At 72.4% G+C, this 230,686-nt stretch carries 187 protein-coding genes and 4 pseudogenes (2 of these 191 cut by a window edge); 109 read left to right on the forward strand and 82 right to left on the reverse strand.

Annotated elements, in window-relative coordinates; all coding sequences use genetic code 11:
- Both AC4BDD_RS26720 and AC4BDD_RS26725 read left to right on the forward strand, forming a co-directional pair.
- Positions 1-5,944: the 3' portion of a type I polyketide synthase gene (locus AC4BDD_RS26720; RefSeq protein WP_490688008.1), read on the forward strand. The gene continues 4,829 nt to the left of window position 1, outside the view; only the last 5,944 of its 10,773 coding nucleotides appear in the window; the start codon falls outside the window, past its left edge; its stop codon occupies positions 5,942-5,944.
- 33 nt (positions 5,945-5,977) lie between these two features.
- A complete protein-coding gene (locus AC4BDD_RS26725; protein WP_490688009.1) occupies positions 5,978-17,593 on the forward strand; it encodes a type I polyketide synthase in 11,616 nt (3,871 codons plus the stop codon).
- 129 nt (positions 17,594-17,722) lie between these two features.
- Here the strand turns inward: AC4BDD_RS26725 and AC4BDD_RS26730 are convergent, their stop codons facing one another.
- Positions 17,723-18,736: an AraC family transcriptional regulator gene (locus AC4BDD_RS26730; protein ID WP_490688010.1), complete on the reverse strand. Its 1,014-nt coding sequence runs from the start codon at positions 18,734-18,736 to the stop codon at positions 17,723-17,725.
- 102 nt (positions 18,737-18,838) lie between these two features.
- Between AC4BDD_RS26730 and AC4BDD_RS26735 the strand changes: the two genes are divergently transcribed.
- Complete coding sequence (locus AC4BDD_RS26735) at positions 18,839-19,777, forward strand: NmrA family NAD(P)-binding protein (RefSeq protein WP_490688011.1); 939 nt, start codon at positions 18,839-18,841, stop codon at positions 19,775-19,777.
- A gap of 74 nt (positions 19,778-19,851) precedes the next feature.
- Here the strand turns inward: AC4BDD_RS26735 and kdpB are convergent, their stop codons facing one another.
- Together kdpB and AC4BDD_RS26745 are read right to left on the reverse strand one after the other, a co-directional pair.
- Positions 19,852-22,017, reverse strand: a complete 2,166-nt coding sequence (gene kdpB, locus AC4BDD_RS26740; protein WP_490688012.1) for a potassium-transporting ATPase subunit KdpB — start codon at positions 22,015-22,017, stop codon at positions 19,852-19,854.
- 546 nt (positions 22,018-22,563) lie between these two features.
- Positions 22,564-22,929: a hypothetical protein gene (locus AC4BDD_RS26745; RefSeq protein ID WP_490688013.1), complete on the reverse strand. Its 366-nt coding sequence runs from the start codon at positions 22,927-22,929 to the stop codon at positions 22,564-22,566.
- Positions 22,930-23,239: 310 nt separating this feature from the next.
- Between AC4BDD_RS26745 and AC4BDD_RS26750 the strand changes: the two genes are divergently transcribed.
- From AC4BDD_RS26750 to AC4BDD_RS26770, 5 genes are all read left to right on the forward strand, one after another.
- Entirely contained in the window at positions 23,240-24,091 is an 852-nt protein-coding gene (locus AC4BDD_RS26750) for a hypothetical protein (protein WP_490688014.1), read from the forward strand.
- 36 nt (positions 24,092-24,127) lie between these two features.
- Entirely contained in the window at positions 24,128-24,445 is a 318-nt protein-coding gene (locus AC4BDD_RS26755; RefSeq protein ID WP_490688015.1) for a hypothetical protein, read from the forward strand.
- 141 nt (positions 24,446-24,586) lie between these two features.
- On the forward strand, positions 24,587-27,007 hold the full coding sequence (locus AC4BDD_RS26760) for an NACHT domain-containing protein (RefSeq protein ID WP_490688016.1): 2,421 nt from the start codon (positions 24,587-24,589) through the stop codon (positions 27,005-27,007).
- Between the two features lie 143 nt (positions 27,008-27,150).
- Positions 27,151-27,804 carry an ATP-dependent Clp protease proteolytic subunit gene (locus AC4BDD_RS26765; RefSeq protein WP_490688017.1) on the forward strand — a complete coding sequence of 218 codons (654 nt, stop codon included), beginning with the start codon at positions 27,151-27,153 and terminating at the stop codon, positions 27,802-27,804.
- Between the two features lie 2 nt (positions 27,805-27,806).
- A complete protein-coding gene (locus AC4BDD_RS26770) occupies positions 27,807-28,415 on the forward strand; it encodes a ClpP family protease (protein WP_490688018.1) in 609 nt (202 codons plus the stop codon).
- Between the two features lie 132 nt (positions 28,416-28,547).
- Here the strand turns inward: AC4BDD_RS26770 and AC4BDD_RS26775 are convergent, their stop codons facing one another.
- Both AC4BDD_RS26775 and AC4BDD_RS26780 read right to left on the reverse strand, forming a co-directional pair.
- Positions 28,548-29,048: a helix-turn-helix domain-containing protein gene (locus AC4BDD_RS26775; protein WP_490688019.1), complete on the reverse strand. Its 501-nt coding sequence runs from the start codon at positions 29,046-29,048 to the stop codon at positions 28,548-28,550.
- A 168-nt stretch (positions 29,049-29,216) separates the two neighbouring features.
- On the reverse strand, positions 29,217-30,215 hold the full coding sequence (locus AC4BDD_RS26780) for an aldo/keto reductase family protein (protein WP_490688020.1): 999 nt from the start codon (positions 30,213-30,215) through the stop codon (positions 29,217-29,219).
- Positions 30,216-30,384: 169 nt separating this feature from the next.
- Between AC4BDD_RS26780 and AC4BDD_RS26785 the strand changes: the two genes are divergently transcribed.
- Positions 30,385-32,604 (forward strand): NADP-dependent isocitrate dehydrogenase, encoded by a 2,220-nt coding sequence (locus tag AC4BDD_RS26785; RefSeq protein WP_490688021.1) that lies wholly within the window; start codon positions 30,385-30,387, stop codon positions 32,602-32,604.
- A 109-nt stretch (positions 32,605-32,713) separates the two neighbouring features.
- On the opposite strand, the gene AC4BDD_RS26790 is transcribed toward AC4BDD_RS26785, so the two are convergent.
- The 16 genes from AC4BDD_RS26790 to AC4BDD_RS26865 all read right to left on the reverse strand — a co-directional run bounded on the left by AC4BDD_RS26790 (position 32,714) and on the right by AC4BDD_RS26865 (position 51,340).
- Positions 32,714-33,766, reverse strand: coding sequence for a hypothetical protein (locus AC4BDD_RS26790; protein WP_490688022.1), 1,053 nt, complete (start codon positions 33,764-33,766; stop codon positions 32,714-32,716).
- Between the two features lie 147 nt (positions 33,767-33,913).
- The gene (locus AC4BDD_RS26795) at positions 33,914-35,044 is read right to left on the reverse strand and encodes a 3-oxoacyl-ACP synthase III family protein (protein WP_490688023.1); all 1,131 of its coding nucleotides are present in this window, start codon (positions 35,042-35,044) and stop codon (positions 33,914-33,916) included.
- Between the two features lie 15 nt (positions 35,045-35,059).
- A complete protein-coding gene (locus tag AC4BDD_RS26800) occupies positions 35,060-37,381 on the reverse strand; it encodes a beta-ketoacyl synthase N-terminal-like domain-containing protein (RefSeq protein WP_490688024.1) in 2,322 nt (773 codons plus the stop codon).
- A 148-nt stretch (positions 37,382-37,529) separates the two neighbouring features.
- Positions 37,530-38,846 carry a beta-ketoacyl-[acyl-carrier-protein] synthase family protein gene (locus AC4BDD_RS26805; protein WP_490688025.1) on the reverse strand — a complete coding sequence of 439 codons (1,317 nt, stop codon included), beginning with the start codon at positions 38,844-38,846 and terminating at the stop codon, positions 37,530-37,532.
- Entirely contained in the window at positions 38,843-39,256 is a 414-nt protein-coding gene (locus tag AC4BDD_RS26810; RefSeq protein ID WP_490688026.1) for a 3-hydroxyacyl-ACP dehydratase FabZ family protein, read from the reverse strand. Before AC4BDD_RS26810 ends, AC4BDD_RS26805 begins: the two co-directional genes overlap by 4 nt.
- On the reverse strand, positions 39,253-40,524 hold the full coding sequence (locus tag AC4BDD_RS26815; protein ID WP_490688027.1) for a beta-ketoacyl-[acyl-carrier-protein] synthase family protein: 1,272 nt from the start codon (positions 40,522-40,524) through the stop codon (positions 39,253-39,255). Before AC4BDD_RS26815 ends, AC4BDD_RS26810 begins: the two co-directional genes overlap by 4 nt.
- Positions 40,521-40,973: a hotdog family protein gene (locus AC4BDD_RS26820; protein WP_490688028.1), complete on the reverse strand. Its 453-nt coding sequence runs from the start codon at positions 40,971-40,973 to the stop codon at positions 40,521-40,523. The genes AC4BDD_RS26815 and AC4BDD_RS26820 overlap by 4 nt, the downstream gene beginning before the upstream one ends.
- Before the next feature lie 33 nt (positions 40,974-41,006).
- Positions 41,007-41,774, reverse strand: coding sequence for a 3-oxoacyl-ACP reductase family protein (locus AC4BDD_RS26825; RefSeq protein ID WP_490691948.1), 768 nt, complete (start codon positions 41,772-41,774; stop codon positions 41,007-41,009).
- A gap of 33 nt (positions 41,775-41,807) precedes the next feature.
- A complete protein-coding gene (locus tag AC4BDD_RS26830; RefSeq protein WP_490688029.1) occupies positions 41,808-42,200 on the reverse strand; it encodes a holo-ACP synthase in 393 nt (130 codons plus the stop codon).
- Positions 42,190-42,600, reverse strand: a complete 411-nt coding sequence (locus AC4BDD_RS26835) for an acyl carrier protein (protein ID WP_490688030.1) — start codon at positions 42,598-42,600, stop codon at positions 42,190-42,192. The genes AC4BDD_RS26830 and AC4BDD_RS26835 overlap by 11 nt, the downstream gene beginning before the upstream one ends.
- Positions 42,601-42,710: 110 nt before the next feature.
- Complete coding sequence (locus tag AC4BDD_RS26840; protein WP_490688031.1) at positions 42,711-43,607, reverse strand: ACP S-malonyltransferase; 897 nt, start codon at positions 43,605-43,607, stop codon at positions 42,711-42,713.
- Between the two features lie 271 nt (positions 43,608-43,878).
- The gene (locus tag AC4BDD_RS26845) at positions 43,879-45,627 is read right to left on the reverse strand and encodes an AfsR/SARP family transcriptional regulator (RefSeq protein ID WP_490688032.1); all 1,749 of its coding nucleotides are present in this window, start codon (positions 45,625-45,627) and stop codon (positions 43,879-43,881) included.
- Positions 45,628-46,034: 407 nt separating this feature from the next.
- Positions 46,035-48,233 carry an MMPL family transporter gene (locus AC4BDD_RS26850; protein ID WP_490688033.1) on the reverse strand — a complete coding sequence of 733 codons (2,199 nt, stop codon included), beginning with the start codon at positions 48,231-48,233 and terminating at the stop codon, positions 46,035-46,037.
- A gap of 29 nt (positions 48,234-48,262) precedes the next feature.
- On the reverse strand, positions 48,263-49,441 hold the full coding sequence (locus AC4BDD_RS26855; protein ID WP_490688034.1) for an FAD-dependent oxidoreductase: 1,179 nt from the start codon (positions 49,439-49,441) through the stop codon (positions 48,263-48,265).
- Positions 49,438-49,908 (reverse strand): ester cyclase, encoded by a 471-nt coding sequence (locus AC4BDD_RS26860; RefSeq protein WP_490688035.1) that lies wholly within the window; start codon positions 49,906-49,908, stop codon positions 49,438-49,440. Before AC4BDD_RS26860 ends, AC4BDD_RS26855 begins: the two co-directional genes overlap by 4 nt.
- Before the next feature lie 25 nt (positions 49,909-49,933).
- On the reverse strand, positions 49,934-51,340 hold the full coding sequence (locus AC4BDD_RS26865; RefSeq protein WP_490691949.1) for an MFS transporter: 1,407 nt from the start codon (positions 51,338-51,340) through the stop codon (positions 49,934-49,936).
- A 335-nt stretch (positions 51,341-51,675) separates the two neighbouring features.
- Here AC4BDD_RS26865 and AC4BDD_RS26870 point away from each other — a divergent pair, with 335 nt between their 5' ends.
- A complete protein-coding gene (locus AC4BDD_RS26870) occupies positions 51,676-52,254 on the forward strand; it encodes a TetR/AcrR family transcriptional regulator (RefSeq protein ID WP_490688036.1) in 579 nt (192 codons plus the stop codon).
- A 197-nt stretch (positions 52,255-52,451) separates the two neighbouring features.
- Positions 52,452-53,381, forward strand: a complete 930-nt coding sequence (locus tag AC4BDD_RS26875) for an NADP-dependent oxidoreductase (RefSeq protein ID WP_490688037.1) — start codon at positions 52,452-52,454, stop codon at positions 53,379-53,381.
- Between the two features lie 27 nt (positions 53,382-53,408).
- Here AC4BDD_RS26875 and AC4BDD_RS26880 read toward each other — a convergent pair whose 3' ends face one another.
- The gene (locus AC4BDD_RS26880) at positions 53,409-56,009 is read right to left on the reverse strand and encodes a bifunctional serine/threonine-protein kinase/ABC transporter substrate-binding protein (RefSeq protein WP_490688038.1); all 2,601 of its coding nucleotides are present in this window, start codon (positions 56,007-56,009) and stop codon (positions 53,409-53,411) included.
- Between the two features lie 540 nt (positions 56,010-56,549).
- Here AC4BDD_RS26880 and AC4BDD_RS26885 point away from each other — a divergent pair.
- From AC4BDD_RS26885 to AC4BDD_RS26915, 7 genes are all read left to right on the forward strand, one after another.
- Positions 56,550-56,660, forward strand: coding sequence for a keywimysin-related RiPP (locus tag AC4BDD_RS26885; protein WP_490688039.1), 111 nt, complete (start codon positions 56,550-56,552; stop codon positions 56,658-56,660).
- A 27-nt stretch (positions 56,661-56,687) separates the two neighbouring features.
- The gene (locus tag AC4BDD_RS26890; RefSeq protein WP_490688040.1) at positions 56,688-58,544 is read left to right on the forward strand and encodes a lasso peptide isopeptide bond-forming cyclase; all 1,857 of its coding nucleotides are present in this window, start codon (positions 56,688-56,690) and stop codon (positions 58,542-58,544) included.
- A gap of 64 nt (positions 58,545-58,608) precedes the next feature.
- Complete coding sequence (locus AC4BDD_RS26895) at positions 58,609-58,863, forward strand: lasso peptide biosynthesis PqqD family chaperone (protein ID WP_490688041.1); 255 nt, start codon at positions 58,609-58,611, stop codon at positions 58,861-58,863.
- The gene (locus AC4BDD_RS26900) at positions 58,860-59,312 is read left to right on the forward strand and encodes a lasso peptide biosynthesis B2 protein (RefSeq protein WP_490688042.1); all 453 of its coding nucleotides are present in this window, start codon (positions 58,860-58,862) and stop codon (positions 59,310-59,312) included. Before AC4BDD_RS26895 ends, AC4BDD_RS26900 begins: the two co-directional genes overlap by 4 nt.
- Positions 59,313-59,419: 107 nt before the next feature.
- The gene (locus AC4BDD_RS26905; protein ID WP_490691950.1) at positions 59,420-61,267 is read left to right on the forward strand and encodes an ABC transporter ATP-binding protein; all 1,848 of its coding nucleotides are present in this window, start codon (positions 59,420-59,422) and stop codon (positions 61,265-61,267) included.
- Between the two features lie 9 nt (positions 61,268-61,276).
- Positions 61,277-62,539 carry a VWA domain-containing protein gene (locus AC4BDD_RS26910; RefSeq protein WP_490688043.1) on the forward strand — a complete coding sequence of 421 codons (1,263 nt, stop codon included), beginning with the start codon at positions 61,277-61,279 and terminating at the stop codon, positions 62,537-62,539.
- Positions 62,539-63,417 (forward strand): hypothetical protein, encoded by an 879-nt coding sequence (locus AC4BDD_RS26915; protein WP_490688044.1) that lies wholly within the window; start codon positions 62,539-62,541, stop codon positions 63,415-63,417. The genes AC4BDD_RS26910 and AC4BDD_RS26915 overlap by 1 nt, the downstream gene beginning before the upstream one ends.
- Before the next feature lie 60 nt (positions 63,418-63,477).
- Here AC4BDD_RS26915 and AC4BDD_RS26920 read toward each other — a convergent pair whose 3' ends face one another.
- Positions 63,478-64,731: an alpha/beta hydrolase family protein gene (locus tag AC4BDD_RS26920; protein ID WP_490688045.1), complete on the reverse strand. Its 1,254-nt coding sequence runs from the start codon at positions 64,729-64,731 to the stop codon at positions 63,478-63,480.
- 182 nt (positions 64,732-64,913) lie between these two features.
- Here AC4BDD_RS26920 and AC4BDD_RS26925 point away from each other — a divergent pair, with 182 nt between their 5' ends.
- Entirely contained in the window at positions 64,914-65,903 is a 990-nt protein-coding gene (locus tag AC4BDD_RS26925) for an ArsR family transcriptional regulator (protein ID WP_490688046.1), read from the forward strand.
- 64 nt (positions 65,904-65,967) lie between these two features.
- On the opposite strand, the gene AC4BDD_RS26930 is transcribed toward AC4BDD_RS26925, so the two are convergent.
- Positions 65,968-66,825, reverse strand: coding sequence for a class I SAM-dependent methyltransferase (locus AC4BDD_RS26930; RefSeq protein WP_490688047.1), 858 nt, complete (start codon positions 66,823-66,825; stop codon positions 65,968-65,970).
- Between the two features lie 80 nt (positions 66,826-66,905).
- On the opposite strand from AC4BDD_RS26930, the gene AC4BDD_RS26935 reads away from it, so the two are divergent.
- The 5 genes from AC4BDD_RS26935 to AC4BDD_RS26955 all read left to right on the forward strand — a co-directional run bounded on the left by AC4BDD_RS26935 (position 66,906) and on the right by AC4BDD_RS26955 (position 70,708).
- Positions 66,906-67,490 carry a helix-turn-helix domain-containing protein gene (locus AC4BDD_RS26935; protein WP_490688048.1) on the forward strand — a complete coding sequence of 195 codons (585 nt, stop codon included), beginning with the start codon at positions 66,906-66,908 and terminating at the stop codon, positions 67,488-67,490.
- 265 nt (positions 67,491-67,755) lie between these two features.
- A complete protein-coding gene (locus tag AC4BDD_RS26940; protein WP_490688049.1) occupies positions 67,756-68,286 on the forward strand; it encodes a hypothetical protein in 531 nt (176 codons plus the stop codon).
- A gap of 201 nt (positions 68,287-68,487) precedes the next feature.
- Positions 68,488-69,411 (forward strand): MurR/RpiR family transcriptional regulator, encoded by a 924-nt coding sequence (locus tag AC4BDD_RS26945; RefSeq protein ID WP_490691951.1) that lies wholly within the window; start codon positions 68,488-68,490, stop codon positions 69,409-69,411.
- A gap of 383 nt (positions 69,412-69,794) precedes the next feature.
- Positions 69,795-70,178, forward strand: coding sequence for a hypothetical protein (locus AC4BDD_RS26950; protein WP_490688050.1), 384 nt, complete (start codon positions 69,795-69,797; stop codon positions 70,176-70,178).
- A 122-nt stretch (positions 70,179-70,300) separates the two neighbouring features.
- Positions 70,301-70,708, forward strand: coding sequence for a molybdopterin-dependent oxidoreductase (locus AC4BDD_RS26955; protein WP_490688051.1), 408 nt, complete (start codon positions 70,301-70,303; stop codon positions 70,706-70,708).
- A gap of 5 nt (positions 70,709-70,713) precedes the next feature.
- Here AC4BDD_RS26955 and AC4BDD_RS26960 read toward each other — a convergent pair whose 3' ends face one another.
- A complete protein-coding gene (locus AC4BDD_RS26960) occupies positions 70,714-71,046 on the reverse strand; it encodes a hypothetical protein (protein ID WP_490688052.1) in 333 nt (110 codons plus the stop codon).
- Positions 71,043-72,689 carry an aa3-type cytochrome oxidase subunit I gene (ctaD, locus tag AC4BDD_RS26965; RefSeq protein ID WP_490688053.1) on the reverse strand — a complete coding sequence of 549 codons (1,647 nt, stop codon included), beginning with the start codon at positions 72,687-72,689 and terminating at the stop codon, positions 71,043-71,045. The genes AC4BDD_RS26960 and ctaD overlap by 4 nt, the downstream gene beginning before the upstream one ends.
- Before the next feature lie 95 nt (positions 72,690-72,784).
- Here ctaD and AC4BDD_RS26970 point away from each other — a divergent pair, with 95 nt between their 5' ends.
- Both AC4BDD_RS26970 and AC4BDD_RS26975 read left to right on the forward strand, forming a co-directional pair.
- Positions 72,785-73,420, forward strand: a complete 636-nt coding sequence (locus tag AC4BDD_RS26970) for an RNA polymerase sigma factor (RefSeq protein ID WP_490688054.1) — start codon at positions 72,785-72,787, stop codon at positions 73,418-73,420.
- Entirely contained in the window at positions 73,417-74,397 is a 981-nt protein-coding gene (locus AC4BDD_RS26975) for a CU044_5270 family protein (RefSeq protein ID WP_490688055.1), read from the forward strand. The genes AC4BDD_RS26970 and AC4BDD_RS26975 overlap by 4 nt, the downstream gene beginning before the upstream one ends.
- Before the next feature lie 33 nt (positions 74,398-74,430).
- On the opposite strand, the gene AC4BDD_RS26980 is transcribed toward AC4BDD_RS26975, so the two are convergent.
- The 3 genes from AC4BDD_RS26980 to AC4BDD_RS26990 form a co-directional block, all read right to left on the reverse strand.
- Positions 74,431-75,669 (reverse strand): MAB_1171c family putative transporter, encoded by a 1,239-nt coding sequence (locus AC4BDD_RS26980; RefSeq protein ID WP_490688056.1) that lies wholly within the window; start codon positions 75,667-75,669, stop codon positions 74,431-74,433.
- 2 nt (positions 75,670-75,671) lie between these two features.
- Positions 75,672-76,247, reverse strand: coding sequence for an ImmA/IrrE family metallo-endopeptidase (locus tag AC4BDD_RS26985; RefSeq protein WP_490688057.1), 576 nt, complete (start codon positions 76,245-76,247; stop codon positions 75,672-75,674).
- Between the two features lie 64 nt (positions 76,248-76,311).
- The gene (locus tag AC4BDD_RS26990) at positions 76,312-76,755 is read right to left on the reverse strand and encodes a helix-turn-helix domain-containing protein (RefSeq protein ID WP_490688058.1); all 444 of its coding nucleotides are present in this window, start codon (positions 76,753-76,755) and stop codon (positions 76,312-76,314) included.
- 225 nt (positions 76,756-76,980) lie between these two features.
- Between AC4BDD_RS26990 and AC4BDD_RS26995 the strand changes: the two genes are divergently transcribed.
- The 8 genes from AC4BDD_RS26995 to AC4BDD_RS27030 all read left to right on the forward strand — a co-directional run bounded on the left by AC4BDD_RS26995 (position 76,981) and on the right by AC4BDD_RS27030 (position 86,228).
- Complete coding sequence (locus tag AC4BDD_RS26995) at positions 76,981-78,117, forward strand: ParB/RepB/Spo0J family partition protein (RefSeq protein ID WP_490688059.1); 1,137 nt, start codon at positions 76,981-76,983, stop codon at positions 78,115-78,117.
- 19 nt (positions 78,118-78,136) lie between these two features.
- Positions 78,137-80,170: a PhoX family protein gene (locus AC4BDD_RS27000; protein WP_490688060.1), complete on the forward strand. Its 2,034-nt coding sequence runs from the start codon at positions 78,137-78,139 to the stop codon at positions 80,168-80,170.
- A 307-nt stretch (positions 80,171-80,477) separates the two neighbouring features.
- Entirely contained in the window at positions 80,478-81,095 is a 618-nt protein-coding gene (locus AC4BDD_RS27005; protein WP_490688061.1) for a class I SAM-dependent methyltransferase, read from the forward strand.
- A gap of 2 nt (positions 81,096-81,097) precedes the next feature.
- Positions 81,098-81,745, forward strand: coding sequence for a bifunctional 4-hydroxy-2-oxoglutarate aldolase/2-dehydro-3-deoxy-phosphogluconate aldolase (locus AC4BDD_RS27010; RefSeq protein WP_490688062.1), 648 nt, complete (start codon positions 81,098-81,100; stop codon positions 81,743-81,745).
- Between the two features lie 79 nt (positions 81,746-81,824).
- Positions 81,825-83,069, forward strand: a complete 1,245-nt coding sequence (locus AC4BDD_RS27015; RefSeq protein WP_490688063.1) for an aspartate aminotransferase family protein — start codon at positions 81,825-81,827, stop codon at positions 83,067-83,069.
- On the forward strand, positions 83,066-84,397 hold the full coding sequence (locus AC4BDD_RS27020; protein ID WP_490688064.1) for an aspartate aminotransferase family protein: 1,332 nt from the start codon (positions 83,066-83,068) through the stop codon (positions 84,395-84,397). Before AC4BDD_RS27015 ends, AC4BDD_RS27020 begins: the two co-directional genes overlap by 4 nt.
- Positions 84,394-85,218 (forward strand): inositol monophosphatase family protein, encoded by an 825-nt coding sequence (locus AC4BDD_RS27025; RefSeq protein ID WP_490688065.1) that lies wholly within the window; start codon positions 84,394-84,396, stop codon positions 85,216-85,218. The genes AC4BDD_RS27020 and AC4BDD_RS27025 overlap by 4 nt, the downstream gene beginning before the upstream one ends.
- Complete coding sequence (locus AC4BDD_RS27030) at positions 85,215-86,228, forward strand: Gfo/Idh/MocA family protein (protein WP_490688066.1); 1,014 nt, start codon at positions 85,215-85,217, stop codon at positions 86,226-86,228. Before AC4BDD_RS27025 ends, AC4BDD_RS27030 begins: the two co-directional genes overlap by 4 nt.
- A gap of 133 nt (positions 86,229-86,361) precedes the next feature.
- On the opposite strand, the gene AC4BDD_RS27035 is transcribed toward AC4BDD_RS27030, so the two are convergent.
- Positions 86,362-87,300: a hypothetical protein gene (locus AC4BDD_RS27035; protein WP_490688067.1), complete on the reverse strand. Its 939-nt coding sequence runs from the start codon at positions 87,298-87,300 to the stop codon at positions 86,362-86,364.
- Positions 87,301-87,336: 36 nt separating this feature from the next.
- Between AC4BDD_RS27035 and AC4BDD_RS27040 the strand changes: the two genes are divergently transcribed.
- The 22 genes and pseudogenes from AC4BDD_RS27040 to AC4BDD_RS27145 all read left to right on the forward strand — a co-directional run bounded on the left by AC4BDD_RS27040 (position 87,337) and on the right by AC4BDD_RS27145 (position 110,682).
- A complete protein-coding gene (locus AC4BDD_RS27040; RefSeq protein WP_490688068.1) occupies positions 87,337-87,975 on the forward strand; it encodes a gluconate 2-dehydrogenase subunit 3 family protein in 639 nt (212 codons plus the stop codon).
- Positions 87,968-89,668 carry a GMC oxidoreductase gene (locus AC4BDD_RS27045; protein ID WP_490688069.1) on the forward strand — a complete coding sequence of 567 codons (1,701 nt, stop codon included), beginning with the start codon at positions 87,968-87,970 and terminating at the stop codon, positions 89,666-89,668. The genes AC4BDD_RS27040 and AC4BDD_RS27045 overlap by 8 nt, the downstream gene beginning before the upstream one ends.
- Entirely contained in the window at positions 89,668-90,720 is a 1,053-nt protein-coding gene (locus tag AC4BDD_RS27050; RefSeq protein WP_490688070.1) for a hypothetical protein, read from the forward strand. Before AC4BDD_RS27045 ends, AC4BDD_RS27050 begins: the two co-directional genes overlap by 1 nt.
- 88 nt (positions 90,721-90,808) lie before the next feature.
- The gene (locus AC4BDD_RS27055) at positions 90,809-91,111 is read left to right on the forward strand and encodes an acyl carrier protein (protein WP_490688071.1); all 303 of its coding nucleotides are present in this window, start codon (positions 90,809-90,811) and stop codon (positions 91,109-91,111) included.
- A complete protein-coding gene (locus tag AC4BDD_RS27060; RefSeq protein ID WP_490688072.1) occupies positions 91,111-92,148 on the forward strand; it encodes a methyltransferase in 1,038 nt (345 codons plus the stop codon). Before AC4BDD_RS27055 ends, AC4BDD_RS27060 begins: the two co-directional genes overlap by 1 nt.
- A gap of 44 nt (positions 92,149-92,192) precedes the next feature.
- Positions 92,193-93,281 (forward strand): glycosyltransferase family 2 protein, encoded by a 1,089-nt coding sequence (locus AC4BDD_RS27065; protein WP_490688073.1) that lies wholly within the window; start codon positions 92,193-92,195, stop codon positions 93,279-93,281.
- Positions 93,278-93,838 carry an AAA family ATPase gene (locus tag AC4BDD_RS27070; protein ID WP_490688074.1) on the forward strand — a complete coding sequence of 187 codons (561 nt, stop codon included), beginning with the start codon at positions 93,278-93,280 and terminating at the stop codon, positions 93,836-93,838. Before AC4BDD_RS27065 ends, AC4BDD_RS27070 begins: the two co-directional genes overlap by 4 nt.
- Positions 93,835-94,653: a 4'-phosphopantetheinyl transferase family protein gene (locus AC4BDD_RS27075; RefSeq protein WP_490688075.1), complete on the forward strand. Its 819-nt coding sequence runs from the start codon at positions 93,835-93,837 to the stop codon at positions 94,651-94,653. Before AC4BDD_RS27070 ends, AC4BDD_RS27075 begins: the two co-directional genes overlap by 4 nt.
- A complete protein-coding gene (locus tag AC4BDD_RS27080; RefSeq protein WP_490688076.1) occupies positions 94,637-94,933 on the forward strand; it encodes an acyl carrier protein in 297 nt (98 codons plus the stop codon). Before AC4BDD_RS27075 ends, AC4BDD_RS27080 begins: the two co-directional genes overlap by 17 nt.
- The gene (locus AC4BDD_RS27085) at positions 94,930-96,123 is read left to right on the forward strand and encodes a beta-ketoacyl synthase N-terminal-like domain-containing protein (RefSeq protein ID WP_490688077.1); all 1,194 of its coding nucleotides are present in this window, start codon (positions 94,930-94,932) and stop codon (positions 96,121-96,123) included. The genes AC4BDD_RS27080 and AC4BDD_RS27085 overlap by 4 nt, the downstream gene beginning before the upstream one ends.
- Entirely contained in the window at positions 96,110-96,862 is a 753-nt protein-coding gene (locus tag AC4BDD_RS27090; protein ID WP_490688078.1) for a beta-ketoacyl synthase N-terminal-like domain-containing protein, read from the forward strand. Before AC4BDD_RS27085 ends, AC4BDD_RS27090 begins: the two co-directional genes overlap by 14 nt.
- Positions 96,859-98,301, forward strand: coding sequence for a class I adenylate-forming enzyme family protein (locus AC4BDD_RS27095; protein WP_490688079.1), 1,443 nt, complete (start codon positions 96,859-96,861; stop codon positions 98,299-98,301). Before AC4BDD_RS27090 ends, AC4BDD_RS27095 begins: the two co-directional genes overlap by 4 nt.
- Positions 98,298-99,260 carry an ACP S-malonyltransferase gene (locus AC4BDD_RS27100; protein ID WP_490688080.1) on the forward strand — a complete coding sequence of 321 codons (963 nt, stop codon included), beginning with the start codon at positions 98,298-98,300 and terminating at the stop codon, positions 99,258-99,260. Before AC4BDD_RS27095 ends, AC4BDD_RS27100 begins: the two co-directional genes overlap by 4 nt.
- Complete coding sequence (gene fabG / locus AC4BDD_RS27105; RefSeq protein WP_490688081.1) at positions 99,253-100,011, forward strand: 3-oxoacyl-ACP reductase FabG; 759 nt, start codon at positions 99,253-99,255, stop codon at positions 100,009-100,011. Before AC4BDD_RS27100 ends, fabG begins: the two co-directional genes overlap by 8 nt.
- An 82-nt stretch (positions 100,012-100,093) precedes the next feature.
- A complete protein-coding gene (gene pabB / locus AC4BDD_RS27110; protein ID WP_490688082.1) occupies positions 100,094-102,622 on the forward strand; it encodes an aminodeoxychorismate synthase component I in 2,529 nt (842 codons plus the stop codon).
- 30 nt (positions 102,623-102,652) lie between these two features.
- Positions 102,653-103,534, forward strand: coding sequence for a class I SAM-dependent methyltransferase (locus tag AC4BDD_RS27115; protein WP_490688083.1), 882 nt, complete (start codon positions 102,653-102,655; stop codon positions 103,532-103,534).
- A gap of 103 nt (positions 103,535-103,637) precedes the next feature.
- Complete coding sequence (locus tag AC4BDD_RS27120) at positions 103,638-104,219, forward strand: AAA family ATPase (protein ID WP_490688084.1); 582 nt, start codon at positions 103,638-103,640, stop codon at positions 104,217-104,219.
- Between the two features lie 136 nt (positions 104,220-104,355).
- Positions 104,356-105,243, forward strand: coding sequence for an aldo/keto reductase (locus AC4BDD_RS27125; RefSeq protein WP_490691952.1), 888 nt, complete (start codon positions 104,356-104,358; stop codon positions 105,241-105,243).
- Positions 105,244-105,305: 62 nt separating this feature from the next.
- Positions 105,306-107,120 (forward strand): ABC transporter ATP-binding protein, encoded by a 1,815-nt coding sequence (locus AC4BDD_RS27130; RefSeq protein WP_490688085.1) that lies wholly within the window; start codon positions 105,306-105,308, stop codon positions 107,118-107,120.
- Positions 107,117-108,895: an ABC transporter ATP-binding protein gene (locus AC4BDD_RS27135; protein WP_490688086.1), complete on the forward strand. Its 1,779-nt coding sequence runs from the start codon at positions 107,117-107,119 to the stop codon at positions 108,893-108,895. The genes AC4BDD_RS27130 and AC4BDD_RS27135 overlap by 4 nt, the downstream gene beginning before the upstream one ends.
- Before the next feature lie 30 nt (positions 108,896-108,925).
- Positions 108,926-109,886, forward strand: a pseudogene (locus AC4BDD_RS27140) (FAD-dependent oxidoreductase); the annotation flags it as partial.
- Positions 109,887-109,959: 73 nt separating this feature from the next.
- The gene (locus AC4BDD_RS27145; protein ID WP_490688087.1) at positions 109,960-110,682 is read left to right on the forward strand and encodes an excalibur calcium-binding domain-containing protein; all 723 of its coding nucleotides are present in this window, start codon (positions 109,960-109,962) and stop codon (positions 110,680-110,682) included.
- A 104-nt stretch (positions 110,683-110,786) separates the two neighbouring features.
- Here AC4BDD_RS27145 and AC4BDD_RS27150 read toward each other — a convergent pair whose 3' ends face one another.
- Together AC4BDD_RS27150 and AC4BDD_RS27155 are read right to left on the reverse strand one after the other, a co-directional pair.
- Positions 110,787-111,563 carry a CbtA family protein gene (locus tag AC4BDD_RS27150; protein ID WP_490688088.1) on the reverse strand — a complete coding sequence of 259 codons (777 nt, stop codon included), beginning with the start codon at positions 111,561-111,563 and terminating at the stop codon, positions 110,787-110,789.
- A gap of 15 nt (positions 111,564-111,578) precedes the next feature.
- Positions 111,579-111,806, reverse strand: a complete 228-nt coding sequence (locus AC4BDD_RS27155) for a CbtB domain-containing protein (protein ID WP_490688089.1) — start codon at positions 111,804-111,806, stop codon at positions 111,579-111,581.
- Between the two features lie 341 nt (positions 111,807-112,147).
- On the opposite strand from AC4BDD_RS27155, the gene AC4BDD_RS27160 reads away from it, so the two are divergent.
- A complete protein-coding gene (locus AC4BDD_RS27160; RefSeq protein ID WP_490688090.1) occupies positions 112,148-112,735 on the forward strand; it encodes a histidine phosphatase family protein in 588 nt (195 codons plus the stop codon).
- Positions 112,736-112,810: 75 nt separating this feature from the next.
- On the opposite strand, the gene AC4BDD_RS27165 is transcribed toward AC4BDD_RS27160, so the two are convergent.
- From AC4BDD_RS27165 to AC4BDD_RS27175, 3 genes are read right to left on the reverse strand one after another with little or no spacing between them, the layout of a single operon-like run.
- Complete coding sequence (locus tag AC4BDD_RS27165; protein WP_490688091.1) at positions 112,811-114,616, reverse strand: IucA/IucC family protein; 1,806 nt, start codon at positions 114,614-114,616, stop codon at positions 112,811-112,813.
- A gap of 42 nt (positions 114,617-114,658) precedes the next feature.
- Complete coding sequence (locus AC4BDD_RS27170; protein WP_490688092.1) at positions 114,659-116,080, reverse strand: lysine N(6)-hydroxylase/L-ornithine N(5)-oxygenase family protein; 1,422 nt, start codon at positions 116,078-116,080, stop codon at positions 114,659-114,661.
- On the reverse strand, positions 116,077-117,588 hold the full coding sequence (locus AC4BDD_RS27175; protein WP_490688093.1) for a pyridoxal phosphate-dependent decarboxylase family protein: 1,512 nt from the start codon (positions 117,586-117,588) through the stop codon (positions 116,077-116,079). The genes AC4BDD_RS27170 and AC4BDD_RS27175 overlap by 4 nt, the downstream gene beginning before the upstream one ends.
- 222 nt (positions 117,589-117,810) lie before the next feature.
- Here AC4BDD_RS27175 and AC4BDD_RS27180 point away from each other — a divergent pair, with 222 nt between their 5' ends.
- The 6 genes from AC4BDD_RS27180 (at position 117,811) to AC4BDD_RS27205 (ending at position 124,407) form a co-directional block, all read left to right on the forward strand.
- Positions 117,811-118,290 (forward strand): VOC family protein, encoded by a 480-nt coding sequence (locus AC4BDD_RS27180; protein WP_490688094.1) that lies wholly within the window; start codon positions 117,811-117,813, stop codon positions 118,288-118,290.
- A gap of 152 nt (positions 118,291-118,442) precedes the next feature.
- Positions 118,443-119,561: a CapA family protein gene (locus AC4BDD_RS27185; protein WP_490688095.1), complete on the forward strand. Its 1,119-nt coding sequence runs from the start codon at positions 118,443-118,445 to the stop codon at positions 119,559-119,561.
- A gap of 71 nt (positions 119,562-119,632) precedes the next feature.
- Complete coding sequence (locus AC4BDD_RS27190) at positions 119,633-120,601, forward strand: AAA family ATPase (protein WP_490688096.1); 969 nt, start codon at positions 119,633-119,635, stop codon at positions 120,599-120,601.
- The gene (locus AC4BDD_RS27195) at positions 120,598-122,013 is read left to right on the forward strand and encodes a vWA domain-containing protein (protein ID WP_490688097.1); all 1,416 of its coding nucleotides are present in this window, start codon (positions 120,598-120,600) and stop codon (positions 122,011-122,013) included. The genes AC4BDD_RS27190 and AC4BDD_RS27195 overlap by 4 nt, the downstream gene beginning before the upstream one ends.
- A gap of 157 nt (positions 122,014-122,170) precedes the next feature.
- Positions 122,171-123,253, forward strand: a complete 1,083-nt coding sequence (locus AC4BDD_RS27200; protein WP_490688098.1) for a S1 family peptidase — start codon at positions 122,171-122,173, stop codon at positions 123,251-123,253.
- Between the two features lie 200 nt (positions 123,254-123,453).
- Positions 123,454-124,407 carry a molybdopterin-dependent oxidoreductase gene (locus AC4BDD_RS27205; protein ID WP_490688099.1) on the forward strand — a complete coding sequence of 318 codons (954 nt, stop codon included), beginning with the start codon at positions 123,454-123,456 and terminating at the stop codon, positions 124,405-124,407.
- A 22-nt stretch (positions 124,408-124,429) separates the two neighbouring features.
- Here AC4BDD_RS27205 and AC4BDD_RS27210 read toward each other — a convergent pair whose 3' ends face one another.
- From AC4BDD_RS27210 to AC4BDD_RS27230, 5 genes are all read right to left on the reverse strand, one after another.
- A complete protein-coding gene (locus AC4BDD_RS27210) occupies positions 124,430-126,550 on the reverse strand; it encodes a DUF2264 domain-containing protein (RefSeq protein ID WP_490688100.1) in 2,121 nt (706 codons plus the stop codon).
- Positions 126,551-126,572: 22 nt separating this feature from the next.
- On the reverse strand, positions 126,573-126,797 hold the full coding sequence (locus tag AC4BDD_RS27215; RefSeq protein WP_490688101.1) for a hypothetical protein: 225 nt from the start codon (positions 126,795-126,797) through the stop codon (positions 126,573-126,575).
- Between the two features lie 52 nt (positions 126,798-126,849).
- The gene (locus tag AC4BDD_RS27220; RefSeq protein WP_490688102.1) at positions 126,850-128,946 is read right to left on the reverse strand and encodes a DUF6114 domain-containing protein; all 2,097 of its coding nucleotides are present in this window, start codon (positions 128,944-128,946) and stop codon (positions 126,850-126,852) included.
- Positions 128,947-128,951: 5 nt separating this feature from the next.
- Positions 128,952-129,680, reverse strand: a complete 729-nt coding sequence (locus tag AC4BDD_RS27225; protein WP_490688103.1) for a DUF6230 family protein — start codon at positions 129,678-129,680, stop codon at positions 128,952-128,954.
- A 140-nt stretch (positions 129,681-129,820) separates the two neighbouring features.
- Positions 129,821-130,447 (reverse strand): DUF6230 family protein, encoded by a 627-nt coding sequence (locus tag AC4BDD_RS27230; protein WP_490688104.1) that lies wholly within the window; start codon positions 130,445-130,447, stop codon positions 129,821-129,823.
- 374 nt (positions 130,448-130,821) lie between these two features.
- Here AC4BDD_RS27230 and AC4BDD_RS27235 point away from each other — a divergent pair, with 374 nt between their 5' ends.
- Together AC4BDD_RS27235 and AC4BDD_RS27240 are read left to right on the forward strand one after the other, a co-directional pair.
- Positions 130,822-131,871 carry a glycoside hydrolase family 113 gene (locus AC4BDD_RS27235; RefSeq protein WP_490688105.1) on the forward strand — a complete coding sequence of 350 codons (1,050 nt, stop codon included), beginning with the start codon at positions 130,822-130,824 and terminating at the stop codon, positions 131,869-131,871.
- Positions 131,872-132,073: 202 nt separating this feature from the next.
- Positions 132,074-134,878, forward strand: coding sequence for a SpoIIE family protein phosphatase (locus AC4BDD_RS27240; protein WP_490688106.1), 2,805 nt, complete (start codon positions 132,074-132,076; stop codon positions 134,876-134,878).
- Positions 134,879-134,911: 33 nt separating this feature from the next.
- Here AC4BDD_RS27240 and sigJ read toward each other — a convergent pair whose 3' ends face one another.
- From sigJ to AC4BDD_RS27255, 3 genes are all read right to left on the reverse strand, one after another.
- Complete coding sequence (gene sigJ, locus AC4BDD_RS27245; protein ID WP_490688107.1) at positions 134,912-135,820, reverse strand: RNA polymerase sigma factor SigJ; 909 nt, start codon at positions 135,818-135,820, stop codon at positions 134,912-134,914.
- A gap of 154 nt (positions 135,821-135,974) precedes the next feature.
- Complete coding sequence (locus tag AC4BDD_RS27250) at positions 135,975-136,649, reverse strand: endonuclease (RefSeq protein WP_490688108.1); 675 nt, start codon at positions 136,647-136,649, stop codon at positions 135,975-135,977.
- Between the two features lie 48 nt (positions 136,650-136,697).
- The gene (locus tag AC4BDD_RS27255) at positions 136,698-137,927 is read right to left on the reverse strand and encodes a CapA family protein (protein WP_490688109.1); all 1,230 of its coding nucleotides are present in this window, start codon (positions 137,925-137,927) and stop codon (positions 136,698-136,700) included.
- Positions 137,928-138,174: 247 nt separating this feature from the next.
- On the opposite strand from AC4BDD_RS27255, the gene AC4BDD_RS27260 reads away from it, so the two are divergent.
- A complete protein-coding gene (locus AC4BDD_RS27260) occupies positions 138,175-138,462 on the forward strand; it encodes a hypothetical protein (protein WP_490688110.1) in 288 nt (95 codons plus the stop codon).
- 51 nt (positions 138,463-138,513) lie between these two features.
- Here AC4BDD_RS27260 and AC4BDD_RS27265 read toward each other — a convergent pair whose 3' ends face one another.
- Positions 138,514-139,992: an ABC transporter substrate-binding protein gene (locus AC4BDD_RS27265; protein ID WP_490688111.1), complete on the reverse strand. Its 1,479-nt coding sequence runs from the start codon at positions 139,990-139,992 to the stop codon at positions 138,514-138,516.
- 6 nt (positions 139,993-139,998) lie between these two features.
- Positions 139,999-141,981: a hypothetical protein gene (locus AC4BDD_RS27270; RefSeq protein WP_490688112.1), complete on the reverse strand. Its 1,983-nt coding sequence runs from the start codon at positions 141,979-141,981 to the stop codon at positions 139,999-140,001.
- A gap of 246 nt (positions 141,982-142,227) precedes the next feature.
- Between AC4BDD_RS27270 and AC4BDD_RS27275 the strand changes: the two genes are divergently transcribed.
- The 7 genes from AC4BDD_RS27275 to AC4BDD_RS27305 all read left to right on the forward strand — a co-directional run bounded on the left by AC4BDD_RS27275 (position 142,228) and on the right by AC4BDD_RS27305 (position 149,704).
- Positions 142,228-144,246, forward strand: coding sequence for an NADPH-dependent 2,4-dienoyl-CoA reductase (locus tag AC4BDD_RS27275; protein ID WP_490688113.1), 2,019 nt, complete (start codon positions 142,228-142,230; stop codon positions 144,244-144,246).
- Between the two features lie 20 nt (positions 144,247-144,266).
- The gene (locus AC4BDD_RS27280; RefSeq protein WP_490688114.1) at positions 144,267-144,911 is read left to right on the forward strand and encodes a PadR family transcriptional regulator; all 645 of its coding nucleotides are present in this window, start codon (positions 144,267-144,269) and stop codon (positions 144,909-144,911) included.
- A 359-nt stretch (positions 144,912-145,270) separates the two neighbouring features.
- A complete protein-coding gene (locus AC4BDD_RS27285) occupies positions 145,271-146,809 on the forward strand; it encodes an ATP-binding protein (protein WP_490691953.1) in 1,539 nt (512 codons plus the stop codon).
- 4 nt (positions 146,810-146,813) lie between these two features.
- Complete coding sequence (locus AC4BDD_RS27290; RefSeq protein WP_490688115.1) at positions 146,814-147,227, forward strand: roadblock/LC7 domain-containing protein; 414 nt, start codon at positions 146,814-146,816, stop codon at positions 147,225-147,227.
- On the forward strand, positions 147,224-147,643 hold the full coding sequence (locus tag AC4BDD_RS27295; RefSeq protein ID WP_490688116.1) for a DUF742 domain-containing protein: 420 nt from the start codon (positions 147,224-147,226) through the stop codon (positions 147,641-147,643). Before AC4BDD_RS27290 ends, AC4BDD_RS27295 begins: the two co-directional genes overlap by 4 nt.
- On the forward strand, positions 147,624-148,268 hold the full coding sequence (locus tag AC4BDD_RS27300; protein ID WP_490688117.1) for a GTP-binding protein: 645 nt from the start codon (positions 147,624-147,626) through the stop codon (positions 148,266-148,268). The genes AC4BDD_RS27295 and AC4BDD_RS27300 overlap by 20 nt, the downstream gene beginning before the upstream one ends.
- Positions 148,265-149,704 carry a cytochrome P450 gene (locus AC4BDD_RS27305; protein WP_490688118.1) on the forward strand — a complete coding sequence of 480 codons (1,440 nt, stop codon included), beginning with the start codon at positions 148,265-148,267 and terminating at the stop codon, positions 149,702-149,704. Before AC4BDD_RS27300 ends, AC4BDD_RS27305 begins: the two co-directional genes overlap by 4 nt.
- 134 nt (positions 149,705-149,838) lie before the next feature.
- On the opposite strand, the gene AC4BDD_RS27310 is transcribed toward AC4BDD_RS27305, so the two are convergent.
- The 3 genes from AC4BDD_RS27310 to AC4BDD_RS27320 all read right to left on the reverse strand — a co-directional run bounded on the left by AC4BDD_RS27310 (position 149,839) and on the right by AC4BDD_RS27320 (position 152,433).
- Complete coding sequence (locus tag AC4BDD_RS27310) at positions 149,839-150,990, reverse strand: YncE family protein (RefSeq protein ID WP_490691954.1); 1,152 nt, start codon at positions 150,988-150,990, stop codon at positions 149,839-149,841.
- A 356-nt stretch (positions 150,991-151,346) separates the two neighbouring features.
- Positions 151,347-151,769, reverse strand: coding sequence for a hypothetical protein (locus AC4BDD_RS27315; protein WP_490688119.1), 423 nt, complete (start codon positions 151,767-151,769; stop codon positions 151,347-151,349).
- A gap of 358 nt (positions 151,770-152,127) precedes the next feature.
- Positions 152,128-152,433 (reverse strand): UBP-type zinc finger domain-containing protein, encoded by a 306-nt coding sequence (locus tag AC4BDD_RS27320; protein WP_490688120.1) that lies wholly within the window; start codon positions 152,431-152,433, stop codon positions 152,128-152,130.
- A gap of 144 nt (positions 152,434-152,577) precedes the next feature.
- On the opposite strand from AC4BDD_RS27320, the gene AC4BDD_RS27325 reads away from it, so the two are divergent.
- On the forward strand, positions 152,578-153,174 hold the full coding sequence (locus AC4BDD_RS27325; RefSeq protein WP_490688121.1) for a TetR/AcrR family transcriptional regulator: 597 nt from the start codon (positions 152,578-152,580) through the stop codon (positions 153,172-153,174).
- A gap of 134 nt (positions 153,175-153,308) precedes the next feature.
- Positions 153,309-154,478 carry an MFS transporter gene (locus AC4BDD_RS27330; RefSeq protein ID WP_490688122.1) on the forward strand — a complete coding sequence of 390 codons (1,170 nt, stop codon included), beginning with the start codon at positions 153,309-153,311 and terminating at the stop codon, positions 154,476-154,478.
- Here the strand turns inward: AC4BDD_RS27330 and AC4BDD_RS27335 are convergent.
- Positions 154,468-155,622, reverse strand: coding sequence for a methyltransferase (locus AC4BDD_RS27335; RefSeq protein ID WP_490688123.1), 1,155 nt, complete (start codon positions 155,620-155,622; stop codon positions 154,468-154,470). The genes AC4BDD_RS27330 and AC4BDD_RS27335 overlap by 11 nt on opposite strands.
- Before the next feature lie 187 nt (positions 155,623-155,809).
- Between AC4BDD_RS27335 and AC4BDD_RS27340 the strand changes: the two genes are divergently transcribed.
- Positions 155,810-156,583 (forward strand): polysaccharide deacetylase family protein, encoded by a 774-nt coding sequence (locus AC4BDD_RS27340; protein WP_490688124.1) that lies wholly within the window; start codon positions 155,810-155,812, stop codon positions 156,581-156,583.
- 102 nt (positions 156,584-156,685) lie between these two features.
- On the opposite strand, the gene AC4BDD_RS27345 is transcribed toward AC4BDD_RS27340, so the two are convergent.
- From AC4BDD_RS27345 to AC4BDD_RS27355, 3 genes are all read right to left on the reverse strand, one after another.
- The gene (locus AC4BDD_RS27345) at positions 156,686-157,216 is read right to left on the reverse strand and encodes a TerD family protein (protein ID WP_490688125.1); all 531 of its coding nucleotides are present in this window, start codon (positions 157,214-157,216) and stop codon (positions 156,686-156,688) included.
- Between the two features lie 194 nt (positions 157,217-157,410).
- Positions 157,411-158,268: a TIGR03943 family putative permease subunit gene (locus tag AC4BDD_RS27350; protein ID WP_490688126.1), complete on the reverse strand. Its 858-nt coding sequence runs from the start codon at positions 158,266-158,268 to the stop codon at positions 157,411-157,413.
- Entirely contained in the window at positions 158,265-159,218 is a 954-nt protein-coding gene (locus AC4BDD_RS27355; protein ID WP_490691955.1) for a permease, read from the reverse strand. The genes AC4BDD_RS27350 and AC4BDD_RS27355 overlap by 4 nt, the downstream gene beginning before the upstream one ends.
- Positions 159,219-159,506: 288 nt before the next feature.
- On the opposite strand from AC4BDD_RS27355, the gene polX reads away from it, so the two are divergent.
- On the forward strand, positions 159,507-161,246 hold the full coding sequence (gene polX, locus AC4BDD_RS27360) for a DNA polymerase/3'-5' exonuclease PolX (RefSeq protein WP_490688127.1): 1,740 nt from the start codon (positions 159,507-159,509) through the stop codon (positions 161,244-161,246).
- 23 nt (positions 161,247-161,269) lie between these two features.
- Here polX and AC4BDD_RS27365 read toward each other — a convergent pair whose 3' ends face one another.
- The 3 genes from AC4BDD_RS27365 to AC4BDD_RS27375 form a co-directional block, all read right to left on the reverse strand.
- Positions 161,270-163,612 (reverse strand): glycoside hydrolase family 65 protein, encoded by a 2,343-nt coding sequence (locus tag AC4BDD_RS27365; RefSeq protein ID WP_490688128.1) that lies wholly within the window; start codon positions 163,610-163,612, stop codon positions 161,270-161,272.
- Positions 163,609-164,367 (reverse strand): HAD family hydrolase, encoded by a 759-nt coding sequence (locus tag AC4BDD_RS27370; protein ID WP_490688129.1) that lies wholly within the window; start codon positions 164,365-164,367, stop codon positions 163,609-163,611. The genes AC4BDD_RS27365 and AC4BDD_RS27370 overlap by 4 nt, the downstream gene beginning before the upstream one ends.
- Before the next feature lie 94 nt (positions 164,368-164,461).
- Positions 164,462-165,427, reverse strand: coding sequence for a pseudouridine synthase (locus tag AC4BDD_RS27375; protein ID WP_490688130.1), 966 nt, complete (start codon positions 165,425-165,427; stop codon positions 164,462-164,464).
- Positions 165,428-165,542: 115 nt separating this feature from the next.
- On the opposite strand from AC4BDD_RS27375, the gene AC4BDD_RS27380 reads away from it, so the two are divergent.
- Positions 165,543-165,890 carry a carboxymuconolactone decarboxylase family protein gene (locus AC4BDD_RS27380; protein ID WP_490688131.1) on the forward strand — a complete coding sequence of 116 codons (348 nt, stop codon included), beginning with the start codon at positions 165,543-165,545 and terminating at the stop codon, positions 165,888-165,890.
- Between the two features lie 95 nt (positions 165,891-165,985).
- Here the strand turns inward: AC4BDD_RS27380 and AC4BDD_RS27385 are convergent, their stop codons facing one another.
- Positions 165,986-167,581, reverse strand: a complete 1,596-nt coding sequence (locus AC4BDD_RS27385) for a M4 family metallopeptidase (protein WP_490688132.1) — start codon at positions 167,579-167,581, stop codon at positions 165,986-165,988.
- 329 nt (positions 167,582-167,910) lie between these two features.
- On the opposite strand from AC4BDD_RS27385, the gene AC4BDD_RS27390 reads away from it, so the two are divergent.
- On the forward strand, positions 167,911-168,402 hold the full coding sequence (locus AC4BDD_RS27390; protein WP_490688133.1) for a MarR family winged helix-turn-helix transcriptional regulator: 492 nt from the start codon (positions 167,911-167,913) through the stop codon (positions 168,400-168,402).
- A gap of 92 nt (positions 168,403-168,494) precedes the next feature.
- Here the strand turns inward: AC4BDD_RS27390 and AC4BDD_RS27395 are convergent, their stop codons facing one another.
- Positions 168,495-168,989, reverse strand: coding sequence for an FBP domain-containing protein (locus AC4BDD_RS27395; RefSeq protein ID WP_490688134.1), 495 nt, complete (start codon positions 168,987-168,989; stop codon positions 168,495-168,497).
- Between the two features lie 138 nt (positions 168,990-169,127).
- Between AC4BDD_RS27395 and AC4BDD_RS27400 the strand changes: the two are divergent.
- Positions 169,128-170,096 (forward strand): annotated as a pseudogene (locus tag AC4BDD_RS27400) (fibronectin type III domain-containing protein); the annotation flags it as partial.
- Here the strand turns inward: AC4BDD_RS27400 and AC4BDD_RS27405 are convergent.
- From AC4BDD_RS27405 to AC4BDD_RS27420, 4 genes are all read right to left on the reverse strand, one after another.
- Entirely contained in the window at positions 170,096-171,421 is a 1,326-nt protein-coding gene (locus AC4BDD_RS27405) for a radical SAM protein (protein WP_490691956.1), read from the reverse strand. The pseudogene AC4BDD_RS27400 and the gene AC4BDD_RS27405 sit on opposite strands and share 1 nt — an antisense overlap.
- A 126-nt stretch (positions 171,422-171,547) precedes the next feature.
- Positions 171,548-172,531, reverse strand: a complete 984-nt coding sequence (gene ligD, locus AC4BDD_RS27410; protein ID WP_490688135.1) for a non-homologous end-joining DNA ligase — start codon at positions 172,529-172,531, stop codon at positions 171,548-171,550.
- A gap of 76 nt (positions 172,532-172,607) precedes the next feature.
- Positions 172,608-174,641, reverse strand: a complete 2,034-nt coding sequence (locus tag AC4BDD_RS27415) for an ATP-binding cassette domain-containing protein (protein ID WP_490688136.1) — start codon at positions 174,639-174,641, stop codon at positions 172,608-172,610.
- A gap of 161 nt (positions 174,642-174,802) precedes the next feature.
- A complete protein-coding gene (locus AC4BDD_RS27420) occupies positions 174,803-175,306 on the reverse strand; it encodes a MarR family winged helix-turn-helix transcriptional regulator (RefSeq protein ID WP_490688137.1) in 504 nt (167 codons plus the stop codon).
- A 118-nt stretch (positions 175,307-175,424) separates the two neighbouring features.
- Between AC4BDD_RS27420 and AC4BDD_RS27425 the strand changes: the two genes are divergently transcribed.
- Complete coding sequence (locus AC4BDD_RS27425; protein WP_490688138.1) at positions 175,425-176,489, forward strand: alkene reductase; 1,065 nt, start codon at positions 175,425-175,427, stop codon at positions 176,487-176,489.
- A gap of 110 nt (positions 176,490-176,599) precedes the next feature.
- On the opposite strand, the gene AC4BDD_RS27430 is transcribed toward AC4BDD_RS27425, so the two are convergent.
- From AC4BDD_RS27430 to AC4BDD_RS27440, 3 genes are read right to left on the reverse strand one after another with little or no spacing between them, the layout of a single operon-like run.
- Complete coding sequence (locus AC4BDD_RS27430) at positions 176,600-178,717, reverse strand: xanthine dehydrogenase family protein molybdopterin-binding subunit (RefSeq protein ID WP_490688139.1); 2,118 nt, start codon at positions 178,715-178,717, stop codon at positions 176,600-176,602.
- Positions 178,714-179,727 carry an FAD binding domain-containing protein gene (locus tag AC4BDD_RS27435; RefSeq protein WP_490688140.1) on the reverse strand — a complete coding sequence of 338 codons (1,014 nt, stop codon included), beginning with the start codon at positions 179,725-179,727 and terminating at the stop codon, positions 178,714-178,716. Before AC4BDD_RS27435 ends, AC4BDD_RS27430 begins: the two co-directional genes overlap by 4 nt.
- Entirely contained in the window at positions 179,724-180,293 is a 570-nt protein-coding gene (locus AC4BDD_RS27440; protein WP_490688141.1) for a (2Fe-2S)-binding protein, read from the reverse strand. Before AC4BDD_RS27440 ends, AC4BDD_RS27435 begins: the two co-directional genes overlap by 4 nt.
- Before the next feature lie 378 nt (positions 180,294-180,671).
- Between AC4BDD_RS27440 and AC4BDD_RS27445 the strand changes: the two genes are divergently transcribed.
- Positions 180,672-181,076 (forward strand): YidB family protein, encoded by a 405-nt coding sequence (locus AC4BDD_RS27445; RefSeq protein ID WP_490688142.1) that lies wholly within the window; start codon positions 180,672-180,674, stop codon positions 181,074-181,076.
- 7 nt (positions 181,077-181,083) lie between these two features.
- Here AC4BDD_RS27445 and AC4BDD_RS27450 read toward each other — a convergent pair whose 3' ends face one another.
- Positions 181,084-182,223 (reverse strand): trans-sulfuration enzyme family protein, encoded by a 1,140-nt coding sequence (locus AC4BDD_RS27450; RefSeq protein ID WP_490688143.1) that lies wholly within the window; start codon positions 182,221-182,223, stop codon positions 181,084-181,086.
- A gap of 60 nt (positions 182,224-182,283) precedes the next feature.
- Between AC4BDD_RS27450 and AC4BDD_RS27455 the strand changes: the two genes are divergently transcribed.
- Positions 182,284-182,757 carry an Lrp/AsnC family transcriptional regulator gene (locus tag AC4BDD_RS27455; protein WP_490688144.1) on the forward strand — a complete coding sequence of 158 codons (474 nt, stop codon included), beginning with the start codon at positions 182,284-182,286 and terminating at the stop codon, positions 182,755-182,757.
- 97 nt (positions 182,758-182,854) lie between these two features.
- Here the strand turns inward: AC4BDD_RS27455 and AC4BDD_RS27460 are convergent, their stop codons facing one another.
- Positions 182,855-183,604, reverse strand: a complete 750-nt coding sequence (locus AC4BDD_RS27460; RefSeq protein WP_490688145.1) for a VOC family protein — start codon at positions 183,602-183,604, stop codon at positions 182,855-182,857.
- 436 nt (positions 183,605-184,040) lie between these two features.
- Positions 184,041-184,847: a SigB/SigF/SigG family RNA polymerase sigma factor gene (locus AC4BDD_RS27465; RefSeq protein WP_490688146.1), complete on the reverse strand. Its 807-nt coding sequence runs from the start codon at positions 184,845-184,847 to the stop codon at positions 184,041-184,043.
- A 284-nt stretch (positions 184,848-185,131) separates the two neighbouring features.
- Between AC4BDD_RS27465 and AC4BDD_RS27470 the strand changes: the two genes are divergently transcribed.
- The gene (locus tag AC4BDD_RS27470; RefSeq protein WP_490688147.1) at positions 185,132-185,518 is read left to right on the forward strand and encodes a hypothetical protein; all 387 of its coding nucleotides are present in this window, start codon (positions 185,132-185,134) and stop codon (positions 185,516-185,518) included.
- A gap of 537 nt (positions 185,519-186,055) precedes the next feature.
- Here AC4BDD_RS27470 and AC4BDD_RS27475 read toward each other — a convergent pair.
- The 3 genes from AC4BDD_RS27475 to AC4BDD_RS27485 all read right to left on the reverse strand — a co-directional run bounded on the left by AC4BDD_RS27475 (position 186,056) and on the right by AC4BDD_RS27485 (position 188,084).
- On the reverse strand, positions 186,056-187,039 hold the full coding sequence (locus AC4BDD_RS27475) for an NAD-dependent epimerase/dehydratase family protein (RefSeq protein WP_490688148.1): 984 nt from the start codon (positions 187,037-187,039) through the stop codon (positions 186,056-186,058).
- A 113-nt stretch (positions 187,040-187,152) separates the two neighbouring features.
- Positions 187,153-187,602: a YchJ family protein gene (locus tag AC4BDD_RS27480; protein WP_490688149.1), complete on the reverse strand. Its 450-nt coding sequence runs from the start codon at positions 187,600-187,602 to the stop codon at positions 187,153-187,155.
- 71 nt (positions 187,603-187,673) lie between these two features.
- On the reverse strand, positions 187,674-188,084 hold the full coding sequence (locus AC4BDD_RS27485; protein WP_490688150.1) for an RNA-binding S4 domain-containing protein: 411 nt from the start codon (positions 188,082-188,084) through the stop codon (positions 187,674-187,676).
- A gap of 110 nt (positions 188,085-188,194) precedes the next feature.
- Here AC4BDD_RS27485 and AC4BDD_RS27490 point away from each other — a divergent pair, with 110 nt between their 5' ends.
- Together AC4BDD_RS27490 and AC4BDD_RS27495 are read left to right on the forward strand one after the other, a co-directional pair.
- Complete coding sequence (locus tag AC4BDD_RS27490; protein WP_490688151.1) at positions 188,195-188,929, forward strand: Mut7-C RNAse domain-containing protein; 735 nt, start codon at positions 188,195-188,197, stop codon at positions 188,927-188,929.
- A gap of 137 nt (positions 188,930-189,066) precedes the next feature.
- Positions 189,067-189,849 carry an eCIS core domain-containing protein gene (locus AC4BDD_RS27495; RefSeq protein WP_490688152.1) on the forward strand — a complete coding sequence of 261 codons (783 nt, stop codon included), beginning with the start codon at positions 189,067-189,069 and terminating at the stop codon, positions 189,847-189,849.
- 119 nt (positions 189,850-189,968) lie between these two features.
- Here the strand turns inward: AC4BDD_RS27495 and AC4BDD_RS27500 are convergent, their stop codons facing one another.
- Positions 189,969-191,372 carry a COG1470 family protein gene (locus AC4BDD_RS27500; protein ID WP_490688153.1) on the reverse strand — a complete coding sequence of 468 codons (1,404 nt, stop codon included), beginning with the start codon at positions 191,370-191,372 and terminating at the stop codon, positions 189,969-189,971.
- Between the two features lie 221 nt (positions 191,373-191,593).
- Here AC4BDD_RS27500 and AC4BDD_RS27505 point away from each other — a divergent pair, with 221 nt between their 5' ends.
- The 4 genes from AC4BDD_RS27505 (at position 191,594) to AC4BDD_RS27520 (ending at position 198,043) form a co-directional block, all read left to right on the forward strand.
- Positions 191,594-192,220, forward strand: coding sequence for a helix-turn-helix transcriptional regulator (locus tag AC4BDD_RS27505; RefSeq protein ID WP_490688154.1), 627 nt, complete (start codon positions 191,594-191,596; stop codon positions 192,218-192,220).
- A gap of 337 nt (positions 192,221-192,557) precedes the next feature.
- On the forward strand, positions 192,558-195,122 hold the full coding sequence (locus AC4BDD_RS27510; protein ID WP_490688155.1) for a VWA domain-containing protein: 2,565 nt from the start codon (positions 192,558-192,560) through the stop codon (positions 195,120-195,122).
- Positions 195,123-195,167: 45 nt separating this feature from the next.
- On the forward strand, positions 195,168-195,962 hold the full coding sequence (locus AC4BDD_RS27515) for a Pvc16 family protein (protein ID WP_490688156.1): 795 nt from the start codon (positions 195,168-195,170) through the stop codon (positions 195,960-195,962).
- Positions 195,959-198,043 carry an ATP-binding protein gene (locus AC4BDD_RS27520; RefSeq protein ID WP_490688157.1) on the forward strand — a complete coding sequence of 695 codons (2,085 nt, stop codon included), beginning with the start codon at positions 195,959-195,961 and terminating at the stop codon, positions 198,041-198,043. Before AC4BDD_RS27515 ends, AC4BDD_RS27520 begins: the two co-directional genes overlap by 4 nt.
- 25 nt (positions 198,044-198,068) lie before the next feature.
- On the opposite strand, the gene AC4BDD_RS27525 is transcribed toward AC4BDD_RS27520, so the two are convergent.
- On the reverse strand, positions 198,069-198,476 hold the full coding sequence (locus AC4BDD_RS27525; protein WP_490688158.1) for a hypothetical protein: 408 nt from the start codon (positions 198,474-198,476) through the stop codon (positions 198,069-198,071).
- Positions 198,477-198,502: 26 nt separating this feature from the next.
- Positions 198,503-201,976, reverse strand: a complete 3,474-nt coding sequence (locus tag AC4BDD_RS27530; protein WP_490688159.1) for a phage tail protein — start codon at positions 201,974-201,976, stop codon at positions 198,503-198,505.
- Positions 201,977-202,237: 261 nt separating this feature from the next.
- On the opposite strand from AC4BDD_RS27530, the gene AC4BDD_RS27535 reads away from it, so the two are divergent.
- From AC4BDD_RS27535 to AC4BDD_RS27590, 12 genes are all read left to right on the forward strand, one after another.
- The gene (locus tag AC4BDD_RS27535; RefSeq protein ID WP_490688160.1) at positions 202,238-203,809 is read left to right on the forward strand and encodes a phage tail sheath family protein; all 1,572 of its coding nucleotides are present in this window, start codon (positions 202,238-202,240) and stop codon (positions 203,807-203,809) included.
- Between the two features lie 64 nt (positions 203,810-203,873).
- Complete coding sequence (locus AC4BDD_RS27540; RefSeq protein ID WP_490688161.1) at positions 203,874-204,317, forward strand: phage tail protein; 444 nt, start codon at positions 203,874-203,876, stop codon at positions 204,315-204,317.
- Complete coding sequence (locus tag AC4BDD_RS27545) at positions 204,317-204,778, forward strand: hypothetical protein (RefSeq protein ID WP_490688162.1); 462 nt, start codon at positions 204,317-204,319, stop codon at positions 204,776-204,778. Before AC4BDD_RS27540 ends, AC4BDD_RS27545 begins: the two co-directional genes overlap by 1 nt.
- Positions 204,775-204,921 carry a DUF6760 family protein gene (locus tag AC4BDD_RS27550; protein WP_490688163.1) on the forward strand — a complete coding sequence of 49 codons (147 nt, stop codon included), beginning with the start codon at positions 204,775-204,777 and terminating at the stop codon, positions 204,919-204,921. The genes AC4BDD_RS27545 and AC4BDD_RS27550 overlap by 4 nt, the downstream gene beginning before the upstream one ends.
- A gap of 25 nt (positions 204,922-204,946) precedes the next feature.
- Positions 204,947-207,706, forward strand: coding sequence for a hypothetical protein (locus tag AC4BDD_RS27555; protein ID WP_490688164.1), 2,760 nt, complete (start codon positions 204,947-204,949; stop codon positions 207,704-207,706).
- A gap of 77 nt (positions 207,707-207,783) precedes the next feature.
- Entirely contained in the window at positions 207,784-208,215 is a 432-nt protein-coding gene (locus AC4BDD_RS27560; RefSeq protein ID WP_490688165.1) for a phage tail protein, read from the forward strand.
- Positions 208,216-208,219: 4 nt separating this feature from the next.
- Positions 208,220-209,089, forward strand: a complete 870-nt coding sequence (locus AC4BDD_RS27565) for a CIS tube protein (protein WP_490688166.1) — start codon at positions 208,220-208,222, stop codon at positions 209,087-209,089.
- 8 nt (positions 209,090-209,097) lie between these two features.
- Complete coding sequence (locus tag AC4BDD_RS27570) at positions 209,098-210,966, forward strand: VgrG-related protein (protein ID WP_490688167.1); 1,869 nt, start codon at positions 209,098-209,100, stop codon at positions 210,964-210,966.
- 18 nt (positions 210,967-210,984) lie between these two features.
- Positions 210,985-211,266, forward strand: a complete 282-nt coding sequence (locus tag AC4BDD_RS27575) for a PAAR domain-containing protein (protein WP_490688168.1) — start codon at positions 210,985-210,987, stop codon at positions 211,264-211,266.
- A gap of 2 nt (positions 211,267-211,268) precedes the next feature.
- Positions 211,269-211,676 (forward strand): GPW/gp25 family protein, encoded by a 408-nt coding sequence (locus AC4BDD_RS27580; RefSeq protein ID WP_490688169.1) that lies wholly within the window; start codon positions 211,269-211,271, stop codon positions 211,674-211,676.
- Entirely contained in the window at positions 211,673-213,658 is a 1,986-nt protein-coding gene (locus AC4BDD_RS27585; protein WP_490688170.1) for a putative baseplate assembly protein, read from the forward strand. The genes AC4BDD_RS27580 and AC4BDD_RS27585 overlap by 4 nt, the downstream gene beginning before the upstream one ends.
- Position 213,659: 1 nt before the next feature.
- Entirely contained in the window at positions 213,660-214,223 is a 564-nt protein-coding gene (locus AC4BDD_RS27590) for a phage tail protein (RefSeq protein ID WP_490688171.1), read from the forward strand.
- Positions 214,224-214,302: 79 nt separating this feature from the next.
- Here AC4BDD_RS27590 and AC4BDD_RS27595 read toward each other — a convergent pair whose 3' ends face one another.
- Positions 214,303-214,815 (reverse strand): hypothetical protein, encoded by a 513-nt coding sequence (locus AC4BDD_RS27595; RefSeq protein WP_490688172.1) that lies wholly within the window; start codon positions 214,813-214,815, stop codon positions 214,303-214,305.
- Between AC4BDD_RS27595 and AC4BDD_RS27600 the strand changes: the two genes are divergently transcribed.
- A complete protein-coding gene (locus AC4BDD_RS27600) occupies positions 214,796-215,800 on the forward strand; it encodes an NADase-type glycan-binding domain-containing protein (protein ID WP_490688173.1) in 1,005 nt (334 codons plus the stop codon). The two genes, AC4BDD_RS27595 and AC4BDD_RS27600, sit on opposite strands and share 20 nt — an antisense overlap.
- 194 nt (positions 215,801-215,994) lie before the next feature.
- On the opposite strand, the gene AC4BDD_RS27605 is transcribed toward AC4BDD_RS27600, so the two are convergent.
- Positions 215,995-216,825 (reverse strand): endonuclease I family protein, encoded by an 831-nt coding sequence (locus AC4BDD_RS27605; RefSeq protein ID WP_490688174.1) that lies wholly within the window; start codon positions 216,823-216,825, stop codon positions 215,995-215,997.
- A 185-nt stretch (positions 216,826-217,010) separates the two neighbouring features.
- Entirely contained in the window at positions 217,011-219,110 is a 2,100-nt protein-coding gene (locus AC4BDD_RS27610) for a SpoIIE family protein phosphatase (RefSeq protein WP_490688175.1), read from the reverse strand.
- A 558-nt stretch (positions 219,111-219,668) separates the two neighbouring features.
- Here AC4BDD_RS27610 and AC4BDD_RS27615 point away from each other — a divergent pair.
- From AC4BDD_RS27615 to AC4BDD_RS27630, 4 genes and pseudogenes are all read left to right on the forward strand, one after another.
- Positions 219,669-221,180, forward strand: coding sequence for a carboxylesterase/lipase family protein (locus tag AC4BDD_RS27615; protein ID WP_490688176.1), 1,512 nt, complete (start codon positions 219,669-219,671; stop codon positions 221,178-221,180).
- 88 nt (positions 221,181-221,268) lie between these two features.
- Positions 221,269-221,700, forward strand: a complete 432-nt coding sequence (locus tag AC4BDD_RS27620) for an SRPBCC family protein (protein WP_490688177.1) — start codon at positions 221,269-221,271, stop codon at positions 221,698-221,700.
- Between the two features lie 186 nt (positions 221,701-221,886).
- Positions 221,887-222,399 (forward strand): annotated as a pseudogene (locus AC4BDD_RS27625) (GNAT family N-acetyltransferase); the annotation flags it as partial.
- Between the two features lie 93 nt (positions 222,400-222,492).
- Positions 222,493-222,813, forward strand: a pseudogene (locus tag AC4BDD_RS27630) (gamma-glutamylcyclotransferase family protein); the annotation flags it as partial.
- A gap of 30 nt (positions 222,814-222,843) precedes the next feature.
- On the opposite strand, the gene AC4BDD_RS27635 reads toward AC4BDD_RS27630, so the two are convergent.
- Both AC4BDD_RS27635 and AC4BDD_RS27640 read right to left on the reverse strand, forming a co-directional pair.
- Positions 222,844-223,341 (reverse strand): Zn-ribbon domain-containing OB-fold protein, encoded by a 498-nt coding sequence (locus AC4BDD_RS27635; protein ID WP_490688178.1) that lies wholly within the window; start codon positions 223,339-223,341, stop codon positions 222,844-222,846.
- 137 nt (positions 223,342-223,478) lie between these two features.
- Complete coding sequence (locus AC4BDD_RS27640; protein WP_490688179.1) at positions 223,479-224,210, reverse strand: TetR family transcriptional regulator; 732 nt, start codon at positions 224,208-224,210, stop codon at positions 223,479-223,481.
- Positions 224,211-224,327: 117 nt separating this feature from the next.
- Between AC4BDD_RS27640 and AC4BDD_RS27645 the strand changes: the two genes are divergently transcribed.
- Entirely contained in the window at positions 224,328-225,482 is a 1,155-nt protein-coding gene (locus AC4BDD_RS27645) for an acyl-CoA dehydrogenase (RefSeq protein WP_490688180.1), read from the forward strand.
- A 93-nt stretch (positions 225,483-225,575) separates the two neighbouring features.
- Here the strand turns inward: AC4BDD_RS27645 and AC4BDD_RS27650 are convergent, their stop codons facing one another.
- From AC4BDD_RS27650 to AC4BDD_RS27665, 4 genes are all read right to left on the reverse strand, one after another.
- Positions 225,576-226,148, reverse strand: a complete 573-nt coding sequence (locus tag AC4BDD_RS27650; protein WP_490688181.1) for a dihydrofolate reductase family protein — start codon at positions 226,146-226,148, stop codon at positions 225,576-225,578.
- Between the two features lie 299 nt (positions 226,149-226,447).
- Entirely contained in the window at positions 226,448-226,969 is a 522-nt protein-coding gene (locus AC4BDD_RS27655; RefSeq protein ID WP_490688182.1) for a DUF4352 domain-containing protein, read from the reverse strand.
- A 382-nt stretch (positions 226,970-227,351) separates the two neighbouring features.
- Positions 227,352-227,822, reverse strand: a complete 471-nt coding sequence (locus AC4BDD_RS27660; RefSeq protein ID WP_490688183.1) for a hypothetical protein — start codon at positions 227,820-227,822, stop codon at positions 227,352-227,354.
- A gap of 142 nt (positions 227,823-227,964) precedes the next feature.
- Positions 227,965-229,290: a 6-phospho-beta-glucosidase gene (locus AC4BDD_RS27665; protein WP_490688184.1), complete on the reverse strand. Its 1,326-nt coding sequence runs from the start codon at positions 229,288-229,290 to the stop codon at positions 227,965-227,967.
- 384 nt (positions 229,291-229,674) lie between these two features.
- Between AC4BDD_RS27665 and AC4BDD_RS27670 the strand changes: the two genes are divergently transcribed.
- Positions 229,675-230,686: the 5' portion of an ABC transporter substrate-binding protein gene (locus AC4BDD_RS27670; RefSeq protein ID WP_490691957.1), read on the forward strand. It continues 365 nt past the right edge of the window; only the first 1,012 of its 1,377 coding nucleotides appear in the window; it begins with the start codon at positions 229,675-229,677; its stop codon lies beyond the right edge, outside the window.

The following is a 230,686-nucleotide window of genomic DNA, read 5'->3' on the forward strand; positions in this document are numbered from 1 at the left end:
GCTGTCGGAATCCGATGGCCTGGCCCTCCTCGACGCCGCCCGCGCGGCGGATGATGCCGTACTGGCTCCGGTGCACCTGAACACTTCCGTGCTGGCCGGTCAGGCGGCTCTCCCGTCAGTGCTGCGCTCCCTGGTTCGCACCTCGGCCCGGCGCATCGCCGAAGCCGGCCGCGCCCAGGACGGCGGGTTGAAGGAACGACTCCTGGCCACTCCCGGGCCCGACCGTGAGCGCGTACTGCTCGACCTCGTCCGTGGTCACGTGGCGGCTGTCCTCGGGCACGGCTCACCGGACGCGGTGCAGCCCCTGCGCGCGTTCAAGGAAGTCGGCTTCGACTCGCTGACCGCCGTCGAGCTGCGCAACAGGCTGATCGCGGACACCGGACTCCGGCTGCCGGCCACACTGGTCTTCGACCACCCCACGCCGACCGCGATCGCGGATCTGCTGCGGACCGAGCTGCTGGGCGACGCCCCGGAGGCGGCGGCACTCCTTCCGGCCGTCACGGCCTCGGCAACGGATGACGATCCGATCGCGATCATCGGCATGAGCTGCCGCTACCCGGGCGGTGTGACCTCGCCGGAGGATCTGTGGCAGCTGGTTGCCACCGGAGGCGACGGCGTCTCCGCCTTCCCCACCGACCGTGGCTGGGAGCTGGACGGGCTCTTCGACTCCGACCCGGGCCGCTCGGGCACCAGCTACGCCCAGGAGGGCGGATTCCTCTACGACGCGGCGGAGTTCGATGCCGGGTTCTTCGGGATCTCGCCGCGTGAGGCGCTGGCGATGGACCCGCAGCAGCGGCTGCTGCTGGAGACCTCCTGGGAGGCGCTGGAGCGCGCCGGTATCGACCCGCAGTCGCTGCGCGGCAGCCGCACCGGCGTGTTCACCGGCGTGATGTACCACGACTACGGCGCACGGGTGCGGGAGATCCCGGAGGGGCTGGAGGGCTACCTCGGCAACGGCAGCTCGGGCAGCGTCGCCACGGGCCGGATCTCGTACACGCTGGGCCTGGAAGGCCCCGCGGTCACCGTCGACACCGCCTGCTCCTCCTCGCTGGTCGCCCTCCACCTGGCGGCGCAGGCACTGCGCCAGGGTGAGTGCACGATGGCCTTCGCGGGCGGCGTGACGGTGATGTCGACCCCCGGCGTCTTCGTGGAGTTCAGCCGGCAGCGTGGTCTGGCCTCTGACGGCCGCTGCAAGTCCTTCGCGGGTGCGGCGGACGGCACCGGCTGGGGCGAAGGCGTCGGCATGCTGGTGCTGGAGCGGTTGTCGGATGCCGAGCGCAACGGTCATCGGGTGCTGGCCGTGGTGCGGGGTTCGGCGGTCAACCAGGATGGTGCGTCGAATGGTCTGACGGCGCCGAATGGTCCGTCGCAGCAGCGGGTGATCCGCCAGGCGCTGGCCAATGCCCGGCTCTCCGCCGATCAGGTGGACGTCGTCGAGGCGCACGGCACCGGCACCACCCTGGGCGACCCCATCGAAGCCCAGGCGCTCCAGGCCACCTACGGCAAGGACCGCTCTCCGGAGCGTCCGTTGTGGCTGGGTTCGGTGAAGTCGAACCTGGGTCACACCCAGGCGGCCGCCGGTGTGGCGGGTGTCATCAAGATGGTGATGGCGATGCGGCACGGTGTGCTGCCGCAGACCCTGCACGTCGATGAGCCGTCGCCGCACATCGACTGGTCGGCGGGCGCCGTCGAGCTGCTGACCGAGCAGACGGCCTGGCCGGAGACCGGCCAGCCGCGCCGAGCGGGCGTCTCGTCCTTCGGTATCAGCGGCACCAACGCGCACGTCATCCTCGAAGGCGTCCCGGCAACCGCCGACGCCGAACCGGTCGATGCGCCGAGCGCCGATGGTGCGGTGTCGTGGGTGGTGTCCGCGCGGAGTGCGGAGGCGTTGCGGGGGCAGGCGCGTCGTCTGGCGGCGTTCGTTGAGTCCCGGCCGGATGTGCGTCTGGCGGATGTCGGTTATTCGCTGGCGGTGTCGCGGGCTGGGTTGGAGCACCGGGCTGCGGTGGTGGCCTCGGATCGTGCGGAGTTCCGTGCGGCGCTTGAGGCGTTGGCCGCTGGTGATGTGGCGCCTGGTGTGGTCCAGGGCGCGGTCGGTGGCGGCAGGCTGGCCGTGTTGTTCACGGGTCAGGGTTCGCAGCGGGTCGGTATGGGCCGGGAGTTGTGTGAGCGGTTCCCGGTGTTCGCGGAGGCTTTTGACGCGGTCTGTGTGGAGCTGGATCGTCATCTGGAGCGGCCGCTGCGTGAGGTGATCTTCGTCGCTGACTCCGAGCTGATTGATCAGACGGGGTTCACCCAGCCGGCGCTGTTCGCGATCGAGGTGGCGCTGTTCCGTCTCACCGAGTCGTGGGGGATCCGCCCGGACTTCGTGGCTGGCCATTCGATTGGTGAGTTGTCGGCCGCGCATGTGGCGGGTGTGCTGTCGCTGGCGGACGCGGCGGCGCTGGTTGCTGCTCGTGCCCGTCTGATGCAGGCGTTGCCGCAGGGTGGGGCGATGGTGTCCATCGCTGCTCCCGAGGAGGATGTCCGGGCGGCGCTTGAGGGTGTTGCGGGTGTGTCGGTCGCGGCCGTCAACGGTCCGACCTCGGTGGTGATTTCCGGTGACGCTGACGCCGTGGCGCGTATCAGTGAGGGTTTCGCCGCTTCGGGTGTGAAGACCAAGCAGCTGCGTGTCAGCCACGCCTTCCACTCCTCGCACATGGACGGAATGTTGGAGGAGTTCGCGCAGGTCGCGAAGGGGCTGGAGTTCACCGCCCCGCGTATCCCGGTGGTCTCCAATGTGACGGGTGAGGTCGCGTCTGCTGAGGAGCTGTGCTCGGCGGAGTACTGGGTCCGTCACGTCCGTGACGCCGTCCGTTTCGCTGACGGGATCCGTGCGCTGGATGCCCAGGGCGTCACGCGCTTCCTGGAGCTTGGTCCGGACGGGACGCTCTCGGCGATGGCCCGGGAGTGCCTGTCCGAGGACACCGAGGCCGTGCTCGTCCCCGTCCTGCGTCGTGACCGTGCCGAGGAGCAGGCGCTGCTGACGGCGGTGTCCGCGCTCTTCGTCCGGGGTGGCGAGCTGGACTGGGAGGCGGTCTTCGCCGGTACCGGCGCGCGCCGGGTCGACCTGCCCACCTACGCCTTCCAGCACCAGCACTACTGGCTGGACGCCACGGCTCCGGCCGGTGACGTCACCTCGGCGGGCCTTGCCCCTGCCGATCACCCGCTGCTGGGTGCCGCTGTTGGGCTCGCGGAAGGTGACGGCTACCTGTTCACCGGACGGCTCAGCGTGGACACGCACCCGTGGCTCGCCGACCACGCCGTCTCAGGCGTCACCGTGGTCCCGGGCACAGCCATCCTCGAACTCGCCATGCGGGCCGGGGATCAGGTCGGGCGCGATCGTGTGGAGGAGCTGACGCTGGAGGCTCCTCTGGTGTTGCCGGAGCAGGGTGCGGTGCAGCTTCAGATCTCCGTGTCGGCGGCCGATGAGGGTGGCCGGTGTGGGTTCGTGTTCTACTCGCGCTTGGCTGAGTCGGGGGTTGAGGAGCCGTGGACGCGGCATGCCAGTGGGTCGTTGGTCGCTGGTGGTGCTGTGGGATCGTCGGTTGGTTTGGTGGAGTGGCCTCCGGTGGGTGCGGAGGCGGTGGACATTGCCGGCTTGTATGAGCGGTTCGCGGATGCGGGTCTGGCGTATGGGCCGTCGTTCCAGGGGCTGCGTTCGGTGTGGCGGCGTGGTGAGGAGACCTTCGCCGAGGTCGCGTTGCCGGATGTGGTGAGCTCCGAGGCCGACCGTTTCGGTCTGCACCCGGCCCTCCTCGACTCCGCCCTTCACGCCATGGCGGCGGCCGGAGACGCTGACCAGGCCGGTCAGGCTCATCTCCCGTTCTCCTGGAGCGGGGTGTCCCTCCACGCGACGGGCGCTTCCGTCCTGCGCGTAGCGCTGTCGCCCACCGGTACCGACGCGGTGTCGCTGACCGTTGCCGACGGCTCCGGACAGTCGGTCGCGTCGATCGAAGCACTGCTGGTCCGGCCGCTGTCCGCGGAACAACTCCGTGCGAGCCAGGGCACCCGTCAGGACTCCCTGTTCCGGGTGGAGTGGCAGTCGCTGTCGGTGGCTGAGGCTGCTGGTGCTGGTGCTGCTGGTTGGGCGGTGCTGGGTTCGGAGGCTTCTGGTCTGCCGGCGTCGTTGGGCGTGGGTGAGGTCGCCTCTGATCTTGGTGCGTTGGGTGCTGGTGGTGAGGTGCCGGGTGTGGTGTTGGTGCCGTGCCTGTCCGGTGGTTCCAGTGCCGCGGATGTGCGGAGTGTGACCGGTCGCGTTCTGGGGTTGGTGCAGGAGTGGCTGGGCGATGAGCGGTTTGCGTCTTCGCGTCTGGTGGTGCTGACGCGGGGTGCGGTTGCCGTGGACGAGGGCGAGGGCGTCGCCGACCTGGCGCACGCCGCCGTATGGGGTCTGGTGCGCTCCGCACAGACCGAGAACCCGGACCGGTTCGTCCTGGTCGACCTGGACGAGGACGAGACGTCGATGGCCGTCCTGCCGTCGGTTGTGGGCTCGGGCGAGTCGCAGGTGGCGGTGCGGGCTGGTGCGGTGCGTGTCCCGCGCCTTGCTCGCGCGACCGTCCCCGCGCCCTCGGATTCCCTTTGGGCTGTGGATGGCACGGTGCTGGTGACCGGTGGTACGGGTGCTCTGGGTGCGTTGGTGGCCCGGCACTTGGTGGCCGAGCACGGGGTCCGGCATCTGGTGCTGACCAGCCGCCGGGGCCTGGAGGCTCCGGGCGCGGCCGAGCTGCGCGATGAGCTGACGGAGCTCGGTGCTCAGGTGACGGTCGCCGCCTGCGATGCGGCTGATCGTGAGGCGCTGGCCGGTCTGCTGGGCGGCATCTCCGCCGAGCATCCGCTGACGGGCGTCGTCCACACCGCCGGTGTGCTGGATGACGGTGTGATCGAGTCGCTGTCGCCGGAGCGGTTGGAGACGGTACTGCGGCCGAAGGTCGACGCCGCGCTCAATCTCCATGAGCTGACCCGCGACCTCGACCTGACCGCCTTCGTCCTCTTCTCCTCGGCTGCGGGTGTGCTGGGCGCGTCCGGGCAGGGCAACTACGCCGCCGCCAACGCGTTCCTGGACGCTCTGGCGCAGCACCGCCGCGGCCTGGGCCTGGCGGGGCAGTCGCTCGCCTGGGGCCTGTGGGCCCACAACAGCGGCATGACCGGCGGCCTCTCTGAAGCGGACGTCTCGCGGATGACGCGTGCGGGTCTGCGTCCGCTGTCGGAGTCCGATGGCCTGGCGCTGCTGGACGCGGCAGGCGCGGCGGGCGATGCGGTCCTGGCCGCGCTGCATGTGAACGGTGCCGCGCTGGCAGGTCAGCCGGGTCTCCCCGCGGTGCTGCGCTCCCTGGTGCGGACGCCCGCACGGCGTGTCGCCGAGGCGGGGCGGGCTCAGGAGAGCGGGATGAAGGAGCAGCTTCTGGCCACTCCGGAGCCTGACCGTGAGCGTGTACTGCTCGACCTCGTCCGCACCCGGGCCGCCGCGGTACTCGGACACGCCAGCCAGGACGCGCTTCCGCCGCGTGCGGGCTTCCTGGACTCGGGCTTCGACTCGCTGACCGCCGTCGAGCTGCGCAACGTCCTGGGGGCCGACACGGGTCTGCGGCTGCCGTCGACGCTGCTGTTCGACTTCCCCACGCCCTTCGCGCTCGCGCAGCACCTCCGCGAGGAGCTCTTCCCGAGCGTCGGCGGGGCGGGGGAGAGCGACCCCGCGGAAGCCGAGCTGCGAGCGGTGCTGGCGTCCATTCCGATCAGCAGGTTCCGGCAGGCGGGTCTGCTGGACGTACTCCTTCAGCTGGCGCAGCCGGAATCCGAGAGCGATGAGACGCAGGAAGAAAGCGACGCGACGGACCTGGATCTCATCGACGAATTGAATGTGGAAAGCCTCGTGCAGCGGGCACTGGGCGATGCTCAGGCATAAAGAAAATCGAAAGTGCCGGTTGCGGAGGATAGTGTGAGCACTTCTACTGAGAAGATCGTCGAGGCGCTGCGTGCCTCTCTGAAGGAGAACGAGCGGCTGCGGCAGCAGAATCAGCAGCTCGCCAAGGTATCGACCGAACCGATTGCCATCGTCGGGATGAGCTGCCGCTACCCGGGCGGCATCGACTCCCCTGACGCCCTGTGGGAACTCCTTTCCACCGCAGGTGACGGGGTGACGGCATTCCCCACCGATCGCGGTTGGGACCTGGACGCACTGCGCAATCCCGACCCGGAGGCGAAGGGCGCGAGCCACACCCACGAGGGCGGTTTCCTCGACGGTGCGGCGAAGTTCGACGCTGAATTCTTCGGGATTTCGCCGCGTGAGGCGATCGCGATGGACCCGCAGCAGCGGCTGCTGCTGGAAACCTCCTGGGAGGCTTTCGAGCGGGCGGGGATCGATCCGCTCTCGCTGCACGGCAGCCAGGTCGGCGTATTCGCCGGACTCATGTACCACGACTACGCGGGGCTTGTGGAGCGGACGCCTGGCGGCGGTGACGGTTTTCTCGGTAATGGCAGCGCCGGCAGCATTCTCTCCGGCCGGGTGGCGTACTCCTTCGGCCTGGAGGGACCCGCGGTCACCGTCGACACGGCGTGCTCGTCGTCGCTGGTGACCCTCCACCTCGCCTGTCAGGCGCTGCGCCGTGGTGACTGCTCGATGGCGCTGGCCGGCGGTGTGACCGTGATGTCGACGCCGGGCGCCTTCGTGGAGTTCAGCCGGCAGGGCGGGCTGTCCGCCGACGGCCGCTGCAAGGCGTTCGCCGACGCCGCGGACGGCACCGGCTGGGCCGAGGGTGTGGGCATGCTGCTCGTGGAGCGGCTGTCGGACGCCCGACGCAACGGCCACCCCGTGCTGGCGGTCATCCGAGGCTCGGCCGTCAACCAGGACGGCGCCAGCAGTGGTCTGACGGCGCCGAACGGCCCGTCGCAGCAGCGTGTCATCCGCCAGGCCCTCAACAGTGCCGGCCTCACCGCTGACCAGGTGGACGCGGTCGAGGCGCATGGCACCGGCACGTCGCTCGGTGACCCCATCGAGGCCCAGGCGCTGCTGGCGACCTATGGGCAGAACCGCGCCGACGACCGTCCGCTGTGGCTGGGTTCGGTGAAGTCCAATCTGGGTCACACCCAGGCCGCGGCCGGTGTCGCCGGAATCATCAAGATGGTGATGGCGATGCGGCACGGTGTGCTGCCGCAGACCCTCCACGTGGACCAGCCGTCCACCAAGGTGGACTGGTCGGCGGGCGCGGTGCGCCTGCTCACCGAGCAGGTGGCCTGGCCGGAGACCGGCCAGCCCCGCCGGGCCGCCGTCTCCGGGTTCGGCGTCAGCGGCACCAACGCGCACGTCATCCTCGAAGGCGTCCCGGCAACCGCCGACACCGAACCGGCCGAGGCGCCGAGCGCCGATGGCGTGGTGTCGTGGATGGTGTCCGCGCGGAGTGCGGAGGCGTTGCGGGGGCAGGCGCGGCGTCTGGCCGCGTTCGTGGAGTCCCGTTCTGACGTGAGTGTGGCGGATGTCGGCTATTCGCTGGCGGTGTCGCGGGCGGCGTTGGAGCACCGGGCGGCGGTGGTGGCCTCCGACCGTGCGGAGTTCCGTGCGGCCCTGGAGGCGCTGGCTGCCGGCGAGACCCCGGCGGGCGTGGTCGAGGGCGTTGCGGGTTCCGGGAAGCTGGCCGTGTTGTTCACGGGGCAGGGTTCGCAGCGGGTCGGTATGGGCCGTGAGCTGTGTGAGCGGTTCCCGGTGTTCGCGGAGGCGTTTGACGCGGTCTGTGTGGAGCTGGATCGTCATCTGGAGCGGCCGCTGCGTGAGGTGATCTTCGCGTCTGATGCGGGGTTGCTTGATCAGACGGGGTTCACCCAGCCGGCGCTGTTCGCGATCGAGGTGGCGCTGTTCCGTCTCACCGAGTCGTGGGGGATCCGCCCGGACTTCGTGGCCGGGCACTCCATCGGTGAGTTGTCGGCCGCGCATGTGGCCGGTGTGCTCTCGCTGGCTGACGCGGCGACCCTGGTGTGTGCCCGCGCCCGTCTGATGCAGGCGTTGCCGCAGGGCGGCGCGATGGTCTCCATCGCCGCTCCGGAGGAGGACGTCCGCGCGGCGCTCGACGGAACCCCTGGTGTGTCGGTCGCGGCGGTCAACGGCCCCGCGTCCGTGGTGATCTCCGGCGACGCCGACGCCGTGGCGCGTATCAGCGAAGGCTTCGCCGCCCGTGGCGTGAAGACCAAGCAGCTCCACGTCAGCCACGCCTTCCACTCGCCGCACATGGACGCGATGCTCGCGGAGTTCCGACAGGTCGCGGCAGGCATGACCTTCGAGGCCCCGCGCATCCCGGTGGTCTCCAATGTGACGGGTGAGGTCGCGTCTGCTGAGGAGCTGTGCTCGGCGGAGTACTGGGTCCGTCACGTCCGTGACGCCGTCCGTTTCGCTGACGGGATCCGTGCGCTGGAGGCTAAGGGCGTCACCCGCTTCCTGGAGCTTGGTCCGGATGGGACGCTCTCGGCGATGGCCCGGGAGTGCCTGTCCGAGGACACCGAGGCCGTGCTCGTCCCCGTCCTGCGTCGTGACCGTGCCGAGGAGCAGACGCTGCTGACGGCGGTGTCCGCGCTCTTCGTCCAGGGTGGCGAGCTGGACTGGGAGGCGGTCTTCGCCGGTACCGGCGCTCGCCGGGTCGACCTGCCCACCTACGCCTTCCAGCACCAGCACTACTGGCCGAACCCGTCCGACATCCGCCCGGAGAACGTGTCCTCGGCCGGCCTGGGATCGGTGGACCACCCGCTGCTGGGCGCCGTCGTGGTGCTGGCCGGCACCGATGGGGCCGTGCTGACCGGACGGCTGTCCCTGGACGCACAGCCGTGGTTGGCCGACCACGCGATGGCGGGCTCGGTGTTGCTGCCCGGCTCCGCATTCGTGGAGCTGGCGGTGCGCGCCGGTGACGAGGTCGGTTGCGGCCAGGTCGAGGAGCTGACGGTCGAAGCGCCGCTCCTCCTGCCCGACCACCGCTCGGTGCAGGTGCAGTTGGCGGTCGGCGCCGCGGATGACGCCGGGCGGCGGCAGCTGGAGGTGTACTCCCGGCCGGCTCCGGAGACCGCCCAACCGGTGGTCGCCGACGCCTCCCACGAGGACGGCTGGACCCGGCACGCCAGCGGCGTGCTCGCACCGGCCGGCGCCGAACCGCGCGAGGACGAGGCCCCTCTGGCGGAGTGGCCGCCGCAGGACGCCACCGCGGTCGACCTCGATGGCGTCTACGACGGGCTGGCCGCTTCCGGGTACGACTACGGTCCCGCGTTCCAGGGTCTGCGAGGCGTCTGGCGGCGTGGCGACGAGGTCTTCGCCGAGGTCGCGCTGCCGGAGGTGGCCGAGGCCGATGCCCGAGCGTTCGGCCTGCACCCCGCACTGCTCGACGCCACCCTGCACGCGATCGGCCTCGGCGGGCTCCTGCAAGCCCCCTCCGGCGATCAGGGCCAGGCTTGGCTGCCGTTCTCCTGGCGCGGCGTGTCGCTGCACGCGGCGGGTGCCTCCGTGGTGCGGGCACGGCTGATGTCGAGCGGCCCCGAAGCCGTGGCACTGGAACTGGCCGACGGCACCGGCCGCCTGGTCAGCCGCGTCACCGAGCTGACCATGCGAGCGGTCGAGGTGGACAAGCTGCGCGACGGCCAGGCCGCCGTGCGCGACTCGCTCTTCCGCCTGGACTGGCAGTCGGTGTCGGTGTCGGTGGCTGGTGCTGGTGCTGCTGGTTGGGCGGTGCTGGGTTCGGGCGATGGTGTTTCTGGTCTGCCGGCGTCGTTGGGCGTGGGTGAGGTCGCCTCGGATCTTGGTGCGTTGGGTGCTGGTGGTGAGGTGCCGGGTGTGGTGTTGGTGCCGTGCCTGTCCGGTGGTTCCAGTGCCGCGGATGTGCGGAGTGTGACCGGTCGCGTTCTGGGGTTGGTGCAGGAGTGGCTGGGCGATGAGCGGTTTGCTTCCTCGCGTCTGGTGGTGCTGACGCGGGGGGCGGTTGCCGTGGACGAGGGTGAGGGTGTCGCGGATCTGGCGCACGCTGCCGTGTGGGGTCTGGTGCGTTCGGCGCAGTCGGAGAACCCGGACCGGTTCGTCTTGGTCGATATCGACGAGGACGAGGCTTCTGCGGCTGTCCTGCCGTCGGTTGTGGGCTCGGGCGAGTCGCAGGTGGCGGTGCGGGCTGGTGCGGTGCGTGTCCCGCGCCTTGCTCGCGCGACCGTCCCCGCGCCCTCGGATTCCCTTTGGGCTGTGGATGGCACGGTTCTGGTGACCGGTGGTACGGGTGCTCTGGGTGCGTTGGTGGCCCGGCACTTGGTGGTCGAGCACGGGGTGCGGCATCTGGTGCTGACCAGCCGCCGGGGCCTGGAGGCTCCGGGCGCGGCCGAGCTGCGCGATGAGCTGACGGGGCTCGGTGCTCAGGTGACGGTGGCTGCCTGTGATGCGGCTGATCGTGAGGCGCTGGCCGGTCTGCTGGGCGGCATCTCCGCCGAGCATCCGCTGACCGGAGTCGTCCACACCGCCGGTGTGCTTGACGATGGTGTGATCGAGTCGCTGTCGCCGGAGCGGTTGGAGACGGTGCTGCGGCCGAAGGTCGACGCCGCGCTGAACCTGCATGAGCTGACCCGCGACCTCGACCTGACCGCCTTCGTCCTCTTCTCCTCGGCCGCCGGGATCCTCGGCGCGCCCGGCCAGGGCAATTACGCCGCCGCCAACGCCTTCTTGGACGCGCTGGCGCAGCACCGCCGCGGCCTGGGCCTGGCGGGGCAGTCGCTCGCCTGGGGCCTGTGGGCCCAGAGCAGCGGTGTGACGGGTCAGATGACCGGCGCCGACGTCGATCGCATGACCCGCAACGGCGCCGAGGCACTCTCCAACGAGGAGGGGCTTGGGCTGTTCGACGCCGCCCATGGCGCGGAGAGCTCCGTGCTGGTGCCCATGCGGCTCGCCGTGGCGCGGCTGCGCGCCCAGCCCGGCCAGGTGCCGGCGCTGCTGCGTGGCCTGGTCGGCGCGCCGACCAGGCGTGTCGCCGAGGCGGGGAGCGCGGCCTCGCCGCAGCTCGCCGGGCTCTCCGGCGCCGAGCGGGAGCGGGCACTGCTGAACATGGTCCGCAACGATGTGGCGGCCGTGCTGGGGCACACGTCCTCCGGCGCCATCGCGGCCGAGCGTTCCTTCCGCGACCTCGGCTTCGACTCGCTCACCGCCGTCGAGCTGCGCAATCGACTCAACACGGCGACCGGGCTGCGCCTTCCGGCCACGCTGATCTTCGACTACCCGACCCCCGAGGTGCTCGCCCAGCACCTGAACGCCGAGCTGGCCGACACCGGCAGCGCCGGTGCGCCGGCCAAGGCGTCGGCATCGGTGGCCGCCGACGAGCCGATCGCCATCGTCGGCATGGCCTGCCGCTACCCGGCAGGCATCCAGAGCCCCGAGGACCTGTGGCGTCTGGTCGTGACGGGAGGGGACGGCATATCGCCCTTCCCCACCGACCGCGGTTGGGACCTCGAGACGCTCTACCACCCGGATCCGGAGCACACCGGCACCAGCTACGCACGCGACGGCGGCTTCCTGCACGACGCGGCCGACTTCGACGCCGGGTTCTTCGGGATCTCGCCGCGCGAGGCGATCGCGATGGACCCGCAGCAGCGGCTCCTCCTCGAAACCTCCTGGGAGGCGTTCGAGCGCGCGGGCATCGACCCGCTGTCCCTGCGCGGCGAACGGGTCGGGGTCTTCACCGGCGTGATGGGCCAGGACTACGCCGCCCGCTTCGCGCAGACCCCTGAATCCGTGGAAGGCCAGCTGAGCATCGGCAGCGCGGGCAGCGTCGTATCGGGCCGGATCTCCTACACCTTCGGGCTGGAAGGGCCCGCGGTGTCACTGGACACGGCCTGCTCGTCCTCGCTGGTCGCCCTTCACCTGGCGGCACAGGCACTGCGCCAGGGTGAGTGCACGATGGCGCTCGCCGGCGGTGTCACCGTGATGTCCACACCGGTGGGCTTCGTGGAGTTCAGCCGCCAGCGCGCCCTTTCCCCGGACGGTCGCTGCAAGGCGTTCGCAGGTGCCGCCGACGGCACCGGCTGGGCCGAAGGCGCGGGCATGCTGCTCGTGGAGCGGCTCTCCGACGCCCAGCGCAACGGCCACCCGGTGCTGGCGATCATCCGCGGCTCGGCGGTGAACCAGGACGGTGCGTCGAACGGTCTGACGGCGCCGAATGGTCCCTCGCAGCAGCGGGTGATCCAGCAGGCGCTGGCCGGCGCGCGGCTCTCCGCCGATGAGGTGGACGCGGTCGAGGCGCACGGCACCGGTACGGCGCTGGGCGACCCGATCGAGGCGCAGGCGCTGCTGGCGACCTATGGGCAGAACCGCCCCGAGGATCGCCCGCTGTGGCTGGGCTCGGTGAAGTCCAACATCGGCCACACCCAAGCGGCGGCCGGCGCGGCCGGGATCATCAAGATGGTGATGGCGATGCGGCACGGTGTGCTGCCGCAGACCCTGCACGTCGATGAGCCCACGCCGCATGTGGACTGGTCGGCGGGCGCGGTCGAATTGCTGACCGAGTCGGTGGAGTGGCCCGAGACGGGTCGGCCCCGCCGCGCCGCCGTGTCCTCCTTCGGTGTCAGTGGCACCAACGCGCACGTCATCCTGGAAGGCGTCCAGACTGCCGAGCGGTCCGAAAACGCGGCTGCTCCCACTGATGAAACCGCGGTCCTCGTGCCGTGGGTGTTGTCGGCGCGTAGTGCGGAGGCGTTGCGGGCGCAGGCTGGGCAGTTGGCGGCTTTCGTCGGGGAGCGGCCGGGGCTGGGTTCGGTGGATGTGGGCTATTCGCTGGTGACGTCGCGGTCGGTGTTCCGGCACCGTTCGGTGGTGCTCGCCGAGGACCGTGAGTCCGCCTTGTGTTCGCTGGTTGCGCTCGCTGAGGGCAGTGATGCCCCTGGTGTGGTCCGTGCCGAGGCGGATGCCTCCGGTGGTGCTGTCTTCGTCTTCCCTGGTGGGGGCTGGCAGTGGGCCGGTATGGCGGTGGAGTTGCTGGAGTCCTCGCCGGTGTTCGCCGCTCGTATGGCGGAGTGTGCGGCGGCGCTTGCTCCGTTCACGGACTGGTCGTTGCTGGACACGGTTCGGGATGAGTCGGGTGCGTGGCTGGATCGGGTGGATGTGGTCCAGCCGGTGATGTGGGCGATCATGGTGTCGCTGGCCGCGGTGTGGCAGTCCCATGGTGTGGAGCCTGCTGCGGTGGTGGGTCACTCGCAGGGTGAGATTGCCGCCGCGTGTGTGGCGGGTGCGCTGAGTCTGGAGGATGGTGCCCGGATCATCGCGCTGCGTGGCCGGCTGCTGACCGATCTGCCGGGCGACGGGGTGATGCTGTCGGTGGCGCTGCCGCTGGAGGAAGTCACCGAGCGTATTGCCGAGTTCGGTGACGCGGTGTCGGTGGCAGCGGTCAACGGCCCCGGCTCGGTGGTCGTCTCCGGAGACCGCGAGACGGTGCAGGCCCTGCAGAGTGAGTGGAAGGCCGCAGGCGCCCGGACAAGTTCGGTGCCGATGGGCTACGCCTCGCACTCGGCGCAGATGGAACAGGTCCAGGACCAGCTCCTCGCCGTTCTCGCGCCGGTTGAGCCGCGCAGTGGCCGTGTCCCGTTCTACTCCTCCGTCACCGGGACCCGGATCGACACCTCCGGTCTGGATGCCGGGTACTGGTATCGCAATCTGCGGCAGACGGTGGAGTTCGCCGACGCTGTCAGCACGCTCCTTGACGAGGGCCATGGTGCGTTCATCGAGGTCAGCGCGCATCCGGTGCTGCTGATGGGGGTACAGGAGACGGCGGAGACGGCCGACCGGCCGGTGGTGACCGTCGGTACCCTGCGGCGTGGTGAAGGCGGCCGGGAGCGGCTGCTGACCTCGCTGGCCCAGGCACACGCACGCGGAGTCGACGTCGACTGGACATCGCTGTTCAACCACAGCGAGGCCCGCCGGGTCGACCTGCCCACCTACCCCTTCCAGCGCCAGCGCTACTGGCTGGACGCCGTCAAGCACGGCGGCGACGTCACGTCAGCCGGTCTCGTCCCGGCCGAGCACCCCCTGCTGGGTGCCGCGATCGGGGTTGCCGAGACGGACACGTACGTGTTCACCGGTCGTCTGAGCCTCGACGCCCATCCGTGGCTCGGTGACCACACGGTGTCCGGCACCGTGCTGCTGCCGGGCACCGCCTTCGTGGACATGGCGGTGCGCGCGGGCGACGAGGTCGGCTGCGGGCGGGTCGAGGAGCTCACGCTGGAGGCGCCGTTGGTGCTGCCGGAGCGGGGCGGGGTCCAGGTGCAGATGGCCGTGGGCGCCCCCGACGCGTCGGGACGGCGCACGCTGACGGTGCACTCGCGCGTCGAGGGGCTCGACGGTGCGGAGTGGACACGCCACGCCAGCGGCCTGGTCGGCCCTGGCGCGCAGGAGGCCGAGTACGACCTGAAGGTCTGGCCTCCGCAGGGCGCCACCGAGGTGGAGCTCCACGGACACTACGACCGGTTGGAGGAGACCGGCCTCGGTTACGGCCCGGCGTTCCGCGGGCTCCGACGAGCCTGGCGCGGGGCGGCCGACGAGGTCTTCGCCGAGGTGGCCCTGGAGGGCGATGCCGGTCCGCGGGGTGACGACTTCGCTCTGCACCCGGCGCTGCTCGACGCGACCCTGCACGCGATCGGACTCGGCAAGCTCGTCGAGGAGACCGGCCGGGCCCGGCTGCCCTTCGTCTGGAGCGGTGTCCGTCTGTACGCCTCGGGAGCCTCCGCGCTGCGCGTGCGCATCGCCGCGCAGAGCGGGGACAGCGTCGAGCTGACCGCCGCCGACGAGCACGGCCGGCCGGTCGCCTCGGTCGACTCGCTGGTGCTGCGTCCGTTCAACCCCGGGCAGTTGGGCGCGGGTCAGCAGCAGTCACTCTTCGAGGTGACGTGGACGGCCGCCGAGCCGCGGACGTACACGGCAGCTGCCGGCCGATGGGCCCTGCTGGGCACTGAGGGGACGCAACTGGCCTCCGTGCTGGCGGCCTCCGGTGCCGGCGTCGACGCCTATCCGGACCTGGCCGCCTTCGGCGACGCCCACGCCTCGGGCACGGACGTGCCCGAGGTGGTGCTGGCGCCCTTCGCACTGTCGGACCCGTCGGCCCTGTCCGATGGGGGAGCCGCCGGCTTCGCCGAGGGGCTGGCCGGCACCGCACGCGATGCGGCCCACCGTGCGCTGGCGCTGGTGCAGGCGTGGCTCGCGGACGAACGGTTTGCCGCCTCGCGCCTCGTCCTGGTGACCCGCGGCGCTCTCGCGGCCGCCGACGGCGAGGACGTTCCGGGCCTGGCGCACGCGGTGGTGTGGGGCCTGGTGCGTTCCGCGCAGACGGAGAACCCGGACCGGCTGGTCCTGCTCGACGTGGACGGGTTGGAGGACCAGGACGCGGCCGGCCGAGCCGTGCGGGCCGCGGTGACCTCCGGCGAGCCGCAGGTCGCGGTGCGCCGAGGTACGACCCTGGTGCCCCGGCTGGTGCGGGCACGCCCCGCGCACACCGCCGACGGCACGGTGTCGGAGGCCCGGGAGACGGCACCCGACACCTCCGGTGCGGAAGCCGCCCTGCCGCGCGGGGTCTTCGGCCCGCAGGACACCGTCCTGGTCACCGGCGGCACCGGCACCCTCGGTCTGCTGGTGGCCCGCCACCTGGTCACCGAGTGCGGGGTCCGGCACCTGCTGCTGACCAGCCGCCGCGGACTCGCGGCCGAGGGAGCGGCCGAAGCCGCGGCCGGGCTCACCGCGCTGGGCGCGGAGGTCACGGTGGCGGCATGCGACGCCGCCGACCGCGAGGCGCTCGCCGCACTCCTGGCCGGCATCCCGGCCGATCGCCCGCTGGCGGGTGTGGTGCACTCCGCCGGTGTCCTGGACGACGGGGTCATCTCCGCGCTCACCCCCGAGCGCATGGACGGTGTGCTGCGACCCAAGGTGGACGCGGCGCTCAACCTCCACGAGTTCACCCGTGACCTGGGACTCTCGGCCTTCGTGCTGTTCTCCTCGGCGGCGGGCGTCCTCGGCGCGGCCGGCCAGGGCAACTACGCGGCGGCCAACGCCTTCCTGGACGCGCTCGCCCAGCACCGCCGGGCAAGCGGCCTGTCCGGGATCTCCCTGGCGTGGGGTGCGTGGGAAGAGACCAGCACCATGACCGGCGCGCTGGACGCGGTGGACGAGCAGCGCCACTCCCGCGCGGGCATGGCGCCCCTCACCTCCGACGAGGGCGTGGCGTTGTTCGGCCTGGGCCTGGCGGACCACCGCGCACTGCTGGTGCCCACGCGCCTGGACATCGCGGCGCTGAACGGCCAGTCCTGGCCCGCCGGGGTCCCCGCGCTGCTGCGGACCCTGGTGCGGACTCCGGTGCGCCGAGCGGTGGAGGTGGAGCGGGAGGAGCCCGTCGTGCTGCGGCAGCGCCTGGCCGCACTGCCCGCGGCCGAGTGGGACGAGGTCCTGCTGGAGACGGTCCGCGCTCAGGCGTCGGTCGTGCTCGGGCACCTGTCCGCCGAGGAGATGCGGAACGAGGTGACGTTCCTGGAGTCGGGCTTCAACTCGCTGACGGCACTGGAACTGCGCAACGCCCTCAACGCGGTCACCGGGCTGCGACTGCCGCCCACCGTGGTCTTCGACCAGTCCACGCCGGCCGCACTGGTGACGTATGTGCGGGCGCGTCTGGTGGAGGACGGCGTTCGTGACGCCTCCGCCGCCACGGCCGCCACCGCCCCGGCCGCTCCGGAGCCCGAAGCGAGCGGTCCGGCGCCGGTCACCATCTCCGCGCTGTACCGGAAGGCGGGCGAGCAGGGGAAGATCACCGAGGCGATGCAGTTCGGCATTCTCGCCTCCGCGATCAGCCCGTCCTTCTCCTCGCCGAGCGACGTGGAGAGTCTGCCGGTCCCCCTCCGGCTGGCTCGTGGTGACAGCCGTCCCGTGCTGATCTGCCTCCCGTCGTTCAGCGTGACCTCCGGTCCTCACGAGTACGCGCGGTTCGCGGCCGCCTTCCGCGGGCGGCGGGATGTCTACGTGGTCCCGGAGCCCGGGTTCGCCGCGGGGGAGAGCCTGCCGGAGTCGGTGGACGCGCTGGCGTGGGTGCAGGCCGAAGTAGCCCGCACCTGTGCCGCCGGCGAGCCGTTCGTCCTGGTCGGCCGCTCCGCGGGCGGCTGGATCGCGCACGCGGTCGCCACCAAGCTGGAGGAACTCGGGACGCCCGCGGCGGCGCTCGTGCTCGTCGACAGCTACGCGGCCAGCGGCGCGGTGGGGACCGAGCTGGCGGACGCGATGATGAGCGGCGTGCTGCTGCGCGACGGGACGCACTCGTCCATCACGGACCTGAGCGTCACGGCGAGCGGAGGGTACAACCGCATCTTCATGGAGTGGCAGGCGCGGTCGATCAGCACGCCGACCCTCTTCCTCCAGGCCGCCGACCCGTTCTCGGAGGAACTGCGCGAGGTGCCCGAGGAGATCTGGCGGGCCGAGTGGAACCTGCCGGCCACCGTCAGGCAGATCTCCGGGGACCACTTCACGATTCTCGAGGAGCACTCGGAGGCCACCGCGCAGGCCGTCGAGGAGTGGCTGGCGGACATGGAGTGACCCAAAAGGCGCCACCCCGCCCCCAGCGCGGGGTGGCGCCACGGACCGCAGGGGCTTGCGCCGCACGGTGCAAGCCCCTGCGGCCTTGCTGCCTTCTCCGCCGCCCTTCCCCGCCGCGTCTGCGTGCCGTCAGCCGCGGCGCGGCGGGACGCCCGCGGATGCGGCGGCGACCGGACGGGTGCGGTGGACGCTCGGGCTCACCCCGCGCACCCGCTTGAAGGCCGCGCTGAAGCCGAACGCGTCCGCGTAACCCACCCGGCGCGCCACCGAGGCCACCGTGGCGCCCGGTTCGGCGAGCAGGTCGGCCGCTCGCGCCATCCGCCACTCCGTCAGATAGGCCAGCGGAGACTCGCCGACCAACTCCTGGAAGCGTTTGGCCAGGGTGGTGCGGGAGACTCCCGCCCGGCGCGCCAGGGAGGCCAGGGTCCACGGCTCGGCCGGAGCTTCGTGCAGTGCGCGCAGCGCCGGGCCCACCACCTCGTCGCCCAAGGCCCGGTACCAGCCCGGCGAGTCCGCCTCGGGGCGGGCGAGCCAGTCCCGCAGGGTGCACACCAGCAGCCAGTCCAGCAGCCGGTCCAGCACGATCTGCCGGCCCGGGCCGCCCGCTCCGCCCGTGAGCAACTGGACCTCCAGATAGTCGCGCAGGGCCGCGCAGTCATGGTCGTCCGGCACCACCAGCACCGGCGGCAGCACCCGCAGCAACCGCTCCGGCACCGCGCCCCGTACGTGGTAGGCGCCCGCCAGCAGCACCGCCCGGCCGGTCGCGCCGACCGCGAGCTCACCGGCCATGTCCCGGCCCGCCGCCTCCCCGGGCCACACGTCCGTACACCGCACCTCGTGCGGTGTCGCCGTGCCCGAGGCGGCCGTCACCGGATCGTCGGTGAAGAGGAACGGCCGGGGACCGGTGACCACCGCCGCTTCCCCGGTACGGACCCGCCACGGGCCCCGGTGTCCGTCCGCGTCTTTGTTCCCGCCGCCCCCGGACCCGGGTCGTACGATCCACCCCTCCCCGTGCAGGGGAACGCACAGGGTCAGCGCGGCTCCGTCGGTGAACCGCAGAGCCCAGGGCGGCGACAGGACCGATCGGCCGAACACGGCACCGTCGGCGCGCACACCCCGCAGAAGATCGTCGAACGGGTCCATGAGGCCAGCCTAAACGGCCCCTTCGAAGGCCCGTACGAACGGACATGGGGGACGTACGGAGGCCCATGGCCCGGGGCGGCGTCAGGGAGTTGACTCGCTGACATGACAACACCCAGCAAGGACAGCCAGAGCAGCGAGACCGGCAGGACCAGTACGAGCAGCGGGGCAAGCGTGAGCGGCGGGGCGAGCGAGAGCGGCGGGGGGCGTCGGGGCGGTGGGGACATCCTGGTCCTCGGCGCCAGCGGGAAGACCGGCCGCCGGGTGGTGCGGAGGCTGCGCGCGCAGGGCGCGGCGGTACGGGCCGCCTCCCGCTCCAGCGACGTCCGCTTCGACTGGGACGTCCCCGACACCTGGGAGCAGGCGGTCGCCGGTGCCGCGGCGGTCTACCTCGTCGCCCCCGACGACGCCGCGGCGGTCGAGCGGTTCGTCCAATCGGCGGTGGAGGCGGGTGTCCGCCGCTTCGTGGCCCTGTCCGGCCGCGGAGTGGACGAGGTCGGGCCCGACTTCAGCCCCGGCATGGCGGCCGCCGACCGTGCGGTGCGCGGCTCCGGCGTCGAGTGGGCCGTCATCCGGCCCAACAACTTCAACCAGAACTTCAGCGAGGACCTCTGGCATCAGCCGCTGCGGGACGGGCTCCTGGCGCTGCCGATCGGGGACGTCCCGGAGCCGTTCATCGATGCGGAGGACGTGGCGGAGGTGGCGGCGACCCTGCTGACGGCCGACGGGGACCGGTATGCCGGGCAGGTGTACGAACTGTCCGGGCCGCGCGGGCTGTCCTTCCGCGAGGCGACCGAGACCATCGCGCGAGCCACCGGGCGGGAGATCACCTACCAGGAGCTGTCGCCGGAGGAGTACCACGCCCAACTGCTGGCCCAGGGCCTGCCGGAGGCGGTGGTGAAGACCATGGACGCGCTCTTCGCCCTGCACCGTGACGGTCACACCGTGGCGCCCACGGACGGCGTGCGCCGCGTCCTGGGGCGGGAGCCGGCCGATTTCCCGGCCTATGTGGCGCGGGCCGCGGCGGCGGGGGCGTGGAGCTGAGCCGCCGGAGCCGTTTACCGGGGCGGATGAGCCGCCGCCGGATCTGCCGGCGCCGGGTACGTCCCGGCCGCCCGCTAGCCGAGGCCCGGCACGGCGGAGACCAGCAGGTCGATGACCTTGATGCCGACGAACGGCAGGACGAGCCCGCCGAGCCCGTAGACGGCGAGGTTACGGCGGAGCAGGTCATGGGCGGAGGCGGGGGTGTAGCGCACGCCGCGCAGCGCGAGCGGGATCAACGCGATGATGATCAGCGCGTTGAAGATGATCGCCGAGGTGATCGCGGTGGTCGGGCTGTGCAGACCCATGATGTTCAGGGCCTCGAGCCCCGGATAGACGCTCGCGAACATCGCCGGGATGATCGCGAAATACTTCGCCACGTCATTGGTGATGGAGAAGGTCGTCAACGCGCCGCGGGTGATGAGGAGTTGCTTGCCGATCTCGACGATCTCGATGAGTTTCGTCGGGTTGGAGTCCAGGTCCACCATGTTCCCGGCCTCCTTGGCGGCCGAGGTGCCGGTGTTCATGGCGACGCCCACGTCCGCCTGGGCCAGCGCCGGGGCGTCGTTGGTGCCGTCACCGGTCATCGCGACCAGCTTGCCCCCCGCCTGCTCCCGTTTGATCAGGGCGAGTTTCTCCTCCGGGGTGGCTTCGGCCAGGTAGTCGTCGACCCCGGCCTCCTCGGCGATGGCGCGCGCGGTCAGCGGGTTGTCGCCGGTCACCATGACGGTGCGGATGCCCATCCGCCGCAGCTCCGCGAACCGCTCCCGGATGCCGTCCTTGACCACGTCCTTGAGGTGGATGACGCCCAGCACGCGCGGCCCGTACCGGTCCTCGACCGCGACCAGCAGCGGGGTGCCGCCGGAGGCGGCGATGGAGTCGGTGAACAGCCGCGCCTCGGCCGGGACCCGGCCGCCGCGCGCGGTGACCCAGTCGATGACCTGCGCGGCCGCGCCTTTGCGGATCGTGCAGGTCTCCCCGCGCGTCCACCGCAGGTCCACGCCGCTCATCCGGGTCTGGGCGCTGAACTCCACGAACCGCGCATGGCTCAGCTCGCCAGCCGCCGGCTCCCGCAACCCGTACTTCTCCTTGGCGAGGACCACCACGGAGCGGCCCTCGGGCGTCTCGTCGGCCAGCGAGGACAACTGGGCGGCGTCCGCCAGCTGGAGTTCGTCGATGCCGGGCAGCGGCACGAAGGCGGCGGCCTCGCGGTTGCCCAGGGTGATGGTTCCGGTCTTGTCCAACAGCAGGGTGTTGACGTCGCCCGCTGCCTCAACCGCCCGCCCCGACATCGCCAGGACGTTGCGCTGCACCAGCCGGTCCATCCCGGCGATGCCGATGGCCGACAGCAGCGCGCCGATGGTGGTCGGGATGAGGGTGACCAGGAGGGCGACGAGCACGGTGGTCGACTGCGGCGCGTCGGCGTAGCCGGCCATCGGCTGGATGGCGAGGACCACCAGCACGAAGACGATGGTGAGCGCGGCCAGCAGGATGTTCAGCGCGATCTCGTTCGGGGTCTTCTGCCGGGACGCGCCCTCGACCAGGGCGATCATCCGGTCCAGGAAGGAGTGTCCGGGCCGCGAGCTGACCCGGACCACGATGCGGTCCGACAGCACCGTCGTCCCGCCGGTGACCCCGGAGCGGTCGCCGCCCGCCTCCCTGATGACCGGGGCGGACTCCCCGGTGACGGCGGACTCGTCGACCGCCGCGATCCCGTCGACGACATCGCCGTCGGCCGGGATCAGCTCGCCCGCCTCGACCAGGACGAAGTCGAACAGCTGGAGCTCGGTGGCCGCGACGCTCTCGAGCACGGCCTCACCCGGTTCCATGTCCACATGCCAGTGGCGCAGCCGCCGCGCCACCGTGTCCGTACGCGCCTTGCGCAGCGACTCGGCCTGTGCCTTGCCGCGGCCCTCGGCCACGGCCTCGGCGAGGTTGGCGAAGATCACCGTCAGCCACAGCCAGACGCTGATCACCAGGGTGAAGACGGACGGGTCGAGCAGCGCCGAGGCGGTGGTGAGCACCGAGCCGCAGGCCACGACGAACAGCACCGGATTCCGGGCCAGGGCCCGCGGATGGAGCTTGCGCACCGCGTCCGGAAGGGACGTCAGCAGCTGGACCGGATCGATCAGGCCGCCGCCTCGGCGGTTGTTCCGGTGGCCACCGTGCCGCGTCCCGGGGGCACTTCCCGGTGCTCGGCCGGGGGGTGCCGTCGGTGCCTGCTGGGGGGCGGCGGGAAGCATCGGGGACGTCCTTCTCCTGAGACCGGCCGCACGGAGGACGGTCGGCGTGTTCGACATGGGAAGCGGCTGCGCCGTGTCGTCGCCGGGTCCCGGCGACGGCACGGCTGTCTTCGGCCGCGGTACGGGTGACGCCGGGCGCGCCCGCTGCTCCAGGCATGGCCGGACCTCGCCCGGACAGGGGGGCATGCCATGAGCCCGCGACCGTGAGCGGCACGGCCGAACCTAGTGCCCGCCGCCGCGGCGACCTGGCGGACCACCGGGGAATTGACGGCCCTCTGACGGGATTTACGGCTCCCTGACGGCGTCGCCCCCACGCTCCTTACGGCGTCCGGCCCGGAGGGACCGGAGGCGGGGGCGGAGGCGGGACCGGAGGCGGTGGGGGAGGCGGGACCGGAGGCGGTGGCCCTGGGGCCGGGGGAGGGGGCGGGCCGGCCGGCGGCAGACCAGGACCGAACCGCGGCCGGTCGCGGAATCCGGCGCGAGCGGCCAGGACGCCGGAGAGCGCGAGCACGGCCGCCGCGCCACCGGACACCAGGAGAAGGGTGCTCAGGTCGGGTACGGAGGTGTACGGCCCGACACGGCCCAGCGGGTCGACCAGGACGCGCTGACCGCCTCGGCCGGCGGGCCGGCGTCGGTCAGCGCCTTGCCCAGATCGCGGTCCAGGTCCTCGAACGACTTCTTGATGTCGCCCAGCGCCTTGGCCGCGGCGTCCGAGAACTTGTTGAGCTTCTTGATGCCGTACGACCATTCGTCGCCGAACTCGTCCATCCGGTCCGCCAGTCCGGACGCCCCCATGGCGGTGCCGTCCACGTCCTTCATCTCCCGGCCGGGCTTCCGCATCAGTTCCGAGATGTGCCTGATGTTGTCCTGGACGCGCTCCAGCATCTCCATGTCGATATAGAGATCGCTCACCCATCCCCCTGTGTCGCTCCTCGGCCACTGGTCGGGCGGCCGACGATCCAGCTCAAGATCACAGCGTGGTCGGAGCGCGTGCCGTGCGGGCCCGTGGTGGCGATCGCGCAGCGGGGTGTTAACGCCGGCTGCCCGGAAGGCGAAGCGATGTCCCGCTTGTGCTGACGTCCTGTTGACGCGGGCGGCCGAGGTACCGGGTACGGGGTACGGGCCGTCCGGGTGAGATGCCCTCGCGGGTCAGGTGTGCCGCCGCCGGGCACGGCCGCACGGCAGGCACAGTGCCGATATGCTCATCGTCCAGCTTGCGCTTGTGTCCCTGACCCAGAACAACCAGATCAGCCCCTCCCGGCTGAACCGCGTGGCCGCCGCGCTGCAGAAGCAGGCCACCCGTGACTTCGGACCCATCTGGCAGATCAACGCCACCGTGGACGCCTTCGACAGCCTGGAGGACGTGCCCGTCGGATACTGGCCGATGATGGTCGTCGATGACGTCCCCGACGCCGCCGGCTTCCACCTGGACGACAACGGCCAGCCGTTCTCCCTGATCGAGTTCAGCGACAGCTGGTCGCTGACCGCCAGCCACGAGATGCTCGAAATGCTGGGCGACCCCATGGGGAACACCGTGAGACCGGGCAAGTCCCCGCACCCCGACCAGGGCGTGGTCGAATTCCTCGTCGAGGTCGCCGACCCCTCGGAGGCCGCCGAGTTCGGCTACACCGTCAACGGACTGCTCGTCTCCGACTTCTTCACCCCGCGCTTCTACGACCCGGTCGCCGTCGACGGCGTCCGCTACAGCTTCGGCGGACACATCCAGGCCCCGCGGCAGATCCTGCGCGGCGGCTACATCAGCTGGCGGGATCCGGTCACCGAAGAGTGGTGGCAGCAGACCTGGTTCTCCGGCGACCAGCCGAAGTTCCGCAAGCTCGGACGTCTCACCGGCGCCTCGCTCCGCGCGGCCGTCGACGCCAAGACCAAGACGGTCAGCCGTATCGCCCGCGCCGCTCCGGAATCCGACCGCTTCTCCGCGGCCCGCGAGCTCAATGCCCTGGCGAAGGACTCCACCCGGGCCCGCGCCGAGGCGTGGCGGGGGCAGATCGACCGGCTCAGAAGCGGGAACCCCCTGCTCGACGCCTGGGAGGGCGGCGAGGAGGACAATGACTGATGACAGCCCTCCGCCAGCCGGACCGGGGAGGTCGCCATGGACGCCATGGACAGGGACCAGGATCGCGACACGGAACGCGGCAAGGACCGTGACGAGAACCGTGACGAGAAGCGCGGCAAGGACGAGGCCGCCGAGCGGGAGCGGGAGCGGAAGCGGAAGGCCGAGGCCGATGAGCTGCGCCGGCGTCTGGCCGAGCTCGCGGATCAGCCGCCGAGGAGCCTGAAGGAGGCCGTCCACCGGGCCGCGCGCAAGCGCGCGGAAGCGGAAGCGGAAGCCGAGGAAGGCCCTCCCGCGCCGGGCGAACCGGGATCCCCCGGCCCCGGTCCCGGCCGCTCACCGGACGACAACCCCTAGGAGTACAGGAGCACCGGAGGCCAGGCCCTGCCGCACGGGGCACCGGCACCATCGCCAGTCATCCGCCGCACCCGCCGCACACCCGTGACCGTCCCGTCAACTCGCTGGCTGTAGCCGCGAGTTCGCGGGACGATGGGGATTGTGGCGAGATATCCCGTGACGGTCCGCAGGACGGGACGTGTCGCGCTCGCCCTGCTGCTCGGCTCCACCGCAGCGGCCCTCGCCACCGCCTGGTGGCTGGATCTGGCCGGGAGCACGGCACTGCTCGGGCTCGTCGGCGGGGTGACCGGTCTGACCGGACTGTGGCTCGCCTGGTCCGCGTACCGCGACGACCGGGCCGAGTCCGCCACCGCGGCGGATCCGGCCGCGGTGGCCGACCTGATGGCGGTCGCCGTGCGCGGCCTGTGGGTCAGGGAGGTGGGGCGGCGGCAGCTCAACTCGCCGTATCCGCTGCCGGTCCGCTGGGCGCCCGCGGACCAGGAGCTGTTCGAGGACTGGCAGTCGCTGGCCCGGCTCGCCACCTCCGGCGCCGGCTGGCCGCTGCCGCCGGCCGATCGGGCCTGGGCCGGCGGGCCCGGGGAGCTGGGTGGAGCCGATGGCGGCCTGGGCCGCACGCTGGAGCAGGTGCCCACCGGCCGGCTGGTCGTGCTCGGTGCGCCGGGCGCCGGCAAGACGGTGCTGCTGGTGCGCCTGCTGCTGGATCTGCTCGCCCACCGGTCGCCCGGCGACCCGGTGCCGGTCCTGCTGCCGCTGGCCTCCTGGGACCCCACCCGGCAGAGCCTCGACGACTGGCTGGAATACCGGCTGACGCTCGACCACGGCGGCTTGGCCGAGCCCGGCCCGGAAGGCAGCCGCACCCGTGCGCGGGCACTGCTGGACGCCGGGCTGGTGCTGCCGATGCTGGACGGGCTGGACGAGATCCCGGAGAAGGTCCGCGGCCCGGCCGTGGCCCAGATCAACGACGCCCTCGCCCGGTGGCCGGGACAGCGGCTGGTGCTGGCCGCGCGCAGCGACGCCTACCGGTCGGCGGTGTGCCCGCCGGGCGGCGCCGAGGTGCGGCTCACCGGGGCCGCCGGGATCGAACTCCTCCCGCTGCCCGCGGAACTCGTCGTGACCTATCTCCAGGACTCGGCCGGCGGCATGGCCGGTGCCGACCGCTGGACCCCGGTCCGTGACGCGCTCAGCGCCGCCTCGCCGCCCGCCGCGGCGCGGGCGCTGACCACCCCGCTGATGGCCGCCCTCGCCCGCGCGGTCTACAACCCGCGGCCGGACGAACCCGCCGCCACCCCCACCCGGCGCCCCGCCGAACTCCTGGACCGGGAGGACTTCCCCTCCCGGGAGAGCATCGAGAGCCATATGCACAAAGGGCTCGTCGCGGCCGCCTACCGCGGCTCGGCCGCCACCCCGGCGGCCGCCCGCAAAAGGGCCCGGCGGGCCGAGCGCTGGCTGGTCTTCCTCGCCAGCGACCTGCAAGGACGCCGGCACGGCAGGACGGATCTCGCCTGGTGGGAGCTGGCCGGCGCGGTGCCCAGGGCGGTCACCGGGCTGGCGGTGGGGCTGGCGGCCGGGATCGTCGGCGCGATCGGGCTCACGCTCCCCATGGGGCTGGGCAGCGGGCTGGCCGCCGGAGCCCTGGCCGGGGCGGCCGCCCGGCCCTGGCTGCTGGTCGGGCGCGGTGGGGTCTCGCGCGCTCTGACCGGCGGACTCCTCGGCGCGCTGCCCGCCACCGTGGCCACCCAGGCGCTGTTCGGTTCGGGCACCCGGGTCGACGGGCCGGGGCCCTCGCTCGTCAACGCCGTAGCCGTCGGGGTCGCGGTCGCGGGCTTCAGCCGGTTCGGGGCCGGGCTGGCCGGCGGGCTGGTCGGCGGATGCACCGGCACCCTCGTCGGCAATCCGGCCGTCGGTGTTCTCGCGCCGCTGGTCAACGGGGTGGGCTTGGGCCTGGCCGCCGGGCTGGTGGCCGGGCTGGCGCCGTCCGACCTCCCCGCCCGCGGCCTGCGCTGGTCCCCGCTGGGGGTGGTGACCGGACTGGTGTCCGGGGTGGTGCTCGGGCTGGCGATGGGCATACGGCTGGATCCGGAGAGCGGCCTGCTGGTGGGCGCGGTCGGCGCCGTCACCGGCGCTCTGGCGGGCGGGCTGCGGTCCGCGACCACGGACCTGACGACAGCGGCCGGACCGCGCACGGTACTCGCCCGCGACCGCGCCTCCTTCCTGGTCGTCGCACTGGCGTGGGGGCTCGCGGTGGCGGTGAGCGCCGGATGCGCGGTGGGCCTGGAGTACGGGACGCCGCGCGGACTGGGGGTCGCCGTCGCCGACCTGGTCTCGGTGGGCCTGGCGGTCGGCTTCCTGCAGTCCTGCTGGGGCCAGTTCGTCGTGGCGCGCTGCTGGCTGGCGCTCACCCGGCGGTTGCCCTGGCGGCTGATGACCTTCCTCGCCGACGCCCACGAGAACCGCGACGTGCTGCGGCAGGCCGGTGCCGTCTACCAGTTCCGCCACGGCGAGCTGCAACGCCGGCTGGCCCAGCGCGAATCGGAGTCCGCCCGGCGGCAGACCGGGCAGTGAGCTGACCTGCCCGCGCGAGCGATTGGCCCACAGCGAATTAGCCGCAAGCCGATAACCCTGCCCCGGCGAGGCCGGCGGACCGAGAGTGGAGGCACCGCGGCGACACCGGCCGCGCACCACGCATCCCCCGACAAGGAGGACCGATGACACCTCTCGCCACCGGCTGGGACCCGGCCCGCGGCCCCCGAGCCGCCGACGGGGACACCCGCGCCACGCCGTTCGACGACCACCTGGCCGCCCAGCTCCTCACCCAGCGCATCGTCGTCCTCGGCACCCAGGTCGACGAGGTCTCCGCCAACCGGGTCTGCGCCCAGCTGCTCCTGCTGTCGGCCGAGGACCCGCGCACCGACATCAGCCTCTACATCAACAGCCCGGGCGGTTCGGTGACGGCGGGCCTGGCGATCTACGACACGATGCGGCTGATCCCGAACAACGTCTCCACCCTCGCCATGGGATTCGCCGCGAGCATGGGACAGTTCCTCGTCACCGTCGGCGCCAGGGGCAAGCGCTACGCCCTGCCCAACGCGCGGATCATGATGCACCAGCCGTCCGCGGGCATCGGCGGGACCGCCGCGGACATCGAGATCCAGGCCGAGAACCTCCAGTTCACCAAGGAGGCCATCGAGCGGATCACCGCGGAGCACACCGGCCAGTCCCCGGAGACCATCGCCCGCGACGGCGACCGGGACCGGTGGTTCACGGCCCAGCAGGCCCTGGAGTACGGCATGGTCGACCACGTCGTCGAATCGCTCGACGACGTCCGTCCGGCCGGCCCCAAGCGACGGATCGGACTGTGACCATGAGCCAGTACACCATCCCGACGGTCATCGAGCGCACCCCGCAGGGCGAGCGGGCCTACGACATCTACAGCCGACTGCTCTCCGAGCGGATCATCTTCCTCGGCACGGAGATCGACGACGGCGTGGCGAACGTCGTCATCGCCCAGCTGCTCCACCTGGAGTCCTCCAGCCCGGAGCGCGAGATCGCGATCTACATCAACTCGCCGGGCGGCTCCTTCACCTCGCTCATGGCGATCTACGACGCGATGACCTTCGTCTCCTCGCCCATCTCCACCTTCTGCGTCGGGCAGGCGGCCTCCACCGCGGCGGTGCTGCTGGCCGGGGGAGACCCCGGGCGGCGGTTCATCCTGGAGCACGCCCGGGTGCTGCTGGGGCAGCCGGCCAGCGGCGGCCGGCAGGGGACGGTGGCGGATCTCAGCGTCCAGGCCAAGGAGATCCTGCGGATCCGCTCCCAGGTCGAGGAGGTGCTGTCCCGGCACACGCACCACGACGTGGCGACCCTCCGCGCCGACATGGACCGCGACAAGATCTTCACCGCGCGGGAGGCGGTGGAGTACGGGATCGCCGACCAGGTCCTCAGCCGGCGCCTCGCGGCCGCCGCGGCCTGATCGGGCCCGGTATCCCCGGAGCCGTCCGGCGGCTCCGGGGGGCGGCCGTCACCACGAGGGGAGTGACGGCCACCGGTTTCAGGCCGGGGGAGTGACGGCCATCGGTCAGGCCGAGGGGTTGACGGTCACAGGTCAGGCCGCCAGCCGCACGTCGCCAAGACGCGAGGCCACCGGCACCCCGGAGGAGGGGCGGGCACTCAGCTCCGCGACGGAGCTCACCCGGATCTCGTCCTCGCCGGTCGCCACGGCGCACTCGGCACCGGTGCCGCGGCGCGGGGTGACCGGTCCGGCAACCCCGCCGGACCCGGCCTGCCGCGCCCGGGTGTAACCGGTGAGGTCGGCGTGGGCCAGGGCCAGAAGATCGGCCAGCCCGAGCCCCAGCGCGTGGGCGGCGGCCGCCAGCACCTCGGACGACGCCTCCTTGCGGCCGCGTTCCAGCTCCGAGAGGTAGGGCACCGAGATCCTGGCCGCGTCGGCCACGTCCTTGAGGGTGCGCTGCTGGCCGAGCCGCTCGCGGCGCAGCGCGCCGCCGACGACATGGCGCCACAGCGGCTCTCGGGAAGCGGAATCGGGCGCCGCGGGGGCCGGGCGCAGCGGGATGACGCGGGCGTGGTGGGGCGCGTGGCTGGTCACCCCCTCAGAGTAGGAGGGGCGGGTGCGGCAGAGGCGGAGAATCGTTCTGCCCTCGGCGAAGTCGCCTCCGACTCCGGCAGGCTGACCCGGGCTCAGGCCCGCGACTGATGGAGTGTCGGTCGCGGGCCGTGCGTCCCGATCGGCCTGGTGCTACGCGCCGGTCTCGTGCTACGCGCCGGCCTCGTGGCCCGCGGTCAGCCGCGGGTCGCGCTCCACCACCGGGTCCAGCACCTCGTCGATGGCCTTCAGCAGCTCCGCGTCGAGCCGCACGCCCGCCGCCGCGGCGTTCTCCGCCACCTGCCCGGGGCGCGACGCGCCGATGATCGCGGCGGACACGTCCGGGTTCTGCAGCACCCAGGCGACGGCCAGCTGGGCGAGCGAGAGGCCGGCCTCGTCCGCGAGCGGCCGCAGCCGCTGCACCCGCTCCAGCACCTCCTCGCGCAGCCAGTGGGCCACGAAGGCGGCGCCGCCCTTGTCGTCCGTGGCACGGGTCCCGGCCGGCAGCGGGGTGCCCGGCCGGTACTTCCCGGTGAGCACGCCCTGCGCGATCGGGGACCAGACGACCTGGCCCATGCCCAGCTCCCGGCAGGCGGGCACCACCTCGGCCTCGATGACCCGCCACAGCGCCGAGTACTGCGGCTGGTTCGAGATCAGCGGCACCCGCAGCTCCCGCGCCAGCTGGTGGGCGGCGCGCAGCTGCCCGGCCGTCCACTCGGACACCCCGATGTAGAGGGCCTTGCCGGAGCGGACCACCTGGGCGAACGCCTCCATGGTCTCTTCCAGTGGCGTGGCGTGGTCATAGCGGTGGGCCTGGTACAGGTCGACGTAGTCCGTCCGCAGCCGGCGCAGCGAGTTGTCGATCGATTCGAGGATGTGCTTCCGGCCCAGTCCTCGGTCGTTGCAGCCCGGGCCGGTCGGGAAGTAGACCTTGGTGAAGATCTCCAGCCCCTCGCGGCGCTCGCCTGCCAGGGCCCGCCCGAGCACGGCCTCGGCGCGCGTCTCGGCGTAGGCGTCCGCGGTGTCGAAGGTGGTGATCCCGGCGTCCAGGGCGGCCCGGATGCAGGCGGCGGCCGCCTCCTCCTCCACCTGGGAGCCGTGGGTGAGCCAGTTGCCGTACGCGATCTCGCTGATCGTCAGGCCGCTGCTGCCGAGTCGGCGGAATTCCATGAGCGAGTCCTCTCGAGTCCTCATCGCTGACGTGCACAGTGTGACGAGAGTGGCACAGCGCGTGGCGACCGTGCAGGTGGCGAGCGACCTGCGGGGCCCTTTCGAAAGGGACCCGCACACGAGATATCTTGATGTCGAGCAATGTTGCAGAAGTGGAGCGGAGCACCCGGTGACTGACTCGACCATCATCTACACACACACTGACGAGGCCCCGGCCCTGGCGACGCATTCGTTCTTGCCGGTGGTCCAGGCGTACGCGTCGACGGCCGGTGTCACTGTGGAGACCCGTGACATCTCGCTGGCCGGGCGGATCATCGCCGTCTTCCCCGAGTACCTGCGGGAGGACCAGCGGATCCCCGACGCCCTCGCCGAGCTCGGCGAGCTGGCCAAGACCCCCGGCGCGAACATCATCAAGCTGCCGAACATCTCGGCGTCGATCCCGCAGCTCAAGGCCGCGGTCGCCGAGCTGCAGGCCCAGGGCTACGCGCTGCCGGACTACCCGGACGACCCGAAGACCGACGAGGAGCGGGAGATCCGCGCCCGTTACGACAAGGTCAAGGGCAGCGCCGTGAACCCGGTGCTGCGTGAGGGCAACTCCGACCGCCGCGCCCCCGCGTCGGTCAAGAACTACGCCAAGGCGCACCCGCACCGCATGGGTGCCTGGACCGCCGACTCCAAGACCAACGTCGCCACCATGGGCGCCGACGACTTCCGCTCCACCGAGAAGTCCGCGGTCATCTCCGAGGCCGGCTCGCTGCGCATCGAGCTGTCCGGCGACGACGGCTCCACCACGGTGCTGCGCGAGTCGGTGCCGGTGCTCGCCGGCGAGGTCGTGGACGCCTCCGTGATGCGCGTCGCGGCGCTGCGTGAGTTCCTGGCCGCGCAGGTCGCGCGGGCCAAGGCCGAGGGCGTGCTGTTCTCGGTGCACCTGAAGGCCACCATGATGAAGGTCTCCGACCCGATCATCTTCGGCCACGTGGTGCGCGCCTTCTTCCCGAAGACCTTCGCCGCCTACGGCGAGGTGTTCGCCGCCGCCGGCCTCACCCCGAACGACGGCCTCGGCGGCATCCTCAAGGGCGTGGAGTCGCTGCCCGAGGGCGCCGACATCAAGGCCTCCTTCGACGCCGAGCTCGCCGAGGGCCCGGCCCTGGCGATGGTCGACTCCGACAAGGGCATCACCAACCTGCACGTCCCCAGCGACGTCATCGTCGACGCCTCCATGCCGGCCATGATCCGCACCTCCGGCCACATGTGGGGCCCGGACGGCCAGGAGGCCGACACCCTCGCCGTCCTCCCCGACAGCAGCTACTCCGGCGTCTACCAGGCCGTCATCGAGGACTGCCGGGCGCACGGCGCCTTCGACCCCTCCACCATGGGCTCGGTGCCGAACGTCGGCCTGATGGCGCAGAAGGCCGAGGAGTACGGCAGCCACGACAAGACCTTCGAGATCCCGGCCACGGGCACCGTGCGGGTCCTCGACGAGGCGGGCAACGCCGTGCTGGAGCAGGTCGTCAGCGCCGGTGACATCTTCCGGATGTGCCAGACCAAGGACGCTCCGATCAAGGACTGGGTCAAGCTGGCCGTCACCCGCGCCCGCGCCACCGGCGACCCGGCCGTCTTCTGGCTCGACGAGACCCGCGCGCACGACGCGCAGCTGATCGCCAAGGTCGAGGCGTACCTGTCGGAGCACGACACCGAGGGTCTGGAGATCCGGATCCTCGCCCCGGTCGAGGCGACCAAGTTCTCCCTGGAGCGCATCCGCCGCGGCGAGAACGCCATCTCGGTCACCGGCAACGTGCTGCGCGACTACCTGACCGACCTGTTCCCGATCCTGGAGCTGGGCACCAGCGCCAAGATGCTCTCCGTCGTCCCGCTGATGAACGGCGGTGGCCTCTTCGAGACCGGCGCCGGCGGCTCCGCGCCCAAGCACGTCCAGCAGCTGGTCAAGGAGAACTACCTGCGCTGGGACAGCCTCGGCGAGTTCCTCGCGCTGGCGGTCAGCTTCGAGCACCTCGCGCAGACCACCGGCAACGCGCGCGCCCAGGTGCTCGCCGACACCCTGGACCGCGCCACCGCGACCTTCCTCAACGAGGACAAGTCGCCCAGCCGCCGCCTCGGTGGCATCGACAACCGCGGCAGCCACTTCTACCTGTCCCTGTACTGGGCCCAGGAGCTGGCGAAGCAGACCGACGACGCGGAGCTCGCCAAGGCGTTCGCCCCGCTCGCCGAGACGCTCGCCGCCAACGAGCAGAAGATCGTCGAGGAGCTGATCGCGGTGCAGGGGCAGCCGGCCGAGATCGGCGGCTACTACCAGCCCGACGTGACCAAGGCCGCGGCCGTCATGCGCCCGTCGGCGACCTTCAACCAGGCTCTGGCCACCCTCGGCTGACCCGGCGGCGGAGCCATCCGCTGACGCGTTCCGTCCGGGATCCGCGCCCTCCGCGGCCCCTTCAAGGGGCCGCGGAGGGCGCGGCGTCGTTCCGGGGCGCGGGCGCCGGTCAGCGGGTGAGCCGGTTGTCGAACGCGCGGGCCCAGTCGACGAGCATCCTGTCCCAGCCCTCGGGGGAGTGGTCCATGAAGATCCACGACGAGGTGTCGAAGTGGATCCCGCCGGCCAGGCTCTCGATCCCGATGTCCTTCATCCGCCTCGCCAGGTGCGCCCCGATCTGCAGGCCGCGTACGCCCGGGATGTACTGCCGGCTGATCCAGCGCGACCAGAAGTACAGCTCCATGGTCGCGGCGAGCGAGGGTGCGGCCAGCAACTGGGCGGCGTCCGAGAGGGCGACCTGGTCCATCTGGGTCAGCAGTGCCTGGTAGGCGGCCGCCTGCTGAGCGCCGTTCCAGGCGAGCCACTGCGCGTCGGTGAACGACGCCATCCGCGCCAGCCGGTTGCTGAATGCCTGTTCGATCTTCTGGTTGTGGACCTCGACCTGCGCCAGGTTCTCGGTGAGGAACGTCAGCGGGTCCCCGCCTCCCATGCCCGGCGGCGGCCCTGCCGGCGGCGTCCCGGTCTGGCTCGACTTGGCCACCGCGGTGGACGTCGCCCCCTGCGCGGCCGCCACCAGCGGATTCTCGATCATCTCGACGACATCCTTGAGCGTCGGGCCGAGCCCGCCCAGGGCCGTCTGGAGCAGCGGCTGCGCGGCGCCCGCCGCGGCGACGTTCACCAGGGCCATGCCGACCTGGTCCTTGATCGCCTCGGCCTGCGCCTGATCGGTGTGCGCCTGGTTGAAGTTGGTCAGCGCGGTGCGGTAGCCCGTCGTCAGCGCGTAGATGCCCTGGCGGTAGGTGGACAGCCGCGATCCGAACCGCGCCCGCCACGCCAGATCCAGTTCGGTGGCGGACTGGCGCCGCTCCAGCACGGCCACCCGCTGCTCCAGCCCGCCCTGCTGGGCGGGCTTGTCCCGCTGGATGGACAGCAGACCCGCGACGGCCCGGTTCCCCGCCGTGTCCTGAAGTCGTTGTACGGCCCGCCGATCGGCCGGGGCCGCGCCCGGGCCATGCGCCGGAGGCGTGCGCGCCACGGGCGGGCGGTGGTGCGGAATTGTCATGATTTCAGTCTGATCGGGGGCGCGTGACGCGGACAATGTCCCCTCGTGCAGAGATGCCTGCGCGGTCGTACGCACCAGGATGCCGCTGGGGGCAACCGCGCCGCCTCGCCAGGCCGAGGCGGCGGGTCCCCGCGGCAGCGGGTGGGGTCACGCCGTACCGGGGGCCGGGGCCTCCCAGGTGAGGGTGAGACCGGCGTACAGATAGCGGCTGGCCTCGATGGCGAGCAGCAGCACCGTGTCCCCGGGCCGGATACGGCCCTGGGTCCAGCCCGCGTCCAGGGCCAGCGGCACGGCCGCGGAGCCGGTGGCGCCGACGTCCGTGAGGTTCTCCACGATCGACTTGCGCAGACCCGCGTGGTCCTCGGCGGACAGCCCAGCCTCCTCGAACTCCCGGCTGAAGTACTCGGCGTTGCCCTCCGGCAGCACACAGGCGTCGATCTGGCTCATCGACAGTCCGGACCGGTCCAGCATGTCCCGCAGACCGGTGACGAAGACCCGCGGGCCGAAGGCCGCCGTGCCGCTGATGTCCAGCCGGATGTCCATCAGCCGCTTGCGGCCGCGCTGGATGGCCAGCGGAGCGTCCGTGCCGCCCCCGACCACCTGCATCCCCGGCCGCCGCTTCCCGCCCAGGCACTGGGTGGCGAAGACCGGCCGCACCCCGGGCGCGTGGGCCGCTGACCCCTCCTCGCCGGCGTGCAGCACGGCCGCCCCGGCCCCGTCCCCGAAGGTGTACACCGTCAACCGGTCCCGCATCCGCACGCTCTGCGGATCGGTGCCCAGATAGACCGGGGCGAGCAGCGGCGAGATGGACTCCGCGCCGATCACCAGCGCGGTGCGGTACGTGCCGTCGCCGAGCAGCCGGCGGGCGATGTCCATGGCCTGCACCGCCCCCACGCAGCCCGCGCGGACCTCGATCACCGCGCAGCGCTCCAGCCCGAGCCGTTCCTGGACGTAGGTGCCCGCCGCCGGGAGGGGGTGCTCGGGGCTCGCGGTGGAGAGCACCAGCAGATCCACGTCCGCGGCCGTCAGCCCGGCGCGGTCCAGCGCCTGCCGGGCCGCCGCCGTGGCCATCTCCGCGGTACCGGTGCGGTGTTCGCCGGTCCGCGGGTCCACGATCCAGTGCCGGCGCTGGACTTCGATGCCCGCCAGCACATCCTCGGGCAGCGGACCGCACAACCGGCTCAGTTCGGCGTTGTCGATGGGGTCGCCGGGCAGCTCGGCGCCGGTGGCGAGAACCGAGACGTGCCGTGCGGCTGAGGACGGGGCCGTCGGTGACATGGAGGGCATGGAGGCTCACGCTTCCGTTCCGGGACGAAGGACAAGGCTGATGTGGGTGCCGCCGAGGGAGGAGCTGTTGATCAGGACCGGGCCCGCGGCCTGCCCCTCGCGCCACCCGGCGATCGCCAGTGCCGCGCTGAGCTGGGCCCCCGCTCCCACCGGCTCGCCCAGGGCGCGTTTGGGGGTCAGGACCGGCGCTTCGGTGCCCAGCCGGCGGATGGCCCGCGCCTCCGGCCGGTCCACCGCCTCGATGCCCGCGGCGTTGGCCCAGATCGCGGCCAGCCCGCCGGGCGGCAAGTCGGCGTCGGCCAGCGCGATCCGCATGGCCCGGTGCATCCCGTCCCCGCGCGGATCCCAGCGGCCGGCCCCGACGGCGTCGTACGCCGTGCCGTGGCCCGCGAGCCGGGCCAACACCCGGGCACCGCGCGCCCGCGCTGCCGACTCGCGCTCCAGCAGCAGCGCGATGCCGCCCTCGGCGAGGGTGTAGCGGTGGCCCGCGGGCCCGCCGGTCAGCGGCAGCCCCCGGTAGACGTCGGCCGCGGTGGCGGTCAGGTCGTCCACAGCGGGGCACAGCACCGCGTCCGCGGTGCCGGTGCGCAGCATGTCGTGGGCCACGCACAGCGCCGAGGCGCCCGCCGCGTGCGCCGCGGTGGTGGTGGACGTGGGCCCCTTGGCGCCGAGCACCATGGCGATCTGGCCGGCCGCCGCGTTGTAGACCGTGTTGGGGAAGATCGCCGGGTTGGCGGCGGTGGCGCCCTCCTCCAGCACCGGGCGGATGAAGTCCTCGGTGCTGCGCATCGGTCCCAGCCCGCTGCCGAGCACCACCCCGACCCGCTCGCCGGCGGCCAGCCCGGCCTGGTCGAGCGCGGCCCGGCAGGAGACGATGGCCAGCTGGCCCAGGCGGTCCACCCGGCGCCGCTCGGCGCGGCTGAGGTGCCGGTCCGGGTCGAAGTCGAGGCGGGCCAGGCGCAGGCCGTCCTCGGCGGTCCCCAGGACCGTCCCGCCGCGGTAGGTCTGCCACAGCTCCTCCAGGGAGCCGCCCGCCGCGGTGAGCACGCCCAACCCGGTGATCACCACGCCCTCGTCCCAGGGGGCGGGCAGCGCGGCGGCCCGCGCCCGGGGGCGACCGAAGGCGACGGTGGCGTTGGCTCCGGCGAAGGCGAAGTTGTTCGACAGCGCCACGTCCATGGCCAGCGGACGAGCCCGGCCCGGCACGGCGTCCAGGCCGCACTTGGGATCCACTGCGGTGAAACCGGCGGTGGGCGGGGCGAGTTGGCGCTCCAGCGCGGACACCGTCACGATCGCCTCCACCGCGCCCGCGGCGCCGAGCAGATGCCCGATCATCGACTTGACGCTGCTCAGCGCGGCCTTCTCGGCCGCCGCGCCCAGCGCGGCGCGCACCGCGTTGCTCTCCGCGGAGTCGTTCTTCGGGGTCCCGGTGCCGTGCCCGTTCACGTAACCCACCTCCTCGGGCGCGATTCCCGAGCCGCGCAGCGCGGCACGGATGGCGCGGGCGGCGCCCTCGCCGCGCGGATGCGGGGCGGTGGCGTGGTGGCCGTCGGCGGACAGCCCGTAGCCGAGCACCTCGGCGAGCACCGGGGCGCCGGCGGCCCGGGCGACGGACTCCTCGGCGATGACCAGCATGCCGCTGCCCTCGCCGAGCGACAGCCCGTCGCGGTCCCGGGAGTACGGGGCGGCGGGCCGCCGGGAGAGCGACTCCAGGCTGGAGAACCCGGCGAACGCGGTCTCGGTGAAGGCGTCGCTGCCGCCGACCAGCATCACGTCCGCGCGGCCCGCGCGGATCGCCTCCACCGCGTGGGCCAGGGCGTGTGCCCCCGAGGCGCAGGCGGTGTTCACCGACAGCACCGGTCCCTTGAGCCGGTACGCGCAGGCGAGGGTCTCGGCGATGGTGTGCGGTGAGACGAGAGTCAGCTGCCGGGCGTCGGGCCCGCGCAGCCGGCCGGCGCCGCGGCGCCGCAGCACCCGTTCCCCGCTGCGGGTGCCGCCGTTGCAGCTGCCGATGGCCACCCCCCAGCGCTCGGCCGGCACCTCGGACAGCCCGTGTGCGGCCATGGCCTCTTCGGCGGCGGCCAGCGCCAGGTCCACGGCGGGTTCCCGCTCGGCGGCGCCCAGATCGCCCAGGTAGTCGTAGTTCGGGTCGGGGAGCGTGGTGACCTCGCCGCCGATGTCGGTGGCGTAGCCGTCCATGGGCAACCCCCGCACCGGCCCGATGGCCACCCGGCCCTCGCGGACGCCCCGCCACAGGGCGTCGACGCCGACGCCCTGGGAGGTGACGGCGCCCATGGCCGTGACCACCACGCGTTTGGTCTCCTTCATGCGCGTTGTCCTTCCTCGGACGGTTCCATCGGCGGTTCCTTCGGCGGTTCCTGGGACGGTTTCTCGGACGGTTCCTTGGGCGGTACCTCGGGTGGCTCCTGCAAACGGATCGGCTCCGCCACGGACTTCCGGCACGGTCCGCCGGGCTTCACGAGGCCGCGCGCAGCGACAGGGCCACCGCCTGGCCCTCCAGACCCCGGGCGAGCGCCAGCGCGGTACGGGGGCGGGAGTCGCGCGGGGTGCCGGGGACCCAGTCCAGGTCACAGCCGGGGGCGGGCTCGTCGAGGTTCAGCGTCGCGGGGACGCTGCCGTGGTGCAGGGCCAGCGCCGCGGTCGCCGCGTTCAACGCCCCGGCGGCGCCGACCAGATGGCCGGTCTGCGGTTTGACGCTGCTGATCTGCGCGCTCTTGGCGCTGCCGCCCAGCGCGTCGTGGAGCGCGTGGGTCTCGCTGACGTCGCCGAGCGGGGTGGCGCAGCCATGCGCCGCGATGTAGTCGGTCTGCGGCCCGCGTCCGCTGTCCCGCAGGGCGTGCGTGATGGCACGGGCGAGGCCGCGGGCCCGCGGGTGCGGGCTGGGCGGCCGGACGCAGTCGGTCCCGCCGCCGAATCCGTCGATCTCGGCGTAGACGCGGGCCCCGCGGGCCAGGGCGCGCTCCCGGTCCTCCAGCACCAGCAGCGCCGCGCCCTCGCCGAAGACCGATCCGCTGTGCTCCCGGTCCCATGGGCGGAAGGCGGCCGGACCCAGGTCGTTGCGGCCGGTCAGCACGCCCAGACCGTCCATCTTCGACATCGTCCACCAGGAGGTGGGCTCGTCGTAGCCGCCCGCGACGGCCAGGTCGCACTCGCCCCGGCGGATGGCCCGCATGGCCCGTCCGATGGCCGTGGAGCCGGAGTCGGCGGTGCCCGCGAAGAAGTCGTTGGCGCCGCGGATGCCGTGCCGCTCGGAGATGTGGAACGCCGCCGCGGGTTGCAGCCCCTCCACGTAGAACAGCGGGGCGAGCACCGAGGAGGCGGTCCGTCCGAGACGGAGCAGGTCGGGCCGGCCGTCGGGGGTGCGGACCGGGGCGAGGCTGTCCGTCAGCTGGTCCATCCCCGGCATGTCCTTGCCGCTGCCCAGGAACAGGCCGGTGCGGTAGCCGAGTTCCTCGTCCGCGGCGAAGTCCGCCGCCAGGCCCGCGTCGGTGAGCGCGAGCTGGGCGGCCACCACCCCGAGCTGGTCTCCGCGGCACAGCATGCGCAGGGACCGGCGGCGGATGAAGCGGCCGGGGTCGAAGCCGTCGATCTGGGCACCGATCCGGGTGCGCAACGGCGAGGTGTCGTACCCGCGCAGCGGCCCGACGCCCACCCGTCCGGCGAGCAGGCCCTCCCAGGTGGCGGCGGCCCCCTCGCCGAGGGCGGTGAGCAGTCCGATGCCGGTGATCACCACCCGGCGGCGGCCGGTCGACGTGGATGCTTGGTCGCTCACGGTGCCTCCTGCGCGGTCATGGTGAGGGTGCGGGCCGTGGCGACCGTGCGCCGGCCGACCTGGGCCGTTGCCCGGAAGTCGGCGGACCGGTCGGTGCGGCCGGTGACGTGGACCGAGATCACCACCTGGTCCCCGGGGCCGACGAAGTGCCGGAAGCGCACCCCGCGTACCCGGCCGAGCCGCCAGGCCCAGGGGCCCTCCTCGCAGGCCGCCCCCGCCAGCGCGGCCATGCTCTCCAGCAGCAGCACGCCCGGCAGGATCGGCTGCCGCGGGAAGTGGGTGGTGAAGAACGGCAGGGTGCCGGGGACGTTGCGGACCGCCACGGCATGGCTGCCCCTGACCAGCTCCAGGACCCGGTCGAGGCCGGGAACCGCCACCGCGGCCGGGGCGGTCGTGAACAAGGCGGTCATGCGTCCTCCCGGTACGCGCCGATGACCAGGCCGGTGTTGCTGCCCCCGAAGGCGAAGGCGTTGACCAGGGCCGCCCGGACCTCCATCCGCCGCGCGCGGTGCGGCACGTAGTCCAGGTCCAGCCGCCGGTCGGGGGTGTCGAGGTTGACCGTGGGTGGCACCACACCGTCACGGATGGCGCCGATGGCGGCCAGGACGTTGAGCCCGGCACCGGCGGCCGTCAGATGACCGGCCATGGACTTCGTCGAGCTGATGGCCGGCCGCTTGGCGTCCCCGTCCCCGAACACCCTCTTGATCGCCACGGTTTCCGACAGGTCGTTCCCGGGCGTGCCGGTGCCGTGCGCGACGATGTAGTCGATGCCGCCGGTGCCGAGCCCGGACTCCTCGATGGCCGCGGTCATGGCCTGCGCCGCGCCGGAGCCGTCCGGCGGTGAGTCGGTGATCCGCCAGGCGTTCAGGGTGCTGCCGTAGCCGAGCACCTCGGCCAGGACGCGGGCACCACGGGAGCGGGCCGACTCCAGCTCCTCCAGGACGAAGGCCACCCCGCCCTCGCCCACCACGAAGCCCGAACGGTCCGCGTCGAAGGGGCGGGAGGCGGCTCGCGGGTCGTCGTTGTACGCGTCGGTCATGGCGCCCAGCAGGCTGAACCCCAGAATGTCGCACCAGGTGGTGAGCGAGTCATGGCCGCCGGCCAGCATCAGCCGGGCGTCGCCCTCCTGGACGCACCGGTACGCCTCGCCGATCGCCTGCCCGGAGCCGGAGCACGCCGTGCTGACACCGATCATCGGCCCCCGGGCGTCCAGCGCCTGGACCATCGCACTCAGCGGCAGATTCTGGCTGTCCTTGAGGACCTGCCCGGGGTTCTGCCGGATGAAGGTGTCCGGGCGGCCGCTCTCCTGCCGCAGCCGGCCGATGTCGACCAGCAGCCGCAGATCCGGCCGGCCCACGCTGGCCCCCATCGCCACGCCGCACTCCTCGGCGTCGTACACCCCGGGGCCGGCGTCCGCGTCCCGCAGCGCCTCCAGCGCGGCCGCCACTCCGAACTGCCCGGCCCGGCCCAGCCGTCCGGGCCCCAGCGGGGCGGGGATGGCGGCCCTGGCGTCGAAGCCGCGGACCTGCCCGGCGATGCGGACCGGGAATCCGGTGGCGTCGAAGGTGTCGAGCCGGCCGATTCCGGAGCGGCCGGCGCACAGGCCCTGCCAGGTCGACGGGGCGTCGTTGCCCAGCGGGGTCACGGCCCCCGCGCCGGTGATCACCACGCGCTTCATGCCGCCGCCCTCCCGCCGGTCAGCTGCGCCGCCATCCGGGCGGTGTCCGCCGGGTCCTCCAGTTGCTCGGCGTCGATCAGCGCGCACATGATGCCGGTCGCCCGGAGCGCCAGGGCGCCGTCGGCGGTGACGGTCCCCTCGATGACGGCGGCGTTCTCGTGGCGGGAGACCATGGTGACCTCCATGCGCAGCGTCTCCCCGGGCAGCACCGCGCGGTGCTCGGTCGCCTCCTCGACGGTCAGCAGCGCGGCCCGCTGCCGGTGGTCGGTGCTGAGCATGATCAGCCAGGTGCCGGCCTGGCACAGCGCCTCCAGCGCCAGCCCGAAGGGCAGCACCGGGCCGTGCGGGGTGGACTGCCAGACATCCTCCTGGCACGAGGTCACCTTGCGGGCCACCAGGGTGCGGTGGGGCTGCCAGGACTCGATGCGGTCGATCAGATGGAATCGCATGCTGCTCTCGCTCCTCTTCTTCCTCCTGGCTCGTCAGGGCCGGCCGATGCCCAGCTGGGCGCCGAGGCCGCCGTCGACGTGCACCAGCTCGCCGGTGACGTAGGAGGCCCCGGGCCCGGCGAGGAACGCCACCACCGAGGCGACCTGTTCGGGGGTGGCGAAGGCGCGCATGGGCACCTGCTGCCGCACCCCCCGGCCGCCGTCCTTGGCCAGCACCTCACCGACCAGCTCGGTGGGCACGATCCCGGCCAGCACCGCGTTGACCCGCACCCCGAAGCGGGCCAGCTCGATGGCCGTGCTCCGGGTGAAGGCGTTGAGGGCCCCCTTGGAGGCGGCGTAGTTGGACTGGCCGATCCAGCCGTGGGCGCCCATGACGGAGGAGACGTTGACGATCGCTCCGGCCCGCTGGGACATGAAGTCCCGCGCCACGGCGTTGGTGCAGTGGTACGCCCCGCCGAAGTTGACCCGCATCACGTCCGACCAGGTGTCCGCGGTCACGTCCCAGATGAGGCCGTTGCGGGTGATGCCGGCGTTGTTGATCAGGATGTGCAGGCCGCCCAGGGCCTCGCGGGCCGCGTCGACGAGCCCGCGGGCGGCCGTCGGGTCGGAGACGTCGGCACGCAGCGCGACCGCGCGGCCGCCCCCTTCCTCGATCTCCTTGACCACCGACAGCGCGCCCTGCTCGTCGGCCCGGTAGTTCACCGCGATGGCGGTGCCCTCCGCGGCCAGCGCCAGGGCGATGGCCCGGCCGATTCCGCGGGAGCCGCCGGTGACCAGGGCGGCGCGGTTGCCGAGTGACATGTCCTCCACCGGTTCTCTCTCCTCCACCGTCTCTCAGGGTGTGTCGGCGCTGACGAGCACCGCGTGGGCGATGGCGAGCCCCGCCGCATGCGACAGCGAGATGTCGGTCTGCCGGATCCGCTTGCGCCGCGCGGTGGCGGCCGCCCGGCCGTGCAGCCGCAGATAGGGCCGGCCACCGGTGCGGTTGAGGACCTCGACCTCGGTCCAGTCCGCGGTCGCCGCACCGCCGCCCAGCGCCTTGAAGACGGCCTCCTTGGCCGCGAAGCGGGCCGCCAGGTGTTCCCCGGTGCGGCGCGGTCGTCCGGCGCAGTACGCCAGCTCCCGCTCGGTGAACACCCGGGCGGCCAGCTCCGGCCGGCCGGCCAGCAGGCGCCGGACCCGCTCCACGGACACCAGGTCCGTGCCGACCAGGACCTCAGGCAGCACGGGCGGCGGCCGCGCGCTCGGTCAGCAGGTCGAGCAGGTTTTGCACGGTGAACAGGCCCAGCACCTGGTCGGCGGTGAGCGGCTCGGTGAGCTGACCGCGGTCGAACTGCGGCAGCACCTTCTCCAGGTGGGTCAGCCCGGTGTCGTTGACGACCTCGTTCTCGTCGCCGAACTCCTCGTCCGGGATGCCGCCCTGGAGCAGGTCGCCGATGTCATTGACGGTGATCTTGATCTGGGAGGCACGCTCGATGCGGAAGAGGATGTCCAGCAGGTCGATGGACTCGGCGCCCAGGTCGCCCAGCAGGGTGGCCTCGGGCAGCACCTCCGCCTCCTCGATGCCGAGGGCGTCGGCGATCGCGTCCTGGACGACGGGCAGCAGGCTGGTTGCGGTGTCGCTCATGGTGTCCTCTCAACGGACGTGGATGGACTGGAAAAAGAGACTCGAAGGGACTCGAAGGGACGCGAGGGGGTGCGAGGGGGTGTGAGGGACGCGCGCGGGGCGGCGAGGGCTCAGCCGGCGTGGTCGTGGTCGTCCAGCAGCGCGGTGACGCGCCGGGCGTCGTTGGTGCTGCGCACCGTCGCGTCGGGGACGACGTACCGGGCGAAACCGCTGAGCACCCGGCCCGGCCCGACCTCGGTGAAGGCGTCGCGGCCCGCGGCGTACGCGGTGCGCAGCACCTCCACCCAGCGGACCGGGGCGGCCAGCTGGCGCCGGAGCAGCCGGCGCGCCTCCTCGCCGTCGCGCACCCAGGTGCCCGTGACGGAGCTGAGTACGGGGATCCGCGGATCGGCGAAGGAGCACCGCCGCAAGCAGGCGGCGAACTCCTCCTCGATCGCCCGCATCAGCGAGCAGTGGAAGGGCGCGCTGACCTGGAGGGCCACCGTGCGCTCCGCGCCCGCCGCACGCGCCAGTCGGGCGGCCTCGGTGACCGCGGCCAGTTCCCCGGAGACCACCGTCTGCCGCTCGTCGTTGTAGTTGGCGACCTCGACCAGCCCGTGCCCCGCGGCGCGGCGGCACACCGTCTCCACCTGGGCCGCCGTCAGACCGATGATCGCCGTCATGCCGCCGGGGACCTGGCGGCCGACTTCCGCCATCAGCTGTCCCCGGCGGCACACCAGCCGCAGCGCGTCCTCGGGCGTCAGCACGTCGGCGGCGACCAGCGCGGTGAATTCCCCCAGGCTGTGCCCGGCCACGGCGCTGGGGGCGAAGCGGCCCTCGCCGCGCAGGACATCGAGGGTGGCCAGACTGGTGGCCACCACGGCCGGTTGCGTGACCTCGGTGCGGGCCAGGTCCTCGGCGGTGCCGGAGACACACAGCTCCCTCAGCGGCAGGCCGAGTATCCGGCCGGCCAGGTCCAGCACCTCACCGGCGGTGTCGGGATACTGCCGCATGAGGTGCCGCGCCATTCCGGGACGCTGGGAGCCCTGCCCGGGAAACATGGCGAGCCCGGAACCGGGAAGCCCGGTCCGCCCCGGTGCCGGTGCGGCAGCCGGAGCGGCAGTCGCCGTGATCGTGAACGTCATTTCTCTCCGCCCTCCTGGGAACCTGCGTTCCGCAGAGCCTTCCGTTCGCCAATTCAGTCTGCGGGAGGGGTCTGGGAGAGCTTCTTGAAAGCCTCTTGACGAGTTCTGACGGAAATGGAACACGGCGCGGTGGGGTGCGGCAAAGGGTGAAAGGTCAATCCCGCCCGGCGACGGCGTGCGAGCCGTCGAATCTTATCTCCCGGTTCTCGGTAATTCCCTTGGCGAACAACCGGTGTAATTCAGGAATCCGGTAGTGCGCCCGGCCGTGGAAGTCCCGCTTGGTGATCTGCACCAGATGTGCGTCCACCAGCAGCTCCACCGCGCCCTCGGCCTCCTCCGGCGGCAGTTCGGGCAGCACCTCCTCGGCCCGCACCACCCCGGTGGCGTCCATCGTGCCCAGCCGCCGGAACAGCAGCGAGGCGGCCGGGTCCAGACGGCGGTAGGTGGCGGCCAGCTCGTCCCGCAGGTCCAGGGAGCCGAAGGCCAGCTCGGCCAGCCTGCGTTCCTCGTCGGCGATCCGGGCCAGGATCTGGGCCAGCGTCCAGTACGGCCGGGCCAGCAGCCGGTTGGCCACCGCGCGCAGGGCCAGCGGCAGCCCGCCGCACAGCTCGGCCAGGTGCCGGGCCGCCTGCTCCTCGGCTCGCACCCGGTCCGCGCCGATCATCCGGCCCAGCAACTCCAGGGACTGCTCCGGGCCCATCTCCCGTACCTGGTACAGCCGGCCGCTGACCGGCCCGGTGACGCGGTAGCGGCTGGTGACCACCACGCCGCAGCCGGGGCCGTTGGGCAGCAGCGGCAGGACCTGCCGGTCGTCGGTGGCGTCGTCCAGCACCACCAGCACCCGGCGCCCCGAGAGCCGGTTGCGGTACAGCTCGGTCAGCTCGTCGAGGTCGTCCAGGTCGTCGGTGAGGCCCGTGGTGTCCGTCTCCAGTGCCCGCAGCAGCCGGGCGAGCACCGTCACCGGCCTCAGCGGCCGGTCGCTGCTGCCCCGCAGGTCCACGTAGAGCCGCCCGTCGGGGAAGTGCTTGCCGAGCCGGTGGGCGATGTGCGCGGCGAGCGCCGTCTTGCCGACCCCGGCTCCACCGACCAGCGTGATGACGGCCGGCAGTGGGCTGGTGCCGGTCAGCTCCCGGTGGAACCGCTCCACCTCCGGAGCCCGCCCGGCGAAGTCGGGCAGGTCCATGGGCAGCAGGTTGGGCCCGGAGGGCACCGGGTGCGCCGGCGGGCCGGCGTCGCAGCAGCCGTCCGAGGGGGGCCTGGCCGCCGGGTGCTCGGTGACCACCGGGTCCCCGCACAGCACCTGCTGGTGGACCCGCCGCAGCCGGGGGCCGGGGTCGGAGCCCAACTCCTCGGCGATGACCCGGCGGGCGTACTCGTACTGGCTGAGCGCCTCGGTCGACTGCCCGGTGTGGTAGAGCGCCCGGATCAGCTGCTCGTGCAGCAGCTCCGCCATCGGGTCCTTCACCAGGGCGTGCCCCAACTCGGCGATGACCGCCTTTCCGTGGCCGGCGCGGATTTCCGCGTCCGCCCACTCGGCCAGCGCCTCGTTCTTCAGTTGCTGGAGATTCCTGCGGAACCGCGCCGCCCAGTCGTTGTCGAGTCCGGCCAGCGGTTCGCCGCGCCATAACTCCAGGGCTTCCCCGAGGATCCGGCAGCGCTCCGGGTCGTCGGGGCCGATGGTGCGGGCCCGGGTGAGCAGCGTGCGGAAGCGGTGCAGGTCCACCTGGTCCGGCGAGATCGCCAGCCGGTAGCCGGCCGTGTCCCGCAGCAGCACGGTGGCCTGCGAGCCGCGCGCCCCCGCGGTGCCCAGGGCCCGGCGCAGCCGGGCGATGTAGGTGTACAGGACGTTGCGCACTCCGTCCGGCGGTGAGTCCGCCCAGACCCGGTTGATCAGCTCGTCCATGGAAATGGGCTGATCCGGCTCGATCAGCAGGGCCGCGAGGACGCTCCGCTGACGCGCCGGCCCGAGATCGACTTTCCGTTGTCCGGACCAGAGTTCCACTGGGCCAAGCAGTTGGAATTTGATCATTTCTCCCCCGTTGCTGTTGGCTACCTGTCCTGCGATGCCCGAGCCGGGCCAATGGTAGCCAAGTTAAGATGCAGGCACGTTAACATTGTTCGCCGTATAAGGGCGAGGGATGTCCGGTTGATTACCGGGCAGTCGGTAAGTTGCGTTCCGCATTCCGTATTCCGCATATTGCATCCCGGATATCGATCTCGCATGCGAAACGGGCCCCGTAAGTTCACCGACGAGTAATTGGTCGGCGAACTTACGGGGCCCGTGTGCCGAGCGGTGCGCGAGGGTGCCTCTCAGCTCCGTGTCCGCACCGGCGCGCCGGGCCGAGCGGCGGGCGGCCGCTCCTCGCGGTGGCCGTAGGTCTTCCAGAACCGGGCAAGGGGGCCCGGCGCCCACCAGTTGGCCCGGCCGAGCAGCCGCATCGCGGCCGGGACCAGCAGCGTGCGCACCACCACGGCGTCGATGGTGATCGCGATGAACAGACCCACCCCGATCATCTTGATGAAGGTGATGCCCGAGGTGGCGAACGCCCCCACCACGATGACGAGCAGCAGCGCGGCGCTGGTGATGATGGACCCGGTGCGCTGCAGACCGGTGGCGACCGCCTCGGCGTTGTCCCCGCCGCGGTCCCACTCCTCACGGACCCGGCTCAGCAGGAACACCTCGTAGTCCATCGACAGCCCGAACGCGATGGCGAACATCAGCACCGGCTGGTTGGCGTCGATGGTTCCGGTGGCGGTGAAACCGAGCCAGTCGGCGAAATGGCCGTACTGGAAGATCCACACGATCGCCCCGAACGACGCGCTCAGCGACAGCACGTTGGCGATGAGTGCCTTCAGCGGCAGCAGCAGCGAGCCGAAGGCGAGGAACAGCACCACGAACGTCACCAGTGCGATGAAACCGAACATCCACGGCAGCCGGTCACCCACCCCGTCCAGCTGGTCCGTCAACTGGGCCGAGCCACCGCCGACCAGCACCTCCGCGCCCCCCGGCCCCTCGGTGGCCCGCACCTCGCGCACCAGCTCGCGCGCCTCGGCCGAGAACTGGCCCAGGTCGTGCCGGACCAGGACGCGCGCCGTGCCGTCCCGCTGGGCGACGGTACGGGCGTCGGCCACGCCCTTCAGCCCGTCGAGCCTCTTGGTGTACTCCGCGAGGCCGCCGGGCGCGGCGCCGCTGACCGCGACCTCGATGGCGTCCGTGTCGCCGACCGGGAAGTCCCGGTCCAGCCGCTCACCGACGACCCGGCTCTCCGCGCCGGACGGCAGCGCCCGTTCGTCCACCGAGCCGAAGACCACGTTGCGGAACGGCAGTCCCAGCGTGACCAGTCCCAGCACGATGACGGCCAGCCAGACCGCCGGGCGGCGCATCACCCGGCGGGCCATGACGTACCAGCGTCCGGAAGCCGGGCCGGCGGAGGCCGCCGCTCCCGCCGTCCGCCGCCCCCCATTCCTCCGGTCGCCTTTCCGCCAGGGCCGGGGCACCCGGAGGGAGTTGATCCGATGCCCCAGCAGACTGAGCACGGCCGGCAGCACGGTGAGCGAACCGAGCATGGCGATCAGCACGGCCGCCAGTCCGCCCATGCCCATGGAGCGGAGGAACACCTGCGGGAACACCATCAGTCCGGCCAGCGAGACCCCGACCACCAGCCCGGAGAACGCCACGGTCCGGCCCGCGGTCGCCACCGTGCGCTCGATCGCGTCCGGCACCTCGCGCCCGCCGTCCAGCTCCTCGCGGAACCGGCTCACGATGAACAGCGAGTAGTCGATCGCCAGCCCCAGGCCCAGCATGGTGACGATGTTGACGGAGAACACCGACACATCGGTGAACAGGCTGAATCCGTGCAGCACGGTGAAGGACCCCAGCACCGCCAGGACGCCGATGAGCAGCGGCATGGCGGCCGCGACCACGGTGCCGAACACCACCAGCAGCGCGAGCAGCAGCAGCGGCATGGCCAGCGCCTCCGCCCGGCCTATGTCGCTGCCGACCTGTTCGCCCATCTCGGTCCCGGTGGCGGCGTATCCACCGAAGCGGACCGTGAGCCCCTCGGCCGCGATCTCGTCCTTGATGTCGGTGTACACCTCGCCGCGCGCGTCCTCGTCCTCGCCGGCCAGGGTCAGCATGGCGTACGTCTGGCCGCGGTCGGCCGAGACCAGGCTGGGCCGATCGCCGTCCCAGTAGGTGACCTTGCGCGTCACCTGGTCGGCGGGCAGGCCGCTGAGCGACTCCGTCACCTTCTTCCGGTACGCCGGATCGTCCACGGTCATCTCGTCGCTGGAGTACAGCACGATCAGATCCGCCGAACTCCGGCCGAAGGTGTCCTCAAGACGCTCCACGGCCTTCGCGGACTCGGCTCCGGTGTCCTGGAAACCGCCCGTGGTCAGCGCTCCGAAGACCCCGGTGCCCCAGACCACGGAGAAGACCGCGAAGATCCCGGCGGCGATGAGCACCGCCGCCCTGCGCCGGTGAGCGAGTCTGCCCAGCGCTGCGAACATGGTGAACCACTGCCTCTCTCGCGGGGGTGTCAGCCGGCGGTGGCCGCGGTGCGCCAGCGCGTGCCGTAGGAGACGTCCTTCCGGATGGCCTTGAACGCACCCCGGTCCCACCCGACGCTCATCACCAGCTGCCGCACCTGCACGGCCAGCGGGTTCGACCAGGAGCCGAGCTTGCCCAGGACGCTGGCGGCCTTCTGCATGGAGGCGGTGCGCGGGCGGCGCTCGGTCTGGTACGCGGCGAGGGCGGCGGGCACATCGGAGGTCCCGCGCAGGTGTCCGGCGAGCACCACGGCGTCCTCGATCGCCTGGCAGGCACCCTGGCCGACGTTGAAGGACATCGGGTGCGCCGCGTCGCCGAGCAGGGTGACCCTGCCCTCACCCCAGACCGGGTCCGGCGCCCGGTCGACCACATCGGTGCGGATCACCGTGGCGGGGTCGGTGGCCCGGATGATCTGCTGCACCGGGGCCATCCACCCCTGGTGCCGGCGGCCGATCTCCTCCAGCACCCCGGGACCGTCGCTGCCCCCCGCGGGGCCGTTCTCGACGCTCATCCAGTGCACCCGGCCGGGCGCGATGTCGTAGTACACGAAGCGGGTGCCCCGGCCGAAGATCGAGCAGAAGCTGCCGGGTTCGATCACCTCGGGCCCCAGCTCGGCGATGCCACGCCAGGCGACGCACCCGGTGTAGCGGGGCGGCGCGTCGCCCAGCAACTGCCGGCGCACCGCGGAGTTGACGCCGTCGGCGCCGATCAGCAGATCGGCCCGGTCGGTGCGGCCGTCGGCGAAGTGCGCGGTCACCCCCGAGGCGTCCTGCTCGAACCCGGTCAGCTCGGCCCCGGTACGGACCTCGGTCTCGCCCAGGGCGGACCGCAGGACGTCGTGCAGCGCGGAGCGGGCGATCGCCACGGTCGGCTGGCCGTACTCCGCGCCGAATCCGCCGACCGGCCAGGCGGCCAGCGACTTGCCCCGCCAGGTGCGGAACTCGCAGACCTTCTGCACCGGCGCGGTCTTGAGTATCCGCTCGTCCAGGCCGAGGTGTTCCAGGGCGAGCATGGCATTGGTCCACAGATGCAGTCCCGCGCCGCCCACCCGCAGCTCGGGAGAGCGCTCGTGGACGGTGGTGCGGATACCGGCGTGGTTGAGGGCGACGGCGGCGGCCATCCCGCCGATTCCTCCGCCGGCGATGATGGCGTGCTCAGGGGCGCTCATGTTGCTTGCTCCTTCGGTAACGGTGACGCTGGTGGCTCGGCGCGGACGGCGCCGGTGGGCGCGGTGGCGGCCCGGCGGCGGGGCTGCCGGTGCGCGCGGCGTTCGGTGATCAGCCCGTCCGCGAGCCGGAACGAGATCGTCTGGATGTTCTGCACCACGGCGGTGCCGGGACGGCCAAGAAGCCTGCGGACCGGTGTGCCCTCGAAGCGGACCCGCACCCGCACCGTGTCGCCCTGGGCCAGCAACTCCTCGATCGTGTAGCGGCTGGTCGAGTAGGAGCCCAGGACTTCGCTGATGCTGTGCCGGACGCCCGCCACCCCGGGCGGGGCCCCCGGGTAGGGATCGTGATCGACGACGTCGGGGTGGTACAGCTCGCCGAGCGCGGCCAGGTCCCCGCCGTTGAGCACTTCCTGGAACAGGCGCTCCACCACCCGGCGGTTGACGGCTTCCACTTCGGTCCGGTCCACGATGACCTCCCTGCGGGCGATGACGTCAGCTGACGGAAGGCGAGTCGGGGGGAGTGAGCCCCGCCCCGGCGGCCGCGGCCCGGTTCTCCGGCGCGTACCGCGGCGATGTGCCGGCCGCGGCCGGCCGCGGCGCCCTGGGTACGGCGACGGTGAGCAGGAAGGCCAGCGCCAGTACCGCGGCTCCGATCCACAGCGCCGGGACCAGCCCGTCGGTGAAGGACCGCGCCGACCCGTAGCCGCCCCGGGCGTCGAACACGGTGCCCATCACCGCCACGCCCAGCACGCCGCCCAGCTGACGCACCGCGTTGTTGATGCCCGAGGAGATCCCCTGCTCGACCGGCTTGACCGTGCTCATCAGCACATTGGCGACGGGGGAGAAGAACATGGCCATCCCGATGCCGATCAGCACCATCGGAATGATCAGCTCTGGGTAGTCGGTGCCCGGCCCGATGATCAGCGCGAGCCAGGTCAGGCCGGCCGTCTGGAGGGCCATGCCGAGCGCCACCACCGACCGGCCGCCGATCCGGTCGGAGAGGGTGCCCGCGATCGGCGCCACCACGATCGGCATCGCGGACAGCGGCAGCGTGCGCAAACCCGCCTCCAGCGCCGAGTAGTGCTGGACCATCTGCAGCAGCTGGGTGAGCAGGAACAGCGATCCGTACAGGCCCACGAACATCAGCAGGGTGGCCGAGTTGACCAGGGTGAAGGTCCGGTTGCGGAAGATCGGCAGCGGCAGCATCGGGGACGGAACCCGGCGCTCCCAGCCGAGGAAGACGGCCAGCAGCACCACCCCACCGCCGATCTCCAGCAGGGTGAGCGGGCTCGACCAGCCCTGCGAGTTGCCCTGGATCATGGCGATGACGAGCCCGAACAGCGCCGCGCTCACCAGCGCGGTGCCGACCACGTCGAGCCGCGCCTGAGGGATCCGGCTCTCGTCCAGCTTCCGCGCCGCGATCGGCATCAGCGCCACTCCGATGGGCACGTTCAGCCAGAAGATCCACGGCCAGGAGATGCTCTCCACCACCGCGCCGCCGATCAACGGGCCCACCGCGAGCGCCAGTCCGTTGGCCGCGCCCCACAGCCCGAAGGCCATGCCCCGGCGGTCCGGCGGGACGGCGGCGGTCAGCAGGGTGAGGGTGAGCGGTGCCAGCACGGCCGCGCCGACACCCTGCACCGCGCGTGCCGCGATGAGCGCCTCCGAGGAGGAGCTGAGCGCGCAGGCGGCCGATGCGGTGGTGAACACGCCCACGGCCAGGACGAAGAACCGGCGCCGTCCGTAGCGGTCACCCAGGGTGGCGCCCAGCAGAAGCAGCACGGCGAAGGTGAGGGTGTAGGCGTTGACCGTCCACTCCAGCTCCTCCACCCCGCCCCCGATGTCCTCCCGGATGGCCGGCAGCGCGGTGACCACGACCAGGCTGTCGAGCGAGGCCATGAATCCGGCCACGCTCGTGATGATCAAAGTCCAGACGAAACGGCGGCGACCATCGGTCTCCGATAAGGCGGTTCCGTGCCCGGGCACTCTTCCTCCCCTTGGGTTGCCTGGGTGTGATGTCGCACAGGCCAGCGGCGATGTGGGGGTGAGCTGGACATCCGCGGTCCGCGACGGGCGAACTCGCCCTGTGCCGAGAAGCGTTGTCGAAACGTTGACAGAATGGCTAGTGCTGCTAGCCCTAGCGAAACTAGCATCCCTGTCATCGCTTGAACAAGGAGATTCCTGGGGGAGGGACCCCGTCATACCGGCAGGCCCTGGGCCGTTAGTGTGAGGACATGTCCGTGAAGGCTCGGCGTGAGCGGGAGTACGCACAGCGCCATCAGCAGATCATCGACGCCGCACGCCACATCGCGCAGACCGACGGCTGGGCCGCGGTCACCACGCGTCGGCTGGCGGAGGAGATCGAATACAGCCAGCCCGTGCTCTACAGCCACTTCGACGGCAAGGAAGCCATCGTGGGGGCCGTCGCGCTCCAGGGCTTCGAGGAGTTGGCCGCCGATGTGCGCGCCGCCCGCCGGGCCGCGCGCGGCCCGGCCGCGGCCCTGCACGCGGTGGCGCGCGCCTACATGGACTTCGCCCGGGAGAAGCCCTCCCTGTACGAGGCGATGTTCGAGCTCTCCACCAACCTGCCGTTCGCCTCCCCGGGCAGCCCCAAGTCACTGATCGACACCTTCCGGCAGCTGATCGAGGTGGTCGCCGAGGCCGTCCCCGGCCAGGACCCCGAAACGTGCGCGGAGACGCTGTGGAGCGCGCTGCACGGACTGGTCAGCCTGGAGCAGAGCGGCAGGCTGCGGCCGCAACACACCTGGGACCGCGTCGAGTTGCTGCTCGACCGCTTCCTCCAGCAGGGCTGACCCGCGCCCGGGGAAGCTCCCGGGCATCCCGAGGCGCCCGGTGCCTCCGGCGCGCCTTCGCCTGCAAGGAAGCTTCAAGAAAACGGCCCACCCGGACTCGCCACACTGTCACCGGTCCGATCCGCACATCGGCAGGGGGAGGCAGCCATGCGGCGATGGGCGCGCGGCAAGGACGGCGGCGCGAGGGGAGCACGGCGGTGAAGGCGGTCTTCTACCGCCGTTTCGGCGGTGCCGACGTGCTGGAGTACGGCGAGCTTCCCGAGCCGGTGGTGGGACCGGACGGGGTGCTGGTGCGCACCCGCGCCGCCGCCGTCAACCCCATCGACTGGAAGGCCCGCGAGGGGCTGCTGGCGCCCATGGTCGACGCGGTCTTCCCCGTGGTGACCGGCTATGACGTCGCCGGGGTCGTCGAACGGGTCGGCCCGTCGGTCACCGATTTCCGCCCCGGCGACGAAGTCCTCGGCTACGTGTGGCAGGACGTCGTCTCCCGCGGCACCTTCGCCGAGCAGGTCGCCGCGCCCGCCCGCACCCTGGCCCACAAGCCCGCCGGGCTGAGCTGGGCCGAGGCCGCCGCGCTGCCGCTCGCCGGGCTCGCCGCGTACCAGGCGCTGGTCCACCGGCTGCGGATCACCGCCGGGGACACCGTCCTGATCCACGCCGCCGCCGGCGGGGTGGGCGTCTTCGCCGTCCAGCTCGCCCGTCGGCTCGGCGCACGGGTCATCGGCACCGCCGGCGAGCACCACCATGAATTCCTCCGCGGACTGGGCGCCGAACCGGTCACCTACCGCGGGGCGTTGGCCGAGCGGGTGCGCGAGCTCGCCCCCGCCGGAGTGGACGCCGTCCTGGACGCGGTGGGCAGACGCACCCTGCGCGCCTCGGCCGGACTCCTCAGCGACGGCGGCCGCCTGGTGTCGATCGCCGACCCGGCGGTCACGGAGCTCGGCGGGAGCTACCTCTTCGCCACCCCGGACCGGTCCGACCTGACCACCCTGGCCCGACTGGCGGGCGAGGGGCGGCTCAGGGTGGAGATCGCCCGAGTCTTCCCGCTGTGGGAGGCGGCCCAGGCTCAACACCTCATCCGGGAGGGCCACACCCGGGGCAAGATCGTGGTCGCGGTCGACCGATGAGGCGGCCGCTCGGCGTCAACGGCGGACTCACTCCTCGTACGGGCCGCTCCGCACGGCACGCCAGACGTCGTTCTCCACCCGGCGCACCGTGAAGGTCTTGTTGGTGGTGTCGCCGTATGCGTCGAAGGAGACCTTCCCGGTCACCCCGTCGAAGGAGACCTTCTCCTGGAGCGCCCCCACGACCTCGGCCCGGGCGTCCTTGGGCAGTTTGCCGTCGTGCGCCTCCACGACCGCCTTGACGGCCTGGATGATCGCCCAGGCGGAGTCGTAGGCATACCCGCCGGAGGGGCCGTAGCCCTCCTGGTAGCCGGCGGCCTGGTAGGCCTTCCGGTACGTACGGGCGGAGTCCAACTCCTCGACCGGGACGCCGACGGTCGTGCTCAGATCACCCTCGGCCTCCGGGCCGGCCAGCTCGATGAACTGGGCGTCGTAGAGGCCGTCCCCGCCGACCAGCGGCTTGTCGAAGCCGCCCTTCTTCAGCTCGCGGGCCAGCTGCCCGCCCTCGGGATACTCGCCCCCGAAGTAGACGAACTGGGCGCCGGTCGCCTTCACCTCGCGCGCCAGCGCGGAGAAGTCCTCGTCCCCCGGGTCGACATGGCCCCGCCCCACGATCGCACCGCCGAGCCGGCTGAACTCGCGCTCGAAGGTGCTGGTCAGTGTGGTGCCGTAGCTGCTCTTGTCGTCGATGACGAAGGCTTTGGTCTTGTCCAGCTCCTGGTACAGGTACCGGGCGGCGTACGGACCCTGGTAGGCGTCGGTGGAAACGGTGCGGAAGAAGGAGGCGGAGGGACGCTCGGCGGTGCCCTTGTCCCACTTGTCGCCCTTGGTCAGCACCGGGTTGGTGGTCGACGGGGAGACCTCGGCGAGGTGCGCGGCGTCGAACTCCTGCTGCGCGGCCTGGGCGACGCTGGAGTTCACCGGCCCGACGACCCCCAGGACATCGGAGTCGGCGACCAGCTTGGTGGCGTTCCGCTGCCCGGAGGCGGGCACGGCCTGGTCGTCGAGCGCCACCACCTTGAAGGTGACGCCCGGGACGGTGTGGTCCTTGTTGGCGGTCCGCACCGCCAGGTCGACGGAGTTCTTGATGCCCTGGCCGTAGGCGGACAGGTCCCCGGTGAGCGGTGCGCTGACCCCGAGGGCGACGGTGACGGTCTTCTCGCCGGGTGTCGTGGCCGGCCCCGGCGTGGCCGGACGTTCGCCCCGGTCCGCCGATCCGGAATCGCCGTCGCCGCCGCGCGTGTTCCACACGGCCGCCGCCACAAAGACCCCGGCCGCCGAGACAAGTGCCACCAGCGCGAGCAGCACCCGCCTGTTGACGGGCCGACGGCCGGACAGTCGAGGGCCGGGCGGGCCGGGAGAGTCGGACGCCGCCGGCCGTGCCACGGGGCGCGGTCCGTACGGCGGGGAATGCGGAGCGTACGACGGGGGAGGGGAGGGCAGGGCGCCGGCGACCGGGGTGGCGGGCGGCGTCGGCGGGGGCCCCGGTGCGTCGGTGTCCGGCACCGGTGTCGGTGCGTCGGCGTTCGGTGCTGGTGCTGGTGCTGGTGCTGGTGCTGGTGTGGGCGTCGGTGTCGGTGTCGAGAGCGGCGGCGCTGCCTCGGGCTCCGGTGCTGCCCCGCTCTGCGGCACTGTTTCGGCCTGCGGCACTGTTTCGGCTTGCGCGGCTGCTTCGGGCTCCGCCGCCGGCGGCGGTGTGGGCGGTGCGGATCCGGCGGCGGAGGGCGAGAGCGGCGCCGCCGACCGGGAGAGGGTGTGTGCCACGGCCTGCGGCAGCCAACCCCCGTCGGACAGCACCTCCGCGACCTGGCGTCCGTCCCCGATCCGGCGGGCGAATTCCTCCACCAGCACCGCCACCGTGGGCCGGCCGGCCGGGTCCTTGGCCAGACACCACCGCGCGAGCTCCGTCAGCGCGGGCGGCAGTCCGGCCAGATCCGGCTGCTCGTAGACGGTCCGGAACAGCACGCCATGGGTGGAGCCGACACCGAAGGGCCCGACACCGGTGGCGGCGAACACCAGCACCGCGCCCAGCGCGAAGACATCGCTGGCCGCCTGGACCGGCCTGCCGGTCAACTGCTCGGGAGACATGAAGCCGGGCGTGCCGACCATCATGCCGGGGCGGGTCAGCGCACTCGCCTCGGCCACCGCCGAGATACCGAAGTCGATCACTCGTGGTCCGTCGGCGGCCAGCAGCACGTTGGACGGCTTGAGGTCCCGGTGGATGACCCCGGCCGCGTGGATGGCCTCCAGCGCCTCCGCGAGCCCCGCTCCGAGGGCCAGCACCGGCGTGGGCGGCAGCGCTCCGTGCTCGGCGACCGCGGCGTCCAGCGACACCCCCTGCACATAGGCGGTGGCCAGCCAGGCGGGGGAGCCCTCCGGATCGGCGTCGACCACACCCGCGGTGAAGACGCCGTTCACCTGGCGGGCCGCCGCGACCTCGCGGGCGAACCGCCGCCGGAAGTCCTCGTCCTCGGCCAGCTCCGGGCGCACCACCTTCACCGCGACCGGCCGCCCGCCCCGGGAGCGCCCGAGGTAGACCCGCCCCATCCCTCCCGCGCCCAGCCGCGCGACGATCCGGTACGGACCCACCTGCTCGGGATCCTCCGCCGTCAGCGCCTTGAACACCCCCACCGGCACTCCCCCCTGAACCGCCCGCGGTTCATGACCGATTGAACGCCCACATGATTCCTCAACCCGAGTGGCCACCGCAGCGTTCCGGACGATGTGCGGCCGGCACTTCACGCGATCGTGGCAGGGGGCGGGTAGGGCGAGACAGGGGGCGCGCGGTGAAGAAGAAGCGCCGGGGGCGGAGCCCCCGCGGCGGAGCCGGGACCCTACCCCGCCGTGGTCGAGGCGCGGTCGCGGCCCGGCTGATCAAATCGTTTTTGCATATGCTACGCGGCCTCGATTCCGTTCTGGATTCATTCCTTTTCACTTCAGACGAAAGCGCGCAAGGCTCGGTTCGATGACCGACCGAATTCGCGTTATTCGCAAAATCATATTTTCCCTGAGGGTGTTGCATTGCCACCGGGAGATGCGGCTAGCTCTTCTCGTACGCCCCGCCCTCCTCGTCCCGGGCTCCCGATGAGCCCGGGCGTGGACGGACCCGTACCGGAATTCCGGTACAGGCCGGCCGGGGAGGCGGGCGCAACCTGAGCGGAGAGGGACGCCATGAAGAAGGCATACGAAGCACCGACGCTCGTCCAGCTGGGTTCGTTCCGGAAGCAGACAGGGCTCCTCGGCCGGAGCGGCAACGACCGTCTGATCCTGAGCAAGAACTGACGGCTGACGGCTCGTTGATTCGAAGCCATGGCTGAATTGCACGAGAGTGCAGGTCCGGGCCCCGGCGACGCGCACTTCGCGGTCTTTCCCGACCGTGCGGGCGCGGCCGCCGTGGCCCGCTCCTTCTCCCGCCCCGGAACGCGAGTCCTGGCCCACGCCTCCGGCCGGCCCTGGCTGGTCGGCCACTGGGACGACCAGGAGGTCGTCACCGCGCGCACCGGCTCCGCGGCCCTCGCCGTCATCGGCTGCTGCCCGGTGGACGCCGCCGAACTCAGGCGCCGCGCCGCCCGGCTGCGGGACCTCGCCGAACTCGACGAACTCGCCCGCACCCTGCCCGGAAGCTTCCACCTCGTGGCCGAGCTCGACGGCCGGCTCCGCGTGCAGGGCACCGCCTCCGGTCTCCGGCTCGTCTTCCACGCCACCCTGGACGGCATCGAGGTGGCCGCCACCAGCGCCGATGTGCTCGCCGCCGCGCTCGGCGCCGACCCCGACCCCGAACAACTGGCGATCCGGCTGCTGTGGCCGGTCCCGCACCCGCTGTACGAAGCACCGATGTGGCGCGGGATCTCCGCCGTGCCACCGGAGGAGGCACTGATCATCGCGGCGGACGGGCGCACCACCCGCCGCTCGCGCTGGTGGACCCCGCCGGAGCCGACGCGGCCGCTCGCCGATGGCGCGTCCCGGGTACGGCAGGCGCTCATCGACTCCGTGGACGCGCGCACCCGCCAGGGCGGCGTGGTCAGTTGCGACCTGTCCGGAGGGCTGGACTCCACCTCCATCTGCTTCCTGGCCGCGCGGTCGCCGGCCCACGTGGTGGCCAGCACCTGGCCCGGCCGCGATCCGGCCGACACCGATCTGCAGTGGGCGCAGCGGGCCGTCAGCTTCCTGCCGGACGTCGAGCACGTCGTGTGGGACGCCGACGCCTCACCGCTGGTCTACACCGACCTGCTCGACATCGACGACCTGCTGGACGAGCCGACCATCGGCGTCATGGACCGGGCCCGCGCCCTGCACCATCTGCCGGGCCTGGCCAAGCACGGCAGCCGACTGCACCTGACCGGCATCGGCGGCGACCACGTCGCCTGGTGCTCCGAGGCGTACTACCACCGACTGCTGCGCACCCGCCCGCTGCTCGCGCTCCGGCAGCTGCGCGGCTTCCGGGCCCTGTGGCAGTGGCCGCTGGCCGGCACGGCACGGGCGCTGGCCGACTCCCGGCCGTACCGCGGGTGGCTCGCGGACGCCGCCCGCCACCTGCGGGATCCGCTGCCCTCCTCGGTCAGCATCGGACTCGGCTGGGGCATGGCCCCGCGCCTGTTCACCTGGGTGACCCCGGACGCGGAGCGGACCGCCCGGCGCGTGCTGCGGGAAGCGGCCGAACAGGCGGCGCCGCTGCACCCGGACCGCGGACTCCACTCCGACCTGGAGCAGATCCGGTCCTGCACGCGCACCATCCGGCAGTGGGACCGGATGGCCGCCCGGGCAGGGGTGCCCATGGCGTCGCCGTTCTTCGACGACCGGGTGATCGAGGCGTGCCTGGCGGTCCGGCCCAGCGAGCGCGTCACCCCCTGGGCGTACAAACCGCTGCTGGGCGCCGCCATGCGAGGCATCGTCCCCGACGTGTGCCTGGAGCGCACCAACAAGGCCCAGGCATCGATGGACGCCTCGAACGGGCTGCGCGAGCACCGCGGCGACCTCATGGCGCTGTGGGAGGACTCGCGGCTGGAGCAGCTGGGACTGGTCGACGGCGACGCCCTGCGCCGGCTGGCCCTGCGGCCCTCCACCCCCGGGCTGCGCGACGCGATCCTCTACTCGACCATCGCCTGCGAGGTCTGGCTGCGGAGCCTGAACCGAGCCGCCGGGACGGAGGCCATCACCGCCTCCTGACCCGCGCGCCGCGCGCGCTCAAGCACCTCACCCACCCGAGCACGGCAGAAAGGCTCACTCCACCATGGCACTGCGGTTCGGCGCCGACATCTCCACCACCGAGACCGACTACGGGACGGTGCTCCTCGACGAGCGCAACGGGGCGTACTGGGAGCTCAACCCCTCCGGCACGCTGGTGGTCCGGACGCTGCTGGAGGGCGGTGACGAAGCGGCCGCCGCCGAGGCGCTCGTCGCGGAGTTCGACATCGACCGCGCCCAGGCCGACCAGGACGTGGCGACCCTGGTCCGCCAGCTGCGCGCGGCGGGGCTGGCCGCATGACGACTCCCAGCGCGCTGGACCGCCCCACCGGCGTACCGCTCTCCCGGCGGCTGGCCGCCCGTCTCGTCCTGCTGCCCGCGGTCGCCCTGTCCCTGCTGCCGCCGCGGCGCATCCGCGCGGTGCTCGGCCTGGCCCGCCGCGGGGCCGTACCCGCCACCGCCGCACAGGCCAAGGCGGCACGGGACGCCATGTGCGCGGTGAGCCTGCGCTGCGCCGGACCGCAGGGCTGCCTGCCCCGCTCGCTGGGGGCCGCGCTGCTGTGCCGGCTGGGCGGGAGCTGGCCCACCTGGTGCACCGGGGTGCGCAAGGTGCCCCCGTTCACCGCGCACGCGTGGATCGAAGTGGACGGCCGCCCGGTCGGCGAAGGGACGCCGGACGACTACTTCACCCGGCTGATGGTCGTCGCCCCGGCGACCGACCGGGCCCCGGCGAGCCGGACGGCCCGATGACGGAACCCTCCGGACCCACCAGGGAGACCCCGGAGACAGGCACAGCCGGGGAGCGGCAGCCGGCACCACCGAGCGGCGACCGGTCCACCCGGGCCGCCGTCGCCACCATGTTCCGGCTGACCGAGGGCCACCGGACGTCCGTCGCCGCCGCGACCGTGCTCACTCTGGTGGGCTCCGTGCTCGGGCTGGCCCAGCCGCTCGTCGCCCAGCACATCGTCGACGCCGGCAGCCAGGGCCGGGCCTTCTGGCCGCTGCTGCTGCTCCTGGCCGCGCTCTTCGTCACCGAGGCGGTGACCGGCGCGGTCGGCCGCTTCCTGCTGGAACGCATGGGGGAGGGCGTGGTGCGCGGACTGCGCCACGGCCTGGTGGCCCGGCTGCTCCGGCTGGAGATGCGCGCGTACGACCAGCACCGCGGCGGTGATCTGATCTCCCGGGTCACCGCCGACACCACCCTGCTGCGCGAGGTGGTGTCCCAGGCACTGGTGGACCTGGTCACCGGAGCGCTGGCCGCGATCGGCGCGATCGCCCTGATGCTGTGGATCGATCCGCTGCTGCTCCTCATGATCACCCTGACCGTCGCCGCCGCCGCGGCGATCGTGGCCTCCCTGCTCAGCGGCATCCGGGCGGCCTCGGAGCGCATGCAGAACGCCGTCGGCGCGATCGCCGCCGATCTGGAACGCGCCCTGGGAGCCCTGCCGATGGTCCGGGTGCACCGGGCCGAGGAGCGGGAGGCCCGGCGCATCGGCGAGTGCGTCGATTCGGCGTACGGCGCGGGCGTCCGCACCGCGAAACTCGCCTCGGTGATGAGCCCGGCGGTCGAACTCGCCGTCCAGGGCTCCTTTCTGATCGTCCTGGTCATCGGTGGCCTGCGGGTCAACGGGCAGGCCCACTCGCTCGGCGACCTGGTGGCCTTCCTGCTGTACGCCTCGTATCTGGTGCTGCCGCTGTCCTCGGTGTTCCGGGCGGCCGGCCTGATCCAGCGCGGCATGGGTGCCTACCAGCGGATCGAGCAGGTGCTGGACCTCCCCGTGGAGCCCGAGGGACCTGCGGCGGCGGCCTTGCCGGTGCCCCCGCCCCGCCGTGCGCCGCGGACCGCCAGCGGGCAGGGCACCGGCGCGGGGCAGCCGGCCGCTACCGCCGAGACGGCCGCCCCCGGCCCCGCGCCCGTCCCCGCGCCCGTCCCCGGCCCCGCCCTCGCCCTGCGGGACGTCCGCTTCGGCTACGACCCGGCCCGCCCGGTGCTGCGCGGCGTCTCCTTCACCGTCCCGCACCGCCGGCAGGTCGCCTTGGTCGGCCGGTCAGGGGCGGGCAAGAGCACGATCTTCGCCCTGGTGGCCAGGTTCTACGAACCGGAAGCGGGCGCCGTGCTCTTCGACGGGCGGCCGGCGAGCGAGCTGAGCCGCGGCGAGTGCCGGGCCCGCATCGCCGTCGTCGACCAGAACACCCATGTCGTCCACGGCACGCTGCGGGACAACATCACCTACGCCCTGCCCGGCGCCACCGAGGCCGAGGTCCGGCGGGTCGTCGAACTCACCCAGCTCGACGAGGTGGTGGAGCGGCTGCCGGGCGGCCTGGCCACCGTGCTCGGCGAGCGCGGCAGCACCCTCTCCGGCGGCGAGCGGCAGCGGGTCGCGCTCGCCAGGGCCCTGCTCGCCCGGCCGTCCCTGCTCCTGCTCGACGAGCCCACCTCCCACCTCGACGCCATCAACGAGGCCGCGCTGACCTCGGTGATGAAGGGAGTGGCGGAGGAGTGCGCCGTGCTGGTGATCGCCCACCGGCTGTCCACCGTGCGGCACGCGGACACCATCGTCGTGCTGGACGGCGGCCGGACCGTCGCCTCCGGCCACCACGAGGAGCTGCTCACCACCAGCCCCGTCTACCGCCGCCTGGCGGCCGGGCAGATGCTGCGCCCGGCCGGTGCACCGGCTTTGGACGCGCCCGGTGATGCTCCGTAGGATGCGCCGGTGATCACAAAGAGAGGCCTGGTGACAGGTGCGTTCGGGCTGCTCGCGGCCCTGGCGGGCGGCTTGCTGACGCCGTTCGCGGCCGCCGCCGACGAACCGGCCAAGGAAGCCCCCAAAGTCGAGCTGGTACTGGACGTCAGCGGGTCCATGAGAGCCCGCGACATCGATGGAACCTCCCGCATGGCCGTGGCCAAGCAGGCGTTCAACGAGGTGCTGGACGCCGTGCCGGACGAAGTCCAGCTCGGCATACGCACCCTCGGCGCCACCTACCCGGGCAAGGACCGGGAGGTCGGCTGCCGAGACAGCCGGCAGCTGTACCCGGTGGGCCCGGTGGACCGCACCGAGGCCAAGACCGCCGTCGCGACCCTGCGCCCCACCGGCTGGACGCCGATCGGCCTGGCGCTGCGCGGCGCGCACAAGGACCTCGAGGGCGGTGACGCGACCCGCCGGATCGTGCTCATCACCGACGGCGAGGACTCCTGCGGGCAGCCCGACCCGTGCGACGTGGCCCGCGAACTGGCCGCCGATGGCACCCACCTGGTCATCGACACGCTCGGCCTCACGCTCGACCGCAAGGTCCGCGACCAGCTGAGCTGCATCGCCGAGGCGACCGGCGGCACCTACACCGCGGTCCAGCACACCGACCAACTCTCCACCCGCATCAAGCAGCTGGTGCGCCGCTCCGCCGAAGCCCCGGTGGAGACCCCGGCCGGCGTCGAGGGCGCTGCCGAGTGCACCGCCGCCCCATCGCTCGGCGCCGGCCTCTACACCGACCGGGAGCGCTTCGGCGAGCGGCGCTGGTACCAGGTGCGGGTCAAGCCCGGCCAGGAGCTGCGGGCCTCGGCGAGCATCGGCGCCGACCGCGCCGTCGACCCCAACTACGGCGTCCTGCTGCGCGCGGTGGACCAGCACGGCCGCGAGCTGGTGCGCGGCGAGGAATCCGGCAGTGGACGGACGGACGTCCTCTCGGCCGGCCTGCGCTACCCGATCGCGGAGCGCGAGGACGACGACGAGGCACGGACGATCTGTCTGGAGCTGACCCACTCCTTCTCCGCTCCGGCGTCGGTCAAGCGCGACCCCGGCCTCCCCGTCGAGCTGGCCATCGACATCGTCGACACCGACGAACGGCCCATCGACGCGGCCGCCTTCGGCCTCGGCCGCGGCTGGCTGCTGCTGGGCCTGCTCATCGGCACCGGCCTGATCGCCGGTCTGCTGTGGGGTTGGCTGGCCCGCTGGCGTATCACCATCTGGAGGACGAACTGATGCGTGCCCTTCGTACGGCCGGCGCCGTGGTCACGCTCTGCGCCGCCCTCTTCGCCGCTGCCCCCGCCGCACAGGCGGCGCCGGACCCGACCAGCAGCCCCACCGCGGGCGACGGTGACAGCGGGCCCACCGAGGCGGGCACCGGATTCCGCACCGCCACCGAGATCGAGCAGGGCCAGGTGGCCACCGCGTCGGCATCCACGGGCGACTACCTCTACTGGGTGTTCCCCGCGGCAGCCGGTCAGGTGCCCACCGTCGAGGCGACCGTCCAACTGCCGGACGCGGCCGGCCGGCACGGCCGCAGCACCTGGCAGCTCGACGTCTACGACGGGCTGCGGCGGCACCAGGCGTGCACCACCGGCCGGCAGACCCGGACGGCCGGACAGCAGGACAAGACCGTCTCCGTGAGCTGTACCCTGCGCGGGGTGCGGCCCTGGGCCGAGACCTGGGCCAACGACCCGCTGCCGGGCGCGTACTACGTGCGGCTGACGGTCGTGGACCTGCCCGAGGCGGACCTCGGCCAGCCGATCCGCGTCGAGATCGAGGCGTCCTCGCGTGACGCGGGCGGCAAGTACGCCGAGGGCGGCGAGGTCGCCCCGCTCAACCCCGCGGTGCGGGCGGGCACGGCGGCCACCCCGGGCGCCGAGCCCGGCCCGGCCCCGTCGGGCTCCACCGGCGACGACGGGGACGACGCCGGCGACCGTGCCACGCGGGCCACCGCGGTCGGCGAGCCGGACGACGGCTGGGACGCGGGTTGGTGGTCCGACCGCTGGGTGTGGACGATGGCCGGCGGTGTCCTGGGGGCACTGGCCGGAGTGGGCGGCTATGTGCTGACCCGCCGCCCGCACCTCACCAGGCGCCCGCCGACCGGCGCCTGACCGAAGGGGTGTCCGGTACGGGTCACGGCGAGCCGCCGTGACCCGTACCGCGCCCACCGATCAGCACGGCGCCAGGTGCCGTGCGAAGAATTCGCGCACCCAGCCGCGCACCGCGGGCACCGACCGGGCCGGGGAGACAGCGCCGACCAGGCTGTTCCGCCCGTCGGCGGTCATGAGTCCGGCGGCCTGCAACTGGGGCGCCAGCACGGCGTAGTCGGTGAACACCCCGTGCGTGGCCTCGTCCAGCTGCCGCCGCCAGGTGCGTCCCCGCGGGTGGGCGAGCATGGCCGACCAGGAGCGCTCCAACTCCGCCCTGCCGGTGAAGCCGTCGGTCCCCACCAGCAGCAGCGGCCGGTCCACCCCGTCCCGGGCGACCGGGAACAACCGCCCCTGCTGACCGGGAGCCTCCGGTGGGTAGTCCAGATAGCCCTCCAGATTGACGGCCGCGTCGATGCGGCGGTCCTCGTACATCGTCTCGGCCGCGGTCGTCCCGCCGGCCGAGTGACCGTAGATCCCCACCCGCCGCAGATCCAGCGCCCGGCCCAGATGGCGCGGCAGCGCCCGTCCGGTCGCGTCCGGATTCCGTCCGGCCGCCAGCTCCTCCAACTGATCCAGGACGAACCGGACGTCCGCGATCCGCGTGTGGATCAGGGTGCGGAACAGCGGCGGATCCAGCCGGGGCTCGCCCCGCAGCGAGGTGTCCCGGACCTTCTTCCGGTAGCCCGTCTCGCTGGGGAAGTCGACCTCACTCGCGTCGCCGGGGTGGTCGATGGTCACCACCACGCAGCCGTGGCTCGCCAGCTCCTCGGCGAGCCCGGTGCCCAGCGTGCGCGGGTCGCCACCGCCCGGGCTGTACAGCAGCACCGGCCGCCGTGCGGGCCGCGCCGGCGCGTCGGTGTGCGCGTGGGTCCGCGTCGCCGCCCAGTCCACGCCGGTCTGCGGCAACTCCTTGTGCAGTTGCGCGGCGTCGATGTACGGGAACAGCTCCGCGGCCCCCGCGGTCATCTGCCGCGCCACCGGATAACCGTGGACGGTGGCGGCCGGGTAGAACACCGTGACCATCACCTCCCGGACCGGGATCCGCGGCACCCACGGGTCGCGCCGGGCGCGGTCGGCCAGATACAGCGTGGTGACCCCGATCGGGTGCGGGCCGGTAGGCGCCGGCAGCCGCAGCGTGGACGCGCCCGTGGACCGCGCCCGCGCGACCGGCGCGCCGCCGGTGAGCAGCAGCGCGGCGGCCAGTGCCGCCGACCTGGTGACGGTCCGCCGGTCCACGCCGGTCCGCCCGCCGTCGCCCAATTCCCTGCCCAGCATGGCTCTCCCCTTGTGCCTGTGCGGCTTTCATGCGCCGCTGTGACGTCAGTCCTTGCGACCGTGTACGGCGGCCCCTGGCTGACTGACGGGGCCGTGGCACGCATGCTGACGTGTCGCCGGCGCGGCAGGCGATCATTGAGGCCCTGCCCGAAACGATGGCGCGGCGGCGCCTGGGAGAGCTCATGATCCGAATACACTTCACGGCCGCCGACTTCGCCCGGGTTCGCTTCTCGTCACGGCCGGCCCCGCTGCAGGAGCTGAACACGGTCCTGCTGAAAATGTGCACCCCCGACGACGAGTTGCTCTTCGGCCGCTGGAGACGACGGCTGCTCCGCTCCCTGCCGGCCGCCGTCGAACCGCTGGGCGAGCTGGTCCCCGGGCAGCGGGCGCCCAGCTTCCTCGACGTGTTCAGCGACAACCTCCAAGACGGTCTGGACACCGTCCGCGCCACCCGGCCGGAGGCGGTCCGCTCCGAGCTCGAGCGCGTGTACGGCGGGCTCGCCATGCCGGTCCCGCCGTGGATCCGTGACCTGCACCGGGGGGACGCCGATGCCTGGCGCACCCTCCGCCGCGCCCAGCACGCCGCCTTCGAGACGGTGCTGCGTCCGGTCTGGCCGGTGGTGCAGGACCTGCATCACCGGGAGTTCACCCGGCACGCCCTCGCCGCGGCCGAGCACGGCATCGGCGCCGCGCTCACCGCACTGGCCTCCGGCAGCCGACTGCGGGGGGAGATCTGGGAGTTCCACGGGCCCGGGGAGCGGGACGTCATGCTGGACGGCCGCGGCCTGGTGCTGCTGCCCACCTTCCACTGGACCGGCCATCCGCTCATCGCCGACCTGCCCGGCCGGCCCGTGACGGTGACCTATCCGGCCGGTCCAGGGTTGCCGCTCTCGGCGGCCGGGGCGGACGGCCTGGACGACGCGCTGGCCGGGGTGCTCGGCCGGACCCGCTGGGAGATGCTGGTCCTGCTGGCGGAGGAGCACACCACCGGCGGGCTGGCCCGGCGGCTGGGGGTCAGCGGTGCCACCGCTTCCGCCCAGGCCGCCGCGCTGCGCGGCGCAGGGCTGATCACCACGGTCCGCGCCGGACGGGCGGTGCTGCACCGGCGGACCGCCCTGGGCAGCCTGCTGGTCCAGCGCCGCACGCTCGGCCGGCCGGACGGCCAGGGGTGACTCGCCGATCCTGCCGGGCTGCCGGCGCCTGATCCGGCTTGATCGACGAGGACACCTCCGGGAGCTAGACCGTCTCCGGCCGACGGCCGAAGTGCACCGTCTTCGCGGTCAGCAGGAACACATCCGTCCGCCGGTCGACGCCCGCCGGGTCGGCCGGGTCGAGCAGCCGGTCCAGGGTCGCCAGATCCTCGTCGTCCAGGAGCCCATCGAGCACCGCGCGGTGCCGCTCCAGCGTCCGGCGCACCGATTGACGCGGCTTCTCGGCCAGCGGTGCGGGATGGTCCACCAGGAAGGTCCTGCTGCGCACCTCGGTGAGCCCGGCGGCCCGCAGCATGCCGGGCCAGTCCTCCACGACGGCCACCGAGCCGGGCAACTCGGCCCGCATCCTGCTGAACCGCTCCGCCATCGCGGCGTCCAGCCGGGCCTGGAGCCCGGGGCGCCCGAAGCCGAGGTCGCGCGGGAGCCAGCGGGGCGGCAGCCCGCCCTCGACGATGGCCAGCACGCCGCCGGGCTCCAGCAGCCCGGCCAGCCGGCCCAATGCCTGCTGCTGGTCGCCTACATGGTGCACCACCTGCCCGGACCACACCAGGTCCGCGCGGCCCAGCCCGCTCAGCCCCTCCGGGAACTCGGCGAACCGGGTCCGCAACCGCACGCCGAGCCGCTCGGCCCGCTGCTCCGCGCGGGCCAGCAGCTCCGGTGCTCCGTCCACCGCGGTGACCTCGGCCTCAGGGAAGACCGCCGCCATCCGGCAGGCCGCGACCCCCGGGCCGCTGCCGACGTCCAGGATCCGCCGCGGGTTCAGCCCGCCCAGCTCCTCGAGGGCTTGGCGCACATAGGGGCTGTGCGTCTCGCCCTCCAGCTCCAGCATGTCGGCCATCGCGGCCCAGTCGAAGTCGTTCATCGCACCTGCTTTCCGTCCCATGGTTGAACACCTCTTGGCGCCGACCCTGCGCCCGGGTGGACAGCCTTGACAAATGTTGTTGCTGTTTCTGCAATAGAGGAGTGAACGACGTTCTCGCCGAGGTCGGACCTCGGCTCAGGCGCATCCGCCAGCAGCGCAACTGCACCCTCGCCGCACTGTCGGAGATCACCGGGATCTCGGTCAGCACCCTGTCCCGGCTGGAGTCCGGGCAGCGCAAGCCCAGCCTGGAGCTGCTGCTGCCGATCGCGCACGCCCACCAGGTGCCGCTGGACGAGCTGGTCGGCGCGCCGCCGGTCGGTGACCCGCGGGTGCGGTTGAAGCCGGTCAGGCGCGGGGACTCGACGGTGGTGCCGCTGACCCAGCAGCCCGGCGGGCTACAGGCGTTCAAGATGGTCATCGGCGCCACCCGCAGCACACCCGAACCCCGCACCCACGAGGGCTACGAGTGGCTGTACGTGCTCGGCGGAGAGCTGCGGCTGGTGCTCGCCGACCACGACCTCGTGCTCGGCGTCGGGGAGGCCGCCGAGTTCGACACCCGGCTGCCGCACTGGTTCGGCAGCACCGGAAAGGCGCCGGTGGAGGTCCTCAGCCTCTTCGGCCCGCAGGGCGAACGCATGCACATCCGCGCCAAACCCCGCGCCGCCCAGCGCGTCCCCGGCACCTAGACCATGCTCCACGTCCTGGTCCACACCGTGGATCTCATCCCGGCAAACCCCGCAGGTGGTGCAGTTCCGGCATCTGGCTTGTTCCTCTCTGGCAAGGCTTCTGCCGCATTCCTACGGTTGGGCCTCGTACCGCAGGAATGACACACCAGGGGAGGAACGCACCATGAGAGCAAGAGCCAGAGCCAGGTCCCTGGCAGCGGCGGCCGCGAGCGCAGCGGTCGCCGCTTTGTTTTGCGCTGTTCCGTCCTCCGCCCAGGCAGCGGAGTTGAACACCTTCCGGGTGGGACTCCAACTGGCCGACAGTGGAGGCACCTCGCAGTTCGGGGCGGAGCAGTTCACCAAGAATGTGAAGTTCGGCAACAGTTCGTCCAACTGGGCCGGGGACGCCAACGGCAAGGACCCGGACGCTGTCCTCATCGACCTCAACACCACGCCCGGGGATCCGCTGAACGCGGTGGACTTCCGCATCGGGGCCCAGGCCATGGACGGCAGCGGCCACTACGGCCCGGTGCAGTACACGCCGTGGGCCAGTGAGGGCGGCGGCGACTCGGGGATGATCACCGACGACAACGGCTACGACCCCGACAAGTACCGGCTCTTCGTGGACAGCCGTCGGTGGCCGTCGGCGGCGTCCCTGGTGGACTTCCGGCTCTCGGTCACGGCGGTGGACAACAACCGGGCCGGGGTACCCGCGGTCACGCCGTGGGCCAGCCAGGGTGGGGGCAGGAGTGGGCTGGCCCTGGATGACAACAGCTACGACTTCGACGGCATCATCCTCGGGCTCGAAGTGAGTTAGGGCGCTGAGCGGTCGGCCGGGCGGGGGATTGGCACCCGCCCGGCCGCACCCCCGCGTCCGGGCGGCCTGCCCGGGCTGGGCGGAGCCGGAGCGCGCGGCCTTTTCGCCGCGCGACCGGTGGCCACGACCGGCTTCGGTGACAGTGGGTAACCGGACGGTGTGAGCTATGTTGATCGGGTGGCACGAGAAGCAGGCACACCGGTGCCATCAGGGCAGCGGGCACGCGCGCAGGCGTCCGCGATCACACCGGGCAGGCGGTCCTCGGGAGCGGAGCCGCTCCCCGCTGACAAGGTGCGCGCCTTGTTCGGCGGACACCGGCTGTCTCCCGCCCAGCGGCGTATCGCGCAGTACATCACCGATCACCTCACCGAGGCCGCGTTCCTGTCGATCACGGACCTCGCCGAGCGCGTGGGCGTCAGCCAGCCGTCGGTGACGCGCTTCGCGTCCTCTCTCGGCTTCAGCGGATACCCGGCCCTGAGGGAGGCGCTGCAGCCCATCGCGCTGAGCGCCGTCGCCGGCGCGCAGGGCACCCGGGAGGAGATCCGCCGCAACGAGCTCCAGGCGGCGGTCGACGCGGAGATCGCGAACCTGGAGAGCCTGCGCCGGGTGTTCGCCGACACCGACCAGGTCCTCGACATCGGCCGCGAACTCGCCAGATCGGTGCCGCTGACCATCCTGGGCCTGAGGATCTCCGTCTCCCTGGCGGAGTACTTCGCTTACGCGGCGAAGCGGATCCATCCGGACGTGCGCCTGGTGTCCCGCGGGGGCAGCGTGGCCTATGACGCGCTGCTCCAGTCGCGCGAGGCGGGCGGGACCTGGGTGCTGGCCTTCGCGATGCCGCGGCACTCCAACGAGCTGCTGGCGGCGATGCGGGCCGCCCGGCGCACCGGGCTCCGCGTGGCGCTGATCACCGACCTGACGCTCGGGCCGCTGGTGGAGGAGGCCGACGTGGCGCTGACCGCGGGCACCGGATCGCGGCTGGTCTTCGACTCGTACGCGGCGCCGGGGGTGCTCTCGGCGGCCATCCTCCAGGCCATGGCCGACGCCGACCCGGAGCGCACCCAGCTCCGGCTGGAGAAGTACGAACAGGCCGCGGAGCAGCACGACTTCTTCATCGAGGACTGACCACCCGGCGTGGCCGGGAACGCCCGGCCTCGCCCGCCCCGCGGCAGCACACCGGCCGCCGGGCCGCACGGGCTTTCACACTCTCTCCCTGTATGAAATTTTTCATACCCTTGCTTACTTCGCAGTATATATATTTACTGCTCGTGGCACCCGGGTCCGCAAAGGGCTGGAGCCGGTACAGCGCTCGCGACGGCGAGTCCCCGGGGCCATGTGAGCGAACACCGAAGGACGACTTTCCCTCCTCGTCGTCCCGACGGTGTTCCCTCCGGGTAGTCCGCTCCCCTCGGATGCCCCCCGGCGGCCCTGGTCAACCCCTGGGCCGGGGCCGCCGGCCACCCACCTGATCCCCACGGTCAGACCCCTCGGTTCCGGAAGCGACGACGATGTCCCAGACCTACTCACCGATCAGCGCGGACTGGCCCTGTCAGGTCAAGCCACCGGGTAGCCGCGACTGGGAACGTACGGCCGCCCGGTGGCTCCGGGATCTGCTGCCGGCCCGCTACGCGGGCTACACACCGCTCCTCCGGCACCCCGTCCTCCTCGCCCGGCATGCGCAGATCCACCTCCAGCACGAGATCCGCGCCGTGCGGGTCGCACTGCGGACCTGCCGCGTGGAACTGCCCTCCCTGGGGATCTCCGAGACGATCATCGAATCCACCATCAAGCTCTACGCCACCGAGCTGGAGCAGCTCAACCGCCTGGCCTGCGGGGTGCGGCTGATCACCGAAGCGCTCCTGCGGGAGAGCGGCGCGCAGCGCAGGCGGTGACACCGGACCGGGCCGCTCGCCCGGAGAGCGCCCTCGCGCGGCGCGGCGCACCATGGACGCATGGACCCGCGCGTCGCCGAGGTCAGCGCCCGACCCCGCGGTCGCTGCCGGCCGTCACCACCATGAACGGCTCGCCGCTGCCCCCGCAGCACGGCCATCCGCTGCGACTGGTGGTCCCCGGCTGGTACGGCATGGCGCACGTGAAATGGCTGCGCCGGATCACCCTCACCGCCACGCCGTTCACCGGATTCCAGCAGCGGTGGCCTACCGCTACCGGCGGTCCGCCGACGAACCGGGCGAACCGGTGTCGGACCTGGTCCGACGCCGAACTGGCCGCGCCGGACGCCCGCCACCGCTGGGCCTGGCAGCGGTGGCGGGCGGAGTGGACGGCTGTCCCGGGCCCCCACCTGCTGTGCGCCCGGGCCACCGACGCGGCGGGCCACATCCAGCCCGTCGTGCAGCCCTGGAACCGCGGCGGCTTCGGCAACAACCTCATCCGCCGCGTCCCGGTGCTGTGCACGGAGTCCTGAGCCCGCTATCGCACCATGAACGCGACAGCCGTCGGCAGCGCGGCCGAACCGAGCAGACAGGCCGCCACCAGCCGCCGCCGCAGTGCCCGGTACACACCCTCGTACTCGGCGCGGAGTTCGCCGCTGCGCTCCGCCACCGACTCCAGGAACGCCTTCGAGGTGACCAGCTGATCGTCGGCATAGCGGCCCTCCACCTCGGCGCGCTGCGACTCGGTCAGCCACGGCAGCCGTGCGCAGAACGCGCGCGCCCGCACCCGGGCCTTCTCCTTCTCCGCCTCCCACAGCAGAAAGCCCTCGATCTCGTTGATCGCCTCGGCCGCCCGCATGTCGGCGCTCATGTCAGCGCGCCCTTCTCGGTGCCCGGCTCGGCGGCGGGCAGTGCGATCTCCGGGTGGTGCAGGTCGAACGCCGGGGATTCGGAGCGGATGCGGGGCAGGGTGAGGAAGTTGTGCCGCGGCGGCGGGCAGGAGGTCGCCCACTCCAGCGAGCGGCCGTAACCCCACGGGTCGTCGACCTCGACCTTCCTTCCGTACTTCGCCGTCTTCCACACGTTGTAGAAGAACGGCAGGATCGACAGGCCCAGCAGGAAGGAGCTGATCGTCGACACCGTGTTCAGTGTGGTGAATCCCTCCGCGGCGAGATAGTCCGGCACCCGCCGGAGCATCCCCTGCGTCCCCAGCCAGTGCTGGACGAGGAAGGTGCCGTGGAAGCCGATGAACAGCGTCCAGAAGGTGATCTTGCCCAGCCGCTCGTCCAGCATCTTGCCGGTGAACTTCGGCCACCAGAAGTGGAATCCGGAGAACATCGCGAACACCACCGTCCCGAACAGGACGTAATGGAAATGAGCCACCACGAAATACGAGTCGGACACATGGAAATCGACCGGTGGTGACGCCAGCATGACGCCGGTCAGTCCACCGAAGGTGAAGGTGATCAGGAAGCCGACGGCCCACAGCATGGGTGTCTCGAAGCTGAGCGAGCCCTTCCACATGGTGCCCAGCCAGTTGAAGAACTTCACACCGGTGGGAACCGCGATCAGGAAGGTCATGAAGGAGAAGAACGGCAGCAGCACACCACCGGTGACGTACATGTGGTGCGCCCACACCGTCACCGACAGACCCGCGATCGCGATGGTCGCGGCGATCAGGCTGCCGTAACCGAACATCGGCTTGCGCGAGAAGACCGGCACGACCTCGGAGATGATGCCGAAGAACGGCAGCGCGATGATGTACACCTCAGGGTGGCCGAAGAACCAGAACAGGTGCTGCCACAGCAGCGCGCCACCGTTGGACGCGTCGAAGACATGCGCGCCGAACTTGCGGTCCGCCTCCAGCGCGAACAGCGCCGCGGCCAGCACCGGGAAGGCCAGCAGCACCAGCACACCGGTCAGCAGCACGTTCCAGGTGAAGATCGGCATCCGGAACATCGTCATGCCCGGGGCACGCATGCAGATGATGGTGGTGATGAAGTTGACCGAGCCCAGGATCGTACCGAAACCGGAGAACGCCAGACCCATGATCCACATGTCCGCGCCCACACCCGGGGAGCGGACCGCGTCCGACAGCGGGGAGTAGGCGAACCAGCCGAAGTCGGCCGCGCCCTGCGGGGTGATGAACCCGGCCACCGCGATCAGCGAACCGAACAGGTAGAGCCAGTAGGCGAACATGTTCAGCCGCGGGAAGGCCACATCCGGCGCACCGATCTGCAGCGGCATGATCCAGTTCGCGAAGCCCGCGAACAGCGGCGTGGCGAACATCAGCAGCATGATCGTGCCATGCATCGTGAACGCCTGGTTGAACTGCTCGTTCGACATCATCTGCGTGCCGGGACGCGCCAGCTCGGCGCGCATGAACAGCGCCAGCAGACCACCGATGCAGAAGAACGCGAACGAGGTGACCAGATACAGCGTACCGATGGTCTTGTGGTCAGTGGTCGTCAGCCACTTCACCACGGCGGATCGGCGGGGATACGTAACCTTCATACCCGGTAGGTGTCCGGCGGCCCCGCGGGTGTCACGCCGGAAGAATCACAGGGGTGGGGTGTGAGGATCGGCGGAATGCCGGACACCAAGCGGTCATGAGCACGGACGAGGCGTTCGCCGACGCCTATCGAGCGCACTACTGGGCGGTCAGCCGCTACGTGGCGCGCCGACTGGACGGTCAGGCGCATGAGGTGGAAGAGGTGGTCGCGGAGGTCTTCTCGGTGGCCTGGCGGCGCCGGGCCGAACTCCCCGAGCCGCAGCTCCCCTGGCTGTACGGCGTGGCGCGGAACTGCCTGGCCAACACCGTACGCGGGCACGGCCGCTACCGCCGCCTGCTGCGGAAGCTCGGCCACCACCAGGCCGCCCACGGCACGCATATCGTCCGCAGCCCCGACACCGACCGCCCCGGCTCCTGGGTGCACGAGGCGCTGGCCCGGCTCTCGCCGGCGGACCGGGAAGTCCTGCGCCTGACCAGCTGGGAGGAGTTGAACATCGCGGAGCTCGCCGTGGCACTGAGATGCAGCTCCAGCGCGGCGGCCATGCGGCTGCACCGTGCCCGCCGGCGCCTGCGCACCCAGATCGACGGCATGCGGATGACGTCGGCCACCACGGCCGGTGAGCCGGCCGGCGCGGACGGCGGCGGTGGCGACCCCGGTGGCCGGCCCGGCGACGCCCGGGCCACGGCCGGCACCGATACCACCCCGACGAACCAGACGGGATCGCGGCGATGACCGATGAACTGGAACTGCTGCGGCAGGCCAACCCCGTGCGGCAGGACGAAGCGCCCTGGCGCGACGGCCCGCTGGACAGCCGGGCGGAGCGGCAGCTCAACCGGCTGCTGCACGGCTCGGCGCGCCGCGGTCGGCGGCGGCTGGTCATGACCGCGGTCACCGCGGCTGTCGTCGCCGTCGCCACCCTCACCTTCACCCTCTCCGGGACCGGCACCACACCCGCCCTCGCCGCGCCGGCCCCGCTCACCCCGCGCGACGGCTCCCGCGGCGTGCCGCTCGGCGAGATCGCCCGGCGGGCGAAGGTCGTGGCCGACGACAGCCATGCCGCGCTTCGCCGGGGCAGCCATCTGCAGGAATGGGCGCTGAGCATGGAAGCCGGGCCCGGCGGTGCGCCGCCCGTCACCGTGCCCGAGGAGCACATCACCCGCTGGAAGCCCGACGGCAGCGGCTCCGAGCTGGTGGTGGCGACCGATCCGCGCCACCCGGGCCGCCCGGTCATCGACGACTCCGGCGGCACGCCGCGCAGGGTCCACGACGGGAAGGTCCTGCACCGCCAGTCCTACCCGCCGGGTACCCGTCTGCCCGACGCACTCAGGCCACCACACGACCCGGCCGCGCTCCGCGACTACCTGACCGATCTGTACATCCCCGGCGCGACCACGACGCCCGAGCTGCTGGACGCCGTCTCCTCGCTGCTGCGGGAATGGACACCCGGCCCCCGGGAGACCGCCGCCCTCGCCGCGCTGCTGGCCGACGCCCGCGGCCTGCGGCCGGTCGGCGCGATCACCGACCGGCTGGGCCGGCCCGGGCAGGCATACGTCTACGACGGCGGCGGCACAGCCGACGCCCGTTACATGCTCATCCTCGATCCGGACAGCGGCCGCATCCTGGGCATCGAGGTGACCTTCACCAAGGACGTCGGCGACTACCAGGTCAAGGCCGGCGACGTCATGTCCTATGTGGCGTGGATGCCCTGAGCGCCCGCACTGCGAAGGCCCGCCGGCATCGGGTCAACCGGCAGGGGCGCGCGCCGGTGCGGCACGCGCCCCTGCCGTCTCCATGGCATTCATGGCCTTCATACGGCGCACCCGCACGAACGCGTCGGCCACCTCGGTCAACCGGGCGATCTCCTTGGCGATGTCGTCATGCGCGGAGTGGTCGAAGGAGGTCGGCGCGGCGGCGGGCTCGTACGCCTTGGCCCCGCGGTTGCCCAGCGCGGCATGGAGCAGCAGCGCCTCGCCGAGCGGGGAGTGCGGGTCGGCGGCCAGCCTCAGCGCGTCGGCCTGCCGGCGGACCATGGCGGCATCGGCGTATGGGCGCAGGGCCAGTTGGCCGTCACGGATCTCTATGGCGGTGCGGTACAGCCGGTACGCGAGGTCGCGCGGCGGAAGGAGAGCGGAGAGCCGGGAGCGCGGAGGGGCCAACGCGATGGTGGGCACCGCGGTGCACAGGGCCACCCACAGCGGCCGCAGCCGCCGGTGGGCGCGGTACTGCGCACACCACTGCCGGACGGCGGAGAGCCGGATGCCCCAGGCGGGCAGCGTCCAGCCGATGATCTGGAAGAGTGACCCGGTGTCCCCGGTGAGCCAGCTGATGCGGTGCAGCACGTCGACGTTCATGTCGAGTCCGAGGCCGATGAGCGCCGCGAAGCGGCAGCCGCAGTAGACGAGCACCAGCGCGGCCCCCGCGCTCATGATGCGCATGCCGCGCCGCAGCCATGGGCGGTGGGCCAGCCGCGCGAACCGCAGCGACAGCCGTAGCACCTCGAGCTGACCGGCCGCGCAGACGCTGATGTAGAGCGCCATGTAGAGGGCGTAGTGCGGCTTGGTCAGATGCATGGTGATGGCCGTCAGCGGGCTGTCGTACCGCCCCAGCGGCCCCAGCAGGAAGAACAGCGTGATCAGCACGGCGAGCGCGGCGCCGAACACCACGACCCGGCGGCGCGCCTCCGGCCCGGCCCGCTCCCGCGGGCGCGACCAGTGGACCAGCGCCACCTGCTGCGCCGCGGTGAGCACGACGACCGCGCTCTGGGTGATGACGGTGGTGATGCTCGGGTAGCGCAGCGCCTCCGACACCACCGAGCGCACCGGGTCGAGGTCGATCAGGAAGCTGAGACTCGAGCAGAGGAAATAGACGCACAGCGCGATGGGCGCGGGATCCCCGCCACTGCGCCGGGCGGTCGGGAGCTTGTAGAAGAACGCCGCCAGCGCGCTGATGGCGCACGTCCAGGACGTGATGGTGAACAGCATGGTCAGACCGGGCCGGAGCCGGGGCGGCCGAGGGAGTGCTCGATCCGCGAGAGGGTGCCGGCGGCGTCGGACGGCGCCTGCCACAGCGGCTCGAAGAAGCGGCGCGAGGCGGCCATCAGCAACAGTGAGGCCATCGTCTCGGCCTCCTGCTCCTCTTGGTCACCGTAGGCCGAGCGTCCCAGCTGCTGGCGGACCATCGCGGGATCCAGGGATGGGAAGAGATGGTGCAGACCGAGCTCCTGTCGACGCGCTTCGGGACTGTGGTGGCCGCAGACGATGTGGGCGAGTTCATGGGCGATGATGTGATGCTGGTGCGGCAGGGAGGTGCGGCTCTCGTAGGCGATGAAGTCCGCGACGTCCGTGGCGATCCACACGCCGTACAGACTGCCCTCGCGCAACTCCATCGGGGCCAGGACGATCGGGCGGCCGCGGCTGGCGCTGAGCCGCTGCGCGAGCAGCGGGATGGTGAAGTCCGCGGGCAGCGCCAAGTCTTCGAGGAGCTGGTGGCAGGCGCGACGGAGGCGTTTGAGCTGTCGTCCTGAAGCGTGGCCGTGGCGTTGGGGGGTGGCATCGTGCATGGTCGCGGTTCCTTAGGCGTCCCGGTGCCGTGCGGAAGCTGGTGCGGCCGAGCCGTGGGGGCGCCTACGGCTCGAATTCCTGGGGCTCACGGGGCAGCCCCTCCAACTCCCGCACGCGCTCGATCACTTCGCGAATGGAATCCAGACTCTCCGGTGACAGTCCGGCCGCCCGCAGCGCGACGGAGTGCACCCGCCCGTCCCGCAGCGCGGTCAGCAGCCTGAGCTGGGCGTTGACTTCCTCGGTCACCTGGTCGTCGAAGAAATAGGCCGGTGGCACGCCGAAGAGCTTCGCGAGCGCCTCCACATGGCGGAGCGTGGGGTTGTCCCGCTGCCCCCTGCGCAGCAGCCATATGTAACTGCCGGATATCGGCACTCCCGAGGCGGTCAGGACGCGCGCCGCCTCCTCGCTGTTGTACGGCTCGCCGCGCCCTGCCGGACGCACCGTCTCGAAGAGGTGATTCAGCTTGTCGGCGAGCGAGGATCCCGCCGGGGTGCTGGAGCTGTTCACTGTCCCGCCTCCCTTTCAAACACTCACTCTAATGCGGGGGCGGACGCGATGGGGATCATCGAGTGGACTGGACCACGTGTTGACACCGGAGAGCGCCCAACCTAGCGTCCTGTTCCGGTGAGCCTTCAACTCACGTTGGATTGACCGTCCTTGTCGTTCCATTGTCAGTCGGGTGTCCCGGCCCGCTGAGATAGGGGGAATGGTGTGGCAGCGTTGGGTCGTGTCTTGACGTCCACCCTCGCGGACGGCATCCGCGGGCAGGGGATCGAGGAGAGCGGTCAGGACCACGGGAGCGCCGGGGAGCACGCCCGCGGCACGGCGCACCGTGCGTCGGGGGCCGGCCATGAGGAGTCCCTGGAAGGGCAGCTGCCCACCCTGGTGCCGATCGCCGCGCTGCGCCCTTCCGACTCACCCAGGGCGGCGGGGGAGGACCCCCAGCACGTGCACGCGCTGGCGGAGCTGGACGTCCCGCTGCCGCCGATCGTCGTGCATCGCTCGACGATGCGGGTCATCGACGGCATGCACCGCCTGCGCGTGGCCCAGATCCGGGGGGAGGAGCACGTCCAGGTCGTCTTCTACGACGGCAGCGACCAGGACGCCTTCGTCCTCGCCGTACGGCTGAACACCACCCATGGGCTGCCGCTCTCCCGCGCCGACCGGGCGCGGGCGGCGGCCCGGATGATCCAGACCCATCCGCAGTGGTCGGACCGGCTGATCGCCTCCGCGGCAGGCATCGCGACCAAGACCGTCCGCGCCTTACGCGAGCGTTCAACTGAGCATGATGCTCAGTTGAACGGAGATCCGTGGCCGAACGGCCGGCAGTCCGGTGATGCCCGGGCGAGCGAGTCGCAGGCGAACGGCAAGAGGGTCGGCCGGGACGGTAGGGCGCGGCCGCTCAGCGCGGCCGAAGGACGCCGCCGAGCCAGTGAGCTGATGGCCCAGCGTCCCGACGCCTCGCTGCGGGAGATCTCCGAGGCGGCCGGCATCGCGCTGGCCACGACCAGGGACGTCCGCGAGCGCATCCGGCTCGGCCAGGATCCCGTCCCGCCCAAGCTGCGGGCGGCCGAGCAGAAGAAGGAGCGCCGTGTCGCCCCGCGCATCGAGCCGCCGCGGATCCCGGCGGATGCCGTGGCCGCCCTGGAAGTCCTGCGCAGGGACCCTTCGTTGCGCTTCACCGAGGTGGGGCGACGGCTGATGTTCCTGCTGAGCATCCACTCGATCAGCGCCCAGGAGTGGCAGTGGCTGGTCAAGGGGGTGCCGTCGCACTGCTCCCGCACCGTGGCCCAGGTGGCGCGGCAGTGCGCCCAGCAGTGGCTGGACTTCGCCGACCAGGTGGAGGCCCGTGGGCGGCTGGCGGGCTGATCGAGAGTTCGGAGGCAGAGTGCACGGCAAGGTGAACAGGTCCGCGGCGACATGCCGGTTCAAATGCGGTGACGCGTGCGCCGGACACGCGCCGAACCTCTCACGGGGCGTCTCCTTCGGCGATGTGCTGCGCCAGTTGGCCTCCCGCCGCGAGGCGCTGAAGGCCGGCGCCGTCACCGCCGCGGCGACGGGCCTGGCGCTGGCCGGGAGCGGCACGGCAGCGGCGGACGGCCCGCCCGCGGAGCCGGCCCCCGCCCCGGGCACGGACTTCACCCCGGTCCCGGTGGACCACTCCGACCGCGTCGTGGTGCCCGAGGGGTATGAGTACGCGGTGCTCATACGCTGGGGCGACCCCGTCCTGGGGGACGCCCCGCCGTTCGACTTCGACGGGCAGACGGCCTGGGCCCAGGCCCGCCAGTTCGGCGTCAACAACGACTACTGCGCGCTGCTGCCGCTGCGTGGCCATGGCCGCTGGCTGATGGTCAGCAACCACGAGTACGCCAACGAACCGCTGATGTTCCCGCACTGGAACACGGACGCGCCGACCGAGGAGCAGGTGCGCACCTCCTGGCAGGCACACGGCCTCTCCGTCGTGCTGCTGGAGCGCCCGCACGGTGAACGTCGCCCCCGGGTCCGCACCCGCTCCCGCTGGAATCGTCGCATCAGCCTGACCACCCCCTTCGAGCTGCGCGGACCGGCAGCGGGCTCGCCCTACCTGCGTACCGGCGCCGACCCGGAGGGCAGGCGAGTGCGGGGCACCATGGCCAACTGCTCAGGAGGTGTGACCCCCTGGGGCACCGTGCTCTCCGGCGAGGAGAACGTCCACGTCCCCTTCGCCCACGCGGACCGGGCACCCACCCAGCAGGCGCGCACGGCGCTCGCGCGGTACGGCTTCGCGCCGGGGCCGTCGCTGCGCAAATGGGAGTGGTACGACCGGCGGTTCGACCTGGGGCGCGAACCCAACGAGGCGAATCGATTCGGCTGGATCGTCGAGATCGACCCTCACGACCCGCGGGCAACGCCTGTCAAACACACCGCGCTGGGGCGCTTCAAGCACGAAGGGGCGAACATCGTCGTGGCCCCCGACGGCCGTGTGGTGGCCTACATGGGCGACGACGAACGGTTCGAGTACCTTTACAAATTCGTCTCCGATGAGCGGATGCGGGAGGGAGACACCGCAGCGGCCCGGGAGCACAACAAGGCCCTGCTGGACTCCGGCACGCTCTACGTCGCCCGCTTCACCGGGGACAGCCCGGCGGAAGAGATCGACGGATCCGGAAGGCTCCCCCAGGACGGGGAGTTCGACGGCACCGGCCGCTGGCTGCCGCTCGCCCACAACGGACGCAGCTTCGTGCCCGGGATGACCGCCGACGAGGTCTACATCTTCACCCGTCAGGCCGCGGACCGGGCCGGCGCCACGGCCATGGACCGCCCCGAGGACGTCCAGCCGCACCCGCACACCGGACGCGTCTACGCCGCGCTCACCAACAACGACTACCGGGGAGCAGCCGGCGCCCCGGCGCCCGACGAGGCCAACCCGCGCCGCGACAACCGGGACGGCCATGTCCTGGAGCTGGAGGAGAAGGGCCGCGACGCCACGGCCGAGCGCTTCGACTGGCGGCTGCTGCTCGTCTGCGGTGACCCCGCGTCCCCCGACACCTACTACGCCGGATACGACAAGGGGCGGGTCAGCGCGATCTCCTGTCCCGACAACATCGCCTTCGACCGGCACGGCAATCTGTGGCTGACGACGGACAACAGCGGCCGGATGGGCAATGACGGGCTGTACGTCCTGGCCACCGAAGGGCCCGAGCGCGGCCGGGTGAAGCGCTTCATGACCATCCCCGTCGGTGCCGAGGCATGCGGGCCCGTGGTCGAGGACGACCTCGTCCTGCTGTCGGTGCAGCACCCGGGTGAGGTGGCGGGCGCCGACGCCCAGCACCCGGCCTCGCACTGGCCGGACGGCGGCGACAGTCAGCCCCGCGCGGCCGTGGTGGCCGTATGGCGGGCCGATGGCGGGGCGATCGGAGCATCGCCCCGCGCCGGCGACTGAACCCCCATTGCTTCCGGCCGGGCGCACAGGAATCCGAACGTCCGCATTTTCAGGGTGCATTCGACTGCTCTTCCCCGGGGATTAGCGCCCACATATAGTTTTTGGTGCGCAGTAACGGGTTCGGTCATCAGGCGAATCTGAGAACACTCGCCCCGGACGTAGGCAGGTGGCATTGCGAGAGTCCGTCAATTTCTCCCCGGCAGCGGATTTCTACGACAAGACCCGAGGTGGTGAAGAACGCGGTCGCCGTATCGCTCCGGCCATTGCCGAGCGTACGAATACCGAAGACATTCTGCTGGACGCGGGGATGGGCACCGGAGTGGTCGCCTATGCCCTAGAGGAAATGGGCCGCTCGGTGATCGGCATCGATCTGTCCCACGCGATGCTCACCAAGGCCGTGTCCCGTATCGGACCGGCCGCGGCCAACGCCTCGATCACCCGGCTCCCCTTCGGGAACGAGACCTTCAGCCAGGTCTACAGCGTGTGGGTACTCCACGTCGTGGGCGACCAGCGCGCGGGGCTGGCCGAAGTGGCCCGGGTCCTCAAGCCCGGTGGGCGCTATGTGGTCGTCCCCGGGATGATCCTCTTCGACGACCAGCCGGTCAGCCGCATCATGGAGGAGATCCAGCGGCGCACGGCCGAGGCCGACGACCGGGCCGAGAAGATCGTCCCGCTGGCCGCATCGGTGGGCCTGAAGGCCGTGGAGGTGGGCGAGCTGGAGGCGGCCACCCACCGGCACACCCCCGAGCAGATAGCCCAGGGTCTCGAACAGCGCATGCTCTTCCACCTCTGGGCCGCGGACGACGCCGTCTTCGAGGAGAAGGTCGCCCCCCTGGTGCGGGAGCTACGGGCGCTGCCCGACCCGGAGTCACCAGTGGTCCGGCACACCCGCCGTCAAATCATCGTCTTCGAGAAGCAGGGGTGAGCATGGCCGCGCGCAATTCGCTCGATCTGGCAGCCGAGCTCGCCGACAGCGCCCTGATCGCGATGATCACCGAGCCCGATTCCCCGGAGGTGCCCGCCGTCACCCGGGAACTGGGAGCGGCGGGCATCCGGGCCGTGGAGATCACCCTCACCTCACCCACCGCGCTGGACACCCTCCGGCGCAGCGTCGCCACCGGTGCCGCCCTGGTGGGGGCGGGGACGGTGCGCGATCGGGACACCGCCCGCCGCGCCGTGGAGGCGGGCGCCCACTACCTGCTCACCCCCGGCGTACTCCCCGAGGTGCTGGACGAAGCCGGACGTCTCGGCGTGCCCGTGGTCTGTGGGGCCTTCACCACCACCGAGGTGATGGAGGCATGGCGGCTGGGCGCCGCGCTGGTCAAGCTCTTCCCGGCCCGGCTCGGCGGCCCCGCGTACACCGCGTCGCTCTGTATGGCCTTCCCCGACATACCGATCGTGCCCACCGGCGGCATCACCACCGAGGATCTGCCGGACTACTTCCGCGCCGGCGCCCGGGCCGCGGCACTGGGACGCCCCCTGATCGGCGACGCCCTGCACGGCGGGGATCTGGCCGAGGTGCGACCCCGCGCCGCCGAACTGCTGCGCACCGTCAAGGCGGTGCGCTCCGGCTGAGGACGCCGGCCGGAGCCGCCCGCGCCGGGCGCCCGGCAGCAGCCTCTCTCCCCGACCAGACTTTCCGAGAGGAATACCCGTGTCCTTGGAGCGATCGTTCCAGCTTGCCCGAAAATCCGAAGAAATCGACGCGCTGGCCGCCAAGAGGAAGAACGTCATCGCCTCCGACCAGATGATCGAGGGCGAGTATCCGATATTCGTCGACCGGACCAGCGGTGCTTACTTCTGGGACGTCGATGGAAATCGCTACCTCGATTTCTTCCTCGCCTATGGCACCGTCATCCTGGGCCACACCGACCAGGACGTCGATGACAGCGTGATCGCGGAGATCCGGAAGGGGTTCGCCACCGGTCTGAGCAAGCCGGTGCAGACCGAACTCGTCGCCGAACTCCTGGAGCTGATTCCCGGCGCCGAGATGGCGATGCTCATGAAGACCGGATCGGACGCGACCGGCGCCGCGGTGCGCCTCGCGCGCTCCTTCACCGGTCGCGACCGGGTCGTCAGGTTCGGGTACAACGGCTGGCACGACTGGTGTGCCCAGTGGGACCACGGCGTCCCCAAGGCCACCCGCGAACTCATCGACACCTTCGCGTACAACGACCTCGACTCGCTCCGCGCCCACTTCGAGCGACACCCCGGCGAGATCGCCTGCGTGGTGATGATGCCCTTCGTCACCGAGGCGCCGGCGCCCGGATTCCTGGAGGGCGTCCGCGAGCTGACCCGCGAGCACGGGGCCCTGCTGGTCCTCGACGAGATGCGCTCCGGCTTCCGCATGGCCCTGGGCGGTGCCCAGGAGTACTTCGGCATCACCGCCGACCTGGCCACCTTCAGCAAGGCGTTCGCCAACGGCTATGCGATCTCCGCGCTGACCGGCCGGGCCGATGTGCTGCGCCGGCTGGACCACGTCCACATCTCCTCGACGTTCTACGCCAACTCCGACGCCATGGCCGCGGCGCTGGCGACACTGCGCAAGCTCCGTTCGGGTCCGTACCTGGAGCGGGTCTGGACGCTGGGCCGCAGGCTCCAGGACGGTCTGCGCGAGCTCACCGAGAAGTACCAGGCGCCCGTCGAGGTCGTCGGCTACCCGCCCATGCCGTTCCTCGACTTCCGGCTGCCCACCGAGGACGAGAACCAGGCCGCGAAGCGGAGCTTCTACACCGAGACCATCCGCGCCGGGGTCTTCTTCCACCCCAACCACCACTGGTTCGTGAGCGCGGCCACCACCGAGGCGGACATCGACACCGCCATCGAGGCGGCACGCGGCGGCTTCCAGGCCCTGGCCCGCGACGGCTTCACCGAGGTGATCAGGGAGGGAGCACGGTGAGCGGCGCCGACACCTGGGGGCTGCACAACCCCCGCACGGCGACCCAGGAACACTGGGAGGCCGAGCAGGAAGTGATCGGACCGGGCCTGCAGGCCGTGATGCTCTGGTCCCGGCTGTGCGTGGAGAGCGCGGACGGCGCGACCCTGGTCGACATCGACGGCAACCGCGTCATCGACTTCCAGGGCGCCGGCGGCGTCAACTCCATCGGCCACGCCGAGCCGCGGTACGTCGCCGCCATGGCGGAACAGCTCGCGGTGTCCACCGCGGGCGCCTTCGGCTCTGCCGCCCGCCTGGAGATGACGCGCAGGCTCAAGGAGTTCCTGCCGCCCGAGCTCGACACCATCCAGCTCTACAGCGGAGGCACCGAGGCGGTCGAAGCGGCGCTCAGGCTCGCCAAGTCGGTGACCGGCAAGCACGAGTTCCTCTCCTTCTGGGGCGGCTTCCACGGCAAGACGATGGGCAGCCTGGCGCTGACCGCCGGGGCCAGGTCGGGACTCGGCCCCCTGCCTCCCGGTTACTTCTCGGCCCCGTACGCCAACTGCTACCGCTGCCCCTTCAAGCTGACATCGCCAGAGTGCGGCTTCGCCTGCGTCGACCATGCGCGCGACGTCATCAAGGAGAACAGCACCGGGGCGCTGGCGGCCATCGTCGTCGAGCCCGTGCAGGGCCGCTCCGGCAATGTCGTGCCGCCGCCCGGATATCTCACGGCGCTGAAGTCCGTGGCCGAGGAGTTCGACGCGCTGCTGATCGCGGACGAGATGATGACGGGCTTCGGTAGGACCGGGGAGGCGTTCGCCTACCAGCACGAGGACTTCACCCCCGACGTGCTGACCGTCGGCAAGGGCATGGGCGGCGGCTACCCCGTCACCGGGGTGATCGCCTCGGCCGAGACCATGGACGCCGCCCCCTTCTCCGATCCGAGCGCCAGTTCCTCCAGTTTCGGCGCCTTTCCCATGGCCTGCCGCGCGGTGGCCGTCACCACCGGGATCCTCACCTCGGACAAGCTCGTCGAGCACACCGCCGACCTCGGCGAGCGGCTGCTGGACCAGCTGCGCGGGCTGGTGGAGGAGGCTCCGCTGGTCGGGGACGTCCGCGGCCTCGGACTGGCCATCGGCATCGAGCTGGTGACGGACAAGGAGACCAAGCAGCCGGCCCCCAAGGACCTGGTCCGGCACGTCTATCTCACCCTGCTCGAGGCCGGAGTCCTGGTCATGCTCGGTGGCAACTGCCTGCGGCTGTATCCGCCGCTCAACGCCGACCCCGAGCAGACCATGACCGCGGCGCGGATCATCCGCGAGACCCTCACCGGGCTGCGGGGCATGCCATGAGCGGCGCGCCGACGGTGGCCGCGCCGCACCACTACCGCCAGGTGGCCGTGGAGGCGGTGGGCCGTGCCGCGCGGGAGCTGCTCCGCCGCCGCGCGGCTCCGGCCGGAGTGCGCACCAAAACCGACGGCAGCCTGGTCGGCGAGGCCGACACGGCGGCTGAGGAAGCCGTACTCGACGTCCTGCGGACCCTCACCCCGGAGTGCGGGGTTCTCTCGGAGGAAGCGGGCTCCCTCCCGGGTGCCGGCGAGGCCGCGTGGATCGTCGACCCGCTCGACGGCACGACCAACTACGTCCGGGGTCTGCCCGATTACGCGGTCGCCCTGGCCCTGGCCGTGCGCGGGCGTCCCGCGCTGTCCGTGGTGCACTTCCCGGAGACCGGCACCACCTTCACCGCGGTAGCGGGCGAAGGCGCCTACCGGGACGGTGTGCGGCTGCGCCTCGGCGCCCGACCGCCGGGCCGTCCGCTGGTGGGCACCGGTTTTGGAACCGAAGGGGTCGTGCGGGAGGAGCAGTGCTCGGTCGCCGACCGGCTGCTGCGGGGCGGCTTCGAGATCCGGGAGCCCGGATCGGCCTCGACCGGGCTGTGCCGGGTCGCCTGCGGCGCCTATGACGGCTATCTCGAATTCGGCATCGGCCCCTGGGACGCCGCCCCCGGTGCCCTGCTGGTCGCCGAGGCCGGCGGAGTGGTCACCGGCTGGGGCGGCGGGCCGTTCGACGTGAGTGAGGGGCACCTGGTCGCGGCGGCGCCGGCGCTCCACGAGAGCTTGGTGACGGCCGGCGGCCCCCGTCCGCCCGCCGTCGGACAGAAGGAGACGGCATGAAGGTGGCGATCGTGGGGTTCGGCACCGCGGGCGGGGCCCGGCTGAGCGGATACCGATCGGTGCCGGGCGCCGAGGTGGTCGCGATCGTCGACCCCTCGCCCGAGCGCGCGGCACTCGCGGCCTCCCGCCTGCCCGGCGGCCGGGTGGTCGACTCCCTGGACGAGCTGCTGTCCCAGGACGGCATCGAGGTCGACGTGGTCGACGTCTGCTCACCGCCCGCGTTCCACGTACCGCTCGCCCAGCGGGCCCTGGCCGCGGGCTGCCATGTGATCTGCGAGAAGCCGGTGGCGGTCCGTCTGTCCGACGCGCACACCCTGATCCGCGCCGCCGAGCGGAGCGGGCGGCTGCTGTACCCGTCGCACAACTACGCCACCTCGCCGATGATGCGGCTGCTGGAGGGCGCGGTGGCCGATGGCATCGGGCGCCTGGAGTCGGCCCGGTTCCAGATCCTGCGCGACCGGCACGCCCGTGGCGTGGACGGATTCCGGCCCGACTGGCGCCGCTCACAGCAGCTCGCGGGTGGCGGGATACTCCTCGACCACGGCACCCACTGCGTTTACATGGCGCTGCGGCTGTTCGGCGGGCTTCCGGAGAAGATCTCCTGCCGGGTGGAGCGTCCGGCGCAGGGCCAGGACGCGGTCGACGAGGTGGCGCTGGTCCGGATGGACTTCGGCACCGCGGACTGCGAGATCGAGCTGAGCTGGTGCGCGGACCGGCGGGCGAACCACTACTCGGTCACCGGCTCGGAGGGCTTTCTCCGCATAGACGACGACACGGTGAGGGCCGAGGGCCCCGGCGGCGCCTGGACCCGGAGCCTGCCCTCACCGAGCCGCGACCAGACCCACCTGGCCTGGTTCGCCCCGATGTTCGAGGACTTCCGCGAGACCCTGGCGCGCCCTGAGCGCTGGCAGGTGCCCGCGCAGGAGATCGCCGGGACCGCCCGGGTCATCGAGACGGCCTACCGCTCGGCGCAGGCCGACGGCGCGCCGCTGGCGCTGGTCGAGTCCTAGAGGGCGTCCCCCCCAAGCCCTGTCGGCCGGCTCCGGGGCGGGCATGGGCAGCTCCGTCCCGCCCTGCACGGACCGGATGCGGCGGGGCCGCGGCGCACTGTGCCGCCGCGGCCCCGCGCCGTGCCGGAAGTGGTCAGGCGGCCCCGGCCGCCGGGTGGCCGAGTGCCCGGGAGAGCAGAGGGCCCTCCTCGACCAGGTTGTCGTACGTCGTGGCGCGTTCATGGGAGGCGAAGTAGTGGCAGATCACCCGGTCGCCGATCTCGGGCAGCCATTCCAGGCGTCCGGAGCGGTACGGCTCGCCGAGCCCCACCGCCCGGCCCTCACCCAGCCGCCCGCCGAGCAGCGAGTAGGACATCTGCGTCACATAGCGAGGGGCGAAGCGGATCTCCGGCGGCAGCCGGGTGAGCATCTCCTCCAGGTAGTCCGCGTCGAAGAAGGCCGCCACGTCGGCGCAGGCGAACCCGCAGCACATGTACGGGACGTACGGCACCCCGGGGAGCTGGTCGGCTATCCAGTGCACGCCCTGCGGCTCCCAGCCCTCCTCGGGCGAGTACAGGAAGGCGGCGCGTTCGGCGGACGGCGCTGCGGCCCAGCGCACCAGCGCCTCCGGCCGGGAGAGGAAGACCACGTCGCTGTCCATGCTCACCACCGACCGCGCCTCGCTGAGCAGGAAGTAGTCGACGAGCTGGAGGATGCGGACGTTCCCCCGCCGCACGGCGGCGAGCTGGGGATGCCCGGCGAGCAGTGGCTCGATGCGCTCGTCCGCCTCCCGGCGTCCGATGATCCGCAACTGCGGCACATGGCGCAGCAGCCGGTCCCGGTCCCGGGCGGTGAGCGTGCCGTCGTCATGGACCACCGGGACGACCTCGGGCCAGTTGCGGGCCAGCGACTTGGCCGCGAAGAGATACAGCGGCACATGGTCGGAGGAGACGAGGGTGTGCACCTCGGTCTCACCGCCGCCGGTGAACGAGGCCGGGGGAGCGGACAGCAGCTGCCGGGTGAGCGCGTAGGCCGCGCGGGGACCCTCGCCGTGCCGGCCGGCTGTGGAGACGACGTCCTGGAGCTGACTCATGAGGCTCTCCTTGGAGACACGAAGAAACGAGGAGATGTGGCGACAGAGTATGACAAATCCCCTGGAGAAAAGGGTGAGTTGGCGCCGGAGTTGCTCTTCCTCACCCCGCACGAGGCGGCGGTGGTGCGGGAAGCCACCGCGCGGCTGATCCCGGGACCTGCCGACGACCTCGCCGAGGCAACCCCCGGCGCCCGCGAGGCGGATGTGGTCACGTACATCGACCGACTGCTCGGCGCGTTCACCGCCGACCCTCCGCTGATCTACCCCGCGCCCGCCGCGGACGGCGGGTTCCTGCCGCTGTCGGCCGCCCAGCGCGCGGGTTGGCGGCGACGGACCGAGGCCCTGCGATCGGCCTACCGCCAGGGTGCCGCGCTGTTGGACCGGCTGGCCCGGGGCGATTTCGCCGCAGCACCGGTGGCGGTGCGCGACGCCGCGCTGCGCGACCCCGAGGCGGAGTCCTTCCGTGGACTGCTCTTCGACCACGCCATCCAGGGCCTGTACGCCGACCCCGCCTACCGCGGCGCGGACCGTCCGGCGGCGGGTCCCGGCGGGCCGGTCGCCATCGAACCGCCCGCCTCGGCCCGGTCGGTGGCCGCCGACAGCCCCACGGCCGCGCTCGCCGAGCACTTCGAGGAGGCCGTGCGCCGGCTGGTGGCGGGGGTGTCGGATGAGTGACCGGGCCGTGGTGGTCGGCAGCGGACCCGGCGGTTCGGTCGCCGCGATGGTGCTGGCCGAGGCCGGATGGGACGTCACCGTCCTGGAGCGCGGGCCCAACCACTTCGCCGACCTCGCCGAAGCGGCCCCGCGCCACTCCTTCTCTCCCGACGAGATCAAGGGACCGATACGGCGCTTCGAGTTCCCCGACACGCTGGCCGAACCCCGCAGCTACCACGACCGAGCCTTCCCCGGCCCGGACCACATCGGATTCGTCAACGCCCTGCCCTCGGCGGTCGGCGGCGGCACGGTGCACTGGGACGCCAAGACGCCGCGCTACTGGGACCTGGACTTCGCCCGGCACACGCTGCTGGGCCCGGTCCCGGGCGCCGACATAGCCGACTGGCCTTTCCGCTACGAGGAGTTGGCGCCGTACTACGACGAGGCCGAGGCCCTGCTCGGCGTCCAGGGCGATATCGCCGCGCTCCCCGCCGACCTCACGTTGCGCCACGCGCCACGCACCACCGGTTTCCCGATGCCGCCCGGACCCCCGCAAGGCTCCTCGCTGCGGGTCGCCGACGCCGCCCGGAGCCTGGGCCTGCGGCCCTACCCCATGCCGATGGCGGCCAACTCGCGGCCGTACGACGGCAGGCCGGTGTGCACCGACTGCGGGATGTGCTGCGGATACGGCTGCCCCAACCTCTCCCGCGGCGGTGCGCTCACCCCACTGCGGCGCGCGGTCCTGGCGGGGGCCGAGGTCAAAGCGGAGTGCGTCGCCGTCCGGGTGCTGCGCGGCGGCCGCCGCGCACACGCCGTGGAGTACCTCGACTGCACCGGTCCGGAACCGTCGGCGGCCACCATTCCGGCCGATGCCGTGGTGCTCGCGGGCTCCGCCGTGGAGACCTGCCGGCTCGCCCTGCTGTCCGAACTGCCGGATCCCGCCGGGCTCGTCGGCCGCCATCTGATGTTCCACTGGTACTCCGTCGCCTTCGGCCTCTTCCTGCGCGAACGGGTGCGCAGCCCGCGCGGCCGCAACATCACCCATGCCCTCGACGACTTCGCCGACCCCGACTTCCCCGGCGCACGGGACGCGGCGCGCGAGCGCGGACTGGGCCACTTCCGCGGGGGAGTGGTGGAGCTGGGCTCCACCCCGCTCGGCCGGATCGAGGAGGCGATGGTCTACCGGCGGCTGCTGCCCAAGCTCACCGGGGCCCCGTTCGGCCGCGACTTCAAACGCCTGCTGCGGGAGAGCCCGCTGCGGGAGCGGCTGCTGGGCGTCCAGATGCACGGCGAGGACCTGCCCCAGCGGGCGAACGCCATCGGCCTGGACCCTGCACTGCGGGACTGGCTGGGCGTGCCCGTCCCGCGGATCTGCTACGCCCCGCACCGCCATGAACTGGCCGCGCAGTCCTTCTACCTGCCCAGGCTCGCCCAGCTGCTGCGGGCCGCCGGCGCGGACGCGGTCGCCGCGGTCCCCGAGACCCGCTCCATCGCCTTCCCCGGCGAACCCTCCGCCGTGCCGGGCAACTTCCACACCCTGGGCGGGATGCGGATGGGAGACGACCCGCGCACCAGCGTCACCGACGGCGGTGGCCGGATCCACCAGATGGACAACGTCTTCGTCGCCGACGGCAGCCTCTTCCCGACCGCGGGCGGGCACAACCCGACCCTCACGATCATGGCCACCGTGCTCCGCAACACAAGGAGACTGTGATGAGCGAACTGACCGCGGGCGCCGCGACGCGCCCGTACACCTTCGACCCCGCGACCGCGCTGGGCTGGCAGAACATCGGGCTGGACGGCCTCGGCTGCTTCCTGCGCTCGGTGGAGGCCGTCCTGCTCCGCAAGGGCTACGACGCCACCCAGGTGGCCAGGGGCCTGGCGCTCCCCCTGGACCTGGTGCGGCGCGGCCAGTGGTACGGGCCGATCAGCGACTACCCGGCCTGCAGGATGCGCTGGGCGCACCGGGAGGCCGGCGCCGACGCCTGGCCGGACATCCGGAAGCGGATCGCCGGCGGCGAGGCCGTCGTCCTGATGTACGACGGCTTCCACTGGCCAGGCGACGAGTTCGAGGGCACCCGCCACTACCACCACCACATGGTTCTGGCCCACGCGCTGGACGGTGACGGCCTGCACACCCTCGACACCGACGCCCCGGCGGACCAGGGCTACGCCCGCCGGCTGCCGGTCACCGACGCGGTGATCGCCGCCTGCAACCGCTACGCGGTCTTCGAGCACGTCGCCCCGCCGCCCGAGCGGACCGCACACGACCTCGCGCACGAGGTCGTGCCCGCCTCCATCGCGCCGCTGGCCGAGGACATCGCCGAACTCCGCGCCTTCCACCGGGAGGTGTGGTCCGGCGCCCGGCTGCCCCTGCTGCTGGCCAAGGGCATGGACGTGGTGGTGCTCGGAGACGTGCAGCCTCAGCTCTTCCTGCTCGGACACGCGCTGACGGGCAGCGGGGACCCACGGGTCCAGGAGGTGGCCGACGCCCTGCTGGCCGCCGCCCGGCGAGCCCAGAAGCTCGGACTGCTGCTGATCGGACTCCACCGCTACCGCGCCGAGGGGGTCTACGACGTCGCCCACGAGGAAGTGCGGGTGCTCGCCGACCAGTTGGAGAAGCTGCTCGCGGTGCTGTGCGCCTTCGCCGGGGTCGGGCGTCCGGACGCGACGGGCGACGGCAGCCGGTTCCTGCGGCGGCTGAAGGGCGAGACGCAGTGGTGCTTCGGCGAGGGAAAGCCGCTGCCCGATATGGCTTTCGAGTAATCCGACGGACGTTGACATGCGTTTAGGGACGGCTATAGCGTCCTATTCAGAATCAGATTCTCCAGTGCTCAGGTTAGGAGATGGTCGCGTGGCTCACGTGGACGGGACAACCGCCGGGCAGGAAAGCGTAAACGCCGTACTGGAAGAATTCCGCCGGGTATTGGAAACGCAATGCGACGTGCCCGCAGAGCAGGCGCGCGCCGTCACCTGCGCGGATCCCATGGCCGATCTCGACATGGACTCCATCACCCTGGCCTACGTCTTCACGTATTTCGAGCGCAAGCACGATCTGACGTTTGAGAACGATGACATAGACCCGCTGCGCTACACCACGGTCGGCGAACTCGTCGACGTCATAGCGCGGCGCGTCGACCAGGCGGCGGGACGCTGATGCAGCCGGCCGGACCCGGCCTCGGGCGGCCGCGGGAGGCGGCGGCCGCTCCCGACGACCGGCTGCTGATGGACACCTTCACCTCCCAGTACCACCTGCCCGCCCTCGCCGTGGCCGACCGCCTCGGGGTCTTCCCGCTGGTGGAGGAGACCCCCCGCGGCGCCGAGGACATCGCGCGCGCCCTGGGGACCGACCCGGACAACACCCTCGTCCTGCTCTCCCTGGTCACCGCGCTCGGCTACCTCACCGTGCACGGGGACCGGTACCACCTCACCCCCGCCGCCCGGGCGTTCCTGCTCCCGGACACCCCCCGGTACTGGGGTCCCATGTTCGGTCTGGGCTGGGACGAGAAGTGCGCCGCGGTGCGTCTGGCCGTCCGGGAGGGCAGGGCGTACGGCTACCGGGAGCGCGGTCTGTGGGAGACCCACACCCGCTCCGCCCGCCAGGCCGACCTGTTCACCGCGGCGATGCACGCGCACTCCGCGGGCGCGGCCGCCGCGCTCGCCGCGCAACTGGACCTGAGCCGGGCCGCGACGCTGCTGGACGTCGCCGGCGGGGCCGGCACCTTCGCGGCCGCGCTGGCCCGGCACCATCCGCACCTCAAGGCGACGGTGCTGGACCTGCCCGCCGTCGAGACCGTGGCCCGCCGCACCCTCGCGGAGGCCGGCGTCGCCGACCGGGTGACGCTGCACCTGCGGGACATGTTCGCCGAGCCCTGGCCCGGCGGTCAGGACCGGGTGCTGCTCGCCGACACGCTCTGCGACTGGGACGACGACGCCGGCCAGGACATGCTCACCCGGGCCCGCGAGGCCCTGAGCGCGGACGGCCGGCTGCTCATCCACCAGATGCTGCTGGACGACTCCCGCACCCGGTCCGTGACGGCGGCGGGGTACGCACTGGCCCTGGCCACGACATCCGGCGGCCGGCTGCGCACCCTCGACGAGCTCGCGCGGCTGCTGGAGCGGGCGGGCTTCACCGCCTGGCGCACCACCCCCGTTTACGGCCACTACTCGCTCATCACCGCCTGGCGTGACTGACGTCGGCCGTCGCTGCTGGACACCCGACCGGAGGAAGACGAATCATGGGCACCGCACCCCGGGTCACCGCGATCATCACCAGCCGTGAGCGCTTCTCCTACGCGGAGGAGTCGCTGGCGAGCTTCTTCGCACACACCACCCTGCCCTGCCAGCTGGTCTACGTCGACGTGAACTCCCCGCGGGCCCGCTGGGAGCGGCTGAAGGCCATCGCGGACGAGCGAGGAATCACCGCCGTGCGCGTCAACAAATACGTGTCACCGAACTGCGCGCGCAACATCGGTCTGCGGTACGCCGAGGGGGAGTACGTCGTATTCCTCGACAACGACGTGGAGTACACCGAAAACTGGCTCGAGCCGTTGGTGAAATGTGCCGACGAGGAGAAGGCGGCCATGGTGGGTCCGCTCTACCTCCACGGTCCGCTGCATGAACAGACCGTTCACATGGCCGGCGGCGACATGGAATTCTCGGGGGCATGGGGTCAGCGGGAATTCGTCCAGACGCAGCGGCACTTCATGAAGCACATCAGCGAGGTGCCGAAGGAGGAGATGCGCCGGCAGCAGTGCGACATCATCGAATTCCACTGCGCCCTGGTGCGCCGGGACATCATCGAGCGGGTCGGCGGGATGGACGAGGGACTGCTCACCACCCGCGAGCATCTCGACTTCAGCCAGCGGGTCCTGGACGCGGGCGGCACGGTCTGGTTCGAGCCCGAGTCCGTGATCACCTACCGGATGCCGCCGCCCTTCGCCCTCACCGACCTGCCCTACTTCATGCTGCGGTGGAGCGACGAGTGGACCAAGGACACCCTGCGGCACTTCGCGTACAAGTACGGCATCAAGCCGTCGTACGTCGAGCGGGTGGCCAAGAACCGCAAGGGCCGCCAGTACCTCCTCTTCGAGCAGGTCCGGCCGTTCCTCACCAGTGTGCTCGGTGAGTCGGGAGCCCGGATGGCCAAGAAGGTCTTCAAGGCCGTGGAGCCCGTCGGGAACCGCCTGGTGGTCGAACTCGCCGCCCTGCGCGAACCCGAGCTGAAGTGGGAGGCCCACCGGCCGGTCTCGGCAGCCCGCCCCTCGGCCGCCATCCCCTCCACGACCGTCCCGGCCGCCACGACCCCGGCCACCACGACGCCATGAGCCTTCCAGAGCCGCACGACGAGTCGCCCCGCCTGTTCGTCGTCACCGGAATCTGCGCCAGCGGGAAGTCCACCGTCTCCCGGCTGCTCGGCGAGCGCTTCGCCCGCTCGGTCGTCATCGAAGGAGACGCGCTGCGCCGGATGGTCGTCCGGGGCCGCGCCGAGATGGGGCCGGAGCCGGCGCTGGAGGCCGTGCTGCAGTTCGAGCTGCGCCTGCGGCACCTGGCCTTCCTCGCCGACTCCTACGTCCACGCGGGCTTCACCGTCGTCGCCGAGGACAACATCATCGGCCCCTACCTGGAACGGTTCGTGACGATGCTCAGCACCCGGCCCGTCCACATGGTCGCCCTGGTGCCATCCGCGGGGGTGACCGCCCGGCGGGACGCCGAGCGGCACAAACACGCCTACGGGGACGACGGCTGGACCGCGCAGAGCCTGGACGCGGTGTTCCGCCGCGAGACCGACAAGCTCGGCCTGTGGCTGGACACTTCCGACCAGCTCCCGCACGAGACGGTCGAGGAGATCCTGCGCCGCGCCGACGAAAGCGTGCTGCCATGAGCGGCCGGCGAGTGGTCCGCTTCTGCGGCGGCCCCCAGGACTTCCGGGACCTGGCCCGGCCCGGCTCCCCGCCGGCCGGCTCGGCCCTGGAGGTCTGGCAGGCCGCCGTCACCCCCGAGACGGCCGGGCACTGCGCGAGCCTGCTCTCCGATGCCGAGCGTGCCCGGGCCGCCCGGCTCCGCACGGCGGCCGGCGAGCGGTTCACCGTCGGCCGCGGCCTGCTGCGCTCACTGCTCGCCGGACGCCTGCGCACCGACCCCCGATCCGTCCCGTTGCGGGCCCGCTGTCCCACCTGCGGGGCGCCGGACCACGGTCCGGTGCGGCTCGTGGGCGCGGGCGTGGACTGGCGGCTGTCGCTGTCGCACAGCCGCGGGCTGTGCGCGGCGGCGGTCGGGTACGGCGGCACACCCGTCGGTGTGGACGTCGAATACGCCGGCCGGCACACCGAACTGCCGGCTCTGGAGGCCCGCATCTTCGCGACCGCGCGGCGGCTGCCCGCTCAGCTACCCGCCGAGCACCGCCGGGCCGCGGTCCTGACGGCATGGACCTGCGCCGAGGCGTATGCCAAGGCGTCCGGCACCGGACTGGGCGTGGCCCTGGGGCGGATCGGCGCCCGGCTCGGGGCGGACGGGCGGCTGCGTGCCGGGGCCGCCGGCCCGTCGGGCTGGTATGTGCGGCCGTATCCCGCCGCCCTGCCGGGATACGCCGCAGCGGTCGCCTCCCCGTCGCTCACCCGGCGGCGGGCGCGGCCGGCGCGGCGGGGCAGGACAGGGGAAAGCCGATGGGAGGGGAGCAGCAGTGCAGCACACGCATGACCGGCGGCCCGAAGCCGCCGCACCGTTCGAGGAACTGGTCCGCAGTCGCCTCGCGCGGCGCGTCGGCGAGGAGCTGGCCCGCGCGATCCCGGCCGAGGAGAAGTTCTACGACCTCGGAATCGACTCCCTCGACATCGTGACCACCCTCGCGGTGCTGGAGCGCGAGTGCGGCGTGGAGCGCATCGCCGACGGCGAGTTGTGGGACATCGCGGACTCCGTCCGAGCCCTCGCCGGCTATCTGGCCGAGCACGCCACGAGCACCCCGGGGGAGATCCGATGACGGCCCCGAACACCCCGGCCTCCGCGGCCTCCTCCCCAGTCGACGTCACCGGGCTCGGCGTGCTGTCCGTCGGCGGCGAGGGCACCGGAGCACTGTGGCGCGTGTGTGCCCAGGGTGGCGGCGAGTTCCGGCGGATCGACCACTTCGACGTCTCCCGCACCGGAGCCCAGACCGCGGGCTTCGTCCCCACCGAGGACGGCGCCCCCGCCCCCGGCTCCGACGAGCGGCTGCCGTATCTGCTGCACAGTGCGGTGGCCCAGGCCCTCGCCGACGCCGACGCGCGCACCGGCCGTGGCGCGGCCCTCACCGCGCTGGTCATCGGCACCACCGACAGCGCCAGCTGCCCCACCGCGGACGCCTGGCGGGCCTGGGCCGAGGGCCGGGCGTCCGACTGCCGCGCCCGGTGGGCGCCGCCGGGCGGGGGCGCGGTCCGCTTCGAAGGCCCGGTGCTGCCGGTGAGCAACGCCAGCGCCGCGGGCGCCGCGGCCCTGGGAGTGGGAGCCGACCTGATCCGCGGTGGGGTCGTCGAGCGGGCGGTGGTCTGCGGCGTCGACACCGTCACCGAGACCGCCTTCCAGGGGCTGGCCTCGCTGCGCACCCTCAGCCCCGCGGGCTGCCGCCCGTTCACCACCCGCAGGTCCGGCATCCGCATATCGGAGTGCGCCGCGGCCCTGGTGCTGGACGGCGCGGCGCGGCCCGGCACCGCCCATGCGCGGCTGCGTGGCTGGGGCAGCAGCAACGAGGCCGACCAGGCGGCCCGCCCGGACTCCGAAGGGGTCGCCAAGGCCGTGTCCCGGGCGCTGGGCGACGCCGGCGCGCGGCCCGAGGAGATCGGATACGTCAACGCACACGCCGCGGGGACGCGCCACGGCGACGTGGCCGAACTCGCGGCGCTGGAGACCGTCCTCAGGGACCGGCTCCGCCAGGTGCCCGTCGTCAGCTCGAAGGCCGCGCTCGGTCACTGCCAGGGCGCCGCCGGAACCGTGGAGGCGATCATGACCGTACTCACGCTCGCCCGGGGGGACGTGCTCCCCACGCTGGGCCTTCAGGAACCGGACCCGCGCTGGTCGCATCTGAACTTCGCGCTGGACGGAGCGGATCCTCAGCCCCGGCCCGAGGCCGGCCTGACCATCTCCTGCGGTCTCGGCGGCTCCAACGTCGCGGTGGTGTTCGGCCGTGCCGCCGCGTGACGCGGCCGGGGTGGCCGGCCTCGCCGTGCGCGGCGGCCCGCAGGAGGTGCCCCGGATCCCGGACGACCTCGCCGACCTCCCCGGGCTGCCGCTGGCCGTGCAGGACACCCTCTGCCCCGAGCTCGTCAAGGCCGCAGAGGAAGCGCTGGCCGACGCGGGCATCGGCCGCGCGGACGCCGCACGCCTGGGCTGTGTGACCGCCTCCGACCACGCCACTGCCGCAACGGCCCAGTACATCGGGGCCGTGCTGGACGGCGCCGGCCCCCGCTGGCTCGCCCCGCACTGCTTCCTGCACTACTCGCCGCACTCCCTGACCGGACGGCTCTGCATCGACCTCGGCCTGGACGGCACGGCCATCACCCTCACCGGCGCCGCGAGCGGCGTGGACGCCCTGGGCTACGCCGCGATGATGGTGGACTCCGGGCGTTGCCCCGGCGTTCTGGTGGCGGCCGTGCACTGGCCCACGCCCGAGCCCGCCGCGGACGACCGGGCGACCCCGCTCACCGTCGCCGCCGCGGTGGTCACCGCAGGGGGCGCCCGGGTGCGGCTGACCGGATGGCGGCCCGGCGGCGGCCACCCCGCCGTCCGCCTCGGCGGCGACCGGCCCACCGCCGCACCGGCCGACACCACCGCGCCCCTCGCCGGGCTGGCCGCCTGGTACCAGACGGGCGCCGCCGGGCCGTGGGACCTGGTGGCGGCCGGCTCCCGGCTCACCGCGACCCGGGGAGCCGACCGATGACCGCCGCCGTGGTGGCCGAGCGACTGGCGCGCTGGGCCGCGCAGCGCCCGTCCGCGCCCGCCGTGGTGCACGAGAGCGGCACCCTGACCTACGCCCGGCTGGCCGCCCTCGTCGCCGGAGCGCGCCGGTACTACCGGTCGCTGGGGCACGGGCCGGCGGACCGCCTGGGACTGCTGGTCGGCAATGACCCGCAGAGCGTCATCGCCCTGCTCGCACTGGCCGCCACCGGTGCCGAGGTGGTGGTGTACGACCACCGCGGCACCGGCCATGAGCGTGCGGGTGTCGACCGGCTGGCCGGCACCACCGCCGTGCTCGAGCCGCTCTCGTTGGACCAGGCGCGGACGGCCGCGGACGCCGGCGGCCAGGGTGGCGGTGGCGCGGACGCCGGCGGTCCGGGCGGCGGGCCCCACGCCGTCTCGCTCGGCCTGGTCACCTCCGGCACCGGCGGGCTGCCCAAGGTGGTGCGCAAGGACTGGGCGGTCACCTTCGCCAACTCCGGGGCCTTCGCCCGCGCCGCCCGCCTCACCGCTGACGACCGCATTCTGTGCACCACGCCGCTGCACCACGCCTTCGCCTTCGGGGCCGCGCTGCTGCCCGCCCTCGACACCGGAGCGGCCCTCGTCCTGGCTCCGCACCCCCCGGCCCCCTCCGCGCTGGCAGCCGCCCTCACCGACAGCGGTGCCACCGTCGTGCAGTCCGTGCCCTTCGTCTACCGCTCGTTGCTGGCCTGCGGAGCGCCGCTGTCCACGGGCGGGCCGCGGGTGTGCGTGTCGGCGGGCGAACCGCTGGACCGGGAGACGGCGGACGCCTGGCGGCAGGCCACCGGCCGCAACCTCCGCGACCAGTACGGCGCCACCGAACTGGGCCAGATCGCCTTCGCCGACGACCGGCCCGACGGAGACCTCCGGCTCGTCGACGGAGTCCGCGCCCGGGTGCTGGGCGAGCACGGCGCCCTGCTGGACCACCCCGGAGCCGAGGGCGAGCTGTGCTTCCGGCTCCCGGGGCCACCCGTGGCTTACTGGGGGCTGCCCGAGCTGACCGCGTCCTCCGAGGTGCGGGGCTGGTTCCGCACCGGCGACATCGGCCGACTGCCCGGTGACGGCACCGTGGTCGTACACGGCCGGGCCGGGCGGCGCATCACCGTGGCCGGGCGCAAGGTCGACCCTGCCGAGGTCGAGCAGGCCGTCAACTCCGCTCCCGGAGTGCTGGAATGCATGGTCAGTGCCCCGCCCGCGGGGACCCCCGGAGCGGGCGAGAGCTTCGTCGCCTTCGTCGCGGCCCGGCCCGGCGTCACCGAGATCGAGCTGCGCCGCCACCTCGCCCGGCTGCTCTCCCCGTACAAGGTCCCCACCCGCTTCCACCTCATCGGGCGGCTGCCGCGCACCGGCTCGGGCAAGGTGCACGCGGCCCGGCTGTGGCAGGAGGTGGCGCGGCCATGACCCCGCCCACGGTCCTCGCGGACCGCTATGCCCTGGTGTTCCCCGGCGCCGGATCCCACCTCCCGGGCATGGCCCACCGGCTCCACCGCGACCACCCCGCGGCTCGGGAAGTCCTGGCGCGGGCCGACGCGGCCACCGGCCTCCCGCTGACCGAGCTGTGCGTCAACGGCACCCCCGCCGACCTGCGGGCCCCCGAGATCTCCCACCCGGCCGTCGTCACCACCGCACTCGCCTGCGCCGCGGCACTGCGCGAGCACCTCGGGCCGCTCTGGCGGCCACCCGCCGTCGTCGGCGGGCACAGCCTCGGCCACTTCGCCGCCCTGGTGGAGGCCGGCGCGCTCGACCTGGAGGACGGGCTGCGGATCGTGGCCCGGCGGGCCCGGCTGATGGGCGAACAAGCCCGCGTCCGACCGGCATTGATGGCCTCCGTCGTCGGCCTGGACGAGGAGGAGATCGCCCGCTGGTGCGCCGACTGCCCCGAGAGCCTGGGCCGGGCGGTCATCGGCTGCTACAACGGGCCGCACCACCTGGTCGTCTCCGGCGACGCCAAGGCCGTGCGCTGGGTCACCGACCGGGCCGAGGGCCGCGAGGGCGTGCGGGTCAGCAGCGTGGCCACCGGCGTCGCCTCGCACTCCCCGCTGATGCGCCCGGTCCAGGAGGAACTCCGCGCCGACCTGGCCGGCGTGGAGCTGGCCCCGCCCGCCATGCCGGTCCTGATCAACAGCACCGGCGGGCCGGCCGAGGACACCGGCGCGCTCCGCGCGGACCTGCTGTGCCAGCTCCAGGTCCCGGTCCGCTGGCACCAGGCGATGCGTACGGTGGCCGATCTCGGCATCACCCAGCTGCTGGACACCGGCCCCGGGCAGGTCATGGCCAAAGCCGCCCGCCAGCACCCCGAACTCACCGCCGTGGCGCTCAACTTCATGCAGCCGCTCAGGGATGTGATCGCCGGTGGCTGAGCGCCGATACGCCTCCGGTGCGACGCTGGACGCACCGCCGCCCGTCCCGCGGCGGGCCGCCCTGGTCACCGGAGGCAGCCGAGGCATCGGGCTGGCCACCGCGCGCGCCCTGGCCGAGCGGGGACACCAGGTGGTCGTCGGCTCCCGCACCGGGCACGAGCCCGAGGGCCTGACCGGGGTGCGCTGCGATGTGGCCGATTCCGGTCAGGTCGAGGCGGCCTTCGCCCGCGCCGAGGACCTCTACGGACCCCTGCAGATCGTGGTGTCCAACGTCGGCGTGCGCGACGACGGGCTGCTGATGCGCATGGACGACGACGCCTTCCGCCGCAACCTCGACACCAACCTCACCGGAGCCTGGCGGGTGGTGCGCCGCGCCGCCGCGGGCATGGTGAGCACCGGATGGGGGCGGCTGGTGCTGGTCTCCTCCGTCGCCGCGGTCCTGGGCACCGCCGGACAGGCCAACTACGCCGCCGCCAAGGCCGGCCTGGTGGGGCTGGCCAGATCCGCGGCCCGCGAGCTGGGCCCGTACGGCATCACGGTCAACGTCGTGCTGCCCGGCTTCGTCGACACCGACCTCACCAGCGACCTGCCGCCCGTGCGCCGCGAACGCATCCTGGCCGGCGCGCCGCTGAGACGCGCGGCCGCGCCCCGCGAGATCGCCGACGTCATCGCCTTCCTCACGGACGACCGCGCCGGCTATGTCACCGGCGCGGTCATCCCGGTCGACGGAGGGCTCGCCATGGGTCATTGACGCACCGCGGATGCGCTCGGCGCACCGTGGTCCGATGTGCGGCGGACGGCCGCGGCAGCGCCACTGCGATTAAGGAGCCCCCATGCACACCCTCCTCGTCGACAACCACGACTCCTACACCTACAACCTCCACCAGCTCATCGCCCAGGTGAACGGCGTCGAGCCGACGGTGCTGCGCAACGACGACGACCGGCTGCGCGACGTGGACCTCGGCGGCTTCGACAACGTGGTGGTGTCACCCGGCCCCGGCCATCCGGGACACGGCAGAGACCTCGGCCATGCCGCCCGGTTGCTCGCCGCACCCCGACTGCCCACCCTCGGCGTGTGCCTGGGCCACCAGGGCATCGCGCTGGCGGCGGGCGCCACGGTGGCGCGGGCGCCCCGGCCCCGGCACGGTCATCTCACCCAGATCGAGCACACCGGCAAGGACCTCTTCCACGGCCTTCCCCAGCACTTCACCGGGGTGCGCTACCACTCGCTGTGCGTCCGCGCCCCGCTCCCGGAGGAGCTGGAGGCCACCGCATGGGCCGAGGACGGCGTCATCATGGGGCTGCGCCACCGCCACCTCCCGCTGTGGGGCGTGCAGTTCCACCCCGAGTCGATATGCACCGAATACGGGACCGAGCTGCTGGCCAACTTCGCCCGTCTCACCCGGGAGCACCTGGCCACCCGGCCGCAGCTGCGCCCCGCCCGGCGGCAGTCGCACCGGGAGCCGGCCCGGGCTCGCCGGGAGTCCCCAGGGCGCGGCCGGTACCGGCTGCACACCCGGAGGCTGTCCGTCGCCGTGGACACCGAGGCGGCCTTCGCCGAGCTGTACGCCGGTCAGGACCACGCCTTCTGGCTGGACAGCTCCCGGGCCGAACCGGGCCTGTCCCGCTTCTCCTTCCTCGGCGACGCCCGTGGCCCGCTGGCCGAGGTGGTCCGCTACCGTGCCGGTGCGGGCGAGGTCGAGGTCACCGCCGCGGACGGCCAGACCACCAGGGTCGGCGGCGGCGTCTTCGACTACCTGGAGCGGGAGCTGGCGCGGCGCCGTCTCCCCGACACCGGGCTGCCGTTCGACTTCACCTGCGGCTACGTCGGCTACTTCGGCTACGAACTCCGCGCGGATCTGGGCTCGCCCACCCGCCACACCCCGGCCGAGGACGACGCCGTGTGGATCTTCGCCGACCGGATGGTGGCCGTCGACCACGAGACGGGCACCACCCATCTGCTGTCCCTGTCCGGACCCGGCTGCGACCCGGCCCGGGCCGAGCGCTGGCTCGACAACACCGAGGCCGCGCTCTCCGCGCTGCCCCGGCGACCCCGGCCGAACACCCCGGCGCCGGCCCGCGCCCCGGCTCCCCACAGGGCGCCGACCGCTCCCGTCACATCCACCGCCGTCACATCCACCCCCGCCGCGCAGACCCCGGCCGCCCCCGCCCCCGCGGTGTCCGCCGTCCTCGCGGTGGTGGATGCGGCCCGCGGCGAAGAGCGCTACCTGAAGGACATCTCGGCCTGCCACCGCAAGCTCCACGAAGGGGAGAGCTACGAGATCTGCCTGACCAACTCCCTGGACGTCACGGCCGGCACCGACGCCCTCGACGTCCACCTCGCCCTGCGGCACGCCAACCCCGCCCCGTACGCGGCCCTGCTGCGCCTCGGCGGAGTCGACGTGGTCTGCTCCTCCCCGGAGCGCTTCCTGCGCATCACCGCGGACGGCACGGTGGAGACCAAGCCGATCAAGGGCACGGCGCCGCGTGGCCGCACCCCCGAGGAGGACGTCGGGCTGCGCCGCGAACTCGCCGCCAACCCCAAGACCCGGGCCGAGAACCTCATGATCGTCGATCTGCTCCGCAACGACCTCGGCCGGGTCTGCGAGATCGGCAGCGTGCACGTTCCCCGGCTGATGCACGTCGAGTCCTACGCCACCGTCCACCAGCTGGTCTCCACGATCCGCGGCAGGCTGGCGCCGGGCACCGGCGCCGTCGACTGCGTGCGCGCCTGCTTCCCCGGCGGCTCCATGACGGGCGCCCCCAAGCTCCGCACCATGGAGATCATCGACGAGTTGGAGACCGAGGCACGCGGCGTCTACTCGGGCTCTCTCGGCTATCTGGGCCTGGGCGGCGGCGCCGACCTCAACATCGTCATCCGCACCGCCGTCCGCACCGGCGAGCGATGGCGGGTGGGGGCCGGGGGAGCCATCGTGCTCGGCTCCGATCCGCGGGAGGAGTACGAGGAGATGCTGCTCAAGGCCGCCGCCCCCGTCCGAGCCCTGCACCCCGCGTACGACGCGCTCCACTCGCGCCGTACGGATTCACCCCACCCCGGCGCCCACCGCCTCGGCCCCCGACACCCCGGCGCCGCCGGATCCGCCGCGCATCGCCCCGCCACCCACCGCCGCTCGCCCGGGACCACGGGCGTCCGACCCTCGCCAGAAGGAGAACCAGCCATGATCGCGTCACGACTGCTCGACGTGCTCGCCTGCCCGGTGTGCAGGACCGGGCTCGTCGTGGACCCCACCGGCGCGTCGCTGGTTTGCGGCGCGGCGGACTGCGCCCGGGTCTATCCGGTGCGGGATGACATACCGGTGCTGACCGTCCCGGAGTCCGCCGTCCCGAGCAACTCCCAGTAACCCTCCGCAAGGTGAAGGAAAGGACCGCCGATGGCAGCGAACCGATCCAGGCTGAAGTCCCTGAAGTCGACGCAGTACACCTCCTCCGCCCGCCGGGAGAGCGGGGCCGAACGCCTGCGGGCGCTGGGCTACCGCGGCGGTCTGCGGGCGCTCGACCTCGCCGACCGGCTGCTGGGCCGCGAGCGGGATCTGGTCCCGCCCCGGCGCCACCGCCGCTTCATCGGCAACGGCGACTTCCTCAAGGTCGGCCGGGCGATCACCGACTACATGGTGGACGAGCTCGGGCTGCAGCCGTCCCATGACGTCCTCGACGTCGGCTCCGGCGTGGGCCGGATAGCCGTCCCGCTCACCTCGGTGCTCACCGAGGGCAGCTACCTCGGCTTCGACATCGTCGACCACGCCATCGACTGGTGCCGCTCGAACATCACACCCCGCTACCCCAACTTCCGCTTCGAGCACGCCGACATCCAGCAGGACATCTACAACCCGCAGGGCCGGTTCACCGCCGCCGACTTCCGCTTCCCGGCCGAGGACGCCGGCTTCGACATCGCCGCCCTGGTGGGGGTCGTCTGCCTGCTGCTCCCCGATGAGCTGGAGAACTACGTGGCTGAATCAGCTCGCGTGTTGCGACCGGGCGGCAAGTGCTTCGCGACGGTCTACCTCATGGACGATACGGTCGCCGAGCGGGCCCGTCAGGGGCGGACCGCGTTCGCCTTCACCCACGACCGCGGCGACCACTTCGTCATTTCCGAGCAGGAGCCGACCTATGCCATCGCCTACCGGCTGGACCACATCGAGTCCGTCTGCGAGCGGCACGGACTGCGGCTGGACCGCGCCCCGCAGCTGGGCTCCTGGAGCACCTCGCCGGAGCGCCCCGCGTCCATGGACATCGTCGTGTTCGAACGCTCCTAGCACTCCGAGGGGGCCGAGGGCAGCGCTCCGCGGTGCCCTCGGCCGGCCGCGGACGTCGCCCCGCCTGTCCTGACCTCCATCGCAGAAAGGCACAGCCAGTTCCATGACCGCGAGCACCACCGAGCACTCAGCGCCGCACACGCCGTGGGACGGCGGAGGCGTCGTGCTGATCACCGGCATCCAGGCGGCCGGCAAGTCCACCGTGGCCCAGGCGCTCGCCGAGCGCCTGACACACTCCGTCCACCTCCGCGGCGACCTGTTCCGCCGGATGATCGTCCAGGGCCAGGTCGACATGACGCCCGACGCGGGGGAAGAGGCCCTCACCCAGCTGCGGTTGCGCTACCGGCTCACCGCCGCCTGCGCCGATCTCTACGCCGCCGAGGGCTTCACCGTCATCGCCCAGGACATCGTCCTCGGCACCTACCTCACCGACCTCACCGCGTACGTCCGGACCCGCCCGCTCGCGGTGGTCGTCCTCGACCCGGAGCCGGAGGCGGTCGAGGCGCGGGAAGCCGCCCGTGCCAAGACCGCCTACGGCCCCGACTGGACGGTGCGGGACCTGCAGAAGGAACTGCGGGCCAACACCCCGCGCCTCGGCCTGTGGCTGGACACCACGGAGCTGACCGTGGACCAGACGGTGGACGAGATCCTCGCCCGGGCCTGGTCCGAGGGCGCCATCGGCTGAACCGGGTCGGGCCCTGCCTGCCGGGGCCCGGCCGACGACCCCGCACCGTCCCTCCCAGTGGAAGGAAACCGCCTTGTCACGCACCACCCCGCTCGGTTCGCACGGCCCGCAGGTCGGGGCGGTCGGCCTCGGTTGCATGGGCATGTCCTGGGCCTACGACCCGTCGGGACGCGACGAGGACACCTCCGTCCAGGTCATCCGGGACGCCCTCGCCCTCGGCGCCGACCTGATCGACACCGCCGACGTGTACGGCCCGTACACCAACGAGGAGCTGGTCGGCCGGGCCCTGGCCGGACGCCGGGACCGCGCGACACTGGCGACCAAGGTGGGCTTCGTCGTCGGCGAGGACCGCTGGCACCGCAACGGCCGGCCGGAGCACATCCGGTCGGCCATCGACGCCAGCCTGCGCCGCCTGGGCACCGACCATGTCGACCTCTACCAGCTGCACCGGGTCGACCCCGAGGTCCCGCTGGAGGAGACCTGGGGGGCGATGGCCGAGGTGGTCCGGGCCGGCAAGGCCCGGATGCTGGGCCTCTCCGACGTCACCGCGGATCAGGTGCGGCTTGCCCACCGGGTCCATCCGGTGACCGCGGTGCAGGGCGAGCTGTCCCTGTGGACCCGCGACGCGCTCGCCGAGCTGCTGCCCTCCACCGAGCGGCAGGGCATCGCCTTCCTCGCCTACTGCCCCCTGGGCAGGGGCTTTCTGACCGGCCGCTTCCGGAAGCCGGACGATGTGCCCGCCGACGACTGGCGGCGCGGCAACCCGCGCTTCCAGGACGAGGCGATCTCGGCCAACCTCCCGATGGTCGACCGGATCCGCCAGGTCGCCGAGCGGAACGGCGCCTCGGCCGCTCAGGTGGCGCTGGCCTGGGTGAGGACGCGCGGCCGGTACGTCATACCGATACCGGGGACCAAAAACCCGCACTATCTCGCGGAGAACATCGCGGCGGCCGGGCTGCGGCTGTCCGCCGAGGACCTGAGCCTCCTCGACGGTCTGCCCGCCCCGGTGGGAGCGCGCCAGTAACGCCGGCGCCCCCGCACACCGCAACCGACTCCGCCCTTCCAAGGCCGTCCGAGAGGAGCTCCGTGGCGTCTGGAGCCGCCAAACCGTCCCTGCGGCCAGGGCTGCGCGTCCTGGGCGGTGCCGTCCGGGAGGAGCCGTGGATCTTCGCCGCCGCGCTGCTGGCGAGCCTGGTGTACGGCGTCGCCCCAGTGGCGACGTCCTGGACGCTCGGCTGGCTGACGGAGCAGATCGTGCTGCCCGCCTTCGAGGACGACCGCACCGGTGTGGCCGCGCTCACCGGGGCGGGCGCCGCCATCTTCGGCGTGGCCATGCTGCGCGTCGTCGGGGTCATCGGCCGGCGGGTGGCCGCGGGCACCATGCAGCTGCGGCTCCAGGCGACCTACCGCCGCCGGGTCGCCCACCGCTATCTGCGGCTGCCGATGTCCTGGCACCGGCGGCACTCGGCCGGCCGGCTGCTGTCCAACATCAACGCCGATGTGGAGGCGGCCTGGGCACCGATCGTGCCCTTGCCGACGGCGGTCGGTGTCTTCGTCATGCTGCTCACCGCGATGGTCGCCATGCTCACCGTCGACCTGCTGCTGGCCCTGGTGAGCCTGGCCGTGTTCCCCGCCGTCGGCCTGCTCAACGTCTTCTACCAGCGCCGCCTGTCGCCGCTGGCCGCACACGCCCAGGGGCTGCGGTCCGAGGTCAGCGAGGTCGCACACGAGAGCTTCGAAGGTGCCACCGTCGTCAAGACCCTCGGGCTGGAGGCCACCGAGACCGAGCGCTTCGCGGCGGCCGCCCGCCGGTTGCGCGACGCGAACATCGCGGTCGGCCGCAGCCGCGGCATGTTCGACCCGCTGCTGGACGCGCTGCCCAACCTCGGCATCCTCATCGTGCTCGCGGTCGGCACCGCGCGGCTGTCGGCGGGCGCCCTGACGGTGGGCGAAGTGGTGCAGGTGGCCTACCTGTTCACCATGATCGCGTTCCCGGTGCGTGCCTTCGGCTCGCTCATCGCCGAGCTGCCGCGCAGCGCCGTCGGCTGGCAACGGGTCCGCGCGGTGCTGGAGGCCAGGGACGAACTCCCGCACGGCGACCTCACCTTGCCCGGCGACGGCCCGATCGGCCTGGAGCTGCGGGAGGCGAGCTTCGGATACACCGACGGTGCCGACGTCCTGCACCGGATCAGCCTGACGACCGCCCCCGGACGCACCGTCGCCGTGGTGGGCCCCACCGGATCCGGCAAGTCCACCCTCACCACGCTGCTGGTGCGGCTCGCCGATCCCCGGACCGGCGAGGTGTGGCTGGACGGCGTGGACGTCCGGCGGCTGCGGCGCGGCGAAGTCGCCACCGCGGCCGCGTTCGTGCCGCAGCACACGCTGCTCTTCGACGACTCGGTGCGCGGCAACGTCACCCTGGGCCTGGACGTTTCCGACGCACGGGTCTGGGAGGCGCTGGAGCTGGCCCAGGTCGCCGACACCGTCCGGGCGCTCCCGGATGGTCTGGGCACCCGGGTCGGGGAGCGCGGCGCCACCCTGTCCGGCGGGCAGCGCCAGCGTGTCGCGCTCGCCCGCGCGCTGGTGCGCCGTCCCCGCCTGCTGGTGCTGGACGACGCCACCTCCAGCGTGGACCCCAGAGTGGAGGCCCGGATCCTGCTCGGCCTGCGGGAGGCGCGGTGGCCCTCAACGGTCTTCGTCGTCGCCTATCGGCAGGCCACCATCGCCCTCGCGGACGAGGTCGTGTACCTGGAGCGGGGGCGGCTGCTGGACCGTGGCACACACCATCAGCTGCTGGAGCGGTGCGCCGGATACCGGGAGCTGGTCAAGGCGTACGAGCGGGACACCGGCGCCGTGACATCCGGCGGCCCGGACGGGACCATGGAGGAGCACAGCGCATGAGCCCGATCCTCACCGAACGCAGGTCCGCGGTCGCCACCCTGCGCCGGGCCGTGCAGGTCTCGCCGGAGCTGCGGCAGGGGCTCGGCGGCGTCGCGGTGCTGGCGCTGCTGGCCGCGGCGGGCCGGGTGGTGGTGCCGATCGCGGTCCAGCTGACCATCGACCGGGGGCTGCAGTCCGAGGAGGGCCCGCGGACCGGCTTCGTGCTGGTGATCGCGGCGGTGTGCTCGGTCGCCGTGCTGGTCACCACCTGGGTCACCTACCTGCTCAACCACCGCCTCTACCGCAATGTCGAGGCGGGGCTGGCGACCTTGCGCACCAAGGCGTTCCGGCGGGTGCACGACCTGTCCGCGGCCTCCCTCGACGGGGAGCGGCGCGGCGGACTGGTGGCTCGGGTGACCGGTGATGTCGACCAGTTCAGCACCTTCCTGCAGTTCGGCGGCTCGCTGGTGATCAATGTCGGACAGCTGGTGGTCGGCAGCGCCATCATGTTCGCGTACGCCTGGGTGCTGGCCCTGATGGTGTGGGTGGTCTTCCTCCCGCTGCTGATCGTCCTGCCGGTCCTCCAGCGGCGGTTGTCCGAGTCCTACGGGCGGGTGCGCGACCGTACCGGCGACATGATGGCGGTGACCGGTGAGGCTGTCGTGGGTGCCGCCGTGATCCATGCGAACGACGCCGGCAAGCTGATGGGCCGGCGTATCGACACCGCGGTCGAGCGGCACCGCACGGCGCAGAGCCGGGCGCTGCGGCTGGTGGCGGTGACCCTGTCCAGCGGTGAGATGGCGGCGGCGCTGGCGATCGGCGGAGTCGTCGTACTCGGGGTGCTGCTGGGCGTGGACGGACATCTGACCGCCGGTGAGCTGGTGGCCTTCCTCTTCCTGGTGACCCTCTTCATCGGGCCGATGCAGATGACCACCGAAGTGCTCAACGAACTGCAGAGCGCGCTGGCCGGCTGGCGCCGGGTGCTGTCCCTGGTGGACACCCCGGTGGAAGTCGGCGACCCGGGCGAGCGGGGTGTGGAGCTGGCGAAGGGACCGGTCGCCGCGCGGTTCGAGAAGGTGAGCTACGCCTACCCGGGCGGCCCGCCGGTGCTGCACGAGTTGTCGGCGCGGATCGAGCCGTGCAGCCGGGTGGCGGTCGTCGGCGAGACCGGATCGGGCAAGTCGACCTTCGTCAAACTGCTGGCGCGGCTCGCCGATCCCACGGCGGGCACCGTGTTCCTCAACGAGGTGCCGCTGGACTCGGTGCGCTTCTCCTCGCTGCGCCGCCGGGTGGTGATGGTGCCTCAGGACGGCTTCCTGTTCGACACCACGGTCGCCGAGAACATCCGCTACGGGTGTCCGGACGCCTCGGAGGAAGACGTGCGGCGCGCCCTGCGCGATCTGGGGCTGGAGAGCTGGCCGGACACCCTCTCCGCCGGTCTCGACACGCCGGTGGGCCAGCGCGGCGAGGCCCTGTCGGCGGGGGAGCGCCAGCTGGTCGCTCTCGCCCGCGCCTATCTGGCCGACCCGGATCTGCTCGTCCTGGACGAGGCGACCTCGGCGGTGGATCCCTCGACGGAGGTCCGGCTGCAGAAGGCGCTGGAGGGCGCGACGCGGGGCAGGACATCGGTCTCGGTGGCGCACCGGCTGGCCACGGCACAGAACGCCGACACCGTGCTGGTCTTCGACGCCGGCCGGATCGTCCAGCAGGGCACCCATGAGGAGCTGATGGCCCGGCCCGGCGTGTACGCCGAAGCCTACGCGGCCTGGCTGTCCGCCACCGGCTCGCTGCGCTGACCCGGACAGACCGGGCGGCGGCCTCTTCCGACTTGCAACATCGTCGCCACCAAGGCCGAGACGGCGAGCGCGCACACCGTCGCGCACTTCGTCGAGGCCTTCTGGCACAACGTCTGGGCGCGCGGCCACGACGGAGAACCCGACCGCGTCCTGAACGCTCCGACCAACGAAGCCTGGATCGACCCCTGGCTGGCGCACCTGCACGCGCTCGGCGTGCGCCTGATCACCGGCTCGCCGCTGCGCGAACTGCGGTACGAGGACGGGCGGATCACCGGCGCGGTGATCGAGGACGCGGCGACCGGCGCCCGCCGCACCGTCACCGCCGACCACTATCTGAGCGCGCTGCCGGTCGAACACCCCCGCAACACCTGGGGACGGGCACTGCGCGACGCCGATCCGCAGCTGGCCCGCTGCGACGCGCTGCAGACGGACTGGATGACGGGCATACAGTTCTACCTGCGCACACCCCTCCCCGTGGTGCACGGCCATGTCGACTACATCGACTCGCCCTGGTCGATCACCTCCATCAGCCAGGCGCAGATGTGGCCTGGCCGGGACTTCGTGGGAAACCTGGGCGCAGATGAAGGAGGCCCTCAACAACCCCGGACGGACCGTGCTCCGCGACGAGCTGGTGCACTCATGGTTCATGGATCCGGCCGTGGACGGCCTCGGCGGCCCGCACCCCACCAACGACGAGCAGTTGCTGATCCACCCCGTCGGCACCCTGCACCAGCGCCCCGGCACCCGCACCACCGTCCCGAACCTCTTCCTGGCGGGCGACTACGTCCGCAACGACATGGACCTGGCCACCATGGAAGGCGCCAACGAGACAGCCCGCTCGGCGGTCAACGCGGTTCTGGAGGCCGACGGCTCCGGCGCGACGCGGTGTGAGATCCAGACCCTCTTCCAGCCGCCGGAGCTGGCGCCGCTGAAGGCCCACGACGAGGTGCGTCTCCGTCTCGGCCTGCCCAACCTCTTCGACGTCGGCTAGTCCGTGATGCGCTGGTTTGCCGTGCCCCATGATCCACGGGCGTCGCCGGGCCGGGTGACGCACACTGGACGGAGTGCGCGACCCGCTCCGCGAGGTGATGTCGATGAGCCGCACCCGCCGCGCGGCCTGCGGTGTGCTTCTGGCAGGGACAGTCGTCGCGGCAGGCGTGAGCGGCTGTGGCTCTTCCGGCGGTGAGAAGCCGGAGAAGACCGGCCCGACGGTCACCAGAACGCAGACCGTCACGCCCCGGACCACGACGAAGGAGCCGACGCCGTCCCGTACGCCCTCCCCGACACCATCGAGGACGACGCCACCTCCCACCGCTGACGCCGCGTCCACCGTCGAGGCCTACTTCGACGCCATCAACGCGCACGACTACCGCCGTGCGTGGGAGCTGGGCGGCAAGAACCTCGGTGGCTCCTACGCATCGTTCCAGGCGGGGTTCGCCGAGACGGTGCGTGACACCGTCCACATCGCGGGCGTCCAAGGGAGCGTGGTGACGGTCACCCTCGACGCCCTGCAGACGGACGGCACAGTGCGGACGTTCGCGGGGAACTACACCGTCAGGGGCGGGGCGATCGTCGGCGCCGACATACGCGAGGTGACCAGCCCGACCCCGGAGTCCCCGGAGCCGACGGCCCCCGAGGAGACCAGCACGTCCTACCCGCCGGGGCCGCCGCCCGGAATTCCGGACGTCGACTGTTCGGATCTGCCGGGCCCTGTCGTGGTCGGGCCTTCTGATCCGCACGACCTGGATCGCGACGGGGACGGCATAGGCTGCGAGGCCAACGAATGACCCGGACCGCCGGTCGCAGAGCGGAGGCACCCGCCGGGCGCGGCCCGACGGGTGCCTCATCGTGTGCGGGGAGCGGTGACATCGTCACCGCGCGCACGTCGTGGTCAGCGGGCGGCTGAGGCCGCCGGCTGACGGGTGGTGTCGTCCGCGGACTTGGCCGGTGCGCTCGCCGACGTGATGACCCGCTCGGCCAGGTAGCCGAAGAGCACGCCGAAGGTCGCCCAGAGCAGGGCCTGGACGCCGACCGAGGCCATCCGGAACCGCCACAGCAGGGTGGCGGAGAAGTCCCGGGGGGTCTCGTTGATCGCCGGCAGGAACGCCATGGCCAGGCCCACCGCCACCGCGAAGGCGGCGCCGGCGGCGACCGAGGCGTTCCAGTTTCCCCAGCGCGGGGCAAGCCGCCGACCCAGGATGACCGCTCCGATGCCCAGCAGCACCGTCAGCGCGATCATCAGGAAGTACAGCGTCGTGCGCTGGTCGAGGGTGTCCGGGTCGCTGGAGGCGGGGGGGTTCGCCGGGTATTTCAGGAACGGCACCAGACAGACGGTGACGAAAGCGAATCCGGCGACCAGCGCCGCGGTGGCGCGAGGGCCGAACCGGCCGATGCGCCCGAGCGCGAAGCACAGCGCCAGTGCGGCGATACCGCCCAGGGCCGTGCCGAAGACCAGCATTCCGGTGGCCAGTCCGGCCGTCGACTGCAGCGACCGGCTGACCAGTTCACCCCCGCCACCATGCTCGTGGGAGTGGGACTCCTCATAGGCGATGGCCGAGTCGATATGCGGTTCGCCGATGAGGTACGCGAGCCCGAAGGCGAGCAGCCCGGCGGCGAGGCCGGCGAGCATGCCGCGCACCAGGAGGGCTCGTACGGAGACGGAGTTCATGAGCGGGCCCCCGGCTCAGTGGCAGGGGAAGCCGAGCAGATGCCGGCCGTCGTGCACCCACTCGTGCACGGACTCGCCGGAGAACACGGCGAGGGAACCCTGCTCCGCGCCGACGAAGTACAGCAGGACAAGCATCAGAAGGCCGCCGAACACGGCCCAGGGCAGGATCTCCCTGATCGGCAGCGTCGGCACGGCGGGGGAAGCGACCTGGCTGGGGTTGGGGGCAACGGCGGACTGCGCCATGGCGAGACCTCCTCGGGAACACGCGTCCCGTCATCAGTGGAGCACGCGACGACGGTGCCGGGTCTGACTCACCCGCGGCCCCTCTCGCGAGGGACCGCTCGGCTCACAGTGGCGCGACCGTCCCGGATTTGCACCGGCTTCCGGACACACCGTCGTCCTATCGCACCAGACGGTACAGCCACCGGGCCGGGCAGCCAATACCAGCCACTGGCCAAAATTAAGTCAAGCCTTACTAGAGAGTCTAGATAGCATCATCGCGCCCCACCAGCGTCTTCACGCCTCACGGGAGCCTTGGGCAGATTCCGCGGAATCCGGAGAAGGGACGAACCATCACCGTTCGGTTGACTCTGCTCGCGCCCGCGTCCACCGCCGCTCTGAGGGAGGCGCGGGTCGACGACGACCTCCCCCTGGACGAGCAGGGGCTGCGGCAGGCGCGCGCGGCCGCCCCCCTTCTCCCCGGATACGACCGGCTGCTGCACACCCCCTCCCAGCGGTGCCGCCAGACCGCTGAAGCCCTCCGCCCCGACCCCGGCCTGCCCCTCGAAGCCGATCCGGGCCTGCGCGCTTGCGACATGGGAGCCTGGCGCGGCCGCACGCTGGCCGACATCGCCGCGACGGAACCCGAGGCGCTCGCCGCCTGGACCACCGATCCGGCGGCCGCTCCCCACGGCGGCGAATCCGTCCTCGCCCTCTGCGCCAGGGTCGCGGCCTGGCTCGACCAACTGGCCACCGGTGCCGGCCGGGTGCTGGCGGTCGCCGACCCGACCGTGATCCGTGGAGCCGTGCTGCACGCCCTCTCCGCGCCGCCGCACGCCTTCTGGCGCATCGACGTGACCCCGGTGTCCGCCACCCGGCTCGTGGGACGGGCCGGCCGGTGGAACCTGCGACTGGAGAGTGGCCCCGGCCCTGGCCCCAGTGCCGGAGCCTGACGCCGTCGCCCGCCCGCCGGCCCCTCCCGCCCGTCCCGTCCGACCCCTCCCTCGCGTTCGTCCCATCCGGCCGGATCACGGGCGGCGGGCCGGTGGGATCGGGTTGGCGATGTCGACGTACACCGACTGCGCTTCCAGCGGGCCGGTCAGCTCGTCCATGCGGCGCACCCGGGTCAGCAGGTTGGCCTTGCAGCGGAGCGTGGGCGCGTGGCGCAGCAGGGACGCGGGCCTGAGCCGGTCGCCGTGCTCGGCGGCGAGTCCGCCGAGCATCGAGTCGGCGCGGCGCAGCAGGGCCTGCTCGTCCGCCAGGCCCTCGGAGCCCAGCGCGCCGACGACGCCGAGCAGGTTGTTGATGCCGACGTAGTAGGTCAGGCGTTCGTCGATGACCTCATCGGCGACGTAGGTGCCCAGGTCGCGGCCGACATCCGGGATCCAGCGGTGGAGGGCGCCGCTGCGCGCGGGCGAGAAGTAGTAGCCCTGGTTGTCCCGGTAGCGGCCGCCGATCGGCCAGCCCTCCTCGTCCAGCACCACCAGGGTGTTCTGCTGGTGGGCTTCCAGGCCCAGCCCGTAGTCGGCGTACAGCCACAGCACCGGGGCGATGACGGTGTCGAGGTAGCGGGCGAACCACTCCTCGGCCACGGCCGCCACCGGCTCTCCGGCCCGCTCGGCCAGTTGGTGCACGATCGTCGCCAGCTGCGAGTGGCCGTCCGGGCGCTCCGGGCGTACGGCCACCAGTCCGGCCACACACAGGGCGCGCTCGTTCCCGGGAAAGGGGTTGTCGCGGATGACGACATCGAGGCCGGTCGGTCCGGAGTCGGGCGCCTCCACGGCCAGCCACGCCGGATCGCGGACGATGTCGAATCCGGGGTGGGCGGCGCGCAGCGCGTCACCGAGCCCGGCGGCCAGCAGCCGGTGGACCGCGAGGCCGCGCTCCAGCTCCACCCGCATGTGCTCGCGGCGGGAGTTGGTGATGCGCAGCCCGAGGGAGAACTTGAGCATCACGGGTGCGTCGGCCCGGTAGACGGTGCGCACCGACGAGGTCGGCGACCACGCTGGTCCGGCCGGGCCCAGGTCGTGCAGCAGCCCGGCCTCCAGCAGCGCGCGCACCGCGGGGCGACTGCGCACATCGCGGGCTTGCCAGGGGTGGGCGGGCACCAGCACGCTGCCGGGCGGTGCCGTCGACTCCCCGGCCAGTTCGGCCATCAGCTCCTGCGCCGTGCGGTCGAGAGCGGAGTCGGCGCGTACCACCTGGGGATCGGCGGCGAACCAGTGCAGCGGGAAGGCGCCGCGCAGCTCGGGGGAGAACGCCGCGGCTTCCGCGTCGCTGAGGCCCTCGCGGCTCTTCGGCGTCGGGTGCAGCGGATGGCCGCAGATCAGCGCCTGTTCGGCGGCGAGGAAGGGGGTGCTGTCCACCGGGTCCGGCCGGCTCGCGGCGCGGGCGCGGAGGAATCCGGCGACGCGCCGGGTGGAGTCGGCGACGCCACCGGTCAGCTCGGCGACCGCCTCCGGGTCCGCGGCCGCCGTCTCGATCGCGAACAGGGCGGCGAGCGCGGTTGCCGCGACGGGCGCGCCGGTGACCGCGATACGGGCCGGGCCGAAGCGGTGCCAGCCCACAGCCGACCAGTGGCGCACCGGCACCTCGACGACCGTGCCGGAGGCGGCCAGCGGCAATCGCAGGACAACGTCGGCCGGTTCGGGCACGCCGGTCTCGCGTACCCAGCAGCGCAGCAGCTGCTCGGTGGCGGCCGCGTCGGCCAGCGCCTCGGCGCTCGCCGCGCCACCGGCACCCGGTGGTACGGCCGGCGCGGCGCCGGGCGCCGCCGGGTCAGAGTTCGCCGAACGCGGCGGGCCGGGCAGCTGCCGGTGCGGTGTCGAGCTCATGGGATCCCTTCCTCTACAGGCCTTCTTCTGCGGGGGTTTCCGCTACGGGCGGCCGGGGCACGTCGCCGGAGCCGACTGGCGGTTGGGCGAGGGAACGTGGGCCGTGACCACAGGGCCGCGGCCCTCCGCCCGGCCCGTCAGGCCGAACGCGGTGAACGCGGTGCGCCGCGGCAGCCGGTAGGCGTCGCCGCCGGTGACGGCGTTGAGGATGACCGCCGACCGCCACGCGGCGAGCCCGAGGTCCGGGGCGCCGACCCCATGGGTGTGCCGCTCCGCGTTCTGCACGAACACCGAGCCGCCGACCGCGCGGTCGAGCACCAGCCGGTGGTCCGGATCGATCTCCGGGCGGCCCGACGCGTCCCGGGCGAGATGCGGAAGCAGCGGCGCGATCAGCCCGTCGACGGGGCGCTCGGCGTAACCCGTGGCGAGGACCACCGCGTCCGTCACCAGCACCGCCGAGCGCTGCTGCTGGGGGTGTTCGACCGCCAGCTCGATCCGGCCGCCGGCCCCGCGCGCGGCGGAGCGCACGGCCACGCCGGGGGTGAGGGTGGCGTCCGGCCAGCCACCCTCCAGGGACCGCCGGTACAGCTCGTCGTGGATCGCGCCGAGGATCTCCCCGCTGACCCCCTTGTACAGCTGCCACTGGCTCGGCAGGAGGCGGTCGCGAACCGGCTCGGACAGGCCGTGGAAGTACCGGGCGTAGTCGGGCGTGAACTGCTCCAGGCCCAGCTTGCTGTACTCCATGGGGGCGAAGGACGGGGTGCGCGCCAGCCAGGTGAGGCCCTCGCGGCCCATCGGACGCTGCCGCAGCAGGTCGAGGAAGACCTCGGCGCCGGACTGACCGGAGCCGACCACGGTGACGTGCCCCGCCGCGAGCAACTTCCGGCGATGACCGAGGTATTCACCGGAGTGCCACACCGGCGTGGAGGGGTCCTCGGCGAGCGGGCGCAGCGGCTCGGGGACGTGCGGGGCGGTGCCGATCCCGAGCACCAGATGGCGGGCGAACAGGCGGCTGACGCCCTCCGCGCCGCCGTCCGCGTCCAGGCGGGTGAAGGCCACCTCGAACGCCGCGCGCTCCGCGTCCCACCGGATGGTGTCCGCCTGGTGGCCGAAGCGGCAGCTGGGCAGCTGCTCACTGACCCAGCGGCAGTACGCGTCGAACTCCGTGCGGTGGATGTGGAACCGCTCGGCGAAGTAGAAGGGGAACAGCCGCTCGCGGGCCCTGAGGTGGTTGAGGAAGGACCAGCGGCTGGTCGGATCGACCAGGCTCACCAGATCGGCCAGAAAAGGCACTTGGACGGTGCTTCCCTCGATCAGCAGCCCCGGATGCCAGTGGAAGGCCGTGTGCTGTTCGAGGAAGGCGGCGCGCAGCCCCGGAACACCGTCGGCGAGCGCGGCGAGCGAGAGGTTGAACGGGCCGATGCCCACACCGAGCAGGTCGAGGGGGGTGCGTTCGGCGTTCATGGGGAGTCTCCGGGGTCGGGGTCGGGGTCGGGGTCGGACGCGGACCGGGCCGCCGCCTGGGCCGCCGCGCTGTCGGCGACCAGACCGAGCAGCTCTTGGAGGTCGGTGGCGCGGGTGCGGGGGTTGAGCAGGGTGGCCTTGAGCCAGAGGCGGCCGCGGCCGCCGGTGTCCTCGGCGACGGCACGACCGAGCACGGCCCGGCCCTCGACGAGCAGTTGCCGCCGTACGGCGGCGACGAGCGCGTCCCCGTCGCGCCCGGAGAGCCGATCGGCCGCCACGGGGCGGAACAGCACGGTGCTGATGCCGATCCCCCCGGGGCGGCGACGCAGCGCGGGGTGCGCGTCGACGGCTCGCGCGCATTCCTCGGCGGCCTCGACGCATCCCTCGACCAGGGCGCCGAGGCCCTCCCGGCCGAGCGCGCGCAGGGTGACCGCGATCTTCAGCGCGTCGGGCCGCCGGGAGGTGCGGACCGACCGGCCCAGCAGATCGGGCAGCCCCGCCTCCATGTCGTCGTCCGCGTTCAGGTACGCGGTGCGGCAGGCGAGATGGCTCAGCGTGCCCGCGTCGGCGAGGGCGAGGACGCCGGCGGCCACCGGCTGCCACCCCAGCTTGTGCAGGTCGAAGGCGACGGTCACGGCGCGCTCGATGCCCGCCAGGCGGGGTGCCAGGCGCCGGCTGAACAGCAGCGGACCGCCGTACGCGGCGTCGATGTGCAACTCGGCGCCATGGGCGGCCGCGAGCTGGGCCAGCCGCGGCAGCGGGTCGATCAGCCCCTCGTCGGTGGTGCCGGCGGTGGCCACCAGCAGCAGCGGCATGTCCCGGTGCGCGGCCAGCGCGCGGTCCACGGCGGCCGGTGACAGCCGCCCGGCACGGCAGGCGACGGTGACCGGAGCGGGCAGGCCGAGCATCCAGGCGGCCCGGTGCACACTGTGGTGCGCGTTGGCCCCGCACACCACCTGCACGCTCCGGGCGCCGGCGGCACGCGCCCGCTCGCGGGCGAGCAGCAGCGCCACCAGATTGGACTCGGTGGCGCCACTGGTGACCAGCGCGTCCGGGGCGGGCTCGGTCGGATAGACCAGTGCGGCCAGCGCGGCGCCGACCTCCCGCTCGACCACCGAGGCGGCGGGCGCCTGGTCCCAGGAGTCCATCGACGGGTTGAGCACCGAGGCGGCGAGATCGGCGGCCACCGCGACGGCGAGCGGCGGGCACTGCAGATGGCCGGCACAGTGCGGATGGGCGGGATCGACGGCCCCCAGGGCCACGGCGCCGACGACCGCACGCAGCGCCTGGGCCGGTCCGGTGCCGCGCTCCGGCAGCACCGGCAGGCAGGCGGCCCGCACCGCGTCGGCGACGGGCCCGGGCCCGCCCCGGGGCAGTGGTCCGCCCCGCCCGGCGGCGGCCTCGCTGAGCACGTCCCCCACGACACCGCTGAAGTCCCGCCACGCTGATGGGCCATCAGGCCCGCCGGCGAGGAGCTGACCGGGCGGATCGACGGAAGACGTCGGCATGAGGAAGCCCTTCGGGATCGATGGCGGGCTGAAGAAGCCAGTCACCCCGCATAACGCGCCCGACCGGGACATGGAACGGCCGCCGCGCCGCCGCGTCCGGCGAAGCCGTGCCCCCTGGACCGATGCGTTTGCCTCGCCGGACCGGTCGGTATAGATGCACACGCTTGACAGCCGGACGGCCGGCTCACCTGTCGGCCGACGCCCAGCCGCAGGGAGAAAGCGATGACCACCGACGGATTCACCACATGCCTGTGGTTCGACGGCCAGGCGGAAGAGGCCGCGGACCACTATGTCTCGATCTTCAAGGACTCCCGGCTCGGCAGGGTGAGCCGCTACACCGAGGCGGGGCCCGGGCCCGTCGGGGACGTGCTGGCCGTCGAGTTCGAGGCCAACGGACAGAGGTTCATGGCGCTGAACGGCGGGCCTGAGTTCACCTTCAACGAGGCGGTCTCGTTCCAGATCTTCTGCGACGACCAGGAAGAGCTGGACTACTACTGGAGGCGGCTGTCGGACGGCGGCCAGGAGATCGCCTGCGGCTGGCTGAAGGACAAGTACGGAGTGTGCTGGCAGGTCATCCCCGCGCCGCTCCTGGACATGATCAGCGATCCGGACCCGGAGAAGGCGACGCGGACCACCCGGGCGATGCTCTCGATGACCAAGCTCGACTTCGCCGCACTCCGCAAGGCCCATGCCGGGGAGTAGCGCCGACCTGCGGCGTTGGGGCCGGCCGGCGGCCCCGGGCGGCCGCGCCGCTGCCCCGCCCGCGGCGGCCGTGCCGCGCTGCCCCGCCACCCCCGGCGACTGTGCCGCGCCTCTGGTGGGAATTTCCCCGTCCGCGGTTCTAGCCTGGGGGAGTGCGCGGTGATCTGCTCACGTTGTCCCTCTGCGGCGATGTGATGCTCGGCCGCGGCGTCGACCAGATCCTTCCGCATCCCGGCGACCCCGCGCTGCGGGAGATGTACATCCCAGACGCCCGCGCCTATGTCGAGCTGGCGGAAGAGGCGAACGGCCCGATTCCCCGTCCGGCCGACTTCAGCTGGCCGTGGGGCGACGCCCTGCGCGTGCTCGACGATGCCGCACCCGACGCCTGGGTGATCAATCTGGAGACCAGCATCACGCGTGACGGCTCCTTCATGCCGGGCAAGGGCGTCCACTACCGCATGAATCCCGCCAATGTGCCGTGCTTGACCGCCGGCCGCCCCGACGTCTGCGTCCTGGCGAACAACCACGTCCTGGACTTCGGCCACGGCGGACTCCGGGAGACCCTCGACACCCTGGCGGACGCGCGGCTGCGCACCGCCGGGGCGGGCCGGGACGCGGAGGCGGCACGCCGCCCGGCGATCGTCCCCGTCGACGGCGGGCCGCGGGTGCTGGTGCTGTCCGTGGGGGTGCCGACCAGTGGCATCCCGCTGGACTGGGCCGCGGGCTCGGACCACGGCGGGGTCGACCTCGTGGACCGGCCGACGGCCGGGGCCGCGGCCGGGCTCATCGAGCGGGTGCGGCAGTCGAGGCGGCCCGGCGACGTGGTGGTGGTCTCCGTCCACTGGGGCGCCAACTGGGGCTACGGCGTCTCCCGTGACGAGATCCGCTTCGCACACGCGCTCATCGACGGCGGCGTGGACGTGGTGCACGGGCACTCCTCGCACCACCCGCGTCCTGCGGAGGTGTACGGCGAGCGGCTGATCCTCTACGGCTGCGGCGACTTCATCGATGACTACGAGGGCATCCGCGGTTACGAGCAGTACCGGGACGACCTGCGCCCGCTGTACCTCGTCTCGCTTGAGCCGGACACCGGCATCCTCCGCGACCTGCGGATCGTCCCGTTCCAGGCCCGCCGGATGCGGCTGTGCCCCGCCTCGGCGGAGGACAGCGGGTGGCTGCGGGCGGTCCTGGACCGGGTCAGCCGCGGCTTCGGCACGCGCGTCGGCTCCGAGCCGGACGGCACGCTCACCCTCCGGCGCCCCGAAGAGTGACCGGCCGGGACCTGGCGCCCGGTGGCTGGCAGGATACGGGCACGGTGCCGTGGCGAGGGGGAGTTGACGACATGAACGACGACGCGAACGACGACGTGAACGACGGCATGGGGGACGGCATGGCGGGCGGGGGCGGGCGCGCGCCCGGGGCAGCGGACGCGGACGGGTCCGGGATCCGCCCCACCGGCTTCTTCCGCTCCGTGGACGAGGTCTCCGCGCAGCTGGCCGAGGCGGGCTACCTGGCCTCGACCGCGGTCGCCACCACCGTCTTCCTGGCCGACCGGCTTGGCAAGCCGCTGCTGGTGGAAGGCCCGGCCGGTGTCGGCAAGACCGAGCTGGCCAAGGCGGTGGCACGGGTCGGCGGCGCTCGGCTGGTCAGGCTGCAGTGCTACGAGGGCATCGACGAGTCCCGCGCGCTGTACGAGTGGAACCACGCCAAGCAGCTGCTGCGCATCACCGCCGGCCGGGACGAGAGCTGGGACGAGACCCGGACCGACGTCTTCAGCGAGGAGTTCCTGCTCGCCCGCCCGCTGCTCACCGCGATCCGCGGTGCCGAGCCCACCGTGCTGCTGATCGACGAGATGGACAAGGCCGACGTCGAGGTGGAGGGCCTGCTGCTGGAGGTGCTGAGCGACTTCCAGGTCACCGTCCCCGAACTCGGCACCGTCACCGCGACCCGCCGCCCCTTCGTCGTCCTCACCTCCAACGCGACCCGCGAGCTGTCCGAGGCCCTGCGCCGCCGCTGCCTCTTCCTGCACATCGACTTCCCCGACCCGGAGCTCGAACAGCGGATCGTCCGGCTCAAGGTGCCCGGCCTGGACGAGGTGCTCGCCGACTCGCTGGTCGAGGTGGTCGGCGCGCTGCGCGGAATGGAGCTGCGCAAGGCGCCGTCGGTGGCCGAGACCATCGACTGGGCCCGCACCCTGCTCGCTCTTGGCGCCGACACCCTTCAGGAGAGCGTCGTCCGCGACAGCCTCGGGGTGATCCTCAAGCACCAGGACGACGTCCTCAAGGCCACCCAGAAGCTGACCCTGGCATGACCGGACCGGGGAACTCCGCCATCGGTGCGCCCGCCGGCTCCGAGCCGGTGCGCGCCCTCCCCGGGCGGCTGACCGGATTCGTCCAGGCGCTCCGCGGCCATGGCATACGCGTCGGGCCCGGCGAGACCGTCGACGCGGCGGCGGTCCTGGACGTCCTCGGCCTCGCCGACCGGGAGCGGATCCGCGAAGGACTCGCCGCGACCCTGCTGCGCGGCGAGGGCCAGCGCGCGGTGTTCGACTCGACCTTCGACCTGTTCTTCCCGCTCGGCGTCGGCCCGCGTGAAGGTGCCCGCTCCACCGGTGAGACGGACCTCGCCGACCTGCGTGACCGCCTGGCCGCCGCGCTGGCCGCCGGCGACCAGACAGCGCTGGCCCAGCTCGCCGGGGAGGCGGTGGACACGCTCGGCCGGTACGGCTCGGGCTCCGGCACCGGTTCGGACGGCTGGTCCGCGCACCAGACCCTGGACCGGCTGCGGCCGCAGACCCTGCTCGCCCGCGTGCGCGACGCCCGGCGCGAGGGACGGGCCCCCGACTTCACCGACCGGCTCGACGAGGACGAGATCCGGCGCATGATCGAGGCCTTCCGCCGACAGGTGGCGACCGAGGCCCGGCGCCGGGCCGCCGAACTGCGCGGCACCGAGGAGATCGCCCGGCGCGGCGTCGCCCCCAGCGCCGACCAGGTCGACTTCCTGATCGCCGGCCGGGACCAACTCGCCGAGCTGCGCCGGGCGGTCCAGCCGCTGGCCCGCAAGCTCGCCACCCGGCTCGCCGCGCGCCGCCGGCAGGCCGCCCGCGGCCAGATCGATCTGCGGCGTACGCTGCGGCGCTCGCTGTCCACCGGCGGCGTGCCGCTGCGCCCGGTCCTGCGCCGCCGCCGTCCCGCCCGTCCGGAGATCGTGCTGCTGTGCGATGTGTCCGGCTCGGTGGCCGGCTTCGCGAACTTCACCATGCTGCTGGTCCAGGCGATGCGCGACCAGTTCAGCAAGGTGCGGGTCTTCGCCTTCGTCAACCGCACCGACGAGGTGACCGGGCTGGTCACCGCGGGATCGGCCGACCCCGGCACGCTGGGCCGGCGCATCCTTGACGAGGCCACGGTCACCGGATGGCACGGCAGCAGTGACTACGGCGCTGCCCTGGCGGAGTTCGCCGACCGCCACCTCGACGCCGTCTCCCCGCGCACTTGCGTCCTCATCCTCGGTGACGCCCGGACCAACGGCTACGACCCCAACCTGCCCGCCCTGCGGCGCATCACCGAGCGCGCCCGCCGGGTCTACTGGCTCAACCCCGAGCCGACCGCCCAGTGGCCGACCGGCGACTCGGCCGCCCTGGCCTATGCCGGTGTCGTCGAGATGCACCCGTGCCGCAACGCGCGGCGGCTCGGCGAGCTCGTCGCCCGGCTCCTGCCGGTCTGAATCGACTGATCAGTGCTGACTTCGGCTTATACGATGTGTCGGCGTGCGTTTCCGGTTTGTGCGGGTTACGTATGGTCTGTGACTCGGGCGTGTACCGGGTCCGGAGACCGGAACAACCCCACTGCCGGGCCCATCGCCCACTGGAGGTATTGAGTTGTTGAAGCGCACGAGCGGACCGAGGCGCCGTACGGCGATCGCGGGTGCCGGCGTGGTGGCTCTGACCGCCGCCACGCTCGCCCTGCAGAGCGCCGACGCCGCCCCCGGCCCCGCCTTCGACCCCGAGCCGATTTCAGCCATTCAGGCCAGACAGCTGGCCACCGCCATCGGTTCCGACATGGGTCCGGACACGGCCGGCTCCTACTACGACGCCGACAGCCGCACGCTGGTCGTCAACGTGCTGAACGAGACCACCGCCGCGAAGGTCCGCGCGGCCGGCGCCCAGGCCCGGATCGTCGAGCACTCCCGCGCCTCACTCGACGAGGCCCGCGCCACCCTGCGGAGGCAGGCCGCCATCCCCGGGACCTCCTGGGCGACCGACCCGCGGCTCAACAAGGTGGTCGTCACCGCTGACAGCACCGTCAAGAACCGGGACCTGGAGCGGTTGGAGAGGGTCGTCTCCAGGCTCGGCGACCGCGCCGCCGCCATCAGGCGGTCACCGGGCAGGCTCCAGCCGCTGATCACCGGCGGTGACGCGATCTGGGGCGACGGCGTCCGCTGTTCGCTCGGCTTCAACGTCATCAAGGGCGGCGAGCCCTACTTCCTGACCGCCGGACACTGCACCAACGAGGTCGCGAGCTGGTCGGCCACACAGGGCGGCCCGCAGGTCGCGCGGACCGAGACCAGCCGCTTCCCCGGCGACGACTACGGCATCGCGGCCTACACCACCGACACCCCGCACCCCAGCTCGGTGAACCTCTACAACGGCACCACGCAGCCCATCACCCAGGCGGGCGACGCGCTCGTCGGCCAGCACGTGCGGCGCAGCGGCAGCACCACCCGGGTGCACGAGGGCGACGTCATCGCACTGGACGCGACCGCCAACTACGAGCAGGGCACGGTCGAGGGCCTGATCCAGACCACCGTCTGCGCCGAGCCCGGCGACAGCGGCGGCTCGCTCTTCGTGGACGACACGGCGCTGGGACTGACCTCCGGCGGCAGCGGCGACTGCGCCACCGGCGGCGAGACCTTCTACCAGCCGGTGACCGAGGCACTGGAAGCCACCGGATCGCGGATCGGCTGACCCGCGGCACCACCAGGCGGCCGGCCCGGAGGGGACTCCCGGCCGGCCGCGCCGCACGCGTGTTCACCCATCGATCAACTGTCGCGACACGGCAGCCCGATGGACGTACGGTGGGAACCACGTGGCCATCGGGGGTGGCTGCGCCGCACGTCCGCAGCCGTGCGGCGCCGTAGCGCCCTCACCAGCATGCGAGGACGCACATGGATCAGTTGTCGGCGGACTTCCTCACCCCGGTCGGGCGGGTCTTCACCAGGACGCACTTCGGCACGATGCTGGACGTGGACGCCTCGGCCTGGTCGCTGCGGATAGAAGGGCTCGTCGAACACCCCCTCCGGTTCACCCTGGAGGAGCTGAAGGACCTGCCGGCCACCCGGCTCACCGCCTTCCACGAGTGCTTCGGCAGCCCCCTGCGACCGAATGTCCCGGTGCGTGCGGTGGCCAACCTTCAGTGGCTCGGGGTCCGGCTGGCGGACCTCCTGGAGCGGGCGGTGCCACAGCAGGGCGCGCGGCACGTCTGGCTGGAGGGCCTGGACCGCGGCAGCTTCCACGGCTCAGAGGAGGTCACCTACCTCAAGGACCTGCCGCTGGAGACCGCCCGCCACGATCTGCTGGTCGCCTACGAGATGAACGGCAAGCCGCTGGAGAGCCGGCACGGATTCCCGGTGCGCGCCGTGGTTCCCCGGATGTTCGGCACCAACTCCGTCAAGTGGCTCAGCCGCGTCATCGTCTCCGACGCCCGGCCCGAGCACCTCTTCACCACCCGGTTCTACAACCGGGTCGAGCCGGACAGTGGCGAACTGCGCCCGGTGCGGCAGGTCGACGTCAACAGCGTGCTCATCAGCCCCCGGGACAAGGAGGAACTCCAGTCGGGGCAGGTCGAGATCAGCGGCTGGGCGTGGAGCGCCACCGAGGTCGTCGGCGTCGACATCTCCGTGGACGACGGCCCCTGGGAGGCGGCGCTCCTCGCCGAGCGCGGCGAGGAGCCGACCTGGCAGCGGTTCTCCCTGACCGCGGCGCTGAGCCCCGGGCCGCACCGGATCAGGTGCCGCGCCCGGGACCGCGCGGGCCGTGAGCAGCCGGAGCCGGGTGCCCGCAACTCCCGCCAGGAGATACGCGTCCTGGTCCGCGGCGCTGACGGTGGAGGGTCGGACTGAGGCGAGGTTCTCGGCAGGTGCCTCAGCAGGTGCTTCGGCAGGTGTCCTCAGCGGTCCGCTCGCCCGGGCGGCCGGGGGCGACCACCGGGGCCTCTCCCGGAGTCAGCCGGGCATAGTGCACCGGCCCGGGCAGCCGGCGACCGCCGAGCGTGGCGGCCTGAGAGCTCTGCCCGCCCAGCGCCACCAGCACCCAGGTGCCGTCCGGGAAGCGCGCGGTGACGGTCGTTCCGGCGGTCTCGCAGAGCACTTCGGGCGAGTCCGGTCCTGATCCGGTGGCGCGCTCCAGGCCGACCAGGCAGACGTACAGGGTCCGCTCCGCCGTGCGCCCGGCGGTGGCGTACGGGACGGCCGACAGCTGGGCGAAGGCGCTGGTGCCCTCGGCCGCCGCGACAGCCACCGCGTCATGGCCGTGCAGCGAGACGAAGGTGCTGGTCAGCCCGGAGCCGGTGACGGCCGCCGCCCACCGCTCGCCGCCGCGGTGCCGTGGGGCGCACGCGTCCGCGACCTGCCAGCCGCTGTCGTACAGCGACAGCCCGGCGGGGGCGTCCACCAGATGTGCGCGCAGCTCCCACGGTCCCCACACCACGCTCGCCGTCTCGATCCTCGCGGGTGGCCCCGCCCGGCCGGTTCGGCCTGCCCGGCCCGGCCAGACCGGGCGGTGCCAGGACGCCGCGTGCCGGTCGACGACCCGGATCCGGTGGATGCGGGTCCGCGCGGACAGCCCGTGGACCGGGTCCAGCAGCCCGACATGGTTGTCCGCGTGGAGCCACCGCGGCCGGTCTTCCGCGGCCGGCGGTGCGGCGGCCGGGCCTTGCGCGGCAGGGGATTCCGGGGCCGGGGGCAGACAGGGGCCGGTCACCGTGGAGTAGGCGAGACGGGCGTAGTGCGGGTCCGCGGTGGCGCGGCCCGGCGCCTGGTTGTCGCTGCCGTGGTTGACCAGCCGCACGATGCCGTCGCCACCGGTCGTGGTGACCAGGAAGCCGGGGACCGGCATCGCCCGGGTCCGGTCCGGGCCTTCTGCCGGCAGTGGTTCCTCCACCGCCGTCCAGCACGGATGGTCCGGCGGCAGCAGCAGCCCGGCGAACGCCTTGGCCAGCCAGTACGGCGAGCCCGGACCCGAATAGTCCTGCACCATCGCGGGGACGGGCCGCCGGTACCAGCCGAGGGTCGGGATGCCGTGAGCGTCGCGGAAGCCGCGGTCCACGAAGTGCCGCAGCGCCCCGCTGGCCAGCCGGCGGGTGAGGCCGGGCGTCAGCGGCGTGGCGTCGGCCAGCGCCCCGATCCAGGGTGCCGCCGCCGCGGCGAACCGGTAGACCAGGGAGCGGCCTTGGTGCACGGGGGCGCCGTCGGAGCCGAAGAAGAGGGCGTAGTCCTCCAGGAACCGCCGCAGCCGCTTCGCGAACACCGGCAGCCGCGCGGCTCCCCGCGCACCGGCCATCCGGGCCCACAGCACGGGGTAGTAGTGCATCGCCCAGCCGCCGTAGTGGTCGAAGTTGTCCCCGCTCCGGGCGTCACCTCCGTCGCGGTACCACCCGTCGGCCACGTGGAAGTCCTCGATCCGGGCCAGATCCGCCTCCATCCGGCCACGGTCGTGCGGGGCACCGGCACCCGCCAGGAACTCCCCGACCACCACCCGGAACAGATGCCAGTTGTTGTCCGGGATCGCCAGCCCCCAGACGCCCTGGAACCAGCCCACAACCCGCTCCCGGACCCCCGGGCCGAGCCGGTCCCACAGCCATGGCCGGGTCAGATGCAGCCCCAGGGCGAGCGAGCAGGCCTCGACCAGGGTCTGCCGGCACGCTCCGGTGATGGCCGGCCATGCCTCGGGGTGGCTCGGGTCGGTGCCCGCGGCGATCCCGTCGGCGTAACGGCCGAGCAGCCCTTCCGGAGCCCGGCCGCCGGATCCGGCCATCCGGTAGGCCAGCAGCAGGAAGGTGCGGGCGAAACCCTCGAGTTGATCGGAGTCGGGCCCCGAGCAGGACGCCCGGCCCGGCAGCACGATCCGGGCACCGGCCGGGGAGGCGAAACGACGCGCGTCGGTCAGCAGCCGGTCGGCGATGGCCAGCCAGTGCTCCCTGCCGTAGCCGGTGAAGGGCGAGAGCGCCCGGTTCTCCGGCGGCGATTCCGGTTCGGAGGGGAACATGGCCGGCCACCTCGGGGGGACGTCAGCACTGCTGGTTGGCGAACAGCTCCAGATGCCCGCAGCCGGGACAGCGGTAGGCGTCGATCTGCCACCGGGGCCGCCCCATCCGCTTGGCGCCGCCGAGTATGCCCCGCTCAAGCGGACCGCGTATCCACCGGGCGTAACCGCGGGAGTGTTCGCCGGCATCCTCCACGAAGCCCGTCTCCAGGCCCGTCGTCTGACACTGTGTACACCGCAATTCGTTCACCGGTCGGAGTCTAGGGGGCGTCCGCCGCGGGCGTTCGACCAGACCGCCCCGGTCACCGTGAGGCGGTCTGCAGCAGCCCGGGGACGGTCAACCGGTCGGCGCTCAGCAGGTGGTTGTGCGCGGTGACATCGGTCATGAAGATCGGAATGGGCAGGGTCAGCCCAGGCGGCAGCGGCGGCGGCGTCCGCGGTGTGAAGGTTACGGGCAGCAGCCCGAGCAGTCTGCCGCTCAGCAGCTTGCTGAGGATCACCACCGGGGTGCCGGTCGCCGTCACCGTGCCGCCGGGGCTGCCCTCGGTGGACAGGTTTCCCTGACAAGGTGGCCAGGGGTTCCCGAAGTCGGTCAGCCCCAGGTGCGGGAGGCCGATCCCCAGGATGGAGACGGAGAGTCCGAGCGGTCCTGCGATGGGAGGCCGGGGCGGCGCCTGCCCCCACCCGGCCGGGGCGCCGTGGAGATCGGGGCAGTGCGGGGCGAGCAGCGGCGCGTCCTGCCGGAGGCTGTGAATGTCCACCCGGAAGGCGGTGAACGCCAGAACCCGCTCCGGGCCTGACGCCGTGTCCACCTCGGTGATGCCCCGGTAGGTGAGCCCGGTGAGCAGGAGCAGCGGCGTACGCACCACCGAGGGCTGGACGGCGGTACGGGCACCGAAGCGGCGGGCGCCGAGCGACACTTCGAGCGAGATCTCCGGCAGGCACCACGGTGAGGGCCGGGTGCCGACCCCGGCGCGGATGCGCAGCGGAAGCAGCGAGGCCAGTCGGTCCATCCCGCCGTCGCGGGGGAGCGGCGGCAGCGAGACCGTCAGCTGGGCGGGCAGACGGTCCGGATCCTCCTTCGGCGACGACTTCTCCTCCGGCCCCGGGTGCCGGTCGCCGTGGTGGGGTGCGTGGCCGGCCCGGAGGGCGGAGAGCAAACCTGTCGACCGGGCCTCGTACGGACGCGAATCGGACGGATGCCGATCGGACGGATGCCGATCGGACGGATGCGGCTCGGACGGACGCGGCTCGGCGGAGCGCCGCCCGGAGGAGCGGGGGTGCGGGATCGTCGGATCCGGGGAGCGCCGCTCGGCGGAGTGCCGCTCGCCGGTACCGATCAGGCCGCTGACCGCGCCGAGCAGCCGCTCCACGACCGGCGCGTCGGCCCGTTCGTCCGCATCCCGCCCATGGTCCGGCGAGGACCTCGGCGCCGCGGGGGCGGGGGTGGAGGAGAGACCGGGGGATGCGTGGCGTGGACGGCCGACGGGGTGTCCGGGCGCCCGGCCTGTCTCCCCGTGATGCCCGGCATGCCGCTCGCGCCTGCCCTCCGAGTGGCCGCCCGGGCGGTGCGGCGGGCTGCCGGGGGTCGCCCCCGCCGCGGTCAGCACCGCGTCGAGCAGCGAGCAGACCGTGGGCTTCGAGGCGTTCCGCCCCCGCTCCTCCGCCGCGTATCGAGGGCGGTCGGGCCGCGGTGTGTGCGAGCGGGCGGTGGCGGACGGGGGTGGCTGGAGCCCGGTGGCGAGCAGCGCCCCGACCGGCAGGATCCCGAACGCGAGCAAGGGGTTTCGCGCGGTGGGCCCGGAGCCGGAGCGCCCCGACGCGGCCGCTGCCCCGGTGCGTCCTGAACCCGTCTCAGCCCCGGCAGTGGTGCCGCTCTCCGTCCCGGGCCCTGGACCTTCTCCTGGCCCCACGCCCGTTCCCGCTTCCGTGCCCGGGCCCGCTCCCATGCCCGCACCCGCGTCCGGATCCGGGTCCGTCCCCGCGTCCGGCTCCCCGGGAGGGCCCCAACTCCCCTTGCGGTTACGGCCGGGGCGGCGGGGGCCGGGCGGCCGCTCCGGGACCCAGCTGACCGCCATGGAGCCGCCGAGGACGCCCAGCAGGAAACCGACCAGAAATCCGCCGAGGTTGGACAGGACCAGCGACGCCACCGCGAAGACCAGAGTGGCGATGCCCGCGAAGACCCGGTAGCGCGGGGCCAGCCAGAGGGTGAGCCCGAGGACCACCATGAACAGGCCCATCAGCACCCCGGATACGCCGGCGACGCCCTCATGGATCAGCAGATCCAGCGGTGCCAACGGGATGGAGAGGATCTCCACGCCTGCCAGCACTGTCCAGACACCGGCCCAGAACGGGCGGCTGCGGCGCCAGTCCCGGAACGCCCGCCGCGCGGTTCCCACCGACCCTAGAAGCATGGGTCGTCCCCCCTGTTCACCGTCAGGTGCAGGTCGGGCAGGCGGAAGGTGGCCGCGCTCACCGACCGGGTGTGCTGCTTCAGGTCATCGATCCGGATGGTGTCGGCCTGCTGCGCGAACGCGCCTTCCGGGCCGGAGAGCCCGGGGACCTGGTCCACCGTGGAGGCGTCCCGGCCGATCTCGATGTTGTGGAACTGGGCGTGGCCGCTGAGTTCATGGGAATCGGCCACCAAGCGGTCCGCGTGCGCGGGCTGGTCACCGGTGCCCGAACTGAGCCGCAGCGTCACTTTGCCGAACAACGGGACGTCCTGGACCACTGATTGGCACAGATTGCTCAGGTCGGCGGATCTGATGCCGGTCAATGCTTCCGGATAAGACGCGTTCTTTCCCCGGTCGAGTGCGCCGTACTGCTCGAAGCCCTCACCGCTGAGGGTGTCCGCCCCGATCTGGAAGCTGTTCCCGGAAACCGTGAACGAATTGGCGGAAACACCGAATGACGAGGCCAGCGCACCGGTGGCCATCGCCGCGAACACCATTCCCGACAGGGCCAGGGTCGGCACCATGACGAGGACAAGACGCAGCCATCGAGTGTGGCCCGAGGGGCGGTCCCGGTCCGGGGCACTGGTCATGTGTCTCTCTTCCTCCTCGGCGGACGGACGGATGCCGCGTGCTTCCTCGCCCAGGGGAATCAGGCGGAGCGCGGATATCGCGTCGGGCACGCGGGCGCACTCCTGCCAACGCCCCGGCCCATGACTGGTAACTGGCCGGGGTGGGGGCCGCCGCATTCGGCGGTGACATTCGACCCGTTCGGGGTAAGGCCCGGCGGTGGTGCCAGGGGTGTTATCGGCTGCCGATGGGCTCAGTAACAGGGACGGTCACCGCGTTTGACGGTCAAATGCAGCCCATTGAGCCGGAATACCGAGGCGGTCACACCGGTGGCCTTCTGACGCAGATGGTCGATGCGCACGGATGTGGCCTGTTCTCCGAGCGATCCCGCCGGGGCATCGGAGAGTCCGCTGATGGTGGAGGCGTCCTTGCCGATGACGATGTCCTGGAATGTGGCGTCGCCGGAAATGTCATCGGTGTGCACCACGAGCTCGTCGGCATGCGCGGGGTGGTCGCCACCGCCGGCCAGGATCCGCAGCGTCACCTTTCCGACCACCGGCATGTCGAGGACCGCCGATTGGCACAGGTTCTTCAGATCGGCGGATTCGACGCGGGTGACGGCCGCCGGCCGGGAACCCTCACCGGTGCCGTCCACCGCGACGTACTGGGCGAACTTCTTGCCCTTGAGAGTGTCGGCGGAGATCTTCACCGTCTGTCCCGACAACAACATGGCCTCACGGGACACCGCGAAGGAGCCCGGGACGACGCCGCTGACCACCGCCGTGATCAGCACCGTGGAGAGCAGGGTGACCGGCACGGACACCAGGGCGAGACGGGCCCAGTCGGTGCGACCGGCGCGGCGAGAGGGGCGGGCTGCCACGGGCTCACCTCATCTCCATCGGGTGGCGTCGCGTCGGGAAGCGTCGCATCGGGCGGCGTCGCCTGCCGACGCCATGGCCACACCCGACGGAGCGGGAGCGATGGCCTGGCTCCATGGGAACGCGGTGCGGGTGAAGCGGCAACCGGACCCCTTCAGGGCCGAACGGGTGATGGGCCACCCCGCACTACGCGGCCTCGGCCACCGACTACCAGCTCTTCGCGCGGAACTCCCCCGCCCGGCTGGGGCGTTGTCCACTTCGCCGGGACGCGGCTTCCACTATCCGGCACCGCTCCCCGACGGGACACTCCAAGCCGGTGCCGCCCCTCGCCCGGGAGCGGCACCGGTCGGACCACCTATCCGGAAGGCCCCGCCCGATGAAATCCCTGAGGAGGGCGACCGCGGTGCTGACCGCGGCACTCGCCGTGCTCACCGGCTGCTCGGCCGGCGGCGACGATGCGCCCGCGCCGCGCCCCAGCACCCCGGCCGGCAGCGGACCGGAGGAGCGATTACGCGGCATGACCCTGCCCGCCTGGGACACCGGCGACTACGACCGGCCCGAGGCACGCCGCTACCTGCGGCAGATCGCGGACACCGGTGCCCGCTGGGTGGTCTTCACCCCCACCTGGTACCAGGACGGGCCGCGGCGGTCGGCGATCCACACCACCGAGGAGACGGTGAGCGACCGCGGCGTGCGCCGCGTCATCAGCCTGGCACACGCCACCGGCCTGAAGGTGATGCTCAAACCCCATGTGGACCTGGTGGACGGCAGTGACCGGGCCGGGATCCGGCCCGCCGACCGGGACGCCTGGTTCACCGCGTACGAGCGTTTCATCACCCACTACGCCGAGCTGGCCGAGGAGACCGGCGTGGAGCAGTTCGCCGTGGGCACCGAGCTGGCCGGCACCAGCACCGACCGCCGGCGCTGGTCCCAGGTGATCTCCGCGGTCCGGGACGCCTACCGCGGGCCGCTGACCTACGCCGCCAACTACGACGAGTACTCCCAGATCACCTTCTGGCGCTCCCTCGACCTGATCGGCATCGACGCCTACTGGCCCCTGACGGAGCGGGCCACCACCGACCCCGAGCGGCTGGCCGCCGGCTGGCGGAAGATCGTCGCCGAGCTCGCGGCCTTCGCCGACCGCGAGCACCGCCGGATCCTGTTCACCGAGGCCGGCTACGTCAGCCAGCGGGGCGCGACCACCGCGCCGTACTCCTGGACGGTGAGCGAGCGCGCCGGGGCGGACGAGCAGGCGGCCGCCTACCAGGCCCTGCTGACGGCCTTCGACGGCCGGGAATGGTGGGCGGGGGTGTGCTGGTGGATGTGGGACGACTGGCCGGACAGCGGCGAGACCGCGCCACGGCTGGCCTACACGCCGCACGGCAAACACGCCGAGAAGGTGCTGCGCCGCTGGTGGCGGGGGTGACCACCGGGCCGGGCGGCTCCGGACACCCTCTGAGGCTGTGACCGGCGGCGATGACGGCGCCCGCCGGGCCCGCGACGGCCTGACCGCGTCACCCGGAAGGGCGCCCGGCGAACGGCGGCGAACGCGGGCGCATGGTGACCGGAGCCAAGACATGAATACCGGGCGATGGTCATCCCCCGCCGCCCGGTGTTAGAAATGGCGTGTGGTCGAGGGTCCCGGCCGGTTCCGTGGCGTATCGGTTCGGTCACTGGTCGGCAGGCGCCCGCGGAGCGTTGCCGGACAGGTCTTCGTCCTGCAAGTGGTCGTCGTGGTGCTGCTGGTCACCGGTGCGGTGCTGGCGCTCGTCCTGCAGTCCCGCCACGACAGCGAGACAGAGGCCCGCAAGCGCTCGGTCGCGGTCGCCGAAACGTTCGCTCACTCACCCGGCCTCCAGGACGTCCTGGCCCGGCCCGACCCCTCCAAGACGCTCCAGCCGCTCACCGAGGCGGCCCGCAAGGACGCCGGCGTCGACTTCATCGTGGTGATGGACACCAAGGGGATCCGCTACACCCATCCGCAGCCCGACCGCATCGGCAAACGGTTCGTCGGCACCATCGAGCCGTCGCTGGCCGGCCGCGTCCACACCGAGAGCGTCAACGGCCCGCTCGGCAAGGAAGTGCAGGCGATCGTCCCGGTCACCGACCGCGACGGAGACGTGGTCGCCCTGGTGTCCGCGGGCATGAAAGTCAAGAACGTCACCAACGTCGTCAACCACCAGCTGCCGATCATCTTCGGCACCGGGGCGGTCGCCCTCGCCCTGGCCACCGCCGGGGCCGCGCTGGGAGCCCGCCGCCTGAAGCGGCAGACGCACGGCCTCGGCCCCGCCGAGATGACCCGGATGTACGAGCATCACGACGCGGTGCTGCACGCCGTCCGCGAGGGCGTGCTGATCGTCGGCGACGACGGCCGGCTGCTGCTCGCCAACGACGAGGCCAGGCGGCTGCTGGACCTGCCGGCGGACGCCGAGGGCCGCGGCGTCACCGACCTGCCGGGCCTGGACCCCGGCATGGCCGAGCTGGTCGCCTCCGCCCGGGTGGCCAGCGACGAGCTGCTGCTGGCGGGGGACCGGCTGCTGGTCGTCAACCAGCGGCTCACGGACTTCCACGGCGGCCCCCTGGGCACCGTGACCACCATCCGGGACTCCACCGAGCTGCGCGCCCTGACCGGCCGGATGGAAGTGATCAGCAAACGCCTCCGGCTGCTCTACGACGCCGGGGTGGGCATCGGCACCAGCCTCGACGTGGTGCGCACCGCCCAGGAGCTGGCCACGGTGGCGGTGCCCCGCTTCGCCGACTTCGTCACCGTCGATCTGGCCGAGCCGGTGCTGGGCGGTGAGGAGCCGACCGGCGCGAGTGCGTCCATGCGGCGCAGCGCGGTCAGCGGCATCCGGGAGGACCACCCGCTCTACCCGCTGGGCAGCCTGATCGACTTCGTGCCCTCCACCCCGCAGGCGCGCGGATTCGGCAGCGGCCGCTCCGAACTGGTGACCGACCTCGCCGACGCCCCCGGCTGGCAGGCCCAGGACCCCGAGCGCACCCAGGACATCGTCGCCTACGGCATCCACTCGCTCATCACCGCCCCGCTGCGGGCCCGCGGCGTCGTCCTCGGCATGGCCAATTTCTGGCGGTCCCAGAAGCCCGAACCGTTCGACGAGGAGGACCTGTCGCTCGCCGAGGAGCTGGTCGCCCGCGCCGCGGTCAGCATCGACAACGCCCGCCGCTACACCCGCGAACGCACCGTGGCGGTCACCCTCCAGCGCAGCCTGCTGCCCCGCGCCCTGCCCGAGCAGAGCGCCCTGGACGTCGCCCACCGCTACCTGCCCGCCCAGTCCGGGGTCAGCGGCGACTGGTTCGACGTGATCCTGCTGTCCGGCAGCCGGGTCGCGCTGGTCGTCGGGGACGTCGTCGGCCACGGGCTGCACGCCGCCGCCACGATGGGCCGGCTGCGCACGGCGGTGCACAACTTCTCCACCCTCGACCTGGCGCCGGACGAGCTCCTCGGTCACCTGGACGAGCTGGTCAACCGCATCGACGTGGACGAGCCGGACACCGCCGTCGACATGCCAGGGCCCGGCCCCGCCGGGACCGCCGGCGCGGGCGGCGCCGGGATCACCGGAGCCACCTGCCTGTACGCGATCTACGACCCGGTGTCCCGGCGTTGCGTGATGGCCCGTGCCGGGCATCCGCCGCCCGCCGTGGTGCACGCCGACGGCCGGGTGGAGTTCCCCGACCTGCCGGCCGGCCCGCCGCTCGGCGTGGGCGGTATGCCGTTCGAGACCGCCGAGCTGGAGCTGGCCGAGGGCAGCCGGCTGGTCCTGTACACCGACGGGCTGATCGAGGACCGCACCCGGGACCTGGACGAGGGCATGGAGCTGCTCCGGCAGGCGCTGGCGCACCCCGACCGCTCGCTGGAGGAGAGCTGCCAGGCGGTCCTGAAGGAACTGCTCCCGGCCCGTCCCAAGGACGACGTGGCCCTGCTCATCGCCCGCACCCGGACGCTGGGCAGCGACCGGGTCGCCGACTGGGACGTGCCCTTCGACCCGGCCGCCGTGGCCGGGATGCGGGCCGCGGTCATGGAGAAGCTGGACGAGTGGGAGTTGTCCGAGCTGGCCTTCGAGACCGAGCTGATGCTCAGCGAGCTGATCACCAACGCCATCCGGTACGGCTCCGCGCCGATCCGGGTGCGCCTGCTGCGCGACCGCACCCTGATCTGCGAGGTCTCCGACGGCAGCAACACCTCGCCGCATCTGCGGTACGCGGCCATGACCGACGAGGGCGGCCGAGGACTGTTCCTGGTGGCGCAGATCGCCGACCGGTGGGGCACCCGGTACACCTCCGCGGGCAAGGTCATCTGGGCGGAGCAGCCGCTGCCCGCCTCCGCCGCGCCGAACGGCCCCCACCCCAACGGCTCGCACCCGAACGGCTCGCACCGGGACGACCGGGACCCGGGCCTTGCCCCGGGGGGCTGACACCAGACGGGCCCGGCCTTCCCGGTGCGCCGGTCACTCCTGGAGGAAGGACACGTCGAGCCCGCGCAGCCGCGTGGGGTCGGCGAGGATGTGCATCTCGGTGATCCGGTCGTCCACGATCGTGAAGCTCGACACCGAGAACAGGTCCTTGCCCGGCATCGCGACCAGGCCCGGGGCGCCGTTGACCAGCACCGGCCTGGCGTACTTGGCGAACTGCGCGAAGGTGAGCGCCTGCTCGGCCACCACCCGCGCGCCGCGCACCACCCGCGAGGCCATCATGGCCACCGGGGCCGGGCCGCCATCGGCGTGCAGCACGACATCCGGGTCGAGCACCGCGACCAGCGCCTCGAAGTCCCCGCCGCGAGCGGCTGCGAGGAAGGCGTCCACGACCTTCCGCTTCCGGCCCAGGTCGGGCTCGGGTTCGGGAGCCGGCGTGGCCCCCTGCACCCGGCGGCGCGCCCGGCTGGCGAGCTGGCGGGCGGCGGCCGGGCTGCGGCCGACGATGGTGGCGATCTCGCCGAACGGCACCGCGAACATGTCGTGCAGCACGAAGGCGAGCCGCTCGGCGGGGTCGAGGGTCTCCAGGACGACCAGGAGCGCGATGCCGACCGAGTCGGCCAGCAGCACCTCCTGCTCGGGGTCGAGCCCGTCGGGGCTGCTGATCACCGGGTCGGGCAGCTGCACGCCGTGGAAATCCTCGTGCAGGTCCTCCCGCCGCGAGGTGCGTGACCGCAGCATGTCCAGGCACACCCGGCCGACGACGGTGGTCAGCCAGCCGCCGAGGTTCTCGACCTCGCTGGTGTCCGAGCGGCTGAGCTTGAGCCAGGTCTCCTGGACGGCGTCCTCCGCCTCGGACAGCGAGCCCAGCATGCGGTAGGCCACCGCCCTCAGATGGGCGCGATGGGCCTCGAACCGCTCCGCCAGCCATTGCCCTTCGTTCACCGGTCACATCCTCGCGTCGCGCTCTAGCCAATGACGAACTGAGTCCATTGAGTCAGACACTTGACTAGCAGACATGCCGGTGGAGCCGATCACCGACCCCGGGGCGCGTCGTCGGCGATGGGCCGGGGGCGTCGTCGGGCGGCGCGGCGCCGGGTCAGTTCTCGGCGGCGCCTGTCACCTCGTCAGCGAGGCCGCGGTCGAGCGCCACCCGCACCAGCGCCGCGGCCAGGACCGGCAGGTCGTGCGCGTCGGTCAGCCGGGCCAGCGCCCCGGAGGTGGTCGGCAGGCCGATCCGGTCCGCGCCCTTGAGCGCCTTGCCGTCGATGTACGGGGCCATCTCGGGCCATACGCCCTGCACCTCGCGGAGGAAGATGTCGGCGCCCGTGGGCCCCAGCCCCGGCACCTCCTGGAGCAGCCGGCGGGCCGCGCCGGTGTCGCCGTCCGCCCGCTCGCGCAGCCGCCGCAGGTCCCCGCGGTAGGTGTCGAGCAGGAACTCGGCGCCGTCCCCGAGCTGGGTCGAGGTGCGCTCGTCGTAACGCCGGTAGTGGCCCCGGCCCAGCGCGTCCACCCGCTGCTGCCAGCTCGCCTCCGCCATCCGCCGGGCGGAGCGCAGCCCGTCGTCGAACAGCGCCCGGGCTGCGTCCACCGCGGTGGCGGCACGGATCCGGGCGCTCAGCAGCAGCGTGAGGACCAGGAGCTGGTAGAGCGGCTGCGGGGTGTCCTTGAGCTTGATCCCCGCCTCGTCGGCATAGGTCCGGCCGCACCGGTCGAGCAGGGCGCGCAGCGTCCGCTGGTGGCGCGTGCCCGTCGAGCGCTTGCCGCTGGTCATGGGCGGGGACCTTCCGTGGGTGCGGGGCGCGGTCGTCGACGGGGGCGGTCAGCGGCCCATGGTGAGGCCGTCCTGCTTGCCGCCCCGGCTGAGGACGGTCTCCCGGATCTGTTTCAGCGCGTCGGCGTAGCGCCTGTTGCCGGGGTCGTCCGCCAGCGCGCGGGGGAGGTTGACCGCCTCGATGGGGTCGTTGGCGACCAGGTGCGGGATGAACTCCGCCTTCGACACCCTCCAGGGCCCGCCCTCCTCGGTGGGCGGCGCGAAGGTGAAGCGGGGAGCGGAACTCATCTGGCCCCGCGGGTCCTTCATGACCCCGGCGATGTGGTCGCCCATGCCGTAGACGACCCAGGTGCCGTTCACCTTCTCGTAGGCCTGCGGCACGTGGACATGGGTGCCGATGATGAGGTCGATGTCGCGGCGGCCGCCGGTGGCCGAGGCGGTGAGTTCCCGGGCGAGCGAGAGCTGCTGGCCGTCCGGTTCCTCCTGCCACTCGGTGCCCCAGTGCATGCTGACCACGACGACATCGGCCCCGGCGCGGCGCGCGGCGCGGGCGTCCTGGACGATCCGTGCCCGGTCGATGAGGTTGACCAGCCAGGGCTTGCCCTTGGGCACGGGGATTCCGTTGGTGCCGTAGGTGTACGCCAGGTGGGCGACGGTGGCGGACCCGGCCTTGAGGAGGGTACGGGTGCGGCCCTCCGCCGCGGAGCGGGCGGATCCGGCATGTGCGAGACCGGCTCGCCGCATCGCCTCGAGCGTGCGGGTCACCCCGTCCGCCCCGTCGTCCAGGGTGTGGTTGGAGGCAGTGGAGCAGGAGTCGTAGCCGAGGTCCTTGGCGGCCTGGGCGACCTGCGGAGGGCTCTTGAAGGCCGGATAGCCGCTGAACGGCCCCCGCTTCCGGCCGTAGATCGTCTCCATGTGGCAGATCGCCAGGTCGGCCTCCGAGACCAGCGGGCGGTCGGCGGCGAGCATCGGGCCGAAGTCGTGCCCGCGCCCGCCGGCGTCGGCCTGCGCCTGGCGGATCACCGAGGCGTGGATCAGCAGGTCACCGGTGGCCAGCAGGGTGAATCCGTCGCGGGACCCGGTGCGCGCCAGGGCCGCCGCCCCGGAGGGGTTCCCCTGGCTCCGCCCGCCGCCGGACGTGCCGCCGGAGCAGGCGGTGGCCAGGGCGAGGGTCGCGGCGATCAGCAGTGCCGCCGGGGCGGGTGCGCGCAGGCGCACGGAGCGGGTGCGGGGGCGCGCCTGGGGCGGGCGTATGTGGGGGCGTGCGTGAGGGGACATCGTTCGGTCCACAGGGGGAGGGGAAGGGGGAATCGATCAGACGGTCATATGTATGCGCGGAAGGGAAGGCGCCACAGCGCGACGACGCCGGATGTCACCGGAACGGCGGACGGCGGGCCACCCGTCCGGCGCTGCCGGGTGGCACCGCCACCGTCGGCCGTGGGCGCGCCCGGCCCACCCGACTTAGGCTGGTCACGGGCCCACCACCGGCCCAGGCTCGTCAGCAGCGTCATCGAGGAGGTGCGCCATGCCACTGAGCCACCACTTCCATGTCGATCACCACGGCCACTCGATCACCGTGACGGTGCGCGGCGGCCGGACGCACGAGATCGAGGTGCTGGTCGACGGCAAGGAGACGGCCCTGGAGCGGATGCCTGGCAAGGGCACCAGCGTGGTGGAGAGCGAGCTGCCCGACGAGCCGCCCACCCCGTTCAGGATCTTCGTTCATCAGCCACGTCTGGGTTCCAGCATTCCCCGGTGCGTATTGGAGATCGATTCCCTGGAGCTGCCGATGCCGGAGCGCGCCGTCGTCTGACGCCGCCGCACCGCCGGAAGCCCGGTCATCAGCCCGGTCATCGGGTCCGGGTCAGGTGCGAGGCGGCTCGCCCCGGGCCGCTGAGACCTCGACGAACTCCGCCCGGCCCTGCCGGTTCAGGCTCAGGATGGGCACCGCCTTGTTGCGTGGATTGCCGTTGTTCTGGAAGGAGATGAATCCGCTCGCCCCCGGCACCCGCTGGTCGCCGTCCATCTGATGGAACATCCGCGCCACCGCCTCACCGGTCACCGAACCCTCCCAGCGCGCGGCCATCCGGATGCTCTGGGTCGCGGCGAGCACGGCGTCATGGGCCATGATGGCCTGGCCGTCGTCCCGCGCGTCGTTGGGGAACCAGCGGTCCAGGGTGCCGTGTTCGAGGAAGTGCCGTGCCGAGGGAGCGGACACGTTGTTGGGCGCGCTCGTCCACATGTCGGGGTGGGCGAGCCCGGTGTAGAGCACCCGTACCCCGGTGCGGGCGGCGTGGGCGAGCTCCTTCGCGGTGAGATTGGTGGTGTCGTCGCCAGCGATCACGGTGAAGTGCTGCTCCGGGCAGGTGCGGCTGGCGATCGCGTCGAGGAAGTGCGTCAGGTGCTGTCCGCGGCCCGCGAAGTAGACGACCTGCGGTTTCTTCTGGCAGAGCTGCCCGGGGATGAAACGCAGCTCGTTCTCCCAGGCGCTGGGCACCGAGGAGTCGAAGGTCATCCGCTCCGACACCAGCCGGTGGCGGCCTTTCCCGTCGGGGAAGACCCGGACGAAGGCGTCGCCGAGCGTTCTGGCGTAGAGATTGCGCTCGGCGACGTCCTGGACGACGGCCGCGGTGCGGATCTTCTCCCGCTTCAGGTAGGCGGCGGCCGCGTACGCCTCGTCGACATTGGTCGGCGACACCCGCACGAAGCCGTCGATGTCGTGGATGTTGGTGGCCGTCATGGTGCTGGCGACCATGGCGAGGCCGTGGTCCGAGAGCCGGTGCAGCGCGGCCAGCGTGCGGTCGGTACTGGGCCCGAGGCCGACCACGGCGACCAGATGGTCCCCGGAGTCCTTCCGGCGGATCAGCTCCTGGACGGTGTGCTCCCACTGCCCGGCGCTGCTACCGGTGTTGGCCAGCAGCAGGCGGATCTTGGGAGTGCCCGACAGATCCCCCTGGTTGTGCCGGTACTGCGCCAGATAGGCGCCCTCCAGCTCGTGCCGCACCGATTCCGCGGAGTTGCTGTCGTCATCGGTGAGGGTGAAGGAGGTCATGTAGGCGACGCTGACGTACGGCTGCTCGTCGGCGTTCTCGGCCACCCGGTCGTTCTCCGCCTTGATCTTCTTGACCACGGCGTCGAGGTGGTCGGCGAAGCGGTACGAGCCGTCGGTGACCCCCACGCACTCCTTGGTCGCCCCCCGCTTCACCACACCGTCGGCGCACCGGGCCCGGGCGTCCTCGATCCGGTCGCAGGCCAGCGGCAGGACGACCGCGATCACGGCGACGACCACGGCGGCTATCACCGCTCTGCGCACGATGTGCAGCGGCCATTCGAGTCGGGGCATCGCCGCTCATCCCTCGCTGGTGGACGTCAGCGGATGGCGCCAGTGGCGGTAGCGTTCCGCCTCGTTGAACAGAGCCACGATGTCGCTCCTCCGTATGCGTGAGAGCTGGTTGAAGCCGTCGGCGATCATGTCGTTCAGGCGCATCCCCGGGTCGGCGAGCGGATCGCTCCACACCCAGCGGGCCAGGACCAGCTCCCGGATCACCGCGTCGGCGCCGAGTGCCGCGCCCGGCTGCTGGTCCGGTACGAGCCGGGCGAGGAGTTCCAGCGGGCTGCCGTCGCGGGGCAGCGCGTTGGGGGCCGCCGTGATCGTGTTGAACTCGCTGATCCACTGGATGGCCGGCACCGCCGGGAAGCGCCGCACCAGATGGTCGGTGACCGCGTCGACCTGGGCGCAGGCCAGCCGGTGGTACATCTCCTGGACCGGGCGCCGTTCGGACCGGAAGTGCTCGGCGAGCAGTTCATGGACCGCGTGCCAGTCGCCGGGCCGGTCCGCCAGCCGCCACAGCAGCAGCCGGCGCAGCCAGGGGTGCAGGGTCGGCAGCACGGTTCCGGGGCCGAGCAGCAGCCAGCGGGCGCGGATCTCGCCGAACAGCGTGTCGCCCCGGCTGAGGAGCCGGGTGCCGATGGACAGGTCGCAGGCCGCGGCGCATTCGGCCAGGGTGTCCCGCCGGGCCCCGTCGAACCCCTGGAGCAGATGATCGAGCGCGGTGTCGGCGAGGGTGCGGGCGTCCTCCCCGTCGCGCAGCGTCCGGTCCGGCAGAGTGCGCAGCCAGCGGTCCTGGTCCGGGCCGTCCCCGGGTGGCACGCCGGGCTGCCGCAGCACGTCCAGCACCTGCCGCACCGCCCGCGGCAGCCCGCCGGTCAGCCGGTGCACGAAGGGCGCCAGACGGGTGAAGGGCGCGAGATCGGGGTGGCGGTGCAGCTCCAGCTCGATCCGCACCCGTACCTCGTCCAGGGTCAGGTCGCGCAGCCGCAGCGGATACCACCAGGTGTCGTCGCTGTCCCGGCCGGGCCGGTGCTCGCGCCAGTCGGTGAGGGAGGCCCGGTCCGGACCGCGCAGCATCCACGGCCACTGGTCGCCGGTGGCCGGGCCCCAGCGGGGCAGCCAGCGGTTGGCGCTCGCGGCCACCGTCAGCGGATCGCAGAGGGTGCCGGCGACCACCGCGTCGTCGTGGCGGGCGCGGATCAGCAGGTCGAGGAAGCGGCGGCCGTGCGCGGAGTGGGAGTTGTCCAGCAGCAGCAGGTAGGAGCGGGGCATGAAGGAGCGGGCCGCGTTCTGCCGCAGGTCCTCCAGGAAGGCGGAGAACAGCACCCGGTCCAGCCGCTCCTGGTCCGCCTCGTCCCCCTCGTGCCGCCACAGGTTCAGCTCCACCAGGGCGTCCCAGCGGTCCTGGCTGCGGATGAGGGGATGGTCGCCGTACCAGTCGGCACTCCCAGTGAATTTGCGACCGGGAAGTCGCCGTCGGCCGTGGCGGAGGGCGTCCCTCAGGAGGGCGAGCGCCGCCGTCGAGGCTCCCTCCGGTGCCCCCACCGCGCCGCCGGCCACCTCGAAGAAGGCGGCGAGGTAGTCACCGTGGCGGGCCTCGGTCCGCTCCTGGAAGTGGTCCAGCTCCCGGCGGATGCTCCGCCGCCCCTCGGCGAGGCTGGTCATCCGCAGCTCGTGGTCCGAGGCGAGCAGCCCGAGGGTCAGCCGGGGGAAGGAGGAGCGCCGGTAGCGGGGCAGCTTCCGCTCCAGCTGCCGGGCGAGCAGGGCCAGGGCATAGCGCGGCGGCAGCGACTCGCCCCCGAAATTCACGTACGCGAATGGATGCTCGGCGCCGAACTGCTCCATCAGCGCGCTGTGTGCCTCGCTGGCGCCGCTGCCGCGCGGCCCCAGCAGCATGATCACCGGACGCTCCGCGCCGGGAGGCAGGCCGAGGCACTGGCCGGCGAGCGTGATGATCCCGTTGCGGCCTCGCAGGCCCATGCCCATCGCTGACTCCGACACGCCCCGTCCCCCCGTGTGTGCCTCGGCGACCCGGCCGGCCCAGGAGCGCCCGGCCGGTTATCGGTGAAGGCAGAATGCCCGACCCGCGCCGACCCTGCACGCCGATTCCCGCTGATTTTCCGGGAGTTGGGTCCAGTGGCCGGATGTTCCGGGCGGCGCCTCGTCCCGTCCTTTTGCAACTTGTTGCATAAACCGCTCCGGGGGTCTACAACTGGACGGACGACACCGCCCGAGGAGGCGCCTGCCATGAGCCCGTACCCGCACCTGCTGAGCCCGCTCGACCTGGGATTCACCACGCTGCCCAACCGGGTGCTCATGGGCTCGATGCATGTCGGGCTCGAAGAGGCCGAGCACGGCTTCGAGCGCATGGCCGCGTTCTACGCCGAGCGGGCCCGGGGCGGCGTCGGCCTCATCGTCACCGGCGGCATCGCCCCCAACGAGGCGGGCCGGCCGTGGGAGCTCGGCGCCAAGCTGACCACCGAGGCGGAGGCGGCGGAGCACACCGCGGTGACCGAGGCGGTGCACCGCGAGGGCGGCCGCATCTGCCTGCAGATCCTGCACTTCGGCCGGTACGCCTACCACCCGGGGCTGGTGGCCCCCAGCGCGATCAAGGCGCCCATCAGCCCCTACGAGCCGCACGCACTCACCGACGACGAGGTCGAGGCGACCATCGAGGACTTCGTCAGGACCGCCGAGCTGGCCCGGCTCGCGGGCTACGACGGCGTCGAGATCATGGGCTCCGAGGGCTATCTGATCAACGAGTTCATCGCCGCCGGGACCAACCACCGCACCGACCGCTGGGGCGGCTCCTACGAGAACCGCACCCGCTTCCCGCTGGAGATCGTCCGGCGTATCCGCGAGCGCGTCGGCCCCGACTTCATCCTCATCTACCGGCTGTCCATGCTCGACCTGGTGCCGGGCGGCTCCTCGCTGGAGGAGGTGATCACGCTGGCCAAGGGGATCGAGGCGGCCGGCGCCACGATCATCAACACCGGCATCGGCTGGCACGAGGCCCGCATCCCCACCATCGCGACCTCGGTGCCGCGCGGCGCGTTCACCTGGGTGACGAAGAAGCTGATGGGCGCGGTCACCATCCCGCTGGTGACCACCAACCGCATCAACACCCCCGAACTGGCCGAGCAGCTGCTCGCCGACGGCTATGCCGACATGGTCTCCATGGCGCGCCCGATGCTCGCCGACCCCGAGTTCGTGGCCAAGGCCCGCGCGGGCCGCGCCGAGACCATCAACACCTGCATCGGCTGCAACCAGGCCTGCCTGGACCACACCTTCAGCGGCCGGATCACCTCCTGCCTGGTCAACCCGCGCGCCTGCCACGAGACCGAGCTGGTGCTCTCCCCGACCCGGCGCGCCAAGCACATCGCGGTGGTCGGGGCCGGACCCGCGGGCCTGGCCTGCGCGGTCTCGGCGGCCGAGCGCGGCCACACGGTGACCCTCTTCGAGGCCGCGGGGGAGATCGGCGGACAGCTGAACATCGCCCGCCGGATCCCGGGCAAGGAGGAGTTCGACGAGACCCTGCGCTACTACCGCACCCAGCTCGACCTGCGCGGCGTAGAGGTCCGTCTGAACACCCACGTCACCGCGGAGCAGCTCTCCGGCGGCTACGACGAGATCGTCATCGCCACCGGAGTCACCCCCCGGACCCCGCAGATCCCCGGCGCCGACCACCCCAGCGTGCTCAGCTACCTCGACGTGCTGCGCGACGGCGCGGCGGTCGGCGAGCGGGTGGCGATCATCGGCGCGGGCGGCATCGGCTTCGACGTCGCGGAGTACCTCACCGACAGCGGCGAGGGAGCCGGTCCGGACGCCGGGACCTTCCTCGCCCAGTGGGGCGTCGACACCGAGTACCGCGCCCCGGGCGGGCTGCGGGAGCCCGTCCGGCCCCGGCCGCCCCGCTCGGTGCACCTGCTCCAGCGCAAGACCAGCAAGGTCGGCGCCGGGCTCGGCAAGACCACCGGCTGGATCCACCGCACCGAGCTGCGGCACCGCGGCGTCACCATGGTCGCCGGCGCACGGTACGACCGGATCGACGACGCGGGGCTGCACCTGACCGTCGACGGCGCCGCCACGGTGCTGCCGGTCGACACCGTGGTGCTGTGCACCGGCCAGGAGCCGCGGCGCGACCTGTACGAGGAGCTGCGCGCCGCCGGCCGCACCGTCCACCTCATCGGCGGCGCCGACGTCGCCGCCGAACTCGACGCCAAGCGGGCCATCCGTCAGGGCACCGAACTGGCCGCGGCCCTGTGACCACTGCCTAGGATGCGGACATGTCCCTGCCGCACGCCATCCTCACCGCCCTGCTCGAAAAGCCGTCGTCGGGGCTGGAGCTGACCCGTCGATTCGACAAGTCGATCGGCTACTTCTGGCCCGCCTCGCACCAGCAGATCTACCGCGAGCTGGGCAAGCTGGAAGAGGCGGGGCTGATCCGCGCGCTGCCGTCCGCGCAGCCCACCCGGGGACAGAAGAAGGAGTACGAGGTGCTGCCGGCCGGGCGCGAGGAGCTGGTCGCCTGGGCGGCGGCCGGGCAGGACCCGAGGCCGCTGCGCGACCCGCTGCTGGTGCGCCTGCGCGCCGCGGCGGTGGTCGGCACCGAGGGCCTGGAAGCCGAGCTGGAACGTCACCTCGCGCTGCACCGGCAGCAGTTGGCCGAGTACCAGGACATCCAGCGGCGGCACTTCCCGCCGGAGCGGAACACCGAGGAGGACCGGCTGCGCCACCTGGTGCTGCGGGCCGGCATCGGGCTGGAGTCGTTCCGGACCGCCTGGCTGGCCGAGGCGCTCACCGAGTTGCGCGAGCTGACCGCCGGCACGCCGGCAACGCCCCCCGGGTCCACCGGACCCGCCGAAGCCACCGGACCCGCCGAAGCCACCGGGCCCTCCGAAGCCATCGGGAAGGCCGCCGCCCCGGAATGACCGGCCGGTCGCGCCGGGGATCACCTCCGAGCCGCCCGGCCGCGCGAGCCTCCTCGCGCGGCCGGGCGGCTGCCGTTTTTACCCGACTACGGGCCCAGGTGCTCCGGGAGCGGAAGCATGGCCGCCTCTGTCCGCATCACGGCTTCTGAGGGCGAATTCCCGATGTGAAATTCGCACTTGAGTACATGCCGGTGAGATATGCGCTCGAGCCGCAATATGCCACGGACCTAGCTAAGCTCCGTGTTGCGCAGCGCGCTGTGACGACTACGGCCCGTGCCCGTGTTCGAGGACGCCACCTTGGTGCCCGACACGCCCTCGCAGGCCGCCCTTCCCTTCCCTGAGTGCATTTGAGGATGTCGATGGTTCGTGTCGGTACGCCTCCCGAAGGCCGCAGGTCCTCCACCAACCCCCTGTGGTCGCTCCCCGCTGTCCTGGCCGCCGTCTGCGCGGGCGCGGCCGTGGCGCTGGCCCCCGCCGAGGCCCGCGCCCCCGTCGCGGGAAGCTGTCTCGTGGCGGTGGTGGCGGTGGCCGTCCTCACCGGGGAGTTGATACGCCGCGGCCGGACCATCGCCCGACTCCAGGAGCGGCAGGCCGAGCAGGAGGCGCTGCTGCGGCGCCGACTCGCCGACCAGCAGGCGGAGATGGTGCGGCTGGCCAAGGACGTCCTGCCCACCGCGGTGACCCGGCTGCAGCAGGGCATCAGCGTGGACGACGTACTGGAAGCCATCGTCTGCGACGCCCCGGTCGAGCCCGACTTCGCGGCCGCCCACCGCGTCCTGCTGCGCGCCGTGCTGGACACCGTGGAGGCCGAGGAGGCGCTGCGGGACTCCGCCCAGCGGGCCTTCGTCAACATCGCCCGCCGGGTCCAGGCCATCGTCCACCAACAGGCTTATGACCTGCGGGAGATGGAGGACAAGCACGGCGCCGACCACATCGTCTTCAACGACCTGCTCCACATCGACCACGGCAACGCGCTGATCGGACGCCTGGCGGACAGTATCGCCGTGCTCAGCGGCGCCCGGCCGGGCCGCCAGTGGCGGCGGACCGTGCCGCTGTTCAACGTGCTCCGGGGCGCCATGTCCAGGATCCTCGACTACCGCCGGGTCGACCTGCACTCGGTCGCGGAGATCGCCATCGTCGGGCCCGGTGTCGAACCGGTCATCCACGCCGTCGCCGAGCTGCTCGACAACGCCACCCGCTACTCGCCACCGCAGACCCGCGTACACCTGACCGCCAGCGAGGTGCAGTCCGGAGTCGCGATCGAGATCGAGGACGCCGGCGTCGGCCTGACCGACGAGGCCGCGCGGCGCGCCGAGCGGGTGCTCTCCGGAGTCGACGGCGGGCTGGACCTGGACGACCTCGGTGAATCGCCCCGGCTCGGCCTGGCCGTCGTCGCGCGGCTCGCCCGGGCCCATGACTTCAAGGTCACGCTGCGCCGGTCCGCCTACGGCGGGGTCCGCGCCGTCCTGATCGTCGGCTCGGACATCACCGCCCCGACCCCCGCCCCGGGCGGACGGATCGCCGAAGCCGCGGTCCTGCCACCGCCCAAGCCCAAGTTGCGGCCGCAGATCAACCTGCCCGGCCGGCCCGCCGCGGAACCCGCGGCCTCCCCGGGCACCGGCGGCGGAACCGGCGGCCTGCCGCAGCGCCGTCGCCGCCCCGGGGCCGGCCTGCGCAGCCGGTACGCCGCCGGGGCCGCACGACCCAGGCCCACCGCCCCCGACCCCGGTGCCTACAGCCCGATGACGGTCGGTGACGGGCCCCGCGTGCCCCACGACGACCAGCCCGTACAGCCCGGAATGTGGCTGACCGGCTTCTATCGAGGACTCAACGGGGAGACGCCGTCCGCCGGCCGGGAAGGCCCGGACACCGACGATTCGTCAGGGAAGGACGAGTAAGTACGTGACACAGCAGCGGCTCAACATGGACTGGATGCTCAAGGCTCTGGCGGCGGGCGTCCCGGAGACCCGGCACGTCCTGGTGCTGTCCTCGGACGGTCTGTGCATGTCCTACTACGGCGTGGACGACGACCCCGACGCCGCCGACCGGCTCGCCGCGGCCTGCGCCGGGCTGCAGAGCCTGTCCTCCGCGGTCGCCGCGGAGTTCCCCGAGGGCGACGGGCAGATGCGGCTGGTCGTGATCGAGGCCGACGGCGGCTTCTTCTACCTGATGGCGGCCGGTGCCGGGGCCTACCTGGCGGTGCTCGCCGACAGCGGCGTGGACGCCGGACTGATGGGCCACAGCATGCGGGACCTCGTCGCCCGCATCGGCGGACATCTCACCAGCCCCCCACGGGCAGACGGGCAGGTCACATGAGCGGCGGACCACACAGCACGTCACCCCACGGCCCCCAGGAGGCACCGGAAGCCGGCACGGCGGGCCGGAAACCGGGCAAAGACCCGGAAGGCGGCCCCGAGCGGCTCTTCGTCGTCACCCCCGGCGGCGCCGCCGCGCAGCGATCCGACCTGGACCTGGTCACCCTGATCGTGGCCCGGCGCGGGCCGGAAGCGGACAGCCGGCCGGAGCACGCCGCGATCCTGCAGATGTGCCACTACCCGCTGTCCGTGGCGGAGATATCCGCGTACATCCATCTGCCCGTCAGCTCGGTGACGGTGGTCCTCGCGGAGCTGCTGGGCAGCGGCCACATCGAGGCCCGCGCACCGCTCCCCGCCGCCACACTGCCCGACATCGACGTCCTGGAGGCGGTGATGCATGGACTTCAAAACCTCTGAGGCCCTCGCCGGAAACCCTGTGCGGTTCAGCGGGCCACGCAGCGAGGACATCCTGCCCGCCTCGGTCGCCTCCGCGGTCAAGGTGGTGATCGTCGGGGGCTTCGGCGTCGGCAAGACCACGCTGGTCGGGTCGGTGAGCGAGATCCGGCCGCTGACCACCGAGGAGACGATGACCCAGGCTGCGGTGGGCATCGACGACATCGCCGGGGTGGAACGGAAGACCTCCACCACCGTGGCCATGGACTTCGGCCGGATCCGCCTCAACGACGAGCTGGTGCTCTACCTGTTCGGCACCCCCGGCCAGGAGCGCTTCTGGTTCCTGTGGAACGGGCTGTTCGAAGGCGCGCTGGGGGCCGTGGTCCTGGTCGACACCCGGCGGCTGGAGGTCAGTTTCGACGTGATCGGCCGGCTGGAGGACCGGGAAGTGCCCTTCGTCGTCGCCGTCAACGCCTTCCCGGACGCCCCCGTGCACCCCCCGGAGGAGCTGCGTGCGGCACTGGACATCGACGACGCCGTGCCCGTGATCGACTGCGACGCCCGCGACCGGGCCTCCAGCCGCGACGCGCTGATGACCCTCATGCGCTACCTCCACTCCCTTGCCACCGCGACCCCGGAGCACCCGTGACCACCCCACCCTTCGACTCCGTCCGCACCGCGCCGTCCCCCGCCCCGCCCCCCGGGTGCCCCGCCCACGCGGGAACCGGCCCGGGCGGCGTGGTCCGCCTCTTCGGACCTGGTTACGAGTCCGACCCGCTGCGGGTCTTCGAGCAACTCCGCGCCGAGCACGGCGCGGTGGCGCCCGTCTCGCTCATCGGGGACCTGCCCGGCTGGCTGGTGCTCGGGTACCGAGAGATCCTCGAAGTCGTCCGCACCCCCAGCCGCTTCTCCCACGACTCCCGCCACTGGAACCAGTTGAAGGAGGGCAAGGTCCCGGCGGACTCGCCGCTGCTGCCGGTGATCGGCTGGAATCCGGACCGGATGACCGCCGACGGCGACGAGCACCGCCGGCAGCGCGACGCGGTCACCGAGAGCATGGACCGCTTCGACCGGCGCGGCGTCCGGCGCCATGTGACCCGCATCGCCAACAGCCTCATCGACGAGTTCTCCGCCACCGGGCAGGCCGAGCTGGTGAGCCGGTTCGCCCAGCAGCTGCCCATGCTGGTGCTGACCCGGCTGCTGGGCATGCCCGAGGAGTACGGTCCGAGCCTGGTCGAGGCCGCCACCGAGCTGGTGAAGGGGACCGACAAGGCCATCGCCTCCAGCGCGTTCATCAGGGAGAAGCTCGCGGAGCTGCTGGCGACCAAGCACCGGGCCCCGGCACGCGACCTGGCGTCCTGGCTGATCGAGCACCCGGCCCGGCTCGGCGACGAGGAGATCGTGAACCTCCTGTGGCTGGTGCTGCTCGCCGCGAACGAGAACACCACCAGCCTGCTGGCCAGCACCCTGCGCATGGTGCTCACCGACCCCCGGTTCCGGGCCTCCCTCAACGGCGGGCAGATGACGCTGGCCGAGGCCGTGGAGCAGGTGCTGTGGGACGACCCGCCGACCATCGTGATCCCGGCCCGGTGGGCCGTCCACGACACCGAGCTGGCGGGGAAGTCCCTGCGGGCGGGGGACATGCTGCTGCTCGGCGTCGCCGCGGGGAACATCGATCCGGCGGTCCGGCCCGACCTCGCCGTGCCCATGCACGGCAACCGCTCGCACCTGGCGTTCGGCGGCGGCCCGCACGAGTGCCCCGGGCGGGAGATCGCGCGAGCCATCGCCGACACCGCCATCGACACCCTGCTGGTGCGGCTGCCCGACCTCCATCTCGCCGTCGACGAACGGGACCTGGGCTGGCGCGCCACGACATGGACCCGCTACCTGGTCGCGCTGCCCGTGGAGTTCGGGCCGCGCCCGCCGCTCGGCGTGGCGGGGCTGGAACCCGCCAACCCGGCCCCGCGGCGGCCTCTGCCCCAGCCGGTGCTGACCTCCGCCACGCCCGCGCCGCCCGTCCCCGAGCCGACCAGGCCCCGCCGGACCTGGCGGAGCGCGGTCAGGCGCTGGTTCCGCCGGGGCTGAGCAGGCCAGGCGCGGACGGCGGTGACGCGGCCCGGGCGCGGCGGCCGGACCGGCCGGCCCGCCCGGGCTGGCGCGTCCGGGAGTCGGGGCTCAGCGGCCCGGTGGCCGGGGCCGGCGGGGACGGCCCGGGCGGTTCAGCGGAAGATCCCGGTATGCCCCAGTGAGTACCGCCCCGGCTGCGGATAGACGGCCAGACCGTGCGGGCCCTCGCCGACCGGGATACGGGCCTTCAACCGCCCGCTGCGGGTGTCGATGGCGTACACCTCGGAGTGGTAGCGGCCGGACAGCCACAGCACCTTGCCGTCGGCGGAGACCCCACCCATGTCCGGGCTGCCACCGCCGGGGATCCGCCAGCGGTGGACGAGCTTGCCGGTCGCGAACGACAGCACCGAGACGCTGCCCTCGCCCCGGTTGGAGATGTACAGGTACTTCGAGTCGCGGCTGACGTAGAGGCCGTGCGTCCCCTTGCCGGTGGGCAGCAGCCGCGGCCGGGTGAAGCTGTCGCCGTCGAGCACCCACAGGCCGTCCGCCATCATGTCGGCGACGTACCAGGTCCGGCCGTCCGGCGAGATCTTGACGTCCTGCGGCATGGCCCCGCGCATCGGCAGCTTCTGCTGCGCCACCACCTTCATCCGGGCGGTGTCGACCTTCAGCAGCTCCCCGGAGAACTCGCAGCTCACGATGGCGTACCGGCCGTCGGGCGAGAAATCCGCGTGATTGACCCCGTAACAGGACACCGGCACACGCTTGACCACCCGCATGGTGTGCGCGTCGCGGAAGACCAGCTCCCGGTCCATGGAGGCCATCACCACCGCGTGCTTGCCGTCCGGGGTGAAGTAGAGGTTGTAGGGGTCGTGGACGTCCACCGTGCGTCCGGCGCGCCCGGTCGCCGGATCGATGGGCGTGAGGGTGTTGCCGAGATCGTTGTTGACCCAGAGCGTCTTGAGGTCCCAGGACGGCACGACGTGCTGCGGCTGGCGGCCGACACGGATCGTCTCCACCACCTTGTAGCTCGCCGGATCGATGACGGACACCGTGTCGGACCCGGTGTTGGGCACGTAGACCCGGGGTGGGAAATCCTTGACCACCGGCGACAGCTTGCCCGGCCGGTCCGCCGCGTACAGGTCCCGGGGGTTCAGCGGCGGTGGCATGCCCGGCAGGAGGTCGACGCCGGCGGGCTCCCCGGTCGCCCGCCCGGCCCGCCTGGGCTCCGTCTCCCTCGGCTCCGGCCGCGCGGCCGACCGCCCCTCGGAGGAGGAGCAGCCGGCCAGCACGGCGCAGCCCATCAGCAGCGCCGGCAGCGTACGGCGCCGACCGCGCGAGGGCTGGCGCGAAGGCGCCCGGCGGGGGCGCGCGGAGCCGATGGCCACCAAGACCTCCAGGAGATGTTCGTCCCGCTCGTCCGGGTCGTTCGCCCAGGACGCGGAGACGCAACCCCTGCACGCCGCCGGGTCGACGACCCTCGGTCGCCCACGCTGCCACCCGTATCGCCGGTCCGCTCGCTGGGCGACCCGATCGGCCCAGCCGCCCTGCTGCGTCGGGGTGGGCGAGGGCGGGTCCTCCGGGCCCGTGCCGGACCGGCCGCGCTCGCAACGGGGCGCCCGGGCTCGCACGAGTGGCCGGACCGGACGCGGTTGGGGGTCTAGTTCAGCAGCCCTGGAGCCGGAGCCTCCACGTTCGCGAGCTGCATGTCGGGCATCGCCTTGTCCATCGCGCTGGACGCCAGGCTGTTCAGCCGCGGCACGTTGGAGAGCGGGTCCCCGTTCCCGCCGTTCTGGCCGCCTGGAAGCACGCCCTGCGGAAGCTGCTGCGCGGCGGCGGGAAGCTGCTGGGCAGTGGGAAGCCCCTGCTGGCCGGCACCGGGAATGCCCTGCCCCGTCGGAAGCACCTGTTGAACTCCCCCGCTCGGCTGCTGGTGCCCCTGGTCCAGCACTCCGGCGATGGGGCCGATGACGCCTTCGCCGTCGACGCCCGCGCCCAGTGCGGAAGCGGAGCCTGAGCCGGCGACGACCGCGGCGGCACCAAGTGCGAAGACGCCGAGGGTCTTGATCGTTCCGTGCTTCATATGAATTCTGTCCTTGATACGGGGTACTTGAGCGGCTCCTGAAAAATAGCGGCGATTTCGCGGCCCCCGCAAACATCCCGCAGGTCGGGTATTTCCATCACCGGTCGTTCCGGTGCTTTTCGAATATCTGGAACCGGGTGGGGGCATGGCTCGCCTTCTTGTGATCTCCGCTGGTCAGCGGTGGTGTCACGAGAGTCAATGGCCAAAGGGTGTCGGGATGTGATTCGTCATTCTCCGGCCCGCCGCCGTCAGCATTCACCGCATGATGTTCACTGCAAGGACTGAATGCGAATTTCATCGCATCAGTCGGGTCGTCGGCGGGCCCGCGGTGCCGTGTGCCGGGGCCGGGCCGCGCAGGTCAGGATCGGCGCGGCGGTGGCGCGCCCTCGACCTGGAAGAGCAGCTCGTCCTCGTAGCACCACCACCAGTCCTCGCCCGGCTCGTAGGAGCGGATGACCGGGTGTCCGGTCGCCTGCTGGTGGGCGGTGGCGTGCTTGTTCTTGGACGAGTCGCAGCAGCCGATGTTGCCGCAGGTCTGGCACTCCCGCAGATGGACCCAGCTCTCGCCGAGCGCGACACACGCCGCGCAACTGTCCGCGCTGCTCGGGGTCACCGGCCGCACCTGGTCGAGGTGAGCGCAGGTCGGTCCGCCGTCGGCTGCCATCACTGCCTCCTCCCTGTCCACCCTGGCACGCCCGCCGCGCCTGTCAAACGCAGGTCGCGGAGCGCGGAGCCGGCCGGGGAGGGGGCGGGTGGGGGAGGGGGAGCCGTATTGCATCGAGCGTTCCAAAACGGCTACGGTGTGGCCATGGCCCGACCGAGGATGTTCGACGAGGAACGGGCCCTGGACGCGGCGATGCACGCCTTCTGGGCGAACGGCTACGAGGCCACCACCACCCAGGACCTGTGCGACGCCACAGGACTGGGCCGCAGCAGTATCTACAACACTTATCGCAGCAAGCACGACCTGTTCACGCGGGCGCTCGCCCGCTACATCGACACCATGAACGCCTCCCAGTTCGAGCTCCTGGAGGACCAGGAGCGATCGGCCGTGGAGCGGATCCGCGCGCTGTTCGCCCTGATCATCGACGGCGAGTTCGCCAGACGGCGGGGAGGGCGCGGTCTCGGCTGCCTGACGGTCAACACGACCGTGGAGCTGGCCGGGCGCGACCCGCAGGCCGCCGCCATGCTCGAGCGCGACCTGGAACGCCGGCTGGCCGCGCTGCGCGCGGTGCTGGAGAGCGGCCAGCGCGCGGGTGACATCACCGCCGCTCGGGACCCGGGCGCGCTCGCCCGCTTCGTCAACGCGGTGATCGGCGGAATGCGGGTCGCCGGGCAGGGTGGTGCGGACCGGGCCGACCTGGAGGCCATCGCCGCCACGGCGATGGACGCGCTGACCTGCTGAATCGCTGACCCGCTGACACTGCGGCGCCCCGGTGTGCCGTGCCAATGGCGTGCTGTGCCATCCGGGTGGCTTTCGCGTGCCCAAGTTATGTACTGATCTATCCAAAACTGATGACCGACAGGAGCAGCCGTTCCATGCCACGTGCCGTGTATGTGTTCGCCTTGGGGGTCTTCTCCATGGTGACCAGCGAGTTCCTCGTAGCCGGGCTGATGCCGCAGATGGCCGAGGGGCTGGATGCCTCCATCTCACAGATCGGCTATCTGATCACCGCGTTCGGCCTGGCCATGGCTCTGGGCGGGCCGGTTCTCACCATCGCCCTGCTGAAGGTCGATCAGAAGACGGCGCTCATGGTGGCCTTCGCCATCTCGCTGGCCGGAAACGTGCTGGCCGCCACCGCCACGGACTACCCGGCCATGATGGTGGCGCGTGTCATCACCGGGGTCGCCGCGCAGGCCTTCTTCGGACTCGCCATATCGATGTGCGTCCAGCTGACCGCGCCCGAGGTGCGCGGCCGGGCCATCGCGGCGGTCCTGAACGGACTGATGCTGGGCACCCTGCTGGGGCTGCCGCTGTCCACCCTGATCGGGGAACACCTGGGCTGGCGGGCCGCCTTCTGGATCGTCTCCGCGCTGACGGTGCTCGCCGGAGTGTGCACGCTCGCCGGAGTCCCGCGACCGGCGCGCACCGAGCAGACCGGCGATTTCCGGGCCGAGCTGGGGGTGTTCCGCAACCGCCGGCTCTGGCTCACGCTCTCCACCAGCACCTGCGTCATCGGCGCCACCTTCGCGGCCTTCAGCTACCTGAACCCGATCCTCACCGAGGTCACCGGCTTCGCCACCGGCACCGTCCCGCTGCTGCTCATCGGCTACGGCGCCGCCAGTGTGGTGGGGAACCACGTCGTGGGCCGGCTCGCCGACCGGCACGCCGTGCCCGTACTGCTCTGCGGCCTGCTCCTGAACATGGCGTTCCTGATCGCCTTCGCCCTGCTGGCGGACCTCGCCGTCCCCGCGGTGGTCTCGATGATGGGCATCGGCCTGGTCGGCGTCACCCTGAACCCGGCCATGGTCACCCGGGTGCAGCGCGCCGGCAACGCCGGCCCGCTGGTCAACACCGTCCACTCCTCCTTCATCACCCTCGGCGTCATCATCGGCTCCTCGGCCGGCGGGCTCGCCATCGACCTCTACGGACTGCGGGCGCCGCTGTGGCTCGGGGCCGCGCTGGCCGTGCTCGGGGTGGCCACTCTGGTCCCCGACCTGATGCGCCGGCGGGCCGTCCCGGCGGCCCGGCCCCCGGTCAGCGTCTGACGGCGCGGAGGATGACGAACTTCGGGTCGCTGGCGACGACTTCGCAGGTGCCGAAGATCCGGCGCAGGGTCTGGTGGTACCCCAGGTGCCGGTTGCCGATGACCCACAGCTCGCCGCCGGGCCGCAGGGCCGTCCGCGAATGGGTGAACATCCGGCGCGCGGTGGCGTCGGTGGTCGCCTGATGGGAATGGAAGGGCGGGTTGTTGAGCACCAGGTCGACCGACCCGGCCGGTACGCCGGACAGCCCGTCCGCCACCCGGAATTCCGCGGACCGCTCCGGCCCGGCGTTCATCCGGAAGGTGGCCTCGGCCGAGGCCACCGCGGAGAAGGACTCGTCGACGAAGGTCACCTCCGCCGCCGGGTTCGCCAGCGCCGCGGCCAGGCCGACCACGCCGTTTCCGCACCCCAGGTCGACGATGTGCTCGGGCCCGTGGTGGCGCGGCAGGTTCCGCAGGAAGAGCCGGGTGCCGATGTCGAGGCGCTCGGCGCTGAAGATCCCGGCGTGGTTGGTCACGGTCAGGCCGGAGACCGGACCGGCATCGGCGGGCAGCTCGTACCGGCGCGGCCAGGGGCTGGCCACCTGCCGAAGGGCGGGGTCGGGTGAGCAGAAGATGAGCCGGGCCTTCTTCACCGCCAGCGACGTCCGGGTCGGCCCGAGGATCCGCTCGAACAGCTTCAGCGTCGAGGTGTGGATCTCCTTCACCATGCCGGTGCCGACGACCACGGTGCCCGCGTGCACCAGCGGCGCCAGGCGGCACAGCTGGTCCTCCAGGAGCGCCAGGCTCTTGGGGACGCGGACCAGCAGCACGTCGATCCGCTCCGGCGGGGCGTCCAGCACCGTCAGCAGCCGCACCGCGTCCTGGCCGATTCCGTTGCGCCGCAGATTCGCCCGGGTCGCCTGCTGACCCAGGTACGAATCGGTGATCTGCGCCGGGTGGTGGCCGGCGAGCGAGGTGGCCAGCGCGCCCCAGCGGTCGCCCAGCACTACCACGGTGCCCGACAGGTCGACCGGCCCCGCGTCGATCCCCGCCAGATGCCGCAGCAGGTACTCATCGGCGGCGTCCCAGGCGCGCAGCCTGTCGCGGGGGTCCTCGGGGAAGCGCATGAGGTCGTAGGCGCCCCATGACGTCGTCAAACGGTTCATCGTGCCCTCAGGCTAGCCGAGCCCCGGGGCCCCACCGCCCTGCCCTGGGCGAGTGCCGTAGGCCACTCCTGCCGCCGGCGAGACAACCCCTACGTCCGGAACGCCGTCCTCCTGGTGAGCCATGGGCGGTGGACGGCAGCCCATGGCGCGTCACGCGCTTGTCGTTCAGGCCTGAGAAGAGGGATGCATGCTGAGGAAGAAGCCGGCGGTCCGACGGGGGGCGGCCGCCCTGCTGGCGGCGGTGTCCCTGGCCCTCACCGCGAGCGGCTGCTCGTCGTCGATGGACACCACCTCGCCGAAGTCCGCCAGGGCCCAGAAGGGGTCCCAGGCGGACGGGAAGTTCGGCCCGGTGGACTGCCGGAAGGCCAAGTGCGTCGCCCTGACCTTCGACGGCGGGCCGGGCGAGGACACCCCTCACCTGCTCGACATCCTCAAGGAGAAGAAGGTGCACGCGACCTTCTTCCTGCTCGGCAAGAACCATGTGCTGCGCCACCCGGACGTGGTGCGCCGCATCGCCGACGAGGGGCATGAGGTCGCCAACCACACCTGGACCCACCCCCGGCTGACCGACAAGAACGCCAGCGAGATCCGCCAGGAGCTGGGCCGCACCCAGGACGCGATCGCGAAGATCACCGGCCGCAAGCCGATCCTGATGCGCCCGCCGCAGGGCCGCACCGACGACGAGGTCGCCAAGGTCAGCCGGGAGCTCGGGCTGGCCCAGGTGCTGTGGAGCGTCACCGCCAAGGACTACTCCACCACCGACTCGGAGCTCATCAAGAGCCGGGTGTTCGACCAGGTCGACACCGACGGCATCATCCTGCTGCACGACATATACAAGGGCACCGTGCCCGCCGTCCCGGACATCATCGACGAGCTGAAGAAGCGCGGCTACACCTTCGTCACCGTCCCGCAGCTGCTGGCGCCGGGCGTGCCGGAACCGGGGAAGGTCTACCGGCCGTGACCCTTCGGCCCTGACCCGCGCGGCCCGAGGCCGGCCTCGACCCGCGAGGCCCGGGCCCGGCCCTGATCCACGAGAGTCAGGGTCGGGCCCGGGCCGTACTGGTCAGGGGCGGGCGCTTCCCATCTCGTCGGCGAACGAGGCGGGATCGGTGTCGAATCCCCGCACCGCCGGGCGGAACAGCCACTCGCCCGTCTCGTCCCGGCTGAACTCCGCCACGGTGGCCGCCAGGGCGTCCGGTACCCCGGAGAAGTCGTCCGCCATCAGCTCGGCATAGCCCTCACGGATCCGCACGCCGGTGCCCGCGATGTCGCGGAAGGTCCTGCACCCGCCGCGCTGCTGGATGGCGACGCCGACCACGACGCGCGCGTACGTGGTGGACAGCCGCTCCAGCTCCAGCGTCATGACCTCGTCGGCGCCGAAGCCCTGACCGGTCTTGCTGTCCCGGTGGAGGATGATGGTGCCGTCCGGCGACCGGCTGTCGAAGTGCACCAGGTACACGGGCGGCCCGTACGGATCCGAGACCGAGTAGGTCGCGGCGATGAGGTCGAGATCATGGTCCGGTTCGCCGGCAGGACTGGGGTCCCAACTGAGCGCCACCTCGACCTTCTCGGGTCCCTTGTTGAAGCTGCTCACCAGGCTTCCCCCTCCTGCACGTCATACCGATGGGACAATGTGTGCGAGCGGGCAATTGTAGTGCGCGCGGGGCGGGTTGCCGCATCGGCCCGGGTTCCGGGGCCCCGGCGCGGCGCGGGGCGCCCCGGTTACGACCCGGAGCGCCCCGGCACGATGCGTGGGTCCCTGGCAGCCGTGGCCGGCCGGACGGAGGGTCAGCCGGCGCCGTCCTGGTAGGGGTTGGCCGGTTCCGGGATGCTCCGCAGGTCGCGGACGTCGAGCGCGGCCTTGGCCGATTCCGTACCGGGCTTGCCCTGGGGGTGCCAGGTGCCGGTGACGGCCACCCACGATCCGGCGCGCGGCGGCTCCCCGCCGTGCATCCTGACCTTGAGTGCCTGGGCATCCGCCGCGCAGCAGCCCACCAGCAGCCGGGTCAGATACCAGGTGTGCCGGTCCTCACCGCGGCTGACGAAGCCGGTCAGCCGCACGGTGCGGCCCTTGAGGCTGCGGTCGGTGTCCCAGACCGCCCGGGTGGAGAAGTCCCGAAGGCTCAGGGGCACCGGGGAGCCGGCCGGCAGCGGATCGAACCGCGCCTGCTCCTCCACAGTGACGGCCCGCTGCCGCTCGGCGGTGTACGAGGCGAGCGCCGGCGGGGCCGCGAACATCAGGCCGACGACGGGCAGGAAGAGCAGCCAGGCGATGCGCGGCCCCTTCCCATGGTCGTGTCCGTGACTGTGCCCGTGCCCGTGGTCGAGTCCGGAGTCGTGGCCGTGTCCGGGGGCGTGATCGTGTGCGTGCCCGCCGCCACCGGCCTGGTCTGGGCCGGCCGCGGGGTCTGGGCCGGCCGCGGGGTCCGGGCCGGCCGCGGGGTCCGCCTCGCGCCGGTACGGGAAGGGGAAGCCGTCGCGCCAGGCCCCGACCAGGCCGAGCGCGATCAGCAGAAAGCCGCTGATGATCAGGGGAAGCCGCAGGCCCTCCTTCACGTACCGCAGGTAGTCGTCGCTGAACAGGGAGATGCGCAGGACCGCGGCGCCCGCCATGTCCAGGAGCAGGATCTGCATCTGGCGCTTCACAGGACCCACCATCCGATCAGGACACTGCACACGATGGCCATGAGCGCGGTCACGGCGGAGAAGCGGACGGCGAAGGCCGGACCGAAGGTGCCCGACTGCAGGGCGATCAGCTTGAGGTCGACCATCGGTCCCATGACCATGAAGACGAGCCGCGCCGTGGGCGAGAACCCGGTCAGCGAGGCGGCGACGAAGGCGTCCGCCTCGGAGCAGACCGCGAGCACGATGGCCAGCCCGCCGAGGAAGAGGACGGACAGCCAGGGCGATCCGGAGAAGGCGTCCAGCACGGTGCGCGGCACGGCGACGTTGAAGGTCGCCGCGGCGATCGCGCCGAGCACCAGGAAGCCGCCGGCGTGCAGGAAGTCGTGCTGGAAGCCCAGCCGGAACTCCTCCCAGCGGCTGTCTCCCGGCTGGTGGCCGTGCGACCTGGCCGGCAGCCGCAGCCACTCCTCGCGGCCGAAGGCGATCCACAGCCAGCCCATCGCCGCCGAGACGGCGAGCGAGGTGATCAGCCGGGCCACCACCATCTCGGGCGCGCCGGGGAAGGCCACCGCGGTCGCGGTCAGCACGATGGGGTTGACCGCGGGCGCCGAGAGCAGGAAGGTCAGCGCCACGGCGGGCGGCACCCCGCGCCGCATCAGGCTTCCGGCCACCGGGACCGAGGCGCATTCGCACCCCGGCAGCACGACGCCCGCCGCGCTGGCCACCGGGACCGCCAGGGCGGGCTTCCTGGGCAGTGCCTTGGCGAAGGCCTCGGCTGGGACGAAGGCGTTGATGGCCGCCGAGAGGATTGTGCCCAGCAGCAGGAAGGGCAGGGCCTGGAGCGCGATCGCGACGCAGACCGTCCGCCACGCCTGGAGGGCGGGGGAGTCCAGCCACCGTCCGGCCCCCAGCACCACGGCCGCCGCGAGGGCGAGGAGCACCATGGCCGCCTGGCCGGCCCGGGCCGCCATCGTTCCGCCGACTGCTTCGGCCGCCGGCGACGGCGGGCGGTCCACCGGCCGCCGGCCGCTTCCGGCGACCAGGCTTCTCGCGCCGCCGTAACTCTGCTCTGTTCTGGGCATGGTGCCGCTCCGTGGGGGGTCGCCGACATGGCCGCGCTAACGATAATCATTTCGCCCCGCCCGGCATAGCCCCGGGAATGCCCTCGCCCCGCGCTGTCCGGAAACCCCCTACCAGTGGTGATCCGCCGGGCCCCGGCGGGAGGTGTCGTTCGCCCCGAGCGGGGCACTCCGGGGAGCATGGCCCGGCCCAATGACGATGTCGCCTCGATGCTCCAGGAGTACGCCGACCTCATCGCGATCACCGGCGGTGACGCCTTCAAGGCACGCGCCTACGAGAAGGCCGCCCGAGCCATCGGCGGCTACCACGCGGATGTGTCGAAACTCGACGCCAAAGGGCTGCGGGAGATCCCCAACGTCGGCCGGTCGATCGCCGACAAGGTCATCGAATACCTGCGCACCGGACGGGTCTCCACCATCGAGTCGACCCGGGCCGCGGTCCCCGCCGGCGTCCGGCAGCTGATGGCCATCCCCACCCTCGGGCCGAAGAAGGCCATGACCCTCTACCAGGAGCTGGGCGTCTCCTCGGTGGACGGGCTGCTCGACGCGGTCCACACCGAACGCCTGCGCGACCTGCGCGGTTTCGGCGAGAAGACCGAGGAGAACATCCTGCACGGCATCGCGCTGATGCAGAAGGCGGGCGGCCGCATCCTGCTCAGCGCCGCGATGGACGTCGCCGACCAGGTCGTCGCCGACCTCTCCCAGGTACCCGGCTGCGTCCGGTGCGCCTACGCCGGGTCGCTGCGCCGCATGAGCGAGACCATCGGCGACGTCGACATCCTGGTGGCCGCGGACCGCTCGGCCCCCTTCATGACCGCCTTCAGCGAGCTGCCGTACACCGCCGACGTCATCGCGCACGGCGAGAAGAAGACCTCGATCCGCACCACCAAGGGCCTCCAGGTCGACCTGCGGGTGCTGCCGCCGGACGCCTGGGGCGCCGGTCTGCAGTACTTCACGGGGAGCAAGGCCCACAACATCCGCACCCGGGAGATCGCGGTGCGCCACAAGCTGAAGCTCTCCGAGTACGGCCTCTTCCACGCCAAGAGCGGAAAGAAGATCACCTCCGAGACCGAGGAGGAGATCTACGCCCGGCTCGGCCTGCCCTGGATCCCGCCACCGCTGCGCGAGGACCGCGGGGAGATCGCCGCCGGGCTCCGCGACGAGCTGCCCGATCTGCTCACCGAGGACGACATGCGCGGCGACCTGCACAGCCACACCGACCTGACCGACGGCCTCGCCTCGCTGGAGGACATGGTCGCCGCCGCGGCCGCCCGCGGCTACGCGTACTACGCCGTCACCGACCATGCCCCGGACCTCGTCATGCAGCGGATGACGGACGAGAAGATCCTGGCCCAGCGGGAGCACCTGCGCGAGCTCGACCGCTCCCGGCGCGGGATGCGGCTGCTGCACGGCACCGAGCTCAACATCGGCCCGGAGGGCGAGGTGGACTGGCCCGGCGACTTCCTCGCCGGCTTCGACGTGTGCGTGGCCTCCGTCCACTCGCACTTCAAGCAGAGCCGCGAGGCGCTGACCCGGCGGCTCATCCGCGCCTGCGAGAACCCCTACGTCGCGATCATCGGCCATCCGACGACCCGGCGGATCGGCAAGCGGCCGGGAATCGACGCCGACTTCGACGCGGTCTTCGAAGCCTGCGCCAGGACCGGCACCGCCCTGGAGATCAACGGGCACCCGGAGCGCCTGGACCTGTGCGACGAGGACATCCTGCGCGCCAAGCGGTACGGCGTGAAGTTCGCCGTGAACACCGACGCCCATGCCACCACCCATATGGCGCACATGCGGTACGGGGTGGGCACCGCCCAGCGCGGCTGGCTGACCAAGGACGACGTCATCAACGCCTGGCCCTGGCAGCGCCTGCACCGCTTCCTGCGCGAGGGCCGGGAGCGGTCCGCCGGCCGCTGACCCCTCCGATGCGCGGGGGAGGATCAGCGGTGGCGGGGGCGGCGGCTCGGTGGCTGCTGCGGCTCGGCCAGCACGGGCGGTTCCGGCACCGGCCGCGACTGCGACCCGCCGCTGGTGAGCCGCAGCGACTGCCCGTAGTGGAGGATCTCCAGCGGGGAGCCGTCCACCAGGGTGTAGGTCGCCACCTTGTCGGTGATGTCCACCCGCAGCCGGCGGCCCATCATCTGCACGGTGAACGCCAGCCCGGTGAGCTTCTCGGGGAGCTTGGGGGCGAACTGCAGCGTGCCGTCGAGGTGCCGCATACCGCCGAAGCCCGCGACCAGCCCCAGCCAGGTGCCCGCGAGGGAGGCGATGTGCAGCCCGTCGCGGGTGTTGTTCTCCAGGTCCTTCAGATCCATCAGCGCCGTCTCCCCGACATAGTCGTAAGCCAGCCGCAGATGGCCGACCTCGGCCGCGATCACCGCCTGGCAGCAGGCCGACAGCGAGGAGTCCCGGACCGTCAGCGCCTCGTAGTACGCGAAGTTCCGCGCCTTCTGCTCCGGCTCGAAGGCGTCCGGGCGCATGCACATCGCCAGCACCAGATCCGCCTGCTTGACCACCTGCCTGCGGTACAGGTCGAAGTAGGGGAAGTGCAGCATCAGGGGGTACTGATCCGGCCGGGTGTTCGCGAAGTCCCACACCTGGTGGCTGGTGAAGCCGCGCGACTGCTCATGCACCCCCAGCACCGGGTCGAAGTGGATGCTCATCGCCTCGGCCGCGTCCCGCCAGGCCGCCGCCTCCTCGTCGTCGACGCCCAGCGCCGAGGACTGCTCGGGATAGCGCTCGGCCAGGTCGGCGGCGTCCCGCAGGTTCGCCTGGGCCATCAGGTTGGTGTAGACGTTGTCGTCCGCGAGCGCGCTGTACTCGTCCGGGCCGGTCACTCCGTCGATGTGGAAGCGCCCGTGATGGTCGTGGTGGCCCAGTGAGCGCCACAGCCGGGCCGTCTCCACCAGCAGCTCCACCCCGGTGTCCCGGGCGAAGTCCTCGTCGCCGGTACAGGAGACGTAGCGCACCACCGCACTGGCGATGGCGGCGTTCACATGGAACGCGGCGGTCCCCGCCGGCCAGTAGCCGGAGCACTCGGCCCCGTCGATGGTGCGCCACGGGAAGGCGGCACCCCGGTGCCCGAGCTGACCGGCGCGCTCCCGGGCGGCCGGCAGGGTGGCCTGCCGCCAGCGCAGCGCCTCGGCCACCGACTCCGGCGAGGTGTACGTCAGCAGCGGCAGCACGAACAGCTCGGTGTCCCAGAACGAGTGCCCGTCGTACCCCGAGCCGGTCAGCCCCTTCGCCGGGATGGCCCGCTCCTCGCTGCGCGCACCCGCCTGGAGGACGTGGAACAGCGCGAAGCGGACCGCCTGCTGGATCTCCGCGTCTCCGTCCACCTCCACATCGGCCCGGTTCCAGAAGTCGGCGAGATAGCCGCGCTGCTGTTCCAGCAACCCCTGCCAGCCGGTGCTGCGGGCCCCGGCGATCGCCGCGTCCACCTGATCGCGGACCGCGGGCAGCGACCGCTGACCGGACCAGCCGTAGGCCACCAGCTTCTCCAGCCGCAGCGCCTGACCGGGCGCCAGCACGGTGGTGACGGTGAGCCGGCCCAGGTCGTCGCTGCTCTCGCTGTGGGTGCGCACCGCGCCTGGCGCGGTCGCCTCGTGGTCGGCGGCGGTCGCGATCCGCAGCCCGCTGCGCCGGGTGCGGTGCACCAGCCGCAGCCGGGTGCCCTCGGCGGCGTGGTCCTCCGGCTCCAGCGGCGACTCCAGGGCGGCGGCGACCCGCGGATCACCGCCGGTCCGCGGCAACTGCTCGTTGGCGACCAGCTCGGACTGGATCACCACCCGCACCTCGGAGTCCACCGCCTCCACCTCGTAGGCGATCCCGGCCACCGCCCGCTGGGTGAAGGAGACCAGCCGGGTGGAGCGCACCCGCACCGTGTTCCCCGCGGGCGAGGTCCACTCGCAGGTGCGGCGCAGCACCCCGGCGCGCATGTCCAGGGTCCGCTCGTGGTGGTGGAGCTTGCCGTAGCGCAGATCGAACGGTTCGTCGTTGACCAGCAGCCGGATGACCTTGCCGTTGCTGACGTCGATCATGGTCTGGCCCGACTCGGGGTAGCCGTAGCCGGCCTCGGCGTACGGCAGCGGGCGCAGCTCGTGCACTCCGTTGAGGTAGGAGCCGGGCAGCCCGTGCGGCTCGCCCTCGTCCAGATTGCCGCGCCACCCGACGTGGCCGTTGGAGAGCGCGAACAGCGACTCGCTCTGCGGCAGCACGTCGAGGTGCAGCTCGGTCTCCCGCAGGCACCAGGGTTCGACGGCGTACGCGTCGTGGGTGATCACCGGTCGTCCTCCAGCAGCTCGGCGAGGTCGGTGACGACGACGTCGGCGCCGTGCCGGCGCAAGGCCTCGGCCTGCCCGACCCGGTCGACCCCGATCACCCGGCCGAAGCGGCCGGCCCGCCCGGCGTCCATCCCGGCCAGCGCGTCCTCGAAGACGGCCGCCTCGGCGGGGCGCACGCCCAGTTCGTGGGCCGCCGCGAGGAAGGTGTCCGGCCGCGGTTTGCCCGGCAGCCCGCGAGCGGCGGCGACCTTGCCGTCCACCACCACCTCCAGATACTCCCCGATGCCGGTGGCGGCGACGACTTCCCGGCAGTTGGCGCTGGAGGAGACCACCGCGGTGCGCAGTCCGGCCGCCCGCACCGCCTGGAGGAAACGCACCGAGCCGGGATAGACCTCGACGCCCTGCTCGCGGATCTTCCGCAGCACCAGGAGGTTCTTGCGGTTGCCGATGCCCCAGACGGTGTCCCGGTCGGGTGGATCGTCGGCGGAGCCCTCGGGGAGCTCGATGCCCCGCGACGCGAGGAAGGTGCGGACGCCGTCGGCCCGCGGCCGCCCGTCCACGTACTCGTCGTAGTCCGTCACCGGGTCGAAGGGCCGGAAGCCGGCCGGATCATGCCTGCGCAGGAACTCGTCGAAGGTCTCCTGCCAGGCCGCGGCGTGCACCACGGCCGTCTTGGTCAGGACGCCGTCGAGGTCGAACAGGCAGGCGCGGATGTCGACCGGGAGCCTGGGCTTGCTGCGATCGGGCTTGGTCATGCGTCGCTTGTCCCCGCACACCCCGGATCGCATGCCTGGTGCCGGGAGAACTCGTCCGCGTGGCGTCGCCGCCGGCGTCACCGGCCGAACGCGGTCAGGGCCGTGAGCGGGCCCCCGCCGGCGGACCGGCCCACTCCTGGTGAGCCGTCCACGCCTGGAGGGTGCGCCGGCTGACGAACCGGTGCTCCCGGCCGGTCAGCGGGTCGGTGAACTCAAGCGTCCGGGCCAGCAGCTGGAGCGGCCTGCTGAAGTCGTCCGCGGCCGGGTCGGTGACCACCGGGTAGACCGGATCCCCCAGGATCGGGATGCCGAGCGTGCTCATGTGCAGCCGCAGCTGATGGGTGCGCCCGGTGACCGGCAGCAACCGGTAGCGGCCCAGCCCGTCCCGGTGCTCGGCCAGCTCGATCAGGCTGTCGCTGTTGGGCGGGCCGGGCACCTCACGCGCGGCGATCACCCCCCGCTCCTTGACGATGCGGCTGCGCACCGAGCGCGGCAGGTCCAGGCCGGGCACGAAGGGGGCGACGGCCTGGTACTCCTTGCGGACCTTCCGCTCCTGGAAGAGCGACTGGTAGACCCTGCGGTGCTCCGGGCGGATCACGAACATCACCACGCCCGCGGTCAGCCGGTCCAGGCGGTGCGCGGGGCTGAGGGTGGGCAGCCGCAGCTCGCGGCGGAGCCGGACCAGGGCCGTCTCGGCCACGTGCCGGCCCCGCGGGGTGGTGGAGAGGAAGTGCGGCTTGTCCACCACCAGCAGCGCCTCGTCGCGGTAGAGGACCTCCAGCTCGAAGGGGACCGGTACCTCGGCCTCCAGCGGCCGGTAGAACCAGAGGTACGCGCCCGGGGCGAAGGGCGTCTCCGGGGTCAGCGGCCCGTCCACGCCGACGATCCCGCCCTCCCGCAGCATGGCGTCGACCAGCCGCTCGCCGAGTGCCGGAATGCGCTCGATCAGGTGGTCGCGGACCGTCGCCCAGGGGCCGTCCGCGGGCAGCCGCAACCGGACGGGGTCGATCCCGTCGCGCTGGGGGAGGGGTGCGGGGGGCACCGGTGTCTTGCGTCGCATCTGCTGCCAGCTTAGGCCGTGCCTCGTGTGCCGCCGTCCGCCACCTCGGCCGCCGCCCCTCCGGCATTTCGCGAAACCGGTGGCCCCTGCTCACGGCCGCTGCTTGGATCACCGCATGAGCTACCAAGATCCCTCTGACCTGGCACGCATTCCCGCGGTCCTCGGCCTGGCACCCACCGAGGGCGATGCCTTCATGAAGTTCCACGAGGCGGCGTTCCGCGACGGCGGCGCGGTGCCCCGCAAACAGCGGGAGCTGATCGCGCTGGCGGTCGCCACCGCCACCCGCTGCTCCTACTGCATCGACAACCACACCCGCGGAGCTCTGGCGGCCGGCGCGACCGCCGAGGAGATAGCCGAGACCGGGCTGGTGGCGGCGGCGGTGTGCGCGGGCGGCACCCTGGCGCACTCGCTGCTCTCCCACCGCATCATCGAGGAGTCGCGGAAGGAGTCCCAGGAGGGCTGAGCCGTCTCCTGGGTGGTGCGCGGCCGGATGGACCGACCGCGCACCTCCGCCGCCGGCGCGGCCGCCGGATCAGCTCGTACCGCTCGTGCCGGCCGCTAGTTGACGGCGACCGCGGTCCAGGCGGCGGCGACCGCCTTGTACTCGGGGCTGGTGGCGCCGTACAGGTCGGTGGCGGCCTTCAGGCTGGCGGCGCGAGCGCCCTTGTAGTCCGTGGTGGACGTCATGTAGACGGTCAGCGCGCGGTACCAGATGTTCGCGACCTTCTGGTTGCCGACCCCGGTGACCGAGGAGTTGTCGCAGGTCGGGCTGGAGTACGAGACGCCGTTGATGGTCTTGGCGCCGCTGCCCTCGCTGGCCAGGTAGAACCAGTGGTTGCCCACGCCGGAGGAGAGGTGGACGTCCTTCTGGCCGACCTTGCGGCTCCAGCAGTCGACGGACCGGCCGTCCAGGGAGGGCTTGTCGAAGCGGCGCAGCCACGGCGGGGTGGACTGGTCGCTGAAGAGGTAGTCAGGGGTGTCGAGGCTGTTGTCGGCGTACCACTCGACCATGGTGCCGAAGATGTCGCTGGTCGCCTCGTTCAGGCCCCCGGACTCGCCGCTGTAGCGCAGGTTGGCCGTGGCGCTGGTGACACCGTGCGTCATCTCATGACCCATGGTGTCCAGGTCCACCTGCTCCGGGTCGACGGAGCCGTCGCCGTCGCCCGTCATCATGCAGAAGCAGGAGTCGGACCACTGGGCGTTGTCCCAGTTGGTGCCGACGTGGACGAAGACGGTGGCGCCCTTGCCGTCGTTCTTGATGCCGTTCCGGCCGAAGGTGCTCTTGTAGTAGTCGTACGTCCAGGCGGTGTTGACGTGGGCGTCGACGGCGGCGGTGGAGCGGTCGGTGGAGAACTTCTTCCCGTCGCCCCACTCGTTGTCCGCGTCGGTGAAGAGCGTGCCGGAGGAGGCGTTGAGCGAGCTGCTCGACGCGTTGTGCGCGTCCTTGGTGATGGTGCCGCGCAGCGGGTCCTTCAGCGCGTAGCTGCCGTCCGCCTGCTGGGTGGTGTCGATCGGGACATCGCCGGTGTACTCGGAGTGGCCGATTCCGGTGGCCTGGTGCTCGGCCGCGTAGGACTCGATGCGCTTGCCGGTGGTGGCGTCGGTGACGATCACCCGCCCCATCGGCTGGCCCTGCGCGCCGGTGCCCCGCACCGTGGTCTGCCAGGCCAGGCGCGGGGTGCCGTCGGCGGCCCAGACGACCAGCTCGGGGGTGGACTTGGCGTGCCGCACGCCCGCCGCGCTCTTCAGCGCGGCGGCCGCGGTGCGCTGCGGGGAGACGGCGGGTGCGGTGGACTTCACGGCCACCTTCCGGGCTCTCGCCCGGCTGAGCCCTTGGTACTTGCCATTCCGCGTCTGGTGCACGACGAGGTCACCGCCGATGACGGGCAGGCCGCGATAGGTGCGGTCGAAGCGGACGTGCTGGGTGCCGTCCGGGTCGATCACCACGTCCTTGACCTTCAGGGTCTGGCCGGCGCCGAATCCGGAAGTGGCGGCGTGCCGGGCCACGTTGGCCTTGGCGTCCGCGACGATCGAGGCCCGGCCGGGCTGGGCGACGGCGGTCTGGCTGGTCTGCAGTCCGGCCGCGACCAGGGCGGAGGCGGCCGCGAGGGCCGCCGCGGCTATCCGACGCCGGTGTGCGGGGGTCGATATCACGCTGTCTCCTTGATGGGGGGAGTGACTGAAAGTCGCTGTGAGCGTGACGGCAATGGCAAGAAAATGCGAGAACTTGATCAGTATTTGCCGAAAAGATTGCTGATCTGGGCGGCGTCTTATCGCGACATACGCGGATGCTGCCGATCTTCCTGACCCGGCGTCAGGCGTGCGGGTGCCAGGCGGAAGAACCCGCGGGAATCCTCCGGTGCGCGGGGCGTGGCGGCATGGACGCGGGCAGGGCCGCCGGTCCTAGAATGGACAACGTGGTTGACGAAAAGTAAAGAAGGTTGTCGAGTTCTGCAAGGACCCTTCCGCGATGGCCCGCGCCCATGACTGATTCCGGATCCTCGTCGGCCGGCCCGGCCGGCCGCGGCTTCGAGCTGCCCCTGCTGCTCTTCGCGGGCTTTCGCTCGCTCATCGACCAACTGCACGCCGAGCTGGCCCGGCAGGGCCACCCTGACCTGCGGCCGGCCTTCGGTCTCGCGATGCAGACCATCGGCCCGGACGGGACCACCGCCAGTGAGCTGGGGCGGCGGCTCGGGGTGTCCAAGCAGGCGGCGGGGAAGACCGCGGACCGGCTGGAGGCGCTGGGCTATGTGGAACGCGCCGGCGATGTGCGCGACGCGCGGCGCAAAGTGATCCGGCTGACCCCGCACGGCGTCGACGCCCTGCTCCGGTCCGCCGCCGTCTTCGACGAGCTCCGGGCCCAGTGGGCCCGGGAGCTGGGGGGCGAGCGGCTGGACGCCCTGGAGGCGGACCTGCGCACCATGGCTCCGGCGAGCGGACTGCGGGTCGACGTGGCCGGCTGGTTCGGCGCCTGACCCCGGCGCGTCCCGCCTGACCCCGGCGCGTCCCGCCTGACCCCGGTGCGTCCCGTCGGGCCGCTTCCGTCCGTTCGGCCGTTTCGGCCGCCTCAGGCGAAGAGCTTGTCCAGGAAGGTGAACAGGTGGGTCCTGACGCGGGCCGCCTTCTCCTCGACGGTGAGCGACTCCTCGATGCGCACCCCGGTCGGCGGCGTCTTCTTGCCCCGCGCGTACAGCGAGCACGCCAGGTCGGAGCAGATGTACAGGCCGACCGAATTGCCCTGGCGGCCGGCCGCGCCGGCCTTGCGCGCGGCCATCAGGGAGACGCCGTTGCCCGGGTGTGTGGTCAGGCAGACCGAGCACATGCCTCGGCGCAGGAAGCCGTGGTGCTGGTTGGAGGACCGCAGCTCGACGCAGATGAGCCGGCCGTCGCGTTCGACCGCGAGGTAGCCGCGGTCCGGCGCCGCCGGGTCCCGCCATCCCAGGAAGTCCAGGTCCTCCCAGGGCTGCTCGGACAGCTCCCGGGGCACTGCCAGGCGAGTGGCCTCTCCCTTCGAGCAATTGACGAATGATCCGCGGATGTCCCGCTCGTTCACTGACCTCATGTGGCGGACGCTAACAATGCCTAGAGGCCCTAGGCAAACGATTAATCAGCCTAGGTTTTGCCGCATGCCCGACCCTTGCCGCCCGGGTGCCGACTGTGTCATATATGTCTAGACCATTGCGCCGGGGGTGCGGGAGGCATGACGGTGAGACGGTGTTCCGAGCCCGCGTGGACGGCCCTGGCCTGCGCCCTCGCGCTGACCGCCTGCGGCGCGGACGAGGGCCGCAACTCCCGGCCGCCCGCCACCCCCACCGGCGTCACCGTCCAGGCCGGCAGCGCCACCTCGGCGCATGTGATGTGGAAACCCTCCAGCGATGACACGGGCGTGACCGGATACGAGATCTACCGCGGCGGCACCAAGGTCAAGGAGGTGGCGGCGCCGCGGCACATGGTCGACATCACCGGCCTGAGGCCCGCCTCGGTCTACCGCTTCACCGTGCGCGCCCGGGACGCCGCCGGTCATCTCTCGCCGCCCAGCGCGCAGATATCCGTCACCACGCTCTCCTCAGCCGCCGATGACCGGAAGCCGCCCACCCGCCCGGCACGGCTGCGCGGGCGCGCCGACGGCGCCGGCGCGGCCACCCTCGGCTGGCGCCGCTCGACGGACGACCGGAAGGTGGCCAGTTACGACATCTACCAGGGCGACTCGAAGATCCACAGCGTCCCCGGGGACGAGACCACCGCACAGATCACCGGGCTGCGGCCGGGCACCGACTACACCTTCACCGTCAAGGCACGCGACGCGGCCGACAACCTCTCGCCGGCCAGCCCGGCGGTGCGCCTGAGAACCGCCTCGGCACCGGCCGGCGCCGGCCCGGCCCCCACCCGCCTGAAGGTGACGGCGCGCAGCGAGCAGGGCACCCACTACCTCGATCTGTCCTGGACCCCGCCGGAGACCGGCGGGGAGGTCACGGAGTACCAGATCTACCTGGACGGAAGATTCACCACGACCGTGGTGTGGGGAGCCGACGCGCCCCGGGGCCGGGCCGGCTACAGCCTCTACATCGGCGCCAGGCCGGCCGCGGCCTACCGGGTCAGGATCCGCGCCAAGCTCCCCGACGGCACCTGGGGCGGCTTCTCCGCGCAGCGCACCGTCACCACCACCGGTCAGCCGGCCGGGAGTTCGGCCCCCTCGCGCGGCATGTCCTCGCCCGGCGCGTCCTCGCGCAGCGGCAGGCTGTCCATGAAGGAGGACACCGAGAACACCGCGCGCCCCGGCCCGGGCGGGCCGTAGCCGGGCGGCGAGGTCAGGTTGAACTCCTCCAGCGTCGCGCGGTACACGTCCAGCAGCCTGATGTGGTATTCGAGCGGCGCGCCCTGCGGATTCGCCTTGCCCAGTGGTGTGGTCGGTTCCGGGCACCAGGTCGTGAACCGCGGCGTGATACCCCGCGACATGAAGAACCGAAGTCCCTCGGCGGTCGAATCGATCGCCTCGTCGACCGTCGTGAAACCGAACGGCTCGGCCATCTCGACACCGGCGACAAAATTCGGGATCACATTCCGCGCACCGAAGATCTCGGCTGAATCCAGAATGCGCCGGTGCCACTCGTCGCGGCCCACATACCGCTCCTTGCCCGGGCAGTACAGGTGGAACAGCCGCTCGTCCCACACCTCGTAATTGGGGTGGTAGATGCGGATGCCGTAGTCATGGAACCGCCGCACATCCTCCTTCGGAAGGGCCTGCGCGACCACCTTGCCGATCCACCGGCCCGGGAAGCGCTCCTCGATGGCCTGGGCGTACTGCCCGTAGAAATCGGCCTCGTCGCGCCCCTGGACCTTGGAGGTGATCGCACCGCCGGTGAGGGTGTACGCGGTCGAGGCGCGCGCGGTGTCGTACCGGTCGATGATCTCCAGCGCCTCCAGCACCTCCTCCACCGGCTTCACCCCGGTGTACGGGCGCCCGGCCGCCTTGTGCTGACGCCAGTTGTGGTTGATGTCGCAGTACTGGCACTCCTCCTTCGCGCCGAAGTACTGGCACACCCGGAAGACCGTCAGATAGATGAGATAGCCCCACTGAATGGTCGGCGCCACCTCCATCACCGACTTGCCGCTCGCCAGTGTGTGCCGGTAGTACTCCGGCATCGGCGGCAGACCCACATCGGCGATCCGCACCCCGTCCAGATAGAGCCCCAGCGCACCCGAGTCACCGGGCTTGACCCGATACGGTGAATCGGGATTGACCCGCACCGACACCACCGTGCGCCGCAGTTCGTACGGACCACCGGTCAGCACGATCTCCTCCGGCGGCCGGTTGAGCGCCGCGGCCCCCAATTCGGGCAGTGTGCGGTGGTCGAAGGAGAAGATGAAGTACGACTTCGGCTTGACGTCGCCGCCTTCGTTACCACTGAGCGCGGAATCGTCGAAGGCGATTCCGCCGCGCAGCAGATCCTCCTTGATGACGGCTTCCCGCGGCACATGAGGGAAGCGTTCCATCAGATTCTCGACCAGTGCGGTACGGGTCTGCACGCGCGGCTCCTGCCCTCGATCCACTGCTGCCGAGAACCACTTTCACATGTCCCCGATTCGCGGTGTGCACCAGGGTGTCCGATGGGGGCCGATTCAGTACGGTGCCACGTCCCCGGGGCCGCGCAGACCGCGCCAGACCGGGGCGCGCAGCCGTCCGCCACGGGTCCATTCGAGGTACTCCACCTCACCACGGAGCGTGGGCAGCACCCAGTTGACGGGATGGGTGAGTTCGATGGCGGCGCTGTCCTGAAACGGCGGCACGGTGCTCGCCCGGTCACGCAGCAGACCGGCCAGCCGGCGGCTCTCGGCAACGGAGAACCCGGTCCCCACCGAACCGGCGTAGCGCAGTCCCCTGCCGGCGGCTTGCTCCACGCCGATCAGCAGCGAACGCACCACGGTGGCCCGTTCGTCCGCCGCCACCCAGCCGCCGATCACGATGTCGACGGTGCGCACATGCTTGGTCTTGATCCAGTTCCGCGATCGGCGGCCCGGTTCGTAGCGGGAGCCGGCGCGCTTGGCGATGACGCCTTCCAGGCCGTGCTCCCGGGTCCACTCCAGCGCGCTGCGGCCCTCTCCCGGCGGCCAGTACGGCGGGGTGGCCGCGTGCGGGCCCTCCACGGCCAGCTCCTCCAGCAGCTGCCGCCGTTCGGTGTAGGGCAGATCGAGCGTGGAGCGTCCGGCGAGGTGGAGGACGTCGAAGAGCATCAGGGTGACGGGGCAGGCGCGGGCGGCGGTGCGGACCGCGGTCGGCCGGGTGAGCCCCATGCGCTGCTGCATCCGGGAGAAGTCCGGGCGGCCCCGCTCGTCGAGAGCGACGATCTCCCCGTCCAGCACCGCGGCCAGGCCGGGGGCGGCCAGGGCCGCGAGCTCCGGATAGCCGGCGGTGACCCGGCGCCCGCTGCGGCTGATCAGCTCGGTGCTGCCGTCCCCGGGCAGGTAGACCAGGGCCCGCGCGCCGTCCCACTTGACCTCGTACGCCCAGCCGGCGGCGGTCGGCAGCGGCCCGGGAGTGGCCAGCATCGGCTCCAGCCGCGGCAGCACCGGCTCGGCCGCGGGTGGGGACGGGGGAGAGGCCATGGGGTGATCAAAACCCAGATTCCGCCGGGCCGCCCGGCCGCCGCGGCGGGACGGGTGGGCCGGGCCGGCCGTGGGCTCACGCCGTGCGGTAGGCGGCCGCCTGGAGGGTGAACATCTGTGCGTACTCGCCGCCCAGCGCCATCAGCTCCGCGTGGTCGCCGGACTCCACGATCCGGCCGTCCTGGAAGACGTAGATGTGGTCGCAGTCGACGACGCTCGCCAGCCGGTGCGAGATCAGGATGGTGATCCGGTCCGGGTTCCGGCGGCCGTGCAGCACGGAGGTGTAGACGGCGTGCTCGGCGCGCGGGTCCATGTTCGCGGTCGGCTCGTCGAGGATCAGCACGGCGGCGTCCTTGTAGAGCCCGCGGGCCACCGCGAACTTCGCCCAGTTGCCCCCCGACAGCTCGCTGCCCTCCTTGAACCGCTTGGACAGCGGGGTCGCCCAGCCGTGCGGCAGCGAGGCGATGATCCGGTCGGCGCCGGACTCCACCGCCGCGTCCCGGGCCCGTTCCGGATCGGCGTCGGTGATCGTGCCGGTCGAGACGGTGATGTTGGCGAGCGCCGACAGCGGCCACTTGACCGGGTCCTGGAGGACCATCGCCACCCGGCGCTGCACGGTCTCGGCATCGACCTCGCGCAGATCCGTGCCGTCCCAGCGGATCGCCCCCGACCTCGGCTCGTACAGCCCCGCCAGCAGCTTGGACATGGTCGACTTGCCGGAGCCGTTGGCCCCCACGAACGCCACCGTGGAGCCCGCGTGCAGCGTCATGGACACGCCGCGCAGGGCGGGGCCGGGGGCGTCCGGGTAGGCATAGATCAGGTCCTCGACCGTGACGGTCTTCACCGTGTCGGGGGCCGGGCGGCCGGTGCGCCGCGGGCTGAGGGTACGGCACCGCTTCTGAAAGCCGATCAGGTCCTCCACCCACAGGGCGTGCTCGTAGACGTAGTGGGTGGCCAGCACGGCACGCGACAGGGTGCCCTGACTCGCCCGGATGGCCAGCACGGCCCCGCCCCCCGCGGCCAGCGGCAGCCAGCCGGCGGTGGTCATCCAGATCAGCGCGGTGTAGGTCAGGGCCGTGGCCGCGCCGCCGACCGCCCGGCCCAGCAGCCCGGTCGCCGCCTCCTGGCGGCCCAGCCGGGCGTCCTCGGCCTCGATCAGCCGGGCGATCCGCTCGTGCTCGCCCAGGAGCGCCGACTGCGCGGTGCAGGAGCGCAGCTCCGCGGCCGCGCTGCGGTCCAGCAGCAGCCAGCTGAACATCCGGATGCGGCGCTGCAGGGTGCTGTACCGGACCTGGGACAGGAACCGGGTCCGCGCCGAGCGCACCGCCGCCAGGCCCTGCGGGACGACCGAGGCCAGCAGCAGCGGCAGCAGTAACGGGTGGAGCACCGTCAGCACCCCGGCGGCGCCGGCCAGGCCGAGCAGCGCCGAGGCCAGCTGGATGATCTGGCTGATGGACTGCCGGGTGTAGTACAGACCGCGGTCGTAGGCGCGGTTGGAGTCGTCCGACCAGTGCGCGTCGTCGACCGCCTCCAGCCGCACATGCGCGGTCAGCCGCAGGAAGTCCGCCTCCACGGTCCGCCGGATCTTCGGCGTCAGCCGCGCCTCGCTCAGCGCCACCGCGGTGTCCAGCAGGGCCCGGGCCATCAGCAGCACCGCGACCAGGAGCAGCGACGGGAGGGCCGCCCGCACCCGCTCCGGGGTGGCTCCCTGCGCGAACAGGGCCTGGAGCACGCCGACGGAGGCCAGCAGCCCGAAGGCGGCCATGGTCGCCGAGGCCAGCTGCGCCACGACCACCGCGGCCGTGGCGCGCGGGTCGGCGCCCCAGGCCATCAGCAGCACTCGCCGGCAGATCGCCGGCAGCCGTCGCATGATCCGCCACAGGCTGGTGCGGGACGCGGCGCCGTCCCAGGTCGCCCAGTACGCCTCGGTCAGCTCCTCGCCCACCTCCGAGCCGGTCGGCGACGCCTGCGCCGAGGCCGGGGGTAGCGGGACCGTTTTTTCACCGCGCGCACCGGGCTTTTTCTCGCCGCGCGCACCGGGCTTTCCGCCGCGCGAGCCGGGCACCCCGCGCGCCGCTCCTTCGTACGGATACGCCACAGCTTCGTCCATGTCCGCCCCCTCCGCACCGACCGGGCCGCGGGTCCGGCCGTCCGCCGTGAAATCCGCGTCCCGTCAACCGGCGGGTGACCGGACGGGACATTGGGTGAACGACGTCACCGGCCCGGCCGTCACGGTCCAGCGGCACGTGCCGCCGGGTGGATCCGCGCGGATCAGCCGGTGGTCAGATTGGCCTCGACCAGCTCCAGCAGCCGGGCCAGCTCGCGGCGGTCGGCCTCGCCGAGGCCGGCGAGAGTGCGGTCCTCCAGCTCCTGCCACACCTGCGCCACCTCGCCGCGCAGGGCCTGACCCGCCGGCGTGGTCGTGACCAGCACGGCCCGCCGGTCGGCCGGATCGGCGGTCCGGCTGACCAGCCCGGCCTGCTCCAGCCGCTGCACCATGCGGGTCACCGTCGACGGGTCCAGGCCCAGCAGCCTGATCAGCTCCGACTGGCGCTGCGGGCCGGCCTCCCACAGCCGCATCATCAACAGCTCCTGCCCGGCGTACAGGCCGAGGCGGCGCAGCAGTTGTCCGGCGGTGAAGCGGTGGGCCCGGGCCACGCGGGCGATGGCGTGGCTGATCCGGCCGTCGTCGGGGACGTCCTGACGCGGGGCGGGGGAGGCGTCGTCCGGGCCGGTGGGCGTGGAACCTGCGGGCGTGGAAGAGGGGTCGGGCATGCGCGTGCTCCTGCGGTGTCGTGGTCTGCTCCGCCCATTATGTTGGCCGGCCAAGTAATGCGCTACAGTGGCCGCAGGCAATTGATTGGTCGGCCAATTAATTATCGAGGGGACAGCCATGACCAGCGCATTCGACCCGATCAACCTCGCCGGCGCGACGCTCGCCAACCGCGTCGTGATGGCGCCGATGACGCGCAGTCGCGCCTATGGCGGACTGGTGTCGGAGCTGACAGCGGAGTACTACGCGCAGCGCGCCTCCGCCGGCCTGATCATCACCGAGGGCACCCAGCCGTCGGTCATAGGACAGGGGTACCCGTTCACTCCCGGCGTGCACAGCGCCGAACAGGTCGCGGCCTGGCGCAAGGTGACCGACGCGGTGCACGCCGAGGGCGGCCGGATCTTCCTCCAGCTGATGCACACCGGCCGCGTCGGCCACCCGGTCCTGCTGCCCGACGCCATGGTGCCGGTGGCTCCGTCCCCGGTCGCGGCGCGCGGACAGCTCTTCACCCCTGACGGCATGAAGGACTTCGTCACCCCGCGCGAGCTGACCGAGGCGGAGATCGAGCAGACCGTCGCCGACCATGTGGCGGCCGCGCGCAACGCGGTCGAGGCGGGTTTCGACGGCGTCGAACTGCACGGTGCCAACGGCTATCTGATCCACCAGTTCCTCGCGCCCAACACCAACCGGCGCACCGACGGATGGGGCGGTACGGCCGCCGGGCGCATCCGGTTCGCCGCGGAGGTGGCCGCCGCCGTCGCCGCCGCGATCGGCTCCGAGCGCACCGGCCTGCGGATCTCCCCCGGGGCCCCGACCAACGACATCGACGAGCCCGACCCGCGCCCCACCTACGAGGCACTCCTGGAGCGGATCGCCCCGCTGGACCTGGCCTATCTGCACGTACTGGAGGCCGGCGACCGCGACCTCACCCACGCCCTGCGGAAGCGGTTCTCCGGCACCTTCATCCTCAACCCGCACACCGAGGGCCGGCCCACCGGGCCCGAGGAGCTCTCGCTGATCGAGGACGGCACCGCGGACCTGATCGCCTTCGGGCAGCTCTTCCTCGCCAACCCCGATCTGCCGCGCCGCCTCGCGGCCGGCGGCCCGTACAACACGGCCGACCCGGCCACCTTCTACGGCGGTGACGCCACGGGCTACACCGACTACCCGGCCCTGGCCGGCTGAGCGCGGCCCGTCCCCCACGGCCGGGTCCACCGGCCCGCCGTCAGGCCGCGGCGGGCCGGCGGACCCGAAACCGCCGCCCGGGCCCGGGGATTGCGCCGGGGCGGCCGGCCTCAGCCGCCCGCCGTCTGCCACTCGCCGAGCGCGGGCAGCAGCGCCTCGGGGCGGACCGGCAGGGTCCGGATCCGCACCCCGGTGGCGTGCCGCACCGCGTTTGCGACGGCCGCCGCGGTGCCGACGATGCCGAGTTCGCCGATGCCCTTGACGCCCATCGGGTTGAGCCGGTCGTCCCTCTCGTCGATCCAGTGCGCCTGCACATCGGGTACGTCGGCGTGCACCGCCAGGTGGTAGGAGGCGAGGTCGCGCTCGACATGGTCGCCGAAGCGGGGGTCCATGGTGCTGCTCTCCAGCAGCGCCATCGACATGCCCATCGTCATGCCGCCGATCAGCTGCGAGCGGGCGGTGGCGGGATTGATGACGCGGCCGGCCGCGAAGACGCCCAGCAGCCGCCGCACCCGGGTCTCGCCGGTGTCCATGTCCACCTGCACCTCGGCGAACTGGGCGCCGAAGGACCGCCGGGCGAACTCCCGCCCCCTGGCGGCCAGGTCGTCCTCGGTGTCGGCGTGCACCGACAGCCCCGACTCGGGCAGCGGACCGCTCCGTTCCGCCAGGGCCTCCGTCAGCGCCCGGCACGCCTTGTGCACCGCCCAGCCCCAGGAGGCGGTGCCGGAGGAGCCGCCCGCCAGCGAGGCCGGGGGCAGATCGGTGCGGCCGATCTCGATCCGGACCAGCTCCATCGGCACGGCCAGCGCCTCGGCGGCAATCTGGGCCAGCACGGTCCGCGCGCCGGTGCCGATGTCGGTCGCCGCGATCCGCACCAGAAAGCGGCCCGACGCCTCCGCGGTGGCCTCCGCCTGCGAGGGCGCGATGTACGCCGGATAGCCGGAAGCCGCCACTCCGGTGCCGGTCAGCAGCCGCCCCTCGGGACGGGCGGCCGGCCGGGGGTCGCGGCCCGCCCAGCCGAACCGGCGGGCGCCCTCGCGCAGACAGGCGGCGAGCCCACGGCTGCTGAACGGCCGGCCGGAATCCGGCTCGGTGCCGGTGTCGTTGCGCAGCCGCAGCTCCACCGGGTCGATGTCGCAGGCGACCGCCAGCTCGTCCATCGCCGACTCCAGCGCGAACATCCCCGGACACTCGCCGGGCGCCCGCATCCACGACGGGGTCGGCACATCGAGCCGGGCCAGCCGGTGCGTGGTGCGGCTGGCGGGACTGGCGTACATGGTCCGAGCCGGGGTCGCCGCCTGTTCGACGAACTCCAGCACCGAGGAGCTGTAGGTGAACACCTCGTGCGCGAGCGCCGTGATCCGCCCGTCGGAGCCGGCACCGATCCGCACCCGCTGCTCGGTTGCGGCCCGGTGCCCGACCACGGCGGCGAGGTGCGGCCGGGGCAGCATGACCTTGACCGGATGACCGGTCTCCCGGGCCGCCATCACCGCCAGCACCACATGCGGCCGGGGCGTGCCCTTGCAGCCGAAACCTCCGCCGACGTGCTCCGAGACGACGGTGATCTCCTCCTCCGCCAGGCCGAACAGGGCGGCGAGCACCTCCCGGACGGTGTTCGCGCCCTGGCTGGAGTCGTAGACCCGCAGCCGGTCGCCGGCCCAGACGGCGGTGGCGGCATGCGGCTCCATCGGATGGTTGTGCAGCGCCGGAATGCGGTAGACGGCGTCCACCCGCACCGCCGACTCCGCGAAGGCGGCGTCGAAGTCGCCGCGCACGCGGTCGGCCGGATAGCCGCCGTTCACCCTCTCCGGGGCGTACATGCCCGGGTGAGTGGACCTCAGCTCCACATCGTGCGGCTCGGCCGCGTACTCCACCCGGACTCTGGCTGCCGCCTCCCGGGCGGCCTCCCAGGAATCCGCCACCGCGAGCGCCACGTACTGCCCGCGGTGCGCCACCCGGGGCGACTGGAGCACCTGGAGGGTGGGGTCGTCGCTCTCGCCGAGCCGTGGCGCGTTCTCATGGGTCAGGACGGTCAGCACCCCGGGTTCGGCCAGGGCGTCGGCGCAGTCGATCGAGGTGATCCGGCCTTTGGCGATCGTGGCGGGCACCGGCCAGGCGTAGCGGCAGCCGTCGACCGGGTGCTCGGTCGCGTACCGGGCGGCGCCGGTGACCTTCTCGCGCCCCTCCAGCCGGATCACCGGCTCGCCCGGCGCGGCGGGGGAGCTCATCGGTCCTCCCCGCCGAGCGGCCCGCCCGCCGCGTGTTCGGCCAGGCCGGACAGGGTGCGTACGGCCAGATGCCGCAGCAGGGGCAGCTTGAAGGCGTTGTCGCGCAGCGGTTCGGCGGGGGCGAGTTCGGTCTCCACGGCGGCGGCGAACTCCTGCTCGACGGCGGGTGCGCCCAGCAGCCGCGCCTCGGCGGCCCGGGCCCGCCACGGCTTGGCGGCCACCCCGCCGAAGGCCAGCCGCACCCGCTGGACCGTGCCGTCCGTCACCGCCAGCGCCGCGGCCACCGAGACCAGTGCGAAGGAGAACGACGCCCGGTCCCTGACCTTGCGGTACGCCGAGTGCGCCGCCTCGGGCACCTCGCCCAGCTCGACGTGCGTGATCAGCTCGCCGTGCTCCAGCACGGTGTCCCGCTCGGGGTGGTCGTCCGGCAGCCGGTACAGCTCGCCGACGGGCACCGTCCGGGCCCCTGCCGCGCTCAGCAGATGGACCTCGGCGTCCAGCGCGGCCAGCGCGACGGCCATGTCGGAGGGGTGGGTGGCCACGCAACTCTCCGACGCGCCCAGCACCGCGAGATCCCGGTGCACCCCTTCCCGGGCCGGGCAACCCGAGCCGGGGGAGCGCTTGTTGCAGGGCTTGCCGACGTCCTGGAAGTACAGGCAGCGGGTGCGTTGCAGCAGATTGCCGCCGACGGTCGCCGCGTTGCGCAGTTGCGGCGAGGCGCCCGACAGCAGGGCCTGGGCGAGCACGGGGTAGCGCTCGCGCACCGCGGGGTCGCAGGCCAGGTCGCTGTTGCGCACCGCGGCCCCGATCAGCAGCCCGCCGGTGGCGGTGGGCTCCACCGAGCGGTGCGGCAGCCGACCCACGTCCACCAGCAGCTCGGGGCGTTCGACGCCGAGCTTCATCAGGTCGACGAGATTGGTGCCGCCACCCAGGAAACGGGCCCCGGGGGCGGCACCGAGCGCCACGGCCGTGGCCGCGTCCTGGGCGTGCTCGTAGCGGAAGCTTCTCATCGGGGCTCCTCCGCCGATGGGCCGCCGGCGCCTTCGAGCCGCGCGCTCGCGTCCCGCACCGCCCGGACGATGTTCGGATAGGCGCCGCACCGGCAGATGTTGCCGCTGAGCCGCTCGCGGATCTCCGCCTCGCCGTCCGGAACCGGCTCTCCGAGGGGATGGTCCGGTGGTGTCACCGCGCTCGGCCGCCCGGCCGACATCTCCGCCAGCGCGCCCAGGGCCGAGCAGATCTGGCCCGGGGTGCAGTAGCCGCACTGGAAGGCGTCCCGGGCCAGGAACGCTTCCTGCAGCGGGTGCAGCCGGGAGCCGTCGGACAGGCCCTCGATCGTGGTGATCCGCTTGCCGTGCTGGGCGACGGCGAGCAGCAGGCAGCCGTACATCCGCGAGCCGTCGACCAGCACCGTGCACGCGCCGCACTGGCCGTGGTCGCAGCCCTTCTTGGCGCCGGTCAGGTCCAGCTGCTCGCGCAGTACGTCCAGGAGGGTGGCGCGGTGGTCGACCACCAGGGTGCGTGGCTCCGCGTTCACCTCCAGGGTGACCTCAAAGGTGTGCCTCGCCTTCGCCATGGGTACCTCCTCGCCCCCGGCTGCCCGCCGGCGCGGGCGCGCGGCCGCGGGCCGGCGCCGCGGGCCGAGACCTCTTCGGGGAACCGACACCCTCTTCGGTAACCGGAAGACCGGGGTCCGAAACGGTGCCCGCCGTGCGTCACCCTGCGGCAGGCGGCAGGCGGCAGGCGGCAGGCGGCAGGCGGCAGGCGGCAGGCGGCAGGCGGCAGGCGGCAGGCGGCAGGCGGCAGGCGGCAGGCGATGGATGGCGGGGGAGGGCCGGCCGGATCGGCCGCGGCGCCGGATGTGCCCGAGTTGGATAGATTCGTCCCAGTCATCAGCTGGTCGGGGACGGGCGTCCGTGCCGTCCCGCGACCCTGCTCCAGGAAGGGCACCTCCATGACCGACAACGACCTGGGACGTCAGCTCGACGGACTGCTCGGCGGCGGAGCCGGGGCGGGCACCGGCCGGCTGCTCAGCACGCTCCTCGACGCCCTCGGCAGCCACGTCGGCGGCAATCCGCTGAGCGGCCTGCTGGACCAGCTCCATGACGGCGGGCTCGGCGAGAAGGCCCGCTCCTGGGTGAGCACCGGCGCGAACGAGCCGGTCAGTGGCCCGGAACTGGCCCGGGCCCTGCCGTACCAGGTGCTGGAGCACGTCGCCCAGCGGGCCGGCTCGTCCCCGGAGGAGGCCGCCGACAAACTGGCCCAGGCGCTGCCGGACGCGGTCGACAAGCTCACCCCCGGGGGCGAGGTGCCGGAGGGCTCGCTGGACGAGCTGATCGGCCGGCAGCAGCCTGGTTGATACCGCCTCAGGCGCCAAGTGCCTCGTCCAGGTCGCGCCAGAGGTCCTCGACGTCCTCCAGCCCCACCGACATCCGCAGCAGGCGGTCGCTGACCCCGGCCGAGCGACGGTCGCCCTCCTCCACGATGCGGTGGCTGATGGAGGCCGGGTGCTGGATGAGCGTGTCGACGCTGCCCAGGCTGACCGCCGGGGTGATCAGCCGTACTCCGGCGATCACCGCGTGCGGATCGCCGTGCACCTCGAAGGCGACCATCGCTCCCCCGATCCGGGGATAGTGGACCCGCGCGATCCGGGGATCGGCCGCCAGCCGCGCGGCCAGCTCGGCGGCGGTGGCGGAGGCCGCCCGCACCCGCACCGGCAGCGTGGCCAGGCCGCGCAGCAGCAGATAGCCCGCGAGCGGGTGCAGCACACCGCCGGTGGCGAAGCGGACCAGGCGCAGCCGCCGTGCGAACTCCTCGTCGCAGGCGACGACGCCGGCGAGGACGTCGCCGTGACCGCCGAGGTACTTGGTCGCGCTGTGCAGCACGATCCGCGCGCCCTGCTCCACCGGACGCTGGAGCACCGGCGTGGCGAAGGTGTTGTCCACCAGCAGCGGGACCTCGCCGCAGGCGTGCGCGACGGCCCGCAGATCGATTTCGGCCAGCGTCGGGTTGGCCGGGGTCTCCACCATCACCAGGCCGGTGTCCGGACGGATGGCGTCGGCTATCCCGGCAGGATCGACCCAGGTGACCTCGCTGCCCAGCAGACCGGCGGTCAGCAGATGGTCACTGCACCCGTAGAGCGGGCGGACCGCCACCACGTGCCGCAGCCCCATGCTGATCCGCGCGTGCAGGCAGGCGGTGAGCGCGGCCATCCCGCTGGCGAAGGCGACCGCGCTCTCGGTGCCCTCCAGACGGGCCAGCGCCCGCTCGAAACGCGCGGTGGTGGGATTGTCCAGCCGCGCGTAGACCGGCGGGCCGTCCAGCTGCTCGCCGGTGGCCGCGAAGGCGTCCAGCCGGGCCGCCTCGGCGCGGCTGTCGTACGACGGGTAGGTGGTGGACAGGTCCAGGGGCGGCGCGTGCACACCGAGCTCCGCGAGGTCCTCGCGTCCGGCGTGTACGGCCTCGGTGGCCAGCGATCGGGTTCTGCTGGCGGCTGTCGTATCCATGCGCGGCATGCTGGGCAGTTACCGACGAGTGGCGGAAAAACTCCGTGTTATGTTCGGCCAGTGTCCGATTCGATACCTCTGGATCCGGTGGACCTGCACATTCTGCGGCTGCTGCAGAACGATGCACGGGCGACCTACCGCGATCTGGCCGCCGAGGTGGGCATCGCCCCGTCCACCTGCATGGACCGGGTGAACCGGATGCGCCGGGCGGGCGTGATCCTCGGCCACGCACTCCGCGTCGATCCGGAGAAACTCGGCCGCGGACTCCAGGCGCTGCTGCTGGTCCAGGTCCGGCCGCACCGGCGCGATCTGATCGGTCCCTTCGTGGAACGGGTCCGCGCGCTGCCGGAGTCGCGGGCGCTGTTCCACCTCACCGGCCCGGACGACTACCTGGTCCACGTCGCGGTGACCGGAGCCTCGGACCTGCAACGCCTGGTGCTGGACGAATTCACCTCGCACCGGGAGGTCGCCCGGGTGGAGACCCGGCTGATCTTCCAGCAGTGGGAGTGCGGCCCGATGCTGCCGCCCGCCTGACCGCGCCCGGCGAGCATCCGTCCGCCGTCGGACCCGGCGAGCGCGCGCCACCGGCCGCAAGCCCGCAGGCGAAGGCCCGCCCCGGCCGGAAGCCCGGTCAGCCGGGCGTGACCCCGTAAAAGGGCCGGTCCGGGGTGACCACCGTGAACAGACCGCCGTCCGGGTCGCGCAGGGTGGCCTCCCGCCCGACTTCCGACACCGACGACGGCCGGACCACCGACCCGCCGTTCAGCGACGCCGCGGAGACGGCCGCGTCCACGTCCGGCACCTCGAAATACACATGCCAGCGGGGCCGGACATGCGGATCGGGCGCCGACTCGACCGCGCCCCCGCTGATCCGGGCGATCGCCTGGTTGCCGTCCCGGACGATCACCTGCTCGCCCTGGTAGTCGATGTCACAGCCGTCGCGCCCCTCCGAGGCCCACTGGAGCACCTCCGCGTAGAAGATCGCGGCGGCGAAGGTGTCCCGGGTGCGCAGCTCCAGGTGGGCCGGCGCATGTCCCCGGCCCACCGCCCACTGGCCCCGCTTGCCCTCCCAGATACCGAAGACCGCGCCGTCCGGGTCGGCGGCCAGCGCGGCCCGGCCCTTGCCGAAGGTGAGGGGACCGACCGCGACCGTGGCGCTGCGCTCCCGGATCCGGGCGGCGGCCGCGTCGGCGCTGTCCACGGAGAAGTACGGGGTCCAGGAGACCGCGACCCGGTAGGTGTGCGCGAAGGCGCCGATGCCGGCCACCGGAGAGCCGTCGGACAGCGCGACCGAGAATCCCTCTTCCAGCCCTCCGGTGCGGAAGGTCCAGCCGAGGACCGCGCCGTAGAACTCCTGGGCGGTCGGCAGGTCGCGCGACATCAGAGTGACCCAGCACGGTGCCCCCGCCACAGCTTCCGATGAGGCCGACATGGGATTCGCCTTGCTCCTCTTACGGGCGGACACCGTCAGCGGTCCTCGGCCCCGGAGGCCGGGTGTGGGGCTCACGGCTTGTCTCAGATCTCGGTACGGGTTCCCGGTCGGCACCGTGCCTAATCCGGCATCCCGCTTCGTCACCCCTGCGTCAGCCCCTGCGTCCCTCCTGCTCCCGGGTGTGTTTGCGGCCCCGGAAGCCGGGTAACCCGGTAGGCCCACGGCGACGTGGGGGCCGGCCCGGCGGATCCGCCCGCGGGCCGCACCGAACACCCCGTGGGTGAGTCGGAGGACATCGGGGCGGCGAGAGCGGATCTCACACCGGGTCGGTCATGACCTTCAAGGCACCGGGTCGGACGTGACCCCTCAAGGCTCCGGGTCGGCTTCAGGCCCGGTCGGCCATGACCCGGTCACGCAGGGTGGCGCAGGTGCGGCTGAGTATCCGGGAGACGTGCATCTGGGAGATGCCGAGCTCGTCGGCTATCCGGTTCTGCGACATCCCGCAGAAGAAGCGCAGGTAGAGAATCTGCCGTTCGCGGTCCGGGAGGACGCGCAGCTGCGGTTTGAGGGCCTCGCGGTCCACCACCCGGTCGTAGCCGGGCTCCAGATCGCCGAGGGTCTCGGTGAGTGAGTAGCCGTCCTCGGTGCCCGGCAGCTCGGCGTCGAGCGAGAGGGGTGAATAGCTGTTCATCGCCTCCATGCCCATCCGGACCTCCTGGTCGCTCAGATGGGTGTAGGCCGCGATCTCGGCGACGCTGGGGCCGCGCTGGTCGAGCGAGTGCGACAGCTCGCGCTCGGCGACCCGGACCCGGTTGCGCAGCTCCTGGATCCTGCGGGGCACATGGGTGCCCCAGGTGTGATCCCGGAAGTGCCGCTTGACCTCGCCGACGACGGTGGGCACGGCGAAGCTGGCGAAGGTGTTACCGCGCGCCGGGTCGTAGCGGGCGACGGCCTTGACCAGGCCGAGGGCCGCGATCTGCCGGAGGTCCTCCAGGGACTCGCCCCGGTTGCGGAACTGGCGGGCGAGCCGTTCGGCCATGGGCATCCACGCGCAGACCACTTCCTGCCGCAGGGCTTCCTTCTCCGGCCCTTCGGGCAGCGAGGCGAGAGCGGCGAACGCGGCCTCGGTGTCCGGGGCGTCGTCGTGCGGGTGCCGCGCCGAAGGGCGCTTGACCTGTGTTCGTACGCTCATTTGTGACAGCTCCAGGATCGGTGGTGAGCGGGGCACCACCGCGGGAGCGCACGCAACCAGGGCCTGTGCGGTCACCTGGGATACGGCCTGATCCCGCGGAACGTGCCTCCGGTCCGAAGCACATGTCCTGTGGGGGCCACCGAATCCAACGGACAAATCTGAAGAAAATCCAAAGATTCGGACGGATCGGCCACCTCTCCACCCTAGCCACCAGCAGGCGCCACCGCATCCGACCACCCGTCCGGGCAGGTTTGAGGCCGGTCAGGAGGGGACACCCGAGCCGAATGAGCAGTCAGCTGAGCACGGCACGCGTCGGCATCTGCGTCTCCGGTGACCGGGAGGACGCGTACCGCGTGCTGGAGGCGCTGAAGGCGGTGTTCCCCGCCACCGACGACGACGCGCGGCGCAGGCCCTCGGAGTCGCCGCCCGACCCCGCCCACGGCCACATGGTCTGGTCGATGATCGTCGACACGACCGAGCAGCAGGGCACCGGGCACGGAGGCGCGGCCTCCTCGCCCCCGCTGACCGGCCAGGTGGCCGTCGACCTCTTCGGCATCGAACCCCCGGTGCGCCGGGTGCGCACGGCACTGGAACGTGCCTTCGGCATCCGGAGCGAGAGCCACGTCTCCGGCGACCAGGAGATGGAGTTGCGGCTGCGGCTCGGCCCCTGACCCGCCTCGCGGCCCAGGTCTTCTCGCGTCGCCTGACCGCCCCGCGTTCCCTGACCCGCCTCGCGGACCCCGACCTTCCCGCGGCGCCCGGTGTTCGCCGCTGTCGCCTTACGGCGAACTGACTACCCGCGGGCATAGACTGGCTTCGCAACGTCACCGGAATGGGCTTTTCCGGGCCCCTCTCACCCGTCTCACGTGGTATTTACCACCGTCTGGCGTGGAGAGGCAGCTTCCGGGGCCCTCACCGCGTCTATCTGGTGAGGAGCCAGAAGGGAGGGTCCGTCGTGAACTGCACCCAGTGTGGAGCTCCGGTCATCCAGGGACCGAGCGGCGGATGGAGCTGCAACAACTGCGGGGCCTCGGGGTGAGGCACCGCTTGCGCTGCCGTCCTCAACAGACGGCAGCGCCCTGTCTCTTCACCGTGCCCGAGGCCACCGGACCTCCGGCAGCCGCGTCACCCGCGGTCAGGGCATCGGCCGGCGCGGCCAGTGGGATCAGGGCACCGGTCGGCCGGGTGGGGCGGTCTGCGACGGGCGTTCAACGCCGCAGGAGCTCCGCCTCCACCTCCAGGTCCAGCCCCTTCAGCGGCCGGTCGGGCCGCTGCGGCGCCACCCCGCCCAGCTTCTCCAGCCAGGCCCAGGTGTCGGCCACCGTCTCGCCGATCGGGCGGCAACGCAGTCCGGCCGCGAGGGCCTTGGACACGTCCGCGTCGAACATGGTGTCGTACAGCTCGCCCGGCGGCAGCCAGATCGGGAGCTGGATCCACGGCTCGATCCCGGCCGCCAGGATCGCCTCCGGCTCGGTCCAGCACAACTCCACCGAGGCGCCGGTGACCCGCGCGCACTCCTGGAGCAACTCGCCGATCGTGGCGTGCCCCCGCGCGCTGACCACGTTGTACGCACCGGTCAGCCGGCGCTCGGCGGCGTCCAGCACCCAGTGGGCCAGATCCCGGGTGTCGATGTACTGCAGGGCCAGATCCCGCGGGCCCGGCGCCAGCACCTTCCCGCCGCGCGCGATCCGCGACAGCCACCACGGCAGCCGCCCGACGTTCTCCCCGGGGCCGACGATCAGCCCCGCCCGCGCCAGCAGCGACCGCTCGCCGAAGGCGTCGAGTACGGCCAGCTCGGCGCCGCGCTTGGCCCGCGCGTAGTCGACCTCGCCGTCGTCGGGGGAGCCGTCCACCACGGGGAAGTCCTCGTCATGCCCCGCCGCGGCCGGGTACCGGTACACCGACGCGCTGGAGATGTAGACGTAGCGGCCCACCCGGTCGGCCAGCAGCCGGGCCGAGTCCCGCACCGCCGAGGGCGCGAACGACCAGGTGTCGACCACGACGTCCCACTCACCGGTGGCGAGCGCGGCGAGGCCGTCCGCCGACCGGCGGTCGCCGTGCAGGGCGGTGACGCCCTCCGGCGGCTCGTGGTGCCCGCGGTGAAAGACCGTCACCTCCCAGCCCCTGGCCAGCGCCTCCTCGGTGATCGACCGGCCGACGAATTCCGTTCCACCCAGCATCAGTAGCTTCATGACGGCGACTCTGCCTGCCGCGGCCCGCCTTTGAACACCGCAACCATGCTGTCAGCAGAAATCGCCGACAGCTGAACCCTGCCCCGGCGTTGGCCTCCGGTCAGTGGGACCGGTCAGTCCTCGATGATCCCGTCGACGTACACCCAGGCGCCGTCGACGCGGGTGAACCGGCTGTTCTCGTGCAGCTCGCCCGCCTGCCCGTGCGCGACGTAAGTCGCCCGGAACTCCACCGTGCCCTCGTTGCGGAAAACCCCGCCGTCGGTGCTGCCCAGGATCTCCAGCCGCTGCCAGCGCAGCTCGGGATCGAAGTCGATGCCCGGCGGCCGGGTCTCCGGATGCCAGCTGCGCAGCAGATACGCCTCGTCGTGCACCGCGTAGGCGCTGAACCGGGAACGCATCAGCTCTTCCGGGGTGGCCGCGCGCGCCTGACCGGAGTGGAGACGTCCGCAGCACTCGGCGTAGCCGGCGGGCAGCCCGCAGGGACAGGCGCCCGAGCGGTGGGCCAGGGGCCCGCGGGCGGGGCGGTTCGTGGTCGGTCGGGTGCGTGACGTGCGTCGTGCCATGCGTCCATTGTGACGGCAGCGGTCGGCGACCCGCCCGGCACTCCTCGTCCACTCCTCTGGCGGTGTCCGGCCTACTCCTCGTCCGGCGGCGGCAGCAGGGGCGCCGCCTCCAGGCCACGGAGCCGGTCCAGGTCCCGCCGGTCCCGCTTGGTGGGACGTCCGGCGCCCCGGTCCCGTACGGCGACCACCACCAGCTCCTCGCGCGGCGGGGGCGGAGGAGAGTTGTCGACGAAACACTCAGCCGCGACCGGCGCCCCGACCCGCTTGCGGATGACGCGGGAGACGACCACGATCCGCTCCCGCCCGGCCAGCCGCAGCCGCACCTCGTCACCGGGCCGCACCGGCTGAGCGGGCTTGACGCGCTCACCGTTGACCCGCACATGACCGGCCCGGCAGGCGGAGGCGGCCAGCGACCGTGTTTTCGTCAAGCGCACGGACCAGATCCAGCTGTCGACCCGTACGGTCCCCTCGTCAGAAGCCACGTCCCGAGTCTAAGCCGATCCCGGCCGCAGCCTGGGAACTTTTCGGGAGCCGTGGACAGCCGCCGGAAAAAGCCCGGCCGGGCCGCCCGGCGCGATGGCATGCTGGCCGTGTGAACGGACCCGAGATCCACATCAGCTTCGACCCCCAGCTGCACCCCCTCGCCGCGGCCGAGCGCCGCGGCGGCCGGACCGTGCTGGCCACCGACGGGTCGTCCACTCTCGGACATGTCGTGGAGTCGCTCGGCGTCCCGCTCACCGAGGTCGGCCGGCTGCTGGTGGACGGCCGCGAGGTCCCCGCCTCCCACGTCCCGGTGGCGGGCGAGACCGTCGAGGTGCGGGCCGTCGACCGGCCGCAGCAGGTGCCGGGCGCGCCGCTGCGCTTCCTGCTCGACGTCCACCTGGGGACCCTCGCCCGCCGGCTGCGGCTGCTGGGCGTCGACGCCGCGTACGAGAGCGAGGACATCGGCGACCCGGAGCTCGCCGCCCGGTCCGCGGCCCAGCGGCGGGTACTGCTCTCCCGCGACCGCGGCCTGCTGCGACGGCGCGAGATCTGGGCCGGCGGTTTCGTCTACAGCGACCGGCCGGACGAGCAACTACGCGACGTCCTGAGCCGCTTCGCGCCGCGCCTCGACCCGTGGACACGCTGCACCGCGTGCAACGGAGTGCTGACCGAGGCCGACAAGGACGCGGTCCAGGAGCGGCTGGAACACGGCACCCGCCGCACCTACGACGTCTTCGCGCAGTGCACGGAATGCCACCGGGTCTACTGGCGCGGCGCCCACCACGCCCAGCTGGAGGCGATCGTCGAGCGCGCGCTGAGCGAATTCGGCGGCGCCACGGTCTGACCGCCGCTGCCCGATGGGGCAACCGGCGCTGCCCTTGCCCGGCGAGGGGTGGCCTGGACGGCTGCCGTGCCCGCCCGCGAGCCTGGAGACCGGCCATGCCGGAGAAGAGAACCGAGGCGCCGCAAGGGGAGCTTCCGATGCACGCACACGACCATGGAACCGAGCACGAGCACGACGAATCCCTGAAGCCGGCGAAGGAGTCGGACCCGCACACCGCGGCTGAGCTGCCGCATCTGCTCAGGGCCGCGGCCACCGGCCGCACCGAGGTGATCGGCCGCGCCGGAATGGGCACCCTGCAGCGCGCCGTCGGCAACAGCGCGGTGGGCTCGATGATCCAGCGCGACCGGGCGGAGGAGGAGCCGGAGCAGCGGTCGCGCTCCTCGGTGCACGATGTGGTCTCCTCCGGGGGGCAGTCCCTGGACACCGACACCCGCGCCGACATGGAGGCCCGGCTGGGCGCCGACTTCTCCGACGTGCGGGTGCACACCGGCTCGGCAGCGCACGAGTCGGCGCGTGAGGTGGGCGCGCACGCCTACACAGTGGGCAACAACGTCGTCTTCCAGCGCGATGCCTACGACCCGTCCTCGCACCAGGGCCGCACCACGCTCGCCCATGAGCTCACCCATGTCATCCAGCAGCGCAGCGGCCCGGTCGACGGCACCGAGGCGCCGGGCGGGATCCGGGTGAGCGACCCGTCGGACCGCTTCGAGCAGGAGGCCAGCGCCAACGCGGCACGCGTGATGTCCGAGCCCGCCCCGGCCGCGGAGCGGCCCGCCGCCCCGGGATCCGCCGGGGCCGCCGCGGTCCAGCGGCAGGCCGAGGACGAGGAGGAGCAGCCGGCGGACGTGCAGGGCTCCTTCGTCCAGCGGGCCGCCGAGGGCGGCGAGCAGGAACAGGAAGAGGAAGCCCCGCCGGAGTAGCGGCTACCGCACGATGCCGGGCCGGCCGAGCGACCGGCCACCGCATGATGCCGGGGCCCGGCCGGGCGACGCGAATCCGTCGTCTCGGGCCGGGCCCCGGCATCGTGCGGCACCGGTCCTCAGTCCTCCTCGGACTCCTCCGGCTTCTCCACGGTCCGCAGTGAGCCGCCCAGGAACAGCGACTCCGAGCACTCCGACGGCCGCGGCGCCTTCACCGGCTTGCCGACCTCCCGACAGCTGACCGAGATGGTGACCTCGCCCCCGGCCGGGATCTCGATCGGGGTGACGAAGTGGTAGTCGGAGTCGCGGAAGTTCTCCAGCGCCAGGTTGAGCAGCTGTCCGTCCTGGCTGGACACCGTCAGGCTGCCGGCGTCACCCTGCGGGTTCTGCACCACGATGTCGGTCAGCTCGAAGGTCTTTCCCTCCGGGACCTCGATCGCGGTCTCGGTCCGTGGGCCGCCGCCCACCGCGGCCTTCACCAGCTTCCGGGCGCTGGTCGGGACGGACGGGCCGTTCACCGAGCCGGGATCGCCGCTGGTCCCGGGCTTGGGCTTGCCGTTCCCGCCGGAGCCGCCGGAGCCCCCGGAGGCGCCGCCTCCGGACGCGCCGCCGCTGTCGGCGCCGCCGCTGGCGCCGCCCGACGGCTGGCCCTTCTGCCCGCCGTTGCCGCCATTGCTGCCCTCGCCGCCGTTGTCACCGCCCCGGTCCTTGTTCACGGCCGACTCGACCGCTTCGGGGGTGATCGCCTCCCGCGCCGCCGAGCGGACGGTGGGCCGCAGCAGGGAGTACCAGAGGCCGACCAGCGTCGCGATCAGCAGCACCGCGGCGATCAGCGCCCGGGGCAGCCAGCGCGGCAGGATGGCCTGCTGCTCGTACGAACCGTCCAGCACCACCGGCTCGTACGGGTCCAGCCCGGCCACCGGTTTGGGCGCCACCACCACCTGGAACGGATGGGTGACCGGGGTCCCGCGCCACAGCCGCTTGACGGGCCGGATGTCCAGGGTCGCGAACTTCGCCTGTCCCGGCGGGATGGTCAGCTCGGTGGGCTCGAAGGACGGCCGGGCCCGCTCGGTGCCGCCCTGCGGGGCCAGCAGCACGGTGATGGGCGTGTTGCCCCGGCTGTCCACCGCCACCTTGTGCCGCCCGCGCCAGGCGCTGTGCGAGGAGCGCGGCACCAGCTCGGCGGTGACCTCGATGAACGGCAGCACGGTCACGGCGCGCTCCGGCACCACCGCCCCGCTCGCGTCGCTGGTCGGGATCACCCGGAGCCCCAGCGGTGTCTCGCCCGGTACGACCTCCGGGCCGCGCGGCGGCCGGAGCTTGAGGGTCGCGGTGCCCGACGCCCCCGGGTAGAGCGACAGGCTCGCCGGCTCCACGGTGGTCCAGGCGGCACACGGGCCGACCACCTCGAACCGGAACTCCTCAACGGTGCTGCCCGAATTGAGCACCTGCACGGGGAGGTCCGCCTCGCCACCGGGCTCAACGGTGACGGAGGACTCATCCAGGCTTGCCGAAACACTCATGGCGGGAACCGTACGGTCCGTCAGCAGGCCCGGCAGCGGCCGCGCAGGAACACTTTCGGGCACATTCCATTTCTCTCTGAGTCATCGTCAGTTTCACCCTCTTCGTGGGAAAGTTATCGGGGAGAGCGTGTCTGGTGGGGAGTCGGTACCCGGCGGGGTAGGACAGGCACACGGCGCCGTGGCGCCGCTCAGGGGGAGGAAAAATCAGCATGAATCAGGCAATGACGGATCGGATTCTGGTGGACCTCAGAGCCCAGGACCCGATCTCGCAAGCGGGGGTCGCCAGCCAGCTGCGGGCTCGTCCCGAAGTACGGCTCGTGGCGCGGGACGAATCCGAGGCGGCCCAGGTCGTGGTCGTCGTCGTGGACGGTGTCGACGACGCCGTGCTGTGCGCACTGCGGCAGATCCAGCGGACCAGCAGCGCGCGAGGGGTGCTGGTCGCCACCCAGATCGACGAACAGCAACTGGTGAGCGCGGCGGAATGCGGCTTCATCGGCATCGTCCGGCGTGCCGAGGCCACGCCCGAGCGCCTGGTGCAGGTCATCGGCGCGGTAGCGAAGGGGGAGGGGCACGTGCCGGCCGATCTGCTCGGCAGCCTGCTGGAGCAGGTCGGCAAGTTGCAAGGGGAGGTGCTCGGGCCGCGCGGGCTCAACTTCACGGGCCTGGCCGCTCGCGAGATCGAGGTCCTGCGACTGGTCGCGGAGGGGTACGACACCGCGGACATCGCCCTGAAACTCGCCTATTCCGAGCGGACCATCAAGAACGTCCTGCACGCGGTGATGACCCGGCTCAACCTGCGCAACCGCTCGCACGCGGTCGCGTATGCGCTCCGTCAGGGGCTGATCTGACGCCCGGGAGCCGGTGAGCCGGAGCGGATGCACGTTCGGGCACCGGCCCGTACCCGAAGGGTTGGCTCGCCTCCCGCTGCCCGAGGCCACCGCCGAGGACAGGGTGGAGCCCTGCGCACCGATGTCGCGAATGGAGTGTTCTGTGCGGGGGGTTGAGCGCTTTCGACTTCGCGGACTGCCGTGGCCGCTGTGGCGCGCCACGGCCCGGGCCCGTGACCGGGCCGGAGCTCGGCCGGGCGGCCGGATCCCGGCCCGCCCGGGCCGCCGCACCGGCCTTCGGAGTGCGGTCCGGCCGGGTGGTCGAGCCGGTGGCCGCTACCGGGGCGCCCGGATCGGCGTGCTCACCGCCTCGCTGGTCCTGGTGGTCGGGGTGATCCCCGGCACGGCCGTCGTCGCACGGCCCCCGGACCCCGAGCCGACGGTGACACCCGCCCGGGTGACGGGCGCCCTCGACCCCGGCGCGACCCGCACGGTGCGCAAGGAGGTCCGTACGCCGGCCGTACCGCCACGGCCGGACGTGGTGCTGCTGGTGGACGGCACCGGCAGCATGCGGGACAGCGTCGCGAACATCGAGGACCAGCTGGACTACATCACGGACACGGTGACCGGCCAGCAGCCCGACGCCCGGTTCGCCGTGGCCACCTACGGTGACGCGGTCGACGGAGAGAACGCGTACCAGGTCCTCCAGGGCCTGACCGACAACATCGACGAGGTGAAGCGCGGGGTCGAGGCGCTCGACACCACCATGGGCAACTCCTCCCCGGCCGAGGACTGGATCAACGCCCTCTGGCAGGTCGCGCGGAACGGGGAGGGCGGAACCGTCTTCCGCGAGGGCGCGAGCCCGGTGGTGGTCCTCATCGGTGACGCCTCCAGCCACGACCCCAGCCTGGGACACACCCTCACCGAGGCCATCGACGCGATCAAGGGCGTCCGCGCCCGGGTGATCGGCGTCGACATCGACACCCCCATCGGCGACGGACTCAACGGCAACGGCGACAACGGCAACGGCCAGCCCAATGAACCGACGCACGAGCCGAACCAGGCGACCAAGGTCGTGGAAGCCACCGGCGGCAAGCTCTTCACCGGCATCAGCTCCGGCCAGGTGGCCGAGACGATCGTGAAGGGCCTCACCAACCTGCCCAGCACGGTCAGTTACCAGACACTCGACTGCCACCCGTCGCTCTCCGTCACCCTGGAGCCGGCGACCCGGACGGTCACCAGCGGAGAGACGGCCACCTTCACCGAGACGATCACGGCGGCGCCGGACGCCCCCCAGGGCGCCGAGCTCGACTGCGCCCTCCAGTTCCTGGTGGACGGGCAGGTACCGGGCGGTCCGACCCCGCAAGTGGTTCTGGGCGATGGCGGTGCTGCCTCCGGTGGTGCGGCCTTCAGCGATGGTTCCGGCACGGCCGACGGGTGGGACCAGTCCGACGGGTCATCGAGCGGTGGCGACAACGGCGGCCTGCTCGGTGGCGGCATCGGCGACGCGCCTACGGTGCCGGACGCCTGCGCCGGCGCCTCGCCGGGTGGCTGCGCTGACAGCACGACCGGTGGCTCCGGTTCGGATTCGAGTTCGGGTTCGGACTCCGGCTCGGATTCCGGCTCCGGCTCGGATTCCGGCTCTGGATCGGATTCCGGCTCCGGGTCGGACTCTGGTTCCGGGTCGGATTCGGGCTCGGATTCGGGCTCCGGGTCCGGCTCTGGATCGGATTCCGGTTCTGATTCCGGTTCCGGGTCCGGCAGCTCATCCGGCTCCTCGGCCGGTGACACCCAAGGTCCCGGCGAACCGGGCGATCCGGGCGGTTCGGGCGATTCCGGCGGTGAGACCCCAGGTCCCGGCGATCCGGGCGGGGACAGCCAAGGGCCCGATGGTCCGGGGGACCCCGGTGGGGACAGCCAGGGCCCCGGCGGCGGTGACGGCGAGGACGATGACGAGGATCCCGTACCGCCGTACCAGCAGCACATCACCATCACCGTCAACGACGTCGAGGCCCCGGTGGTCATCGTCGACGACCGCACCGTCGAGGCCACCAACGACGACGGCGCGAAGATCGACTTCACCGCGGGCGCCGAGGACGCGGTGGACGGCCGGCTGCCGGTCAGCTGCGACCACGCCTCCGGATCCTTCTTCCCCGTGGGCACGACCAAGGTGACCTGCACCGCCACCGACTCCGCCGGCAACACCGGCAGCGACTCGGCGGTCTTCAAGGTGCTCGCCAAGCCGCCCACCCCGAAGCCGCCTGCCCACCCCGAAGCCGACCTCGCCGTGGAGATCACCGTCAACCCCGCACGCAACTACACCGGCAAGGAGACCGTGGCGCGGTTCAGCCTCACCAACGCCGGTCCCAAGACGGCGGAGAACGTCGTCCTCACCACCGACTGGCCGCAGGCCGAGGACGCCGCGCGGCGCACCCTCACCACCTTGCCGATGTGCACCAAGGACGACCCCTGCACCATCCGGCCCGGCGGCCGCGTCGATCTCCCGCAAGGCGCGACCTACCACCAGGCGGTCAGCGGCGACATCAAGGCCACGGTCAGCGGTTCACCGCGCGACCCGGAGCGGGCGGACAACGAGGACTCCGCGCGGATCCGGATCCTCCAGCCCCAACTGACCCTCACCCCGGCCGTCGGTCCGCCCGGATCGGTCGCCCAGGTCCGGGGCAAGGACTTCCCGCCCGGCACCGTGGTCGACCTGACCTGGAAACCGGGCATCACCGCGGCACGGTCCGAGGTGCGGGTCGCCCCCGATGGCACCTTCGAGGCCCAGATGCTGATCTTGCGCCGGGACCGCCTCGGGCCGCGCACCCTCAACGCCCAGGTCCGCGGATACGATCCGCTGAGCAAGCCCTTCCTGGTCGTCCAACGCAACCTCGAACCCCCGGACTTCGCGGGTCGCAGCTGACACCGGCCGCAGCTGACACCGGCCGCAGATCGGGAGGGACGGACAGTGATCCACGAGGTCGACGAGGCGCTGCGCACCCTGTTCCGGGGCGAGGCGCTGGGCAGTGGCCAGATCGCCGTGGTCTTCGACGCGCCCACGCGCGACTGGGCTGCCACGGTCAACGCTCCCACCGTCAATCTCTATCTGTACGACATCCGGGAGGACATGCGCCGCCGGGAGCGGGGCCTGCACAACGAGTACGACGAGCAGGGCAGGATCATCGCCCGCCGCCGCCCGCCCCGCTACTTCAAACTCTCGTATCTGATCACCGCCTGGACCAAGCGCCCCGAGGACGAACACCGCCTGCTCTCCTCGCTGCTGTCCTGCATGCTGCGCCATGAGGCGCTGCCGCCGGAGCGGCTCACCGGCTCGCTCGCCGAGATCGGCGTGGCCGTCCCCATGACGGTGGCCCTCCCGCCCCCCGAGGACCGCTCCTTCGCCGACGTGTGGAGCGCGTTGGGTGGTGAGCTCAAACCCTCGCTCGATCTGGTGATCAGCGTGCCGGTCACCGACTCCCCGGTCTACGCCGCCGGGCCGCCGGTCGGCGAGGAGGGCCTGCGGCTGGACCTCGGAGACCTGGCCGCCGACGGATCCGGGCTCGCCCGCCCCGGCGACTCGTACCAGACAAGTCCCGACGGCCGGCGGCTGCCCGTCTACGGCTCCCGCCCCGGCGCCCCGGCAGGGCGCGACACCGCGGCGGGTGGACGCCCGGGCCGGGCGCGCGGCGCCGGGATCACCTCCCGGGTCGCGGAAGGCCCGCACGCCAACGACGACACCGCCCCGCGAGAAGGGACCGGATGAACGACCAGCCCGACCCCCATGCCGGCGGGGAGCCGGATGCCAGCCTGCGCCACCTCCTCGACCGCGCCGTCCTCATCGAGGAGCGCGTGCGCCGCGCCGTGGCCGTCCGGCAGCAGGCCGACCCGGACCCGGACGACGCGTTCCGCGGCCTCTACCTCAGCGACGAGGCGATCCGCCGCCTGCTGGAGGACGGACGTTCCCTCGCGGCCCCCGACGAGACGGACGCCGCCCGCCGGGCTGCCGCCGAGTCCCAGGCCGCCACCGCCACGCCCCCCACCCGCCTGGACGCCCTGCGCACCGCCTGCCGGCTCACCGAGCTGGACGTCGACATCCTCCTCATCGCGCTCATCCCCGACCTCGATGACCGGTTCGAGTCCTTCTACGGCTATCTCAACGACGACGTCACCCGCCGCCGCCCTTCCATCGGCCTGGCCCTGGGCCTGTGCGGCCACGTCGCCGCCGATGCCGCCGCGCGGGCCCGGCTGCACCCCCAATCCCCCCTGCGCGCCTGCGGTCTCCTGCTCGTCGAGGAAGCCGACCGGCCGTTCCTCGCCCGGGCGCTCCGGGTGCCCGACCGGGTCACCGCCCATCTCCTCGGCGACGACACCCCCGACCCCCGCATCTCCGAGCTGCTCGCCCCCCGGCACCGGGCGGCCGGTGTCGGCGACCCCGGCCAGCTCGCCCGCGCGCTGGCCGGCGGAGTCCGGCTCGTCTACCTGAGGGAGGAGCAGGGTGGCGCGGGCGCGGCCCTGGCCGCCGATGCCCTCGCCCGATCCGGCCATGCCGCACTCGGCATCGACCTCGAACGCCTCGCCGATGACCCCAGCCCCGCCGAAGCCGTGCGCATCCTCGCCCGCGAGGCCCGGCTCACCGGGGCCGGGTTGGTCTGCGGCCCGATCGACGCCCTGATCCGCGACAAGCCCGGCATCGTCCGGCTGGTCGCCGACACCCCACTGCCGGTGGTCCTCACCGGCCGCGCCCCATGGGACGCGAACTGGTCCACCCGGCCCCCGCTGCTGCTGCACGCCCCGCGCGTCGAACCGCAGGCCCGCGCCGCGCTCTGGTCGGACGCCTACGCGGCAAAGGTGCCCGCCGGCCTGGACGTCACCCGCACCCTGGCCCCCTTCCTCCTCACCCCCGACCAGATCGGCCGCGCCGCCCGCAGCGCCGCGCAGACCGCCCTGCTCGACGGCGGCGAGCTGCGGGCCGATCACATCAGGGCCGGAGCCCGGGCGCAGAACGCGGCGGGTCTGGACCGGCTGGCCCGCCGCATCGAACCGGCCGTCGGCTGGCCCGATCTGGTCCTCCCACCCGACAACCACGCCCAGCTCCGCGAGCTGACCGCCCGCGCTCGTCACCGCGACACCGTCCTGGGGGAGTGGGGCATGCGTCCCGGCGGCGGCCGGGGGCGAGGCGTCACCGCGCTCTTCGCCGGCGACTCCGGCACGGGCAAGACCATGTCCGCGGAAGTCATCGCCGCGGATCTGGGCCTGGACCTCTATACGGTCGATCTGGCCACCGTCATCGACAAGTACGTCGGCGAGACCGAGAAGAACCTCGAACGCATCTTCTCCGAAGCGGCCGGGATCAACGGCGTGCTGCTCTTCGACGAGGCCGACGCGATCTTCGGCAAGCGGTCAGAGGTCAAGGACGCCCACGACCGCTATGCCAACGTGGAAAGCGCCTATCTCCTGCAGCGCATGGAGACCTTCGACGGCCTGGCCATCCTCGCCACCAACCTCCGCGCCAACCTGGACGACGCGTTCACCCGCCGCCTGGATCTGGTCATCGACTTCCCCATGCCCGACGCCGACCAGCGCCGCCTGCTGTGGGACCGCTGCCTGGGCACCGTCCTCCCGCGCTCCGCCGACCTGGACCTCGACTTCTGCGCCCACTCCTTCGAGCTGGCCGGCGGCAACATCCGCTCGGTGGCGGTGACGGCGGCGTACCTCGCGGCGGAGTCGGCTACGGCGGTGACGATGGCCCACCTGATCCACGCCGTCCAGCGCGAGTACCAGAAGCTGGGGCGGCTGACCCTGGCCTCGGAGTTCGGGCCGTACATGGAGCTGCTGATCAGCTGAGCGCCGACGACACGATGGGCGGGTCTCACGAGGACTCGGAGAACCTTCTCTCGACCTCGTCACCGTACGCGCGCTCGGCGGCGAAATCCTCGGAGTCGGGCAGCCTCCATGGAGAACCCGTCATCACGGTCAGGACATCGGCGACGGCCTGACTGATGTCGAGCGCGGTGATGTCGACATCGCTCTCCGCCGTGAAATCAAGGAATGCGGGATCCTCCACTTCCCCCTCGAAGCGGAACATCCGCCCGCGAGGGCCTCCCCATTCATACAGGCCGACATCCATGCCGAGGAGCTTCCCCCTCATACCGGGGATCTTGTGATATTCACCTTCCTCGAGTGGGCAGCCGGTGGCTCTGGTGACTCTCGATGTCATTTCTGCCAGGGCGAGGGTCGCATCGTTCCGGACGGCGAAATGTGTGATGGTCAGATTCATCTGCTTCCCTTATGGGCAAGGAATCGTCAGAGGGGTGGCGTCTTGCGCAGGACGACCTCTGAATCTCCTACTCGGGCGACACCCGGAAGAGCATTCTTCAGTGCGGTTGCGATGGCTTTCGAGAGCTGCATCAGCTCGCGCGTGTCCCGGAACGCGGGAAAGATTTTTCCGGCCTGCTCGCGGGACGGGTCGGACCGGACGATGGCGTCGAATTCCGCGGGATGGATGACATACATGTCGACATCGAAGTCGCTGGCATCGAAGTGCGTCTTTCCCTTGTGCGGGCCCTTCCAGCCGGTCTTGATGCTGCCGCGGTACTCGATCGGCTTCCCCTTGTAGCTGAAGGAGGACAACACCGCCTCGACTTGCTTCTTCTTCTTTTCGTGTGCGTCGCGCCAGATCTTGTTGCCCTTGACGCGGATGGTGTTGTCGATTTCTTCCGCGCTCAGGTCATGAACCCCGGTGGTCGCGGCCCATTCCTTGAGCTTTTCAAGAAGCTGCTCGGCCTGATCCACGAGTGGCCGCACCTTGCTTGCCGCCCTTTGCTGTCCGTCTTTGCCGAGTGCTGTGCCCCGAGCCTCCTTCGGGAAGGTATCCTCGTAGATCTTCTTGAACTGCGCAACGTGCGCGGTCTGCAGGGCCGTGATGTGCGGCAGCAGGTCCATCTCGTACAGCCCTCTGACGTCATCGTCCTTCAGCTCGCTCATGTAGTGCTTGAAGTTGTCGATGCCGGCGTGTGCCTGTGAGAACTTCTTCGTCAGCGGCAGTTCGGCCGATGACGCCATGGTCACCGAGACATCAGAGGAACTCGGCTTCAATGTCAGGGTATGTGGCTCGCCGGCCATCTGGAACGGAACCTTGACCGTCGGCCGTTCCGCCTTGACAGGCCCGTTCTCAGGGTCTTTCCCCGCGCCCTTGGGATCGTTCGGCTTCTTCTTGAACTTCTGCCAGAGCGCCTTGCCCTTCTTCGCGATGAAGTCGACGATCTTGTCGATCGCGCGGTTGACCGGGCGGGAGACCGACTGGATGACGCTCTTCACCTTGGCCGCCAGGCCGCCGATGCCCAGCAGGGACGCCAGGAAGCCGATGAGCAGCGGAATGCTCGCCGCCAGCGCGCCCTCGACCATCTTGGGAACGCCCGCGGCCCCGCCGCCGGCGATCTGGATGACCGCGTCCAGGACGGCGTTGACGAATTCCATGATCTGGGCGCCCTGGTTCACGATGAACGAGACGATGTCGATGATTCCCTTGACGGCCCGGACGAAGGCCGAGGCCGGGTTGAGCAGGGAGAGGATCCAGGTGATGCCGGCGACGATGACCGTCGGGACCAGGTAGGTGGTCAGCTTCTCCAGGATCGTGGCCTTGAGGTCGCCGACCGACTGCTCGATCTCCTTCGCCGCGCCGGCCGGGCCCTCCTTCACCAGCGCCGAGGCGATCGGCACGGACGACTCGACCGCGCTCATCGCCTGCTCCGGCACGCCCTTGCGGGTGATGCGTGACCGGATGTTGGCCCAGGTCAGGCCGAGCATCGACGCGATGAGCTGGATGATGCCGCGGAGGTCGAACCTCGCCGGGAGCTCGATGCCGGCCTTGGCCGCGGTGCCCAGGAGCCAGGAGATCAGGCCCTTCTTCAGATGGCCGGCGATGTTCGTGATGAAGAGGTTGAGGCCGGCGCCGACGGCCTTGACGAGATTGCCGAGGAAACCGATCGGATCCTTGATGATCTTCGAGACCGCACCGGCCGCCTTCGCCAGGATGCCCATCAGCATCTTCGTCAGCTCGATGATGGTCTTGATGACGCCGACCACGGCATCCAGAGCCTTCTGGACCAGCCCCTTGTTGGCCTCCTGAAGCTTCTTGATCTCCTCGTCGACGGCGTTCAGCGCCGTGGTGTACTTCTGGGCCAGGTCCTGGACCAACTGCTTGGACTTGTCGTTGACCTGCGATTCCAGGCCCTCGAACCTGGCCGTGAAGTCGGCGGCCGCCTCCTGGCCGAACTGCTTCAGATCGGCCGGGAGTCTGTCGACCTCGGCCTTGAGCTCGGCGCGGCCCTTGGCGATGCGGGCCTTGGCCTTGCCCAGTTCCACGCCGATGGTGTCGGCGATGGAGGAGATGACGCCCTGCATCTGGCTGACGTAGAGCTTGCGGGATTCCTGGAAGAGCTGGTTGGCCTCTTCCGGCATGCCGAGCAGCTTGTCCTTCGCCCACTTGGCGGGGCCGAAGAAGCCGGAATAGCGCTTCTTCTTGTACGCCTTCATCCGCTTCTCGTGGTCGGCGGTGAAGGCGTCCCGGGCGGTCTTCTCGCCTGCGGTGAACTGCTCGTCTACCTTCTTGTCCAGGCCCTCCAAGGTGCCTTCGACGTCCCTCTTCGTCTCGTCGAAGACCTTTTGCAGCTTGGCGGTGACCTGCCGGCGCTTCTGCTCGTCCTTGGACTTCGCCTCGCCCTTCCCGCCGTCGACCTGTTTGCCCGCCGCCGCGCGGGTGGCGGTCAGGGCGCCCATGGCCTGGGCTCCCGCCGCGGCGGCACCCGCCTTGGCCTCGGCCAGTCGCTCGTTCTCGGCCGCCCGGGCCTGGGCGGGCGCCTTGGCGGAATGGTCCTCGGCCTTCTCCTTCTCCGTCAGGGCCTGGTCGAAGTCGGGTTCGTTGCCCTTCTTCAGCTGCTCCTCGGTGACATCGGCCTGTGCCATCTCCTGGTCGGTCTCCTTGGGACCTTCGGAGAAGTCGGTGACGGCGGCGGGCTGCTTCTGAGGGATGGCGTCCTGGGCGCTGGGAGCGCCCGGGTTGGCCGGCGGCTGGTCGGGGGCCAGCGGGGTGACCGGCTTCTCCTTCGCCGCCGAGGTGTCCGGCGGTGCCTTGGTGGCGGTCTCGATGTCCTTGGCCGAGGACTTCTTCCCGGCGCTGACCTTTCCGTCGACCTGCTCCTTGACCTTCCCGGCCTTGCCGGAGTCGGCGAACTTGTCGGCGTCGTCGAGGTTCTTTGGGGCTTGTTTGGCGATCGCGTCGTTGACCGCTCTGATGAACGCGGCCTTGTCGAACTCACCGGGCTTCGCGGCGTTCATCTTCTCCGCGTTGGCCGCCTTGCCCTGGGCTTCCTTGTCATCCGGCGGCGCCACCGCCGCGTCCTGAGCGGCCTTCGATTCACCGGCCGCCGGAGGATGATGGGCGAGCTTCTGCTTCTTCGCCGCCACATCGGAGGTGACCTTCCGGAAGCCGGGAGCCTGGGAAGGCGGGGGCTTCACCGGAGCGGCGTAGCGCTGCGCGACGAGGCGGGAGACCGCCCGATTGCCCACCGCGCCCTGCAGCCGCTGGACACCCTGGCGGTCCAGGGCGCGGCCGCCGGACCGCGGCGGGGCGCCGGCCGCGACGTCGGCCGCGGCGTCGGGCGTCGTCTGCGCGGTGACGGGCGGCGCGGACGGGTGCCGCGGGTGGCCCTGGCCGGCCTGTGCGGTGGGCTTGGCGGACTTGGCAGACTTGGCGGACTTCTCCCCGCCGGCCTTCACGGCATCACCCGGGCGCCCTGGTCGCCGCGCGCGCCGACCGGGCAGAGGTGCCCGGCCATGGCGCTCTGGCCGTCCGTCCCCGACATGGCGCCAGGATGCGCGGGCCCCCAGATCGACTTCCCAAGCAGGCGGGCTGCGATTCAGGCACATCCGGTGCACGATCGGGCAGCCCGTTCTGTACGCCGGGGCGGCCGAAAGCCCTTTTCGATGATCCGGTACGCGAAGAAGAATCATGGCGTTTCCCCGGTCAAGGAGAGTGGTATGCCGTCGTACCTGTCCCCGGGCGTCTATGTCGAGGAAGTCGAGTCCGGGTCCCGCCCGATCGAAGGGGTGGGCACGTCGGTCGCCGCCTTCGTCGGCTTCGCTCAGAAGGGCCCGTTCAACGAGCCCACGCTGGTGACGAATTGGACCCAGTTCGTCGGCGTCTTCGGCGATTTCATGGAAGGCGCCTATCTCGCCACTTCCGTCTACGGCTTCTTCGCCAATGGCGGCGGAGTCTGCTACGTCGTCCGGATCGGCGGCCGGCAGGCCGAGGCGGAGCGAGGGGAGGGAAGCGCGGGCACACCGGGAGAGATCACCGGCCGGTCGCAGGCGCAGCTCGGCCCCTATCTCGTACGGGCCCTGCCCGGCGTCACCGGTGAGATCACCGTGGAGGTCGCGGAACCGGAGGGCGAGGACCCGCCGCAGGACGTGTTCAAGCTGCTGGTGAAGCGCGACGGCGAGGTGGTGGAGAGCTACCCGGCCGTCACCACCAAGCGCAGCAAGGAGAACGTGGCCGCCCAGGTCAAGGCGCGCTCGGAGTTGATCGCGCTGGAGGAGCCGGGTAGGGGCGCCGCGCCCGCCCGGCCCGCGGCCCAGTCGGTGACCCTGCTGCCCGTCCCGGCCGCCGCCCCCGCCGCCCCCGCCGGGCCGGCCACCGAGGCGCTGTCCGCGGAGACCTACGTCGGTGATCCCGACCAGCGGACCGGCTTCGGCGGTCTGGAGGCGGTCGAGGAGATCACCATGGTCGCGGTGCCGGACCTGATGAGCGCCTACCAGCGCGGTGTGCTGGACCGGGAGACGGTGATCTCGGTGCAGCAGGGCCTGATCACCCACTGCGAGTCCATGGGCGACCGGATCGCCATCCTCGACCCGCTGCCCGGGCTGAGCCCCCAGCAGGTGCGCACCTGGCGCAATGAGACGACCGGATTCGACTCCAAGTACGCCGCGATGTACTACCCGTGGCTGAAGGTCTTCGACCCGGCGGCCGGGCGGAACGAGTTCGTGCCGCCCAGTGGGCACATCGCCGGCGTGTGGGCACGGAACGACGACTCGCGAGGGGTGCACAAGGCCCCGGCGAACGAGGTGGTCCGCGGCGCGGTCGCCCTCCAGACGCAGATCACCAAGGGCGAGCACGATCTGCTCAATCCGATCGGCCTCAACTGCATCCGCTCTTTCCCCGGCCGCGGAATCCGGGTCTGGGGCGCCCGCACCCTCTCATCCGATCCGGCCTGGCGCTATCTGAACGTGCGGCGGCTCTTCAATTACCTGGAGGAGTCGATCCTGGCCGGCACGCAATGGGTCGTCTTCGAGCCGAACGACGACGCCCTGTGGGCCCGGGTGCGGCGCACCATTTCGGCGTTCCTGGTCAATGAATGGCGTAAGGGGGCGCTCTTCGGACTCACTCCGGACGAAGCCTTCTATGTGAAATGCGACCGTGAGACCAACCCGCCGGAGAGCATCGACGTGGGACAGGTCATCTGCGAGATCGGGGTGGCTCCGGTCAAGCCCGCGGAGTTCGTGGTGTTCCGGCTCGCGCAGCTCTCCGGCGGCTCCGGCGCCGTCGACGAGTGACCGGCCGACACCTCGTCGTCGATGCCTGACCCCCACTCAACACGTCTGATGCTAGGAGGCTGTCATGCCGCTCCCCGATCTCGACAGTTCCGTCGGATGCTCCTTCGGTCTGGAAATCGACGCCGTAGTCATCCGGCAGATCACCGAGGTCAGTGGTCTGAAGATGGAGCAGGACGTCATCGAGCTGAAGCAGAACACCGCTGATGGCAAGTACGCGATCAAGAAGCTGCCCGGGCGGATCAAGGCGGGGGAGGTCACCCTCACCCGCGGCCTGACCGAGGACAACAGCTTCGAGGCATGGATCAAGGACTCGCGTTTCGGCCGGATGTCCACCGCCCGTCGGAACGGCTCGATCATCGTCTACGACTTCGAGGGCCTGCCGATCAAGCGGTACAAACTGATCAGCGCCTGGCCCAAGATGCTGGAGATCAGCACCCTCAAGGCCGGGGACACCTCGGTGCTCACCGAGAAGCTCGTCATCACCTACGAGAGCATTGAAGTCGAGTGATGCGGCGAGGCTTCCCGGCACCCCCGCGGGCGGAGGAGAGCGCCGCCCCGCCCGCGGAGCCCGTCGCCCGGACCGAGCGCGCCGAACGCCTGATCACCGAGTTCCCCTTCGAACTGCCCCGGGGTTATGTCGACGAGTCGGGGACCGTGCACCGCACCGGGGTGATGCGGCTGGCGACCGCCCGGGACGAGCTGATCCCGCTGCGCGACGACCGGGTGCGGGAGAACTCCGCGTATCTGTCCGTGGTGCTGATCGCCCGGGTACTGACCCGGCTCGGCACCATCGAGGACGTCCATCCGGGCATCGTGGAGGACTTCTTCGCCTCCGACCTGGCCTTTCTGCAGGACTTCTACCGCCGGATCAACGCCGAGGGCCACACCCGCGCCGCCGTCACCTGCCCCTCCTGCAAGGAGAGCTTCGCGGTGGACCTCGCCGGTGGTGGTCGCCTGGGGGAATCGTGACGTACGCGGCGGACCGCATCCACGAGGAAGTCGCGTACCTCGCCTACCACTTCCACTGGTCGCTCGACCAGATCCTCGACCTGGAGCACGCCGACCGGCTCCGGTATGTGGATCAGATCGCCCGGCTCAGCCGGAACAGATGACTGAGGACTGAAGAGGGCGGTACTGATGGGATTGCTGTCCTGGCTGAGCGGCGGCCGTCGGCAGACCACCGCACCGGCCGACCCCGCACCGGACGGCCCGGTGCCCGCCGCTGCCGAGGGGCCTGGGGCCGGGCCGGCCGACGCGGCGGCCACGGGGGCGCCGATGGTGCCCGGCTGGCGTGAGCTGCCACCGCTGCAGCGCACCGTGTCGGACGCCGCGCTGATCTTCGACCCGGACGGATTCCGCGGTTCCCTGGGCAGTTGGCGAGACGCGAGCCTCAGCACTCCGCTCGGCCATCTGGTCAGCCCCCAGGCGCCCTCCGGGCTGGGACACGGGCTGGTCACCACCGCGGGCGGGCCGGCCTCCGGCGGGCTCACGGTCAGCCGGGACACTCAGGAGACGGAAGGATCGGCCGGCGCCACCGGATCGAGGCCGTCGTCGAGCATGACAACCTCCTGGGAGCGCGCCAGGCCGGGCGGCGGGGCCGAGGCCCGGGCCGTGCCGGTGCAGCGAGCGGTGAGCCAATCGCTGGTGTCCGCCCGGCCGGTGGAGACCTGGACGCGGCCGCTGACGCCGGTGCCGATCGCGGCAGAACCGTCGAGCACGGGCCCGCGGACGACGGTGGCGGCGGGTCCGGACGAGGCCACAGCGTCCGGTCCGGCCACGGATCCGGGCCCGGAGCCGGAGCCGCTACCGAGCCCAGGCGCGGACCCGGCCTCTGGCCCGGTCCCGGCGTCGTGGCCCAGGGACGAAGCCGCCGCACCGCCCGTGCAGCGGACCCTGGGAGAGCGGGACCAACCGCCCCGCCCGCCCCACCTCGGGCTGGGCGAGCCGCTGACCTCACTGCCGCCCACCGCGCAGCGGACGCCCGCCGCCAGCACGGGCACCGGGCCGCGACTGCCCCAGCGGCAACCGCCGGCGCCGCAGCCGCCGGAGGCCCCGACCCCAAGGACGGACTCCTCGGCAGGCCCGGACGGACTTCCGGTGTCCCGGGAGGCGGCATGGGCGGGGAACGACACCGGACCGGTCCAGCGGATCGCCGCCCCGGAGCCGCCGAACGCGGGACCGGGCGAGGCGATGCCGGACGAGGCGGAAGCAGCGGTGAGTGGCGGGCCGGCGGTGAATGCGGGGCCTGACGATGCGGAGCCGACAGCGAGCGCGAGCCCGGCGGCGGACGGCCCGGCACCGGGCGTGGAGGCTGCTCCGGATCCGGGTGTCGCCCCGGCGGATGGCGAGTCCCGGCCGCTGCTCGGAGACGATCCGCTGCTGCCCGACCCCGTCGGCGAGGGCGGTCCCGTGCGGGAAAATCCTGACTCGGTACGCGGATCGGCGCCGGAGGCCACGACTTGGGGGCCGGTTCCCTTGCAGCGAGACCGGGCCGACACTCCGCCGCTCCACGGCCCGGTTCCGGGCCGGCCGGGATCCGGGGACGGAGGGTCCGAGGGCACGGCTTCGGGCCCGGTACCCCTGCAACCAGCCGTGGTCGGGAGCACGCCGATCGCGGCCCCGGCGCCCAAGGGTGCGACCCGCGCGCCGGTCCCGCTGCAACGGGCCACCGCCGACGGACTGCCGATCACCCGGAACACCACCTCGGAGCCGCTCGCCCAGCCGATCGCCCGGCCGGTGGCGCCGCTGGTCGCCCAGCGTTCCCTGCCGCTCTTCTCCCAGGTCGCTGTTGAGGCCCCGTCAGGCGGCGGAGGGCTGGGCGGCGTGGTGCCCCCGGCTCCGCAGCCGGTGCCGATCCGGTGGGCCTCGGCGGACCCCGTTCCCGGCCCGGCTCCCGACCCGGGCTCCGGCCGCGACCGGGGCCCGGCCGTCCAGCGCACGGCCAAGGAGGCCCAGGGCGGTACCCGGGCGAGCCCCGGGCCCACCTCCGGCGCGGATGCCGGTCCCGGCGGGGCGACCAGTGTCACCGCGGGGGCCGGTCCGAGTCCGCGTCCCGGCATCGGCGCACCGGTGCAGCGAGCTGTACCGCAAGCTACGGAAGCATGGGCGGCGCCGTCCGCGGAGCCTGCGACCGTGCCCCTGCCCGGCCCGGTGACCTCGGCGGTCCAGCTGTCCTCGACGCGCTCGGCGCCCCAGGGAATTCCGGACTTCGATCGCAGCGCTCCGCCGGTGCCGCTGCGGCCGTTGCCGCGGGTGCAGCGCGTGCCCGTGCCGTCGTCCGCCACCGGCCCTGCCCCGCCGTCGTCCTGGTCCGGAACGGCGGGAACTGCCCAGACTGTCCCGGGCCTTTACGCACCCGGCCTGACGAGTACCGGCCTGACCGTGGCCAGGCTGACCGCGCCCAGCCCGATCGGACCGGGCCCGGCGGATGTCGGACCGCCGGCCGGCGTGCCCCTGGTGGACGCCGGGTCGGTGGCCGTCGCCGCCGGGGTGGCGCAGCGGATGGCCGACGGTTCGGTCGTCTTCCGCCCGCCGCCCGGCCGTGGCCTGACGGTGCAGCGGGACGCGGAGCCGGCCGGCGGCGCCCTGACGACCACTCCGTCGGTGGCGTCTCCGGCGCCCGAACCGCTCGCGGAGCCCGCGCCCGCGCCGGAGCCCGCGCCCCAGGAACCCTCCGGTCCCGGCGATCCCACGGGACAGCACGGCGGGGCGGATGGGTCCGGCGGCGGCGCCCCCGAGCCGGGAGGCGGCGAGGGCGGCAAGGAGGGCAAGGGGGGTGCCCCGGCGGTGACGGATGAGCTGGTGCGGGCCCTGTTCGCGCCGCTCAGCCGCCTGCTCAAGGCCGAGCTGCGGCTGGAGCGGGAGCGCGCCGGCTTCCTGATCGACACCAGGCACTGACGGGATCGACAAAGGCACTGACGGGACGAGCACCGGCCGGCCCGCGGCGAGAGACAGAGAAGAGAGGGATGGGGGGCATGCCCGCAACCGACGACCCGGCGGTCAGCGTCTGCTTCGTCGTCACCATCGACGGCATCGAACTGGGCTCGTTCAACACGTGCGAGGGACTCGGCTGCGAGGTGGTGCTGGAGCAGCGGGAGGAGGGCGGCAACAACGGCCACCTCTGGCAGCTGCCCACCCGCCTGAAGTACCCGAATGTGAAGCTCTCCCGGCCGCTGACCCGCGAAACCGAGAAGGTGGCCAAGTGGTTCGCCTCCATGACCACCGGTTTCAGCCGGAAGACGGCACACATCGAGGCCCGCACCGGCGACGGGCAGAAGGTCGCCCAGTGGGGGTTGCTGGAGGTGGTGCCGGTGCGCTGGACCGGACCGAGTTTCAACCCCGAGTCACCCAAAGTCGCGGTCGAGACCATCGAGATCGCCCACCACGGCTATGTGATGGAGGGCTGACGCGATGACCGCTCCCGTGGCGTTCAGCGCGGCGGGCACCGGCGGCGGAGCGCCCCGGTCCGCCGGTTCGGCCCGGCCCAAGCTGGAGCACGCCTATCTCGAACTGCGCACCCCGCCGCCCGGTGGCAGCCTCACCCCGGGCGGTCCGTGCGGCCGCATCGACTTCCAGTTCAACCCCAAGGAGCTGAGCCTGACCAAGGCGGCGGCGTGGAAACGCAACAACGCCAAGGGGGCCAAGAGCGCCGGGCCACCGGAGTACCAGGGGCCGCAGCCCAGCAAGCTGACGGTGGAGATGTTCTTCGACGCCAGCGACAAGCAGGACACCAGCGTGGTGACCTCGGTGGAGCAGCTGTTCGCCTGTTGTGTGCCGACCAGCGAGACACGGCAGCAGCAGCGCTCCTCCCCGCCCTGGGTGGTCTTCCACTGGGGCGGGCTCACCGGCTTCCCCGGCTATGTCAGCCAAGTGCAGGTCAAGTACACCCTGTTCACCACCTCCGGAGTGCCGATCCGGGCGGTGTGCCAGGTCACCATGGAGGAGATCAGCGGCGAGACGCCGGGCCAGAACCCGACCTCGGGCGCGCTGCACGCCCGCCGGGTGCACCGGGTGCGGAGTGGGGACACCCTCCCGCACCTGGCCTGGCGCGAGTACGGCGACCCCACCGCCTGGCGGGTGATCGCCGAGGCGAACGGCATCGACGACCCGATGCGGCTGGCCAACGGGCGGGAGCTGCTGCTGCCCGCCCTCGACGAACTCGACCGGCTGCGGGACGGATCCGGCGGCGCCCCCGGCAGCGGTGTCGGCGGCGGCCTCGGCGGCTCGGGGAACGGCCCGGGCGGCCTCGACCGGCGCGACCCGCGCGCCCTGGCCCGGTGAGGTAGCACATGGTCGAACAGAGCGTCGCGAAGTCCGTGGTGGTGGAGGTCGAGGGCCGCCCGCTGCCGCCCGCCCTCGCCAACACCCTGGTCGACGGGTACGTCGACGACAGCCGTACGCTCCCCGATCTGTTCGTTCTCCGCTTCCGCGACCCCAGCCGCCTCCTGCTGGAGAAGGCCGGGCTGCGGATCGGCACCAAGGTGCGGCTCCAGGCCCGGGCCGGCGGCGGGGGACCGGCGCCCCTGCCGCTGCTGACCGGCAGCGTGACCGCCCTGGAGATCGACATCGACGACACCGGGACGTTCACCGTCGTCCGCGGGCTCGACGAGTCCTACCGGCTCTTCCGCGGCCGCCGAGTGGCCAGCTACCAGAACATGACGCTGGCCGACATCTGCGCCCGCGTCGCCCAGCGCGCCGGGCTGCGCCCGGGGAAGGTCGACGTCGCCGGCCCCGTGCTGGAGCACGTCGCCCAGCCCAACGTCACCGACTGGGACTTCCTGCGCCATCTCGTCCAGGAGGCCGGCGCCCAGCTCTATGTGCGCGACGGACAGCTGCACGTCGTCAAGCCCACCGAGGCGGGCGACGCGCCGGATGTGTCCACCCGCGCCGACAAGCACCCGCAGGTACTGGAGATGGGCAACAACCTGCTGCGCTGCCGGGCCGGGGTGTCGGCGGCCGAGCAGGTGTCCGCGGTCGAGGTGCGCGGCTGGGACGTGCGCGCCAAGCAGCCGCTGGTCGGCCGGGCCCCGGCGGGCAGGGCGAGCACCCTGGAGCTGGGACTGACCGCGGCCCAGGTGTCCGAGCCGTTCGGCCAGGCCGACTTCGTCGTCAGCGACGCCGCGTACGGAACCCAGGCGGAGGTCGATCAGGCCGCCAAGGCACTGGCGGAGCGCATCGCCGGTTCCTTCGCCGAGCTGGAGGCGGTGATCCGCGGCAACCCCGAGGTCCGGGCCGGTGGCGCGGTCACCCTCACCGGGGTCGGGGCGCCCTTCGAAGGCCGGTACACCGTCACCTCCTCCCGCCATGTCTTCGACTCCCGGCACGGCTACCAGACCTGGATCTCCGTCTCCGGGCAGCAGGAGCGTTCGCTGTTCGGGCTGACCGGCGGTGGCCACGGCAGCCGCCAGTCCTCCGGGGAGGGCCTCACCGGCCTGGTCAACGGGACGGTGACGGACACCAAGGACCCGGAAGGGCTCGGCCGGGTCAAGGTGAGCTTCCCGTGGCTGTCCGACAGTTACGCCAGCGACTGGGCGCGCACCGCGCAGGCCACCGGCACCGGCGGCGGCCAGGCGTTCATCCCCGAGGTCGGCGACGAGGTGCTGGTCGGCTTCGACCAGGGCTTCCTGGACCGCCCCTACGTCCTGGCCGCCCTGTGGAACGGGCAGGACAAGCCGGGGCAGGAGGGCAAGGCGGAAGGCGACCCCGTCGACTCCACCAGCGGGGCGGTGACCAAGCGCGCCTTCGGCTCCAAGAAGAGCAGACTGGAGGTGCTGGACACGGCCAACGGCCCGCAGGGCGTACGGCTGGTCACCGTCGACGGAAAGCTCAAGATCGACCTCGACCGCAAGGGCACCACCATCGTGCTGCACAGCGACGGCACCGTGGAGATCGACGCCAAGGACAAGGTGTCGATCAAGGCGGGCAGCGGAGTGTCGCTGGACGCGGGCAGCGGCGCCCTGGAACTCTCCGGCAGCTCCGTGAAGCTGACGGCCCGCAGCGGCGTGCAGGTGGACGGCGGCAGCGGACAGCTGAAGCTGTCCACCGGCGGCGCGGTGGACGTCCAGGGAAGCCAGGTGGCGGTCAACGGCACGGCCCGCACCGAGATCAAGGGCGGCGCGACCGTGTCGGTGAACGCCCCCATGGTGAAGATCAATTGAGGCAGGGGGACACAGAACATGCCACCAGCCGCACGCGTCGGCGACCCCACCGCACACCCCGGCGTCATCGGCCCGCCCGGGATGCCCACGGTGCTGATCGGCGGGATGCCCGCGGCCACCGTCGGCACACCGCACCTGTGCTCCTTCCCGCCACCCGCGGTGCACCCCCCGAGCCCCCTGGCACCCCCCGGCAGCACCTCCGTCCTCATCGGCGGCCGACCCGCCGCCCGGGTCGGCGACCTGGCGGGCTGCGGCGCGCCGATCGTCTCCGGCTGCCTGACCGTCCTGATCGGAGGCTGACCATGGCCCAGCAGTTCGTCGGCGCCGGCTGGGCCTTCCCGCCGCGCACCGACGCCACCGGCAGCATCGCTCTGGTCGGCGGGGAGCGCGAGATCGAGGAGTCGATCCGGCTGATCCTCGGCACGACCCCCGGCGAGCGCCCGATGCGCCCGGAATTCGGCTGCGCCCTGGGCGAATACGTCTTCGCGCCCGCAGACGCCGGCACCGCCGGCCAACTCGCCTACGAGGTGCGGCTGTCCCTGGAGCGCTGGGAGCCGCGCATCGACGTCGCCGATGTCGCCGTCCGCTTCGACGAGGCCGACAACGGCGTGCTCTACATCGACATCAGCTACGCGGTGCGCGGCGCCAATGACCCGCGCAACCTCGTCTTCCCGTTCTACGTGATCCCGCACGCCGAGGAGGGCGTATGACGCTCCCCAGCCCCAACCTGGACGACCGGCGCTTCCAGGCTCTGGTCGACGAGGCCAAGCGGCTGGTGCAGCAGCGCTGCCCGGAATGGACCGACCACAACGTCTCCGACCCGGGCGTCACCCTGATCGAGGCGTTCGCCACCATGGTCGACCAGCTCGTCTACCGGCTCAACCGGGTGCCGGACAAGAACTACCTGGCCTTCCTCGACCTCATCGGGGTGCGGCTCTACCCACCCACGGCGGCCCGCACCGAGGTCACCTTCTGGCTGTCCGCGCCCCAGCCCGAACCGGTGCGCGTCAAGGCGGGCACCGAGGTCGCCACCGTGCGCACCGAGACCGAGGAGGCGGTGGTCTTCACCTCCAGCCGCGACCTCTCCGTCGCCCCCTGCTCCCTCGCCCATCTCGCCACCTGGCCCGCGGGAGCCACGGCCAAGGCCACCGACCGCTCCGAGGAGCTGGCGATGGGCCGCGACGTGTCCTGCTTCTCCGCCAGCCCCGTCCCCGGCGACTGCCTCTACATCGGCCTGTCCAACCCGGTCCCCGGCTGCGTCCTGGTGCTGCGCCTGGACTGCAAGGTCGAAGGCGTCGGCGTCGACCCGCGCCGTCCACCGCTGCTGTGGGAGGCCTGGGACGGCACCGCCTGGCTGGCCTGCGACGTCGAGAAGGACGACACCGGAGGGTTCAACAAATCAGGCGAGGTCATCCTGCACATGCCGGCCGCGCACACCGGCTCGGTGATCGCCCGGCACTCCGGGGGCTGGCTGCGCTGCCGCCTGGTCGAGGCCGCCGCCGGCCAGCCCACCTACCTCGCCTCACCGACCGTGCGGCAGGTCACCGCGTTCACCATCGGCGGCACGGTGGAAGCCGCGCACGCCGAATCCGTCACCGAGGAACTGCTCGGCCTGTCCGAGGGCGTCCCCGGCCAGGGCTTTCAGCTGGCCCGGCCCCCGGTGGTGCCCAGCGAGGAGCCCTTCGTCGTCGAGGTCGCCGAAGGCAGCGGCTGGGTCTCCTGGAGCCGGGTGGACAACTTCGCCCACTCCACCGCCTACGACCGGCACATCACCCTCGACCCCAACTCCGGGCAGATCGACTTCGGCCCGGCCGTGCGGGAGCGCGACGGCGCCCTGCGGCTGTACGGCGCGGTGCCTCCCAAGGGTTGCGCGATCCGGGTCCGCGGCTACCGCACCGGAGGCGGCCACCGGGGCAACGTCGCCGCCGGAGCGCTGCGGGTGCTGCGCAGCTCCCTGCCGTACGTCGCCCGGGTGGAGAACCGGCGGCCGGCGCTCGGCGGTGTCGACGGCGAGACGGTGGAGAACGCCCGGGTGCGCGGCCCGATGACGCTGCGCACCCTGCAACGCGCCGTCGTCCCCCACGACTACGAGCAGCTCGCCCGGGAGGTCGCGCCGGACGCCGCCCGGGTGGCGTGTGTCCCCGCGGGCGAACGGCGAGAGGCCGCGGACGCCCAGGGTTCCGCCGAACTCGCCGGCGGCGTGCGGCTGCTGGTGGTGCCCGCGGGGCGCAGCGACGCCCAGGGCAGGATCGAGTTCGACGAGCTGGTCCCGCCGCCGGACACCCTCGCCATGATCGCCGCGCATCTGGACGAGCGGCGGCCGATCGGCACCCGGCTGATCGTCGAACCCCCCTACTACCAGGGCGTCACCGTGGTCGCCTCGGTGCAGGCGGCCCGGGGATCGGGCACCGAGCGGCTGCGAGCCGCCGCGCTCACCGCGCTCTACAGCTACTTCAACCCGCTCACCGGCGGACCCGCGGGGCGGGGCTGGCCGTTCGGGCGGCCGGTCCACTCCGGCGAGGTCTTCGGCGTCCTGCAGCAGGTGCCCGGCGTCGACCTGGTGGAGGACGTGCGGCTCTTCCCGGCCGACCCGGTCACCGGGCAGCGCGGCGAGGCACAGGCCAAGATCACGCTGGACCGGCACGCGCTGGTCTTCTCCTATGAGCACCAGCTCCGAGTGCGGGAGGCGTGAGGTGCGCGGAACACTGCCCGGGCTGCCCACGCCGCACCCGCTGACGCAGCAACTGCCCGCGGTCTACCTGGAGCAGGACTTCCTGCGGCGCTTCCTCGGCGCACTGGACGAGGTACTGGCCCCGGTGCTCCTCACCCTCGACAACCTGCCCGCCCATCTCCATCCGCGCACCGCGCCCGAGGACTTCCTCTCCTGGATGGCCGGCTGGGTCGCGGTGGAGCTGGACGAGGCGCGACCCGACACCCAGCGGCGGGCCGTGGTCGCGGGCGCGGTGCGGCGCCATCGGCAGCGCGGGACCCGGCAGGGCCTGGCCGCGGCGATCCGGGTGGAGACCGGCTTCGAACCGGAGATCAGCGAGAGCGGGGCCACGGCCTGGTCGTCGGTGCCGGGCGCCGAACTGCCCGGCGCGGACGACGGTCCCTGGGTCGCGGTGCTGCTCAGGGTTCCCGATCCCGGGCGGATCGACCGGGCGCGGGTGGAGAAGCTGGTCGCGGCGGAAGTGCCCGCCCATGTCGCCTACCAGGTGGAGATCGTGCCCAGGCTTGAGGAGGCGGGTGCGCCATGAACTGCCCCGAATGCGGTCACCGCAATCCGGCCGGGGCCCAATTCTGCGGCTCCTGCCAGGCGTTCCTGGACTGGGACGATCAGCCGTCCGGCGCCGGGTCCGCGTCGGGTGCGGCGTCCTCCTCCGGTGCCGGGGCACCGGCGGGCGGCGTGCCCGGGCAGAGCGCTGGGCCTGCACCGGGCGCCGCGTCTTCGTCGGGCGCCGCGTCTTCGTCGGGCGCCGACCGGCCGACGCCGCGGCCGCCTGGTGGGGAGTCCTCGTCCGGGGCCGGGCCCCGGTCCGGCGGCCGGACGCCGTCGGCTTCCCCGCCCGGGACCGACCCGCCGCCCACCATGCAGTTGCCCGCTGCGGCGTCCGGCGCCGGTCCTTCGCCGGAACCCGGACGGGCCACCGCCCCGTCACCCCCGGCGGCCGGTCCGCCGCCTGCGGTGCCGCCGCGCCAGGCCGCTTCCGGCGGCGGGCGCGCTCCGGCGGCTCCACCCGCCGCCGCGTCCCCGCCCACCGACCCCGGACCGCCACCACCGACCCGGCCGTCCGGTCGTTCCGCCGGTCCCGCGAGGCCGTCGGCCGGCGTGCCCGCTCGGCCCACCACGCCGCCGACCGCAGGGGTGCCGGCGCCCGGCCCCGGACACCCGGCACCGGCCCAGCCGCCCGGCCGGCCGGCCGAGGCGCCGGACCGGGTCGCCGGTCCGGTGCGGCCCACCGTGGGCGCGCCCCGTCGGCCCGGCGATCGCGCCGACGGGCGCCACGATCAGGGACCGGACCACCGGCCGGAGGATGCGGGAGCGGAGCCACCAGCCGCATCCGGCGGGCCGTCAACCGACGCGCCCCACCAACCCGGGCAGCGGTGCCCGCGCTGCCGGACGGACAACCCGCACGGCCGGCAGCTCTGCGAGCGCTGCGGCACCCTGCTCGACGCCTCGGCCTTCTCGGCCGGTCAGCGGCGCCCGCTGCCGTGGTGGCGGCGGATCTTCCGCCGTGCCGAGCGTCCACTCGCCGCCGGAAGCCGCCCCAGACGCCGCGCCTGGCGCCGGCCGCGCCTGGCCCTCCCGATCACCGTGCTCCTGCTGGCCGGGCTGGCCTGGTTCGCCCGCTCCCACCTGAACGAGGTGTTCACCTTCACCCAGGACCAGACCGCCAAGCCGGAGGCGCTGCGTCCCGATGAGGTCAAGGCCTCCAGCGTGGCGTCCGGTCACGCGGCGGGCGCGGCCTTCGACGGGTTCAACAACCGCTACTGGGCGCCGGCCGAGGGCGGCCCGGGGACCGGGGAGTATCTGGAGGCGGAGTTCGACAAGCCGGTGCGGCTGCTGAAGCTGCTGGTCACCTCGGGAAGCTCGGTGAACCAGGATGAGTTCCTCTTGCAGGCCCGTCCGGCCGAGCTCACCGTGGTGCTGACCACCGCGGACGGCGAGCGGTCCACCAAGGCGATCAACCTCCGCGACCAGCCGGGCCAGCAGACCTTCGACCTGCGCGGCTCGGACGTGGTGCGGGTGCGGCTGACGGCGGACGCCGCCTTCGGGGCCCGCTCGCACCGCAGACTCGCCATCGCCGAGGTGGAGTTCTTCGGCCGTCGGTGAGGCGCGGCACAGCGGCGGCCGGAGCCGATGGCACGGCTCCGGCCGCCGCCGGCCGCCAGTGGGCCGCTACGCGCGTCGCCGGACGACACTACGCGCGTCACGCGGCGAGACTACGCGCGTCGCCCCGGGCGAACTACGCGCGTCACATCAGGTGAAAGCGCTGCCGTGGTCCTGTGCTGACCACGCCGCTCGCGTCACCAGATGGACTCGACCCACTCCGGGTGATCGATGAACGGGTTGCGGTTGTGCTGGTAGTTGTCGTAGATGACCTGGTTGCGGCGCTTCTCGAAGGCGTCCGGCGGGTCCTGGAGGCTCCACTGCTTCAGCGTCGACAGCCGCCCGTGGTAGGGCAGGGTGCCGTTGTTGACCTTGTCGTTGGGCTCCAGGTCGGGGAAGGCGTCGTCCCCCTCGTAGCGGACGGCCATGTAGAGGATCATGCGGGCGACGTCGCCCTTGACCGCGTTCCGGGGCTCGAAGGAGTCGGCGTCGGTGTAGTTGCCGGGGGCGCCGCTGACCGCGCTGCCGCCGTTGTCGAAATCCTTGTTGCCGCGGATGCTGTTCACCGTCACGTCCTCGGGACGCAGGTGGTGCAGGTCGGTGCCGGGGCCGGTGGAGGTGCCGAAGTCCCCGTGGGACTTGGCCCAGACGTGCTCCCGGTTCCAGTCGCCGACGTCACCGCCGCTACTGCTCTTGGGGATCGAGCGGCCGGTGTACACCTCGATCACGTTGGCGGAGTTGGCGGGGTCCTGATCGGTGACCTTCAGTGCCTCCCACACCTGGGTGTAGGTCACCGTGCTCTGGTTCTTGATGATGGTGTGCAACGCGTCCTTGAGCTCCGCACCGCTCTTGCCGATCGCGTCCTGGTAGTAGGTGTCGTCGTACGCGGTCGCCGTGGCGACCACGCTTTGTGCCTGCGCGTCGGCCGAGGACGCGGCGGCGGGGGACTGGCTGATGGCGCCGGCGGTCACCGCGACGGCGGCCACCAGCGGCAGGGGAATCCAGCGCTTCAAGCGAGGGACGGGCATGTGGGGATGTCCTCTCCCGGTACCTCGCGCCGTCCGCCGAGGCAACTGCCCAGTGGCCGGGGCGAGGTAATGGTTGATCGGTCAACCGGAGAGTGACACAGACATGACACTCGTTTGTGAACGCCATGTGTCAATTGTGTGTCGGCCTGACGGGGTGAAAGGTTTCGTGAACCGGAGGGAGCGCCTCAGCCGGCCGGCCGTGGATCGCGGACCCGGGAGATCAGCAACGCGACATCATCGTGCTCCAGCGGATTGCGCAGCCCCGCGAGCAGATGGTCGCAGAGCACCTCCAGGTCCTCCCGCGGCTCGGCGAGCAGATCGACCAGGGCGTCCAGCCGGGCGTGTATGGGCTGGTCGCGGGTCTCGATCAGCCCATCGGTGTACAGCACCAGCTGGTCACCGGCGGTCAGGGACACCGCGGTCTCCTCGAAGCGGACGCCCCCGACGCCCCCGACGCCCAGCGGAGCCCCCGACGGCAGTTGCAGCAGCTCCGGCGGCTTGCCCGGGCGCACCACCACCGGCGGCACATGCCCGGCGACCGAGATGACGCACCGCAGCCGGTGTGGGTCGTACTGCGCGTAGATGCAGGTGGCCAGGGCCGGGTCCAGATCCGCGGCGATCCGGTCCAGATGGCGCAGTACCTCCGCCGGGCTGAGGTCCAGCTCGGCCAGGGTCCGGGTGGCGGTGCGCAACTGGCCCATGGTGGCGGCCGCGTTGATGCCGCTGCCCATCACATCCCCCACGACCAGAGCCGTCCGGTCCCCGGTCAGCGGGATGGCGTCGAACCAGTCGCCGCCGATCCGGCCGGCCGCGTGCGCGGGCTCGTAGCGGTAGGCGATGTCCAGCCCCTTCGGCTGCGGCGGACGGTGTGTCAGCAGATGCCGCTGGAGGGCCAGCGCGGTCCGCCGCTCGTTCTGGTACCAGCGGGCGTTGTCGATGGCCACCGCGGCGCGGGCGGCCAGATCGCCGGCGAGTACCAGGTCCTCCTCGTCGAAGGGCACCGGATTGCGGGCGCGGCCCAGGTCCAGCGCGCCCAGCACCTCGCCGCGCGCGATCAGCGGCACCGCCATGTACGAGTGGAGACCGGCGCGCGCCAGCACTCTCGCCGAGCGCGGATTGGGGGCGATCCGCCGCATGTCCGCCTCGGTCACCCGCTCCACCAGCACCGGACGGCCGGTCACCACGCACTCGGTGATCAGCCGGTCGGCGGCGTACGCCGCGATCTGCCCGGTGGGGTCGGCGGCGTGGATCGCTTCGGTGGGATAGGCGGCGCTGACCGCGAGGGCCCGGAACCTCGCCGTGCCCGCGACCGGCGGCATCGGCCGGCGGCGGCCCTCCAGCACCGCGTCGAGGATGTCGACCGCGGCCAGGTCCGCCAACTCGGGCACCACCACATCGGCCAGCTCCTTCGCCGTCCGGTCCACGTCGAGGGTGGTGCCGATGGAGACCGAGGCGTCGGCGACCAGGGCAAGCCGGTTGCGGGCGCGGGCCGCCTCCAGCGCGGCGTGGTGCTGCTCGGTCACATCGATCACCGAGGTCGACAGGCCCAGCACCCGCCCGGAGGCGTCCTCCAGGCGGTAGTACGACACCGACCAGGCGTGCTCGGTGTCCGGGTCGTCCGGCGGGCGGCCCACCGTGAACTGGTTGAGCAGCGGGGTGCCGGTGGCGAGCACGTCGCGCATGATGACCGCGATCGGCTCGGTGTCGAGGAACGGCAGGACCTCGTCCAGCCCGCGGCCGATGTGCTCCTCGGCGGGGCGCCCGTTCATCCGGGCCAGCGCCGGATTGACCATCACATACCGCAGTCGGGTGTCGAGGACGGCGAGCCCGATGGGGGACTGGGCGACCAGCCGCACCGACAGCGCCAGGTCCTGCTCCACCTCGCGCAGCACGGACTGGTCGGCGGCTATGCCCAGGGCGTAGGTGGCGCCCCGCTCGTCCTGCAGCCGCATGTTGCGGAACTCCACCATCCGGGTGCTGCCGTCCTTGTGCCGCACCGGGAAGACGCCGGCCCAGTTCCGGCCGCTGCCCATGACCTCGGTGAACAGGTGCAGCACCATGTCGACGTGCTCGGGTGCGACCAGCAGCTTCGCCGCGAGCTGGCCCAGTGCCTCGCTCGGGCTCCAGCCGAACAACTCCTCGGCCGGCGGGCTCCACAGCGCGATCCGCCCCTCGGCGTCCAGCATCACCGCCGCCACGCCCAGCACGTCCAGCAGGCCCCCGGGCTCGGCCGGGCGGTCCTCCGCCGGAGCGAGGTTCGCCGGGTACGCGTCGGTCGAACCCATTCAGGCACTCCTTCCGCCAGCCGTCGCGGGTCGACGAGCTAGTCGACGAGCCATCGACAGCCTCGGTCCGGTTCTCGCCCGGCGTGCCTAGCCGCTGGCCTCCATCATCGCGCCGGGCGGGAGGTACTTCCAGATCAAAGTGCGATGACCTTACCGGACGTGTCCGGGTGCTGCCGCTGAGTGGCACGGAGTGTCGCGCACCATTCCGGCGCGGTCAAACCCCGCGCTCGTGACGCCGCGTCTCCCTCGCCTCCGACGCTCCCTCGCCCCGGGACTGACCTGGCGCTTCCTGGCCCGGACGCGGCCGGAACGGCCCGCCGGACGCCGCACAGCGGCTGACGGCGAGCGGGCGTGCGGCCCCGCGATGTCCCTCAGTGCCCCGGCCGTCACCTCCTCGGCGGACCGGCTCGTAGGTGCACCGGAGACGACACGGGGGCGCGGGTGAGGTGACACAGGACAGCCCGGTCGGGAAGGCTGCTGCACGGCGTAGAACGCCTCCGGCGAGCGCCGACGCGCCCGGACGCACCGGGTTCCACGACTCCGGGAGGACAAGCGGACATGGATGTCATCGTTCCCACCACGTACGGAAAACTGCGCGGCCGGGAGCGCGGCGATGTCATCGCGTTCCTCGGAATCCCCTACGCCGCCCCGCCGTTCGGCCCGCGCCGGATGCGCCCACCCCAGCCGCCCGCGCCCTGGACGGGCGAGCGGGACGCCCTCGCCTTCGGCCCCACCGCGCCCCAACCCGGCTACCAGGCGCCGATGGACGCGCTCATCCCGGGCGCCGAGGGACCCGGCGAGGACTGCCTCAACCTCAACATCTGGACACCCGCCCCCGGCCGCTCCGGCGGCCGGCTGCCCGTCATGGTGTGGATCCACGGCGGCGGATTCTGCAACGGCTCCGGCTCCCTGCCCCTCTACGACGGGGCCCGGCTCGCCGCCGACGGCGTCGTCTGCGTCACCCTGAACTACCGGCTCGGCCCCGAGGGTTTCCTGCTGCTGCCCGACGGAACCGCCAATCTCGGACTGCTCGACATCATCGCCGCGCTGCGCTGGATCCAGGACAACATCGCCGCCTTCGGGGGCGACCCGGACGCGGTCACCGTCTTCGGCGAGTCGGCCGGCGCCATGAACACCGTCACCCTGATGACCATGCCCGCCGCCCGCGGCCTGTTCCACCGCGCCATCGCGCAGAGCGGGGCCGGGCACCACGCCCACACCAGCGACGTCGGTCACCGGGTCACCGAACGCCTGGCCGCCCTCGCCGGCGTGGAGCACACGACCGAGGCACTGGCCGCCGCGCCGCCCGCGCGCCTGATGGACGCCAACATCTCCCTCGCCCGGGAGCTGGCCGGCGTGCGGGACGCCGAAACCTGGGGCGAGGCGGCCGGCGGCGCCGTCACCGTCCTGCCCGTGGTCGACGGGACGACCCTGCCGGCGCGCCCGGCCGACGCCTTCGCGGCCGGGGACGGCACCGGCATCGACCTGCTGATCGGCACCAACACCGAGGAGTTCCGCTTCTTCCTCGTCCCCCGGGGCATCCACCGCCGTATCACCGAGGAGTTCCTGCACATCTGGCTCGCCGACCACGGGATGGCGGACGGGCAGGCGGTCGACACCTACCGCGCCGCCCGCCCGGAGGCCACGCCCGGCGACCTGCTCGCCGCCGCGATCACCGACCACGCCTACCGGATTCCGGCCATCCGGCTGGCCGAGTCCCGCACCGCGCACGGGGCCGACACCCATGTATACGAGTTCGCCTGGCCGACCCCGGCGCTCGACGGCACCCTCGGCGCCTGCCACGCCGCCGAGATCGGCTTCGTCTTCGGCAATCTCGTCTCCACCCTGACCGGCCCCGGTACCGGAGCCCCGGCCGAGCTGTCGGACCAGATGCGGGCCGCCTGGACGGCTTTCGCCCGCACCGGCCGCCCCGGCCCGGCCGGCGGGCTCCTCCCCGAGTGGCCGGCCTACGGCGCGCACCGCCGCGTCATGCGCCTGGGGGACGGCCCGCCGACGGTGCGCCACGACCCCGCGGCCGAGGAGCGGCTGCTGTGGCAGGGCATCCGCTGAGCCGACACGAGGCGCGCGGGGGACCGCCACGCTCGTCGCCGCGCCCGCTGATCGCCACTGACCCGAGCCGATCACCTACGATCGCACCGTGACCGCCTTCCGGATCGAGCGCCGGTGCCCACTGCCTCCCGACGAGGCGTGGCGGCGGGTCACCGACTGGCCGCGGCACACCGGTCGGCTGCCGCTGACCCAGGTCACCGCGACCCCACCGGGACCGACCCGGCCGGGCACCTGGGTGGTGGCCCGCACCGGACTCGGGCGGCTGGCCTTCGACGACCCGATGGAGGTCGTCCACTGGGAGCCGCCGCGCAGCGGCCGGGCGGGGCGCTGCCGGCTGGTCAAGCGCGGCACCCGGATCACCGGATGGGCCGAGATCGAGGTACGGGCCGAGCCCGGTGGGGCACGGGTGATCTGGCATGAGGACGCCAGGGTCCGTCGGCTGCCACGGCTGTTCGACGCGCCGACGGCCCGGGCCGCCCGGCTCGTCTTCGGCCGGCTGCTCACCGGTCTGCTCGCCTGAGGGGTGCCCGGTGGGTCTGCGCGGCGTCCAATGCCGACGCGGACCCACCGGGCACCCGCTGGTGACAGGCCCGGACACCCGATGGCCGGCGAAGTCAGGGACGGGTAAACCAGTGGCGCGGCGCGGGGGTGTCCGACGTACCATCCGACGCATCCGACCAGCGGCAGAACGGACCAGTAGCCCGCCATGAACCGCGAACTCGCATGGACCACCCGCCCGGAGACCGAGGCCGACGCGGCCGCCGTCCGGGCGGTGAACCTCGCGGCGTTCCCGACGTCCCTGGAGGCGGACATCGTCGAGGGACTGCGCGCGGACCCCGCGTGGATCCCCGGTCTCTCGCTGATCGCCGAGGACCCCGACGGCACCGTCGCCGGCCATGCCCTGCTGACCCGGTGCCTGGTCGACGACGCCCCCGCCCTGGCCCTCGGACCGTGCGCGGTCCTCCCCGGCCTGCAGCGCACCGGCTGCGGATCGGCCGTGATCCAGGCCGCGCTGGCGGCCGCCCGGGTGCGGGGCGAGCGTCTGGTGCTGGTGCTCGGGCACCCCTCGTACTACCCCCGGTTCGGCTTCGTCCCGGCCTCGCGCTACCGCATCGGCCCCACCTTCGAGGTGCCGGACGACGCCATGATGGCCCTCGCGCTCGATCCCGCCCGCCCGGTCCCCAGCGGCACCCTGCGCTATCCCGCGCCCTTCGGCGTCCCGGACGAGCGGTCCGCGGCCCCGGCCGACGCGCTGTTCGCCTACGGCAGCCTGCGCTTCCCCGACGTCCTGCGATCCCTCCTGGGCCGGGTGCCGCAGGGGCAGCCGGCCTCGGCTCCCGGCTGGCGCGCCGCCGCGCTGCGCGGCCGGGTCTACCCCGGGCTCGTACCGGCCGCCGAGGACACCGCTGCCACCGGCCTGCTGCTGACCGGCCTCACCGAGCGGGAGCGCCGGATCCTCGACGTCTTCGAGGGGGACGAGTACGAGCTGCGCCAACTCCCGCTCGCCGGCGGGCGAGCGGCCTGGACCTATGTCTGGCGGGGCGCGGACGTGCTCCCCGCCGACTGGTCCGCGGACCGCTTCCGCACCGAGCAGCTGGCCGACTTCGTCGCCCGCTTCACCGCCACCCCCTGACCGGCTACGTCCGGCGAGGCCGGGGGCGGCTCAGCGCCAGGCGTGCGACCGGTCCTCGGTCCTGCGGTCGTCGCTGGAGCGGGTGTCGCTCAGTTTGAAGGTGAGCTCCTTCGGGCGCGCGGTGTGCGGATCGAGGCAGACCGAGGAGCCCGGGCGGATGGTGTCCGCGGTGACGCCCGAGAGCGTGGCGCGCAGCCGGAAGCCCTCCGCCATGTCGATCACCCCCACCGTCCGCAGCGAGCCGTTGCTGCGCCGCACGACCGTGGCGTGGCGCACCACGCCGGTGCCGGAGCTGCGCTCCCACTCCATGTCGGTGGAGGCGCAGACGGGGCACAGCAGGCGGTGGAAGAAAGCGGTGCGGCACCAGCGGCAGCGCTGGAAGTACAGCTCGCCGCGCTGGAGGCCCTCGAGGTAGATCCCGCCCTGCCAGCCCTCGTCGTGCGGCTCCGCGGTGTCCGGCCCGCCCTCGAGACGGGGACTGTCCTGGATCGGAGAATGGCCGGCGATCTCGGCCACGGTGTGGAACACGATGTCTCTCCCTGCGCTCGGCCGGAGGATTCAGGTACGCGCACGGCGAGCGTATGGCACGCAGTGCCAGGTGTAAAGGTACTGAGTTCCCTCTGGTTCGCGCAGTCGCGCGGAGACAGGTATCCGGTGGATCTCGTCTAGATCTCGTCCGCCGCGGTCTCCAGCTCCCGGACCACCCGCCACAGCGGGGTGCGGCGCTTGGTGATCACCACGACCACGTCGTCCTCCTGGCCGGCCGGTGCGGGTTCGCCGGTGGCGCCCGGTGCCCAGGATTGCCGCACGAACTCCAGCGCGTGGTCGACGCCGGCCTCGGCGTCCCCGCGCCCGCCCGAGCGCAGCCAGGAGCGCAGGGCGTTGTTGTGCGCCGCGACCACCGCCGCCGCTATCACATCGGCCCGCAGATCGCCGTCCGACCAGCCGGTGAAGCGGCGGCGCAGATAGGCGGCGAGCGCCCGCTCGTACCGCCACACCACCGACAGTTCGTAGGCGCGCAACGCGGGGAAGCTCTTGGTCAGCCGGTAGCGTTGAACGGAGAAGGTGGGCTTCTCGGCGTACATGCGCAGGACCAGGCGGGCCGCGTCGCAGACCCGCGCCACCGGTTCGTCGTCCTCGCCGGCCGAGTCCAGGAAGCGGTTCATCTCCGTGAGGCAGCCCTCGTGGTCGGGGAAGACCACGTTCTCCTTGGAGGGGAAGTAGCGGAAGAAGGACCGGCGCCCCACCCCGGCCAGCGCGACGATGTCGTCCACGGTGGTCGCCTCGTACCCGCGCGTCAGGAAGAGCTGGAATGCGGCGGCGATGAGGGCGTCCCGCATCGGCGGTCGGGTCGGTGCCGTGCCTGCGTCCGGCTCCGGACGATGCTCCTCGCTCATGCCCCGGAACATAGCACCCAGATTGTCGGATGGCACTGAGTGTGCCATCTTGGGGGTACTGAGTGCCGTAATGCTGATCGCATGCCGACCGACCTGATGAAACAGGAGTTCCCGACCATGAGCTCACAGGACTTCGACCTCTACCGCCCTCTGGAGGAGCACGACATGCTCCGGGAGTCGGTGCGTGCGCTCGCCGAGGCGAAGATCGCGCCGTTCGCCGCCGAGGTGGACGAGGAGGGCCGCTTCCCGCAGGAAGCCCTGGACGCCCTGGTGGCCAACGATCTGCATGCGGTGCACGTACCGGAGTCGTACGGCGGCGCGGGCGCGGACGCGCTGGCGACCGTGATCGTGATCGAGGAGGTCGCCCGGGTCTGCGGTTCCTCCTCGCTGATCCCCGCGGTCAACAAGCTGGGCTCGCTGCCGGTGGTGCTCTCCGGCTCCGAGGAGCTGAAGAAGAAGTACCTGGCGCCGCTGGCCAAGGGCGACGCGATGTTCTCCTACTGCCTGTCGGAGCCGGACGCGGGCTCGGACGCGGCCGGCATGAAGACCCGCGCGGTGCGCGACGGCGACCACTACATCCTCAACGGCGTCAAGCGGTGGATCACCAATGCCGGCGTCTCGCAGTACTACACGGTGATGGCCGTCACGGACCCGGAGAAGCGCTCCAAGGGCATCTCCGCCTTCGTCGTGGAGAAGGACGACGAGGGTGTGTCCTTCGGTGCCCCGGAGAAGAAGCTCGGCATCAAGGGCTCCCCGACCCGCGAGGTGTACCTCGACAACGTCCGCATCCCGGCCGACCGCATGATCGGCGCGGAGGGCACCGGCTTCGCCACCGCGATGAAGACCCTGGACCACACCCGCATCACCATCGCGGCCCAGGCCATCGGCATCGCGCAGGGCGCCCTCGACTACGCCAAGGGCTACGTCCAGGAGCGCAAGCAGTTCGGCAAGCCGATCGCCGACTTCCAGGGCATCCAGTTCATGCTCGCCGACATGGCGATGAAGCTGGAGGCGGCCCGGCAGCTGACGTACGCCGCGGCGGCCAAGTCCGAGCGGCTCGACTCCGACCTGACCTTCTTCGGCGCCGCGGCCAAGTGCTTCGCCTCCGACGTGGCGATGGAGGTCACCACCGACGCGGTGCAGCTCCTCGGCGGCTACGGCTACACCCGGGACTACCCGGTGGAGCGCATGATGCGCGACGCGAAGATCACCCAGATCTACGAGGGCACCAACCAGGTCCAGCGCATCGTCATGGCCCGCAACCTGCCGTAGCACGGTTTTCAAACACGACGGCCCCCGGCATCACGCCGGGGGCCGTTCGCATGGGTCCGTCAGGCCACCTCTTGAGCCTGGGCGGGGGGATCGTCAGCGGACGACGTCGAAGACCTGCTTCTGCAGGCCGTTGGCGTACGCCTGCTGCTCGACCAGCTTCAGCTTCTGGGTGTCCTTGTCCGAGCCGCTGAACAGTCGCTTGCCCGCGCCGAGCAGGAGCGGGAAGACGAGCAGGTGGTAGCGGTCGATGAGGCCGGCGTCCGAGAGGTTCCGGTTGAGGGTGGCGCTGCCATGCATGATGATCGGGCCGCCCTCGGTCTCCTTCAGCGCGGCGACCTCGTCGAGTGAGCGGAGGATCGTGGTCTCGCCCCAGTTCGTGACGAGGTCGTCCTCGGTGAGCGTGGTGGAGACGACGTACTTCGGCATGAGCTTGTAGTCGGCGAACTCCTCCATGCCCGGCCACACCGGGCTGAACGCCTCGTAGCTGGTCCGGCCCAGCAGGATCGCGGACGCTTCCTGCTGTTCCCGGCTCTTGATCTCGAAAGCCTCGGGAAGGAACTCCACATCCTTGAAGGTCCATCCGGAGTTCCGGTAGCCGGGCTCGCCCCCAGGGGCCTCCACGACGCCGTCCAGGGAGATGAAGGCAGAGCTGATCAGGGTACGCATGTGATTCCTCGATAACTCGCACGGGCTGCGGCGGGCGCTCCTTGCGGCCGTCGTTTCTGACGATGGAAAGCTACGCCGTATGCGATCTTCCGGGAAACGCTTTCGTTGTGCACGATTGTCATTCCCGCAGGTAAGAGCCGAGAAATCGTTGCAATGGCTCTGAATCCTAATGCAATAATCCTTCCGGTTCGTTGCAATGGCTTGCTGATGAACGCACCGTGCCTACGACCACTGCCCGACCCCGCTCGAGTGTGAGCGCGCCCCGCCCCGAGGGGCGGGGCGCGCTCGGGCAGGCCGGGCTACTTCGGCAGCTTCACGCTGAAGCCGCTGCCGTCACCCAGGTACGTGAGTGTGCCGCCGCGCTCCGGCACGTCGAGGATGAGCCGCCCCGTGACTCCCTGCCCAGGCTTGTAGGTGGTGTCGAGGTCTGGTCCCCCCACCGAATTGAGCGTCGTGGCATCCTGCCCCGCGGTGTCCGCGTCCTCCCACTGGAGCTGCCCGTAGGTCATGATGTCGCCCGGCCTCTTGCCCACGTTCTTCAAGGTGAGGCCCAGCCGCAGGTACTGGCCTTCGGCCGGCAGCGACGTACCCGCCTCCTCCTCGGAGGCCGCCACGTACTTCACCTCGTCGACGGTGACCTTGAACGTCGTCTTGTTCCGGCCGCCGCTGTCGGTCACTGTGAAGGTGCCGGAACCCCCCACGGCCAAGGGCGCCGAGGAAGCCGCTTCCGTCGACTCCTCGGCCGCTTCCGCGGCGGGCGAGCTTTGGCTTTCGTCGGAGCAGTGCTCCATCCAGTCCGCCTGGCTGATGTCCTTCGCCATGCAGTCGAAACTGCTGCCGGGCTTCGGTGCGGCCTTGTCCTTGCCGCCGCCGTCGTCGTCTCCTCCGCCGCAACCGGCGAGCGGGAGGCACGCGGCGAGGAGGAAGGCGGCGATAGTTCGTGTGCGCATGGTGGTTCCCCTGGTTCAGATGAGAGAAGCCGACCGTAGCGCCCAGGTGGTGCCGGTCTGAACGAAGTTGCCGAACCGGGATGGTCGGCCCTCGAGACCGTGCACGCCGCACGGGCCCGCAACCTGCCGTAGAGGTGACATTTCGCGCAGCCCAGGGCATGAACGAAGGCCCCGCCTCCCGGGATCCACCGGAAGAGAGGCGGAGCCTTGGCGCCCTGTCACGGCGGAGGTCAGGGCGCGTGACGGGTGCCGGTCAGAAGGTGAACGGGCCGGGGTTCTGCGGTGAGGTGGCGGTGCAGTTGATGGTGACGAAGCCGAAGACCACCAGCTTCAGCGACTTGGCCTCCAGCACGTCCCCGGCGGCGACCGTCCCGGTCAACGGGCCGGTCGACACGTCGTCACCGCTCGCCATCGCCGGGTTGGACTTGCCGGTGAAGGTCGTGGTGCCGGTGCCGTTCTTGGAGAGGGTGAGCGTGGAGCTGACCGAACCGGCCGGGACGGCTACGGGCGCCTTGACGGCCGAGGAGGTGAGGGTGATGGTGGCCGAGGTGCCGTTCTGCGTGGCCGTGACGGTCGCGGCCCCCGAGCCGTAGCTGCCGCAGTCGGCTGTGAGGGTGGCGGTCGTCGGGGTGACCGCCGCGGCCGTGGGTGCCAGGGCGAGCGCGCCGGCCGCCAGGGTCGCTGCTGCTATCGCCGTGCCGATCCCGAGCTTGTCGCATCTCATCGAGTGCCTCCGTGGGGGGGAGTTCCAAGGGGATTGCCACGTTCCGCCCGGCCTGGATTTCTTGACCGGGTCATGCCATTGAGGCGCGCGGCAGTGCAGAAGGCAAGAGACGGGCAGCGGGAATTCCGTCGGCCCGCGACCCTCAGGGCCAGTCCGGTGTCGCTCGCAGGATGCGGTCCGCCACGTTCACCGAGTCCACCAGCGGGTGCAGGGCGAGCGCGCGGAGGGCCGCTGGGCGCTCGCCGGTCCGCGCCGCCTCGATGGTCGCCCGCTCCACCGCCTTGAGTGACAGCATCAGCCCGAGCTGCTCGGGTGCGACCGGGCCGGTCGCCAGCGGGTGGGCGCCGCCCGCGTCCACCAGGCACGGGACCTCCACCACCGCCTCCTCGTCCAGCCCCGGCACCGCGGACCGGTTGCCCACGTTGAGAATCAGCTTGGCGCGCTCGTTGCGGGCCACGGCGCGCATCAGGGCCAGGGCCACCCGGTCGTAGCCGCCGCCCTCCAGGTCGCACGAGTCGCGCTCCCAGCCGCCGGTGGCCTCCCGGCTCGCCGCCATGTACGTCTCCTCGCGCTCCAGCCGGGTGCGCTCCCATGCCTCCCAGGCGGCATCCGGCCGGGCGACGGCCTCGCGGTAGAAGCCCTCCTGCTGGCTCTGGAGGAACTCACCGCGGGTGGTGTCCGCCGCGGCGATCGCGGCGACCGCCTCCCGGTTGAAGTAGTAGTAGTGCAGATACTCGTTGGGCAGCGCGCCCAGCGTGCGCAGCCACTCCGCGCCGAACAGCCGCCCCTCCTCGAAGGACTCAAGGGCGGCGGTGTCGGCGAGCAGTTCGGGCAGTCGGTCCCGGCCGTCGACCAGCACCCGCCGCAGCCAGCCGAGGTGGTTGATCCCCACGTAGTCGTAGACCGTCCGATCCGGGTCGGCGCCCAGCGCGCGGGTGGCCCGGCGGCACAGTCCGATCGGCGAGTCGCAGATCCCGATCACCCGGTCGCCCAGCACCCGCCGCATCGCCTCGGTGACCATGCCCGCGGGGTTGGTGAAGTTGATGGTCCACGCCTCCGGGGCCAGGGCGGCGATCCGCTCCGCGATCCGGACCGCCACCGGGAGGGTCCGCAGGCCGTACAGCACCCCGCCCGCACCGACCGTCTCCTGGCCGAGCACCCCCTGCCCGAGCGGGATCCGCTCGTCACGGGTGCGCCCCTTCAGGCCGCCGACGCGGATGGCGGAGAAGATGAAGTCGGCGCCGCGCAGCGCCTGGTCGAGGTCGGTGGTGGTGGTGACGGCCGGGGCGGCGGGGTGGCCCTTCGCCTGCTGGGCGAGGACCGCGCCGATGGCGTCCAGACGCCGCCGGTCGGTGTCGTACAGCACCAGGTCGGTGCGGCGGCCAGGCTCGTCGCGGGCGTCGTCGAGCAGGGACTGGTACACCAGCGGCATCCTGAATCCGCCGCCGCCCAGCACAGTCAGCCTCATACGTTCAGTACCTCTCACGTCGGCCTCGCGGAAGGGGCGAGGGGCGCCTTCCCGGCGCGCGCGGGCGGCCACCGCGCCGCCGTGGACGCGTCGCGGCGTCCCGTGGCGTGGCGTGCCTCTCGTGCCGTGCCGCAACGTACTCCAGCCGAACGAGCCCGCGCGAGCTTGATCGACCTCTTGCGAAGAGCTGATCCCGGGTGCAGGGTGTCGGCGCGAGGCAGAGCTGACGGTGTGACGGTACGACGGACACGACGTGTTCCGGGATGGCCGCGGCGCGGCATTTCCGCCGCCGGTCACGGGCCCGGGCCGGAGGGGGGAGAAGCGATGGGACGGCGCGGAAGGACCGGCCGGGCCGGCCGGGGGAGGGGAAGAGGCAGGACCGCCCTGCCGGTGGGGTTACTGACCGGGCTGGCGCTGCTCGCGGCGGCCTGCGTGCCGGGCACCGACGGCTCCGGCGCAACCGGCCCCGGCACCGGGACCGCCACCGGCATCCCCGACCCGGCCAAGGCAGGTCCGGTCACCCTGACGGTCTGGGACCAGGAGATCCGCGGCGGTCAGAACGACGAACTGGAACAGCTGAACCGCGAGTTCCAGGACCGCTACCCCAATGTCCGCATCCACCGGGTGGCCCGCAGCTTCACCGACCTCAAGACCACCCTCAAACTCGCCATCTCGGGTACCAACCCGCCCGATGTCGTCCAGGCCAACCAGGGCTACCCCGACATGGTGGCGTTCGTCCAGGCCGGGCTGCTCGCCCCGCTCGACAACTACGCCGGCATCTACGCCTGGAACACCCGCTACCCGGCCACTCTGCTCAACCTCAACCGGGTCTCCGCGGACGGCCGGCGCTTCGGCACCGGCCGCCTCTACGGCATCTCCCAGACCGGCGAGTACATCGGCCTGTTCTACAACAAGGACGTGCTGGCCGAGGCCGGTGTGCGACCGCCCGCCACCTGGGACGACTTCCTCCGCGGCCTGGCCCGGCTGAAGCGCGCGGACGAGCTGCCCATCCAGTTCGGCAACCTCGACAAATACCCGGCCATCCACACCTTCGGAGTCATCCACGGCCGGCTCGGCGCCGCGGCGGCCCGCGACACGGTCCTGGGCCGCGGCGCGGGCTTCGACACCGCCGAGACCAAGGAGGCCGCCGCGACCCTCGCCGACTGGGTCCGGCGCGGCTACCTGCCGGACGACGCCAACGGCCTGGGATACGACGACGCGGCCAAGAAGTTCGCTTCCGGCGACGGCGGCTACCTCCTCACCGGAACCTGGCAGCTGGCCGAGCTGAAGAAGGCCATGGGGGACCGGCTCGGCTTTCTACCGCCGCCCCCGGCCACCCGCGGCGGCGCCCCGGTCACCACCGGCGGCCAGGGCCTGGCCTGGTCCATCACCTCCC

The sequence above is a fragment of the Streptomyces sp. JLBT605 genome (assembly GCF_058215555.1).

Bases quoted from the DNA above. Each gene is read 5' to 3' on its own strand.
- AC4BDD_RS26730 (WP_490688010.1), bottom strand. From the start codon at position 18,736: ATGGACCCGTTCGACGATCTTCTGCGGGGTGTGCGCGCCGACGGTGCC.
- AC4BDD_RS26735 (WP_490688011.1), top strand. From the start codon at position 18,839: ATGACAACACCCAGCAAGGACAGCCAGAGCAGCGAGACCGGCAGGACC.
- kdpB (WP_490688012.1), bottom strand. From the start codon at position 22,017: ATGCTTCCCGCCGCCCCCCAGCAGGCACCGACGGCACCCCCCGGCCGA.
- AC4BDD_RS26755 (WP_490688015.1), top strand. From the start codon at position 24,128: ATGGACGCCATGGACAGGGACCAGGATCGCGACACGGAACGCGGCAAG.
- AC4BDD_RS26765 (WP_490688017.1), top strand. From the start codon at position 27,151: ATGACACCTCTCGCCACCGGCTGGGACCCGGCCCGCGGCCCCCGAGCC.
- AC4BDD_RS26770 (WP_490688018.1), top strand. From the start codon at position 27,807: ATGAGCCAGTACACCATCCCGACGGTCATCGAGCGCACCCCGCAGGGC.
- AC4BDD_RS26780 (WP_490688020.1), bottom strand. From the start codon at position 30,215: ATGGAATTCCGCCGACTCGGCAGCAGCGGCCTGACGATCAGCGAGATC.
- AC4BDD_RS26790 (WP_490688022.1), bottom strand. From the start codon at position 33,766: ATGACAATTCCGCACCACCGCCCGCCCGTGGCGCGCACGCCTCCGGCG.
- AC4BDD_RS26795 (WP_490688023.1), bottom strand. From the start codon at position 35,044: ATGTCACCGACGGCCCCGTCCTCAGCCGCACGGCACGTCTCGGTTCTC.
- AC4BDD_RS26800 (WP_490688024.1), bottom strand. From the start codon at position 37,381: ATGAAGGAGACCAAACGCGTGGTGGTCACGGCCATGGGCGCCGTCACC.
- AC4BDD_RS26810 (WP_490688026.1), bottom strand. From the start codon at position 39,256: ATGACCGCCTTGTTCACGACCGCCCCGGCCGCGGTGGCGGTTCCCGGC.
- AC4BDD_RS26815 (WP_490688027.1), bottom strand. From the start codon at position 40,524: ATGAAGCGCGTGGTGATCACCGGCGCGGGGGCCGTGACCCCGCTGGGC.
- AC4BDD_RS26820 (WP_490688028.1), bottom strand. From the start codon at position 40,973: ATGCGATTCCATCTGATCGACCGCATCGAGTCCTGGCAGCCCCACCGC.
- AC4BDD_RS26825 (WP_490691948.1), bottom strand. From the start codon at position 41,774: ATGTCACTCGGCAACCGCGCCGCCCTGGTCACCGGCGGCTCCCGCGGA.
- AC4BDD_RS26835 (WP_490688030.1), bottom strand. From the start codon at position 42,600: ATGAGCGACACCGCAACCAGCCTGCTGCCCGTCGTCCAGGACGCGATC.
- AC4BDD_RS26840 (WP_490688031.1), bottom strand. From the start codon at position 43,607: ATGGCGCGGCACCTCATGCGGCAGTATCCCGACACCGCCGGTGAGGTG.
- AC4BDD_RS26845 (WP_490688032.1), bottom strand. From the start codon at position 45,627: ATGGACGAGCTGATCAACCGGGTCTGGGCGGACTCACCGCCGGACGGA.
- AC4BDD_RS26850 (WP_490688033.1), bottom strand. From the start codon at position 48,233: ATGTTCGCAGCGCTGGGCAGACTCGCTCACCGGCGCAGGGCGGCGGTG.
- AC4BDD_RS26855 (WP_490688034.1), bottom strand. From the start codon at position 49,441: ATGAGCGCCCCTGAGCACGCCATCATCGCCGGCGGAGGAATCGGCGGG.
- AC4BDD_RS26865 (WP_490691949.1), bottom strand. From the start codon at position 51,340: ATGGCCTCGCTCGACAGCCTGGTCGTGGTCACCGCGCTGCCGGCCATC.
- AC4BDD_RS26870 (WP_490688036.1), top strand. From the start codon at position 51,676: ATGTCCGTGAAGGCTCGGCGTGAGCGGGAGTACGCACAGCGCCATCAG.
- AC4BDD_RS26885 (WP_490688039.1), top strand. From the start codon at position 56,550: ATGAAGAAGGCATACGAAGCACCGACGCTCGTCCAGCTGGGTTCGTTC.
- AC4BDD_RS26890 (WP_490688040.1), top strand. From the start codon at position 56,688: ATGGCTGAATTGCACGAGAGTGCAGGTCCGGGCCCCGGCGACGCGCAC.
- AC4BDD_RS26895 (WP_490688041.1), top strand. From the start codon at position 58,609: ATGGCACTGCGGTTCGGCGCCGACATCTCCACCACCGAGACCGACTAC.
- AC4BDD_RS26900 (WP_490688042.1), top strand. From the start codon at position 58,860: ATGACGACTCCCAGCGCGCTGGACCGCCCCACCGGCGTACCGCTCTCC.
- AC4BDD_RS26905 (WP_490691950.1), top strand. From the start codon at position 59,420: ATGTTCCGGCTGACCGAGGGCCACCGGACGTCCGTCGCCGCCGCGACC.
- AC4BDD_RS26915 (WP_490688044.1), top strand. From the start codon at position 62,539: ATGCGTGCCCTTCGTACGGCCGGCGCCGTGGTCACGCTCTGCGCCGCC.
- AC4BDD_RS26920 (WP_490688045.1), bottom strand. From the start codon at position 64,731: ATGCTGGGCAGGGAATTGGGCGACGGCGGGCGGACCGGCGTGGACCGG.
- AC4BDD_RS26925 (WP_490688046.1), top strand. From the start codon at position 64,914: ATGATCCGAATACACTTCACGGCCGCCGACTTCGCCCGGGTTCGCTTC.
- AC4BDD_RS26930 (WP_490688047.1), bottom strand. From the start codon at position 66,825: ATGGGACGGAAAGCAGGTGCGATGAACGACTTCGACTGGGCCGCGATG.
- AC4BDD_RS26950 (WP_490688050.1), top strand. From the start codon at position 69,795: ATGTCCCAGACCTACTCACCGATCAGCGCGGACTGGCCCTGTCAGGTC.
- AC4BDD_RS26955 (WP_490688051.1), top strand. From the start codon at position 70,301: ATGAACGGCTCGCCGCTGCCCCCGCAGCACGGCCATCCGCTGCGACTG.
- AC4BDD_RS26960 (WP_490688052.1), bottom strand. From the start codon at position 71,046: ATGAGCGCCGACATGCGGGCGGCCGAGGCGATCAACGAGATCGAGGGC.
- ctaD (WP_490688053.1), bottom strand. From the start codon at position 72,689: ATGAAGGTTACGTATCCCCGCCGATCCGCCGTGGTGAAGTGGCTGACG.
- AC4BDD_RS26970 (WP_490688054.1), top strand. From the start codon at position 72,785: ATGAGCACGGACGAGGCGTTCGCCGACGCCTATCGAGCGCACTACTGG.
- AC4BDD_RS26975 (WP_490688055.1), top strand. From the start codon at position 73,417: ATGACCGATGAACTGGAACTGCTGCGGCAGGCCAACCCCGTGCGGCAG.
- AC4BDD_RS26980 (WP_490688056.1), bottom strand. From the start codon at position 75,669: ATGCTGTTCACCATCACGTCCTGGACGTGCGCCATCAGCGCGCTGGCG.
- AC4BDD_RS26985 (WP_490688057.1), bottom strand. From the start codon at position 76,247: ATGCACGATGCCACCCCCCAACGCCACGGCCACGCTTCAGGACGACAG.
- AC4BDD_RS27005 (WP_490688061.1), top strand. From the start codon at position 80,478: ATGGGCACCGGAGTGGTCGCCTATGCCCTAGAGGAAATGGGCCGCTCG.
- AC4BDD_RS27010 (WP_490688062.1), top strand. From the start codon at position 81,098: ATGGCCGCGCGCAATTCGCTCGATCTGGCAGCCGAGCTCGCCGACAGC.
- AC4BDD_RS27025 (WP_490688065.1), top strand. From the start codon at position 84,394: ATGAGCGGCGCGCCGACGGTGGCCGCGCCGCACCACTACCGCCAGGTG.
- AC4BDD_RS27030 (WP_490688066.1), top strand. From the start codon at position 85,215: ATGAAGGTGGCGATCGTGGGGTTCGGCACCGCGGGCGGGGCCCGGCTG.
- AC4BDD_RS27035 (WP_490688067.1), bottom strand. From the start codon at position 87,300: ATGAGTCAGCTCCAGGACGTCGTCTCCACAGCCGGCCGGCACGGCGAG.
- AC4BDD_RS27045 (WP_490688069.1), top strand. From the start codon at position 87,968: ATGAGTGACCGGGCCGTGGTGGTCGGCAGCGGACCCGGCGGTTCGGTC.
- AC4BDD_RS27050 (WP_490688070.1), top strand. From the start codon at position 89,668: ATGAGCGAACTGACCGCGGGCGCCGCGACGCGCCCGTACACCTTCGAC.
- AC4BDD_RS27060 (WP_490688072.1), top strand. From the start codon at position 91,111: ATGCAGCCGGCCGGACCCGGCCTCGGGCGGCCGCGGGAGGCGGCGGCC.
- AC4BDD_RS27065 (WP_490688073.1), top strand. From the start codon at position 92,193: ATGGGCACCGCACCCCGGGTCACCGCGATCATCACCAGCCGTGAGCGC.
- AC4BDD_RS27070 (WP_490688074.1), top strand. From the start codon at position 93,278: ATGAGCCTTCCAGAGCCGCACGACGAGTCGCCCCGCCTGTTCGTCGTC.
- AC4BDD_RS27075 (WP_490688075.1), top strand. From the start codon at position 93,835: ATGAGCGGCCGGCGAGTGGTCCGCTTCTGCGGCGGCCCCCAGGACTTC.
- AC4BDD_RS27085 (WP_490688077.1), top strand. From the start codon at position 94,930: ATGACGGCCCCGAACACCCCGGCCTCCGCGGCCTCCTCCCCAGTCGAC.
- AC4BDD_RS27095 (WP_490688079.1), top strand. From the start codon at position 96,859: ATGACCGCCGCCGTGGTGGCCGAGCGACTGGCGCGCTGGGCCGCGCAG.
- AC4BDD_RS27100 (WP_490688080.1), top strand. From the start codon at position 98,298: ATGACCCCGCCCACGGTCCTCGCGGACCGCTATGCCCTGGTGTTCCCC.
- pabB (WP_490688082.1), top strand. From the start codon at position 100,094: ATGCACACCCTCCTCGTCGACAACCACGACTCCTACACCTACAACCTC.
- AC4BDD_RS27115 (WP_490688083.1), top strand. From the start codon at position 102,653: ATGGCAGCGAACCGATCCAGGCTGAAGTCCCTGAAGTCGACGCAGTAC.
- AC4BDD_RS27120 (WP_490688084.1), top strand. From the start codon at position 103,638: ATGACCGCGAGCACCACCGAGCACTCAGCGCCGCACACGCCGTGGGAC.
- AC4BDD_RS27125 (WP_490691952.1), top strand. From the start codon at position 104,356: ATGGGCATGTCCTGGGCCTACGACCCGTCGGGACGCGACGAGGACACC.
- AC4BDD_RS27135 (WP_490688086.1), top strand. From the start codon at position 107,117: ATGAGCCCGATCCTCACCGAACGCAGGTCCGCGGTCGCCACCCTGCGC.
- AC4BDD_RS27150 (WP_490688088.1), bottom strand. From the start codon at position 111,563: ATGAACTCCGTCTCCGTACGAGCCCTCCTGGTGCGCGGCATGCTCGCC.
- AC4BDD_RS27155 (WP_490688089.1), bottom strand. From the start codon at position 111,806: ATGGCGCAGTCCGCCGTTGCCCCCAACCCCAGCCAGGTCGCTTCCCCC.
- AC4BDD_RS27165 (WP_490688091.1), bottom strand. From the start codon at position 114,616: ATGAGCTCGACACCGCACCGGCAGCTGCCCGGCCCGCCGCGTTCGGCG.
- AC4BDD_RS27170 (WP_490688092.1), bottom strand. From the start codon at position 116,080: ATGAACGCCGAACGCACCCCCCTCGACCTGCTCGGTGTGGGCATCGGC.
- AC4BDD_RS27175 (WP_490688093.1), bottom strand. From the start codon at position 117,588: ATGCCGACGTCTTCCGTCGATCCGCCCGGTCAGCTCCTCGCCGGCGGG.
- AC4BDD_RS27180 (WP_490688094.1), top strand. From the start codon at position 117,811: ATGACCACCGACGGATTCACCACATGCCTGTGGTTCGACGGCCAGGCG.
- AC4BDD_RS27190 (WP_490688096.1), top strand. From the start codon at position 119,633: ATGAACGACGACGCGAACGACGACGTGAACGACGGCATGGGGGACGGC.
- AC4BDD_RS27195 (WP_490688097.1), top strand. From the start codon at position 120,598: ATGACCGGACCGGGGAACTCCGCCATCGGTGCGCCCGCCGGCTCCGAG.
- AC4BDD_RS27205 (WP_490688099.1), top strand. From the start codon at position 123,454: ATGGATCAGTTGTCGGCGGACTTCCTCACCCCGGTCGGGCGGGTCTTC.
- AC4BDD_RS27210 (WP_490688100.1), bottom strand. From the start codon at position 126,550: ATGTTCCCCTCCGAACCGGAATCGCCGCCGGAGAACCGGGCGCTCTCG.
- AC4BDD_RS27235 (WP_490688105.1), top strand. From the start codon at position 130,822: ATGAAATCCCTGAGGAGGGCGACCGCGGTGCTGACCGCGGCACTCGCC.
- AC4BDD_RS27250 (WP_490688108.1), bottom strand. From the start codon at position 136,649: ATGACCAGCGGCAAGCGCTCGACGGGCACGCGCCACCAGCGGACGCTG.
- AC4BDD_RS27255 (WP_490688109.1), bottom strand. From the start codon at position 137,927: ATGTCCCCTCACGCACGCCCCCACATACGCCCGCCCCAGGCGCGCCCC.
- AC4BDD_RS27260 (WP_490688110.1), top strand. From the start codon at position 138,175: ATGCCACTGAGCCACCACTTCCATGTCGATCACCACGGCCACTCGATC.
- AC4BDD_RS27265 (WP_490688111.1), bottom strand. From the start codon at position 139,992: ATGCCCCGACTCGAATGGCCGCTGCACATCGTGCGCAGAGCGGTGATA.
- AC4BDD_RS27275 (WP_490688113.1), top strand. From the start codon at position 142,228: ATGAGCCCGTACCCGCACCTGCTGAGCCCGCTCGACCTGGGATTCACC.
- AC4BDD_RS27280 (WP_490688114.1), top strand. From the start codon at position 144,267: ATGTCCCTGCCGCACGCCATCCTCACCGCCCTGCTCGAAAAGCCGTCG.
- AC4BDD_RS27285 (WP_490691953.1), top strand. From the start codon at position 145,271: ATGGTTCGTGTCGGTACGCCTCCCGAAGGCCGCAGGTCCTCCACCAAC.
- AC4BDD_RS27295 (WP_490688116.1), top strand. From the start codon at position 147,224: ATGAGCGGCGGACCACACAGCACGTCACCCCACGGCCCCCAGGAGGCA.
- AC4BDD_RS27300 (WP_490688117.1), top strand. From the start codon at position 147,624: ATGGACTTCAAAACCTCTGAGGCCCTCGCCGGAAACCCTGTGCGGTTC.
- AC4BDD_RS27310 (WP_490691954.1), bottom strand. From the start codon at position 150,990: ATGGGCTGCGCCGTGCTGGCCGGCTGCTCCTCCTCCGAGGGGCGGTCG.
- AC4BDD_RS27315 (WP_490688119.1), bottom strand. From the start codon at position 151,769: ATGAAGCACGGAACGATCAAGACCCTCGGCGTCTTCGCACTTGGTGCC.
- AC4BDD_RS27320 (WP_490688120.1), bottom strand. From the start codon at position 152,433: ATGGCAGCCGACGGCGGACCGACCTGCGCTCACCTCGACCAGGTGCGG.
- AC4BDD_RS27325 (WP_490688121.1), top strand. From the start codon at position 152,578: ATGGCCCGACCGAGGATGTTCGACGAGGAACGGGCCCTGGACGCGGCG.
- AC4BDD_RS27330 (WP_490688122.1), top strand. From the start codon at position 153,309: ATGCCACGTGCCGTGTATGTGTTCGCCTTGGGGGTCTTCTCCATGGTG.
- AC4BDD_RS27335 (WP_490688123.1), bottom strand. From the start codon at position 155,622: ATGAACCGTTTGACGACGTCATGGGGCGCCTACGACCTCATGCGCTTC.
- AC4BDD_RS27340 (WP_490688124.1), top strand. From the start codon at position 155,810: ATGCTGAGGAAGAAGCCGGCGGTCCGACGGGGGGCGGCCGCCCTGCTG.
- AC4BDD_RS27355 (WP_490691955.1), bottom strand. From the start codon at position 159,218: ATGGCGGCCCGGGCCGGCCAGGCGGCCATGGTGCTCCTCGCCCTCGCG.
- polX (WP_490688127.1), top strand. From the start codon at position 159,507: ATGGCCCGGCCCAATGACGATGTCGCCTCGATGCTCCAGGAGTACGCC.
- AC4BDD_RS27370 (WP_490688129.1), bottom strand. From the start codon at position 164,367: ATGACCAAGCCCGATCGCAGCAAGCCCAGGCTCCCGGTCGACATCCGC.
- AC4BDD_RS27375 (WP_490688130.1), bottom strand. From the start codon at position 165,427: ATGCGACGCAAGACACCGGTGCCCCCCGCACCCCTCCCCCAGCGCGAC.
- AC4BDD_RS27380 (WP_490688131.1), top strand. From the start codon at position 165,543: ATGAGCTACCAAGATCCCTCTGACCTGGCACGCATTCCCGCGGTCCTC.
- AC4BDD_RS27390 (WP_490688133.1), top strand. From the start codon at position 167,911: ATGACTGATTCCGGATCCTCGTCGGCCGGCCCGGCCGGCCGCGGCTTC.
- AC4BDD_RS27395 (WP_490688134.1), bottom strand. From the start codon at position 168,989: ATGAGGTCAGTGAACGAGCGGGACATCCGCGGATCATTCGTCAATTGC.
- AC4BDD_RS27405 (WP_490691956.1), bottom strand. From the start codon at position 171,421: ATGGAACGCTTCCCTCATGTGCCGCGGGAAGCCGTCATCAAGGAGGAT.
- ligD (WP_490688135.1), bottom strand. From the start codon at position 172,531: ATGGCCTCTCCCCCGTCCCCACCCGCGGCCGAGCCGGTGCTGCCGCGG.
- AC4BDD_RS27415 (WP_490688136.1), bottom strand. From the start codon at position 174,641: ATGGACGAAGCTGTGGCGTATCCGTACGAAGGAGCGGCGCGCGGGGTG.
- AC4BDD_RS27420 (WP_490688137.1), bottom strand. From the start codon at position 175,306: ATGCCCGACCCCTCTTCCACGCCCGCAGGTTCCACGCCCACCGGCCCG.
- AC4BDD_RS27425 (WP_490688138.1), top strand. From the start codon at position 175,425: ATGACCAGCGCATTCGACCCGATCAACCTCGCCGGCGCGACGCTCGCC.
- AC4BDD_RS27430 (WP_490688139.1), bottom strand. From the start codon at position 178,717: ATGAGCTCCCCCGCCGCGCCGGGCGAGCCGGTGATCCGGCTGGAGGGG.
- AC4BDD_RS27435 (WP_490688140.1), bottom strand. From the start codon at position 179,727: ATGAGAAGCTTCCGCTACGAGCACGCCCAGGACGCGGCCACGGCCGTG.
- AC4BDD_RS27440 (WP_490688141.1), bottom strand. From the start codon at position 180,293: ATGGCGAAGGCGAGGCACACCTTTGAGGTCACCCTGGAGGTGAACGCG.
- AC4BDD_RS27445 (WP_490688142.1), top strand. From the start codon at position 180,672: ATGACCGACAACGACCTGGGACGTCAGCTCGACGGACTGCTCGGCGGC.
- AC4BDD_RS27450 (WP_490688143.1), bottom strand. From the start codon at position 182,223: ATGGATACGACAGCCGCCAGCAGAACCCGATCGCTGGCCACCGAGGCC.
- AC4BDD_RS27460 (WP_490688145.1), bottom strand. From the start codon at position 183,604: ATGTCGCGCGACCTGCCGACCGCCCAGGAGTTCTACGGCGCGGTCCTC.
- AC4BDD_RS27465 (WP_490688146.1), bottom strand. From the start codon at position 184,847: ATGAGCGTACGAACACAGGTCAAGCGCCCTTCGGCGCGGCACCCGCAC.
- AC4BDD_RS27470 (WP_490688147.1), top strand. From the start codon at position 185,132: ATGAGCAGTCAGCTGAGCACGGCACGCGTCGGCATCTGCGTCTCCGGT.
- AC4BDD_RS27475 (WP_490688148.1), bottom strand. From the start codon at position 187,039: ATGAAGCTACTGATGCTGGGTGGAACGGAATTCGTCGGCCGGTCGATC.
- AC4BDD_RS27480 (WP_490688149.1), bottom strand. From the start codon at position 187,602: ATGGCACGACGCACGTCACGCACCCGACCGACCACGAACCGCCCCGCC.
- AC4BDD_RS27495 (WP_490688152.1), top strand. From the start codon at position 189,067: ATGCACGCACACGACCATGGAACCGAGCACGAGCACGACGAATCCCTG.
- AC4BDD_RS27500 (WP_490688153.1), bottom strand. From the start codon at position 191,372: ATGAGTGTTTCGGCAAGCCTGGATGAGTCCTCCGTCACCGTTGAGCCC.
- AC4BDD_RS27505 (WP_490688154.1), top strand. From the start codon at position 191,594: ATGACGGATCGGATTCTGGTGGACCTCAGAGCCCAGGACCCGATCTCG.
- AC4BDD_RS27520 (WP_490688157.1), top strand. From the start codon at position 195,959: ATGAACGACCAGCCCGACCCCCATGCCGGCGGGGAGCCGGATGCCAGC.
- AC4BDD_RS27525 (WP_490688158.1), bottom strand. From the start codon at position 198,476: ATGAATCTGACCATCACACATTTCGCCGTCCGGAACGATGCGACCCTC.
- AC4BDD_RS27535 (WP_490688160.1), top strand. From the start codon at position 202,238: ATGCCGTCGTACCTGTCCCCGGGCGTCTATGTCGAGGAAGTCGAGTCC.
- AC4BDD_RS27540 (WP_490688161.1), top strand. From the start codon at position 203,874: ATGCCGCTCCCCGATCTCGACAGTTCCGTCGGATGCTCCTTCGGTCTG.
- AC4BDD_RS27545 (WP_490688162.1), top strand. From the start codon at position 204,317: ATGCGGCGAGGCTTCCCGGCACCCCCGCGGGCGGAGGAGAGCGCCGCC.
- AC4BDD_RS27555 (WP_490688164.1), top strand. From the start codon at position 204,947: ATGGGATTGCTGTCCTGGCTGAGCGGCGGCCGTCGGCAGACCACCGCA.
- AC4BDD_RS27560 (WP_490688165.1), top strand. From the start codon at position 207,784: ATGCCCGCAACCGACGACCCGGCGGTCAGCGTCTGCTTCGTCGTCACC.
- AC4BDD_RS27565 (WP_490688166.1), top strand. From the start codon at position 208,220: ATGACCGCTCCCGTGGCGTTCAGCGCGGCGGGCACCGGCGGCGGAGCG.
- AC4BDD_RS27570 (WP_490688167.1), top strand. From the start codon at position 209,098: ATGGTCGAACAGAGCGTCGCGAAGTCCGTGGTGGTGGAGGTCGAGGGC.
- AC4BDD_RS27575 (WP_490688168.1), top strand. From the start codon at position 210,985: ATGCCACCAGCCGCACGCGTCGGCGACCCCACCGCACACCCCGGCGTC.
- AC4BDD_RS27580 (WP_490688169.1), top strand. From the start codon at position 211,269: ATGGCCCAGCAGTTCGTCGGCGCCGGCTGGGCCTTCCCGCCGCGCACC.
- AC4BDD_RS27585 (WP_490688170.1), top strand. From the start codon at position 211,673: ATGACGCTCCCCAGCCCCAACCTGGACGACCGGCGCTTCCAGGCTCTG.
- AC4BDD_RS27605 (WP_490688174.1), bottom strand. From the start codon at position 216,825: ATGCCCGTCCCTCGCTTGAAGCGCTGGATTCCCCTGCCGCTGGTGGCC.
- AC4BDD_RS27610 (WP_490688175.1), bottom strand. From the start codon at position 219,110: ATGGGTTCGACCGACGCGTACCCGGCGAACCTCGCTCCGGCGGAGGAC.
- AC4BDD_RS27615 (WP_490688176.1), top strand. From the start codon at position 219,669: ATGGATGTCATCGTTCCCACCACGTACGGAAAACTGCGCGGCCGGGAG.
- AC4BDD_RS27640 (WP_490688179.1), bottom strand. From the start codon at position 224,210: ATGAGCGAGGAGCATCGTCCGGAGCCGGACGCAGGCACGGCACCGACC.
- AC4BDD_RS27645 (WP_490688180.1), top strand. From the start codon at position 224,328: ATGAGCTCACAGGACTTCGACCTCTACCGCCCTCTGGAGGAGCACGAC.
- AC4BDD_RS27650 (WP_490688181.1), bottom strand. From the start codon at position 226,148: ATGCGTACCCTGATCAGCTCTGCCTTCATCTCCCTGGACGGCGTCGTG.
- AC4BDD_RS27655 (WP_490688182.1), bottom strand. From the start codon at position 226,969: ATGGCGAAGGACATCAGCCAGGCGGACTGGATGGAGCACTGCTCCGAC.
- AC4BDD_RS27660 (WP_490688183.1), bottom strand. From the start codon at position 227,822: ATGAGATGCGACAAGCTCGGGATCGGCACGGCGATAGCAGCAGCGACC.
- AC4BDD_RS27665 (WP_490688184.1), bottom strand. From the start codon at position 229,290: ATGAGGCTGACTGTGCTGGGCGGCGGCGGATTCAGGATGCCGCTGGTG.